The organism is Actinomadura xylanilytica (assembly GCF_030283145.1).
GTDB lineage: Bacteria > Actinomycetota > Actinomycetes > Streptosporangiales > Streptosporangiaceae > Spirillospora > Spirillospora xylanilytica.
Window position 1 is genome coordinate 1,330,009 of record NZ_JASNWE010000001.1, and the last position, 228,524, is coordinate 1,558,532.

205 protein-coding genes, 1 tRNA gene and 2 pseudogenes (2 of these 208 only partly in view) are annotated in these 228,524 nt (G+C 73.5%); 95 read left to right on the plus strand and 113 right to left on the minus strand.

The features are described from left to right. A protein-coding gene (locus tag QP090_RS06220) for a putative bifunctional diguanylate cyclase/phosphodiesterase (protein WP_285937520.1) crosses the window boundary here: on the minus strand, positions 1-1,637 show its 5' portion. Its footprint begins 1,384 nt before the window's first position; the window shows 1,637 of its 3,021 coding nt (coding positions 1-1,637); it begins with the start codon at positions 1,635-1,637; the stop codon falls past the left edge of the window. Between the two features lie 632 nt (positions 1,638-2,269). Here QP090_RS06220 and QP090_RS06225 point away from each other — a divergent pair. Beyond that, on the plus strand, positions 2,270-3,382 hold the full coding sequence (locus QP090_RS06225; protein WP_285937521.1) for a PQQ-dependent sugar dehydrogenase: 1,113 nt from the start codon (positions 2,270-2,272) through the stop codon (positions 3,380-3,382). A gap of 23 nt (positions 3,383-3,405) precedes the next feature. Here the strand turns inward: QP090_RS06225 and QP090_RS06230 are convergent, their stop codons facing one another. From QP090_RS06230 to mnmA, 9 genes are all read right to left on the minus strand, one after another. Continuing rightward, entirely contained in the window at positions 3,406-3,780 is a 375-nt protein-coding gene (locus QP090_RS06230) for a hypothetical protein (RefSeq protein ID WP_285937522.1), read from the minus strand. A 73-nt stretch (positions 3,781-3,853) separates the two neighbouring features. Further along, positions 3,854-5,338, minus strand: a complete 1,485-nt coding sequence (gene gatB, locus QP090_RS06235; RefSeq protein WP_285938591.1) for an Asp-tRNA(Asn)/Glu-tRNA(Gln) amidotransferase subunit GatB — start codon at positions 5,336-5,338, stop codon at positions 3,854-3,856. A 14-nt stretch (positions 5,339-5,352) separates the two neighbouring features. Continuing rightward, positions 5,353-6,864, minus strand: coding sequence for an Asp-tRNA(Asn)/Glu-tRNA(Gln) amidotransferase subunit GatA (gene gatA, locus QP090_RS06240; RefSeq protein WP_285937523.1), 1,512 nt, complete (start codon positions 6,862-6,864; stop codon positions 5,353-5,355). Next, a complete protein-coding gene (gatC, locus tag QP090_RS06245; RefSeq protein ID WP_285937524.1) occupies positions 6,864-7,187 on the minus strand; it encodes an Asp-tRNA(Asn)/Glu-tRNA(Gln) amidotransferase subunit GatC in 324 nt (107 codons plus the stop codon). The genes gatA and gatC overlap by 1 nt, the downstream gene beginning before the upstream one ends. A gap of 66 nt (positions 7,188-7,253) precedes the next feature. Further along, on the minus strand, positions 7,254-9,353 hold the full coding sequence (locus QP090_RS06250) for a putative bifunctional diguanylate cyclase/phosphodiesterase (RefSeq protein ID WP_285937525.1): 2,100 nt from the start codon (positions 9,351-9,353) through the stop codon (positions 7,254-7,256). 251 nt (positions 9,354-9,604) lie between these two features. Beyond that, the gene (ligA, locus tag QP090_RS06255; RefSeq protein ID WP_285937526.1) at positions 9,605-11,773 is read right to left on the minus strand and encodes an NAD-dependent DNA ligase LigA; all 2,169 of its coding nucleotides are present in this window, start codon (positions 11,771-11,773) and stop codon (positions 9,605-9,607) included. A 61-nt stretch (positions 11,774-11,834) separates the two neighbouring features. Next, positions 11,835-12,851, minus strand: a complete 1,017-nt coding sequence (locus QP090_RS06260) for a methionine synthase (RefSeq protein ID WP_285937527.1) — start codon at positions 12,849-12,851, stop codon at positions 11,835-11,837. 34 nt (positions 12,852-12,885) lie between these two features. After that, positions 12,886-13,704, minus strand: coding sequence for an LLM class F420-dependent oxidoreductase (locus QP090_RS06265; RefSeq protein WP_285937528.1), 819 nt, complete (start codon positions 13,702-13,704; stop codon positions 12,886-12,888). Between the two features lie 85 nt (positions 13,705-13,789). Further along, on the minus strand, positions 13,790-14,866 hold the full coding sequence (gene mnmA / locus QP090_RS06270; protein ID WP_285937529.1) for a tRNA 2-thiouridine(34) synthase MnmA: 1,077 nt from the start codon (positions 14,864-14,866) through the stop codon (positions 13,790-13,792). A 63-nt stretch (positions 14,867-14,929) separates the two neighbouring features. Between mnmA and QP090_RS06275 the strand changes: the two genes are divergently transcribed. Next, positions 14,930-16,135, plus strand: coding sequence for a DUF695 domain-containing protein (locus QP090_RS06275; protein WP_285937530.1), 1,206 nt, complete (start codon positions 14,930-14,932; stop codon positions 16,133-16,135). On the opposite strand, the gene QP090_RS06280 is transcribed toward QP090_RS06275, so the two are convergent. After that, positions 16,123-16,977: a DUF1206 domain-containing protein gene (locus QP090_RS06280; protein ID WP_285937531.1), complete on the minus strand. Its 855-nt coding sequence runs from the start codon at positions 16,975-16,977 to the stop codon at positions 16,123-16,125. The two genes, QP090_RS06275 and QP090_RS06280, sit on opposite strands and share 13 nt — an antisense overlap. A 106-nt stretch (positions 16,978-17,083) precedes the next feature. Beyond that, complete coding sequence (locus QP090_RS06285; protein WP_285938592.1) at positions 17,084-18,265, minus strand: cysteine desulfurase family protein; 1,182 nt, start codon at positions 18,263-18,265, stop codon at positions 17,084-17,086. Positions 18,266-18,393: 128 nt separating this feature from the next. On the opposite strand from QP090_RS06285, the gene QP090_RS06290 reads away from it, so the two are divergent. From QP090_RS06290 to QP090_RS06300, 3 genes are all read left to right on the plus strand, one after another. Next, positions 18,394-18,915 carry a TetR/AcrR family transcriptional regulator gene (locus QP090_RS06290; RefSeq protein WP_285937533.1) on the plus strand — a complete coding sequence of 174 codons (522 nt, stop codon included), beginning with the start codon at positions 18,394-18,396 and terminating at the stop codon, positions 18,913-18,915. Between the two features lie 184 nt (positions 18,916-19,099). Beyond that, positions 19,100-20,383, plus strand: a complete 1,284-nt coding sequence (locus QP090_RS06295) for an MFS transporter (protein ID WP_285937534.1) — start codon at positions 19,100-19,102, stop codon at positions 20,381-20,383. Positions 20,384-20,434: 51 nt separating this feature from the next. After that, positions 20,435-22,336, plus strand: coding sequence for a serine/threonine-protein kinase (locus QP090_RS06300; RefSeq protein WP_285937535.1), 1,902 nt, complete (start codon positions 20,435-20,437; stop codon positions 22,334-22,336). Positions 22,337-22,456: 120 nt separating this feature from the next. On the opposite strand, the gene QP090_RS06305 is transcribed toward QP090_RS06300, so the two are convergent. From QP090_RS06305 to QP090_RS06340, 8 genes are all read right to left on the minus strand, one after another. Beyond that, positions 22,457-23,407, minus strand: a complete 951-nt coding sequence (locus tag QP090_RS06305; protein WP_285937536.1) for an electron transfer flavoprotein subunit alpha/FixB family protein — start codon at positions 23,405-23,407, stop codon at positions 22,457-22,459. Positions 23,408-23,429: 22 nt separating this feature from the next. Next, positions 23,430-24,209, minus strand: coding sequence for an electron transfer flavoprotein subunit beta/FixA family protein (locus tag QP090_RS06310; protein WP_285937537.1), 780 nt, complete (start codon positions 24,207-24,209; stop codon positions 23,430-23,432). Positions 24,210-24,442: 233 nt separating this feature from the next. After that, the gene (locus QP090_RS06315; RefSeq protein WP_285937538.1) at positions 24,443-25,882 is read right to left on the minus strand and encodes a hypothetical protein; all 1,440 of its coding nucleotides are present in this window, start codon (positions 25,880-25,882) and stop codon (positions 24,443-24,445) included. 81 nt (positions 25,883-25,963) lie between these two features. Further along, a complete protein-coding gene (locus QP090_RS06320) occupies positions 25,964-27,892 on the minus strand; it encodes a serine/threonine-protein kinase (protein WP_285937539.1) in 1,929 nt (642 codons plus the stop codon). Between the two features lie 301 nt (positions 27,893-28,193). Beyond that, entirely contained in the window at positions 28,194-29,144 is a 951-nt protein-coding gene (locus tag QP090_RS06325; RefSeq protein ID WP_285937540.1) for an acyl-ACP desaturase, read from the minus strand. Positions 29,145-29,350: 206 nt separating this feature from the next. Continuing rightward, positions 29,351-30,118: an SDR family NAD(P)-dependent oxidoreductase gene (locus QP090_RS06330; protein ID WP_285937541.1), complete on the minus strand. Its 768-nt coding sequence runs from the start codon at positions 30,116-30,118 to the stop codon at positions 29,351-29,353. Positions 30,119-30,179: 61 nt separating this feature from the next. Beyond that, entirely contained in the window at positions 30,180-30,377 is a 198-nt protein-coding gene (locus QP090_RS06335) for a hypothetical protein (RefSeq protein ID WP_285937542.1), read from the minus strand. Positions 30,378-30,434: 57 nt separating this feature from the next. Further along, the gene (locus QP090_RS06340) at positions 30,435-31,217 is read right to left on the minus strand and encodes an enoyl-CoA hydratase/isomerase family protein (RefSeq protein WP_285937543.1); all 783 of its coding nucleotides are present in this window, start codon (positions 31,215-31,217) and stop codon (positions 30,435-30,437) included. A gap of 136 nt (positions 31,218-31,353) precedes the next feature. Between QP090_RS06340 and QP090_RS06345 the strand changes: the two genes are divergently transcribed. Continuing rightward, on the plus strand, positions 31,354-34,401 hold the full coding sequence (locus QP090_RS06345; protein ID WP_285937544.1) for a DEAD/DEAH box helicase: 3,048 nt from the start codon (positions 31,354-31,356) through the stop codon (positions 34,399-34,401). Then, on the plus strand, positions 34,401-35,192 hold the full coding sequence (locus QP090_RS06350; RefSeq protein ID WP_285937545.1) for an SWIM zinc finger family protein: 792 nt from the start codon (positions 34,401-34,403) through the stop codon (positions 35,190-35,192). The genes QP090_RS06345 and QP090_RS06350 overlap by 1 nt, the downstream gene beginning before the upstream one ends. Before the next feature lie 77 nt (positions 35,193-35,269). Here QP090_RS06350 and QP090_RS06355 read toward each other — a convergent pair whose 3' ends face one another. Next, positions 35,270-36,112, minus strand: coding sequence for a M55 family metallopeptidase (locus QP090_RS06355; RefSeq protein WP_285937546.1), 843 nt, complete (start codon positions 36,110-36,112; stop codon positions 35,270-35,272). A gap of 208 nt (positions 36,113-36,320) precedes the next feature. On the opposite strand from QP090_RS06355, the gene QP090_RS06360 reads away from it, so the two are divergent. The 4 genes from QP090_RS06360 to QP090_RS06375 are packed head-to-tail and all read left to right on the plus strand — an operon-like array spanning position 36,321 to position 38,986. Further along, the gene (locus tag QP090_RS06360) at positions 36,321-37,244 is read left to right on the plus strand and encodes an ABC transporter ATP-binding protein (protein ID WP_285937547.1); all 924 of its coding nucleotides are present in this window, start codon (positions 36,321-36,323) and stop codon (positions 37,242-37,244) included. After that, positions 37,241-38,095 (plus strand): ABC transporter permease, encoded by an 855-nt coding sequence (locus QP090_RS06365; protein WP_285937548.1) that lies wholly within the window; start codon positions 37,241-37,243, stop codon positions 38,093-38,095. The genes QP090_RS06360 and QP090_RS06365 overlap by 4 nt, the downstream gene beginning before the upstream one ends. Before the next feature lie 25 nt (positions 38,096-38,120). Then, a complete protein-coding gene (locus tag QP090_RS06370) occupies positions 38,121-38,360 on the plus strand; it encodes a helix-turn-helix transcriptional regulator (RefSeq protein WP_285937550.1) in 240 nt (79 codons plus the stop codon). 20 nt (positions 38,361-38,380) lie between these two features. Then, positions 38,381-38,986, plus strand: a complete 606-nt coding sequence (locus QP090_RS06375) for a hypothetical protein (protein ID WP_285937551.1) — start codon at positions 38,381-38,383, stop codon at positions 38,984-38,986. 20 nt (positions 38,987-39,006) lie between these two features. Here the strand turns inward: QP090_RS06375 and QP090_RS06380 are convergent, their stop codons facing one another. Beyond that, the gene (locus QP090_RS06380) at positions 39,007-40,113 is read right to left on the minus strand and encodes an effector-associated domain 2-containing protein (protein WP_285937552.1); all 1,107 of its coding nucleotides are present in this window, start codon (positions 40,111-40,113) and stop codon (positions 39,007-39,009) included. 185 nt (positions 40,114-40,298) lie between these two features. On the opposite strand from QP090_RS06380, the gene QP090_RS06385 reads away from it, so the two are divergent. The 4 genes from QP090_RS06385 to QP090_RS06400 all read left to right on the plus strand — a co-directional run bounded on the left by QP090_RS06385 (position 40,299) and on the right by QP090_RS06400 (position 47,981). Beyond that, positions 40,299-41,852, plus strand: a complete 1,554-nt coding sequence (locus tag QP090_RS06385; protein ID WP_285937553.1) for a VMAP-C domain-containing protein — start codon at positions 40,299-40,301, stop codon at positions 41,850-41,852. A 447-nt stretch (positions 41,853-42,299) separates the two neighbouring features. Next, positions 42,300-43,202, plus strand: a complete 903-nt coding sequence (locus tag QP090_RS06390; RefSeq protein ID WP_285937554.1) for an AAA family ATPase — start codon at positions 42,300-42,302, stop codon at positions 43,200-43,202. Then, positions 43,199-47,668 carry an FxSxx-COOH system tetratricopeptide repeat protein gene (fxsT, locus tag QP090_RS06395; protein WP_285937555.1) on the plus strand — a complete coding sequence of 1,490 codons (4,470 nt, stop codon included), beginning with the start codon at positions 43,199-43,201 and terminating at the stop codon, positions 47,666-47,668. Before QP090_RS06390 ends, fxsT begins: the two co-directional genes overlap by 4 nt. Before the next feature lie 100 nt (positions 47,669-47,768). Then, positions 47,769-47,981: a DUF397 domain-containing protein gene (locus QP090_RS06400; RefSeq protein ID WP_285937556.1), complete on the plus strand. Its 213-nt coding sequence runs from the start codon at positions 47,769-47,771 to the stop codon at positions 47,979-47,981. A gap of 55 nt (positions 47,982-48,036) precedes the next feature. Here the strand turns inward: QP090_RS06400 and QP090_RS06405 are convergent, their stop codons facing one another. Both QP090_RS06405 and QP090_RS06410 read right to left on the minus strand, forming a co-directional pair. Beyond that, positions 48,037-48,240 carry a DUF397 domain-containing protein gene (locus QP090_RS06405; RefSeq protein WP_285937557.1) on the minus strand — a complete coding sequence of 68 codons (204 nt, stop codon included), beginning with the start codon at positions 48,238-48,240 and terminating at the stop codon, positions 48,037-48,039. Between the two features lie 212 nt (positions 48,241-48,452). Beyond that, positions 48,453-49,211 (minus strand): GntR family transcriptional regulator, encoded by a 759-nt coding sequence (locus tag QP090_RS06410; protein WP_285937558.1) that lies wholly within the window; start codon positions 49,209-49,211, stop codon positions 48,453-48,455. A 162-nt stretch (positions 49,212-49,373) separates the two neighbouring features. On the opposite strand from QP090_RS06410, the gene QP090_RS06415 reads away from it, so the two are divergent. Beyond that, the gene (locus QP090_RS06415) at positions 49,374-49,592 is read left to right on the plus strand and encodes a hypothetical protein (protein WP_285937559.1); all 219 of its coding nucleotides are present in this window, start codon (positions 49,374-49,376) and stop codon (positions 49,590-49,592) included. A 280-nt stretch (positions 49,593-49,872) separates the two neighbouring features. Continuing rightward, positions 49,873-50,253 carry an ACT domain-containing protein gene (locus QP090_RS06420; RefSeq protein ID WP_285937560.1) on the plus strand — a complete coding sequence of 127 codons (381 nt, stop codon included), beginning with the start codon at positions 49,873-49,875 and terminating at the stop codon, positions 50,251-50,253. On the opposite strand, the gene QP090_RS06425 is transcribed toward QP090_RS06420, so the two are convergent. After that, on the minus strand, positions 50,225-51,097 hold the full coding sequence (locus QP090_RS06425; RefSeq protein WP_285937561.1) for an NUDIX hydrolase: 873 nt from the start codon (positions 51,095-51,097) through the stop codon (positions 50,225-50,227). The genes QP090_RS06420 and QP090_RS06425 overlap by 29 nt on opposite strands. 291 nt (positions 51,098-51,388) lie before the next feature. Here QP090_RS06425 and sppA point away from each other — a divergent pair, with 291 nt between their 5' ends. Both sppA and QP090_RS06435 read left to right on the plus strand, forming a co-directional pair. Beyond that, positions 51,389-53,092 carry a signal peptide peptidase SppA gene (gene sppA, locus QP090_RS06430; protein ID WP_285937562.1) on the plus strand — a complete coding sequence of 568 codons (1,704 nt, stop codon included), beginning with the start codon at positions 51,389-51,391 and terminating at the stop codon, positions 53,090-53,092. A gap of 77 nt (positions 53,093-53,169) precedes the next feature. After that, positions 53,170-53,601: a flavin reductase family protein gene (locus tag QP090_RS06435; RefSeq protein ID WP_329519812.1), complete on the plus strand. Its 432-nt coding sequence runs from the start codon at positions 53,170-53,172 to the stop codon at positions 53,599-53,601. On the opposite strand, the gene hutI is transcribed toward QP090_RS06435, so the two are convergent. Then, positions 53,583-54,758: an imidazolonepropionase gene (hutI, locus tag QP090_RS06440; RefSeq protein ID WP_285937565.1), complete on the minus strand. Its 1,176-nt coding sequence runs from the start codon at positions 54,756-54,758 to the stop codon at positions 53,583-53,585. The genes QP090_RS06435 and hutI overlap by 19 nt on opposite strands. A gap of 106 nt (positions 54,759-54,864) precedes the next feature. On the opposite strand from hutI, the gene QP090_RS06445 reads away from it, so the two are divergent. Then, positions 54,865-54,957: transfer RNA gene (locus tag QP090_RS06445), tRNA-Sec, on the plus strand. Between the two features lie 75 nt (positions 54,958-55,032). Here QP090_RS06445 and QP090_RS06450 read toward each other — a convergent pair. From QP090_RS06450 to QP090_RS06465, 4 genes are all read right to left on the minus strand, one after another. Next, positions 55,033-55,905, minus strand: coding sequence for an MIP/aquaporin family protein (locus QP090_RS06450; RefSeq protein ID WP_285937566.1), 873 nt, complete (start codon positions 55,903-55,905; stop codon positions 55,033-55,035). A gap of 213 nt (positions 55,906-56,118) precedes the next feature. Continuing rightward, positions 56,119-57,342: an MFS transporter gene (locus QP090_RS06455; RefSeq protein WP_285937567.1), complete on the minus strand. Its 1,224-nt coding sequence runs from the start codon at positions 57,340-57,342 to the stop codon at positions 56,119-56,121. Positions 57,343-57,719: 377 nt separating this feature from the next. Continuing rightward, complete coding sequence (locus QP090_RS06460; protein WP_285937568.1) at positions 57,720-58,727, minus strand: NAD-dependent epimerase/dehydratase family protein; 1,008 nt, start codon at positions 58,725-58,727, stop codon at positions 57,720-57,722. Positions 58,728-58,912: 185 nt separating this feature from the next. Beyond that, positions 58,913-60,145 (minus strand): DegT/DnrJ/EryC1/StrS family aminotransferase, encoded by a 1,233-nt coding sequence (locus tag QP090_RS06465; protein WP_285937569.1) that lies wholly within the window; start codon positions 60,143-60,145, stop codon positions 58,913-58,915. A 774-nt stretch (positions 60,146-60,919) separates the two neighbouring features. Between QP090_RS06465 and QP090_RS06470 the strand changes: the two genes are divergently transcribed. From QP090_RS06470 to QP090_RS06490, 5 genes are all read left to right on the plus strand, one after another. Next, on the plus strand, positions 60,920-61,666 hold the full coding sequence (locus QP090_RS06470) for an SDR family NAD(P)-dependent oxidoreductase (protein WP_285937570.1): 747 nt from the start codon (positions 60,920-60,922) through the stop codon (positions 61,664-61,666). A gap of 544 nt (positions 61,667-62,210) precedes the next feature. Next, a complete protein-coding gene (locus QP090_RS06475; RefSeq protein WP_285937571.1) occupies positions 62,211-62,450 on the plus strand; it encodes a hypothetical protein in 240 nt (79 codons plus the stop codon). 135 nt (positions 62,451-62,585) lie between these two features. Further along, the gene (locus QP090_RS06480) at positions 62,586-62,906 is read left to right on the plus strand and encodes a hypothetical protein (RefSeq protein WP_285937572.1); all 321 of its coding nucleotides are present in this window, start codon (positions 62,586-62,588) and stop codon (positions 62,904-62,906) included. A 92-nt stretch (positions 62,907-62,998) separates the two neighbouring features. Further along, the gene (locus tag QP090_RS06485; protein ID WP_285937573.1) at positions 62,999-64,099 is read left to right on the plus strand and encodes an LLM class flavin-dependent oxidoreductase; all 1,101 of its coding nucleotides are present in this window, start codon (positions 62,999-63,001) and stop codon (positions 64,097-64,099) included. A gap of 8 nt (positions 64,100-64,107) precedes the next feature. Continuing rightward, positions 64,108-65,268, plus strand: coding sequence for an AraC family transcriptional regulator (locus QP090_RS06490; protein ID WP_285937574.1), 1,161 nt, complete (start codon positions 64,108-64,110; stop codon positions 65,266-65,268). On the opposite strand, the gene QP090_RS06495 is transcribed toward QP090_RS06490, so the two are convergent. From QP090_RS06495 to hutH, 5 genes are all read right to left on the minus strand, one after another. Beyond that, positions 65,228-68,059 (minus strand): AAA family ATPase, encoded by a 2,832-nt coding sequence (locus tag QP090_RS06495; RefSeq protein WP_349666482.1) that lies wholly within the window; start codon positions 68,057-68,059, stop codon positions 65,228-65,230. The two genes, QP090_RS06490 and QP090_RS06495, sit on opposite strands and share 41 nt — an antisense overlap. 104 nt (positions 68,060-68,163) lie before the next feature. Then, entirely contained in the window at positions 68,164-69,531 is a 1,368-nt protein-coding gene (locus QP090_RS06500) for a formimidoylglutamate deiminase (RefSeq protein WP_285937575.1), read from the minus strand. 10 nt (positions 69,532-69,541) lie between these two features. Beyond that, positions 69,542-70,741: an allantoate amidohydrolase gene (locus QP090_RS06505; RefSeq protein ID WP_285937576.1), complete on the minus strand. Its 1,200-nt coding sequence runs from the start codon at positions 70,739-70,741 to the stop codon at positions 69,542-69,544. Continuing rightward, a complete protein-coding gene (gene hutU / locus QP090_RS06510; protein WP_285937577.1) occupies positions 70,738-72,462 on the minus strand; it encodes a urocanate hydratase in 1,725 nt (574 codons plus the stop codon). Before hutU ends, QP090_RS06505 begins: the two co-directional genes overlap by 4 nt. Before the next feature lie 28 nt (positions 72,463-72,490). Beyond that, on the minus strand, positions 72,491-74,035 hold the full coding sequence (gene hutH / locus QP090_RS06515; RefSeq protein ID WP_285937578.1) for a histidine ammonia-lyase: 1,545 nt from the start codon (positions 74,033-74,035) through the stop codon (positions 72,491-72,493). 102 nt (positions 74,036-74,137) lie between these two features. Here hutH and QP090_RS06520 point away from each other — a divergent pair, with 102 nt between their 5' ends. Further along, entirely contained in the window at positions 74,138-74,908 is a 771-nt protein-coding gene (locus QP090_RS06520) for an IclR family transcriptional regulator (protein ID WP_285937579.1), read from the plus strand. A 133-nt stretch (positions 74,909-75,041) separates the two neighbouring features. On the opposite strand, the gene QP090_RS06525 is transcribed toward QP090_RS06520, so the two are convergent. From QP090_RS06525 to QP090_RS06540, 4 genes and pseudogenes are all read right to left on the minus strand, one after another. Further along, positions 75,042-75,959: an ABC transporter substrate-binding protein gene (locus QP090_RS06525; RefSeq protein WP_285937580.1), complete on the minus strand. Its 918-nt coding sequence runs from the start codon at positions 75,957-75,959 to the stop codon at positions 75,042-75,044. Positions 75,960-76,003: 44 nt separating this feature from the next. Beyond that, on the minus strand, positions 76,004-76,702 hold the full coding sequence (locus QP090_RS06530) for an ABC transporter permease (protein WP_285937581.1): 699 nt from the start codon (positions 76,700-76,702) through the stop codon (positions 76,004-76,006). Further along, a complete protein-coding gene (locus QP090_RS06535) occupies positions 76,699-77,469 on the minus strand; it encodes an ABC transporter permease (RefSeq protein WP_432763013.1) in 771 nt (256 codons plus the stop codon). Before QP090_RS06535 ends, QP090_RS06530 begins: the two co-directional genes overlap by 4 nt. A gap of 95 nt (positions 77,470-77,564) precedes the next feature. Then, a pseudogene (locus tag QP090_RS06540) lies at positions 77,565-78,308 on the minus strand (ABC transporter ATP-binding protein); the annotation flags it as partial. Between the two features lie 181 nt (positions 78,309-78,489). Between QP090_RS06540 and QP090_RS06545 the strand changes: the two are divergent. Further along, positions 78,490-79,962: an aromatic amino acid ammonia-lyase gene (locus tag QP090_RS06545; protein ID WP_285937583.1), complete on the plus strand. Its 1,473-nt coding sequence runs from the start codon at positions 78,490-78,492 to the stop codon at positions 79,960-79,962. Here the strand turns inward: QP090_RS06545 and QP090_RS06550 are convergent. Continuing rightward, a complete protein-coding gene (locus QP090_RS06550; RefSeq protein WP_285937584.1) occupies positions 79,950-80,957 on the minus strand; it encodes a LacI family DNA-binding transcriptional regulator in 1,008 nt (335 codons plus the stop codon). The genes QP090_RS06545 and QP090_RS06550 overlap by 13 nt on opposite strands. Before the next feature lie 126 nt (positions 80,958-81,083). On the opposite strand from QP090_RS06550, the gene QP090_RS06555 reads away from it, so the two are divergent. From QP090_RS06555 to QP090_RS06565, 3 genes are read left to right on the plus strand one after another with little or no spacing between them, the layout of a single operon-like run. Further along, a complete protein-coding gene (locus QP090_RS06555) occupies positions 81,084-82,001 on the plus strand; it encodes an amidohydrolase family protein (RefSeq protein WP_285937585.1) in 918 nt (305 codons plus the stop codon). Next, entirely contained in the window at positions 81,991-82,533 is a 543-nt protein-coding gene (locus tag QP090_RS06560; protein ID WP_285937586.1) for a cysteine dioxygenase, read from the plus strand. Before QP090_RS06555 ends, QP090_RS06560 begins: the two co-directional genes overlap by 11 nt. A gap of 40 nt (positions 82,534-82,573) precedes the next feature. After that, positions 82,574-83,143 (plus strand): TetR/AcrR family transcriptional regulator, encoded by a 570-nt coding sequence (locus tag QP090_RS06565; RefSeq protein ID WP_285937587.1) that lies wholly within the window; start codon positions 82,574-82,576, stop codon positions 83,141-83,143. Here the strand turns inward: QP090_RS06565 and QP090_RS06570 are convergent. Next, positions 83,122-83,643: an aldo/keto reductase gene (locus QP090_RS06570; RefSeq protein ID WP_285937588.1), complete on the minus strand. Its 522-nt coding sequence runs from the start codon at positions 83,641-83,643 to the stop codon at positions 83,122-83,124. The two genes, QP090_RS06565 and QP090_RS06570, sit on opposite strands and share 22 nt — an antisense overlap. Before the next feature lie 206 nt (positions 83,644-83,849). Between QP090_RS06570 and QP090_RS06575 the strand changes: the two genes are divergently transcribed. Further along, the gene (locus QP090_RS06575) at positions 83,850-84,902 is read left to right on the plus strand and encodes a trypsin-like serine peptidase (RefSeq protein WP_285937590.1); all 1,053 of its coding nucleotides are present in this window, start codon (positions 83,850-83,852) and stop codon (positions 84,900-84,902) included. A gap of 64 nt (positions 84,903-84,966) precedes the next feature. Here QP090_RS06575 and lanL read toward each other — a convergent pair whose 3' ends face one another. Then, positions 84,967-87,687 carry a class IV lanthionine synthetase LanL gene (gene lanL / locus QP090_RS06580; RefSeq protein WP_285937591.1) on the minus strand — a complete coding sequence of 907 codons (2,721 nt, stop codon included), beginning with the start codon at positions 87,685-87,687 and terminating at the stop codon, positions 84,967-84,969. Positions 87,688-88,150: 463 nt separating this feature from the next. Here lanL and QP090_RS06585 point away from each other — a divergent pair, with 463 nt between their 5' ends. Further along, a complete protein-coding gene (locus QP090_RS06585) occupies positions 88,151-89,260 on the plus strand; it encodes an ATP-binding cassette domain-containing protein (RefSeq protein ID WP_285937593.1) in 1,110 nt (369 codons plus the stop codon). Then, positions 89,257-90,108: an ABC transporter permease gene (locus QP090_RS06590; protein ID WP_285937595.1), complete on the plus strand. Its 852-nt coding sequence runs from the start codon at positions 89,257-89,259 to the stop codon at positions 90,106-90,108. Before QP090_RS06585 ends, QP090_RS06590 begins: the two co-directional genes overlap by 4 nt. A 14-nt stretch (positions 90,109-90,122) precedes the next feature. Here the strand turns inward: QP090_RS06590 and QP090_RS06595 are convergent, their stop codons facing one another. Continuing rightward, positions 90,123-91,232, minus strand: a complete 1,110-nt coding sequence (locus tag QP090_RS06595) for an acyltransferase family protein (protein ID WP_285937596.1) — start codon at positions 91,230-91,232, stop codon at positions 90,123-90,125. 204 nt (positions 91,233-91,436) lie between these two features. On the opposite strand from QP090_RS06595, the gene QP090_RS06600 reads away from it, so the two are divergent. Then, positions 91,437-92,198 (plus strand): SGNH/GDSL hydrolase family protein, encoded by a 762-nt coding sequence (locus QP090_RS06600; protein WP_285937598.1) that lies wholly within the window; start codon positions 91,437-91,439, stop codon positions 92,196-92,198. A 188-nt stretch (positions 92,199-92,386) separates the two neighbouring features. On the opposite strand, the gene egtD is transcribed toward QP090_RS06600, so the two are convergent. The 4 genes from egtD to egtA are packed head-to-tail and all read right to left on the minus strand — an operon-like array spanning position 92,387 to position 96,712. Next, a complete protein-coding gene (gene egtD, locus QP090_RS06605; protein WP_285937600.1) occupies positions 92,387-93,337 on the minus strand; it encodes an L-histidine N(alpha)-methyltransferase in 951 nt (316 codons plus the stop codon). A gap of 50 nt (positions 93,338-93,387) precedes the next feature. Beyond that, a complete protein-coding gene (gene egtC / locus QP090_RS06610; RefSeq protein WP_285937601.1) occupies positions 93,388-94,125 on the minus strand; it encodes an ergothioneine biosynthesis protein EgtC in 738 nt (245 codons plus the stop codon). Then, a complete protein-coding gene (egtB, locus tag QP090_RS06615; protein WP_285937602.1) occupies positions 94,125-95,498 on the minus strand; it encodes an ergothioneine biosynthesis protein EgtB in 1,374 nt (457 codons plus the stop codon). The genes egtC and egtB overlap by 1 nt, the downstream gene beginning before the upstream one ends. Continuing rightward, the gene (gene egtA / locus QP090_RS06620; protein ID WP_285937603.1) at positions 95,483-96,712 is read right to left on the minus strand and encodes an ergothioneine biosynthesis glutamate--cysteine ligase EgtA; all 1,230 of its coding nucleotides are present in this window, start codon (positions 96,710-96,712) and stop codon (positions 95,483-95,485) included. Before egtA ends, egtB begins: the two co-directional genes overlap by 16 nt. Before the next feature lie 275 nt (positions 96,713-96,987). Here egtA and QP090_RS06625 point away from each other — a divergent pair, with 275 nt between their 5' ends. Further along, complete coding sequence (locus tag QP090_RS06625; RefSeq protein ID WP_285937604.1) at positions 96,988-98,247, plus strand: RNA polymerase sigma factor; 1,260 nt, start codon at positions 96,988-96,990, stop codon at positions 98,245-98,247. 43 nt (positions 98,248-98,290) lie between these two features. Here QP090_RS06625 and QP090_RS06630 read toward each other — a convergent pair whose 3' ends face one another. Beyond that, complete coding sequence (locus tag QP090_RS06630; protein WP_285937605.1) at positions 98,291-98,935, minus strand: rhomboid-like protein; 645 nt, start codon at positions 98,933-98,935, stop codon at positions 98,291-98,293. Between the two features lie 99 nt (positions 98,936-99,034). Beyond that, complete coding sequence (locus QP090_RS06635; RefSeq protein WP_285937606.1) at positions 99,035-100,657, minus strand: MFS transporter; 1,623 nt, start codon at positions 100,655-100,657, stop codon at positions 99,035-99,037. A gap of 161 nt (positions 100,658-100,818) precedes the next feature. Here QP090_RS06635 and QP090_RS06640 point away from each other — a divergent pair, with 161 nt between their 5' ends. Continuing rightward, complete coding sequence (locus tag QP090_RS06640; RefSeq protein ID WP_285937607.1) at positions 100,819-101,547, plus strand: TetR family transcriptional regulator; 729 nt, start codon at positions 100,819-100,821, stop codon at positions 101,545-101,547. Between the two features lie 77 nt (positions 101,548-101,624). On the opposite strand, the gene QP090_RS06645 is transcribed toward QP090_RS06640, so the two are convergent. From QP090_RS06645 to QP090_RS06665, 5 genes are read right to left on the minus strand one after another with little or no spacing between them, the layout of a single operon-like run. Then, a complete protein-coding gene (locus QP090_RS06645) occupies positions 101,625-102,788 on the minus strand; it encodes a lipid-transfer protein (protein ID WP_285937608.1) in 1,164 nt (387 codons plus the stop codon). Further along, the gene (locus QP090_RS06650) at positions 102,785-104,140 is read right to left on the minus strand and encodes an OB-fold domain-containing protein (RefSeq protein WP_285937609.1); all 1,356 of its coding nucleotides are present in this window, start codon (positions 104,138-104,140) and stop codon (positions 102,785-102,787) included. The genes QP090_RS06645 and QP090_RS06650 overlap by 4 nt, the downstream gene beginning before the upstream one ends. 18 nt (positions 104,141-104,158) lie before the next feature. Continuing rightward, complete coding sequence (locus QP090_RS06655; RefSeq protein WP_285937610.1) at positions 104,159-105,331, minus strand: acyl-CoA dehydrogenase family protein; 1,173 nt, start codon at positions 105,329-105,331, stop codon at positions 104,159-104,161. Further along, positions 105,332-106,438 (minus strand): acyl-CoA dehydrogenase family protein, encoded by a 1,107-nt coding sequence (locus tag QP090_RS06660; protein WP_285937611.1) that lies wholly within the window; start codon positions 106,436-106,438, stop codon positions 105,332-105,334. Next, positions 106,439-108,112, minus strand: a complete 1,674-nt coding sequence (locus QP090_RS06665; protein ID WP_285937612.1) for an AMP-binding protein — start codon at positions 108,110-108,112, stop codon at positions 106,439-106,441. Positions 108,113-108,561: 449 nt separating this feature from the next. Here QP090_RS06665 and QP090_RS06670 point away from each other — a divergent pair, with 449 nt between their 5' ends. Beyond that, positions 108,562-109,176, plus strand: coding sequence for a TetR family transcriptional regulator (locus tag QP090_RS06670; RefSeq protein ID WP_285937613.1), 615 nt, complete (start codon positions 108,562-108,564; stop codon positions 109,174-109,176). 157 nt (positions 109,177-109,333) lie between these two features. Further along, entirely contained in the window at positions 109,334-109,564 is a 231-nt protein-coding gene (locus tag QP090_RS06675) for a DUF397 domain-containing protein (RefSeq protein ID WP_285937614.1), read from the plus strand. 227 nt (positions 109,565-109,791) lie between these two features. Here QP090_RS06675 and alc read toward each other — a convergent pair whose 3' ends face one another. Genes alc through uraD form a run of 8 tightly spaced genes read right to left on the minus strand, consistent with a single transcriptional unit; the run spans position 109,792 to position 118,738 of the window. Then, positions 109,792-110,832: an allantoicase gene (gene alc / locus QP090_RS06680; RefSeq protein ID WP_285937615.1), complete on the minus strand. Its 1,041-nt coding sequence runs from the start codon at positions 110,830-110,832 to the stop codon at positions 109,792-109,794. Positions 110,833-110,854: 22 nt separating this feature from the next. After that, positions 110,855-112,195 (minus strand): allantoinase AllB, encoded by a 1,341-nt coding sequence (gene allB, locus QP090_RS06685; protein ID WP_285937616.1) that lies wholly within the window; start codon positions 112,193-112,195, stop codon positions 110,855-110,857. Beyond that, on the minus strand, positions 112,192-114,513 hold the full coding sequence (gene pucD, locus QP090_RS06690) for a xanthine dehydrogenase subunit D (RefSeq protein ID WP_285937617.1): 2,322 nt from the start codon (positions 114,511-114,513) through the stop codon (positions 112,192-112,194). The genes allB and pucD overlap by 4 nt, the downstream gene beginning before the upstream one ends. Further along, positions 114,514-115,869 carry an 8-oxoguanine deaminase gene (locus QP090_RS06695; protein ID WP_285937618.1) on the minus strand — a complete coding sequence of 452 codons (1,356 nt, stop codon included), beginning with the start codon at positions 115,867-115,869 and terminating at the stop codon, positions 114,514-114,516. Continuing rightward, positions 115,866-116,369, minus strand: a complete 504-nt coding sequence (locus QP090_RS06700) for a (2Fe-2S)-binding protein (protein WP_285937619.1) — start codon at positions 116,367-116,369, stop codon at positions 115,866-115,868. Before QP090_RS06700 ends, QP090_RS06695 begins: the two co-directional genes overlap by 4 nt. After that, on the minus strand, positions 116,369-117,247 hold the full coding sequence (locus QP090_RS06705; RefSeq protein WP_285937620.1) for an FAD binding domain-containing protein: 879 nt from the start codon (positions 117,245-117,247) through the stop codon (positions 116,369-116,371). The genes QP090_RS06700 and QP090_RS06705 overlap by 1 nt, the downstream gene beginning before the upstream one ends. Positions 117,248-117,261: 14 nt before the next feature. Continuing rightward, the gene (pucL, locus tag QP090_RS06710; protein WP_285937621.1) at positions 117,262-118,188 is read right to left on the minus strand and encodes a factor-independent urate hydroxylase; all 927 of its coding nucleotides are present in this window, start codon (positions 118,186-118,188) and stop codon (positions 117,262-117,264) included. A 28-nt stretch (positions 118,189-118,216) separates the two neighbouring features. After that, on the minus strand, positions 118,217-118,738 hold the full coding sequence (gene uraD / locus QP090_RS06715; protein WP_285937622.1) for a 2-oxo-4-hydroxy-4-carboxy-5-ureidoimidazoline decarboxylase: 522 nt from the start codon (positions 118,736-118,738) through the stop codon (positions 118,217-118,219). A 153-nt stretch (positions 118,739-118,891) separates the two neighbouring features. On the opposite strand from uraD, the gene QP090_RS06720 reads away from it, so the two are divergent. Continuing rightward, positions 118,892-120,409, plus strand: coding sequence for a PucR family transcriptional regulator (locus QP090_RS06720; RefSeq protein WP_285937623.1), 1,518 nt, complete (start codon positions 118,892-118,894; stop codon positions 120,407-120,409). A gap of 12 nt (positions 120,410-120,421) precedes the next feature. Here QP090_RS06720 and QP090_RS06725 read toward each other — a convergent pair whose 3' ends face one another. Then, on the minus strand, positions 120,422-121,489 hold the full coding sequence (locus QP090_RS06725; RefSeq protein ID WP_285937624.1) for a DUF4037 domain-containing protein: 1,068 nt from the start codon (positions 121,487-121,489) through the stop codon (positions 120,422-120,424). Between the two features lie 75 nt (positions 121,490-121,564). On the opposite strand from QP090_RS06725, the gene QP090_RS06730 reads away from it, so the two are divergent. Then, positions 121,565-122,410, plus strand: a complete 846-nt coding sequence (locus QP090_RS06730) for a GNAT family N-acetyltransferase (protein ID WP_285937625.1) — start codon at positions 121,565-121,567, stop codon at positions 122,408-122,410. Between the two features lie 141 nt (positions 122,411-122,551). Beyond that, positions 122,552-123,286: a hypothetical protein gene (locus tag QP090_RS06735; RefSeq protein WP_285937626.1), complete on the plus strand. Its 735-nt coding sequence runs from the start codon at positions 122,552-122,554 to the stop codon at positions 123,284-123,286. Positions 123,287-123,492: 206 nt separating this feature from the next. On the opposite strand, the gene QP090_RS06740 is transcribed toward QP090_RS06735, so the two are convergent. Next, positions 123,493-124,281: a hypothetical protein gene (locus QP090_RS06740; protein WP_285937627.1), complete on the minus strand. Its 789-nt coding sequence runs from the start codon at positions 124,279-124,281 to the stop codon at positions 123,493-123,495. Positions 124,282-124,565: 284 nt separating this feature from the next. On the opposite strand from QP090_RS06740, the gene QP090_RS06745 reads away from it, so the two are divergent. From QP090_RS06745 to QP090_RS06810, 14 genes are all read left to right on the plus strand, one after another. After that, entirely contained in the window at positions 124,566-125,327 is a 762-nt protein-coding gene (locus tag QP090_RS06745; RefSeq protein WP_285937628.1) for a DeoR/GlpR family DNA-binding transcription regulator, read from the plus strand. Next, a complete protein-coding gene (gene pfkB / locus QP090_RS06750) occupies positions 125,324-126,262 on the plus strand; it encodes a 1-phosphofructokinase (protein ID WP_285937629.1) in 939 nt (312 codons plus the stop codon). Before QP090_RS06745 ends, pfkB begins: the two co-directional genes overlap by 4 nt. A gap of 102 nt (positions 126,263-126,364) precedes the next feature. Further along, on the plus strand, positions 126,365-127,501 hold the full coding sequence (locus QP090_RS06755; protein WP_285937630.1) for a PTS transporter subunit EIIC: 1,137 nt from the start codon (positions 126,365-126,367) through the stop codon (positions 127,499-127,501). Between the two features lie 60 nt (positions 127,502-127,561). Further along, positions 127,562-127,873, plus strand: a complete 312-nt coding sequence (locus QP090_RS06760; protein WP_285937631.1) for a PTS lactose transporter subunit IIB — start codon at positions 127,562-127,564, stop codon at positions 127,871-127,873. Beyond that, positions 127,866-128,324 carry a PTS mannitol transporter subunit IIA gene (locus QP090_RS06765; RefSeq protein ID WP_285937632.1) on the plus strand — a complete coding sequence of 153 codons (459 nt, stop codon included), beginning with the start codon at positions 127,866-127,868 and terminating at the stop codon, positions 128,322-128,324. Before QP090_RS06760 ends, QP090_RS06765 begins: the two co-directional genes overlap by 8 nt. Beyond that, on the plus strand, positions 128,321-129,358 hold the full coding sequence (locus tag QP090_RS06770; protein WP_285937633.1) for a zinc-dependent dehydrogenase: 1,038 nt from the start codon (positions 128,321-128,323) through the stop codon (positions 129,356-129,358). The genes QP090_RS06765 and QP090_RS06770 overlap by 4 nt, the downstream gene beginning before the upstream one ends. A 16-nt stretch (positions 129,359-129,374) precedes the next feature. Further along, positions 129,375-129,692, plus strand: coding sequence for an HPr family phosphocarrier protein (locus tag QP090_RS06775; RefSeq protein ID WP_285937634.1), 318 nt, complete (start codon positions 129,375-129,377; stop codon positions 129,690-129,692). Next, positions 129,685-131,358 (plus strand): phosphoenolpyruvate--protein phosphotransferase, encoded by a 1,674-nt coding sequence (gene ptsP, locus QP090_RS06780; RefSeq protein WP_285937635.1) that lies wholly within the window; start codon positions 129,685-129,687, stop codon positions 131,356-131,358. The genes QP090_RS06775 and ptsP overlap by 8 nt, the downstream gene beginning before the upstream one ends. 7 nt (positions 131,359-131,365) lie before the next feature. Continuing rightward, a complete protein-coding gene (locus QP090_RS06785; RefSeq protein ID WP_285937636.1) occupies positions 131,366-132,709 on the plus strand; it encodes a sensor histidine kinase in 1,344 nt (447 codons plus the stop codon). Positions 132,710-132,793: 84 nt separating this feature from the next. After that, complete coding sequence (locus tag QP090_RS06790; protein ID WP_285937637.1) at positions 132,794-133,915, plus strand: glycosyltransferase family 2 protein; 1,122 nt, start codon at positions 132,794-132,796, stop codon at positions 133,913-133,915. Positions 133,916-133,918: 3 nt separating this feature from the next. Continuing rightward, on the plus strand, positions 133,919-134,077 hold the full coding sequence (locus tag QP090_RS06795) for a GVDTG sorting domain-containing protein (RefSeq protein ID WP_285937638.1): 159 nt from the start codon (positions 133,919-133,921) through the stop codon (positions 134,075-134,077). Next, positions 134,077-134,757, plus strand: coding sequence for a response regulator transcription factor (locus tag QP090_RS06800; protein ID WP_285937639.1), 681 nt, complete (start codon positions 134,077-134,079; stop codon positions 134,755-134,757). The genes QP090_RS06795 and QP090_RS06800 overlap by 1 nt, the downstream gene beginning before the upstream one ends. Next, positions 134,754-135,374 (plus strand): hypothetical protein, encoded by a 621-nt coding sequence (locus QP090_RS06805; RefSeq protein WP_285937640.1) that lies wholly within the window; start codon positions 134,754-134,756, stop codon positions 135,372-135,374. The genes QP090_RS06800 and QP090_RS06805 overlap by 4 nt, the downstream gene beginning before the upstream one ends. Before the next feature lie 31 nt (positions 135,375-135,405). Then, complete coding sequence (locus QP090_RS06810; protein ID WP_285937641.1) at positions 135,406-136,167, plus strand: DeoR/GlpR family DNA-binding transcription regulator; 762 nt, start codon at positions 135,406-135,408, stop codon at positions 136,165-136,167. Here QP090_RS06810 and QP090_RS06815 read toward each other — a convergent pair. The 8 genes from QP090_RS06815 to QP090_RS06850 all read right to left on the minus strand — a co-directional run bounded on the left by QP090_RS06815 (position 136,154) and on the right by QP090_RS06850 (position 144,432). Then, positions 136,154-137,272: a methyltransferase domain-containing protein gene (locus tag QP090_RS06815; RefSeq protein WP_285937642.1), complete on the minus strand. Its 1,119-nt coding sequence runs from the start codon at positions 137,270-137,272 to the stop codon at positions 136,154-136,156. The two genes, QP090_RS06810 and QP090_RS06815, sit on opposite strands and share 14 nt — an antisense overlap. A gap of 169 nt (positions 137,273-137,441) precedes the next feature. Continuing rightward, positions 137,442-137,792 (minus strand): hypothetical protein, encoded by a 351-nt coding sequence (locus QP090_RS06820; protein ID WP_285937644.1) that lies wholly within the window; start codon positions 137,790-137,792, stop codon positions 137,442-137,444. A gap of 96 nt (positions 137,793-137,888) precedes the next feature. Beyond that, on the minus strand, positions 137,889-138,479 hold the full coding sequence (locus QP090_RS06825; RefSeq protein ID WP_285937645.1) for a GNAT family N-acetyltransferase: 591 nt from the start codon (positions 138,477-138,479) through the stop codon (positions 137,889-137,891). 596 nt (positions 138,480-139,075) lie between these two features. Next, positions 139,076-140,008, minus strand: a complete 933-nt coding sequence (locus tag QP090_RS06830; RefSeq protein ID WP_285937646.1) for an NAD-dependent epimerase/dehydratase family protein — start codon at positions 140,006-140,008, stop codon at positions 139,076-139,078. Next, entirely contained in the window at positions 140,005-141,495 is a 1,491-nt protein-coding gene (locus tag QP090_RS06835) for a class I adenylate-forming enzyme family protein (RefSeq protein WP_285937647.1), read from the minus strand. Before QP090_RS06835 ends, QP090_RS06830 begins: the two co-directional genes overlap by 4 nt. Continuing rightward, complete coding sequence (locus QP090_RS06840) at positions 141,492-142,661, minus strand: cytochrome P450 (protein ID WP_285938595.1); 1,170 nt, start codon at positions 142,659-142,661, stop codon at positions 141,492-141,494. Before QP090_RS06840 ends, QP090_RS06835 begins: the two co-directional genes overlap by 4 nt. 5 nt (positions 142,662-142,666) lie before the next feature. Beyond that, complete coding sequence (locus QP090_RS06845) at positions 142,667-143,419, minus strand: glycosyltransferase family 2 protein (protein ID WP_285937648.1); 753 nt, start codon at positions 143,417-143,419, stop codon at positions 142,667-142,669. Positions 143,420-143,430: 11 nt separating this feature from the next. After that, positions 143,431-144,432 carry a 3-oxoacyl-ACP synthase III family protein gene (locus QP090_RS06850; protein WP_285937649.1) on the minus strand — a complete coding sequence of 334 codons (1,002 nt, stop codon included), beginning with the start codon at positions 144,430-144,432 and terminating at the stop codon, positions 143,431-143,433. A gap of 205 nt (positions 144,433-144,637) precedes the next feature. Here QP090_RS06850 and QP090_RS06855 point away from each other — a divergent pair, with 205 nt between their 5' ends. After that, positions 144,638-145,825: a cytochrome P450 gene (locus tag QP090_RS06855; protein ID WP_285937650.1), complete on the plus strand. Its 1,188-nt coding sequence runs from the start codon at positions 144,638-144,640 to the stop codon at positions 145,823-145,825. A 6-nt stretch (positions 145,826-145,831) separates the two neighbouring features. On the opposite strand, the gene QP090_RS06860 is transcribed toward QP090_RS06855, so the two are convergent. Continuing rightward, positions 145,832-146,146 carry a hypothetical protein gene (locus QP090_RS06860; RefSeq protein WP_285937651.1) on the minus strand — a complete coding sequence of 105 codons (315 nt, stop codon included), beginning with the start codon at positions 146,144-146,146 and terminating at the stop codon, positions 145,832-145,834. Positions 146,147-146,489: 343 nt separating this feature from the next. Here QP090_RS06860 and QP090_RS06865 point away from each other — a divergent pair, with 343 nt between their 5' ends. The 9 genes from QP090_RS06865 (at position 146,490) to QP090_RS06905 (ending at position 156,980) form a co-directional block, all read left to right on the plus strand. Then, complete coding sequence (locus QP090_RS06865; RefSeq protein WP_285937652.1) at positions 146,490-147,779, plus strand: cytochrome P450; 1,290 nt, start codon at positions 146,490-146,492, stop codon at positions 147,777-147,779. Between the two features lie 74 nt (positions 147,780-147,853). Then, positions 147,854-149,014, plus strand: a complete 1,161-nt coding sequence (locus QP090_RS06870) for a steroid 3-ketoacyl-CoA thiolase (protein ID WP_285937653.1) — start codon at positions 147,854-147,856, stop codon at positions 149,012-149,014. A gap of 30 nt (positions 149,015-149,044) precedes the next feature. Then, positions 149,045-150,037: an MBL fold metallo-hydrolase gene (locus tag QP090_RS06875; RefSeq protein ID WP_285937654.1), complete on the plus strand. Its 993-nt coding sequence runs from the start codon at positions 149,045-149,047 to the stop codon at positions 150,035-150,037. A gap of 163 nt (positions 150,038-150,200) precedes the next feature. Next, positions 150,201-151,094, plus strand: coding sequence for an SDR family NAD(P)-dependent oxidoreductase (locus QP090_RS06880; RefSeq protein WP_285937655.1), 894 nt, complete (start codon positions 150,201-150,203; stop codon positions 151,092-151,094). A gap of 77 nt (positions 151,095-151,171) precedes the next feature. Then, positions 151,172-152,425: a cytochrome P450 gene (locus QP090_RS06885; RefSeq protein WP_285937656.1), complete on the plus strand. Its 1,254-nt coding sequence runs from the start codon at positions 151,172-151,174 to the stop codon at positions 152,423-152,425. A 46-nt stretch (positions 152,426-152,471) separates the two neighbouring features. Then, entirely contained in the window at positions 152,472-153,704 is a 1,233-nt protein-coding gene (locus QP090_RS06890) for a cytochrome P450 (RefSeq protein ID WP_285937657.1), read from the plus strand. A gap of 28 nt (positions 153,705-153,732) precedes the next feature. Then, on the plus strand, positions 153,733-155,034 hold the full coding sequence (locus tag QP090_RS06895; RefSeq protein ID WP_285937658.1) for a glycosyltransferase family 4 protein: 1,302 nt from the start codon (positions 153,733-153,735) through the stop codon (positions 155,032-155,034). 64 nt (positions 155,035-155,098) lie between these two features. Then, a complete protein-coding gene (locus QP090_RS06900; protein WP_285938596.1) occupies positions 155,099-155,863 on the plus strand; it encodes a class I SAM-dependent methyltransferase in 765 nt (254 codons plus the stop codon). Beyond that, a complete protein-coding gene (locus tag QP090_RS06905) occupies positions 155,853-156,980 on the plus strand; it encodes a prenyltransferase (protein WP_285937659.1) in 1,128 nt (375 codons plus the stop codon). The genes QP090_RS06900 and QP090_RS06905 overlap by 11 nt, the downstream gene beginning before the upstream one ends. 128 nt (positions 156,981-157,108) lie before the next feature. Here QP090_RS06905 and QP090_RS06910 read toward each other — a convergent pair whose 3' ends face one another. Next, on the minus strand, positions 157,109-157,765 hold the full coding sequence (locus QP090_RS06910) for a class I SAM-dependent methyltransferase (protein ID WP_285938597.1): 657 nt from the start codon (positions 157,763-157,765) through the stop codon (positions 157,109-157,111). Between the two features lie 346 nt (positions 157,766-158,111). Between QP090_RS06910 and QP090_RS06915 the strand changes: the two genes are divergently transcribed. From QP090_RS06915 to QP090_RS06930, 4 genes are all read left to right on the plus strand, one after another. Continuing rightward, entirely contained in the window at positions 158,112-158,303 is a 192-nt protein-coding gene (locus QP090_RS06915) for a ferredoxin (protein WP_285937660.1), read from the plus strand. A gap of 103 nt (positions 158,304-158,406) precedes the next feature. After that, on the plus strand, positions 158,407-159,495 hold the full coding sequence (locus tag QP090_RS06920; protein WP_285937661.1) for a Zn-dependent alcohol dehydrogenase: 1,089 nt from the start codon (positions 158,407-158,409) through the stop codon (positions 159,493-159,495). A gap of 202 nt (positions 159,496-159,697) precedes the next feature. Continuing rightward, the gene (locus QP090_RS06925) at positions 159,698-161,641 is read left to right on the plus strand and encodes a DUF8508 domain-containing protein (protein WP_285937662.1); all 1,944 of its coding nucleotides are present in this window, start codon (positions 159,698-159,700) and stop codon (positions 161,639-161,641) included. 127 nt (positions 161,642-161,768) lie between these two features. Beyond that, entirely contained in the window at positions 161,769-161,960 is a 192-nt protein-coding gene (locus tag QP090_RS06930) for a hypothetical protein (protein ID WP_285937663.1), read from the plus strand. Between the two features lie 253 nt (positions 161,961-162,213). On the opposite strand, the gene QP090_RS06935 is transcribed toward QP090_RS06930, so the two are convergent. Beyond that, on the minus strand, positions 162,214-164,976 hold the full coding sequence (locus QP090_RS06935) for a hypothetical protein (RefSeq protein WP_285937664.1): 2,763 nt from the start codon (positions 164,974-164,976) through the stop codon (positions 162,214-162,216). A 142-nt stretch (positions 164,977-165,118) separates the two neighbouring features. Next, entirely contained in the window at positions 165,119-165,697 is a 579-nt protein-coding gene (locus QP090_RS06940; RefSeq protein WP_285937665.1) for a DUF1707 SHOCT-like domain-containing protein, read from the minus strand. 215 nt (positions 165,698-165,912) lie between these two features. On the opposite strand from QP090_RS06940, the gene QP090_RS06945 reads away from it, so the two are divergent. After that, positions 165,913-166,497 (plus strand): Uma2 family endonuclease, encoded by a 585-nt coding sequence (locus tag QP090_RS06945; RefSeq protein WP_285937666.1) that lies wholly within the window; start codon positions 165,913-165,915, stop codon positions 166,495-166,497. A gap of 76 nt (positions 166,498-166,573) precedes the next feature. Here QP090_RS06945 and QP090_RS06950 read toward each other — a convergent pair whose 3' ends face one another. Next, entirely contained in the window at positions 166,574-168,460 is a 1,887-nt protein-coding gene (locus QP090_RS06950) for an elongation factor G (protein WP_285937667.1), read from the minus strand. 131 nt (positions 168,461-168,591) lie between these two features. Between QP090_RS06950 and QP090_RS06955 the strand changes: the two genes are divergently transcribed. Next, positions 168,592-169,296 (plus strand): cupin domain-containing protein, encoded by a 705-nt coding sequence (locus QP090_RS06955; RefSeq protein ID WP_432763014.1) that lies wholly within the window; start codon positions 168,592-168,594, stop codon positions 169,294-169,296. A 21-nt stretch (positions 169,297-169,317) separates the two neighbouring features. Here the strand turns inward: QP090_RS06955 and QP090_RS06960 are convergent, their stop codons facing one another. The 12 genes from QP090_RS06960 to QP090_RS07015 form a co-directional block, all read right to left on the minus strand. Continuing rightward, a complete protein-coding gene (locus tag QP090_RS06960) occupies positions 169,318-170,109 on the minus strand; it encodes an SAM-dependent methyltransferase (protein ID WP_285937668.1) in 792 nt (263 codons plus the stop codon). A gap of 88 nt (positions 170,110-170,197) precedes the next feature. After that, entirely contained in the window at positions 170,198-171,208 is a 1,011-nt protein-coding gene (locus QP090_RS06965; protein WP_285937669.1) for a sugar phosphate isomerase/epimerase family protein, read from the minus strand. A gap of 4 nt (positions 171,209-171,212) precedes the next feature. Then, on the minus strand, positions 171,213-172,352 hold the full coding sequence (locus QP090_RS06970) for a Gfo/Idh/MocA family protein (protein WP_285937670.1): 1,140 nt from the start codon (positions 172,350-172,352) through the stop codon (positions 171,213-171,215). 88 nt (positions 172,353-172,440) lie between these two features. Beyond that, positions 172,441-173,499 (minus strand): ABC transporter substrate-binding protein, encoded by a 1,059-nt coding sequence (locus QP090_RS06975; RefSeq protein ID WP_285937671.1) that lies wholly within the window; start codon positions 173,497-173,499, stop codon positions 172,441-172,443. Between the two features lie 54 nt (positions 173,500-173,553). Next, the gene (locus QP090_RS06980; protein ID WP_285937673.1) at positions 173,554-174,579 is read right to left on the minus strand and encodes an ABC transporter permease; all 1,026 of its coding nucleotides are present in this window, start codon (positions 174,577-174,579) and stop codon (positions 173,554-173,556) included. Beyond that, positions 174,576-176,195 (minus strand): sugar ABC transporter ATP-binding protein, encoded by a 1,620-nt coding sequence (locus QP090_RS06985; RefSeq protein ID WP_285937674.1) that lies wholly within the window; start codon positions 176,193-176,195, stop codon positions 174,576-174,578. The genes QP090_RS06980 and QP090_RS06985 overlap by 4 nt, the downstream gene beginning before the upstream one ends. A 55-nt stretch (positions 176,196-176,250) precedes the next feature. Then, the gene (locus QP090_RS06990) at positions 176,251-177,438 is read right to left on the minus strand and encodes an ROK family transcriptional regulator (RefSeq protein WP_285937675.1); all 1,188 of its coding nucleotides are present in this window, start codon (positions 177,436-177,438) and stop codon (positions 176,251-176,253) included. 186 nt (positions 177,439-177,624) lie between these two features. Continuing rightward, positions 177,625-178,239, minus strand: coding sequence for a GTP-binding protein (locus QP090_RS06995; RefSeq protein ID WP_285937676.1), 615 nt, complete (start codon positions 178,237-178,239; stop codon positions 177,625-177,627). Continuing rightward, positions 178,220-178,645 (minus strand): DUF742 domain-containing protein, encoded by a 426-nt coding sequence (locus tag QP090_RS07000; protein WP_285937677.1) that lies wholly within the window; start codon positions 178,643-178,645, stop codon positions 178,220-178,222. The genes QP090_RS06995 and QP090_RS07000 overlap by 20 nt, the downstream gene beginning before the upstream one ends. A 1-nt stretch (position 178,646) precedes the next feature. Further along, positions 178,647-179,102 (minus strand): roadblock/LC7 domain-containing protein, encoded by a 456-nt coding sequence (locus QP090_RS07005; RefSeq protein ID WP_285937678.1) that lies wholly within the window; start codon positions 179,100-179,102, stop codon positions 178,647-178,649. After that, positions 179,099-181,891, minus strand: coding sequence for a sensor histidine kinase (locus QP090_RS07010; RefSeq protein WP_285937679.1), 2,793 nt, complete (start codon positions 181,889-181,891; stop codon positions 179,099-179,101). The genes QP090_RS07005 and QP090_RS07010 overlap by 4 nt, the downstream gene beginning before the upstream one ends. 176 nt (positions 181,892-182,067) lie before the next feature. Then, complete coding sequence (locus QP090_RS07015) at positions 182,068-182,487, minus strand: roadblock/LC7 domain-containing protein (RefSeq protein WP_285937680.1); 420 nt, start codon at positions 182,485-182,487, stop codon at positions 182,068-182,070. Positions 182,488-182,733: 246 nt separating this feature from the next. Here QP090_RS07015 and QP090_RS07020 point away from each other — a divergent pair, with 246 nt between their 5' ends. Then, positions 182,734-183,579, plus strand: coding sequence for a sirohydrochlorin chelatase (locus tag QP090_RS07020; RefSeq protein ID WP_285937681.1), 846 nt, complete (start codon positions 182,734-182,736; stop codon positions 183,577-183,579). Between the two features lie 129 nt (positions 183,580-183,708). Here QP090_RS07020 and QP090_RS07025 read toward each other — a convergent pair whose 3' ends face one another. Next, on the minus strand, positions 183,709-184,503 hold the full coding sequence (locus tag QP090_RS07025; protein WP_285937682.1) for an enoyl-CoA hydratase/isomerase family protein: 795 nt from the start codon (positions 184,501-184,503) through the stop codon (positions 183,709-183,711). 4 nt (positions 184,504-184,507) lie between these two features. Further along, a complete protein-coding gene (locus QP090_RS07030) occupies positions 184,508-185,410 on the minus strand; it encodes an SDR family oxidoreductase (RefSeq protein WP_285937683.1) in 903 nt (300 codons plus the stop codon). Between the two features lie 260 nt (positions 185,411-185,670). Between QP090_RS07030 and QP090_RS07035 the strand changes: the two genes are divergently transcribed. Then, positions 185,671-186,762 carry an NAD(P)H-dependent amine dehydrogenase family protein gene (locus QP090_RS07035; RefSeq protein ID WP_285937684.1) on the plus strand — a complete coding sequence of 364 codons (1,092 nt, stop codon included), beginning with the start codon at positions 185,671-185,673 and terminating at the stop codon, positions 186,760-186,762. Positions 186,763-186,837: 75 nt separating this feature from the next. Here the strand turns inward: QP090_RS07035 and QP090_RS07040 are convergent, their stop codons facing one another. Then, on the minus strand, positions 186,838-187,497 hold the full coding sequence (locus tag QP090_RS07040; protein ID WP_285937685.1) for a DedA family protein: 660 nt from the start codon (positions 187,495-187,497) through the stop codon (positions 186,838-186,840). A gap of 188 nt (positions 187,498-187,685) precedes the next feature. Between QP090_RS07040 and QP090_RS07045 the strand changes: the two genes are divergently transcribed. From QP090_RS07045 to QP090_RS07070, 6 genes are all read left to right on the plus strand, one after another. Continuing rightward, positions 187,686-188,606 carry a glutathione S-transferase family protein gene (locus tag QP090_RS07045; protein WP_285937686.1) on the plus strand — a complete coding sequence of 307 codons (921 nt, stop codon included), beginning with the start codon at positions 187,686-187,688 and terminating at the stop codon, positions 188,604-188,606. Positions 188,607-188,799: 193 nt separating this feature from the next. Next, positions 188,800-189,471 (plus strand): AIM24 family protein, encoded by a 672-nt coding sequence (locus QP090_RS07050; protein WP_285937687.1) that lies wholly within the window; start codon positions 188,800-188,802, stop codon positions 189,469-189,471. Between the two features lie 161 nt (positions 189,472-189,632). Further along, positions 189,633-193,361 carry a multifunctional oxoglutarate decarboxylase/oxoglutarate dehydrogenase thiamine pyrophosphate-binding subunit/dihydrolipoyllysine-residue succinyltransferase subunit gene (locus tag QP090_RS07055; protein WP_285937688.1) on the plus strand — a complete coding sequence of 1,243 codons (3,729 nt, stop codon included), beginning with the start codon at positions 189,633-189,635 and terminating at the stop codon, positions 193,359-193,361. Between the two features lie 98 nt (positions 193,362-193,459). After that, entirely contained in the window at positions 193,460-193,642 is a 183-nt protein-coding gene (locus tag QP090_RS07060) for a DUF6104 family protein (protein WP_285937689.1), read from the plus strand. 159 nt (positions 193,643-193,801) lie between these two features. After that, positions 193,802-194,632 (plus strand): DUF4097 family beta strand repeat-containing protein, encoded by an 831-nt coding sequence (locus QP090_RS07065; protein ID WP_285937690.1) that lies wholly within the window; start codon positions 193,802-193,804, stop codon positions 194,630-194,632. Position 194,633: 1 nt separating this feature from the next. Next, on the plus strand, positions 194,634-195,356 hold the full coding sequence (locus tag QP090_RS07070) for a PadR family transcriptional regulator (protein WP_285937691.1): 723 nt from the start codon (positions 194,634-194,636) through the stop codon (positions 195,354-195,356). 75 nt (positions 195,357-195,431) lie between these two features. Here QP090_RS07070 and QP090_RS07075 read toward each other — a convergent pair whose 3' ends face one another. The 4 genes from QP090_RS07075 to QP090_RS07090 form a co-directional block, all read right to left on the minus strand. Next, positions 195,432-196,400 carry a zinc-binding dehydrogenase gene (locus tag QP090_RS07075; protein WP_285937692.1) on the minus strand — a complete coding sequence of 323 codons (969 nt, stop codon included), beginning with the start codon at positions 196,398-196,400 and terminating at the stop codon, positions 195,432-195,434. Positions 196,401-196,534: 134 nt separating this feature from the next. Next, complete coding sequence (locus tag QP090_RS07080) at positions 196,535-197,287, minus strand: amino acid ABC transporter ATP-binding protein (protein WP_285938600.1); 753 nt, start codon at positions 197,285-197,287, stop codon at positions 196,535-196,537. Between the two features lie 116 nt (positions 197,288-197,403). Beyond that, positions 197,404-198,399, minus strand: coding sequence for an amino acid ABC transporter permease (locus QP090_RS07085; protein ID WP_285937693.1), 996 nt, complete (start codon positions 198,397-198,399; stop codon positions 197,404-197,406). Positions 198,400-198,403: 4 nt separating this feature from the next. After that, positions 198,404-199,312 (minus strand): ABC transporter substrate-binding protein, encoded by a 909-nt coding sequence (locus tag QP090_RS07090; RefSeq protein WP_285937695.1) that lies wholly within the window; start codon positions 199,310-199,312, stop codon positions 198,404-198,406. A 381-nt stretch (positions 199,313-199,693) separates the two neighbouring features. On the opposite strand from QP090_RS07090, the gene QP090_RS07095 reads away from it, so the two are divergent. After that, positions 199,694-200,884 (plus strand): NAD(P)-dependent malic enzyme, encoded by a 1,191-nt coding sequence (locus tag QP090_RS07095; RefSeq protein ID WP_285937696.1) that lies wholly within the window; start codon positions 199,694-199,696, stop codon positions 200,882-200,884. A gap of 55 nt (positions 200,885-200,939) precedes the next feature. On the opposite strand, the gene sodX is transcribed toward QP090_RS07095, so the two are convergent. Beyond that, positions 200,940-201,326, minus strand: a complete 387-nt coding sequence (sodX, locus tag QP090_RS07100) for a nickel-type superoxide dismutase maturation protease (RefSeq protein ID WP_285937697.1) — start codon at positions 201,324-201,326, stop codon at positions 200,940-200,942. 152 nt (positions 201,327-201,478) lie between these two features. On the opposite strand from sodX, the gene sodN reads away from it, so the two are divergent. The 7 genes from sodN (at position 201,479) to QP090_RS07135 (ending at position 207,270) form a co-directional block, all read left to right on the plus strand. Then, positions 201,479-201,880, plus strand: coding sequence for a superoxide dismutase, Ni (sodN, locus tag QP090_RS07105; RefSeq protein WP_285937698.1), 402 nt, complete (start codon positions 201,479-201,481; stop codon positions 201,878-201,880). Positions 201,881-202,003: 123 nt separating this feature from the next. Continuing rightward, a complete protein-coding gene (locus QP090_RS07110) occupies positions 202,004-202,474 on the plus strand; it encodes a GNAT family N-acetyltransferase (RefSeq protein ID WP_285937700.1) in 471 nt (156 codons plus the stop codon). 170 nt (positions 202,475-202,644) lie between these two features. Beyond that, positions 202,645-203,142 (plus strand): SigE family RNA polymerase sigma factor, encoded by a 498-nt coding sequence (locus QP090_RS07115; protein WP_285937701.1) that lies wholly within the window; start codon positions 202,645-202,647, stop codon positions 203,140-203,142. After that, positions 203,139-204,101: a CU044_5270 family protein gene (locus QP090_RS07120; protein ID WP_285937702.1), complete on the plus strand. Its 963-nt coding sequence runs from the start codon at positions 203,139-203,141 to the stop codon at positions 204,099-204,101. The genes QP090_RS07115 and QP090_RS07120 overlap by 4 nt, the downstream gene beginning before the upstream one ends. Continuing rightward, positions 204,098-205,306: a beta propeller repeat protein gene (locus tag QP090_RS07125; protein ID WP_285937703.1), complete on the plus strand. Its 1,209-nt coding sequence runs from the start codon at positions 204,098-204,100 to the stop codon at positions 205,304-205,306. The genes QP090_RS07120 and QP090_RS07125 overlap by 4 nt, the downstream gene beginning before the upstream one ends. A gap of 209 nt (positions 205,307-205,515) precedes the next feature. Beyond that, positions 205,516-206,502 carry an MBL fold metallo-hydrolase gene (locus tag QP090_RS07130; RefSeq protein ID WP_285937704.1) on the plus strand — a complete coding sequence of 329 codons (987 nt, stop codon included), beginning with the start codon at positions 205,516-205,518 and terminating at the stop codon, positions 206,500-206,502. A gap of 30 nt (positions 206,503-206,532) precedes the next feature. Beyond that, positions 206,533-207,270, plus strand: a complete 738-nt coding sequence (locus QP090_RS07135) for a hypothetical protein (protein ID WP_285937705.1) — start codon at positions 206,533-206,535, stop codon at positions 207,268-207,270. Here the strand turns inward: QP090_RS07135 and QP090_RS07140 are convergent. Next, positions 207,254-207,568, minus strand: coding sequence for a DUF1330 domain-containing protein (locus tag QP090_RS07140; protein WP_285937706.1), 315 nt, complete (start codon positions 207,566-207,568; stop codon positions 207,254-207,256). The two genes, QP090_RS07135 and QP090_RS07140, sit on opposite strands and share 17 nt — an antisense overlap. Positions 207,569-207,647: 79 nt before the next feature. Here QP090_RS07140 and QP090_RS07145 point away from each other — a divergent pair, with 79 nt between their 5' ends. Beyond that, positions 207,648-208,397 (plus strand): TetR/AcrR family transcriptional regulator, encoded by a 750-nt coding sequence (locus tag QP090_RS07145; protein WP_285937707.1) that lies wholly within the window; start codon positions 207,648-207,650, stop codon positions 208,395-208,397. On the opposite strand, the gene QP090_RS07150 is transcribed toward QP090_RS07145, so the two are convergent. Both QP090_RS07150 and QP090_RS07155 read right to left on the minus strand, forming a co-directional pair. Next, positions 208,378-209,037 carry a response regulator gene (locus QP090_RS07150; protein ID WP_285937708.1) on the minus strand — a complete coding sequence of 220 codons (660 nt, stop codon included), beginning with the start codon at positions 209,035-209,037 and terminating at the stop codon, positions 208,378-208,380. The two genes, QP090_RS07145 and QP090_RS07150, sit on opposite strands and share 20 nt — an antisense overlap. Next, positions 209,034-210,176 carry a sensor histidine kinase gene (locus QP090_RS07155; protein WP_285937709.1) on the minus strand — a complete coding sequence of 381 codons (1,143 nt, stop codon included), beginning with the start codon at positions 210,174-210,176 and terminating at the stop codon, positions 209,034-209,036. The genes QP090_RS07150 and QP090_RS07155 overlap by 4 nt, the downstream gene beginning before the upstream one ends. A gap of 165 nt (positions 210,177-210,341) precedes the next feature. Here QP090_RS07155 and QP090_RS07160 point away from each other — a divergent pair, with 165 nt between their 5' ends. Continuing rightward, on the plus strand, positions 210,342-211,790 hold the full coding sequence (locus QP090_RS07160) for an MFS transporter (protein WP_285937711.1): 1,449 nt from the start codon (positions 210,342-210,344) through the stop codon (positions 211,788-211,790). Then, positions 211,787-212,176 carry a cupin gene (locus tag QP090_RS07165; protein WP_285937712.1) on the plus strand — a complete coding sequence of 130 codons (390 nt, stop codon included), beginning with the start codon at positions 211,787-211,789 and terminating at the stop codon, positions 212,174-212,176. Before QP090_RS07160 ends, QP090_RS07165 begins: the two co-directional genes overlap by 4 nt. Positions 212,177-212,289: 113 nt before the next feature. Here the strand turns inward: QP090_RS07165 and QP090_RS07170 are convergent, their stop codons facing one another. The 9 genes from QP090_RS07170 to QP090_RS07210 form a co-directional block, all read right to left on the minus strand. Beyond that, positions 212,290-212,949, minus strand: coding sequence for a hypothetical protein (locus QP090_RS07170; RefSeq protein WP_285937714.1), 660 nt, complete (start codon positions 212,947-212,949; stop codon positions 212,290-212,292). 188 nt (positions 212,950-213,137) lie between these two features. Continuing rightward, positions 213,138-213,854 (minus strand): hypothetical protein, encoded by a 717-nt coding sequence (locus QP090_RS07175; RefSeq protein ID WP_285937715.1) that lies wholly within the window; start codon positions 213,852-213,854, stop codon positions 213,138-213,140. Between the two features lie 493 nt (positions 213,855-214,347). Then, complete coding sequence (locus QP090_RS07180) at positions 214,348-215,424, minus strand: CU044_5270 family protein (protein ID WP_285937717.1); 1,077 nt, start codon at positions 215,422-215,424, stop codon at positions 214,348-214,350. Next, entirely contained in the window at positions 215,424-216,020 is a 597-nt protein-coding gene (locus QP090_RS07185; RefSeq protein ID WP_285937718.1) for an RNA polymerase sigma factor, read from the minus strand. The genes QP090_RS07180 and QP090_RS07185 overlap by 1 nt, the downstream gene beginning before the upstream one ends. 694 nt (positions 216,021-216,714) lie before the next feature. Beyond that, positions 216,715-217,455 (minus strand): class I SAM-dependent methyltransferase, encoded by a 741-nt coding sequence (locus QP090_RS07190; RefSeq protein ID WP_285937719.1) that lies wholly within the window; start codon positions 217,453-217,455, stop codon positions 216,715-216,717. A 75-nt stretch (positions 217,456-217,530) separates the two neighbouring features. Continuing rightward, positions 217,531-217,728: a hypothetical protein gene (locus QP090_RS07195; RefSeq protein WP_285937720.1), complete on the minus strand. Its 198-nt coding sequence runs from the start codon at positions 217,726-217,728 to the stop codon at positions 217,531-217,533. Between the two features lie 88 nt (positions 217,729-217,816). Next, the gene (locus QP090_RS07200; RefSeq protein ID WP_432763015.1) at positions 217,817-218,029 is read right to left on the minus strand and encodes a DUF397 domain-containing protein; all 213 of its coding nucleotides are present in this window, start codon (positions 218,027-218,029) and stop codon (positions 217,817-217,819) included. A gap of 39 nt (positions 218,030-218,068) precedes the next feature. Further along, positions 218,069-218,260: a DUF397 domain-containing protein gene (locus QP090_RS07205; RefSeq protein ID WP_285937721.1), complete on the minus strand. Its 192-nt coding sequence runs from the start codon at positions 218,258-218,260 to the stop codon at positions 218,069-218,071. Continuing rightward, positions 218,260-219,072: a helix-turn-helix domain-containing protein gene (locus tag QP090_RS07210; RefSeq protein WP_285937722.1), complete on the minus strand. Its 813-nt coding sequence runs from the start codon at positions 219,070-219,072 to the stop codon at positions 218,260-218,262. The genes QP090_RS07205 and QP090_RS07210 overlap by 1 nt, the downstream gene beginning before the upstream one ends. Before the next feature lie 252 nt (positions 219,073-219,324). Between QP090_RS07210 and QP090_RS07215 the strand changes: the two genes are divergently transcribed. The 5 genes and pseudogenes from QP090_RS07215 (at position 219,325) to QP090_RS07230 (ending at position 222,855) form a co-directional block, all read left to right on the plus strand. After that, positions 219,325-219,753, plus strand: a complete 429-nt coding sequence (locus QP090_RS07215; RefSeq protein ID WP_285937723.1) for an ATP-binding protein — start codon at positions 219,325-219,327, stop codon at positions 219,751-219,753. A gap of 55 nt (positions 219,754-219,808) precedes the next feature. Then, positions 219,809-220,978, plus strand: a complete 1,170-nt coding sequence (locus QP090_RS07220) for a sensor histidine kinase (RefSeq protein ID WP_285937724.1) — start codon at positions 219,809-219,811, stop codon at positions 220,976-220,978. A 117-nt stretch (positions 220,979-221,095) separates the two neighbouring features. Continuing rightward, positions 221,096-221,488: pseudogene (locus QP090_RS07225) on the plus strand (RNA polymerase sigma factor); the annotation flags it as partial. A gap of 106 nt (positions 221,489-221,594) precedes the next feature. Continuing rightward, positions 221,595-221,681 carry a hypothetical protein gene (locus QP090_RS37615; RefSeq protein ID WP_432763029.1) on the plus strand — a complete coding sequence of 29 codons (87 nt, stop codon included), beginning with the start codon at positions 221,595-221,597 and terminating at the stop codon, positions 221,679-221,681. Further along, on the plus strand, positions 221,674-222,855 hold the full coding sequence (locus QP090_RS07230; RefSeq protein ID WP_285937725.1) for a CU044_5270 family protein: 1,182 nt from the start codon (positions 221,674-221,676) through the stop codon (positions 222,853-222,855). The genes QP090_RS37615 and QP090_RS07230 overlap by 8 nt, the downstream gene beginning before the upstream one ends. A gap of 60 nt (positions 222,856-222,915) precedes the next feature. Here QP090_RS07230 and QP090_RS07235 read toward each other — a convergent pair whose 3' ends face one another. The 4 genes in view from QP090_RS07235 to QP090_RS07250 are tightly spaced (at most 31 nt apart) and all read right to left on the minus strand, a layout consistent with a single transcriptional unit that may run on beyond the window. Continuing rightward, a complete protein-coding gene (locus QP090_RS07235; RefSeq protein ID WP_285937726.1) occupies positions 222,916-224,154 on the minus strand; it encodes an enolase C-terminal domain-like protein in 1,239 nt (412 codons plus the stop codon). 13 nt (positions 224,155-224,167) lie between these two features. After that, complete coding sequence (locus QP090_RS07240) at positions 224,168-227,371, minus strand: glycoside hydrolase family 38 N-terminal domain-containing protein (protein ID WP_285937727.1); 3,204 nt, start codon at positions 227,369-227,371, stop codon at positions 224,168-224,170. Between the two features lie 31 nt (positions 227,372-227,402). After that, positions 227,403-228,236, minus strand: coding sequence for a carbohydrate ABC transporter permease (locus QP090_RS07245; RefSeq protein WP_285937728.1), 834 nt, complete (start codon positions 228,234-228,236; stop codon positions 227,403-227,405). After that, positions 228,236-228,524, minus strand: partial view of a carbohydrate ABC transporter permease gene (locus QP090_RS07250; RefSeq protein WP_285937729.1) — the 3' portion only. 662 nt of this gene lie beyond the right edge of the window; the window shows 289 of its 951 coding nt (coding positions 663-951); its start codon lies off the right edge, out of view; the stop codon is at positions 228,236-228,238. Before QP090_RS07250 ends, QP090_RS07245 begins: the two co-directional genes overlap by 1 nt.

Consider the following 228,524-nt stretch of genomic DNA (forward strand, 5'->3'; position numbering starts at 1 on the left):
TTGCCGCCGCACCGCTGCCGGGACAGCACCTCGCGGGTGCGCTCCTCGAAGTAGGCCCGGTTGGGCAGGCCGGTGAGCCCGTCGTGGAAGGTCAGATGCGCGACCTGGCGCTGGAGCGCGGCCTGCTCGCTGAGGTCGCGGGTGGTGATCAGCAGCCGGCCGGGCGCCTCGCCGATGCCGCTGTAGCGCGAGACCGTCGACTCGGTGGGCAGCCAGGTGCCGTCTGCGGCCCGGACCCTGAAGGAGACCCTGAGCGTGCCGGGCACCGCGTCCTCGTCCTCGGCCGCGATCCCGGTCTCGTCGGCCTCCAGGAAGCACCTGAAGACCTCCTGGACGCGCGGCAGGTCCTCGGGGTGGACGATCTCGACGAGGGGACGCCCGAGGATCTCCTCGGGCTCGTACCGGTAGGTCCGCAGCGCGCCCGCGCTGGCGTACTGGACCGACCCGTCGAGGCCGCAGATCAGCACCGCGTCGTTGATGCTCTCCGACAGGGCCCGGAAGTGGTCCTCGCCAGTGTCGACGGCCCGGCGCAGCGCGTCGTTCTCGCGCAGCAGGCCCGCCAGCCGCGCCAGCAGCACCAGCGCGGCCGTGCCCGCGACGAACGACACGACGGGTTCGAGCCCGTTCGACCCGGTCAGCGAGTGCCCCGCGACGAACAGCGCGGCGGCGGCGGCGATCGCCGCCGGGGCGATGCCCGGCCCGATCATCCGGCCGCACTCCTCGTCGCCGTCGCCGTCGGCGGGCCCCGGGTCGGCGCCGTAGGGCACGGCCGCCGGGACCTTGGCCGCGCGCGGCGGCGGGCCGGTCCACGGCACCAGGACCAGCAGCAGCAGCCCGGCCAGGCGCAGGATGTCGGCCGGGTCGTCGGCCGGGACGCCGCCGCGCACCCGGACGACCGTGGTGACGATGTCGGCGAGCGCGAACGCCGCCAGCGCCCCGTACCCCATCCAGGCCGTGCGGCGGTGCCCGCGCGCCGCGCCGAGGACGAACGGCAGCGCGCCGCACACCAGGACGATGTCGATCAGCGGGTACAGCAGTTCGAGGAAGAACTCCGAGGACGACTCGCCCGACCGGTGGTAGGCGACGCCGAACAGCGCGACCCAGCCGAGCACGAACAGCGCGCAGGCGAAGACGTAGGTGTCGGCCGCGTAGCGCACCCAGACGCGGACGTCGCGGGGCAGCCGGATCGGCACCACGAGCCCGGTGACCAGCGCGGCCACGGCGGCGAGGTAGAACAGGTCGGTGACCGACAGGGACAGGGCGCTGCGGCTCACCGAGTCGGCGAACGCGCTGCCGACCGCGCCCACGAACCAGCAGGCCGCGGCGATGCCGTACCAGCGCCAGGACGCCCGCCAGAGCGTCCCCGGGCCGCCGCCGCCCGCTCCTCCCGCACCGCCCGCACCACCGCCGGTAGCGGCAGCGGAGGGGGCGGGGTCGGGCGCCGGGACGCGGGGCCTGCGCGAGGACACCAGCAGGGAGACCGCCGCCGCCGCGGCGGCGCCCGCCTCGGACCAGGCCAGGAAGGCCGTGCCGCCCCAGCCGAGCAGCGAACCGAGGGCGTAGAGCACGCCGACGACCGCGACCATGCCGACGGGCACCGCCCGCGGCGGCAACCGCCTGGCGTTCTCGCCGCTCATCGCGCCGTGTCCCTTCCAGCTCGCTCGGAGCGCTCGGCCTCCCGCAGGCGCCGCGCCGCGCCTGACGGGGGGAGGTGTGTCCAGGAACCACTCCGGCCGACCGGATAACGGCCGGAGGATGTCAGATCGTGCCCCGCCCAGGGTCGGCGCGGGACCGGCGGCGTGCGCGTCGGCTGCGCCGGCCGGGGATCAGCAACGTCGCTGTGCGGGATCACCGTGACAGTCAATGTACGTTCCGTAGGTCACGGAGCGATTGAGGCTGGGCGTCCTCCCGGCGACAAACCTCCTCGTGAGGCGCCGACCACGACTGGGTCGCGCGGGTACGTCACGGTATCGGCCACTTGCCCGGGATAACGCTCCGTGTTCGGAACAGCCGCCGGTCAGGCGTGCGCGCGGCCGGACCCGGCCGTTGTGTCGTACGCCACATCTGTGCCTTGATGGGCATATGCGCCGCACCTCAGCCCCATCCGTCCCCGGAAACCCGCGGCTTCCTCGCACATCTGCGGCGTTCGTCACCCGGCCCATCCACCCCGGGCGTGTCGCCACGCTCCGCAAGCGCCGGACGGTGCGCGGCGGTGGGATCCTGAGGCGGAAGGCCCCCCGCATCCGTGCAACCAACGGGAGCCGTTCTGATGAGAAAGCACCCGATCGCCGTCGTCCTGACCGTTGCGGCCCTGGTGACGGTCTCGGCCTGCTCGTCCAGCGAGGACGGCGGTGGAGGAGGCGGGGGCAGCGGCGGGCCGAGCACTCCGGCCCCGCTGCCCAGCTCCTCCGCGTCCGGGATCGGGGAGCCGCGCACGCTGGCCGACGGCCTGGCGGTGCCATGGTCCATCGCGTTCCTGCCCGGCGGCGACGCGCTCGTCACCGAACGGGACACCGCGCGGCTCGTCCGGGTGACCCCGCAGGGGAAGGTGACGACGGTCGGCAAGGTGCCGGGCGTCGAGCCGTCCGGCGAGGGCGGGCTCCTCGGCGTGGCGGTCTCCCCCGGCTTCACGGCCGACAGGACGGTCTACCTGTACTTCACCGCGGCCGACGACAACCGGGTGGTGCGGTACCGCTACGACGGCGGGCTCGGCTCGCCGAAGCCGATCGTCACCGGCATCCCCAAGGGCGCCAACCACAACGGCGGCCGTCTGGCGTTCGGCCCCGACAAGCTGCTCTACGTCTCCACCGGAGAGGTCTACAAGCGCGAGCTCGCGCAGGACAAGAACTCCCTCGGCGGCAAGATCCTGCGCGTCACGCCCGACGGACGACCCGCCCCCGGGAACCCCTTCGGCTCCCGCGTCTGGACGTACGGGCACCGCAACGTACAGGGCCTCGCCTGGGACGCCGACGGACAGCTCTTCGCCACCGAGTTCGGGCAGGACCGCTTCGACGAGATCAACCGCATCGAGAAGGGCCACAACTACGGCTGGCCCATCGTCGAGGGCGTCGGCGGCAAGAAGGCGTACACCGATCCGCTGCTGACATGGGCGACGTCCGAGGCGTCCCCCTCCGGGCTCGCCTACGCGGACGGGTCCCTCTGGGCGGCGGGCCTGCGCGGCGAACGCCTCTGGCAGGTGCCCGTCACGGCGGGCGGCAAGGTCGGCGAGCCGATCCCGCACTTCGAGGGCGTGTACGGCCGGCTGCGGGCGGTCGTGCGCGCCCCGGACGGCGCCCTTTGGGTCACCACCAGCAACCGGGACGGCCGGGGCGAGCCCAAAGCGGGGGACGACAGGATCCTGGTCGTCCCCCTCAAGAGGTGAGCGAGGCCGGCGGGCCAGGCGGGTCAGCGGGCCTTCTTCATCCCCGCCTCGCAGGCGTCCATGAACGCCTGCCGGCCGGCCGGGAATTTGCCGCCCTCGTCGATGCCCTGCTGGTAGGACATCGCGCAGAAGTCGACCGGGAGCCCGTCGCCGCCCGACGTGCGGGCCATCTCGGTGGCCATCGCGGCCATCTCGCGGTGCCCGTAGAGCCTGCCGTCCGGATCGATCATGATCACGTCCGCGGCGGGCCGGGCGGACGCGCTCGCCGCGGGCGCCTTGCGCGGGGCGGCCGGGGCGGTGGAGACCGCGGCGGTGCCGCCGGCGCCGCAGGCGGTCATGGTGAGAGAGAGGGCCCCGAACGACGCGGCGGCCGACAACGTTCCGATGATCTTGTTCATTTGGGCACGGACATTAACAGAGCCTGCGGCCCCCCGTTCCCGCGACGGCCCGACGCGGGAACGGGGGCGCGCCTCAGGAGGCGCCGAGCCGCTCCAGGATCAGCTCGCGGGCCCGGCCCGCGTCGGCCTGGCCCCGGGTCGCCTTCATCACCGCGCCGACCAGCGCGCCGGCCGCCGCGACCTTCCCGGCCCGGATCTTGTCAGCGACCGCCGCGTTGTCGGCGATCACCCCGTCGATGATCGAGACCAGCTCACCGTCGTCGCTGACCACCTTGAGCCCGCGCGCCGCGACGACCGCGTCCGGCGTGCCCTCGCCCGCGAGGACGCCCTCGAAGACCTGCCGGGCCAGCTTGTCGTTCAGCTCGCCCGCCTGCACCATCGCCTGGATCCGGGCGACCTGCTCGGGCGTGATCGGCAGCTCGGCCAGCTCGGTGCCCTGCTCGGTGGCGCGGCGGGACAGCTCGTTCATCCACCACTTGCGCGCCGAGCCCGCGTCGGTGCCCGCGGCGATCGTCGCCTCGATCAGCTCGACCGCGCCCGCGTTCACCACGTCGCGCAGCTCCAGGTCGGACAGCCCCCACTCGCCCTGGACGCGGCGGCGGCGCGCGGCGGGCAGTTCGGGCAGCGACCCGCGCAGCTCCTCCACCCACTCCCGCGACGGCGCCATCGGCACCAGGTCGGGCTCGGGGAAGTAGCGGTAGTCCTGCGCCTCCTCCTTGCTGCGCCCGCTGGTGGTGCGGCCGGTGTCCTCGTGGAAGTGCCGGGTCTCCTGGACGATCCGCCCGCCCGCGTCGAGCACGCCCGCCTGCCGCTCGATCTCCGAGCGCACCGACCGCTCGACCGACCGCAGCGAGTTGACGTTCTTGGTCTCGGTGCGGGTGCCCCATTCGGACGCGCCGCGCGGCATCAGCGACACGTTGACGTCGCAGCGCATCGAGCCCTCCTCCATGCGCACGTCCGAGACGCCGAGCGACCGCACCAGCTCGCGCAGCTCCGTCGCGTAGGCCCGCGCGACCAGCGGCGCCTTGTCGCCCGTCGCCGGGATCGGCTTGGTGACGATCTCGACGAGCGGGATGCCGGCCCGGTTGTAGTCGACCAGCGAGTGGTCGGCGCCCTGGATCCGCCCGGTGGCGCCGCCGACGTGCAGCGACTTGCCGGTGTCCTCCTCCATGTGCACGCGCTCGATCTCGACCCGGTAGACGGCCCCGTCGACCTCGACCTCCAGATACCCGTCGACGCACAGCGGCTCGTCGTACTGGGAGATCTGGTAGTCCTTCGGCATGTCCGGGTAGAAGTAGTTCTTCCGGGCGAACCGGCACCACTCCACGATCGAGCAGTTCAGCGCCAGGCCGATCTTGATGATGCCCTCGATCGCCGCGTGGTTGGTCACCGGCAGCGAGCCGGGCAGCCCGAGGCACACCGGGCACACCTGCGTGTTCGGCTCGGCGCCGAACGAGGTCGCGCACCCGCAGAACATCTTGGAGTAGGTGCCGAGCTCGATGTGGGTCTCGATGCCCAGCACCGGCTCGAACCTCGCCAGCGCCTCGTCGTAGGGCATCAGCGTCGGGGTCGTCACTTGGCAGCCTCCAGCTCGTGGGCCTTGGCCAGCAGCGGGCCGCCCCAGCGGTCTTCGAGGGCCCGCTCCACCGCGGCGCCGACCCGGTAGACGCGGTCGTCGGCCAGGACCGGGGCCATGATCTGAAGGCCGACCGGGAGGCCGTCCTCGGCGAGGCCGCACGGCACCGAGATGGCCGCGTTGCCCGACAGGTTGGACGGGATCGTGCACAGGTCGGCCAGGTACATCGCCATCGGGTCGTCGGCGCGCTCGCCGATGGCGAACGCGGTGGTCGGCGTGGTCGGCGAGACCAGCACGTCCACCTGCTCGAACGCGGCGTCGAAGTCGCGCGCGATCAGCGTGCGGACCTGCTGCGCCTTGCCGTAGTAGGCGTCGTAGTAGCCCGAGGACAGCGCGTAAGTGCCGAGCATGATGCGCCGCTTGACCTCGGGGCCGAAGCCCTCGGCGCGGGTGAGCGCCATGACCTCTTCGGCGCTGCGGGTGCCGTCGTCGCCGACCCGCAGCCCGTACCGCATCGCGTCGAAGCGGGCCAGGTTGGACGAGGCCTCCGACGGGGCGATGAGGTAATAGGCGGGCAGCGCGGTGGAGAAGTGCGGGCAGGACACCTCGACGACCTTCGCGCCGAGGGACTCCAGCAGCTCGACCGCCTCGGTGAAGCGCGCCGTCACGCCCTGCTGGTAGCCGTCGCCGCCGAACTCCCTGACCACGCCCACGCGCAGCCCCTCGACATCGGCGCGGCGGGCCGCCTCGACGACCGGCGGGACCGGGCGGTCGATGGAGGTGGAGTCCATCGGGTCGTGCCCGCTGAACGCCTCGTGCAGCAGCGCCGCGTCGCCGACGCTGCGGGCGAACGGGCCCGGGGTGTCGAGCGACGACGCGAACGCGATCACGCCGTAGCGGGACGAGCCGCCGTAGGTCGGCTTCACGCCGACGATCCCGGTGACGGCGGCGGGCTGCCGGATCGAGCCGCCGGTGTCGGTGCCGGTGGACAGCGGCGCCTCATAGGCGGCGACCGCGGCCGACGACCCGCCGGACGACCCGCCCGGGACCCGGCCCAGGTCCCAGGGGTTGCGCGAGACGCCATAGGCGCTGTTCTCGGTGGACGAGCCCATCGCGAACTCGTCCATGTTGGTCTTGCCGAGGATGACCAGCCCGGCCGCGCGTAGCCGGCTGGTGATCGTCGCGTCGTAGGGGGGCCGCCAGCCTTCCAGGATCTTCGATCCCGCGGTGGTCGGCATGTCGGTGGTGGTGAACACGTCCTTGTGCGCGATGGGGACGCCGGCCAGCGGGCCGAGCTCCTCCCCCGCCGCGCGCCGCTCGTCCACCGCGCGCGCCTGCGCCAGCGTCGCCTCGGCGTCGACGTGCAGGAACGCGTGCACCTGCCCGTCGACGGCGGCGATGCGGTCGAGATGGGCCCGCGCGACCTCGACGGCGGACGTCTCACCGCCGGCGATGAGCGCCCCCAGCTCGGCCGCACCCTTGCGAACCAGCTCGGTCGATGTGGTCATCAGGCCTCCTCGTCCAGGATGCGCGGGACGCGGAAGCGTCCGCCCTCGGCGGCCGGGGCGGCGGCGAGGGCCTGCTCCGGGGTGAGGGAGGGACGGATCTCGTCGGCGCGGTAGACGTTGGTCAGCGGCAGGGCGTGCGAGGTCGGCGGGATGTCGTCCGCGGCGACCTCCTGCACCCGCGCGACCGCGGCGATGATCTGATCGAGCTGGGCGGCGAGCCGGCCGAGCTCGTCGTCGCCGAGGGCGAGCCGGGAGAGCCGGGCGAGGTGGGCCGCCTGGTCCCTGGTGATGGCTCCGCCCTGGGCGGCGTGCTCATCAAGCATGTGGAAACCGTTTCTGCGATCGATGGGATTCCCGGCCATCCTATGGGCCCGGCCCCCTCCGTCCGGTCAGGCCGCGGGTTCGGGGGCGCGTTCCATCCGGCGGCGCAGCCAGTCGGTGGCGGTGGCCGCGTCCATGGGACGGCCGAAGTGCCATCCCTGCGCGGCGTCGCAGCCCATCTCGCGCAGCAGCCGGGCGGTCTGCGGGTCCTCCACGCCCTCGGCGACCGAGCGCAGCCCGAGCGTGCGGACCAGGTCGACGATGGAGCGGATGATCACCGCGTCGTCGGCGGACTCGGCCAGCCGCCGGACGAAGGAGGAGTCGATCTTGATCTCCTCGACCGGCATCCGCTTGAGCCGCACCAGCGAGGAGTAGCCGGTGCCGAAGTCGTCGAGGCTGAGCGGGATGCCGAGCTCGGCCAGCGCGCCGACGGTGTCCGAGGCGTAGGCCGGCTCGTTCATCAGGATCCGCTCGGTGATCTCCAGCTGGAGCGCGGCGGCGGGCAGGCCGCGGGAGAGCAGGCCCGCTTCGATGACCTCGGGCAGGCCGGTGTCGAGCAGGTCGCGGCCGGAGGCGTTCACCGCGACCTGGACGGTCAGGTCGTCGCGCCACCAGGCGGCGGCCTGGGAGAGCGCGGCGTCGACCACATGGTGCGTGATCGACCGCATCAGATGGGTCTGCTCGGCGACCGACAGGAACGCGGCGGGTTCGAGCAGGCCCTTGTCGGGGTGCCGCCAGCGCAGCAGCGCCTCCATCCCGACGAGCTGGCCGTCGTGCAGGGAGACCTTGGGCTGGTAGAACAGCTCCAGCTCGCCGCGGTCGACGGCGCGGCGCAGGTCGCCGAGCATGCTGAGCCTCGCCGGGGAGTTGCGGTCGCGGCCGGGCGAGTAGACCTCGACGCCGGTGCGGGCCTCCTTGGCGTTGTACATCGCGACGTCGGCGCGCTGGAGGAGCAGCTCGAAGTCGGGCGCGTGGTCGGGGAACAGCGCGATGCCGACGCTGCCCTCCAGGTCGAACGACATGCCGTCCAGCCGCACCGGCTCGCTGAGCGCGGCGCGGAGCCGGGCCGCGATCTCGCGGGCGGCGGCCTCGTCGCGGACGGTGGGGAGCAGCACCGCGAACTCGTCGCCGCCGAGCCGGGCCACCAGGTCGCCGGGGCGGATGCTGTGGGTGAGCCGGTGCGCGACGAGCTGGAGCAGCCGGTCGCCGGTGGGGTGCCCGAGCGTGTCGTTGACCTCTTTGAACCGGTCGAGGTCGAGCAGGAACAGCCCGGCGCGCTGGTGCGGGCCGTCGGCCGTCCGCCGGCGGCGGGACGAGCCGAGGCCGCCCCGGCCGCCGGGCCGGCGCAGCTCGTTCAGCGCCTCCTCGGTCCGCATGATCAGCAGCTTGCGGTTGGGCAGCCCGGTCAGCCCGTCGTGCAGCGCCTGGTGCTCGCGCCGGACCGAGACCGAGGCGTTGAGGTAGACCGCGATGAACGGCAGCACGATCAGCGGGACGAACAGCGCGGACCGATCCATCGCGACGACCATCAGCGGCGCCAGCCCGAGCAGCGCCAGGTGCACCAGGACCTGGTAGGCGATGTCCCAGCGCAGCGCCTTGACCAGCGAGACGCGCTCGTGCAGCGCGACGGCGGCGCCGACGAGGGTGTCGTTGCACAGGAAGTAGACGGTGCCGGCCAGTGCGATGGCGGGCAGGTCGGGCCCGCCGGGCACCCACAGCTCGGTGGGCGTGGCCCGGTCGCCGAACAGCGCGAGCACGAGCTGGGCGGCGGCGAGGCTCAGCGTGTACTGCGCGGTGTTGAACGCGATGCGGTGCGGGGTCCGGCCGCGGAAGATCCCGCAGGTGATCACGGCGATCGCCTGGAGCAGCGCGGCGATCGGCAGCCCGGCGTACAGGAGCGCGGCGAACGAGAACGTGGTGGAGGTGGTCGCACCGTTGTTCTCGGTCGAGCCCGGCGTGATGATCGGGCGCAGCTCGCCGAACACGATGAAGCAGCCCAGGATCCAGAACACCGGATTGCCGAGCAGCGCGTCCACGTCGGGGCCGGTCAGCTCGGCGAGCGCGGCGGCACTGGACAGCGCGCCGAGCACGATGACGGCGGAGATGTAGATCCACAACGGAGAACCCCGGCGCGGCGCCGTGTTCCGCGTGTTGTTCGGGTCCTTCATCACATCCTCGGGGGGTTCGGGGGGCCGTCCCCCGGTGCCGGCCGGTCCGCGTGGCTGGGGCGCCTCGCGCGGTGCGGCCGGTGGTTCAGGTGGGTCGTGATGACTGGGAGGGTACGGCCTCCGCTCAACTTCGCGAAACCGGTCGCGTACGTTCCGTTATGCTCATTTTCTGACAGAGTACTACCCGTGGGTAGTTGTGAAGTACCGTTCAGTAACTAATTCCTGGTGAGCAACCCTACGACCACGGGCGGTTATCCGTCCCCGCGCTGGGTTACGTTTTTGGCCGAATCTGGCCCATCGGACAGCAGGATTCGGAACCCGGCCTCGTCCAGGAGCGGAACGCCCAGCTTGACGGCTTTGTCGTATTTCGACCCGGGGCTGTCGCCCGCGACGACGAAGCCCGTTTTCTTCGACACCGACCCGGAGACCTTCCCGCCGAGCCGCTGCACCGCCTCGGTCGCCGAGTCGCGGCTGAACCCCTCCAGCGACCCGGTGATCACCACGCTGACGCCGTCGAGCGGGCGCGGCCCGGCCTCGCCCTCGTCGCGCATCCGCACCCCGGCGGCCCGCCACTTGTCGACGATCTCGCGATGCCAGTCGACCTCGAACCACGCCCGCACGGTGGCCGCGATGGTCGGCCCCACCCCGTCGACCGCCGCCAGCTCCTCCTCGGTCGCGCTCGCGATCGCGTCGAGGGAGCGCAGCTCGCGCGCGAGGTCCTGGGCGGCCGACGGCCCCACGTGCCGGATCGACAGCGCGACCAGCACCCGCCACAGCGGCTGCGCCTTGGCCTTCTCCAGCTCCTCGAAGAGCGTGCCGACGGTCTTCTTCGGCTCGCCCTCCTTGTTGGCGAAGAACGTGACGACCTTGGGGTCGCCGGTCTTGGGGTCGGTGCGGGGCGTGCCGGTGTCGGGGTCGAGCACCAGGCTCTTGATCGGCAGCAGCCGGTCGACGCTCAGGTGGAACAGGTCGCCCTCGTTCTTCACCGGCGGATCGCTCGGCTCCAGCGGCTGGGTCAGCGCGGTCGCCGCGACGTAGCCGAGCGCCTCGATGTCGAGCGCCTTGCGGCTCGCCAGGAAGAACAGCCGCTCGCGAAGCTGCCCCGGGCAGAACCGCGCGTTGGGGCAGCGGATGTCGGCGTCGCCCTCCTTCTCGTAGGCCAGTTCGGTGCCGCACTCGGGACAGCGCGCCGGCATCTCGAACTCGCGCTCGGACCCGTCGCGCAGCCCGGTCACCGGCGCGACGATCTCGGGGATCACATCGCCCGCCTTGCGCAGCACCACGGTGTCGCCGATCAGCACCCCCTTGCGCCTGACCTCGCTCGCGTTGTGCAGGGTGGCGCGCTCGACGGTGGAACCGGCGACCTTGACCGGCTCCATCACGCCGTACGGGGTGACGCGCCCGGTGCGGCCCACGCCCACCTTGATGTCGAGCAGCCTGGTGTTGACCTCTTCGGGCGGGTACTTCCAGGCGATCGCCCAGCGCGGGGCGCGCGAGGTCGACCCCAGCCTGCGCTGCAACGCGAACTGGTCGACCTTGACGACCACGCCGTCCATCTCATAGGCCGTCTCGTGCCGGTGCTCGCCGCAGTAGGCGATGTAGTCGCGCACCGCGTCGAGGCCGTCGACGACCTTGTAGCGGTCGCTGACCGGCAGGCCCCAGCCGCGCATCAGCTCGTACGCCCCGGACTGGCCGTCCGGCTGCGCACCGCCCCGCCACGCGCCGAACCCGTGCACCAGCATGCCGAGCGGGCGGCGGGCGGTGACCCGCGGATCCTTCTGCCGCAGCGACCCCGCGGCGGCGTTGCGCGGGTTGGCGAACGGCTCCTTGCCGGCCTCAACCAGCCCCACGTTGACCTGCTCGAACCCCTCGACCGGCAGGAACACCTCGCCGCGGACCTCCAGCACCTCGGGCCAGCCCGCCCCCTCCAGCCGGGACGGGACGGCGCCGATCGTGCGGACGTTGAGCGTGACGTCCTCACCCGTCCGCCCGTCGCCCCGGGTGACCGCGCGGACCAGCCGGCCGCCCTCGTAGACCAGCGCGATGGCCAGCCCGTCGATCTTCAGCTCGCACAGGTAGCCGGCGACCGTGCCGACCTCCTTGAGGACCCGCTCGTCCCAGGCGACCAGCTCGTCGGCGTTCATCGCGTTGTCGAGGCTCTGCATCCGCTCCAGATGCTCGACGGTCGCGAAGTCGGTGACCAGCGGCGCGCCGACCCGCTGCGTCGGGGAGCCCGGGGTGACCAGCTCGGGATGGTCGTCCTCCAGTGCCTTCAGCTCGCGCATCAGCCGGTCGTAGTCGGCGTCGCTCAGCGTCGGGTCGTCGAGCACGTAGTAGCGGTAGTTGCCCTCGTCGATCTGCTCGGTCAGCTCGCTGTGCCGCCGAGCCGCCTTCACCGGAACGCCTTCGCTCAAGGTCATGGACCCATTCTGGCGTGCGGCACCGACAGGACGGACACCCGCCGCGCCCCAGGTCAGCGGTCTACGGTGCGGCCTCGAAGAGCATCCGGGCGGTGTCGCGGCAGCGCTTCAGGGCCTCCCGGGCATAGCGCGGCGAGGCGCCCGCGAGGCCGCAGGCCGGCGTCATGACGGCCTGCCCGGCCAGCCGCTCGGCGGGGAAGCCGAGCCGCTGCCACAGCGCCCGGACGGGCGCCGCGGTCTGCTGGAGGGACGGGAGCGCGGCGTCGGTCCCCGGCACCACGCCGAGCAGGAGCCCGACCCCGGCGTCGATCGTCTCGCCGATGGCGTCGTCGTCGCGCCGGGGCACCCGGCCCAGGTCGACCGAGATCGCCTTGGCGCCCGCGCCGCGCAGCAGCGCGAACGGGACGCCCGGCGCGCAGCAGTGCACCAGGGGGAACGCGGCGTCGCCCGCGCAGGCGGTGTCGATCACCTGCCGGAGCGCCTCCCCGGCCACCGGCCCCTCGATCGCGCGCAGGCGGGAGAACCCGCTGGCGGTCGGCACCGCGCCGGCCAGCACGGCGGGCAGCGACGGCTCGTCGAGCTGGAGCAGGATCCGCGCCCGCGGCAGCCGCCGCGCGACATCGGCGACATGCCGCGCGACGCCCTCGGCGAGCGAGGCCGTCAGGTCGCGCACCGCGCCCGGGTCGCGGAGGGCCCGGTCGCCGCCGCGCAGCTCGATGGTGGCGGCCAGCGTCCAGGGGCCGGATACCTGGATCTTGAACGGGCCGTCGTGCCCGCCCGCGACCTCCTCCAGGACATCGAGGTCGCGGGCCAGGTGGTCGGTGGACCTGCGGGTGTCCAGGCCCGGCCGGTCGGAGAACCGCCAGCCGGACGGCTCGACCCGCACCGCCAGGTCGACCAGCAGCCCGGCGGTGCGGCCGGTCAGATCGGCGCCGACCCCGCGGGCGGGCAGCTCGGGCAGGTGCGGCAGCTCGGGCAGCTCCCCGAGCACGATCCGCAGTGCCTCGGCCGGGTCCTCGCCGGGAAAGGAGCCCGTCCCGGTCGCAGTCCCTGGTCGCCAGGGGAAGCTCGTCGTCACGCCCGAACTCTACCGACGGCGCCGTCCGCCCGGGTCACAGCAGACCGGCCAGCCGGTCGAGCCGCGCCAGCGTCTGGTCCTCGGGCTCGGTCGGCAGGTTGAACAGGACCTGGTCGGCGCCCGCCGCGTCGAGCTCGGCGACGATCTCGGGCTTCGGCGGCGTGCCGAACACCGTGACCGGGACGCGGTGCCCCGCCCGCCCGCGCAGCTCGGTGATCTGCTCCCCCAGCCCGTCGGTGCCCCGGCCGAAGATCGGCATCCAGCCGTCGCCGACCTCCACCACCCGGTCGAAGACGGTCGGCCCCGATCCGCCGATCAGCACCGGCGGGTGCGGGTCCTGCACCGGCTTGGGGAAGGAGAACACCGGGTCGAAGTCGACGAACTCGCCGTGGAACTCGGCCTCGTCCCGGGTCCACAGCTCCTTGATCGCCAGGACGCGCTCGCGCAGCAGCCGCATCCGGGTCCGCGGGTCGGTGCCGTGGTTGCGCATCTCCTCGCGGTTCCAGCCGGCGCCGACGCCGAGGACGGCCCGTCCGCCGGAGACCAGGTCGAGCGAGGCGACCTCCTTGGCCAGCAGGATCGGGTCGCGCTGCACCACCAGCGCGATGCCGGTGCCGACCTGGAGCCGCCGGGTCGCCGCGGCGGCGGCCGTCAGCGCCACGAACGGGTCGAGCGTCCGGTAGTAGAACCGCGGGAGCTCGGCGCCGCCGGGCCACGGCGACTCGCGCTTGACCGGGATGTGCGTGTGCTCGGCCAGGAACAGCGAGCCGAAGCCGCGCTCCTCCAGGGCCCGGCCCAGCGCCGCCGGGCCGATGCCCTCATCGGTCACGAACGTCGATACACCGAACTTCACGGGCCGTCCTCCTCGCTGAGATGGCGTACGGACCATATCTGCGCCCGGAAGGCCGGGATTATTCCCGCCACCGCGCGGCGGGACGTCAGGCGCCGATGCGCGCGGTCTCGGCGATCGTGGCGGAGGCCAGGACGCGGTCGCCCTCGTACAGGACGGCGGCCTGCCCCGGCGCGACGCCGCGGGCGGCGGTGGCCAGCCGGACGCGCAGCCGGTCACCGGCGGGCTCGGCGACGCAGTCGTACACCTCGCCGTGCGCGCGGAGCTGCACCCGGCAGCCGAACGGTCCGGCCTGCGGCTCGCTCAGCCAGACCGGCCGCTCGCCCACCAGCACGTGCACGTCGAGCGACTCGCGCGGCCCGACCATGACGGTGTTGGTCACCGGGGAGATGTCGAGCACATAGCGGGGCCGGCCGTCGGACGCCGGCCGGCCGATCCTGAGGCCCTTGCGCTGCCCGACGGTGTAGGCGTAGGCGCCGTCGTGCTCGCCCAGCTCGTTGCCGTCGGTGTCGACGATGGGGCCGGGCGCCGAGCCGAGCCGGCCGGCCAGGAACCCGCGGGTGTCGCCGTCGGCGATGAAGCAGATGTCGTGGCTGTCGGGCTTGTCGGCGACCTGGAGGCCGCGCCGCTCGGCCTCGGCGCGGATGCCGGCCTTGGTGGTGTCGCCCAGCGGGAACATCGCGTGCGCGAGCTGCTCGGGCGTGCAGACGGCCAGCACGTACGACTGGTCCTTGCCGTCGTCGACGCCGCGGCGCAGCGCCCCGTCCTCGAGGCGCGCGTAGTGGCCGGTGCAGACCGCGTCGAAGCCGAGCGCGCGGGCCCGGTCGAGCAGCGCGGTGAACTTGATCTTCTCGTTGCAGCGCAGGCACGGGTTGGGGGTCCGGCCGGCCGCGTACTCGCTGACGAAGTCCTCGACCACGTCGCGGTGGAACCGCTCGGCGAGGTCCCACACGTAGAAGGGGATGCCGATCGCGTCGGCGGCCCGCCGCGCGTCGCGGGAGTCCTCGAGGGTGCAGCAGCCGCGGGCGCCCGTCCGGTACGACTGGGGGTTGCTGGACAGGGCCATGTGCACGCCGGTGACGTCGTGCCCCGCCTCGGCGGCGCGGGCGGCGGCCACGGCGGAGTCGACGCCGCCGGACATGGCGGCGAGTACGCGCAGAGTCATAGTCCTCCGAGCGTACGCGGCGAAGGCGGAGGGCAGGCAAATCCGCGTACGATGTTCGACGCTATGGGAATCTTCCGACGCCCGCGCGACGCGTCCGCCTCGACGCTGCCCGCGATCACCGAATTCTGGGAGTGGTGGGCCCAGGCCCGCCCGACGATCGAGGCGTCGCTGGCCGCCGGTCCGGGCACGGAGGCGCCCGGCCCCGACCCGTCCGGCGCCGACCCGTCCGGCGCCGACCCCCTCGATCTGGGCTCGCTCGATCTGGGCCCGCTCGACCTGGGTTCGCTCGACCCCGACCGGCCCGGCCCCGGGGCGCCGGGCGAGCTGGACGCTCCCGGCGGGGGGCTGTCCGCCGACGCGGTCGATGAGCTCTCCCGGCGCGTCCACAAGATCCATCCCGAGCTCCAGTGGGAGATCGGCGGCGCCGAAGACCGCGCGCCGACGCTGACCGTGACCGGCGGCGGCGACCCCGAGCTGCGCGGGCTGTCCGAGCGCTGGTTCCGCGCCGCCCCGGCGGGCGCGGCGGCCGGGGGCTGGCGGTTCCACCCGGCGCGGCAGGCCGACCCCGAGATGCTCGCCCAGGACCTGCTGCTCGGCGACCACGAGTTCGACCTGGAGTACGTGCGGCTCGGCATGCGCGCCGACACCGACCGGGCCCGGGTCGACATCGGCGCCTACCACCCCGACTTCCTGTTCGTGGCCGAGGAGCAGCAGCTCCAGGTCGCGATGCACGTGCTCGACTGGGCGCTCGGCGAGGACGACGTGGCCCGCTGGGTCGGCGAGGTCACCATCGCGACCGAGGCGCCGATCGACTCGCTGCCGCCCGCGCTGCTGGCCTCGGTGGTCGAGCAGATCGCCGAGCCGTTCGAGGAGCCCGAGTGGCTGACCGGCGAGGGCCGCACGCCCCGCGGCCACCCGGCGCGGCTGGGCGCCCGGTTCCCGCTGCACCGGCAGGACTACCCGCTGTGCGACCTGCACGTGGCGATCACGGTGCCGTACGCGCACAGCAACCCCGACCGGCTCCCGGTCGAGCCCTCCGCGGGCGCGCTGCGCGCGTTCGAGAAGAAGCTGACCAAGCTGGGCGACAAGGCGGTGCTGGCGGTCCGCGAGACCGGCGACGGCCTGCGGGTGTTCCACCTGTACGCCGACCCCGACTCCGGGGTGATCGGCGATCTCGACCAGCTCGCGGCGGGCTGGTCGGAGGGCAAGGCCAAGGTGGCCTCGACCGCCGACCCCGGGTGGCGCGTCCTGTCGGCCTACCTGCCCTGACGGGCGGGGACGGCCTCGACCTTGCGCCAGCGGGCCTCGCAGAACGAGTAGCCCCCGAACAGCAGCAGCCCGACGGCGACGGCGACCAGCCCCCACCGGCCGGCGGGGGTGCCGGCGAACTGGCGCAGCGTGCCGTCTAGGCCCTTGGCCTTGTCGGGCTGGAACGTGAGCGCGGCGTGGACGAGGAAGCCGCCGACCGCGCCGCCGACGAGCCCGCGCGCGGTGTTGCCCGCGATGCCCAGGGGCTCGACGAGGCGGCGCGCGGTCCGGCCCATCTGGCCGGTCTTGAGGTCCTTGAGGAACGTGCGCCGGAGCGCGTGCCCCAGCACGAACAGCCCCCAGCCGATGAAGGCGGCGCCGATCGCGAACACCAGCCAGCGTCCGCCGGGCTCGGCCATCGCGCGCGCCGTGTACGACCGGGACTGCTCGTCGCTGGACTCGGCGCCCTGGCCGAGCAGGAATCCGAGCGTGCTCGCGAGTCCGGCCGTGTAGACCACGGCGCGTCCGAGCGCGGTCAGCCGTTTGGTCGCTTTGTCGCCGTCCGGGACGGGCTTCCCGTACCTGGCCTCGGAGAACTGCCACAGGGCGAGCCCGGCGAAGCCGAGCGTCATCCCCCAGAGCGCCACGGTTCCACCGGGGGTCTCCACGATGGTTTGCAGGGCGCCCTTCCTGTCGGCCTCCTTGCCGCCGCCGATGCCGAGGCCGATCCGCACGGCGAGCCACCCGACCAGCAGGTAGAGGATTCCCCGGGAGACCAGCCCGCCCCGGGACAGGCGGTGGAACCAGGGGTGCCCGGCGGCCCTGCGGCCGATGCCGCCCTCGCTCGCTACCTTCGTCGTCATCACGCCGCCTCCTTGCGAACGGCGACGCTGTCCCCCGTACGGACGCCTCCAAACTCGGACAAACACCGCAGACGGCGCGGCGTCCCGGCGGGACGGGGGCCTGCGGTCAGGTGAGGCCGGCGCGGCGGGCGCGCTCGACGACCGGGCCGATGGCGTCCGCGAGGGCCTTGACGTCGGCCTCGGTGGAGGTGTGCCCGAGGGTGAAGCGCAGCGATCCGCGCGCGCGGGCCGGATCGGCGCCCATCGCCAGCAGGACGTGGCTCGGCTGGGAGACGCCGGCGGAGCACGCCGAGCCGGTGGAGCAGGCGATCCCGCGCGCGTCGAGCAGCATGAGCAGCGCGTCGCCCTCGCAGCCGGGGAACGAGAAGTGCGCATTGCCGGGCAGGCGGTCCACCGGGTCGCCGTTGAGGATCGCGTCGGGCACCGCCGAGCGGACCGCGTCGACGAGCAGGTCGCGCAACCCCGCGAGACGGCGCGCCTCGACGTCGCGGCGGGCGAGGGTGGCCTGCACCGCCGCGGCGAACCCGGCGATGGCGGGGGTGTCGAGGGTGCCGGAGCGCACGTCGCGCTCCTGCCCGCCACCGTGCAGGACGGGCACCGGGTCGAGGTGGAGCGGCGGCTTGGGCTTGGCGAGCAGCAGCGCGCCGACCCCGAGCGGCCCGCCGAGCTTGTGGCCGCTGAGCGTGAGCGCCTGCGCGCCCGAGGCGGCGAACCGGACCGGGAGCTGGCCCGCCGCCTGGACGGCGTCGGTGTGCAGCGGGATGTCATGCTCGCGCGCGACCGCGGCGAGTTCGGCGACGGGCTGGACGGTGCCGACCTCGTTGTTGGCCCACATCACGGTGACCAAGGCCACATCGGCGCCGCCGCCGGGACCGATCGCCTCGCGGAGCGCCTCGGGCCGGATCCGCCCGTACTCGTCGGACGGGATCCACTCGACCCGGGCGCCCTCGTGGTCGCCGAGCCAGCGCACCGCGTCGAGGACGGCGTGGTGCTCGACCGATCCGGCCAGCACCCGGGTGCGGGACGGGTCGGCGGCGCGGCGGGCCCAGTAGATCCCCTTGACCGCGAGGTTGTCGGCCTCGGTGCCGCCGGAGGTGAAGACCACCTCGCTCGGCCGCGCGCCGTACGCGTCGGCGATGATCTCGCGGGACTCCTCCACCACCCGGCGGGCCCGGCGGCCGACCGTGTGCAGCGAGGACGGATTGCCGAGCCGGCGCAGTTCGGCGGTCATCGCGTCGACGGCCTCGGGCGACATCGGGGTCGTCGCCGCATGGTCCAGGTAGGTCACCACGCGGTCAACATTATCCGCGCGCGCAGTGTTCCCCCTCGGCGGTGCGAGTTCCGCGGAACCGCGGAATACCGGCCGGCGGCCCCGGGTTGGGCTCTATACCGTCCAGCCGGTACAGTAAGGACGCCATGAAGAAGAACGCCCTCCTCGACGCCGCCGAGTCCCTGCTCTTCGAGCACGGGACCCAGGCGCTGACGCTCGCCGCGGTCGCCGACCGCGCGGGCGTGAGCAAGGGCGGGCTGCTCTACCACTTCTCCACCAAGGAAGCCCTGGTCAAGGCGATGGTGGCGCGGGTCATCGAGGAGTTCGACGACCTGATCGCCTCCTTCGACGACGGCTCCCCCGGGTCCTACACCCGCGCCTACGTCGAGGCCACGTTCGAGATCCTCTCCGGCGAGGCCCGCGCCTACCGGCGGTGGTCAGCCATCACGGCCGCGGCCACCGACCCGGAGCTGGCCGAGCCGCTGAACGAGGCGATGCGGTGCTGGCACGGCCGCGATCCGGGCGAGGATCCCGACCCGGTCACCGCGGGCGTCGTCCGGCTGGCCGCCGAGGGCCTGTGGGAAGTGGTGAGCCACGCGCCCGCGCTGTACGGCGAGGAAGAGCTCGGCCGGCTCAAACGGCGGATGCTCGCCCTGCTCGAACGGTAACCGCACCACCCGCCGCACGATCGCACGGACTCCCCCGCCGGGGACGGCTCCCCGGCCTGGAACGGTCCCGATGGTCCGGCCCGCCAGAACCCCTGAGACATCGCACACACCGATGCCGCGCGCGACCGCGCGGCGTCCCCCCGCAGCGGGGCCGCGCCCCGCCGAGTCGAGAATGAGGTGAACCATGCTGTTCCGCGCCCGTCTGGGAACGTTCCTGACCTTCGCGCTGGCCGGACTGCTCACCGGCGTGTGGGTGGCCCGCATGCCCGCGCTGGCCGGAAAGTTCGGGACCAGCGAGAGCGAGATCGGCATCGTCGTCCTCATCTGGGGACTCGGCGCGATCGTGGCCATGCAGGGGCTGCGCGCCGTGATCGCGCGGGCCGGGAGCCGGGCCGTACTGCGCGTCGCGCTGCCGCTGACCGCGCTGTCCTACGTCGGGGTCGCGCTCGCCCCGACGTACGGGCTGCTGCTGGCGGCGGTGGCGGTGTTCGGCATGACGTTCGGGATCACCGACATCGCGATGAACGCGCAGGGCAGTGTGGTCGAGCAGGCGTACCGCCGGTCGATCATGAGCGGGATGCACGCCGGCTGGTGCGTCGGCGCGATGACCGGCGGGCTGTTCGGCGTGGTGACCGCGGCCGTCGGGCTGGGCTTCACCGAGACCGTGCTGATCGCCGCGATCCTGGTGCTGCCGGTCGGGCTGGCGCTCGGCCGCACCTACCTGACCGACCCGGCCGCCCCGGCCGAGGCCGGAACCGGCCGCAGGGCCCGCAGGCTGCCGGTGGCGGTCTACCTGATCGGCGTGCTGGCGTTCATCGCCTTCATGACCGAGGGCTCGATCGCCGACTGGAGCGGGCTGCTGCTGCACGACGAGCTCGGCGCGTCCCAGGCGGTCGCCGCGTTCGGCTACCCGATGTTCGAGCTGGCCATGCTGTTCGGGCGGCTGGTCGGGGACCGGGTCCGGATGCGGCTCGGCACCCGGCGGATGCTGACCGGCGCGGGCATCGGCACCGCGCTCGGCATGACCGTCGTCGTGCTCGCGCCGAGCGCGCCGGTCGCCATCGCCGGGTTCTTCCTGACCGGGCTGGTGGTCTGCACCGTGGTGCCGACCACGATCTCGCTGGCCGGGACGGCCGCCCCCGGACGGCCCGCCGCCGCGGTCGCGCAGGTCGGCGCGATGGGCTACGGCGGCCTGCTGCTCGGCCCCGTGGTGGTCGGCTTCCTGGGGGACGCCACGTCGCTGCGGGTCGGGGTCGGCGTGGTCGTTGTCCTCGCCCTGATGATCGCGGTGGGCGCTCGGTACGTCCCGCTCGGCGCGAGCGAGATCGGCGCCGCCGGTCCGGCCGGCGACCCGGCCGGCGACCCGGCCGTCCACGCGCCGGAGGGGGCGGTGGCGGCCGGCGGGGCCGCCGTTCCCGCCGGGTCCCCGGCCCCCGGAGAACCTCGCACCGAGCCCGTCGCGGCCTGAGCCGATCCGGTATAACGCCCTCTGACGTTGTCGCGTGAAGGGCGGGTCCGGATGGACGGCGAGTGGCGGGTTCCCGGGTACAGCGAGCTGCGCGTGCTCGGCGAGGGGTCACAGGGGCGCGTCGTACTGACCAGGCACGACGCGACCGGCGCCACGGCGGCGATCAAGTATCTCGCCGCCGGGCTCGCCGCCGACCCGCGGTTCCGGGATCGGTTCCGCGCCGAGGCCGAGCTGCTCGCGCGGCTGCGCGACCCGTTCGTCGCCCGGCTGTACGGCCTGGTCGAGACCGGCGACGGGGCCGCGATCGTGATGGAGGCCGTGGACGGCGCGTCCCTCAAGGCGGTGCTCGCCGAGCGGGCGCCGCTCGCCCCCGAGGCCGCGCTGGCGGTGCTCAAGGGCTCCCTGCTCGGCCTGGGCGCCGCGCACGACCTCGGCATCGTCCACCGCGACTACAAGCCCGCCAACGTGATCGTGCGGGCGGACGGGCTGAGCAAGCTGATCGACTTCGGCATCGCCGTGGACGCGGGCGAGGCGGGCCGCTCGGGCACCCCGGTGTACATGGCGCCCGAGCAGTGGCGCGCCGAGCCCGCCTCGCCCGCCACCGACGTGTACGCGGCGACATGCGTGTTCTTCGAGTGCGTCACCGGGCGCCGCCCGTACTCCGCGGACGACCCGGCCGGGCTGATGGGCCGGCACACGACCGCGCCGATCCCGGTGCAGGACGTGCCCGAGCCGCTCCGGCCGTTGATCTCGCGCGGGCTGGCCAAGAACCCCTGGGACCGTCCGCACGGGGCCGCGGCGTTCGTCTCCGAGCTGGAGCACGCCGCGTCCGCCGCCTACGGGCCGGGCTGGGAGCGCAGCGGCGTGCGGGCGCTCGCCGGTGCCGCCGCCGCGCTGTCGGTCCTGTTCCCGCTCACCGCGCTCGGCCTTGGCGCGGGCGGCTCCGGAGCCGCCGGGGCGGCGGGAGCGGCGGGGACGGCCGGAGCAGCCGCCTCGGGCACCGGAGCCGCCGGAGCCGGGGCGGCCGGAGCCGGGGCGGCCGGAGCCGGGGCCGGAGGTGCTGGAGCGGCCGGTGGTGCTGGGGCCGGGGCCGCCGGGACCGGTATGGGCGGGGCGGGGCAGGTCGCGGCGGGCGCGGCCGGCAAGGGGGTGCTGGGCGCGGTCGGCGCCAAGGGCGCCGCGGCGATCGCGGGCGGCGCGCTGATCGCCGCCGGGGCGGGCGGCGCCGCGGTGTACGTCGCGTCCGCCGACGGCAAGCCCGCCCCGCGGCCCAAGCCCGTCTCCATCGTGCTCCAGGCGTACTCGGAACCGCAGAGCCCGCTTCCGGGCGGCGGGGTGTGGCGGACGCAGGGCCGGTTCGTCACGGTCAAGGACGCCCGCTCCCCCGCCGTCGGCCAGAAGATCGACCAGGCGCTGCGGGCCCCGCTCCGCGCCCGGTTCGCCCAGGCCCGCAGGTCCCTGGGCGGGCAGCCCGGCGACTTCACCGGCCTCGTCACCGCGACCGTCCTGCTGCGCGGGCCGAAGCTCCTGTCGGTGCGCTACGACACCGACGTGCGGGGACAGGTCGGTGTCGGCTGGTTCCAGCCCCGGTCCGTGCTGGTCGATCTGACCACCGGCCGCTCGTACCGGCCGATCGACCTCTTCCTCGCCGCCGACGTCCCGGGCCTCGAGCCGTTCAACCAGAAGGTGCTCGCGCACGCGCCGGGCCACGCCTTCTGCCCGGGCGAGACCACGGGCTCCGGCATCACGCCGACGCTGCTCACCGACGGGAGCGTGGCCGTCATGCCCACCCCGTCCGGCGTCCAGGTGACCTACCAGGGCGGCGACCTCGGCTACAGCAACGCCTGCGGCTCGAAGCGCGTGGAGATCCCCTACGCCGACATCGCGGGGCTCATCAGGCCGGAGATCCTCAAGGCGGTCCCCTACCCCGCGCCGTCCCCGACCCGCACCTGACCCGGTCGCGGTCCCCGACCCGCACCTGACCCGGTCCGCGACGCGGTCCTGCCCCGGGACGCGGGACGCCCCGCCTCCGGTGGACCGGGGGCGGGGCGTTCCGCGGGGAGGGCCGAGCGCCTACTTGCGCTTGGTGATCTCCGCGGTGAGCTGCGGGGCGACCTGGAACAGGTCGCCCACGATCCCGTAGTCGACGAGCTCGAAGATCGGCGCCTCGGGGTCCTTGTTGATGGCGACGATCGTCTTCGAGGTCTGCATCCCGGCCCGGTGCTGGATGGCGCCGGAGATGCCGACCGCGATGTAGAGCTGCGGCGACACGGTCTTGCCGGTCTGGCCGACCTGGAACGAGTGCGGGTACCAGCCGGCGTCGGTCGCGGCGCGGGAGGCGCCGACGGCCGCGCCGAGCGAGTCGGCCAGCCCCTCGATGATGGTGAAGTTGTCGGCGCCGCCGACACCGCGCCCGCCGGAGACGACGATCGCGGCCTCGGTGAGGTCGGGCCGCTCGCCCTTCTCCTGGACGACCTTCTCCACGATCCTGGCGCCCTTGTCGGCATCCGACAGCGCGACCGACACCTGCTCCTCGACCGGGGTGGCGGGGGCCGCCTCGGGCGCGATGGAGTTGGGCCGGACCGCGATGATCGGCGTGCCGGTCCGCACCTTGGCGTGCGCGATGATCCCGCCGCCGAAGATGGAGTGCTCGGCGACGAGGCCGTCGGTCACGTCCACCACGTCGGTGAGCACGCCGGAGCCGGTCTTGACCGCGAGCCGTCCCGCGATCTCCTTGCCCTCGGCCGTCGCGGAGACCAGCACCGCGCCGGGCGAGCCCGCCCCGACGAGCTGGGCGAGCAGCGCGGCCTTCGGGGCGACGACGTAGGAGGTCAGCTCCTCGTCGGCGGCCACGTAGACCTTGCCGGCGCCGTACTCGGCGAGCTTGTCCTTGGCGCCCTCGTAGCCGGGCCCGACCCATACGGCCGCGGCCTCGCCGAGCCGGTTGGCCAGCGTCAGCAGTTCGAGGGCGACCTTCTTGACCTCACCGTCGACGTGGTCGACGAGGACGAGAATCTCAGCCATTGTTCCTTAATCCCCTTCCTCGCTAGACGAACTTCTTCGACGCGAGGAAGTCGGCGATCTTCGTGCCGCCGTCGCCCTCGTCGGTGACGATCTGACCCTGCGCGCGCGGCGGAGCCTCGGCGAAGTCCACCACCTCGGTGGCCGCGGCGGCCAGGCCGACCTGCCCCGGGTCGATGCCCGCGCCGGCGATGTCGAGCGTCTCGACCGGCTTCTTCTTGGCCGCCATGATCCCCTTGAAGGAGGGGTACCGCGGCTCGTTGATCTTCTCGACGACGCTCACCACCGCGGGCAGGCTCGCCTCGACCCGGTCGAAGCCGTAGTCGGTCTGCCGCTGCACCTTGATCGCGGTGCCGTCGATCTCGACCTTGTTGGCCAGCGAGAGCTGCGGCACGCCGAGCCGCTCGGCGAGCATCGCGGCGAGGACGCCGGTCCGCGCGTCGGTCGACTCCGAGCCGAGGATCACCAGGTCGAAGCCGGTGCGGCCGAGCACCTGCTGGATCGCGTACGAGGTCTGGAGCGCGTCGGAGCCGGCCAGGCCGTCGTCGATGACGTGCACGGCCTTGTCGGCGCCCATGGCCAGCGACTTGCGGATCGACTCTGTCGCCTTGTCGGGGCCCATGGTCAGGACGGTCACCTCGCCGCCCTGGGCCTCCTTGATGCGCAGCCCCTCTTCGATGGCGTACTCATCGAGCTCGTTGATGACACCGTCCGCTGCCGCACGGTCCAGCGTGCTGTCATCGGACTTCAGCTTGCGCGGGCTCTCCGTATCGGGAACCTGCTTCACCAGGACGACGATGTTCATGGCCGGTAGCCGACCTCCCTGCACTTGTTCGGCCGCTGGGGTGAGCGGACAGAGGGGCGCCGTCCATGACGGGACGGCGCGTACTCATGCGTTGGTACCTCACAGCCTGCCAAAGACCCGAACACGCTTCGGCCCCGGGTCCCCGATTGGGCCGCACGGAACAAATGTTACCGGTCGGTAGTCCGCTGGCAAATCCCGCGGAGGAGACCGTACCCACGCCGCGGGCGCCCAGGTCAGCGCAGTGCCGCCTCGGCCTGGTCGATCCAGCCCTTCAGCGAGCTCTGGAGCCCGTACATCGGCGCGAAGCTCGGGGTGAGCGACATCGCGGCGACCACGGCGAACAGCGCCAGCGCGCCGAGCACCACGCCCGCCACCGCGATCCGCCTCGGCACCCGCGCGACCGGAAGGAACATCCGCTCGAGGAGCGCCCGCGGCGCGCGCACGCCGGGCCCCGTCCACAGCACGGCGGCACCCGCCCCAGCGCCGAACGCGCAGGCGCTCAGCGCGTCGATCTCGCCGCCGACCACCGACAGCGCGACCAGGACGAGCGGGACCGCCACCATGAGCGCCGCCGCGTACGGGAGCGTCAGCAGCGTGCGGCCCAGGGCCGAGAGCCGGCCGCGCGCCGAGGACTCCCCGGCCGCCCGGAGCACGGCCACGCCGGCGATCGACAGCACCAGCCCCATGACCGGCGCCGTGACCGCGACGCCGACCGCGATCACCACGACCGTGGCCGTCAGCAGCCGCGCCCACCCCTGCGTGGCCGCCAGGTCATGGTGGCCGGAGTCGGCGCCCGGCCCGGGACGGGCGGCGGGCGTCTCGGCACCCGGCTCCGTGAGAACGGCGACACTCCCCTCGGAGGAGGCGGACGCGACCGTCGGGACGGGGTCGGGCGAGGTCGCCGCCACGGGCGGCCCCCCGGCCGACGGACCGGCCGGCGGGGCGGACTGCGGGACGGGCGGTGGAGCGTGCGTCGAGGCGGACGATGGGACAGGCGGGACGGCGGGGCCGAGGTCGAGCCCGGCGCACGCGGCGGCCAGCTCCTCGGCCCCCGGGCGGGCGGCGGGGTCGTCCGCGGACGCCGCCAGCAGCAACGGCCGCAACGCCCCGGGCACCGCCGCCGAGGCGGCCGGGTCCGCGGTGGCGTCGCCGGTCGCGGCGAACACGACCGTGGCGGCCCAGGCGCGCACGTCACCGGCCGCCTCGGCGCCGGGGACCAGGCCGAAGTCGACGACGACGGGCGAGCCGTCCACGATCAGCACGGTGCCGGGGCCCAGCGCGCCGTGGACGAGGCCCTCCCGGTGGATCGCGGCCAGCGCCTTGGCCAGGCCCAGCGCGACGCGCCGCAGTTCGGCCCCGGCCACCGGACCGCGCTCGGCGACGTCGTCTCCGAGCGGCCGGCCCGGGACGAGGCGGGAGACAAGGTAGGGCGGGTCCGCGGCCGGGTCGCCGCCGAGGACGTCCACGACGTACGGGCTGAGCACACCCCGCATCCGCGCGATGTCGGGCCCGGACCCAGCGGCCCCGGACCCGGACCCGGCGGGCAGCAGCCGGATCGCGACGTCGCGGCCGTCCGGGCCGGTGGCCCGGTGGACGGCCCCCGTTCCGCCGCCCAGCCGGGTCAGCAGCCGGAAGGGACCGATGTGCTCCTGGTGGCTCGTTTCCCCGTTCATAAGGCTCGACACCCTACCGACCGGCGGGGCCCTCCATCGGCCTCATCAGGCATCAGTTCGAGCGGGCGGGAGAAGGCCCCGTCAGAGGAACGGGAACCCGGAGACGAGGTCGCGGACATCGCTGCGCAGGCTCTCCAGGTTCTGGCTCATCCCGTTCAGCGGGGTGGTGTCGGGCGGCTGCTTCTGGGACAGCACCACCAGCACCGCGGCGAAGATCCCCAGGATCAGGGCGGCGGCCAGCGCCGCCTCCGTGCGCGGCAGCATGGCGCCCCAGAGCCGGGCGAGCTGCCGGCGCGGCGCCCCGCTGCCCGGGGCCAGGCAGAGTAGCCCGATCATGGCCATCACCGAGTAGGAAATGGCCCGCGAGGCGGTCTGGTCCGGATTGGCGATCATCAGCACCGCGAGCAGGATCAGCCCGGCCAGCACCGAGAGCGCGCCCAGCAGGACCGTCGCCATCACGGCGCCCGGCAGGTGCAGCGGCGACTTGAAGGCCGCCGCGACCGCGTCGCCCGCCCGGGGGCCGCGGCGGGTGCGCCGGTCCTCCATGCCCTTGGCGGCCTTGTCGCCCATCCGCAGCACCAGCACGCCGACCCCGGTCACCGCGAGCGCGAGCAGCGGCGCGATGTTGGCGAACCCGAGCAGCGCCACCAGGACGATGAGGCTGAGGACGCGGTACCAGCCGTAGGGCTTCGGACGTTCCTTGCCGCCTGGGGGCTCGTCCCGGCCGCGGGGCCGGGCGCCCTGCTGCTCTGGACTCTGCCCGCCGGGACGCTGCTCGGCGTACGGGTCGTACGGGCCGCCCTGCTCGGGCCCCCGCTGGAGCCCGCCGGGGTGCGGCTGGGTCTGTGGCGGCTGCTGCTGCCCGTACCGCGAGTAGGGGTCGCCCTGCCCGTAAGGCCCAGGCGCCGGCGGCGGGACGGGCGGGGGCGCGGCCGGGGGCAGCAGCCCCTTGAAGTCCTTCGGCTGGGCCGGGACGGGCGCCGGCCCGGGCGGCTGCGGCTCGGCCTGCGGCGGAGGCTGTGCGGGCATGGGCGCCGAGAACTGCCGGGAGTGGTCGGCGGCGGGCTGCCCGGGCGGCCGGGTGTGCCCGGTGTGCCCGCCGCCCGGCGGGGTACCGTCGCCCGGCAGCGTGAAGTCGTCGGGCAGGGTCTGGTCGTCGGGCCGCGTGTAGTGGTCGTCGATCCGGGTCTGGTCGGTGATGGTCGACTCGAAGTGGATCCGCCGGGTGAGCTGCACCAGGTTCACCGCGGTGGGCCGCTCGGCCGGGTGCCGGGCCATCGCCGAGCGCAGCACGGGCAGCAGCCCGTCGGGCACCCCGCTCAGGTCGGGCTTGCCCTGCATGATCTTGAAGAAGATCGACTCGAAGGTGCCGGCCCCGAACGGCGGCCGGCCGGTCGCGGCGTAGGCCACCGTCCCGGCCCAGGAGTGCACGTCGGACGGCTCGCCCGCGTCCTCGCCCTCGATGATCTCCGGGGCCAGGTAGCCGGGGGTGCCGATGACCATGCCGGTCGCGGTCAGCCGGGTCGCGTCGGCGCCCTGCGCGATGCCGAAGTCGATCACCACCGGCTCGCCGTCCACCAGCATCACGTTGCCGGGCTTGAGGTCGCGGTGGATGATGCCGGCGCCGTGGATCGCCGACAGCGCCGACGACAGCCCGACCGCCAGCCGCTGGAGCCCCGGCCCGCTGATCGGCCCGGACTCCTCGACGATCTCTTCGAGGGTGCGTCCGGGCACGTACTGGGTGACGATGTAGGGGCGCTCGGCGGTGACGTCGGCGTCGAGGATCTCGGCGACGTGCGGGCTGTGCACCCGCCGCATCGTGTCGACCTCGCGGGCCAGCCTGCGGCGGGCGGTGGTGTCGCCGGCGACCGAGGAGCGCAGCACCTTGATGGCCACCTTGCGGCCCTCTGGATCGACGGCGAGGTACACGACGCCCATGCCGCCTTCTCCAAGGGTCTGGAGCATGCGGTAGTGGCCGATGCTGTCCCCGGACGTGACAACCCCCTTCATCGTTTACGAAACCCTACCTTCGCCCGCGCCGGGCGAATGCGCCACCGTGCCGTTGCCGGACGGGCGCCGCCGGGGTCGGGCCGGGCCGCGCACGGAACCGGGGCGCGCAGCGTGAAAGGGGCATCACCGGTGGTGACGCCCCCCTCGGTCGGCGGCCGAGGGCCGCCCAACCGCCGATATTCGTCCATACATCCTTCGACGCCCGGGGCCGGGCACACGTTCCGACTGGCCGATTTCCGCCCCCGGCGATCGGCTCCGGCAGGCGCCTTCAGCGGTCGGTCCCGGCGGTCAGCCCTGGCGGTCAGCCCTGGCGGGCGGCCTTGCGGGCGCGGCGCTCCTCGCGGCGGGTCTCGAACTTGGTCGCGGCCGCGTCGAGTTGCTCCATGAACTGCCCGAGCTCGTCGCGGGCCTTGGCGCCGTCGCCGGTCAGGTCGGTGCGGTCGAACACGCCCAGCTTGCGCAGCACCGGGACGAGCACGTCGTCGTGGTGCAGCCGCAGGTCGTAGATGCCCGCGTTGGCGATCACCACGGACTTGCGCATGAAGCCGTCGATGCTGGTGCCGGGCATCTCGAACTGGGTGACCACCTCGGTGATGGCGCGCATGGTCTCGTTCGGCGCGACCTCCAGGGCGGCGCCGATCAGGTTCCGGTAGAAGATCATGTGCAGGTTCTCGTCCGCGGCGACGCGGCTGAGCATCCGCTCGCACACCGGGTCGCCGGAGACCTTGCCGGTGTTGCGGTGCGCGACCCGGGTGGCCAGCTCCTGGAACGACACGTACGCCGCGCCGTGCAGGAACTCGGTGCCGTGCGTGGCCTCGTAGCCGGCCTCCATGTGGTGCATCCGGGCGCGCTCCAGCGCGATCGGGTCGACCGCCCGGGTCACCGTGAGGTAGTCGCGGATCACGATGCCGTGCCGGTTCTCCTCGGCGGTCCACCGGTTGACCCAGGTGCCCCAGGCGCCGTCACGGCCGAAGACCGAGGCGATCGCGCGGTGGTAGCCGGGCAGGTTGTCCTCGGTCAGCAGGTTGACGATCAGCGAGTCGCGGGACTCGGGCGAGACCTGCGACTGCTCGACCGACCACGCCTCGCCCTCCATCGGGCCGTCGTAGTCGCGGCCGATGCTCCACGGCACGTACTGGTGCGGGAACCACTCCTTGGCGATCGCCAGGTGCCGGTCGAGCTCCTTCGCGACGACCGGCTCGAGCTCGAGCATCAGACCGGTCTGGAACTTGTTCTCGGACGTCACGGACATACTGATCCTTCGCTGGACGACGTGTGGCCACCGGGCGGCGCCGCCGCACCCGCGGCACCGGGAAGGGGGTGCCCAGCAGGGCGAATGTAACCTACTGGACCGTAGGTTCGATGTTCGCGATCGCCGCGGGCGACGTCAAGGCGCCCGCGTCACAAGCCACCCGGCGGATTTCTTGTAGGGAACGGAGAAAGCGCGGCCCGGTCCCGTCAGCGGGAGTCGGACGCCTGCTGCCACATCCGGTTCACGGCGGCCCTCAGGAGCGGCCTCGGGACCAGCTTCAACGCGGGCAGCGCGGCCCGGTACTGCGCGCCCGGGACGCACAGCGCGCGGCCCAGCGACACCGCGTCCAGCCCGGCCCTGGCCACCTCTTCGCGGCGCAGCCACAGCAGGTTGGCGGGGGCGTCGTCCTCGGTCCGGGTGAAGCCGGGGCACAGCGTCGTCACGTGCACGCCCTTGGCCGCGACCTCCGCGTGGACGCTCTCGGAGAACGAGGCCACGTACGCCTTGGTCGCGCCGTAGGTCGCGCTGCCGGGCGACGGCGCGAACCCCGACATCGACGCGACGTTCAGCACCCCGCCCCGGCCCCGCGCGATCATCCCGGGCAGCACCGCGTGGGTCAGCCGGACCAGGGCGGTCACGTTGAGCTCGATCTCGGTGAGCTGGTCGCCGAGCGGCAGTTCGGCGAACGGTCCGAACGCGCCGTACCCGGCGTTGTTGACCAGCAGCTCGACCGGCTCGGCGCGCAGCCGCCGCTCGACCGCGCCGCGCTGCACCGGATCGGTGAGATCGGCCGCGATCACCTCCACCGCGACCCGGTACCGCTCGACGAGATCGCGGGCCAGCCGGTCCAGCAGGTCCGTGCGGCGGGCCACAATGACCAGATCGGTGCCCCGCCCGGCCAGCAGCCGGGCGAAACTCTCGCCGATGCCGCTGGACGCGCCCGTGACGAGAGCGGTTCGGTACGCCTGTCGCATGGCGGGAGATGCTATCGGGCGATCTTCCCCCACCGTGGGTCATGACCGAAAAACCGGAAAGTCATTCGGCTACGGCACGTACCGGGTCACCTCCCGCGACGCCCACGGGCGGGAACATCGCCGCCGGATCTTCTCCAGCAGCGTAGAGGCCGACGCCGAACGCGGCGACCGCCTCCAGCAGGCCCGCCCGTACCAGGGGGCCACCGTTCTGTGGCTCGCAGCCGAGATCGCGCACCAGCCGGCCGACCGTCGCCGACAAACTCCTGGACGCCCGGGAAACACGGCGCGGCGCCGGACGCCCAGGAGCGCGGCGGGGTCAGCGGCCGGTGAAGCGGGCCTTGCCCGGTCCCTCCTCCATGAAGCTGCGCATCCCGTTCTCCTGGTCCTCGGTGGCGAACAGCGCGGCGAACCGCATCCGCTCGATCTCCAGCCCGGTCGCCAGATCGACCTCCAGGCCGCCGTCGATCGCCTGCTTGGCGGCGCGGAGCGCGAGCGCCGGCCCGCCGGTGAACGTCGCGGCCCACTCGCGCGCGGCCCGGTAGACGTCGGCGTCGGGCACGACCCGGTCGACCAGGCCCATCGCCAGCGCCTCGTCCGCCGGCACGTGCCGTCCGGAGAAGACCAGGTCCTTGGCCTTGGCCGGCCCGATCAGCCGGGCGAGCCGCTGGGTGCCGCCCGCGCCGGGGATGATGCCGAGCTGGATCTCCGGCTGGCCGACCTTGGCGCCCTCGCCCGCCACCCGGAAGTCGGCGGTCAGCGCCACCTCCAGCCCGCCGCCGAGCGCGTACCCGGTGATCGCGGCGATGACCGGCTTGGGGATCGCCGCGAGTTCCCGGGTGAACTCCTGGAGGAGCAGTGAGTGCCCGGTGGACATCTCGGCGTACGACATCGGGGCCATCTCCTTGATGTCGGCGCCCGCCGCGAACACCCGCTCGCCGCCGTAGAGGACCACGGCGGCGACCTCGTCGTCCGCGCCGACCCGCCGGGCCGCCTCGATCAGCTCGCGCTGCATCGGCGCGTTGAGCGCGTTCATCTTCGGCCGGTCCAGCCGGATCGTCGCGACGCCGTCCTCGACCTCGACATGTACGAACTCGCCCACGAACGCCTCCAAGCGCAGGAAGAAACCCGACGTCCCCGAGCCTAACCAGCGCCACCGCGGCGGCGGCGGGCTGTCCGGCCCCGCTGGTAGCTTCGAGCCCGGCCGTCTCGTCCGCACGCCCCGGGGGATCGAAGTCATGCTCGTCGCGCATGCCACCTGGCATGGCGGTGCCCTCTGCCTGTGGGCCGAGCGCACCGGCCCGTACGAGCCCGTCCCGGCGCCGCCCGATGGGTCCGGCGCGGCGGTGCATCCGTTCGCCACCCGTGACTTCACCGGCACGTCCTACGAGCCGATGGTCAAGGGCGCGTTCGGTGTCGAGCTGACCATGTCGCTGCCCACCCACGGCGACCATCCGGCGCCGTCCGCCGAGCTGGGGCCCGAGGCGTTCGGCGGACGGGCCGAGCTGCGCGAGTGGCGGGTGCCCGCCCTGGTGCTGGAGCCGTTCCCCGCGATGGCCCTGCTCCAGGCCGCCGAGCACAGCGGCGACGTCGTCCCCGGCACCGACCTGCGCTACCTGTGTGTGCTCTCCGACGAGGCGGCGCACCTGGCCGCGCGCGGCCAGGTGCTGCCGGCCCTGCTGCGCGAGGACGGCGACCTGGTGGCGCGCTGGCGGCCGGTGCTCGACGACCCGGCGCGGTTCCGCGACCTGGTCCGCGCGATGCCCGCGGCCTGCCGCGCCGCGGACGGCGGACGGCCCGCGGCGGGCGTGCTGCGCGAGGCGCTCGACGGGCTGGTCGACACGGCCGTGCGCGGGGTCGTCCCGCACCCCCTCCTGCCGCCGCGCCGGGGCGACTCCCCCGACCGGCTGCCCCTCGCCGAGCGCTGGCTGGAGGCGCTGACCGGGCCGTCCGCCGAGGTCACGCGCGAGCCCCGCGACGATCCGGACGACCTCATCGCCGAGCTCGACGCCTGGGCGGACGCCGCCCGCCGCCCGGCCGGGCCGCTGCGCGTCTGCTTCAGGCTCGCCGAGCCGGGCGCCGAGTCCTTCACCGAGGAGTCCGGGCACGATCCCGAGGCCGAGGCCGCCGCGGCGGACGGCGACGCCTGGCGGGTCGAGTTCGCCCTCCAGGGCACCGCCGACCCGAGCCTGTACGTGCCTGCCTCGATGATCTGGGCGGGCGAGGCGCCGTCGCTCGGCGGCGCCGAGGAGACGCTGCTCGGCGGGCTCGGCCGGGCGCTGCGGCTGTTCCCCGACATGACGCCCGCGCTCGACACCGCGACGCCGCACGAGCTGGTCCTCGACACGGCGGGCGCGTTCCGCTTCCTGCGCGGGGCGGCGCCGATGCTGTCGGCGGCCGGGTTCGGGGTGCTGCTGCCGCGGTGGGCGGGCCGGGCGCGGCTCGGCATGAAGCTCACCACCCGGGCGGACGACGGCGAGGGCTCAGGCGCGGCCACCTCGTCGGGGTTCGACCTCAAGGGCATGGTCGACTTCCGGTGGGACCTGGCGATCGGCGCCGAGACCATCGACGAGGACGAGCTGGAGGAGCTGGCCCGGTTGAAGACGCCGCTCGTCCGGCTGCGCGGCCAGTGGGTCGAGCTGGGCGAGGAGCAGCTCGAGGCGGCGCTCGACCTGCTGCGCCGTCCCCGGCACGGGAGGATGCCCGCCGCCGCGGCGATGCGGGCCGCGATCCACGCGGGCGACGAGGCGCTGCCGCTGGTCGAGGTCGACGCCGACGGCGCGTTCGGCGACCTGCTGTCAGGCGAGGCCGACCGGCGGCTCGCGCCGATGACCACCCCCGAGGGTTTCAACGGGACGCTCCGGCCGTTCCAGGAGCGCGGCCTCGCCTGGCTGACCTTCCTCGACGGGCTCGGCCTGGGCGGGATCCTGGCCGACTCGATGGGGCTCGGCAAGACGGCGCAGACGCTGGCGCTGCTGGTCTCCGAGCGCGCGGGCGGGCGCCGGCCCGGCCCGACGCTGCTGGTCGGGCCGATGTCGCTGGTGGGCAACTGGCAGCGCGAGGCGGCCCGGTTCGCGCCGAAGCTGCGGGTGCACGTCCACCACGGCACCGGCCGGCACCGCGACGAGCGGCTCGTCGCGGCGGTCGCGGGCGCCGACCTGGTGCTGACCACCTACGGGACGGCGGCGCGCGACGCCGAGTCGCTGGCGCTGATCGAGTGGGGACGGGTGGTCTGCGACGAGGCGCAGGCGCTGAAGAACAGCGGGACGCGCCAGGCGCGGGCGGTGCGCGGCATCCCGGCGCGCAGCCGGATCGCGCTGACCGGGACGCCGGTCGAGAACCACCTGACCGAGCTGTGGTCGATCCTGGAGTTCGCGAACCCGGGGCTGCTCGGGCCGCGGCCGGCGTTCCGCGAGCGGTTCGCGGTGCCGATCGAGCGCGACGGCGACGAGCGGGCGGCGCTGGCGCTGAAGCGGGCGACGCAGCCGTTCATCCTGCGCCGGCTCAAGACCGACCGGTCGATCATCTCCGACCTGCCGGAGAAGCAGGAGATCAAGGTCTACTGCAACCTGACCACCGAGCAGGCCTCGCTGTACCAGGCGACCGTCGACGACATGCTCGCGCAGATCGCCGAGGCCGACGAGAAGCGGCGGCGGGGGCTGGTGTTGGCGACGATGGCCAGGCTCAAGCAGGTCTGCAACCATCCGGCGCAGCTCCTCAAGGACGGCTCGCGGCTGCCCGGCCGGTCCGGCAAGCTGGAGCGGCTGGAGGAGATCTGCGCCGAGGTGCTGGAGCAGGGCGAGAAGGCGCTGGTGTTCACCCAGTACGCCGAGTTCGGGTCGATGCTCCAGCCCTACCTGGCGGCGCGGCTCGAACGGCCGGTGCTGTGGCTGCACGGCGGCACGTCCAAGCAGGGGCGGGACGACCTCGTCCAGCACTTCCAGGCCGACACCGAGCCGTCGGTCTTCCTGCTTTCACTGAAGGCGGCCGGCACCGGGCTGACGCTGACCGCCGCCAACCACGTGGTGCACCTGGACCGGTGGTGGAACCCGGCGGTCGAGGACCAGGCGACCGACCGCGCGTTCCGCATCGGGCAGACCAGGAACGTGCAGGTCCGCAAGTTCATCTGCGTGGGGACGATGGAGGAGCGGATCGACGAGATGATCGAGCGCAAGAAGGCGCTGGCCGACTCGATCGTCGGCACCGGCGAGGACTGGCTGACCGAGCTGTCGGTCGCCGAGCTGCGCGACGTGCTGCGCCTGGCGCCCGAGGCGGTGAGCGGCTGATGGCCGGGTCCGCCGGGAACGGGTGGTGGTCGCGGAGGTTCGTCGAGCTGGTGGGGTCGTTCGCCGGTGAGGACCTGCTCCGGCGCGGCCTCGCGTGCGCGCGCGAGGGCCGGGTGACCGGGCTGGCGGTCGGGCCGTACGAGGCGACGGCCCATGTGCGGGGCGACGGGCCCGAACCGTACGAGGTGGCCGTCGGCATCGACGCGATCGACGCGGCGGGCTGGGCGGCGGCCGAGGCCGAGCTCGCGTCCCGGGCGGTGTTCCGCGCGCGGCTGCTCGCCGGGGAGCTGCCGCCCGAGATCGAGCCGGTGCTCGCCGGCCTCGGGCTGCCGCTGTTCCCCGCGTCGGCGGCCGGCCTGCACGTGATGTGCGGCTGCCCCGACTGGGGCGACGCGTGCGAGCACGCCGCGGCGGTGCTCTGCGCGCTGGCCGAGGCGTTCGGCGACGACCCGTTCCTCGTCCTGGCCTGGAACGGGCGGACGAAGGACGAGCTGCTCACCGCGCTGCGCCGCCGCCCGGCGCCGTCCGGCCCGCCCGGCGCGGACGGACTGGACGGACTGGACGGCGCGGACGGGCCGGGCGGTGAGCCGCTCGGCGCGGAGGACTTCTGGACGACGCCGTCCGGCCTGGCCCGGCTGCGCGACCGTCCGCCCGCGCCGCCGGTACCGCCGGGGTTCGTGCTGGAGGTCGTCGCACCGCCCCCGGTCAAGGTGCGGCGCCGCGACCTGGCGAGCGTCCTCGCGCCCGCCTACCACGCCCTGGCGACCGAGCGCCTCGACGACGGCGGCTGACCCGCCCCGGCGAGGCCAGGCGCGGGGAACGCCGGGCGCGGGAACGCCGGGGCGCGGGGAGGCCGGGCGCGGGAGCGTCAGCCGTACTGGCCGCCGGCGCAGCCGATCCCACCGGCGATGGTCGCGCAGACGCCGAGAAGGCCGACGATCTCGGCGTAGTCGCCGGTGCTGAACTCGGTGGTGCGCCCGCCGGTGAGCCGCACGCCGGGGATCAGCGCGCACGACTGCGCGATCGCGGTGGCGTTCCACTCGACAGTCAGCGTGTAGGGGGCGGGCAGGACGAGCGGGCGCCAGCCCTCGGGATCGCGCAGCGCCCGGGTGGCCCGCTCGTAGATCAGCTCCCTCGCGCGCGCGGGCGGGATGAGCGCGGCGGCGTACCGGTCGCGACCCTCCTTGACCGCCGCGGTCTCGACGCCGCCGAGCACGTCGCGGGCCTCCGCGCAGGCGGCCTCGTCACCGGCGACGAGGCCGACGGGCACGCCGAGCGAGCCGGCGTACCCGGCCATGAGCGCGATCTCGCCGACGACCTCCCCGTTGAGCAGCACGTTCTGGATCTCGCGGCCCATCCAGGTGTGGTTGAGCACGCCGCACCGCGCGCCGGCCCGCGCGTGGTAGCCGACGTACAGCGCCACGTCGAAGGAGGCGTCGAGGCCCTCGCCCATCCGCATCGGCTTGTAGGGGCCGCGGATCAGGGTGCAGCGCTCGTCGATGAGGTCGGCGCGGAGGTTCCGGCCGGTGCCGTGCGCGTCGGTGACCACCACCTGCCCGGCCCCGGCGTCGAACGCGGCGCGGATCGCGGCGTTGGCGTCGCCGGTCATCAGCTCGCAGCCGCGCTCGTAGCCGCGCCCGCCGGCGCGCATCTCCTCGGGATCGGTGAGGCCCGAGATCCCCTCCATGTCGACCGAAACGAATACCTTCATGGGCCCCCATGGTGCCCGGGTCCGGGCGCCGGAGTCGACCCGCCGGGTTCCGGGCGGCGGGGGGAGCCACGTCGTTCCGGGGACCGCACGGATCCCCTCCTGCCGGGCATCGGGCCCTTGCGAATCTGCAACGATGTGTAGTACTTCTACTATCAATGGTTGTAGGCATGTGAAGAACAGTCCGACTTCTCATACGAGAGGAACGCGCATGGACGAACCGGTGATCAGTGCCCGGGACCTGCGGATGCGGTACGGCCGCACCGAGGTGCTGCGCGGCGTGGACCTGGAGGTCCGCGCCGGCGAGGTGGTCGCCCTGCTCGGTCCGAACGGGGCCGGGAAGACCACGACGATCGAGATCCTGGAGGGCTTCCGGCGCCGGTCGGCGGGCGAGGTCACGGTCCTCGGCACCGACCCCGGGCGGGGCGGCGACGCCTGGCGCGGCCGGCTCGGCGTCGTCCTCCAGAACTGGCAGGACCACCCGCGCTGGGGCGTCCGGCAGCTCCTCGCCCACGTGGCCTCGTTCTACCGGCGGCCCCGCGACGTCGACGAACTGCTCGCCGTGCTGGGCCTCACCGCGCAGGCCGGCCGGATGGTCGCGCAGCTGTCCGGCGGGCAGCGGCGCCGGCTCGACGTGGCGCTCGGCATCGTCGGCCGTCCCGAGGTGCTCTTCCTGGACGAGCCGACGGCCGGGTTCGACCCCGAGGTCCGGCTGGAGTTCCACGGGCTGGTCGAGCGGCTCTCCCGCGAGGAGGGCATGACGATCCTGCTGACCACGCACGACCTCGCCGAGGCCGAGCGGCTCGCGGGCCGGATCGCGATCCTGGTGGACGGGGCGGTCGCGGTCTGCGGCACCCCGTCCGGGCTGGCCGCGGTCGTCCGGACGCGGTCCGAGGTGCGGTGGGCCGAGGACGGCGCGCTCCGGTCCGAGCGCACCGGCGACCCGTCCAAGCTGGCCTACGAGCTGCACCAGCGGTTCGGCGGGCCGGTGCCGGGGCTGGAGATCCGGCGCCCGTCGCTGGAGGAGAGCTACCTGGACCTGGTCCGCGGCGCCACCGCGCGCGGCGCCGGGGACGCCTCCGGCACCCCCCTCGCCGGCGAGGACGGCGGGCTCATGGAGAGGAGTGCCGCATGAACGGCACGCTGGTGATGATCGGACTGCGCCGGGGCTGGACGGAGCACCTCCAGTTCCTGCGCAACCGCCGCGAGTTCGCCGGGGGCCTGATCGGCACCGTGGGGATCTTCGTGCTGGTGGCCCGCTGGCAGGGCGGCACGGACGTGCCGGGGACGCACGCGTCCAAGGCCGTGCTGATGGCGGCGGGGTTCATCGCGTTCTCGGTGTTCTCGGTGGCGCTGATGGGCCTGCCGATGATGATCACGACGGACCGGGAGGACGGCGCGCTGCTGCGGCTCCGCACCGTCCCCGGCGGGATGCCGGTCTACCTGGTCGGACGGGCCGTCTCGGTGCTCGGCCAGATCGCCACCTACGTCGCGCTGATGCTGCTGGCCGGAGTGGCCCTCACCGAGCTGACCCTGCCCGCGGCGCCCGGCGACTGGCTCACGCTGCTGTGGGTGCTCGGCCTCGGCACGCTGTCGGTGGTGCCGGTGGGCGCCGCGCTCGGCACCCTTCTCCCCGGCCCGCGCAACGCCGCGAGCATCCTGTCGCTGCCGATGATGGGGCTGATGGTCGTGTCCGGGGTGATGTTCCCGGTGACGGCGATGCCCGAGCCCGTGCAGTGGGTCGCGCAGGCGTTCCCGCTGTACTGGCAGGGCCTCGGGCTGCGGTCGGTGTTCCTGCCCGACTCGATGCTGGCCGCCGAGATCGGCGGGAGCTGGCGCCCGCTGGAGACCGCCGCCGTGCTCGGCGCATGGGCCGTCGCCGGGCTGCTGGTCGCGCCCTGGCTGCTGCGGCGGGCCGCCCGCCGCGAGTCGGGCACCCGGCTGGCCGAACGGCAGGAGCGCCGGGCCGCGCAGGGCGCGTTCTGATCGCCGGCTGCGGGAGACTGAACCGGTGTCAGCCGACAAGGAGAACGTCCACAACCGGATCGCGGTCCTGCGGGCCGAGCGCGGCGTCTCGCGCCGCGAGCTGGCCACCGCGCTGGGCGTGCACTACCAGACGATCGGTTACCTGGAGCGGGGCGAGTACAGCCCGAGCCTGTTCCTGGCCCTGCGCATCGCGGCGTTCTTCGAGGTCCCGGTCGAGGTCGTGTTCTCGCTGACCCCCTTTCCCAGGCTGGGCAGCACGTCGTGAGAAAGAAGGAGGCCAAGGCCATGTCCGACCAGGACGGCGGCTGGCGGGAACGCGCCGAGCGCCGCCGCGCCGAGCGCATCACCGAGCTGGCGGGCCGGGCCCCCGGCCGCTTCGCGGCGCGCCGGAACCGGCGGCTGCTGGCCGGGGCCGCGGGCGCGCTGCTCCTGCTCCCCTGGGTGGACGCCGCGGTCTCGTGGCTGATCGCGCCGAGCGACACCGCGGTGTACGTGAACCTCGTGGTCCTCGCCGCGATGGCGGTCGGGGGCGTCCCGGCGTACAACCGGATGATCACCGTCACCCGCGGCACGACCTCGCTGGACGAGCGGTACCTGGACGAGCGGCAGGTGGCCGAGCGGCTCCGCGCGTTCAGGGTCGCGCACCGCGGCACCACCGCAATGATCATCGCGGTCGGCGTCACGATCATGCTGGCCGAGCGGGGCCGCGACGCGCACGTGCCCGCCGCGGCCAACTTTCTGATGGTGTTCGCCATGCTGGTCATGCACATCGCGCTGCCGCTGATCATCGCCACCTGGCGGCAGCCCGACCCGCCGCCCGACGACGGCGACGAAGAGGACGGGGACGGGGACTCCGTGACCCGGGACGCCGATCAGGGCGCGGAACACTAGGAGCCCCGCCGCGGCGGCGGTCAGGAGGGACCTCCGGTGAGCCTGGCGATGGTGGCGTCGAGCGCCCGCATCTGGGCCGAGTCGCCCGCGTAGGCGCGCACGATCGCGAGGAACTCCTCCAGGCCGTCCTGGAACTCCAGGCACGTGCTGACGATCGAGTGCGCGTCCAGGTGCGGCTGCGGACGGCGCGGGATGCGGACCGCGATCTCCGGGCGCAGGGACGCGATGACCTGCTGCCGGCCCTCCGGCGAGGTCATCAGCGAGATGTCCATCAGCCGCGCCACGATCTCGAACACCGCCGGAAGGGCCGGCCCCACGGGCCGGGGCGTCGCCGGATCGTCCTGCGAGGGCCCGCGCGGCGTCCCGGACGGCATCCCTGGCGGCGCGGACGGCGCGGCGAACCCGGCGGGCGAGGGCGAGAGCGTGCCGCCGGGCTCCGGCGGAGGGTCGGGCGAGCGCTCCGGCTCCGGATCGGGCGGGGGCTGGGACTGGGGTCCCGGACCCGGGGCCGGCCGCCGGTCCCGGGCGGCGCCGCGGATGCTGAGCCAGGCGGTGGTCCGGGTCTCCTTGAGCCGGACGTCGAGGGGGCCGTACTCGGTGGGGTCGATCGCCCCGTCCCCCTCCTTGATCACCGAGCGGTAGAACTCGTCGGAGGCGAGCACCCCGAGGACGTCCGCGGTGCCGGCGAGGGCCAGCTTGAAGGACGGGGCGTCCAGGAGCCGGCTGACGTGGTTGACGGTGTCGCCGACGATCCCGTTCGCGTCGGAGTCCATCCGGCCGAGGTGCAGCGCGACCCGCAGCCGGATCTGCGCGATCTCCTTCGCCAGCTCGTTGGAGCGGCGGAGCTCGGCCCTGAGGTGGTCGGGCAGCGGGTGGACCAGGCGCGCGCCGTCGTGCCCCGGGCGCAGGACGGCGATGAGCCCGTCGCCGCGGTCCTCGCGGTGGAATTCCGAGAAAGGCAGGCCGGACGCCGTGAACGACCGTTCGAGGAGGTCGTACAGAACGGTGCGGAGATGGCGCTGCACGCTGTCGGGACGGCTGGCGAAACTGATGATGTCGCAGGCGAACACGGTGCACTGCCCGGAGGGGGCCCAGCCGTTCCGCCCGTCTTCCGCGTCCTTGTCCATGGGGCTGCTGCTTCCCGTGAGTTTCCCCCACTCTCCACCCCGGCACCGCGCCCCCGCAAGGGGACGCGGCACGGCCGCCGGCGGCGCCCGATCATCCCGTTCCGATTCTGTGACCTCGGACGCAGAACGGCCTCACTCCGAGGATCTACTTTGGTGATCGGGGGTTACGAGGACCCGGAGGAAGCATGGCCGATGACGAGGGTGGCTTTTCCGCGCTGGTGCCGCCGTCACGCGGAACGGTGGGGCGCGTCGTGCGGCCCGCGCGTCCGGGGCGCACCACCTTGGAGATCGCCGAGCTGCTGCTGGGCGTGCCCCAGCTACGGGACGCGTCCCTGCGGTCGGTCATCGTCGCGCACGTCGAGGAGCGGGTCGGGGCGAAGGTGATCTTCTCCGACGAGCCGCACCCGCTGGCCTACTACGTCCACCTCGTGAGCGCCTGCTGCGCCCTGCCGGACGGGCTCGCGCACCTGATGGAGGCCGTGGAGCACATCGCGGGCCGGACCGTCGCGGTCTCCGAACTGCGCCGCCAGATCAGCCCCGCCCAGGAGCACCTGGAGCCGGCCGACGAGACGCAGATCAGAACGCTCCTGGCGGGCTGGCGGGTCCCCTCGCTCGCCCGGCTCTACCACGCCGCCGGCGGCACGTCCGACAGCTCGGGCCACCACCGGCTCACCGACGCGTGGGACGCCTTCTACGCGCTGCTCGACCACAACACCCTGCCGGACCGCGGCTCCCCGCACCTGGTCTTCGTCGCGATGCTGCTCCAGACGACGGGGACGTGGCAGCGGACCGAGAAGGAGCGCTGGCGCCACAAGCACCTCCGCGACTGGCTGGCGGCGCGGATCCAGCGGCTCCGCGAGGACGGGGCGGTCGCCGAGGCCGACCATCTGGAGGGGCTGCGGGACCGGTCCGAGCAGCTCTCCCCCGACGCCGACAAGCCGATCTACCTCATCATCCAGCTGGACCCGCTCCCCGGCCCGGACGAGCACCGCCCGATGTGCCGGCTCTCGCACTGGCGGCAGGTGCATCCGCTCGAATGGCGGCCGGAGCCCGGCGAGGACCGGCTGGTCCCGCTCAGCGAGGTCCCCGCCCAGGTAGGCGAGCTGATCCGGGAGGCCGAGAGCGACTGGGCCTACCAGCTCGACGACGCCCTGAGCCTGGAGTTCGTGCTGCCGCTCGAACTGATCAACCTGGACCTGGACCAGTGGACCCGCGATCCCTCGGACACGCCGCACCCGAGGCCGCTCGGCGCCGAGTACGAGATCCTCATCCGCAGCCGGGAGCGGCTCCGGACGCGCACCCTTCACCGGGCGTGGCGGCGCCGGTGGCAGGTCCTGGTCGAGGCGGCCCGGTGCTCGACGCACTGGGCCGAGGCGGACGCCGACGTGGAGCGGCTGAGCGACCGGCTGCTGAGCGACGAGGGGGCGGTCGCCTGCGTGCTCAGCGGCCCCCCGGACGACGAGCACGGCCGGGAGGAGCTGTGGATGGCGGTGCGCGCGGGCGTCCCCGTGGTGGTGTGGCATCGCGAGAGCGATCCGCCGCAGGAGGCCCGGGATGCACTGCACCATGTCGTCGGGCGGCCCGATCTCAGGGGGCTCCCCGGCGACATCAAGCGGATGCGCGGGCGCTTGGCGGGCGCCGGCGGAGCGGTCTCCCACCCCAACCCGCGCGTCGCGCTGCTCTGGGACGACCCCGGTCACTTCCTGGACGAGGCCGACCCGCTGCGCGCCCCCCAGTAAAACCCGGCAGGTCGGTAAGACGGGCCGGTCGACAGGACGGGCAGGTCGCCGATTCGCTCCATCACAAACGACATATAGGTGGAGCCCCATATAGCGCGACGGCTTGCGCTATGCCATCCGGCAGAGCATCCTCCGATGAGGATGCGAGGCCGCGCCGCGCTTTAAGCGCGGCCGTGGACGCACTATAAAGATCCCGTCGAAGGGACCTCACCGATGGCCGGTGACGAAATGCCCAGGGCCCCTTCCTCCGACCATGGGGATCACATTCCGGCATGGTGGATATATCGGGGCACCGGGCATCCCCTTCCCCAGGGCGAGCTCGCGCGCCTTCTCCCCGCCCCTCCCCCCTGGCGGGATTTCGACGGCGGGCCACCCCTGCCACCGCCCCCCGGCGACGAGCGCGACTTCGCGCGCAGGCTCGGGCCGGTCACGGCCGGGAGGGCGCGGGTGCCCGATCGCGACGAGGTCGACGCCGTCAACGCGGCCCTGCTGCTGCGCCGCCCGCTGCTGATCACCGGCGAGCCGGGCGTCGGCAAGTCCAGCCTCGCCTACCGGATCGCCCGCGAGCTCGGCCTCGGCGGAGTGCTGCGGTGGCCGATCAGCAGCCGCAGCACTCTTCGGGCCGGCCTGTACGAGTACGACGCGATCGGCCGCGCCCAGGACGCCGCCACGACCCGCCACTCCCCCGGCCCCGGCCCCGGCTCGCACGACCCGTCCGGCTCGGGCGCGGCGGGGAGCGGGGACGTCCCGGACGCGCTGTCGGACTCCGGGATCGGCCACTACCTGCGGCTCGGCCCGCTCGGCACCGCCCTCCTGCCGTTCTCGGCGCCCCGGGTGCTGCTGATCGACGAGCTCGACAAGAGCGACATCGACCTGCCCAACGACCTCCTCGACGTGTTCGAGGAGGGCGAGTACCGCGTCACCGAGCTGAACCGGATGAGCGCGCGGGAGCCCGTGGTCAGGGTGCACACCGCCGACCCCGACCTGATGGCCGACATCGTCGGCGGCCAGGTGCGCTGCCGCGCCTTCCCCGTCATCGTCATCACCAGCAACGGCGAGCGCGAGTTCCCGCCGGCCTTCCTGCGGCGCTGCCTCCGGTTCTCCATGAAGGACCCGGGCGAGGCGCGGCTGGCCGACATCGTGGCCTCCCATTTCGCCGAGCGCTCCGACGAGCGCACCCGGCGCCTGATCCGCGACTTCCTCGACCACCGCGGCGGGCGTGGGCTCGCCGCCGACCAGCTCCTCAACGCCGTTTACCTGGCCGGGGCGGGAGGACGGCAACCCGCTGACGGCTGGGAGCGGCTTCTCGACTTCCTCTGGCAGCGGCTGAACCCCGAGGCGGCCGAGTGAGCGAGCGGAGCGGCGGCACTCCCCGGTCCGGCAAACGCCCGGCCGCACCGGGCGGCGTACCCGTCTGGTACGAGGTGTCCGACGCGATCTGGCTGGCCGCGCACATCGCGGCCACGACCCGCGCGGCCAACGGCGCCGGCACCTCCACCGGGCCTGACGCGCGGCCAGAGCATCGGTCGAACGGGAGCGGTCCAGACGACGACCGGCGGACGGCTCCCCCGGGCGAGCCCGCCGAAGGGCATCCGGCCGTCCCGCCCGTCGCGGACACCGCCTCGACCCCGGCCGCGGACCTGGATCCGGACCCGAGCCCGGACCTCCGCGCCGAGTCGCCGCGCCTCCAGCGGAACGGGAACGCCCCCTCGGGGCACGGCGGCGGGACGGTCACGTCCCGCCGGCTCGTCCAACGCGGCGGGCCCCACGCGGGAGTGCGGCCGTTGCTGGACAGGCGGCGCTTCGAGAAGGCCCTGCGCCCCTTCAAGCGCACCGCCGACTCGCGCACGGGAGAGCTCGAGCTCGACGACGAGGCGACCGCCGAACGCGCCGCCGAGGACGGGCTGTGGCTGATCCAGTGCAGGCCCGCCGCCGAACGCTGGCTCGACCTCGACGTGGTCGTCGACGACGGCCCGCTGGCGGCGCTCACCCGGCAGGTCAGCGACCAGTTCATCGACGTCCTCGGCACGGTCGGCGCGTTCCGCACCGTCCAGGTGCACCTGCTCGGCACCGGCGCTCCGGGCTTCGACGGGCTGACGCTGCGCGGCACCGGCCCGCTCGCGCCGGCCCGGCGGCCGTCCGGCCTCGCCTCGGGCCCGCGGGGCGGCCGGCGGATCGTCCTGGTGCTGTCCGACGGGACCGGTGACGCGTGGCACTCCGGCGCCGCGCAGCGGGCGCTCGCCGAGTGGGGACGGCACGCGCCGCTCGTCCTGATCAACCTGCTGTCCCGGCGGCAGTGGCGGCGCACCGCGGTCCCCGGCGCCCCGGCCCGGTTGTTCGCCCCGGGCCCGGTGACCGCCAACCGGCTCTACCGCGCGCGGCGCCCCGCCTCGCCGACCGCCGCGCCGACCGCCGCGACGCCCACCGCTCCGGCCGCCACGACGCCCGCCGGGCCCGCGCGGGCCCGGGTGCCGGGCCCCGATCCGGACGAGGGGCGGGTGCTCGTCCCGACGATCGAGCTCGAACCCGGCCAGGTCGCCACGTGGGCGCGGTTCGTGACCGCGTCGCGGAGCAGCTGGTACGGCACCGTCACCGCCTGCGCCCCCGACCCGGACGCCCCGGCCGCCGACCCGTGGCCGGCGCCGGCGCCGGACGAGCAGCGCCCGCCGCCGTCCGCGTCCGAGCTGGTCCGCCGGTTCCGCGCGGCGGTGAGCCCGACGGTCTACCGGCTGGCGGTCCATCTGGCCGCGGTGCCGCTCAACACCCCGGTGATGCGGCTCGTCCAGCAGGAGATGCTGCCGGAGTCACGGCCGTCCGACCTCGTCGAGCTGACCGGGAGCGGCCTGCTCCACCGGGTCGGGCCCGAGCGGGGGCCGGACGCCGAGAGGCCGGAGGAGGCGGTCTTCGACTTCGCGCCGGGTGTCCGGGCCGAGCTGCTCGCCGGCGGGCGCCGGTCCGAGACCGCGCGGGTGCTGCTGACCGTGGCGGACCAGCTCGGCGACCGGGTCGAGGGGCTCGGCTCGCTGGCCGAGATGGTGTCCGAGCCCGAGACCGCGCGGGCTCCGGCGCTGACCGCCGGGCTGACCGCGTTCGCACGTCCGGCCGCGCAGGCGTTCCGGGCCCTGGACGGCCCGTACCGGCGGCTGGCCCACGACCTCGACGAAGTGATCGCGGGACATCCGGGTAGGAACAGTTCCATGAAGAGCGTGAATATCACCACCCAGGAAGTCTCCACTCCTATCGAAGAACCCCAAAATCCCCACCTTCCTGGAGTCGGTGTGACAATTAGATCCATTCCCCAAGTGACCGGACGACTCCCCTCCGACCCGCCTCCGGTCTGGGGAAACGTGCCGCCGCAGAACATCAACTTCACCGGCCGCGATGAGCTGCTCGAGCAGTTGCACGAGCGGCTCTCGCACGGCACCACCGCGGTCCTCCCCGAGACGCTGCACGGCATGGGCGGCGTGGGGAAATCGCAGATCGCCATCGAATATGTATATCGCCATTTGGCGGACTATGACCTGATCTGGTGGATCCGGTCGGAGCGGACCGGCCAGATCCAGCAGGACCTCGCCGAGCTCGCCGGCGAGCTCGGCCTGCCGACCAGCAAGGAGGTCAACGTCGCGGTGCCCGCGGTCCGCGAGGCGCTCCGGCTCGGCCGTCCCTACCGGAACTGGCTGCTGATCTTCGACAACGCCGAAGAGCTGGAGGACGTCCGCGAGTTCTTCCCGACCAACGGCCCCGGCAAGATCCTGGTCACCTCGCGCAACCACGCCTGGACCAAGGTCGCCGGCTCGCTGGAGGTCGACGTCTTCGACCGCGCGGAGAGCCAGGCGCTGCTCCGGCTGCGCGGCCCCGAGCTGCAGGACGAGGAGGCCGACGAGCTGGCCGAGGTGCTCGGCGACCTGCCGCTCGCGATCGAGCAGGCCGCGGTCTGGCTGGCCGAGACCGGGATGCCGGTCGACGAGTACCTGCACCTGTTCCGGGAGAACCACGACAAGGCCGCCGAGCTCCTGCACGACGCGGCCCCGATGGCCTACGAGCTGCCGGTCGCCGCGGCCTGGAACGTCTCCCTCGACCGGCTGCGCACCACCGACCCGGCGGCCCTCCAGCTCCTCCAGGTGTGCGCGTTCTTCGCGCCCGAGCCCATTTCGCTGCGCCTGCTGTCGGGTGCCCGGAACGTCGATGGCCCGCCCGAGCTGGTCGCGGCGCTCGGCGACCCGGTGCGGCTGGGCCGCGCCATCCGCGCCATCAACCAGTACGCCCTGGCCAAGATCAGCCACAAGGACAACACGATCATGCTGCACCGGCTGGTGCAGCGCGTCCTGGTCGGCCGGCTCGACCCGGACGAGGCCGACCTGCTGCGCTCCTGCGGGCACCAGCTGATGGCCAAGTTCGACCCCGAGGACCCGGCCCTGCCGGAGAACTGGCAGCGCTACGCCGACCTGCTGCCGCACATCCTCTACTCGGGGATCGTGCGGTCCAACGACCGCTGGACCCGCCAACTGGTGCTGAACGAACTCCAGTTCCTCTACCACTGGGGCGACGACCGCAGCTTCCTCGCCATGGCCGAGGCTACGGTCCGCGAGTGGACGCAGATGCTCGGCGAGGACGACGAGCAGACCCTGACCGCGTCCATTCAACTCGGCCGCGCACTGCGGCTCAGCGGACGTTTCGAAGAAGCTCACCAGTGCCACGTCCGGGTCAGCGACATCCGTGAGGCGGCACTCGGCACCGAGGACGAGCGGACCCTGGAAGCCCAAGTCTTCGTCTCCGCCGACCTGCGCTACCTCGGCCACTTCCAAAGGGCCTTGGAGATCGACAAACTGGCCTTCAACACGCTCGTCCGCAAGTTCGGCAACAACGATCCAACAACGCTCCTTCAGGCGCACTTCTACGCCATCGACCTCCGCCTCAGCGGCGATGCCAAGGCGGCCCGCGAACTCGACCGGCAAACCTATACGCGGCTGCTGACCGTCCTCGGCGAGCGGCACATCAAGACGCTGGCCTCACTCTCGGCTATCGCCGTCGACGAGATGGAGTGCGGTGATTACGAGGAAGCCCGCAAGCTGACCCGGCAGAACGTGCGTCGCATGGAGGAGACCTTCGGCATCGGCTTCGCCGGACTCACCGAGAGCCTTAGTGACCTGGCGGTGATGGAGCGCAAGGCAGGAGACCACGAACGGGCGCTGGAACTGTCCACCGACGCGGTCGCACGCTACGAGAGCCGCTACGGTCGGTTCCACCCTCGCTCCATCTCCGCCACCCAGAACCATGCGGTCAACCTTCGCCAGTGCGGCAAGCTGCTCGACTCGATCGGGCTGGCCCGCCAGACCGCGCGCGACTATGACAAAATGTTTGGCAGCGACCATCCCAACACGCCGACCGCAGACATCAACCTGGCCGTCGCGTTGCGCCTGAACGGGCAGGTCGACGAGGCCCGCAGGCTCGACGAAGGCGCACTGGAAGTCCTGAGCCGGGTGCTCGGGCATGATCATCCGCGCAGTATTGTCTGCTCGATCAACCTCGCCAGCGACCATGCCGCGCTCGAAAATGCCGAGGAGTCGCTGCGCCGGAACCGGGAGACGTTGGAACGCGCCCGGCGAGTGCTCGGCCCCGAGCATCCCACCGCCCTGGCGTGCGCGCTCAACCTCGCACTCGACCTGCGCGCCACGGGCGACGGCCGAGAGTCGGAGGACCGGCTGGCGCAGGCCATCGACAATCTGCGGCGAGCGCACGGACCCAACCATCCCGCGACGGCCGACGCTCGCCGGGGCGAACGCGCCAACTGCGACATCTACCCGATCCCGGTCTGAGAGAGGGTGGCCGGTGCGAGGTCGCGAGGCGGCCCGGCCCCTGGACATCGCCGTCCCATCTCACCGGGCAATATCGCCACGCGCTCGAATGGTGGGAGAGATGATGACCGGTGCAACGGAGCTGGACAACGCCCCATGGCGTAAGAGCGTACGATCCGGTACCGATAGTGGCTGTGTCTCGCTGGCCTCTCATCGGGCCCGTATCGCCATTCGTGACAGCAAGGACCATCACCGCACCACCATCGTGCTGCCGGTGGCGAAGACCCGCAAACTGTTCGACGACATCAAGGCGGGCCTGTTCGATCTGGACTGACCGCGGGCGGGGATGCGACGCCGCGCTCAACCGGACCCCCTGCCGGGCCCGGCGCCTACATCCTGTCGCTCTTGATGGCGCGGATGAGGGCGCGCCACGAGATAGTCGACACCGCAATGCGCGGCCCGTCCGGGTCCTTGGAGTCCCGGATGGCACGGGCGCCGTCCAGGGCGGCAACCTCCACGCACATCCCCTCATCGGGGGCGCAACTGTAGCTACTCTTCCGCCATACCGTCCTGGCAGCAGACGCGTTCTTCATGCGCGACGCTCCTATCGTTGAATTCCACCTCCCCGCCCTTGGACAGGACGAGGTGAGGGCACCTGACTAGCATCAACATAGCGCACGCGAAGACCTTTCAACAGCATTTCACAGGGCCCCTCCGATCAGCCCTTCCAGATCAATTTCATGGATCAATTCACTGCAATTTACAGGTAACCATTACATGCCGTTCATACGGGTCGCCGGCGGCATCACAGATCGATGGAGTAGTCGAGCACGACGCCGTCGGCGGGCAGCACGATGTCGCGGCACACCTCCATCACCCGCGCGCCGGAGAGCATCCGGCGGGTGATGGCCAGGACCGGCACTCCCTCGGCGAGGCGCAGCGTGGCGACCTCTTCAGGGGTCGGCATGCGGGCGCGCACCGCCTCCTCGATCCGGGTCGGGGGGTGGCCGAGGAAGGCGAGCTGGGCGAGCGTGCCCCCCGGCCAGGGCTCGCGCGCGGGATCGGCGACCGGCGTGTCGCCGACCACCTCCCACGGCAGGTAGTTCACCGAGATCTGCTGGGGCTCGCCGCGGGCGTGGAAGACGAACCGGCGGCACAGCAGGGCGGTCCCGGTGGGCAGCTCGAACAGCGCCGCCAGCTCCGGACCGGCGCGGGCACGGCTGAACTCGGTGTCGAGGCGATACTCGGACCAGCCGATCCGCTGGTCACGGGTGAACGTGGTCTCCGGCGCGGCCCTGGGCCGGCCGAGCCCCCGGTAGCGGTCCATCGCGACCCGGCGCACCGGCGGCACCCGCCTGACGACGGTGCCGCCGCCGCGGCGGGTCTCGACGAGGCCCTCGCCGCGCAGCAGCGCGACGGCCCGCCGAATGACGATCTCCGATACCCCGTGGGCCGCGCACAACTCCCTGATGGTCGGCAGCCGCGTTCCAGGCGCGAGGCTGCCGTCGCGAATCCCCCCGCGCAGCGTGTCGGCGATGCGCAGGTAGGCGGGACGGTCCGGCACGGGCGTCACCTCCCTTCGTCACAGCCGCCTGCCCCGAGATCCGGGAACCCCTTCCTGGCGCTATCCGCGGGGAGACGGTCCGCTTACGGACAGCTTGACACCTCTAAGGCTGAGTAAGACTTTTGTATACAGAAGAACCGCCTCGGGGAAAGGACGGCCTTGATGGGCGACTTCGAAGATCTCAAGGCCGCCCTCGAGGGCGAGTTCCCGGGCTGGCTGGTCTGGCGCAGCGACGCGGGCCGGTGGTATGCGACCCGCAGCGGCGATCTGACCGACGCCCAACTCCAGTCGGGATATGCGATGACGGTGGCCGCGGACGACTCGGCGGGGCTCCGCGCACTGCTGCTCGACCAGGCCGGCCGGGACGGCGGCGACCGGTGAGGCGGGCCCCGCGAGGGCCGGGCGGCCCCGCCGGCGAACGGCGATGGAGCGCGCCAGGGTCTGCCGGTGCGGAAGGTACCTGTGTCGCTGAGGTGACACAGGAATGGAGACTTGGTCGGTGCGAGCCTGTGGCCGCAGTGGCCAGGAAGACGTGACCGCACGGGCGCCGCATCGGCGCGACCCCCGCAGAAGGCGTGGCGTCCGTGCGGTCGCGCTCCGGTGGCCCGTCGGGCGCGGAGGGCGCGATGTCCCGTGCGCGGCGAAGATCTAGGGTGGCGGGATGAGCCCCGCCCAGCACCTGAACGTCGTCCCGTCCCGGTTCATGGTGGACCACCTGCCGAACGCCACGTTCCCCGAGGACGACGAGTGGATCGCGCTGGTGCGCGCCCCCGAGGGCCTGACCGTCGTCCGCGAGGCGCCCCCGTACCTGGAGACGGAACGGTGGGTCGGCTTCTACAGCGCGACCTCACACGGACTCGACGCGCCCGGCATGCTCGCCGCGCTGGTCGGGCCGCTCGGTGAGGCGGGCGTCCCGGTGTTCGTCGCCTCCACTTACCACGCCGACCTCGTCCTGGTGCCCGAGCATCGGCGGGACGAGGCCGCCGGGGTGCTCACCGGAGCGGGGCACCGCGTCACCGGCGCGACGGAAGACGTTCGGTGAGCCAGCGGGGCCCGGCCACCGCAGCGCCCGCGTCCTCGCAGCGGGCCCGCAGCTCGCGGTCGGCCGTCACCACCAGGTGAACGGTGCCGGGCTCGGGGCTCGACACCAGTTCGACGATCCGGTCGTCACCGCTTCCGGGCGCGGCCACCACGCGCACGGCGTCCGACGGCTCGGCCGCGACGCCGCGGGCCGCGCCCTCCACGACCAGGACCAGGTCGGGGAACGTCCGGTCGAACGGGACCAGGCCGGGCGGGACGCCGGTGAGGCCGTCCTTCAGCGCGGTGAGGTCGTCGCGCAGGCGCGCGTTGGCGCCGGCCCGGTCCTTCCACCAGCCGTCCGCGCGGGACCCGACGACGTTCGCCGCGTCCACCACCAGAACCAGCCTGAGCATCGCCTCGCGCAGCGCCGGCCAGGTCCGGGCGAACGGCGCGAACAGCCGCCGCGACCCGACCTCGTCCACCGGCACCCACGCGGCCTTGCGGGTCTCGAACGAGGCGGGCTTGACGTGCGGCCGGGCGTCCACCGAGCCGATGACCGACGCGTAGTCCCAGTCGCCGTGATCCTCCACGAGCAGCCCGTGCACGCGGACGGTACCGACGTCGAGCGTGCACTCCTCGGACGTCTCGCGCAGCGCGGCCTCGATCTTGTCCTCGCCGCTGTGCCGTCCGCCGCCGAACATGCCCCACGTCCCGCCGCCCTGCCCCCACCACGCGCGCTGCTGGAGCAGCAGCCGGGTCACGCCGTCGGCGGGGTCGTGGTGGCTGAGCAGCAGGCCGGCCGCGCCGAACCTGCCCCAGTGCGTGTGGCCGAGGCCGCAGCGCGCCCAGCCGTCCCCGTCTCCCATGGGGCGACGATATCGCTCGGCCGAGACCGCCACGGGAGGACGGGTCCTGCCCTCCGGCCGGCCGGCTGACCTGCACCTGCGCTGCACCGTCACGGCACCTGCGGGCGCCCCGGCCGGACCAGGACGGCCATCGGCGCGGTGATCGGCGACGCGCGCGGGCGTCCCGTCGCGCAGGCCGGCTGCGGCGTGCCGCGCGACCAGGTGTCCGCCCACTGGCCTCGTCCTCCAGGGGGACCTCGGCTGGACTCCGGGTGGAGGGGCCGCCGGGCACCGAACGCATAGGCTTGGTCCATGGTGGATCCCGGCACAGTCGTCAACGTCATCAAGCAGGCCCGCGACCGGCGGACGGCACCGCTGATCCTGGAACTCGACCTCACCGACGGCCTGGTCGAGTCCCCGCCGGCCGATCCGCTCTCGGCGGTCCTGTCCATGCGCCGCAACCACCTCCGGGACGTGCTGGAGGGCCTGCGCCGCGCCCGCGCCGACAGCCGGGTGCGCGCTCTGGTCGTCAAGGTCGCCGGCGGCATCGGCCTGGCCCGGGCGCAGGAGCTGCGCGAGGCCGTCCGGGCGGTGCGCGAGGCGGGCAAGCTCACCGTCGCGTGGGCCGAGACGTTCGGTGAGGGCGGGCACGGCACCGTCCCCTTCTTCCTGGCCACCGGGTTCGACCGCGTCTACCTCCAGCCGACGGGCGAGGTCGGGCTGACCGGGCTCGCGCTCGAAGAGCCGTTCTTCGCGGGCGCGCTGGAGAAGGCGGGCGTCCAGCCGCGCTTCGCCAAGCGGTACGAGTACAAGACCATGGCCAACACGTTCATGGAGAAGACCTACACGCCCGAGCACCAGGAGTCGTCGCAGCGGCTGGTGACCTCCCTCGGCGAGCAGATCACCGCCGGCATCGCCGCGGCCCGCGGGCTGTCCGCGGCCAAGGTCCGCGAGCTGACCGACCGGGGCCCGCTGCTGGCCGCCGAGGCGCTGGAGGCGGGCCTGGTCGACCGGCTCGGCTACCGCGACGAGGTCTACGCCGACCTGCGTGCGGAGTTCGGCGAGCCGGCGCAGCTCAGGTTCGTCTCCCGCTACAACCGCACCCACGGGCTGGCCAAGCGGCTCCCGCAGCCCGGCCGGCAGGACGTCGTCGCGCTGATCAACGGGCAGGGCCCGATCCGGCTCGGGCGCAGCGGACGCGGTGGCCCGCTGCCGAGCCAGGGCCCCGCGATCGGCGCCGACACCATCGGCGCCGCGCTCCGCGCCGCCGTCCGCGACGAGCGGGTCAAGGCGATCGTGTTCCGGGTGAACAGCCCGGGCGGGTCGGCGGTGGCCTCCGACGCGATCTGGCGCGAGGTGGTGCTGGCCCGCGAGGCGGGCACCCCGGTCATCGTGTCGATGGGCGACGTGGCGGCGTCCGGCGGCTACTACGTCGCGATGGCGGCCGACACGATCGTCGCGCAGCCCGGCACCATCACCGGCTCGATCGGCGTGGTGGTCGGGAAGGCCGTGGTCAACGGCCTGCTGGAGCGGGTCGGCATCGGGCTCGGCAGCGTCGCCGACGGCGAGCACGCCCGGATGTTCAGCTCCACCAAGGACTTCAGCGACTCGGAGTGGGAGCGGGTCAACGCCTCGCTCGACCAGATCTACGAGGACTTCACCGCCAAGGTGGCGCGGGGCCGCGACCTGTCCCGCGAGCGCGTGCACGAGCTGGCCCGCGGCCGGGTCTGGACCGGCGCCGACGCGCGGGAGCGCGGCCTGGTGGACGAGCTCGGCGGCCTCGAACTGGCCCTCGACCTCGCCCGTAAGAAGGGCGGGCTGCCGGTGAACGCGCCGGTCCGGTCCTACCCGCACAGCTCGCCGCTGGAGCGGCTCCGCCCGCCCGAGTCCAGCGAGGACCGCACCGCCGCGAGCGCCCGGTTCGACGGCTGGGGCTCCCTCGGCGGCGTCGCGGCGCGCCTCGGCCTGCCCGCCGCGGGCCCGCTCACCCTCCCGGGCTCCTGGGAGATCCGCTGAACGCCGCGGGCACCGGGCCCGGCCACCGCCCCGTCGACTTCACCGAGGCGGTCGGCGGCTTCGCGACCGGGGTGGTCGTGCTGACCGTCCGGGACGGGCGCGACGACCTCGGCACGACGGTGACGTCGTTCATGTCGGTGTCGCTCGCCCCGCCGATGGTGCTGGTCGGGGTGGGATCGGACTCCTACCTCAGCGAGGTGCTCGGCCGGCAGGACCGGTGGGCGGCGACCGTGCTGAGCGAGAAGCAGCGCGCGCTCGCGGGGCGCTTCGCCGCCGCGGGGCGGCCGAGCGCCCGGCTGCTGCTGGCGAGCGAGCCGCACCACCGGGGCCCGCTGTCGGACGCGCTGATCCCCGGCGACGGCCTGGCGTCGGTGGAGTGCGAGACCCGGCAGCGGATCGAGGCCGGCGACCACATGCTGTTCGTCGCCGAGGTCCTGTCGGCCGACTACATCGCCCGGCGGCGCGGGCCGCTGATCCGGGTGAACGGCCGCTACCTCGCCCCGTCCTGACGGCGGCCGGCCTTCCAGACCGCGGCGACCTGGGGGACGCCGGGACGGTAGGCGAGGTGGATGTGCGACGGGGCGTCCAGCACCAGCACGTCGGCGCGGGCGCCGGGCCCCAGCCGGCCGACGTCGCCGCGGCGCAGCGCGCGCGCCCCGCCGGCGGTCGCGCCCCACACCGCCTCCGCCGGGGTCATGCCCATGTCGCGGACGGCGACCGCGATGCAGAACGCCATGCTGGAGCTGTAGCAGGAGCCGGGGTTGCAGTCCGTCGCGAGGGCGACCGTGGCGCCCGCGTCGATGAGGCGGCGCGCATCCGGGTAGGGCTGGCGGGTGGAGAACTCCACGCCCGGCAGCAGCGTCGCGACGGTCCGCGAGCCCGCCAGGGCGTCCACGTCGGCGTCGCTGAGGAAGGTGCAGTGGTCGGCGGACGCGGCGTCCAGCTCGACCGCGAGCCGCACCCCCGGCCCCGCGGTCAGCTGGTTGGCGTGCACGCGGGGGGTCAGTCCGGCGCGGCGGCCCGCCTCCAGCACCTCGCGGGCCTGGTCCTCGTCGAAGGCCCCCTTCTCGCAGAACGCGTCGATCCAGCGCGCGTGCGGGGCGCACGCGGCGAGCATGCCGGTGGAGACCAGCCGCGTGTACGCCGCGGTGTCGCCGTCGTACTCGGGCGGCACCACGTGCGCGCCGAGGAAGGTCACCTCGTCGGCGGCCTCGGCCGCGATCCGCACGGCGCGCTCCTCCTGCTCGACGCTGAGCCCGTACCCGGACTTGCACTCGACGGTCGTGGTGCCCTGCCGTGCCATCTCGGCGACGAGGCTGCGCAGGTTGGCGCGCAGCTCGCCGTCGGTGGCGGCGCGGGTCCGGGCGACCGTGGTGCGGATGCCTCCGGCGGCGTACGGCCGGCCGCTCATCCGGGCCGCGAACTCCTCGGCGCGCTCGCCCGCGAACACCAGGTGCGCGTGCGAGTCCACGAACCCCGGCAGCACCGCCCGTCCCGCCGCGTCGTAGGCGTCGTCGGCCATGGGCGCGTCCGCCGACGGGCCGGTCCAGGCGATCCGCCCGTCCTCGATCACCAGCGCCGCGTCGCGCAGCACCTCCAGCGGGCCCTCGCCGAGGCCCGGCTCGTTGGTGACCAGTTCCCCGATGTTCGCGATGAGGGTGCTCACCGGTCCAGGATCGCATCCCGGACGCCGGCGGCAGGGGGGCCGGCGGCCGTGTCCGTCTCAGATCCGAGACACCTGGACGGCCCGCGGCGGGTGTATCGTCCCGGCCGGAGGCGAACGGGCGCCTGGTGGCCCTCACGGTCTTCAAAACCGATGGTCCCGAGCATCTCGGGACGGCGGGTTCGATTCCCGCTCGCCTCCGCTCCCCGGATCCGCGGCGGCCCTCCGCGAATGCGGCGTCGCCACCGACCTTCGCTGAACGGTGCGGCGAGCCGACTCACCGGGCCGGCGCACCCGAAGCGCCCGCCGGGTCCGGTGAGCCCGGAGCATCCGGTGAGGCCGGAGCGTCCGGGGAGCCCGGAGCATCCGACGCGGCCGACGCGGGCGGCTCGGTGGGGCCGCCGGAGTCCGGCGGGGGCGGGGGCTCGGCCGGCAGCGGGTCGCCCGGGACCCGCGGTTGGAAGAAGAGGTGGACGGCGGCGGCGATGACCGCGCCGACCAGCGGGGCGACGATGAACAGCCAGACCTGGTGCAGGGCCGTCCCGCCGGTGACGACGGCGGGGCCGAGGCTCCGGGCCGGGTTGACCGACGTCCCGGTGATCGGGATGCCGAGGAGGTGGACGCTGGTGAGCGCCAGGCCGATGACGACGCCGGCGACGGCGGTGATGGCCGCCCTGCTCGTCATCGCCAGGACGGCGAACACGAACAGCCCGGTGAGGACGACCTCGGCGAGGAACGCGCCGCCGAGGCTGATCCGGATCGGGCTCTCGGCGCCCCAGCCGTTGGTGCCGAGCCCGGTCACGGGCTTGCTGTAGAGCGGTGAGGCCCGGACGGTCGCCCAGAGCAGCAGCGCGCCGAGGATGCCGCCGATGAACTGGGCGATCCAGTAGCCGGCGGCGTCGAGCGGCTTGAGCCGGCCGACGAGCAGGGTGCCCAGGGTGACGGCGGGGTTGACGTGGCAGCCCGAGATCGGCCCGATCGCGTAGACCAGGACGAGGAGCACGAGGCCGAACGTCAGCGCGGTCGCGACCACTCCGGCGGAGAAGCTCCGGCCGGTGACCCCGAAGCCGAACGACAGGGTCGCCACGCCCACCCCGAAGTACACCAGGAGCAGCGTCCCCAGGAGTTCCGCCGTGACTTTCCTGACCACGGGCTCCTCCTTCGCCGAGGACTTCGGTTCCTCCCCACCTACCCGGGCGGGTTCCCGGGCCAAGCTCCGAGTGATCGTTCATGGACGAGTCTTGGCGCTGCTTTACCTCCGCCACCCCGCCGCCGTCCCCCTCCTTTCCCAGCGGGGAGCCGCGCCGGCCTGCACCGTCGGGGCCGGCCACCGGTCCGGCGGCGGTTCTCGCGGGGCGCCCGCTCAGCCGGGCCGCAGGCGGGGGGCGAGGGAGACCATGGCCCCCATCAGGATGAGGAACACGAGCATCGCCGCCCGCAGCCCGGTCGTCTCGGCGATGCCGCCCATGATGGGCGGCCCGGCGAGGAACCCGACGTAGCCGACGGTGGAGACGGCGGCGATCGACAGGCCGGGCCGGTCGGGCGCGAACCGGGCGGCGTGGCTGAAGGCGACCGGGACGACGGCGGCCAGCCCGAGCCCGATCAGGGCGTAGCCCGCCAGGCCGGCGTGCGGGTTCGGCAGCGCGATCGCGAGGACGGAGCCGCAGCCGGCGAGGACGGCGCAGCCGAGGACGAACCGGTCGGCGCCCGCGAAGGCGCGCACCCGGTCGGCGGCCAGCCGGCCCGCCACCATGCCGGCCGAGAAGACCGCGAACCCCGTGGCGGCGGCCCCGGCCGACGAGTCGGCGACGTCGTGCAGGTAGACCGAGCCCCAGTCGTTCATCAGCCCCTCCCCCATCAGCGCGCAGAACGCGATGAGGCCGGCCGGCCACAGCTCCCGGGTGGGCAGGGCGAGGAAGGGCGAGTCGTCGGTCTTGGGCGCGTCGGGCAGCAGGAAGAACGTCGCCCCGGCGCACACGAAGGACAGCACGATCGCGATGGTCAGGAGATGCGCCCCGACGCTGACGCCCGCGGAGGCGGCCAGGCCGCCGGCTGCCGCGCCGACGACAGCGCCGAGGCTGAACATGGCGTGGAACCCGCCGAGGACGGGACGGCCGTAGGCCCGCTCGACCAGGACTCCCTGGGTGTTCATGGCGACGTCCACGGTGCTGTTGCCGATCGCGAACACCGCCAGGATCGCGGTCAGCCAGGCCAGCCCGGGGGCCAGCGCGATCACCGGCATCGCGCCCAGGTAGAGGGCGGCGCCGCCGACCATCACCCGCCGGCTGCCCCAGCGGGCCACCAGGCCGCCCGCCAGCGGCAGGCCGGCGAAGGCTCCGGCGGCGAGGCCGGCCAGCGCCACGGCCAGCCCCCCGTCGGACATCCCCAGGCCGTCTCGCACGGCCGGCACCCGCGCGGCCCAGGAGGCGAACGCGGTGCCGTTCACGAAGAAGACGCCGCTGACCGCGGCCCGCGCCGCCCGCTTGCGCACGGCGGGCAGTGCGGCATACGCCCTGGCCGGGTGATCCGGGTCTGGACCGTTCGCGTCTATGGCGCGGGCGGCGCCCTCGATCTCGCCTCTGGCCACGGTTTTCCCTCCCTCGGGTACTTCGTTGGCACGGGCTCACGCTGCGGCCCGTCGCAGTCTCGGTACGGGGTTCCGAAATCGAACGCGCCGCGTCCGTCCATCAGGACCGGTGGAGCACAGGGGCGGACGCGCGCCGTCTGGACACTCGTTCGGGGTCCCGGGGGCCGGCGCGCTCGGCACCGGCCCGCGGGCGGGGATCTCTCGGCGGCCGGATGCCCTCCCGGACCCCGGAGCGGGTCCGGCGGCCCTTCCGGGCACCGGTCGCATCGCCGGGCGGTGTGCCGCGGCGAGACTGGCGGGACCGTTCCACCTGGACCGGTCCGAGGCCCTGCCCCGGGGGCCGGAGTGCGCTCCGCCACCGGGGTCAGGGCCGGCGGTCAGAGCTGCTCGACGCGCTCACGGCGGAAGACGGCGGTGGTCGAGGGGAGTTCGGGGAAGGCGCCGAGCCTGTCGGTGAGCTCCTTGAGCGCCTTGTCGAGCGCGACGCTGGGCCGGAACCCGATGTCGCGGATCTTGGAGATGTCGGCCACCAGCCGGAAGCTGTCCTCCAGCTGGGAGGTGTCGGCCTGGAGCTGGGCGGGACGGCCCGTGGCGGCGGCCACGGCGTCGGCGAGCTCGCGCATGGACACCTCCGTCCCGCTGCCGAGGTTGTAGATCTCGCCGGCGGTGCCGGCGTCGGCCAGGGTGATCAGCGCCGCGCACAGGTCGGCGACGTGGATGAAGTCGCGGGTCTTGCGGTCGATGTCCCCGACCACCGGGATCGGGAGCTCGTTGAGCTGCCAGCGCAGGAACTGCGACACCTCGCCGCCGGCGGTGCGCGGGTCCTCGCCCGGCCCGTAGATCACGAACGACCGGCCGATCACCACCGGCAGGCCGATGGCCTCGTGCAGGCTGCGCAGGGTCAGTTCCCCCGACAGCTTGGACGCGCCGTAGGGCAGGAACGGCCGGATGGGGTGCTCCTCGGTGATGGGGCACGTCCGCGGGGTGCCGTACACGATCGCCGAGGAGAGGTAGACCAGCCGGCGCACGCCGAGTTCGACGCAGGCGTTGCCCACATTGCAGGTTCCGAGGCCGTTGACCTGGAAATCGAATCGGGGGTATTCGACGGAGAGGGTGCCGCTCGCGTTTCCGGCGAGATGGAAGACCGTGTCGACGTTCCGCAGCGCCAGGAGCGTCTCGCCATAGTCCCGTACGTCCGCGCGCATGTGCCGGACGCCGGGCAGCGCGGCCAGTTCCGGCGACGGCGGGGCGAGGTCGACCACGACCACGCTTTTACCGATGTCGGCCAGCGCGGCGACGAGATTTCTGCCGACGAAGCCGGACCCTCCGGTGACGGCGACGTCGGCGTTCTCTAGGGAGGAGGATTCCAGGAATGTTCTACCCATGATGAAACTCCAGCTCTCACTTGCCCGGCTCGCGGGCGAGGGGGGAACAGGGGGTGGGGGAAGACGGGAAAGGCGACTATCGAGTCCTTTCTCTGCGGGCTTCGATCGCCGTTCGCACGGCGTCGACCGGGGATGCGGCGGTCACCGGGGCGGCCGGTCGGCCGGCGTCCGGTGGCCACCGCCGGTCACCGCCCGGCGCCGAGTTCGGCGACGCCGCGGCGGACCGCGCCGATCATGTGGTCCACCTGCGCGTCGGTCAGGTGGTCGTAGATCGGGAGCTGGATCTGGTGCTCGAAATAGGTCTTCTCGGCGACCGGGCACTGCCCGTAGCGGTGCCCGAGCGCCCGGAACTCCGGCAGCAGGTGGATCGGGAAGTAGCGAATGACGATCTCGATGCCCTCCCGCTCCTGGAGGTGCCGGATGAACGCGTCCTTCGGTGCGCCGACGATCTCGGGCCGGTAGAGGAGCGTGTACAGGTGGTAGATGTGGTGCGCGTACGGCTTCTCGGTCTGGACGTCGATGCCGGGCACGTCGCGCAGCGCGTCGTTGAGCCGCTGCGCGATGTCGCGGCGGCGCTCGTTGAGCTTGCCGAGCTTGCCGAGCTGGACGATGCCGAGGGCGGCGCTCAGCTCGCTCATCCGGTAGTTGTTGCCGACCAGGTAGTGCCCGTCGACGTAGTCGTGGGTGTACGACTTGAGCGAGTGCGCGTCGCGGTAGTACTCGGGCTGCCGGTACGGGCCGATGCGCGGGTCCTCGCGCTCGCGCATCTCGCCCCACACGTGCAGGGTCCCGAGCGCGCGGGCCATCTCGGCGTACCGGTCGTCGTTGGCGACGAACGCCCCGCCCTCGCCGCTGGTCATGTTCTTCAGCGAGTGGAAGCTGAAGCAGCCGATGTCGCCGATGGTGCCGAGCGGCCGGCCCTTGTAGGTGCCGCCGGCGACGTGCGCGCAGTCCTCGACCACGGTCAGCCCGTAGCGGCGCGCGATGTCCATGATCGGGTCCATGTCGGCGGCCTGGCCGCCGTAGTGCACCACCCAGATCGACTTGGTCCGCTCGGTGATCAGCGGCTCGATGGTGGCCGGGTCGAGGGTGAGGCTGTCGGGGTCGATGTCGCCGAACTTGACGACGCAGCCGCGCGCCTGGAGCGGCCAGGTGGTCACCCAGAAGGTCTGCGGGGACGTGATCACCTCGTCGCCCGGCTGGAGCTCCAGCACCTTGGCGGCCAGGTACAGGGCGGTCGTGCACGAGCTGGTCGCCTGGGCGTGCCGGGCGCCGATCTGCTCGGCCAGACGCCGCTCGAACTCGGCACCGCTCGGCCCCATCGCCAGCGTGTCCTGGCCCAGCGCGTCGGTGACGGCCTTGATCTCTTCCTCGCCCGGCTGGTTGGAGATCCCGCTGTAGGGCACCACGTACGTCATCCGAGCACTCCTCTCTCTTGACCGTGTCGATCCGATCCAAGACGTTTCAAGAAGGGCATCCGTTTCGATCCGCCGGCCGCACGGTCAGTGCGGGACCGGTGAATAGTCAAGGATTCTTGAACTGACGCGGTACGCCATCGGAGGCTCTTGTCCGACCGATTTGAACGAGCCGTGTCAGATTCATAGTCATGGGTCTATCATCCCTGCACTAGCACCGGCAAGGTAGAAACCGGTAACCCGACCTTGACGCAGATGCTCATCTGCTGGTTTTATGCAAAGTTTCATTTTTCTGCGTATCACAGCCGAATGTTACCAGCTTGTTATATTTCGCCAGAGCACCCTTCTTGCCACACGTTGCCCATATCGCACATATCGCATGTGTCGCATGGAGTCGGACATCACTCGGGGTTATCCGAGACCGCCCCCGGCGGCCGGTGATTCGGCCCGATAAGCGCGCCCGGCGGTTCTCGGCGGCGCCGCGCCGAACCGAGATGATCTTGTTTGCGAAGGCCGCGGGTCGCGCGCGACAACGACCTTGGGGGCGCGATAGAACAACACCCGATGCTCCCGGCACGGCGGTCGTTCTGGACGGCACGGGCCGCCGAGCGCTTCACCACGTTTGTTGTTCACTGTCCGCCCGCGCGGGTAGTGACCATGAATGACCATGTTTCGGAGCGGTTCCGCCGGCGCCCGAGGGCCGGCCGGACGGCACGGTGGCGGGAGGGCCATGCGGCGGTGTGGATCAGGCGGGCCGTCGACTGAGGAGGCCCGCCGGTGACCGGCCGGAGGGTCGCCCTGGTGACCGGAGCGTCCCGGGGGCTGGGCGCGGCGGTGTCGGCCGCGCTGGCCCGCGACGGCACCGACGTCGCGATCAACTACCTGCGCGACGGCGGGACGGCCGAGGCGTTGCAGAAGGAGATCACCACCGCGGGTGGGCGGGCCGCGCTGTTCCGCGCCGACGTCACCGACGAGGCCGAGGTCGACGACCTGTACCGGCGCGTGGTGGCCGCCTTCGGCGGGGTCGACGTCCTGGTGCTCAACGCGACCGGCCCCCAGCCCGACATCCCCATTGAGGAGCTGCGCTGGCAGGACGTGCTCGACCAGCTCGACTTCTTCGTCAAGAGCCCGCTCCTGCTGACGCAGAAGGCGATCGCGGGCATGAAGCAGCGCGGGTTCGGCCGTATCGTCCACGTCGGGTCGGACGTCGTCGACCTGGGCCCGCCGCAGTCCAGCGCCTACGTCGCCGCCAAGGCCGCCCAGCTCGGGCTCACCCGCTCCTGGGCGCGCGAGCTCGGCCGGTACGGGATCACCGTCAACCTCGTCGCGCCGGGCTGGATCCCCACCGACCGGCACGAGGGCATCCCCGCCGGCGCCAAGGACGAGTACGCGGAGCAGGTGCCGCTCGGGCACTTCGGCGTGCCCACGGACGTGGCCGAGGCGGTCGCCTTCCTCGCCTCGGACCGGGCCGCCTTCATCACCGGGCAGAGGATCACCGTCAACGGCGGCAACACGCTCACCTAGCGGGTGACGACATATCCACCCAATAGCCCCAAAAAACGCTGTTAGACCTATAAGTCGGAAATGCACTATCGGCGGCACGGATGGCGGACCCGCAGGTCACGGCCGGGAAAAAAGATCCACGCCGTGACCTGCGCCGTCAGCCGCTCCGCTAGCTAAAAAGCGCATCCCGTCCCGAATCTTGCTGGTTTGCGTTTGAAGTAGAGGGCGAGGTGCGGCATCATTCACGGGGAGGCGGCTCACCGTCCGGGTCCGTCATCGGTGCCGTGCGGACGACGGCCGCCTTTGGGTCGCTCCACGATGAGCCCGCCCTGCCCGTCGCCGGTGCGCCGGCGCACTGGCGCACGCGGAGCGATCGGCACGCGGGGCTCTCGCTATTCGCCGTGCGTCCGCCGGAACAGGCGGGCGCTCTTTGTTTCATCGCCCTTTACACGGAAGGGCCGACCAACCCGTATCTGCGGCAAACAGTTCTACGGGAGAAGCCGGCCCTTCCCTGCACCATCCGTAACCAGGCCCGTTTCACGAAGCAGATCACGGAGGCACATCCATGCACGACCCTACTATCCATGGAGTTGCGGGGATTGTTCAACCCCCCGGTAACCACGCACTGACCCAGTTCGGCGGCACCACCGGCATCGCGGTCGCCGCGATCATCGGCGTCCCCTTCGCGGTGTACGTGGCGGTGGTCATGACGATCGCCTGGCGGGCGCACCGCGACCAGGCCGGTTTCGACAACAACCTCCGGCTGCTCCGGCTGCTCCTGGGCGTCCTGCCATGGCGGCACTAGCGCGACGGATCATGCTCTGACCTGCCGATTCCCCGGCGGCCGGCCGTTCCGGCCGCCGGGCCGGACCCGAAGTCCCCGCGCCCGCCCGTCCCGTCCGCCCCGGCACCGCCGCAGCGACCCCGAAAGGCCACCACGATGCCCGGCGAACCCGCCAGGTTCCCCTTCGACGCCAAACAGCCGTGCCCGGTCCCCGAATGCCGGCGCCTGACCTGCTTTCACGTCCGGCTGGAAACGGCCGCGGACACCGACCGCCGCGCCGTCCCGCGAAGCGACGATTCCTGCGGCACCCATCTCGCCGAAACCGTGGAGACGCTGATGCGCTGGGCGAAAGAGCGGAAGCGCTACACCTCCCGGGTGGTCATATACGCGACCACGGAAGGCCGGCGGACGAGCGAGAGCCGACCGCTCGGGCCATTCGACCGGCTCGCGCTGAGCGCCATCCCGGTCGGACGCTGATGCCGGAGCCATTGCCCGGCGGCGGATCCCGCCCCGATACTGAGGGCGTCGATCAAGGGCGAGACCGCGCAGGCGGATGAAAGCGGGGCGGCATGGGGTTCCAGCTCGGGTTGTTCTCTCCCAACACCGAGTCAGGGCTCGCGATCACCACCGTTCCGGAACGGTGGAGCGCGAGCTGGGACGACAATCTCCGGCTGGCCCGGCTGGCCGACGAGGCGGGCATCGACTTCATGCTGCCGGTCGCGCGCTGGACCGACTGGGGCCGGGACACCGCCTTCCACCAGAGCGTCCTGGACCCGCTGGTCTGGGCGTCCGGGCTCCTCGCCGCCACCCGGCGGATCAGGGTGTTCACCACCGTGCACACCGCCTTCCACCATCCGGTGGTGGCGGCCAAGCAGCTCGCGACCGCCGACCACCTCAGCGCGGGACGGGTCGGGCTGAACATCGTGGCGGGCTGGCACGCCCCCGAGTACGAGATGTTCGGGCTCTCGCTCCCCAGCGACCACGACACCCGCTACGCGTACGCGCAGGAGTGGTGGGACATCGTCAGCCGCATCTGGTCCAGCGCCGAGCCGTTCGACCACGACGGGCGCTTCTTCCAGCTCAAGCGGGTGGTCGGCGCGCCCAAGCCGTACAACGGGCGGTCGCTGCCCACGATCAACGCCGGGTCGTCCAAGCAGGGCCGCTCGTTCGCCGCCCGCAACGCCGATCGCGCCTTCACCGTCGTCGGAGGTCCCGAGGACGGGGCGGAGATCGTGAAGGCGATCCGCGCGGAGGCGGCGACGCACCGGCGCACGGTCGGGGTGTTCACCCTGGGCCACGTCGTCTGCGCTCCGACCCGGGCCGAGGCGCGAGAGCGGCTGCGCCACTACGCCGACGAGCACGCCGACTGGCCCGCCGTGGACGAGGTGATGAGACTCCAGGGGCTGCACGCGCAGTCGTTCACGCCGGAGATGCTCCAACTCCACCGGGACCGGTTCGCGGCCGGGCACGGGAGCTGCCCGCTCGTCGGCGACCCCGACGACGTCGCCGACGCGATCGCGGCCTTCGCCGGCGCCGGGTTCGACGGGATCGCCCTGTCGTTCCTCAACTACGCCGACGAGCTGGGCTACTTCGCCGCCGAGGTCATCCCCCGCCTGGAGGCGCGCGGCGTCCGCGCGGCCCGGCCCGGCGCGACCGCCGCGGGCGCATGACCGCGGCCATGGATCCGGGCCCCGACGCCCGCCCGCCGCTGCTGGCCTCCCACCAGCGGGTCGTCAGCGACGACATCGGAGTCCTGCACTCCGCCGTCGAGCCGCTCGCCGTCGGGCACGACCTCCAGTCCCGCAGGCCCGACCTCCCCTTGGACGGGATGGTGAACGGCCTGTCGGTCGGGGCGGTCAATCTGGTCTGGGTGCGGTACGGGGGCGAGGGCGTCATCGTCGAGACCCCGCCCACCGAGGGCGAGTTCGCCATGTGCGCCCCGAACGCGCCCATGGGGGTGGAGTACCGCACCGGCACCGGGCACGACACCGGCCAGGGGAGCAGCCTCGTCCTCTCCCATGACCAGCGGATGCGGATGACCCCGGACCCGTACCTCGGCTGCCTGGTCATCGCGACCACCACCGGGCGCCTGGCCGACCACCTCGCCGACCACCTCGGCGAGGAGCGCTGCCCGCCGCTGCGGTTCCACAGCGTGGACGGCCCGCCCGCCGCCTCGCCGTCGCTCGTCGAGCGCACCTGGCGGCACGTCTGCGACGTGCTCGACCACGCCGCGGCCGGCGGCATCCACCCGCTGGCGGCGCGCAGCCTGGAGGAGTCGCTCCTCACCGCGCTCCTGCTCGGGCTGCCGCACACCGCGACCGCAAGTCTCGTCGAGCCGGTGCGCCGCTCGCCGCACCACCTCGCCGGCCTGATCGAGGACTGGGTCCAGGCGCACCACCACCGGCCGATCGGCGTCACCGACATGGCGGCGTCCGCGGGCGTCGGCGTCCGGCAGCTCCAGGTCATCTGCCGGGACCAGTGGGGACTGACCCCCACCCAGCTCCTGCGCGGCGTCCGGCTCGACCACGCCCGCGCGGCGCTCGTCGAGGCCGGGCCGGGCCCGCGCGTCATCAGCGACGCCGCCGGCGCGGCCGGGTACCTGCACATGAGCCGCTTCTCCGCCCACTACCGGCAGCGTTTCGGCGAGACGCCCAGCCAGACCCTCAGCCGCGCCCGGACCCTCCAGGGCCGCAAGCCGCCCCGGCAGGCGGGTGGAGCCTCCGGGGCGGGGGGTGGAGCTTCCGGGGCGGGGGGCCCGGCGCCCCGGCCGGGTGGTGGAGAGCCCTGGCGGGGCGGGATCAGCCGAACCCCAGGCGGGAGAGCTCGGCGCGGCGTTTGATGCCGAGCTTGGGGAAGGCGCGGTAGAGGTGGTTGCCGACCGTGCGGGGGCTGAGGAACAGGCGGGTGGCGATCTCGCGGTTGCTCGCGCCGGACGCGGCCAGCCGCACGATCTGGAGCTCCTGGTGGGTGAGTCCGCCGCCGACGGGGGCCAAGGGGCCGGGCGGGGACGCGGCCGGCACGCCGGTCGCCTCCAGTTCGGTGCGGGCGGCGACCGTCCAGGGATGGGCGCCCAGGAGCTGGAAGGCCTCTTCGGCAGCTTCCAGGTGCGTCCGCGCCTTGGCACGCCTGCGGACCCGCCGCAGCCACTGCCCGTAGAGCAGTTCGGTGCGGGCCCGCTCGTAGGGCTGGTCCGTCTCGGCGTGCAGGCGTAGCGCCTCCGCGTAGTGCTGCTCGGCGTCCCCGGTCGCCGTCAGGAGGGCCCGGCAGCGTTCGGTGACGGCCCTGACGGCCGGGGACGGGTTGTGCTCGTTCCAGGCTTCGAGCAGGGCGAGCGGCCTGGCGGCGGCGTCCGGCCGTCCGCAGCGCACCGCCGCCTCGATGTGGTCGGGGGCGCGGCGGATGGCGGCGGAGCAGGGCACGGTCGGCCAGAGCGCCTCGAACCGGGCGAACGCCTCGGCGGTGCGTCCGTACCCGAGGTCGAGCAGGGCGCGGGCCCAGGAGGTGTAGGCGGCGGCGAGCGCGTTGCCCTCGACCACGTCCGCCTCCGGAACGTCCGTCATGGCGTCCGCGCTGAACGCGTCGCAGCGCGCCTCGTCCCCGCGCACGGCGGAGATCCAGGCCAGCAGCGCCCTGCACTGGTTCGCCCAGTGGAGCCGTCCGGTCTCGACGGCCCGGGCCAGTCCCTCCTGGAGGGTGGTCTCGGCGGCGTGGTGCCGTCCCTGGTGGAGCTGGACGTGGCCGAGGCTGTGGAGGGCGTACGGGAGGCGGCCGAGCAGCCCGTCCCGGCGGCATCGGGCGGCGAACTCTGCCGCGGAGTCGGCGGCGGACTCCGGTCCGGTCACGGCGACCCCGATCGCGGACGTCATCAGCCGGTGGTTCAGTTCGGCGGGCATCGGGCAGTTCGCGGCGGCGGCGAGCGCCCGGACCGGGCCGACGCCGGACGGGTCCGTGCGCAGAGCCGCCACGACGGCCGACAGCGCGGCGGGGAGCGGCGCGAGCGGCGAGTCCCGGCCGAGCGAGACGGCGCCCAGCGCCAGGGTCCTCAGGACCGGCTCGACGTCGCCGAGCAGCCGGGGGTCGCCCGCCTGCCAGCCGCAGCGGACGGCCTCCGACAGCATCAGCAGCAGCTCGGCCGGGTCGCGGTCGCCGATCAGGGCGGCGCCGTCGATCAGCGTCCGGCAGGCCGTCCGGGTCAGGCCGCGTTCGAACGCCACGCCCGCGCCGACCCGCGCGGCGGCGGCGGCGACGCCGGGGTCGGCGGTCAGGGCGGCGGCCTCGTCCGCGAGCCGCTCCGCGTCGTCGGACAGGCCCGCGTCGAACGCGGCGCGGGCGGCCGTCACCAGCCGCCGCGCCCGGACCCGCCGGTCGGGGGTGAGGCGTGCGGCGCGCGCGTGCGCGGTGTGCCCCCGCCGGCCGCCCGCGCGTTCGGCGACCCACTGGAGCCGCGCCGCCACCTGCTCGTCCGGGCCCGCGGCCGCGGCGGCGAGGTGCCAGGCGCACCGCTCCTCGCCGTCCGGCCCGGCGGCCCCGGCGAGGGCGCGGTGCGCCGCGCGGCGCTCCTCGGTGGTCGCGGCCTGGTAGGCGACCGCGCGCAGCAGCGGGTGGGTGAACCTCAGCTCGAGCCCGGCGACCTGGAGCAGGCCCGCCCGCTCGGCGTGGCCGAGGTCGGCGTGGTCCAGGCCGAGCGTCTCGGCCGCCTGCGCCATGGCGACCAGGTCGCGGTCGTCGCCGGCCGCCGCGACCAGCAGCAGGGTCCGGACGGAGGCGGGCAGCCCTTCCAGCCGCGCGCGGAACTCCCCCGGCACCGGGCCGGCGACCGGCGCCGTCCCGTCGTAGAAGGCGTGCGGGTTGAGGCCGTCCGCGCGCTGCTCGGCGCCGAGGGCGGCGGCGAGCGTGCGCAGGGCCAGCGGGTTGCCGGCGGCCTCGGCGATGATCCGTTCGGTGGACTGCGGACCCACCGCCGGGAGCGGGCCCGCGGCCGGGAGCTCGCGGAGCAGGTCCCGGGCGGCGCCCGCGCCGAGCCCGCCGAGCGGCAGCTCCGGCAGGCCGTGCGCGAGGGCGGCGTCGCCGTCGCGGGCCGCGATGAGCAGCGCGATCCGCTCGCCGCCGATCCGCCGCGCGGCGAAGGCCAGCGCGTCGGTCGACGCCGGGTCCAGCCACCGGGCGTCGTCGACGAGGCAGAGCAGCGGCCGTTCGGCGGCCAGGCGGCAGAGCAGGGACAGCAGCGCGCGCCGGACGGCGAAGCGGTCCCGCTCGCCGTCGGCGTCGCCGTCCAGCGCGGCGAGCAGGGCGGTCGCGCGCGGCTCGGGCAGCCGGGCGACCTGGTAGCGGACGGGACGCAGCAGCAGGTCCAGGAACGCGAACGGCTGCGCGGCCTCGTCGGCGTGCCCCGCGCCGCGCAGCACCCGGGTGCCCCGGGGGACGCCGTCCGCGCGGCTCCGCACGGGGCCACGGGCCAGGCGGACCGCGTGGGCGAGCAGGGCCGTCTTGCCGATGCCCGCCTCACCCCGGACGACCAGGGCCCCTCCCGCACCGGCGCTCGCTCCCGCGACGACCGCGGCGATCCGTTCCCGTTCGGCGGCTCTTCCGAGAATGATGAGAACTCCTCCATGCCGGCACCGACGCGACAGGACATGATCACCCCGGCGGACGGGCCCGCACCACGGTCCAGGGGTTCAATGTCGGCGGGGTCCCGCCGGCACGGCCGTCCCCGTTCCGGACGGGACCGGGAGGGTCAGCCGGTCCCGGGCGCCGTCCCGGGCGGTGCGGTGACCGCCTCGACGGCCTCGCGGAGCGCGCGCGGGACGTCGTCGACCAGGAGGTGGCGCCCGTCGTGGACGATCTGCCGCCCGGACACGACCACGTGCCGGACGTCGGCCGCGGTGGCGGCGAACACGGCGGTCTCGGCGGCGTACCGGGGGCCCGCCCCGGCAGTGCGGACCGAGTCGAGGGCGACGGTGACCAGGTCGGCGTACGCGCCGGGTTCGAGCCGTCCGGCCTCGGGCCAGCCGAGGGCGTGGTGGCCGTTGGAGGTCGCGGCGGCGAGCAGCTCGCCGGCGGTCCAGTGCCCGCGCACCCGGGTGCGCAGCCGCTCGTCCAGCTCGACCGCGCGGGCCTCCTCGAACAGGTCGACGACCGCGTGCTGGTCGGAGCCGAGGCAGATCGGCGCGCCGGCAGCGGCGAGGGCGCGGGCCGGGCCGATGCCGTCGGCCAGGTCGCGTTCGGTGGTCGGGCACATGCACACGCCGGTGAGGGTGCCGCCGAGCAGGTCGATGTCGTCCGGGGTGAGGTGGGTGGCGTGCACGGCGGTGGTGCGGGCGCCGAGGGCGCCCGCCTCGGCCAGCAGGCGGGTGGGGGTGACGCCGTAGGCGTCCCGGCACGCCTCGTTCTCGGCGGGCTGCTCGGACAGGTGGACGTGCAGCGGCGCGCCGTGCTCCCTGGCCCAGGACGCGACGGCGCTGATCTGCTCGCGCGGCACCGCGCGGACCGAGTGGATCGCGGCGCCGACGCGGGCGTGCGGACGGGCCTTGCCGGTCTGCTCGTGGAGGCTGTCGACGCGCCGCGCCCAGTTGCCCGCGGTGCCGTCGCCGAAGCGGAGCTGCGGGCCCTGGAGCGGCTGCCCGATGCCGCCGCTGAGGTAGCAGGTGTCCAGGAGGGTGACGCGCAGGCCCGCGTCGGCGGCGGCGGCGATCAGCGCCTCGCCCATCGCGTTGGGCTCGTCGTAGGGGGCGCCGCCGGGCCGGTGGTGCGGGTAGTGGAACTCGCCGACGCAGCTGATCCCGGCGAGCGCCATCTCGGCGTACACGGCGGTCGCCAGGGCCCGGTAGGACTCCGGGCCGAGCCGGCCCGCCACCTCGTACATCCGCTCGCGCCAGGTCCAGAACGTCCCGCGCCCGGCCTGGACGCGACCGCGGAGCGCCCGGTGGAACGCGTGGGAGTGCGCGTTCGCGAGGCCAGGGAGGGTCAGGCCGGGCAGGCTCTGGACGCCCGGGGGGGCCGGGACGCCGCGGGTGACGCGGGTGAACCGCTCGCCGTCCGCCTCGAACAGGACATCGGCGGATAGACCATCTCCAAGCCAGGCAAGTTCGGCATGCCATTGCATAAGGGGGTTCCTACCCGTGTGTCAGGTCCTCCAGTACCGCGGCGAGCGCCTCGACCCCGGCGACGCGGTCGGCGGGGTCGGCGTGCTCGGCGGGCGCGTGGGAGACGCCGGTGGGGTTGCGGACGAACAGCATGGCCGCGGGCATCCGGGCGGACAGGACGCCCGCGTCGTGCCCGGCGCCGGTCGGCAGGACGGGCGCGCCGCCGAGCGCCGCGCAGACGCGGTCGCGGAGCGCCAGGTCGAACTCGACCGCCTCGGACGCCGACTCCTCGGCCACCCCGACGGTCACCCGGTGCGCGCCGGCCTCGGCGCGGGCGGCCCGCTCGACGTCCTCGACGGTGCGCCGCACGCCGCCCGCGGACGGGCCGCGCGCGTCCAGCCACGCGGTGACCGCCGACGGGATCGCGTTGACGCCGCCCGGCGTGACCCGCACCTTCCCGACGGTGGCGAGGGTGCCGTGCCGCCCGGCGGCCTCGCGCGCCGCCAGCGCCATCCGGGCGAACGGGAGCATCGGGTCGCGCCGGTCCTCCAGCCGGGTCGTCCCGGCGTGGTCGCCCGCCCCCGCGAAGTCGAACCGCCAGCGCCCGTGCGGGACGATCGCGCTCGCCGCGCCGACCGGGACCTCCAGCGCCCGGCCCTGCTCGACGTGCAGCTCGACGAAGCAGGAGACGCGGCCGAGCAGGGCCTCGTCCGGGCCGATCGCGTCGGGGTCCAGCCCGTTCTCGGCGAGGACGGCCGCCAGCGTGCGCCCGTCCGCGTCGGTCAGCGCGCGGGCCCGCGCCGGGTCGATCACGCCGGCCAGCAGCCGGGACCCGAGGCACGCCACGCCGAAGCGGGCGCCCTCCTCCTCCGCGAACGCGCCCACCGCGATCGGCCGCGCCGGCCGGACCCCCCGCTCGCGCAGCAGGTCGATGGCGGCGAACGCCGACACCACGCCGAGCGGCCCGTCGAACGCGCCGCCGCCGGGCACCGAGTCCAGGTGGCTCCCGGTCAGCACCGCGCCGTCGCGCGTCCCGTCCTCGGGCAGCCACCAGGCGAACAGGTTCCCGTTGGCGTCGGGCTCGACCGGCAGGCCGCGCCCGCGCGCCTCGTCGAGGAACCAGTCGCGGCACTCCAGCTCCGGCGGCGTCCAGGCGAACCGGTGGTAGCCGCCACCGTCCGGGTCCCGGCCGACGGGCAGCAGCGCCGCCCACATCTCCTCGAAGCTCACGCCCCGTCCCCCGCCGCCGGCCCGTCCGGCGCGGGGCCCGGCCCGGGCCGGTCCGGCGCGGGGCCCGGCTCGGACATCGGGATGCGGACGCCGCGCTCGGCGGCGACCTCGGCGGCGCGGTCGTAGCCCGCGTCGACATGCCGCATGACGCCCGAGCCCGGGTCGTTGGTCAGCACCCGCTCCAGCTTCCGCCCGGCCAGCTCGGTGCCGTCGGCGATGCAGACCTGCCCCGCGTGGATCGACCGGCCGATGCCGACGCCGCCGCCGTGGTGGATCGACACCCAGGTGGCGCCGGAGGAGGTGTTGAGCATCGCGTTCAGCAGCGGCCAGTCGGCGATCGCGTCGGACCCGTCGGCCATCCCCTCGGTCTCCCGGTACGGGGACGCGACCGAGCCGGTGTCGAGGTGGTCGCGGCCGAGCACGAGCGGCGCGCTGATCTCGCCGCGCGCCACCAGGTCGTTGAACAGCGCCCCGGCCTTGTCGCGCTCGCCGTACCCGAGCCAGCAGATCCGGGACGGCAGCCCCTGGAAGCGCACCCGCTCCCCCGCCATCCTGATCCACCGGGTCAGCGGCTCGTTGTCGGGGAACAGGTCGAGGATCGCCTGGTCGGTGCGCGCGATGTCCTTCGGGTCGCCCGACAGCGCGGCCCACCGGAACGGGCCCCTGCCCTCGCAGAACAGCGGCCGGATGTAGGCGGGCACGAAGCCGGGGAAGTCGAACGCGCGCGCGTACCCGGCGGTCTCCGCCTCGCCGCGGATCGAGTTGCCGTAGTCGAAGACCTCGGCGCCCGCGTCCTGGAACCCGACCATCGCCTCCACGTGCGCGGCCATCGACTCGCGGGCCTTGGCGGTGAACCCGGCCGGATCGCGGTCGCGGTCGTCCGCCATGTCCTCGAACGCGACGCCGCGCGGCAGGTACATCAGCGGGTCGTGCGCGCTGGTCTGGTCGGTGACGATGTCGATCGGGGCGCCGCGGCGCAGCAGCTCGGGGACGACGTCGGCGGCGTTGCCGAGCACCCCGATCGACAGCGGGCGGCGCGCCGCCCGCGCCTCCTCGGCGAGCCGCAGCGCCTCGTCCAGCGACCCGGCGCGCACATCGCAGTAGCGGTGCGCGACACGGCGGTCGATGCGGGACGGGTCGCACTCGACGCAGATCGCGACGCCGCCGTTCATCGTGACCGCGAGCGGCTGCGCGCCGCCCATCCCGCCGAGCCCGGCGGTCAGCGTGACCGTCCCGGCGAGCGTCCCCCCGAACCTCTTCTCGGCGACGGCGGCGAACGTCTCGTAGGTGCCCTGGAGGATGCCCTGCGTGCCGATGTAGATCCACGACCCGGCCGTCATCTGCCCGAACATCGTCAGCCCGAGCGACTCCAGCCGCCGGAACTCCTCCCAGTTCGCCCACTGCGGCACCAGGTTGGAGTTGGCGATGAGCACCCGCGGCGCCCACTCGTGCGTCCGGAAGATCCCGACCGGCTTGCCCGACTGGACCAGCAGCGTCTCGTCGCCCTCCAGCCCGGCCAGCGACCGGACGATGCCGTCGAACGCGTCCCAGTTCCGGGCCGCCTTCCCCGAGCCGCCGTAGACCACCAGCGCGTCGGGGTGCTCGGCCACCTCCGGGTCGAGGTTGTTCTGGATCATCCGCAGCGCGGCCTCCTGCGGCCAGCCCTTGGCGGCGGTCAGCGAGGTGCCGCGCGGCGCGCGTACGGGACGGGGTCCGGGCATCGTGGCTCCTTGGATGAGAGGAGAGGGGTCAGGCGAGCGGGCCGGTGACCGCTTCGGCGGCGGCGACGAGCGAGCCGTCCCGGAGCAGCGCGGTGGCGGCGGCGATCTCCGGCGCCAGGTGCCGGTCCGGGCCGGGCGGCGGCACCCGCTCGCGCAGCGCGGCGACGACCGCGCCGGTGGCCGGGCCGGGCCGCAGCGGGGTGCGCAGGTCCAGCGCCCGCGCGGCAGTGAGGATCTCGATGGCGACGATCTGCGCGAGGCCGTCGACGGACCGGCGCAGCTTGCGCGCCCCGGCCCAGCCCATCGACACGTGGTCCTCCTGCATCGCCGAGCTCGGGATCGAGTCGGCGGACGCGGGCACCGCCAGCCGCTTCAGCTCCGACACGATCGCGGCCTGGGTGTACTGGGCGATCATGTGCCCGGAGTCCACCCCCGGGTCGTCGGCCAGGAACGGCGGCAGCCCGTACGAGCGGGCCTTGTCGAGCAGCCGGTCGGTGCGCCGCTCCGACATCGAGCCCACGTCGGCGGCGGGGATCGCCAGGAAGTCCAGCACGTACGCGATGGGCGCGCCGTGGAAGTTGCCGTTGGACTCCACCCGCCCGTCCGGCAGCACCACCGGGTTGTCGACGGCCGAGGCGAGCTCTCGGCCCGCGACCAGCTCGGCGTGCGCGAGGGTGTCGCGGGCCGCGCCGTGCACCTGCGGGGCGCAGCGCAGCGAGTAGGCGTCCTGGACGCGGGTGCAGTCCGGCCCCCGGTGCGACTCCATGATCCCCGAGTCGGCGAGCAGCGCCCGCAGGTTGGCGGCCGACCGCGCCTGCCCCGGGTGCGGGCGCAGCTCCTGGAGGTCGGCGGCGAAGACCCGGTCGGTGCCGAGCAGCGCCTCCACCGTCATCGCGGCGGCCAGGTCGGCGGCCTTGAGCAGCTCGCGCAGGTCGCGCAGCGCCAGGACGAGCATGCCGAGCATCCCGTCGGTGCCGTTCAGCAGCGCCAGCCCCTCCTTGGCGCCGAGCGCGACCGGCTCGATCCCCGCAGCGGCGAGCGCCCGCGCGGCCGGCATCAGCTCGCCCCGGGCGTCCCGGGCCGAACCCTCCCCGACCAGGGTGAGGGCGGCGGAGGCGAGCGGGGCCAGGTCGCCCGAGCAGCCGAGGCTGCCGTGCTCGTGCACGACCGGGGTGACGCCCGCGTTGAGCACCGCGGCGAGGGTCCGCGCGGTGACGGGCTGCACGCCGGTGCGGCCCGTCGCGAGCGTGTGCAGGCGCAGCAGCATCATCGCCCGCACCACCTCGCGCTCGACCTCGGGCCCGGACCCGGCCGCGTGCGACCGGACGATGTTGAGCTGCAACCGGGCGCGCAGCTCGGGCGCGATGTGCCGGGTGGCGAGCGCCCCGAAGCCGGTCGACACCCCGTACACCGGCGTCCGCCGCGCGGACAGCTCCTCGATGTGCGCCCGCGCCGCCGCGATCGCCGCCAGCGCCGGGCCGGTGAGCTCCACCGCCGCGCCGTCCCGGGCCACCGCGACGACCTGATCGAACGTCAGCGGTTCCGGGCCGACCTGGATGATCCTGTCCGCCATGCCGAAACTCATACCCACCATTCCAACCCGCGGACCCGGCCGCCGGTGAGCCCCGGCGCGCACGATCTGTCTCACATACGAGACAATGCGCGGGGAGGGCGGATGGCACAGGTCCCGGCGGCGCGGCGGGCGCTCGCGGTGCTGCGGCTGCTGGCCGGGTCGGCCGGGCCGCTGCCCGCGTCCAGCATCGCGCGCGCCCTGGAGCTGCCGAGGTCGAGCACCTACCACCTGCTCACCGCGATGGCGGGCGACGGCTTCGTGACCTACGTGCCCGAGGAGCGCCGCTGGGGCCTCGGCGTCGCGGCGTTCGAGGTCGGCTCCGCCTACCTGCGGCACGAGCCGCTCGAACGGCTCGCCCGGCCGCTGCTGCGCCGGCTGGTCGACCGCGTCGGCGAGATCGCGCAGCTCGGCGTGCTGCACGGCGCCGAGACCCTCTACCTGGTCAAGGAGCAGCCGCGGCGGCACGCCACCCTGATCACCGACGTGGGCGTGCGGATGCCCGCGCAGCTCACCGCCAGCGGACGGTCGATGCTCGCGCACCTGCCCGCCGCGCAGGTGCGGGCGCTGTTCCCCGGACGGTTCGTCGACCGCACCGGCGCGGGCAGCCCGGCGTCGCTGCGCGAGCTGCGGCGCGAGCTGGCCGGCGATGCCCGGCGCGGCTGGTCGGCCGAGGACGGCTACGTCACCGAGGGCCTGGCCAGCATCGCGGCCTGCTCGTTCGACCACACCGGGCACCCGGCGGCGGCCGTCACGGTCACCTTCCGGCGCGAGGAGCGTCCGGCGGAGACCTGGCCCGCCCTGGCCGCGCCCATCCGCGCCACCGCCGCCGACCTCACGGCCCGGCTGGGCGGCCGTGCCCCGTCCGCCGGCTGACGTCCCCTGCCGGCGGAACCAGGGCCGGAACGCGGGCCGGAACGCGGGCGCCTGACGCCGGACGCGGGAACGCGAGCGGCCACGGGCACGACGAGGGTCGTGGTCCCGTGGCCGCTCGCGCGCCGGGGTCGGATCAGACCAGGCCGGCCTTCTTCAGCCACTCCTTCGCGACGTCCTCGGGGTCGGCCTTCTCGGTCTCCATCGTGCCGTTCATGTCGATCAGGTCCTGCGTGGTGAGCTTGGCCGACACGGCGTTCAGCGCCTGCCGGGCAGTGTCGTCCACCTTGGACTTGTAGACCAGCGGCAGCACGTTCTGCGCGCCGAAGAGGTTCTTGGGGTCCTCCAGCGGCACCAGCTTGTCCTTGGTGATCGCCGGGTTGGTGGTGAACAGGTTGCCCGCCTGGATCTGGCCCTTCTTCAGGTTGGCCAGCGTGATCGGCCCGGTGTCCAGCGACTTGAACTGCTTGAACGTCAGGCCGTACACCTTCTCCAGGCCGAGCATGCCCTGCTGCCGCGTCTTGAACTCCGGCGGGCCGCCGACGACCAGGTCCTTGGCGACCGGCTTGAGGTCCTCGATGGTCTTGAGCTTGTACTTGGCCGCGGTCTCCGCCGTGACGACCAGCGCGTCCTTGTCCTCGGCCTTGGACGGGTCGAGGATCTCCAGCGCCGGGGGGAGCTTCTGCTTGAGCGCGGTGTCGACGTCCTCCGTCGTGGCGGCGGTGGTGTTCGTCTTGTCGACCCTGGCCAGCAGCGCCCCGTTGTACTCGGGGAAGACCTGGATCGCGCCGCTCTCCACCTGGCCGTAGTAGACCTCGCGGGCACCGATCTTGAACTTGCGGGCGACCTTGACGCCCTTGGCCTCCATGGCCTGCGCGTAGATCTCGCCGAGCAGCTCGCTCTCGGCGAAGTCGGCCGAGCCGACCGTGACGGTGCCGCCCGAGCCCTTGTCGCCGCCCTTCAGCGGGTCGCCGCCGTCGTCGCCGCCACCGCAGGCCGACAGGGCGAGGGCCGCCGCCAGCACGAGGCCCGCGCCTCGGATCATCCGGGACATGTGTGTTCCTTCCTAGGGACGTGCAATGTTCGAGAGTCCGCGGCTCAGGCGCCGGCGTACTGGAGCCGCACCCCGGGCGACACCGCCCAGCGGCGCAGCACCGTGAACAGCGCCTGGATCAGCACCGCCATCAGGGCGACCAGGATCGCGCCGCCCGCCATCTGGTCGTACTCCTGGCGGGCGTAGCCGTCGACGATGTAGCGGCCGAAGCCGCCGAGCCCGACGTAGGCGGCGAGGGTGGCCGTCGAGACGATCTGGATCGCGGCCGTGCGCAGCCCCAGCAGGATCAGCGGCAGCGCCACCGGCATCTCCAGCCGCAGGATCACCTGCGCCCCGGTCATCCCCATCCCCTCGGCCGCGTCGCGCAGCCCCGGCTCGACCTGCTGGACGCCCGCGTAGGCGTTCACCAGGACCGGCGGGACCGCCAGCACGACCAGCGGGATCAGGATCGGCACCAGGTCGCCCGCCGAGGTCAGCACCACCGCGAGGATGAGCAGGCCCAGCGTCGGCAGGGCCCGCGCGGCGTTGGCCGACGAGGTCACCGCGAACCCGGTCACCGAGGCCAGCCGGCCCCGCCGCACGTGCCCGAACAGCAGGCCGAGCGGCAGCGCGATCAGCACGGTGACGGCGAACGCGAGCAGCGAGTACCAGCAGTGCTCGACGAACCGGTGCGGGATGCCGTCGGGGCCCGACCACTGGGCGGACTCGCCGAACCACTTCAGCGCGTCGAAGATGGCGTTCACGCGGTCTCACCCTCCCTGGCCGCCGGCACCCGGTCACGGTCGCGGCTCTGGCCACGGTTCTTGCGCCGCGTGGCGCGGGCCCGCTCCCACGGCGTCAGCAGCCGCTGGATCAGCAGCAGGATCAGGTCGGACAGCAGCGCCAGCGTGATGATCAGCACGATGCCGACCACGAGCGGCGTCGGGAAGTCGCGGCGCAGGCCGTCGGTGAACAGCTCGCCGAGGCCGCCGATCCCGATCAGGGCGCCCACGCTGACCAGGCTGATGTTGGAGACGGTGGCCACCCGCAGCCCGGCCATCACCACCGGCAGCGCGATCGGCAGGTCGACCTGGACCAGCCGGCGCAGCTCGCCGAAGCCCATCGCGACCGCCGACTGCCGGACGTGGGCGGGCACCGAGCCGAGCCCGTCCACCACGCTCGGCACCAGCACCGAGAGCGTGTAGAGGGTCAGCGGGACGACCACGGTGGTGTAGGTCAGCCCGCTGAAGGCGACCAGCACCACGAACAGCGCGATCGAGGGCAGCGCGTAGAGCACGCTGGTCACGGCCAGGACGGGTCCGTAGAGCCGGCGCCAGCGCGCGCACGCGATGCCGAGCGGCAGCGCGATCACCAGGCCGAGCAGGATCGGGGTGAACGAGAGGATCAGGTGTTCCTTGAGGGCCGACAGGATGTCGTCGGAGAGGTTCCGCCTGATCCAGTCCCAGCGGATCAGCGGCTCGCCGTCGTCCCCGATCGCCAGCGCGGCCAGCGCGGGGCTCACCGGGGTCACCGGTCCGCCACCGCCGGGCCCGCGGCGTCCTGGCCCAGGGCGTCGCCGCGCGACCGGGACGTCTCGGCGGCCTGCTCGGCGTCGAGTTCCTGGCTGAAGCGCAGCCGCCTGATCCCGCGGTCGCCGCCGAGGAAGTCGCTGACGAAGTCGTCGGCCGGCGCCGACAGCAGCTCGTCGGGGGTGGTGTACTGCGCCAGCCGTCCTCCGACCTGGAAGACCGCGATGCGGTGGCCGAGCTTGACCGCCTCGTCGATGTCGTGGGTGACGAACACAATCGTCTTCTCCACCTCGTCCTGGAGGCGCAGGAACTCGTCCTGGAGGCCGGCGCGCACGATCGGGTCGACGGCGCTGAACGGCTCGTCCATCAGCATGATCGGCGGATCGGCGGCGAGCGCGCGCGCCACGCCGACGCGCTGCTGCTGGCCGCCGGAGAGCTGGGCCGGGAAGCGCTTGGCCAGCCCCGGGTCGAGCCCGACCCGGGCCATCAGGGCGTGCGCCTCGGCGCGGGCCTTCTTCTTGTCCCAGCCGAGCAGGTACGGGACGGTCGCGATGTTGTCGACGATCGTGCGGTGCGGGAACAGCCCCGCCTGCTGGATGACGTAGCCGATGCCCCGGCGCAGCGCCGGCGGATCGACGTCCCGGACGTCCTTCCCGTCCACCGCCACGGTGCCGTCGGTCGCGTCGACCATCCGGTTGATCATCCGCAGCGTGGTGGTCTTGCCGCAGCCGGACGGGCCGACCAGCACGGTGATGCGGCCGGCCTGGATCTCCAGGTCGAGCCCGTCGACGGCCACGGTGCCGTCGGGATAGCGCTTGGTGACGCCGTCAAAGGTGATCAAACGGTTCACGTCCTCGTCGGGCGTCGGCGACGCCGGGGTTCCGTTCGCTGGCCTGTGCTGATCGTCTTCGGCATCTACCCAACAGTAGCCAATCGTCGTCCCCGGACATACGTTCCGACCTGGTCAAGTCATCACATCTTGAGCATAACTACCTGAATACTGTAGAAAGTAGCGTGGCCCCGTGGAGAACAGCCGAATCGTTATCGACGGCCGCGCGCTCACCTGCGCCCAGGTGGGAACGGCCGCCCGCGAAGATGTGACGGTCGCCATAGCCCCGGAGGGTGCGGCGCGCGCGCTCGCGGCCTGGCGGGTCGCCTTGGAGGTCGCCGACGCGCAGCCCGTGTACGGCCGCACCACCGGCGTCGGAGCCAACCGCGTGGTGGACGTGGAGTGGGAGGACGCCGACGCGCACGGCCTGCGGCTGCTGCGCAGCCACGCGGCGGGCGCGGGCCCGCTGGTCGCGCCGGAGATCGTCCGGGCCATGCTCACCGTGCGGCTGAACCAGATCGCGGCGGGCGGCTCGGGCGTCGAGCCGGGCGTCCTCCAGGCCCTCGCCGACGTGCTCAACCTGGGGCTGCTGCCGCCGGTCCCGGTGTACGGGGCGATCGGCACCGGCGACCTCACCGCGCTCGCTTCCACCGCGCTGTGCCTGCTCGGCGAGCGGTCCTGGCTGGCCGGGCCGGACGGGGAGATCGAGCGGGGCCCGGGGTTCACCCTGCGGTCCTCGGACGCGCTGGCCTTCATCAGCTCCAACGCCGCCACGCTCGGCGAGGCGGCGCTCGCCGTGACCGACCTGCGCGAGCTGCTCGCCGCCTCGACCGTCGTCGCGGCGCTGTCGCACTTCGCGGTGCACGGCTCGGAGGAGCCGTTCGCGCCCGCCGTGCAGGACGCCTGCCCGCATCCGGGGCAGCGGGCGGTCGCGAGCGCGATGCGGACGCTGCTGGCGTTCGAGCAGCCGGCCCCGATGCGGATCCAGGACCCCTACGGCTACCGCGCGTTCCCGCAGGTGCACGGGCCCGCGATCGAGGCCGCCGACTACGCCGAGGACGTGGTCGCCCGCGAGATCAACGCCGCCGCCGAGAACCCGCTCGTCGACGTGGCCGGACGGACGGTGTGGCACAACGGCAACTTCCACACCGCCTACGTCGGGCTGGCGCTGGACGCGGCGCGCGCGGCGCTGTTCCAGACGATGGCGCTGTCGGCGGCCCGGCTCGGCACCCTCGCGGAGCCCGCCTTCACCGGGCTCTACCCCTTCCAGAGCGCCACCGAGGCGTCGTCCGGGATCATGATCCTGGAGTACGTGGCGCACTCGGCGCTCGCCGACGTCCGCCGGCTGGCGACGCCGGCGGCGCTCGGCAGCGCGGTGTTGTCGCGCGGCGTGGAGGAGCACGCGGGCTTCTCCACCCAGTCGGCGCGCGCGAGCACCGACGCGGTCGCGGCCTACCGGATCGGCCTCGGCTGCGAGCTGGTCGCCGCCGCCCGCGCGCTGCGGATGCAGGGCCGCGCGCCCGCCGGCGGGCCGCTGAAGGGGGCCTTCGACCTGGCCGCCGCCGTGCTGGACCCGCGCGTGGAGGACCGGCCGCTCGACGCCGACATCGCCGTCGCCGCCGACCTGCTGCCGGGTCTGGCCCGCGTCCAGGGCTACAGCTCCTGATCGCCGGTCGAGGCGCGGACCCGGAGCTCGGGCTCGCGGACGACCCGGCGCTCGTGCGGCTTGCCGTCGATGACGTCGACGACGAGCCGGACCGCGTCCGAGACGATGCCGTCGATGTCCCAGTCGACGGTGGTCAGCGGTGGGGTGAGCAGCGCCGACATCGGGTGGTTGTCGTAGCCGCAGACCGCGATGTCGCCGGGCACGTCCAGGCCGAGCTCGCGGGTGACCGCGTAGACCCCGTAGGCCATGGAGTCGGAGAAGCAGAACACCGCGGTGGGCCGTCCGGGCCCGGCCAGCACCCGCTCGGCGACCTGCGTGGCCCCGGCCAGCGACTGGGGCGCGACGATGAGGTCGACGCGCAGCCCGAGCCGTTCGGCCTCGGCGTTGACGTGCACGTCGGCCGGCCGGTCGGGGGTGCTGGCCCGGGTCGGGGTGAACACCGTCAGCCGACGGTGCCCGAGGGCGCGCAGGTGCTCCAGCGCGAGCGTGACGCCGCGCCGGTTGTCGAACACGACCTCGCCCTGGGCCCGCCCGCCGTGCAGCGCGTCGCCGATCGAGACCACCGGGGTGCTCTCGGCGAGCTCGGCCCACAGCCCGGCGGCGGGGTCGAGCGGCTGCACGATCAGCCCGTCGACCCGCTGGTCGCGCAGCCGCCGGGCGAGCGCGAGCTCGCGCTCGGGGTCGCCGCCGGCGTCGACGATCAGCGCGTAGCGGTCGCGGGCGAGCAGCTCGCGGCCGATGCCGATGGCCAGTGACTGCTGCCAGTAGTCGCCGAGCGAGCCGCACAGCAGGCCGACCTGGCCGGTGCGCCCGCTGGCCAGGGCGCGGGCGATCGGATGCGCCTCGTAGCCGAGCTCCTCGGCCGCCGCGCGGACCCTCTCCTGGGTCTCCTCGGAGGTCTGGATACCGCGCAACGCGTACGACACGGCCGCAGGCGACAACCCCGTCGCCTGCGCCACCTCCCGGATGGTCGCGCGCTTGCGCCTGTCTGGCACCCCACAACCCTAGGGCCAGGCACCGGCGGCTCCGGGTCAACGACTTGACACATAATGGACTTAACCGGTTCACTGAAGCGGTTAAGTGAAGCGGTTCAGATGGAGGGCGGGAGTGAAGATACGCCTGTGACCACCAACGACGCTCACGTGGACGTGCATCAACATCTGTGGGGAGACCCACTGATCGGGGCCCTCCGAAACCGCCGTACGCCCCCGTTCCTGGACGGCTGGACCCTGCGTCTGGACGGCGAGCCGCCGTTCGAGGTCGACCCGGCCGACCACGACCCCGCCCGCCGCGCCGGCCTCGCGCGCGCCGACGGCCTCGGCCGCGCCCTGGTCTCGCTCTCGTCCCCGCTCGGCATCGAGTGGCTGCCGCCGGACGAGGCCCGCCCGCTGCTGGACGCCTATCACGAGGGCGCCGCGGCGCTGCCGGAGCCGTTCGGCGCCTGGGCCGCCGCGTGCGTCAGCGAGATCGACCCCGGCGCGCTCGCCAAGGACCTGCGGCACGGCTTCGCGGGCCTGCAACTGCCCGCCACCGCCCTGGCGGATCCCGCCGGTTACGAGCGGTGCGCACCCCTACTCGACCTCCTCCAGGACCTGGACCTGCCGCTCTTCGTCCACCCGGGGGCCGCCCCCACCGTCCCGGACGTGCCCGGCTGGTGGCCCGCGCTGGTGCCGTACGTCCAGCAGATGCACGCCGCCTGGTACGCGTTCCGCGCGTTCGGCAGGCCGCGCCACCCGCGCCTGCGCGTGTGCTTCGCGATGCTCGCCGGGCTGGCCCCCCTGCACGGCGAACGCCTAGCGGCGCGCGGTGGCGGACGGGGCGAGATCGACCCGGACGCGTTCGTCGAGACGTCCTCCTATGGGCCGCGCGCTGCCGACGCCACCGTCCGCGCGCTCGGTGTCGACGTCGTCGTGCACGGAACCGACCGCCCGTACGCGGGCCCCGCAGACCTCAACCTTGGCGAAGCCGCCCACCACGCGTTCCGCGTGGCCAACCCGCACCGTCTATTGAACGGAGAGGAGCGAACCCATGCCGCCTGAGGTCCTGTCCTGCACCGCCCCCACCCCTGGGGCCGGCCACCTGGAGAACCTGCCCGAACGCCCCCTGGACAAGCGCGAACTCCAAGAGCTGGTCGACGCGCTGGCGACGCGCCCCGAACTGTGGCGGCAGCACGTCGCCTTCTCCGACGAGCAGCGGCACTACGCCTCGCTGTACCGCGACGAGTACGTGGACGTGTGGCTGCTGTGCTGGACACCGCAGAACGACACCGGCTGGCACGACCACGACGTCTCCTCCGGGGCCGTGCGCGTCGTCGCGGGCGCCCTCGAAGAGAACAACCCCCGCATCGGCGGCGTCCACGTGCAGACCGTCATGCCCGAGGGCGTCTCGTTCTCGTTCGGTCCCGACCACATCCACCGGCTCGTCGGCGCGGCCGACGCCAGCGTCTCCATCCACGCCTACTCGCCGCCGCTGTGGCGGCTCGGCCAGTACACCATCGACGACGACGGCCTGATGCGCCGCATGTCGGTCAGCTACGCCGACGAGCTGCGCCCGCTGGACACCGGCGCCTGATCCCCCCTGGACGGGGCGTCCGGGCGCCTACGATGGACTGATGCGGCAAGGCCAGGACGCTCCCGTGCGACGCGACGCCCTGCGCAGCCGCCAGGCGATCCTGGCGGCGGCGCGCGAGGTGTTCGCCGCGGCGTCGAGCGCGCCGATGAGCGAGGTCGCCCGCCGTGCCGGGCTCGGCGAGGCGACCCTGTACCGGCACTTTCCCGATCGGGCGAGGCTGATGGCCGCGCTCGCCGACGAGAACCTCGCGGTGCTCGAACGGCTCGCCACCGAGCACGCCGGGAGCCCCGGCGCGTTCGAGATGCTGCTCAGCGCGCTCGTCGGCGACCAGACCGGATCTCCGGAGCTCGTCCTCGCCATCCGCAACGGGAGCGGCCGGGACGAGCACGCCGACTACGGCCGGCGGTTGCGCGCGCTCCTGCGCGAGCCGATCCGCGCCGCGCAGGCGGCGGGCCTGCTCCGGGAGGACTTCACCCCCGAGGACGCGCTGCTCATCGGCTACATGGTCGACGGCGTCCTGGCCCGCGCCGCCCAGGCCGGCCCGGCGACGGGCGCGCGGGTGCTCGACCTGGTCTGGCGCGGCATCGGTCACAGGCTGGCGGACGGGTAGCGCTCCCCCGCGGCGGCGCCCACGGGGGCCGCGCCGTCCAGGCTCGCCACCTCCTCCGGGGTCAGCGTGATCTCGGCGGCGGCGAGGTTCTCGGCGAGGTAGCCGCGCGGGTCGACCCGGTGCTGGTAGTACAGGTCCACGTGGTCGACGCCGAGCCGCCGCAGCGACGCCTCGATGCAGGCGCGCACGTACTCGGGCCGTCCGTCCACCCCGCGCCGGGACGGGTCGCGCGGGTCGCGGGTCAGCCCGAACTTGGTGGCGAGCACCACCTGGTCGCGGCGCCCGGCGACCGCCCGTCCGACCAGCTCCTCGTTGGCGCCCTGACCGTACTGGTCGGCGGTGTCGAGCAGGGTCACGCCGGCGTCCAGCGCCGCCCGGATCGTCCGGACCGCCTCCGCCCCGTCGACCGGGCCGTAGTTCTCGCTCATGCCCATGCAGCCGAGCCCGAGCGCGGACACCTTCAGCCCCGGCGCCCCGAGCCCGCGTACCGGAATGTTCATGCGGCCCCTCTCCTGGATGAAATGAGAGTATAACCCTCACTTCTCTGGAATCCGCGCCGAGAAGAGCCGGTCGGCGAGGGCGCACGCGGACGCGGCGGTCTCGACGGCCGCGCCGCCCCCTCGACACCGTCCCACGCGATACCGTCACCATCTGACGCATTGCGATGCTTCAGCCACGTTAAGTCACAACAGGGTCGGGGGACCACATGAGAACAAGCCTGATCCTCGGCGCCTTGCTCGCCACCGCCTGCGCGGGCGCGCCGGCCTGGGCGGACGCTCCGGCCGCGGGCACGGCTCCCGCCGCGTCCGACCCGGGCACGCCGATCTCCGTGCGCGCGCCGCGCAGCCCGGACGGCGGGGACGGCGCGGGCGCCGCGCGGAACCGCCGCTCGGCGCCGCTCACCACCTACTGGACGCCGTCCCGGATGCGCCATGCCGTCGCCGCCGATCCGGGCAGGGCAGCCGACGCGCGCGGGCCGGCGCGCAAGGACACCGTCCGCACCGTCCCGCCGAAGGCCGCCCCGGGGCGGCCGGACCGGCAGGCCGCGCCCGCGGGCGGGACGAAGACGGGCTCGGCCGTTCCGGCGAGCAGGGCCACCGGCAAGGTGTTCTTCCGCAACGCCGCCAACGGCCGCGACTACTCCTGCTCGGCCGCGGTGGTCAACAGCGCGTCCGGAAGCCTGATCAGCACCGCCGGCCACTGCGTCCACGACAGCGGCGACCACGGCACCTGGCACCAGAACTGGGCCTTCGTCCCCGACTTCGCCTCCGGCGAGCGGCCGTACGGGATCTGGCGGGCCGAGTGGCTGGCCGGCTTCACGGGCTGGACCAGCGGGCACCGCGCCGAGTACGACGTCGCGTTCGTGAAGGTGGCCAGAGCGGACGGGCGGAGCATCGTCGACACGGTCGGCGGTAACGGGTTCCAGACCGGGACGCCCCGGGACCGCAGGCTGACGATCCTCGGCTACCCGTTCCTGCCCCCCTACAAGGGCGACCGGCAGTACTACTGCGCCGGTGACGCCGCCCCCACGGGCCGCCGTATGAAGATGCCCTGCACCCTCACCACCGGAACCAGCGGCGGCCCATGGCTGTGGCGGTACGACGGCACCACCGGCCTCGGCTACGTGAACGGGATCTCGACGAACACCGACCTGTCCAACACCACGCTGTGGAGCCCCTACCTCGGCGACGCGGCCTGGAACCTCTACCGCTACGCCGACCGGCTCCAGACGGCCACGACCGAGACCGGAGCACCCTAGGGCCTGCCTCACAGTGCCAAGCCCGGCCAGGCGAGGACGCCGGGCCGGGCTTGGAAACACGCCCCTAGACCGGGAGGGCCTCCACATTGGCTGGGGGCTTCGCCCGCGTGCGGGCGGCGCTCCCGGGGAGGGCGAACGGGTCGAGCCACACGCGCGGCTCCCCCGGTGTGCGGAGCCGCCGCAGGAACGACAGGATGCCGGAGCTGCCGGTCGACCAGTCGCCGCTGGTCTCGGACAGCGAGGTGTCGGGGAAGACCGGCGCGTCGTCCGGGCCGCCCGCCCTGGAGAGGATGAGCCGCGCGACCCGTTCGGCCTGCCGGTCGTAGGCGGTCTCCCCGGTGGTCCGGGCGAGGTCAAGGAACAGCTCGCCGATCCCGGCGAGCCCGCAGCACTGGGTGAGGGCGTACATCCGCGGCGCCAGGTCGTGGCAGACGGCGGCGGCGTCGCGCGCGAGGTCGAGGTACCGGTCGTCGCGCAGGTCGCGCGCGGCCCGGACGAGCGAGGCGCCCATGCCGGCGGTGCCCTGGCAGAACGAGGCGTGCATGGGCTTGGCCGAGGCCGACATCGCCGCCTGGAGGACCTGCCCGAAGTGGTCGGCGAGGACGTCGTAGCCCTGCCGCGCCGCGCGGCCCGCGTCGTCGTCGCCGGTCGCGGTGTGGAAGTCGAGCAGGAAGTGCGAGGTGCCCGCGATGCCGTGCGCGTAGCCGAGCGTCTGCGACAGCGAGGCGCAGTCGTCGTAGTCGGGCGCGTTCTCGCGGACGGCCCGGGTGGGATCGTGCTCGACGAGGCGCGCGGCGCACTCGGCGGCGATGCCCAGCCTGCCGTCGTCGCCGGTGAGCCGCCAGATCAGGAGCTGCCCGGCGCCGATCCCGGCCAGGCCCTTGTGCTGGTCGGGCACGGTGACGCGGGGCAGCACGGGACGGGCCATCGGCTCGGCGATCGCGGCAAGGCCCGGGTCGTCGAGCGCGGCCCCGGCGGCGGCGAGGAAGACCGCCGTGCCGGTGTCGCCGGTGTAGAGGCCGGGCCGTCCGCCCCTGAGGATCTGGAAGCCGCCCGTCCAGTACGCCAGGGCGCGCGCGAGGTCGCGGGCGGCCTCGTCGCCGGCGACGGCGTGGTGCAGCAGCTCGACACCGACGCCGGCGCTGCCCCGGTAGAGGTTGATCGGGCTGGTCACGCGGCCCTTGTCGAAGCCCTCGCCCGCCATCAGGCGCCGCGCGTGCCCGGTGACGGCACCGAGCGTGTGCCGGATGACCTCGTCCAGTTCGAGGGAGGCGGTGCGCCCGGACCGCGCGACGGCGGGCTCGCCGTCGAAGCGGCCCGCGCGGATCGCGTCGGCCGCGGCCCGCCGCGCCGCCGGGTCGGCGCTCAGCAGGCCGAGGACCTCGGCGGTCATGCCGCCGCGCCCGTCCAGGACGACGGCGGCACGGGACACGTCGTGGTTGTGCGGGTCGCCCGTCATCCAGGTGGGCGGCAGGCCGGTGGCGGCGTAGTAGAGGGTGGCGCCCAGCGAGTAGTAGTCGTCCTCCGGCGTGGCGGGCTCGTTGCGCTCCTGGGCGCGGGAGCTGTAGCCGGGCGTGCCGGCCGACATCGGGGGGCCCTCGCCGGCGACATGGCTGATCTCGAAGTCGATCAGGGTCGGCCGGCCGGACGCGTCGTCCAGCACGATGTTGGTGGGGTTGAGGTCGCGGACCAGCACGCCCCGCTGGTGGACCTGGTCGAGCAGGCTCAGCAGCCGCGCGGCGAGCGTGCGCAGGCCACGCCCGTCCGGCGCGGGTTCGGAGCCGTACAGCCCACGTTCGGCGATCTCCTGGCCGAGCGGCATCTCGCCCATCTCGCTGACGACGAGGTACTCCTGGTCGCCGTGCCGGAAGTGGTCGATCACGCCGGGCACGGTGTCGAGGTCCTTGAGCATTTCCAGCGCGTACCGCTCGTTGCGGAGCCGGGCCTTGGAGTCGCGGCCGTGCGCGTCCTCGTTGACGTGCGGGCGCGCCTCCTTGACGATCACCCGCCGGTCGTCCCGGAGGTCGACGGCCCGGTAGACGTAGCCCTTGCCGTTGGTGGTGAGGCCGCACACCATGCGGTAGCGCCCGCCCAGCACGACGTCCTTCGCCTCGTCCGCTCCCGTCGGCGCGGACGTCTCGGACGTCTCGGACGGTGCGGGCGTCTCGGACGGGCCGGCGGCGCGGGCGGCCGGGACCTCGGTCAGCAGCGGGTCGGGGTCCCAGGGCGGCTGCCAGAAGGTGTCGCCGGCCACGCCCGGGTGCGTGTGTCCGGCCGGGTCGGTGACGACGAGTTCGAGGTCGCCGTCCTCGTTGACCTCGTAGGACGGGCTGAACGGCCCGTAGCGGTAGTACACCGGGGCGTCGGGCCGGACCCGCCGGTCGCTGACGATCCGCGGCCCGTCCAGGCCCGCCAGGCATTCGGCGAGCGCGCGGGCGAGCGGCGCGACGGCGGCGCGCTCGGCGTAGACCGTGACGGCCTTGCCGATCGAGCCGGGACCGGTGTTGGCGGAGTTGAGGTCGCGCAGCAGCTCGCCGGACCTGACCACCTTGAAGTGGCAGGGCGTCTCCAGCAGCACCGGCGTCATCCGCCGGACGGTCTCCAGCAGCGTCGACGGCCGGGCCGAGACGTGGATCTTCCAGCCCTGGCCGGGCAGCCGGAAGTCGGCCCGGTCCACGGCGAGCCAGGGGCCGTGGGCGGAAACCGTGCGGCCCGCCGCGCCGATCTGCTCGGTCAGCTCCGCGCGGAGGTCGTGCTCCCGCAGTGTCCCAGATTCGTCAAGCACGTTCGCCAGCCCTTTCCCCTGATGCCTCGAACACGTAGTGGGTCTGCACGACTACAGTGAGCGAGCCGACGGGACATGACTGAGGGGCCACCGCCGCGGACGGTGGCCCCTCAGCCGCTGTACTTCGCCGTGGTATCCGTCAGAGACGGACGACCGCGCTCACGAAGAGGTGACGCTAGGCCTGCGTGCTGAAGTCGTCACACAGGCGAGTCATGCCCCAGTGACAGACGGTGCAGCTACCGGCCTGGTAACCGGGGGCCTCCGAGGGAACCGCCTCGAGGGCGACGAACTCGAAGTTGCCGGCGTCACGCGGCTCGAGAAGAGCGGACATGTGTCCTCCTTGGATACGTTGTGCGTTCTTGCGACTACAGTGAGCAACATAGCGGCACTGAGTTCCACCTGTCATCCCCCTCGCGAAAACCATGTACGAGCAAAACCGAGCGGCAGCCCGGGAGGCCGTAAAATGATCACTCGGTACCTGCGCCCCACCAGGTATTTCACCGCCGGGACCCGCCACGGCCCCCCCTCCGAAGATGTCGAACCGGCGCCCGCGATCCGCGCCCGCGCCCTGGCCAAGACCTATCCGGACGGCGCGGCCGTCCGGGGCGTCGACCTCACGGTCGGCGCGGGCGAGACCTTCGGGTTCCTCGGGCCGAACGGCGCGGGCAAGACGACCACGATCTCGATGCTCTGCACGCTGACCGCCCCCACGTCCGGACGGGCCTGGGTGGCCGGGCACGACGTCGCTGCGGCCTCCCACCAGGTGCGCAGGCACATCGGCCTGGTCTTCCAGGAGATGACGCTCGACCAGGGGCTGACCGCGTGGGAGAACCTCCGGTTCCACGCCCGGCTGTACGGGCTCCCGACCGCGGTCGCGCACGAGCGCGCCGCCGCTCTGCTCGACCTGGTCGAGCTGGGCGACCGCCGCGACAGCCTGGTCCGCACGTTCTCCGGGGGGATGAAGCGCCGGCTGGAGATCGTGCGCGGGCTGATGCACCGCCCCCGGGTGCTGTTCCTGGACGAGCCGACCCTCGGGCTCGACCCGCAGACCCGGGCGCAGATCTGGGACCACCTGCACCAGCTCCGGCGGCGCGAGACGATCACGCTGTTCCTGACCACGCACTACCTGGACGAGGCCGAGCAGTGCGACCGGATAGCGATCATCGACGAGGGCCGGATCATCGCCGAGGGCTCGCCCGACCGGCTGAAGAGCGTGATCGGCGCCGACCGGGTCGAGCTGCGCACCCGCGACGACACGGCCGCCGCCGAGCGGCTGCGCACCGAGTTCGGGCTCGACGTCGACTTCATCCCGCAGGGGCCGGGCGACCCCGGGGGCGGTGCGGACGGGAGTGAGGGCGGAGGTGCCGGGAGGCTGTCGGTCCGGGTGGCCGACGGCGCGGCGTTCGTCCCGCGGCTGTGCGCGGGCCTCGGCGTCGCGGTCGAGTCGGTCACGGTGGTCCGGCCGAGCCTCGACGACGTCTTCTTCCACTACACCGGGCGCAACATCCGCGAGGACGGGGCTCCGCGGCTCCCGGGCGCGCGCGTCCCGCTGACCCCGGAGGCACGCTCATGACCGCCGTCCAGGCCGAACCGGCGCTGCCCGGAAGCGGGCGCCTCACCGACGAGCTGCGCGCCATCCAGGTGGTGTGGCACCGCGACATGCTGCACTACCAGCGCGACCGGATCAAGGTCCTGGTCACGCTGCTCCAACCGGCGCTGATGCTGCTCGTGCTGGGCGCCGGGCTGTCCGCGCTGCTGCCCACCTCGGCGCAGGGCGCCGACTACCGCACCTTCCTGTTCCCCGGCATGCTGGTGATGACGGTGCACAGCCCGGCGATCGGGGCCGGGGTCTCGCTGGTCAGCGACCGGCAGATGGGGTTCCTGCGCGAGATGGTCGTCGCGCCGGTCCGGCGCGAGACGCTGCTGGTCGGCAAGTGCCTGGGCGGCGCGACCGTCGCCGCCTGCCAGGGCGCGCTGCTGCTGCCGCTGGCCGGGATCGCGCGGGTCCCCTATGACCCGGTCCTGCTGGCGCTGCTGCTCGGCGAGATGGTGCTCATCGCGCTGATGCTGACGGCGTTCGGCATGCTGCTGGCCGTCACCGTGCGGCGCACCGAGACCTTCCACGCGCTGCTGAGCCTGCTGATGATGCCGCTGATCTTCCTGTCCGGGGCGATGTTCCCGGCGGCCGGGCTGCCGGGCTGGCTGAGCTGGGCGGTGACGCTCAACCCGGTGAGCTACGCGGTGGACGCGCTGCGCCGGACGATCACGGGCCGGCTGACCGGGCCCATCCCCGACCGGCTGTTCACCGGGCCGCACTGGGGCGGGTGGGCGCCGCCCGTCCAGCTGGAGCTGCTCCTGATCGGCGTCGTCGGGGTGGTCATGCTCGTCCTCGGGGGGCGCCGCTTCGGCCGCTCCGAGTGAGGACGGCCGCCCGTTCAGTCGCGCGCGGGCGCGGGCGTGGGCGCGGGCGTGGGCGTGGGCGCGGGCTCGACGGGTGGGGGCTCTGGCGCGCGCAGTGGTTTCAGGGACGCGCGGAGCCCCGCCCGCAGCCACGCCTGGCCGGGACGTTCGATCAGCCGGTGCACGCCGTAGGCGAGCAGCAGCGAGGCCGCGGTGGTCAGGGCCAGCGCCGCCCAGCGGTTCAGGTCCGGGTAGGCACGGTCCAGCAGCGGCAGCGCGATCTGCGAGTGGGTCAGGTACAGCGGGTAGGTCAGCGCGCCGAGCAGCGTCAGGCCGGGCCACCGCACGCGGCGCAGCCGGCCGGTCGCGACCAGGGCCAGCACCAGGAAGATCCCGGTGACGGCGGCGGCGACCACCCGCTCGTCCGAGCCCTTGAACACGGTCCCGGCGCGCCAGGCGCCCCAGTGCAGCGCCAGCAGCCACGACGCCGCGACGTAACCCCACAGCAGCAGCGTCGGGCCGTGCCGGTGGATCAGGAAGAGCGCCATGCCGCCGACGAAGTACGGACTCCAGGTCGGCACGAGCATCACCTGGAGCAGCTTGCCGCCCGCCTCGTCGGCGAAGACGCCGCCGAGCAGCCACGCCGCCATGAAGACCAGGCACGACCGGTAGGTGATGCCGATCCCGGCGAGCACCGCGACCAGCACGTAGAAGTGCAGCTCGACCCAGAGCGTCCAGTAGACGGCGTCGACGTTCGGCACGCCGAGGCCGCCCTGGAGCATCGTGAGGTTGGGCACCACCAGGCCGGGAACCCCGTTGCCGAGATGGAACGCGCCGTAGACCACGGCGCCGAGCAGCACGCTCGCCCAGTACGCGGGCATCAGCCGCACCAGCCTGGAGACGCCGAACTCCCCCGGGCCGCGCCCCCACGCGCTCATCAGGATCACGAACCCGCTGACCGCGAAGAACAGGTCGACGCCGAGGTAGCCGTACCGCGTCACGGCCGCGAGGCCGCCGAACAGCTCGCGCGCGGGGTCCGGCCACGGCCCGGCCCCGCCGAACCCGGTGAAGTGGTAGAGCACCACCGCCAGCGCGGCGAGGAAGCGCAGCAGGTCGAGTTCGCGGAGGCGGTCGGCTCGGGTCACCCGCGGAAGGCTGGCGGGATCGGATGGCGTCCGGCGAGCCGCAACGTGATGCCGCGGTGAACTGCGCGTGTAGGCGACGGCGCGTCAGGCGAGAGTCCCGCATCGCCTTGTACGGCGGCTCTGCGGACCGTCCGGACCGGGCCCGGAGCGGCGGTGTCATCAGTAGGATGCCGCTGACGCCCCCCCGGAACTTGGTGGTACCTGATGACGATTGGCCGCGCCCGCCGCGGCGCGGCGATCCTCGCGCTGTGCCTCGGCCCGCTGACGGCGACCGGTTGCACCGCCTTCGCTGGCGAGGTCCACCCGAAGCGCACGGCTTCGGCGGCGCCGGCCGCCGGGCCGGGCAGCTCCAAGGCCCCCGTCGTGATGTTCCTCGGCGACAGCTACACCGTCGGCGAGCGGGGCAGCAAGCCCGAGCGGACCTATGCGATGGCGCTGGGGCGGCTGCTCGGGTGGCAGGTCATCGTCGGCGGGCGGGGCGGCACCGGGTTCGTCGCGGGCGGCGACCGGCGGTCCTCGTTCATCCAGTCGTTCGAGAGCCAGCTCGGCTGGCGGCCGGCGCCCGACCTGCTGGTGGTGGCGGGCGGGCACAACGACTACGGCTTCCCGGCCCCGGAGGTGTCCGGCGCCGCGCAGATCGTGCTCGAACGCGCCCGGCAGCGCTGGCCCGCCACCCGCGTCGTGCTGATCGGCCCGCTCTGGGGCAACGACACGCCGCCGGCGTCGGCACTGGCCGTCCGCGACGGACTGAGCGGGCTGGCGCAGCGGTTCGGCCTCCAGTTCATCGATCCGATCGCCGAGCACTGGATCACCGGCAACCGGGTGAACGGCACCGGCAACGCGGCCCGGCTCATCCAGCGCGACGGGACGCACCCGACCCCCACGGGCCACCGCTACGTGGCCACGCGGCTCGCCGCCGACTTCCGGCGGCTCGGCCTGGCGCATCCTTCCCACACCGGACGCTAGTCGGTGTCTATTCGGGTAGGGAAGGGTCCGTCAGGGTGCCTCAGCCATCGCGCGAGCGCGTTGCCTGCCCGGTGAGGTGAAGCCGAAGGCGAGCCTCACCGGGCAGATCGCGAAGCGATGTCGCGCTCGCCCAAGCTCGGTCGGCGTCCGAGCCGCCAGGCGAGGATGCCGGGCCGGGCTGAAAGGGGTCAAACAGAGCGGGCCAGGCTGAGGGAGAAGTCGCCGGCCTCGTCGGTCCAGAATCCGGCGAGCGCGAGTCCGGCGGCGCCGAGTTCCGATTCCAGGCGCTCGCGCCGGAACTTGGCGGAGATCTCGGTGCGGGTCTCCTCCCCGGCAGCGAACGCCACCTCCAGGTCGAGGCCGCCGATGCGGACGGTCTGGTCGCGGGTGGACCGCAGCCGCATCTCGATCCACTCGTCGGCCGCGTTCCAGCGCGCGACGTGCTCGAACGCGGTGACGTCGAAGTCGGCGTCCAGGTCGCGGTTGATGACGTGCAGGACGTTGCGGTTGAACTCGGCGGTGACGCCCGCGGCGTCGTCGTAGGCGCGGACGAGGCGGTCCACGTCCTTGATCAGGTCGGCGCCGATCAGCAGCGCGTCGTCCTCGCCCATGGTGGCGCGCAGGCCGCCGAGGAAGCCGATGCGGGCGGCGGGCGGCATGTTGCCGACCGTCCCGCCGAGGAAGGCGATCAGCCGCCGGTCGCCGCCGGGCAGCAGGTCCAGGTGCTGCTCGTAGTCGGCGACCACGGTGCGGACGGTGAGTCCGGGATGGTCGGCGGCGATCTGCCCGGCGGCCTCCTCGAGGAAGTCGCCGCTCACGTCGACCGGGACGTACGAGCGCAGCGTGCCGTGCAGGGCGTCCAGCAGCACCCGGGTCTTCTCCCCCGAGCCCGCGCCGAGCTCCAGCAGGGTGCGGGCGCCGGTGGCGGCGGCGATCTCGGGGGCCCGCGCGGTGAGGATCTCGCGTTCGCGGCGGGTCGGGTAGTACTCCTCCAGTTTGGTGATCTCCTCGAAGAGCGCGCTGCCGCGCTCGTCGTAGAACCACTTGGGCGGCAGCGACTTGGGCGTGCCGGTGAGCCCCTCCCGGACGTCCTGGCGGAGCGTCTTGGCGAGGTCGTCGGCGGTCAGGAACCGGTCCATCGGGTTCTCCTTCTGAGCGGGGCACGGCGGAACGGGGCGGCGCGGTCGGTTCACAGGGGGGTCATGCGCACTCCTGACACCAGGTCGGCGGTCACCAGGGACCGTTCGGGGACGGCCTGCCAGCCGGGGCCGCCGTCGAGCGGCTCCGAGGCGATCCTGATCTCCGCGGGGGTGGCGCGGACGAAGAGGGAGTCGCCCCAGGTGGTGGCGGCCAGCGCGACGCCGTCGGCGGCGAGCAGGTTGTAGCGGCCGGGGGCGAGGCCGGCGACGTCGCGGATGACGCCGGCGAGGCCGTCGCCGAGGGACTCACCCACACGCCAGCGCCGGGCGGCGATGGCGAAGAGCAGCGCCGAGTCGACGGGCGCCCGCGCGTCCTGCACGCCGCCGAGGTCGCCGGCCAGGTTCCGCAGCCTGTCCTCCACGCCGGCGAAGTCGTCGATCGTGCCGTTGTGGCTGAACAGGCGTGATCCGGCGCGGAAGGGCTGAGCGCATGACTCGTCCACCGGGAATCCGGAGGTGGCGGACCGGATCGCGGCCACCGCGCAGGTGCTCCGCACGACGCCCGCGACCTCGCGGAAGGAGGTGTCGGTCCAGATCGGCTGGGCCCGGCGGAACCGCACCGGCGTGCGGTCGCGGTCGTACCAGCCGATGCCGAACCCGTCGGCGTTGAGGAGGTTGCCCTGCGTCATGCGCGGGGCGTACGACTGCTGTTCCAGCGAGTGCTCACCGTCGTAGACGAGCGCGCGCAGCGACGTCGCCGGGCCGAGGTATCCGAGGTGCCTGCACATCACCGGGCCTCCGCATCACGCGCCAGCCGGAAGCCGCTGAAGATCTGCCGACGGATCGGGAAGTCCCAGTTGCGGAACGTGCCGCGGACGGCCAGCGGGTGGGTGGCCCAGGACCCTCCGCGCAGCACCTTGTAGCCGGGTCCGAAGAAGACCTCGGAGTACTCCCTATAGGGGAAGGACCGGAATCCCGGGTAGCCGTGGAAGTCGGACGAGGTCCACTCCCAGACGTCCCCGACGAGCCGCCTCACCCCGTACGCCGAGGCGCCCGCCGCGTACGACCCGGCCCCGGCGGGACGCAGCAGGCGCTGGCCCAGGTTCGCGCGGCCCTCTTCATAGGCGTCGCCCCAGGGGTAGCGGCGCGGCCGTCCGGTGCCGGGATCCCAGCGGGCGGCCTTCTCCCATTCGGCCTCGGTGGGGAGGCGTCGACCCGCCCATCGGGCGTACGCGTCCGCCTCGTACCAGCACACGTGCTGCACGGGTTCGCCGGACGGGACGGGTTCGGTGCGTCCGAATCGTCTCCGCAGCCACTGGCCGCCCTCGCGGAACCAGAACCCGGGGGCGCGCTTGCCGCCGGACGTCCGCCACTCCCAGCCCTTCGGGTCCCACCAGCGGCGCTCGTCGTAACCTCCGGCTTCCATGAAGGCGAGGTAGGCGGCGTTCGTGACGGGTTCGGCGTCGATGAAGTAGGCGGGCAGGTCCACGATGTGGCCGGGGCGTTCGTTGTCGTAGGCCCATGGATCCTCGGACGTGCCCATCTCGAACGGGCCCGCGCCGATGAACACCTCGCCGCACGCAGGCGCGGTGTCCCCTGGCACGCTCCGCGGCCGGCCCTCCGGCTGCGCGTCGTCCGCCGCATCGTCGGGCGGGGGTTCGAGCAGGGCAGGGGCGCCCTCGCGGAGCTGGTGCGTGGCGAGCATCGTCTCGTCGTGCATGTGCTCGTGCTGGACGACCATCCCGTACACGAACCCGCCCGAGGTGAGCGGGTCGGCCGGGTCGAACCGCGCCGCCGGGAGGGAGTCGAGCACCTTCGCGCGCACCGTGGCGATGTAGGCGGCGGCCTCGCGCGGCGGCAGCAGCGGCAGCGCCGGGCGTTCCGCGCGGGGATGCTCGAACGCGTCGTACAGGCCGTCGATCTCGGGCCGCATCGGCTCGGCGCCCGTCGCGGCGCGCAGCAGCCACAGCTCCTCGTAGTTGCCGATGTGGGCGAGGTCCCAGACGAGCGGGGACATCAGCGGGGACACCTGCGCGGTGAGCGCGTCCTCGTCCAGGACGGCGACGGTGAGGCCGAGGCTGCGGTCGCGCGCCGAGCCGAGCTCGCCGGCGATCAGTTCCTTGAGCGCGTGCTCGCCCGGCGGGCTCACGGGGTCGGCCATGGGGACTCCTCCTCTGCGGAGCGGGAGACGGGGGCGAGGACGTCGTCGGCGGGGCTACGGCCCCGCTCGACGTAGCGGCGCGCGTACTGGTCGACCAGCGGCGCCAGACCGTGCGCGCCCAGCCTGGGCAGCGCCTCCAGGGCCGCCCGGAAGCAGGCGCGGGCGGCGGTCCCGAGGACGGGGTCGGCGAGCCCGCGGCGGGCGGCCTCGTCCCAGCGTCCGGCCGCGGGCTCGGCCGCCGCCTCGGCCAGTGCGGACGCGCGCGGGTCGTCGAGCAGCGCGGTGGCGACGGCGACGGGGACGGGCCAGTACGGGTCGGGCAGCGCGTCGATCATGCGCAGTTCGAGCCAGCCGCGCGGCCGGACCGGCGGGAACAGGGTGGACAGGTGGTACTCCAGGTCCTGCTGGTCGGGCTCGCCCTTACCGAGCCATTCGCGGAACGACATGCCGGGCGCGGCGACCCACGCGCCCGCGGCGGTGTGCACCACCATCACCTGCGCGTCCAGGGCGTACCTGGTCCACTCCTCGGCCGGGTCGGCGGGGCCGTCCGGTCCGTCCCGCAGGACCGGCCCGGTGCGGCCCGGGTCGAGGTCGGTCCAGATGCCCTGCCTGGACGAGCGCAGCCCGGTGCGGCGCCCGGAGAGCACCGGCGAGTTGGCGAACGCCGCGACCAGCACCGGCCCGAGGGCGTGTGCGAGCCGCCAGCGGCGGGCCGCGTCGGCGGGGTCCGCGCCGATGTCCAGGCACACCTGCACGGACGCGGTGGAGCACATCATCGCCCGTCCCACGTCGGCGAACCCGCCCGCGGCGAAGTAGTCGCGCATGCAGAGGTAGCGGGGGTGCTCGGCCTGGAAGACCGGCCTCCGCAGCGGGTCTACCCCGTGCCCCGCGAGCGCGACGCCGGCCGGGGCGAGCACCGCGCGCAGGTGCGCGAGGTCGGCGGCGAGCGCGGCGTGCGCCGGAGCGAGGCCGGGGTACGGGGCGGAGCTGAGCTCCAGTTGCCCGCCCGGCTCGTAGGTGACGCGGCTGCCGCCGGGAGGCGGCCCGGCCGCGTCGACGAGGGCGCGCACCCGCTCGCCGGGGACGTGCGCGCCGGGGTCGGCGGAGTCGATCACAAACCACTCGGTCTCCGCCCCGACCGTGCCGGGTGGGCCGTTCTTGAAGCAGACGCCGTGAATGTGCTGGTAGACGTCATCGATGGTCAGCCGGGTCACCGTCGACTCCTCTGATCGATCACAGGTTCGAAGCCTTCCCTGCTGAAACGCATCAGGAATCCGGGTTTTCCGGGAGATTTTGGTTAAATCTCGAAAACCATCACTCTCCGCACCGATCCCTTTGCGGTCCGAATGGTCCGACATGACGGATGTCACGGACTTCTCAGACATTGACTCAGTGCACTAGAGTCCCGACTCCCACCGGTAACGCTCGATCCGCGGGCGGCCGGTGCCGGGCGGGTCAGGGCACCCGGACGGGTCACATCGGAGGTCACATGCGCGGGGACCTGAGCTCCCTCTACGACGCGCACGCCGCTCGTCTCTACGCGTACTGCTGGTCGCTGCTCGGCGACGAGGCGGCAGCGGCAGCGGTCACCGACACCTTCACCGCCGCGGTCCACCAGCCGCCGCGCGGCGACAAGGTGCTGTGGCTCTACTCGCTCTCCCGGTCCGCCTGCGCCGACCGCGGCGCGTTCGCCGACCACAGCGCGTTCACCGACCGCGGCGCTCCGGTGTACACCGGGGCCGACCCGCTGCTGCGCGCCGCCGGCGGACTGCGCGCCGACCAGCGCGAGGTACTGCTGCTGTGGGCGGGCGAATGGCTGGAGACCGCCGACATCGCGCACGTCCTCGGCATCGCCCCCGACACGGTGGCGCAGCTCCTGCACGCCGCGCGCATCCGGCTCGAGCGGGCCGTGCTCGACACGCTGATGCGCGGCACCACCGAGATGTCGCTGGAGCTGATCGCGGCATTCGAGAAGGGCAGGCTGCCGCAGCTCCTCGCCCGGCGGTCGCCCGCGCTGGCGCCCACGTGGCTGCGCGAGCAGGTCCTGGACGTCTGCGAGACCGAGGCCACCCGGGCGCTGCCGAGCGTCGCGGTGCCGAGCCCCCTCGTGGTCATCGGGCCGCCGGGCGCGGCCGGCCGCACCGGGCGCGCCGGCGCGGGCGGCTCGCGGGCCAAGCGCCGCGTGCTCGGCAAGGGCATCGGCGCGGTCGCCGGGATCGCCGCCGCCGCGGCGGCGGCGGTCGGGCTGCTGGTGTCGTGGCCGGCGGCCAAGAGCGGCGGCACGAGCTCGCTCGTCCCGACGGCCGGTCACACCGACCAGAGCGGTCAGGCCACGCCGGAACCCGACCAGCGCACCCAGGGCCTCACCGGCGGCGAGCGGTCCACCGGCGGCGCGAAGCCGACGTCCGGCAATCCCGTCACCAGCGCGTTCGACGAGCCGCCAGCCCCCGCCGTCCCGGCGCCCGGCACCCCGCGCGCCGACGGCGGCACCACGGCCCCGGCCAAGCCGTCCTCCCCCGCGCCCAAGCAGAGCAAGGTCGGCAAGACGGCCGCGCCGGAGCCGGGTACCTCCAAGCCGCCGGACGAGACGAGCACACCCCCGGACGACGGCGGCACGTCCCCGGGCGGCGGCGGTTCCACCTCCCCTGGCAGCCCGAGCCCGACGGACCCGACGACTCCCACCGACCCGCCCACGCAGGACCCGGAGCCGTCGCCGTCCCCCACGTCCAACCCGACCCCGGCGCCCTAGCGGCCACCGGCGCCACAGCCGCGGACGGCCGCACCCGCGGGCGTCATGCCTGCTGGGGGCCCGCTTCCAGGGCGCGCGGGACGATCCGGGGCGTCCGCTCGGCGGGCGAGGTCGCGCGGCGGCGTTCGAGCAGTATGAGGACGCCGCCGACCAGCGCGCCGGTGAGCATCGCCACCAGGTGCCCGACGGCGGCGACCTCCAGCGAGCCCAGCCCGTCGAACAGGAACGGCGCCAGCCCCGCCCAGCCGGCCAGCGCGAGCAGCCGCGGCACCCGCCCCGGCCCGTACAGGATCGCGGCCACCAGCGCCGCCGACAGCACGTAGGACGGGCCCACGTCGGAGACGGTGCGCACCGAGTCGGACAGCTGGCCGAGTTCGAGGCGCAGGAACGCCACGCCCTCGCTCACCACGGTGCCGAGCACGTGGGACGCGGCGACCAGCAGCACCCCGCGCAGGTTGCCGAAGCGGCGGGCGACGGGGAACAGGCCGATGCCGATCACCACCATCAGCAGGGCCTGCGCCCCCTCGGCGACGAACGCCGACACCAGCATCGTGCCGAGCGGGTTGACCGCCAGGTTGGCCAGGTTGGTGCTGGCCCACGCGATCAGCTCGTGCCGGGACGCCGGTTCGAGCACGCACTCCTGCACCAGCCACATCGCGCCGAAGAGGCCCAGGAACGCGAGCGGCATCGGATACCGCCTCAGAAAACCGCCCATATCCCCGGCACACTAGATGGTGTTGGAGGAGCGGGCAGGCGATATCCCGAACGCGCGCCGTCCGTCCCGGGCTCACAGGGCCGCGGCGCCTTCGACCGGGGAGTCGCCGCGCCGGACGAGCAGGGCGGCCAGGATCGCGGCGAGCGCGACGACGCCGGCGACGGTCATGGCGGACTGGAAGCCGTCCATGAACGCCAGGTGGCTCCCGGTGGTGATGGCGTCGGCGGCCGGCGCGGGCGTTCCGGGCGGGACGGGCGCCACGCCCTGCGAGACCAGGCCCGCCTGACCGGCCAGCCGCCCGGCGGCCTCGTCCGGGACGCCCGCCCCGGTCAGCCGTCCGACCAGCACGTCGCCGACCTTGGTGGACAGCAGGGTGCCGAGCACGGCGGTGCCGAGCACGCCGCCGACCTGCGCGGCGGTCTGCTGGAGCCCGCCCGCGACGCCCGCCAGGTGCGCGGGCGCGTTGCCGACGATCGCCTCGGTCCCCGGGACCATGATGAACCCGAACGCCAGCCCGACCAGCACGAACCAGGGCCAGAGCTGCGAGTACGGGGCGTCCGCGCCGACCTGGGCCAGGCCGAACATCGCGGCGGCGGTGAACGCCATCCCGAGCACCATCGGGGGGCGCGGCCCGAACCTGCTGGTGAGCGCCCCGGCGAGCGGCGAGGCGACGATGAACACCGCGGTCATCGGCAGCAGCCGCACGCCCGCGCCGATCGGGCTCAGGCCGTGCACCTGCTGGAGGTAGAGGGTCAGGAAGAAGATCGTGCCGAACATCCCGAAGAAGCCGAGGACGATCAGCCCGGTCGCGGCCGACAGCGAGACCGAGCGGAACAGCCCCATCGGCAGCAGCGGGTTCTCGGCGCGCAGCTCGTTCAGGACGAAGGCCGCGCCGAGAACGAGGGCGGCGGCGAACGAGATCAGCGGCACCGCGGCGCCGAAGCCGTCCTGCCCCGCCTTGATCAGGCCCCAGACCAGGCCGAACAGCGAGCCGGAGAGCAGCGCGACGCCGGGCAGGTCGAACGACCCGGCGGCCTCCTCGCTCCGGGACTCGCGGATCACCCACAGCCCGACGGCGAGCGCGAGCAGGCCGAGCGGGGCGTTGAGGAAGAACACCGACTCCCAGTTGACGTTCTCCACCAGCAGCCCGCCGACGATCGGACCGCCCGCGATGGACACGCCGACGGTGGCCCCCCACACGCCGATCGCGGTGTTGAGCCGCTCGGCCGGGAAGGTGTTGCGCAGGATCGCCAGGCTGGCGGGTTGCAGGAGCGCCCCCGCGAAGCCCTGCACCACCCGCCAGAAGATGACCATGCCGAGCCCACCCGACATCCCGATCAGCACCGACGCGGCGGCGAAGCCGACCACCCCGGCCAGGAAGGTGCGGCGCCGGCCGAACCGGTCGGCGATCTTGCCGGCCGGGATCAGCGTGACGGCCAGCGCCAGCAGATAGGCGTTGGTGACCCACTGGAGCCCGGCGAGGTCGGCGCCGAGGTCCCTGGCGATCGCGGGGTTGGCGATGGACACCACGGTCGCGTCCAGCCCGACCATCATCACGCCGAGCGAGACCGCGATCAGGGTGAGCCAGGGATGGCCGTGCCCGGCGCGGGCCGCGCCGCGGCCCCGGACGCGGCCGGGCGGCCGGTCCTGTCGCCCGCCGGGCGGCAGGACTCCGATGTTCGAGGACTGGGACATGGACGGCCTCCGAGGGTGCGGCGCTGATCGGTGAGGCCAAATTGTCATGTCCTGACACTTGTCGTCAAACGACTCAGGTCAGCAAAAGACATGATTCATATCACGACAGGATTCTGCGCCCGGCACTTGGCGGAGCATCGCCGGCTCGTTACACTTCGCGCATGACCGCGACCGCCCCCGAGACCCGCCCCGCGGATCCCGGCACCCCGCCCCAGGGCCGGCGCGAACGCAAGAAGCAGCGCACCCGCGAGGCCCTCGTCGACGCGGCGTTCACCCTCTTCGCCGAGAAGGGCTTCGACGCCACCACCGTCGAAGAGATCACCGACGCCGTGGACGTGTCGTCCCGCACGTTCTTCCGCTACTTCGCCTCGAAAGAGGACGTCGCGCTGACCTTCCAGGAGGAGCAGGCCCGGGCCCTGCTCCAGCTCCTGGCCGCCCGCCCGGACGACGAGCCGATCATGACGGCGCTGCGCCAGACCATGGTCCAGATCGCGCGGGCCTGCGAGAACGGCGAGCTCGGCTTCGACACCGGCCGGTTCGAGTGCATGCTCTCCCTGACCGCCGACAGCTCCACCCTGATGGCCGGCAGCCTCGAGCACTCGCGGCAGAAACTGCTCGATCTGACCCGCACGATCGCGCTGCGGATCGGCGCCGACCCCGACACCGACCTGCGCCCGCACGTGATCGCCTCGACGGTGATGGGCGCCTTCCACGTCGCCGCGGGCGCGCTGCGCACGGGCATGCGCGGCTACAGCTCGCTCTCCGAGGCCCTCGACGAGGCGTTCGGCGTCCTGGAGGCCGGCGTCAACTTCCCGGCGATGCCCGAGGAGCACGCCCGGACGGCCCCGGACGGCCCGCCGCACCACTCCGGCGCGGCGGACGCGTCCTAGCTGTGCTGCCCAGGGCGCGTCCCAGCCAGGGCGTGTTCTAAGCGGGCCGCCGGAGCGCGTGGTCGGGTGGGTCAGGGTCAGGCGGCGCCGAGCATCAGGCCGCTGGTGGGTACGCCGGTGCCCGCCGTGACCAGCACGTTCCGCACGTCCGGCACCTGGTTGACCGAGGTGCCGCGGATCTGCCGCGCGCCCTCGGCGATGCCGTTCATCCCGTGGATGTACGCCTCACCCAGCTGACCCCCGTTGGGGTTGACCGGGAGGCGACCGCCGAGTTCAATGCCACCGTCCTTGATGAAGTCCTTGGCCTCGCCGCGCCCGCAGAAGCCCAGCTCCTCCAGCTGGACCAGCACGAACGGGGTGAAGTGGTCGTACAGGATGGCGGTCTGCACGTCCGCGGGGGCCAGTCCGGACTGCCGCCACAGGGTGTCGCCGACGTTGCCCATCGCGGGCAGGGCGCCGAGGTCGCCGGTGTAGTAGCCGAACATCATCATCTGGTCCGGCCCGGTGGCCTGCGCCGCCGCGTTGATCACCACCGGCGGGTGCGGCAGGTCGCGGGCGCGCTCGGCGCTGGTGACCACGATCGCCACGCCGCCGTCGGACTCCTGGCAGCAGTCCAGCAGGTGCAGCGGGTCGACGATCCAGCGGGACGCCTGGTGCTCCTCCAGCGTGATCGGCCGCCCGTGGAACCACGCCTTGGGGTTGGTGGCGGCGTGCCGCCGCATCGCGACCGCGACCCGGCCGAGGTCCTCGCTGGTCGCGCCGTGGTCGTGCAGGTAGCGGCGGGCCTGCATGGCCACCCATGCGGCCGGCGTCGCGAACCCGTACGGCAGGTGCCAGGAGAACTCCAACCCGGTCGAGTCGGCCCGGGACGACGGGCTGGCCTGCCCGAACCGGTGCCCGGACCGCTCGTTGAAGGCCCGGTAGCAGACCACCGCGTCGGCCTGCCCGGTCGCCACGGCCATCGCCGCGTGCGCGACGGTGCCGCAGGCCGCGCCGCCGCCGTAGTCCACCCGGGAGAAGAACCGCAGCCCCGGGATGCCCAGCTCGCGCTGGACGGCGATCTCGGAGTTGGCGTCGGCGGTGAAGGTGACCAGCCCGTCCACGTCGGACGGCTTGAGGCCCGCGTCGCGGATCGCGTCCAGGCACGCCTCGGCGGCGAGCCGCAGCTCCGACCGGCCCGACTCCTTGGAGAACTCGGTGGCGCCGATCCCGGCGATCGCCGCCTTGCCCGACAGGCTCATCGCTCCTCCGCCTTGAGTCGTACGGTCGCGGTGACGTGGTCGCCGAGGCTGACCGCGCCGCGCACCGTGAGGGTGTGCTCGTCCACCCGCTCGCCGGTGAGCCTCAGTGTGTCCCCGGCGTAGGCGGGCACGCCGAGGCGGACCTCGATGCCCGCCAGCTCGGCGCCCGGGACGGTCTCCAGGACGTAGCGCTGCACCAGGCCCATGGTGGTGAGGATGTTGAGGAAGATGTCCTTGGACCCCTGCGCGCGGGCGAGCCCGGGGTCGTGGTGGACGGGCGTGAAGTCGCGGGTCGCGAGGGCGGTCGAGATGACGAACGTCGGCGTCAGCTCGATCTCCAGCCCGCCCTCCGCCGTCCCCGGCCCGGGCTCCGGCTCCTCCTGCGGCGGCGGCGCGCCCGCCGGGGTCCACTGCGGAAGGGTGAGGTCGTCGTCCATCCGCTCGAACACCAGCCGCACCGGCATGCCGACCGTCACGTCCTCGGGCGGGCAGCCGAGCACATTCCCGACGATCCGGACGCCCTCCTCCAGCTCGACGACCGCGACCACGTACGGGGGCGTGCGGCCGGGCACCGGGGGATGGTGGTGGACGACGTAGCTGTGCACCTCGCCGCGTCCGCTCGCCACCACGTACCCGCGCGCGGTCGAATGGCAGCTCGGGCACATCGGGCCGGGTGGATGGCGCAGCGCGCCGCAGTCGTCGCAGCTCTGGACGCGCAGCTCGCCGTTGTTCACGCCGTCCCAGAAGAACGCGGTGTCGGGGCCGATCGCCGGCTGGAGCGGGTACTTCCCGCCCTTGCCCGCCTTGCCGCCGCCGCCCTTGGCGGGTCCGGCGGCCCCGTCCGGGCGCTTGCGCGGCTGGAACTTCAGCACCCGGAACATCATCTCGGCGACGCGCTCGTCGTTCTCGTCGTACCAGGTCTGGTACCAGGTGACGAAGTATCCCTCGCCCATGCCGGTCTTCTTGGGGCCCGCGACACCGCCGAACCGCATCGTCGAGCGGAGCCGCTCGCCGACCTTCACATACCGGTCGTAGGTCTGCTCGCAGTTGGTCGCGACGACGCCGCCGTACCCGCCCTCGTTCAGCAGCCGCAGCGGCTCGTCGGCGACCGACCCGCCCTGCTGCCTCGGCCCGGCCAGGCCCTGCATCGACCAGACCTGGATCATCGCGGGCGGCGCGACACCGTCCCAGCCGCCGGGGTCGCCGAGCGCCTGCGTCCAGTTGCGGATCATCGCCGCGTTCACCGGGTCAGGGCAGGGCGCCGCGGGCCGTTCACCGACCGCCGCCAGCCGCGCGGCGGCCTCGGTGAGCTCCCCGTGGACGGATGACCCGTGGACGGTTGACTCCTGCACGAAACTTCTCCTGTCGGGTCAGCGGGGGGCGCGGGGCAGGCCGAGGCCGATCATCGCGATCAGCTCGCGCTGGATCTCGTTGACGCCGCCGCCGAAGGTCAGCACGACCGCGCCCTTGACCCCGTGGTCGAGCACCGAGATGAACTCGGCGGTGGCCGGGTCGCCCGGGTCGCCGTAGCGGGCCAGCGCGTCGCCGACGATCCGGCCGACGTCCTGCATCCGCTCCGACCCGTAGATCTTGGTGGCGGACGCGTCCGCCGCGCCCAGCCAGCCGAGGTCCTGGTTGGCCGCGACCTGCCAGTTGAGGAACTCGTTGACGCGCAGGTAGGCGTACACCTGCGCGACCGCGCGGCGCACCGCGGGCTCCTCGATCGGCGTCCTGCCGTCGCGGCCCCTGGCGGTACGGGCCCAGCGCGCGAACCGGTCGTAGGTGTGCCCGATGTTGCCGGCCGGGCCGAGCGTGACCCGCTCGTGGTTGAGCTGGTTGACGATGAGGTCCCAGCCCTTGTTCTCCGCGCCGATGAGCATCCCGGCGGGCACCCGCACGTCCTGGTAGTACGTGGAGTTGGTGTGGTGCCTGCCGTCCATCGTGACGATCGGCGTCCAGGAGAACCCGGGGTCCTTGCAGTCCACGATGAGCATCGAGATGCCCTTGTGCTTCTTGGCGTCCGGGTCGGTGCGCGCGGCCAGCCACACGTAGTCGGAGTAGTGCGCGCCCGAGGTGAAGATCTTCTGCCCGTTGACGACGTAGTGGTCGCCGTCCTTCACCGCGGTGGTGCGCAGCGACGCCAGGTCGGTGCCGGCGCCCGGCTCGCTGTAGCCGATCGCGAAGTGGCACTCCCCCGCCAGGATCCTGGGCAGGAAGAACGACTTCTGCTCGTCGGTGCCGTACTGGAGGATCGTCGGCGCCACCGAGTTCAGCGTGATGATCGGGTACGGCACCTCGGCGCGCGCGATCTCGTTGGCGAAGATCTGCTGCTCCAGCGGGCCGTAGCCGCGTCCGCCGTACTCCTCCGGCCACGCGACGCCGAGCATCCCGTCGTGGCCGAGCCGCTTGCAGTGCTCCATGTAGGACGTGCCGAACGGGTCGTCGGCGATCCCCGCGCGCTGCTCCCGGTCCAGGCAGCCGGTGAAGTACTCGCGCAGCTCGGCGCGGACCTTCTTCTGCTCGTCGGTCAGATCGATGAACATTCAGGCCTCCTGTGCCACGAGGGCGCCGAGGGTGTCGAGCTGGTCTTCCGCGCCGCCGAGAAGGTGCCCGGAGTGCTTGGCCCAGGCGAAGTAGCGGTGCAGCGGGTAGGTGACGTCCAGGCCGATCCCGCCGTGCAGATGCTGGCAGGTGTACAGGGCCTTCACCACCGGATCGCAGGCGTTGTAGGAGGCGATGGCGAGGACCTCGTCGGTGTCCGGCGCGTCCTCGGCGAACCGCCAGGCGCCCGCCCACACGGCCACGTCCAGCGCGCGCTTGGCGATGTAGACGTCGCCGATCTGCATGGTCACGGCCTGGAACTGGGCCAGCGCCCGCTCGAACTGCTCGCGCGTCTTGACGTACTCGGTGGTGATCTTGAGGGCGCCCTCGATCACACCGGACGACAGCGCGACCGCGCCGGACACCGCCGAGCGGCGCAACGTGTCCCAGGCGGCGCCGTCCGCGACGCCGCCGAGCAGCGCGTCCGTGCCGACCCGGACGCCGGTCAGCTCGACCCGCGACAGCGGCTCGGTGGTCGCCGACGGGTGCGCGGTGACCGTCGCGGCGGCGGGCTCGACCAGGAACACCCCGACGCCCGCGCCGTCCACCCGCGCGGGGATCAGGATCCGGGCGGCCTCGGCCGCGTACGGCACGAAGGTCTTCACCCCGTCCAGGACGTACCCGTCGCCGTCCGGGCGGGCGGTCGCGGCGACCAGGCCGGCCGGGCCGACCTCGCGGTAGGCACCGGTGAGGACGGTGTCGCCCTCGACCAGCGGCCCGAGCAGCGCCCGCTGCGCCGCCGTGCCGTGCCGCGCGATCGGCAGCGCGGCCAGCGCGAGCGAGGCGTAGGCCGGGACGGGCGCGACGTGCGCGCCGATCTCCCGCAGGATCACCGTCAGCTCGACCGGGCCGAGCCCGGCGCCGCCGACCTCCTCGGGCAGCACGACGCCCAGCAGCCCGGCCTGCGCCAGGGCCTTCCAGGTCACCGTGTCGTAGGTGATGCCGCTCTTCTCGAAACTCTCCAGCCGCTCCGGGGCCGCCTCGCGCGCGAGCAGCTCGGCGGCGAGCCCCCGCAGCGCTTGCCGGGTCTCATCGAGATTGAAATCCACTCATCCGCTCCCTTCCAGGAGGTGCAGTCGGCCGCGCCGTTCGAACTCGGTCCGGAGCCGGGCCACGTCTTCGAGGGTCATCCGCCGGTAGGCCAGGTCCCTGCCGGGCCGCCACCACACCGGGTCGCCGGTGCGCCAGCCGTCCCGGGCCAGCCGGCGCTTGAGGATCTTGTTGGACGCGGTCGCGGGCAGCTCCGCCGCCACCCGCACGTACCGGGGCGGCCACTTCGGGCCCAGGTCGGCCCGGCCGCGCAGGTAGGCGCCGAACGCCTCGGGGTCGAACCCGTCGGCGGCCAGCGCCAGCATCACCTGGTCGCCGGACGCCGCGTCCGGCACGCCGTAGACGGCGAGCTGCCGCACGCCCGGGAACTCAGCGAGGACCCGTTCCACCTGGGCGGCGCCGAAGTTCTCGCCGTCCACCCTGAGCCGCTCGGCGGTGCGGCCCGCGAAGAACACGAACCCGCCGGGGTCGGCGTAGGCGTGGTCGCCGCTCCAGAACATGCCGTCGCGCAGCCGCTCGGGCGCCGGGTCGTTGTAGTAGCCGTCGAACAGCCCGTGGCCGCCGGCGGCGACCAGCTCGCCGATGGCCTCCGCGCCGTTGGCCAGCCGCCCGGCCTCGTCGAAGCGCGCGGGCGGGCACTCGGCGCCGGTCTCCGGGTCGAGGATCCGCACCCCGTCCGCGAGCCGGCCGAGGGCGCCCGGCGGGCCGGACGGGTCGGGGGTCAGCGAGATCGCGGTCTCGGACGAGCCGTACGCGTCGATCACGAAGCAGCCGAAGCGCTCCTGGAAGGACCGCTGCTCCAGCGGGGCGGCCTCGTTCCCGAACGCGAACTTGAGCGGGTTGTCGGCGTCGCCGTCCGCGCGCGGCGTCGCGAGCACGTACGACAGCGCCTTGCCGACGTAGTGCAGGTAGGTGCAGCCGTGCGCGCGCACGTCGGGCAGCAGCCCGGACGCGGAGAACCGCTCGCGGAGCACCAGCTCGGCGCCGGCGGCGAGCGCGGGCGCGAACGCCGCCATGATCGCGCCGGAGTGGAACAGCGGCATCGGGCAGTAGACGACGTCGGTCGGGCCGAGCATCTTGCCGGCGAGGTTCTCGCCCGGCACCGTGACCTTGCGGTGCGTGACGCGGACGGCGCGCGGGTTCCCGGACGTGCCCGAGGTGAAGATCAGCATGAGCAGCGTCGCGGGCGTGATCGCCGCGGTGCCGGGCGGCGCGGCGCCCGCGTGCGGGGCCAGCGCGGACTGGTAGGCGTCGCCCTCGATGTCGAGCACCGCGTCCGCCACCGGGGCGTCCGCCGGCATCGCGTCCGCAAGGCGGGCGGCCTGCTCGGCGTACCGGGACTGGGTGAGGATCAGGTCGCAGTCGGCGCGCTCGGCGTCCCCGGCCAGCTCGGCGGCGCTGCGGGTCGGGTTGAGCGCGACGACGACCGCGCCGGAGAGCGCCGCCCCGCCGAGCAGGAACACCAGCTCGGGCACGTTGTCGAGCAGGACGCCCACGTGCAGCCGGCGGTCGCGCCCGCCTCCGCCGTCCGCCCCGCGGGCGTTCATCCAGGCGGCGCGGACGGCGCATTCGCCGACCACCTCGCGCCAGGTCCAGGCCCGGCCGCCACCGGCGCGGCGCAGGCCCGGACGGTCGTCGGAGGCCCGTGCCTCCAGCAGCGCTGCCACGGTCACCCGCGTCCACCTCCCGCCCATCGACCCTACGGCGGCAAAACTAGAACAGATTCTAGTCGGTGTCCAGGGGTGTGATCGCGATCGATCGACGACCCTTTCACCGCGCCCACCACAGGGGGGCAGCTCCAGCGGGCCGCGTGGCGCGGGATCGGGGCGGGCCGATAAGATAACGCGTTCTCAATTTCGTGGGGCGCACCGGGGCCGAGCCCGCTCGCCGGACCGTCCGAACCCCCAACTAGAACTGATTCTACTTACGTCGCCACGACCCGGCCCGATGCCCGTCTCGCCCGCCTTTGCCATGAAAGTGGGGGCTTATCGGTCCCGGCGGCGCCGTCCCGCCGGCGCCGTCAGGCCGCGATCGTGGATAACACGTTCTTGTCGGGCTGTACCCTAGGGCGCGAGGGGGACAGGCCACGGGCGATGCGCCCGGCCAGGGAGGGGTGACGACCGTGACCGCAGAGCCGACGGCGGCCGAGGACAAGGCCGCCGCGCCGCAGGGCGTACGGTCCCGCAGCCAGCACCAGCGGCGCAAGCGGATCGTCCAGGCCGCGGCGGCGCTCGCCTCGCGCGGCGGCGTCGAGGCCATGCAGATGCGCACCGTCGCCGAGCGGGCCGGGGTGGCGCTCGGCACCCTCTACCGCTACTTCCCGTCCAAGATGGACCTGGTCGTCGCGGTGGTCAGCGAGGAGCTCGACCTGCTGGAAGGCAGCATCGAGCGCCGCCCGCCGCGCACCGACGCCCCGCCGCAGCGCGCGGTGGACGTGCTGATGCGCGCCACCCGCGGGCTGATGCGCGAGCCCGAACTGGCCGAGGCGCTGATCCGCTCGCTGCTGCTGTCGGACGTCAAGACCGACTTCGGCGACCGGATGACCGGGCTGCTGCTGCGCGCTGCCGTCGGCCCCGAGGTCCCGGTCGGCGACGACGACCCGCGCCGGGTGGTGGCCAAGGCGCTGTCCAGCGTCTGGACGATGGAGATGATCGAGATGCTGCGCGGGCACGCCACCGCCGAGCAGATCCAGGTCCGGCTGGAGATCGCCGCCGCCCGCCTGCTCACCGACTTCTAGGCTGTGTTCCAAGCCCGGCCCGGCCTCCTCGCCCGACGGCTCGGACACCGGCCGCGTCCGGGCGCCTCCCGTGCGGTGGCCGGGGATCCGCCCGTGCGCCGGGCACGGCCGCACTACATTTGGTCCCGACCAGAGCGCGGACGTAGAAGGGGTGCCAGTGACCGAGCAGGAGCCGATCCTCAGCGACGGCGTCATCATCGAGTTCGTCGACGGCAAGGACGTCCCCGTCCAGCACAAGGACTTCGGTGAGCGTGCCGTCGTGATGCGCGACGCCAAGAACCCTGAGGGCCCCATCCTCTATTTCACCGAGGCCGAGTGGGACGCCTTCATCGCGGGCGTCAAGGACGGCGAGTTCGACGACCTCCTCGAGGAGGAGCCCGCCGAGTAGGTCCGGCCGGGCCGGCGGCCCCGCGGCCGTCTCGGCCGCGGGGCCTCGCGTCGTCCGGCCGTGTTCCCAAGCCCGGCCCGGCGTCCTCGCCTGGCGGCTCGGACACCGACCTGGCTTGGGCGAACGCGACATCGCTTCGCGATCTGACCGGTGAGGCTCGCCTCCGGCATCGCCCCACCGGCCAGATAACGCGCTCACGCGACGCCCGAGGCACTTTGAAACACGCTCTAGACCACGGCCCGGTTCAGTGCCGTCCAGCGGGCGTTGAGGGCTCGTTCGCCGTCCCGGGCGAGGTCGCCGAAAAGGCGCAGGCGGGCGAGGCCGCCGTCCGGGTGCAGGTCGACGCGGACGTGGGTGACCTCGCGCGCGGTGGTGAGGCGGAAGCGGTGCCGGGTGTCGGGCTGGAGGCGGGTGCGCTCCAGCAGCGGCGCCCACCCGCCCGGATCGTCGGGCTCGGTGGTGCGGGCGTCGAGGCCGGACAGCTCGACCCCGGCGGGCGCGTTGAACTTCAGGTTGGAGGTATCGACCTCGGCGAGCCGGACCACGCCGGGCGCGGCCAGCCGGACCACCGCCCACTCGTTGCCGGGCTCGCGGCGGCGCGCGGTCTCCCACCCCTCGGACTGGTCCCGGGCCAGGCCGGGGAACAGCATGTTGTCGGGCGCCGAGTAGAACATGTTCGAGCACTCGGTGACGCGGGCGCCGTTCTCCAGCGCGGCCAGGTCGACGGTGAGGCCGGTGAGCAGGCGCGGGTCGGGCACCACGTCCCCGTGCACGCGGAGCCGGGCGACGCCGCCGTCCGGCAGCACGTTCAGCCGGACGTGGGTGAAGCGGCGCCCGGACGCGAGGTCGAAGGCGTGCGGGGCGTCCCCCTTGAGCGGGCTCGGCGGAACGATCTCCGTCCAGCCGGCGCCGCCCAGCTCGGCGGGCGAGGGGTGGCCGTCCACGGCGCAGGCGTCGACGGAGACGTGCGGCGGGAAGTTGCCCTTGAACCAGGACGTGTCGACGACCACGCAGCGGATCACGCCGGGCAGGCCGAGCCGGACGATGGCCCAGTCGTGCCCGAGGTCCCCGTTCTCGTCGGGACGGCGCCGCGCCGTCTCCCAGCCGTCGTACTCCTGGCCCCTCGGCCCGAACGTCCCGGGGCGGAACTCCGGTTCCCACGGGTTGATGAGGTTCTCCTTCTCCTCGAACGACTCGTCGCTGGCGGCGACGACCGAGCCGCCGAGGGTGCGGACGGCCAGGTCCGGCAGGGAGGTGAATGGGCTCACGGGTACGGGCTCTCCATTTCGTTCAGCGGCGGAGCGGCGAGCCGGACGGGGTGCCGTCCGCGATCTCGCCGCGCAGCCAGGTCGTGCGGACGGCGCCGGTCAGGGCGCGGCCCGCGTACGGGGTGACGGGGTGGCGGTGGTGGAGCGCGGCCGGGTCCACGGCGAAGGTCTCGTCGGCGGCGAACGCGACCAGGTCGGCGTCGTTCCCCACGGCGATGCGGCCCTTGCCCTGGAGGCCGGCGAGCGCGGCCGGGCCCTCGGCCATCCAGCGGGCGACGTCCGCGAGGCCGTGGCCGCGCGCCCGCGCGGCGGTCCAGACGGCGGGCAGGCCGAGCTGGAGGGAGGAGACGCCGCCCCACGCGGTGGCGAAGTCGCCGCGCTTCAGCTCGGGCGTGCAGGGCGAGTGGTCGGTGACGACGCAGGAGATGACGCCGCCGGCGAGGCCGCGCCACAGCTCTTCGCGGTTGGCCGCGTCCCGGATGGGCGGGCAGCATTTGTAGGCGGTCGCCGGAGCGGGGGCCGTCGCGACGTCGCCGGCGGACAGCGTCAGGTAGTGCGGGCACGTCTCGGCGGTGACGGGGACGCCCCGGGAGCGCGCCTCGGCGAGCGGTTCCAGGCAGTCGGCGGCGGACAGGTGCAGGATGTGCGCCCGCACACCGGTCTCCTCGGCCAGCGCGACGACCCGTTCGACCGCGCGCCGCTCGGCGCTCGGCGGGCGGGAGCGCAGGAACGCGGGGTAGCCGCCGTCGCCGGGCGCGGTGAGTTCGGCGGGGTCCTCGGCGTGCACGATGACCAGGCCGCCGAACGCGGCGATCTCGCGGAACGCCGCGCGCATCCCGTCCGGCGGCAGCGGCGGGAACTCGGGGACGCCGGAGTCGGAGGTGAAGCACTTGAAGCCGAAGACGCCGGCCTCGTGCAGGGCGCGCAGCTCGGCGGTGTTGCCGGGGACGGCGCCGCCCCAGAAGCCGACGTCCACGTGGCAGCGGCCGAGCGCGGCGGCGCGCTTGACCGCGAGGGCGGACGGGGTGGTGGTCGGCGGCAGCGAGTTGAGCGGCATGTCGATCAGGGTGGTCACGCCCCCGGCGGCGGCGGCGCGGGTCGCGGTGGCGAAGCCCTCCCACTCGGTGCGGCCCGGCTCGTTGACATGGACGTGGGTGTCGACGAGGCCGGGGAGCAGCGCGACGTCGCCGAGGTCGACCTCGGCGGCGGCGGCGAGCCGGGCGCCGGGGTCATGGTGGACGGCGGCGATCCGGCCGTCCCGCACGGCGACGGCCGCCGGGCGCTCCCCGTCCGGCAGCACCGCCCGCCGGGACCGGACCACCAGGTCGTAGCGGTCCGGCGCCGCATCGTCGTGGCCGCTCACGTGGTGACCAGGTGCTCCGGGCGGACCGGCACGCGGGTGAGCGGCCGACCCGTGGCGGCGCGGACGGCGGCCACGATCGCCGGGGTGGAGGAGAGCGTGGGCGGCTCGCCCGCGCCGCGCAGCCCGTACGGGGCCTCGGGGTCGGGGTTCTCCAGGATGTCCAGCCGCATCGGCGGCATGTCCAGGATGGTGGGGATCAGGTAATCGGTGAACGAGGGGTTGCGGACCAGGCCGCCCGAGACGACGATCTCCTCCATCAGCGCCAGCCCGAGGCCCTGCGCGGAGCCGCCGTGGATCTGCCCCTCCAGCGACAGCCGGTTGAGGATCTTCCCCACGTCCTGGACGGCGGCCAGCTCCACCACCTTGACCAGGCCGAGCTCGACGTCCACGTCGACGACGGCGCGGTGCACGCACAGGGCGAGCTGGGTGTGGCTGCGGCCCTGCCCGGTGACCGGGTCCAGCGCGGTGGTGGGCCGGTGGTGGAACTCGCGGGTCGCCTCGATGACCTCGGTGCCGAGGATCTCCGCGATGGTGCCGAGCACCCCGGCGGACCGCGAGACGACCCGGCCGCCAGCGACGGTGAGGTCGCCGGGCACGCGTCCCGCGGGGCCCGCGCGGCGCCCGGCGAGCGCGATCAGCTCGGCGCGGACGGCCTCGCAGGCGGTCTTGACCGCGCCGCCGCTCATGTACGACTGGCGCGAGGCCGAGCTGGACCCGGCGTCGCCGACCGCGTCGTCGGCCGGGGCGATGACGACCCGCCGCACGCCGAGCTCGGTCCGCGCGATCTGCGCCTGGATCGTCACCAGGCCCTGCCCGACCTCGGCGGCGGCGGTGTGCACCAGCGCGGTGGGCTCGCCGCCGATCACCTCCAGCCGGACCCGGGCGGTGGCCAGGTCGTCGAAGCCCTCGGAGAAGCAGATGTTCTTGATGCCGACGCCGTAGCCGACGCCGCGCACGACGCCCTCGCCGTGGGTGGTCTGCGCCACGCCGCCGGGCAGCCCGCGCAGGTCGGACGTGTCCCGTTCGGGGGGCATCGGCATCGCCTCCAGCCGGGTCAGCATGTCGGCCAGCGGCGCGGGCGCCTCGATGATCTGCCCGGTCGCGAGCCTGGACCCCTGCTTCACGGCGTTGCGGCGGCGGATCTCGACCGGGCCGAGCCCGCACGCGGCGCCGAGCCGGTCCATCATCGACTCGTAGGCGAAGCACGCCTGCACCGCGCCGAACCCGCGCATCGCCCCGCACGGCGGGTTGTTGGTGTAGACGCCGTACGCGTCGACGCGGATGTTGGGGATCTCGTACGGGCCGACGCCGAGCGAGGCGGCGTTGCCGGTGACGTTCAGGGTGGACGAGGTGTACGCGCCGCCGTCCAGGACGATCTCCACATCGGCGAACAGCAGCCGCCCCTCGGCGGTGGCGCCGTACTCGTACCGCAGGTGCGCCGGGTGCCGGTGGACGTGCCCGAAGAACGACTCCTGCCGGTTGTAGGACATCTTGACCGGCCTGCCGGTGTGCAGCGCGAGCATCCCCGCGTGGATCTGCATCGACAGGTCCTCGCGCCCGCCGAACGCGCCGCCGACGCCCGCGAGCGTCATGTGCACCTGGCCAGCGGTGAGCCCGAGGCACGGCGCGATCTGCTTGAGGTCGTTGTGGATCCACTGGGTGGAGACGTACAGGTCGACGCCGCCGTCCTCGGCCGGGATCGCCAGGCCCGACTCGGGGCCGAGGAACGCCTGGTCCTGGATGCCGACCTCGTACTCGCCGGCCACCACGACGGCGGCGGCGGCGCGCGCCGCCGCCACGTCGCCGACGCGGATCGGCTGGTGCCGGGCGATGCCGCCGAGGCCCTGCACCTTCAGCCCCTCCGGGTCGGCGACGACCGCCCGCGGGTCGGTGACCGGCTCCAGCACCTCCCAGCCGATCCCGATCAGGGCCGCCGCGCGGCGGGCGGTCTCGGGATGATCAGCGGCGACGAGCGCGACCGGCTCGCCCTGGTGGCGGACCTGGTCGACGGCGAGAACGGGCTGGTCGTCGGCGCCGTCGATGCCGAACGTCCCGCGTCCCGGGACGTCCCGGTGGGTGAGCACGGCGCGCACCCCCGGGACGGCGAGCGCGGGCCCGATGTCGACGGAGGTGATGCGGGCCCGGGGGTGCGGGCTGCGCAGCGTGGCGCCCCACAGCATCCCGTCGATCCACAGGTCGGACGCGTACGCGAACTCCCCGGTGACCTTGAGCGTGCCGTCTGGCCGCAGCGCGCTGTCGCCGACGCCGCCGAGCCCGGGGGCGGCGACATGGCCGGGGGACTTGATCGGCGCGGCCATCTACAGCACCTCCCCGGCGAGCCGCATGAGGCGGCGGTGCGCATCGGCGCCGCGCCGTCCGACCTCGTCCTGCGGGACGGTCACGAGCGTGTCGCCCGCGACGACGGTCCGGCCGCCGACGAGCAGCCGGGCGAGCGGCGGAGTGCCGCCGAACGCCAGCGCCACGACCGGATCGTCGACCGCGGCGTGGAACCCGTCCACCCGCCACAGCGCGACGTCGGCGAGCTTGCCCGGTTCGAGCGAGCCGATCTCGGCCTCGCGGCCGAGGCAGCGGGCGCCGCCGAGGGTCGCCATCTCCAGCGCCTGGCGGGCGGTGAGCGCGGCCGGGCCGTACCGGGCGCGCTGCATGTAGATCGCCTGCCGGATCTCCCCGGCGAGCGGCACCAGCTCGGCCGACGCGGACCCGTCCACGCCGAGCCCGACCACCGCGCCCGCCTCCAGCAGATGCGACACGCGGGCGATGCCGGCGCCGAGGCGGGCGTTGGAGCTCGGGCAGTGCGCGGTGCCGGTGCGGGTCTCGGCGAGCCTCTTGACGTCGGCGTCGTGCAGGTGGACGCAGTGCGCCAGCCACACGTCCGGCCCGAGCCAGCCGATGGAGTCCAGGTACTCGGCCGGGGACATGCCGAACTGCTCGCGGGTGTGCTCCTCCTCGTCGAGCGTCTCGGCGAGGTGGGTGTGCAGCCGGACGCCCTTGCCGCGGGCCAGCCGGGCCGACTCGGCCATCAGCTCGCGGCTGACCGAGAACGGCGAGCACGGCGCGACGGCGACGCGCAGCATCGAGCCGAACGAGGGGTCGTGGTGGCGGTCGATCGCGGCCTCGGTCTCGGCGAGGATCGTGTCGAGGTCCTCGACCACCTCGTCCGGGGGCAGCCCGCCCTGGGACGCGCCGCGGTCCATCGAGCCGCGGCACGGGTGGAACCGGACGCCCAGCTCGGCGGCGGCCTCGATCTCGGCGGCGAACAGGTCGCCGCGGCCCTTGGGGAACACGTAGTGGTGGTCGGTGGAGGTCGTGCAGCCCGACCGGGCCAGCCAGCCGAGCCCGGCGCTCGCCGCGCCCGCCACGACCTCGGCGTCCATCTTCGCCCACGGCCGGTACAGCCGCACCAGCCACTCGAACAGCGTGCTGCCCGTCGCCAGCCCCTGGCTCGCCCACTGGTACAGGTGGTGGTGGGTGTTGACCAGGCCGGGCGTGGCCAGGCAGCCGGTGCCGTCGATCCGCGCCGCGCCCTCGACGGCCGGCGCCGGGCCCGCGCCCACGGCCGCGATCCGGTCGCCGTCCAGGACCAGGTGCCCGCCGGGGTACTCCTCCCCCGACACCGTCACCACGTGCGCGTTCTCGATGATCTGGACGCTCACTCCGCCGCCGCCTTCCGCCGCGCGGCGAGCCGGACGGCGTCGAGGATCTTCTCGTATCCGGTGCACCGGCACAGGTTGCCCGCCAGCGCCTCGCGGATCTCGGCATCGGCCGGATCGGGCACCCGTTCGAGCAGGGCGTGCGCCTGGACGATCAGGCCGGGCGTGCAGAACCCGCACTGCACCGCGCCGGCCTCGACGAACGCCTCCTGGACGGGGCCCAGCCGCTGGTCGCCGGCCAGGCCGTCCGAGCCGTCCGGGCCGCCGGCCAGGCCCTCGACGGTGCGGACCTCGCGGCCCTCCGCCTGCCCGGCGGCGACCAGGCACGAGCAGGCCGTGACACCGTCCAGGTAGACCGTGCAGGACCCGCATTCGCCCTGCTCGCAGGCGTTCTTGGAGCCCGGCAGGCCCATCCGCTCGCGCAGCACGTACAGCAGGCTCTCGCCCTCCCACACGTTGTCGACGGTCTCCTCCGAGCCGTTGACGGTGAAGGTCACGCGCATCAGGGGGCCTCCCTCCCGGTCGCTCCGGCACGATGGTCGTTCCACGCCCAGGTGAGGGTGCGCCGGGCCATCACCGACAGCGCGTGCGCCCGGTAGCCGGCGGTGCCGCGCACGTCGTCGATCGGCGCGGCGGCCTCCCGGACCAGCTCGCCGAAGCGCCGCGCGGCCGAGTCCGCGAGCGGGCCGCGGCGCTCCCAGTCGAGCTCGCCCGCCAGGAACTCCTCGGCGGCGGTGGCGCGGCGCGGGGTCGGGGCCGCCGAGCCGAGGCCGGTGCCGACCCGCCGCTCGGCCGGGTGCAGCGCGATCGCGAACGAGCAGACCGCGATCACCATCGCGTTCCGTGTGCCGACCTTGGAGAAGTACTGCGGACCGGTCGCCGGGGCCGCCCAGAACGCGCGGATCAGCTCGTCGGGCTCCAGCGCGCTGCGCTTGACCCCCAGGTAGAACCCGGCGGCGGGGATCATCCGGACGCCGCGCGCCGCCGACTCCACCTCGATCACCGCGTCCCCGGCCAGCAGCGGCGGATGGGCGTCGCCCGCGGGCGAGGCCGCGCCGAGGTTGCCGCCGACCGAGCCGCGGTTGCGGATCTGCGGCGAGCCGACCGTCCGGGACGCCTGGGCGAGGCCGGGCAGCGGACCGCCCAGCTCGTCGATCACCCGGGCGTACGGGACGCCCGCGCCGACCCGCAGCCGCCCGTCCACGACGTCCCACCCGGCCAGCTCGCGGACCGGGTTCAGGTCGAGCAGCGCCTCCGGCCGGCGCGCCGCGAAGTTGATCTCGACCATCACGTCGGTGCCGCCCTGCACGGGCAGCGCGCCGGGCCGGTCCGCCTTGGCGGCGAGCGCGTCCGCCCAGGTCGTGGGGCGCAGGAAGTCCATGTCTCCAGAATCCCTCAGTTCCAGGCGAACGGCTGGTCGGACGCGTCATCGGTCAGGACCGCGCCCTCGATCAGCCCGTACGGGCGGTCGGCCGCGAAGTAGACCTCGTTGTCGTTGTCCATGCCGAACGGCTCCAGGTCGACCAGGAAGTGATGCCTGTTGGGCATCGTCAGGCGCACCTCGCAGATCTCGCCGCGCTCGTCCAGCACCCGGCGGCCCATCGCGTAGAGCGTCTGCTGGAGCGACAGGCTGTGGGTGCCGGCGAACGCGTCCAGGAGGCACCGCCGCGCCCCCTGGTAGGAACGTCCGAACGGCGACCCGGTCCCGCGATGCCGCCAGCGCGCCGCCACCTCGGTGGCCAGGATCCGGTCGCCGGTGGGGAGCAGTGTCGTGTACTCGTCCTGGATGAAGCCGTGGAACTCGCTGCCGGTCGAGTTGAGCACCACCAGGTTCTTCAGGCCCGACACCACCGACTCCGGGCCGTCCGAGCCGGCGCTGTGCACCAGCGCGGTGCGCACCTCCGAGCCGTTCCGGACGAACGAGTGCCGCCCCCCGCCGCCCGGGAGGCTCACCGGGGCGCCGTCCGCGCCGCCGTCCGTACGGCCGTCCGGCGGGATCCGGTCCCAGCCGTACTCCTCGATCTCCACCCGGGCGTGCGTGATCGTCGGCTGGGAGTCCACGAAGTGCCGCGCGAGCAGCAGCGCGAACTCCTCGATCTCCGCGACGCCGTGCTTCTTCGCGAACGCGAACACGGTGTTCTTCTGCGTGTCGGTCGTCAGCACGGCGGCGTTGTCGCCGGTCAGGTGGACCTCGTCCATCGCCCCCGACAGCGAGACGCCGACGTTGAGGTCCCTGAGGTGGTGCGTCGCGCCGTCCCGGGTGACGCGGACGACGCGCGTCTCCGCCTTCCCGTAGCGGTTGGGACCGAGAACGATGGCCATGCGGTCGGGCTCCCTCGGTAGGCGGGATTCACGCGGGCGGGCCCAGCAGCAGCTTGACCAGCCGCAGGTCGACGATCTTGGCGAGCTCGGCGCGGACCGCCGCCCGCTCCTCCGCGGGGCCGTGGCGCAGCCGGCCGGTGAGGGCGGCCAGCATCTCGGGGGCGCTCAGGCCGGTGGCGCAGATGAGGAACACGTGGCCGAACCGCTCCTCGTAGGCCCGGTTGCCGTCCACCAGCGCGGCGCGCACGCCGGCCGCGGCCTCCTCCACCCCGGCCTGCTCGCCCCGGGACCAGGCCGACTCGCGGTCGCCGCCCGCCACCCGGTCGCCGATCCGGGGGTGCGCTGCCAGCGCCTCCGCGACGTCGTCCCAGTCCAGGTCGGCCAGGGCCAGGGCCGCCGCCGACCGGACCGCCGCCGGGCCCGCGTACGGGCGGGCCTCCGTGACCGCCGCCGCCCAGCGCCGGGAGGCGCAGCAGGAGAGCAGCTCCGATTCCATGTCGCGCGCGGGCAGCCCGTTGACACGGCCCACCCCGCTTTCCCATGCCACCATCCCCTTGTCCTTCCAAGCCCTGCCCGCAGTACACACAGCGGGCGGGCCCCGGGTCGAGGGGCAGGACGTCCGAAGCGGGGGGCCGCGCGCCGCACGTTTTTCGTGCGTTGCTCCAATCGCCGGGCCCGGCCGGTGGGTTAACCTCGCGGGGCGATGAAGCTCCGCACCCTGCTCGCCATGGCCGACCTCCGCCTGGAGACGATCACCGGAGAGGACGAGCTGGACCGGACGATCCGCTGGGTCGTCACCACCGACCTGCTCGACCCCGGCCGCTACCTGCGCGGCCGGGAGCTGGTGCTGACCGGGCTGGTGTGGCGGTCCGGGCCCGCCGACTCCGAGGTGTTCGCCCGCGCGCTGGCGGGCGCCGGGGTGTCCGCGCTCGCCGCCTGGGACCTGGCGGCCGGGGCCGTCCCGGACGACCTGGTCGAGGCGTGCCGGCGGCACCGCCTCCCGCTGTTCAAGGTCCCCCCGGACGTGGCGTTCGCGACGGTCACCGAGCACGTCGTCCGGCACCTGTCGACCGCGCGCGCCGCCGACCTGTCGGCCGTCCTGGACCGGCACCGCAGGCTGGTCGCCGGGGTCACCGAGGGCGCCGGGCTCGACGCGGTCCTGGAGCTGGTCGGCCGCGACCTCGGGATGCGCTGCTGGGTGCTGACCCCCGCCGGGCGGGTGGTCGCGGGCCCGCACCCGCCGCCCGCGCGGGGCCCGGCGGCGCTCGCCCGCGCCTTCCTGACCGCGCCCCGGCTGCCGCACCACCTCGCCGGCGCGGGCGTCTCGGTCCTCCCGGTCGCCGAGGACACCGCGTCCCGGGTGGCCGACTGGTTCATCGCCTGCGAGGGCGACTGGGCGGACTGGCCCGCCGAGCGCCGCGCCCTGACCGGCGAGCTGGCCGCGATCGTCGCGCTCGAACGGGCCCGCCTGGACGACCGGCTCAGCGTCGAGGGCCGGCTCGCCCGGGAGCTGGTCCGGCTGATCGGCTCCGGCGCGCCGCCCGGCGAGATCATCCCCCGGCTGGAGCTGACCGGCCTGGACCCCGGCGCCCCGTTCACCGCGGTCGCCGCCACCGCGTCCGGCCCACTACGGCCCGGCGAGCTCCGCACCGTGCTCGCCGAGGCCCTGCCCGGCCCGCGCCCGGTCGTCGGGCTGCTGGACGAGGAGGCCGTCGCGATCCTGCCCACCGGCGGCGACGACGTCGCCGGGGAGATCCGACGGGCGCTGTCGCCGCTGGCCCCCGGGCTGGACGGCAGCGCCCTCGCGCTCGGCGTGAGCGACGTCGTCGCGGCCGGCGAGCTGCGCGGCGCCGTGGAGGAGGCCCGCTACGCGCGGCGCCTCGCCGCGGGCCGCGACGGCCCGGTCCGCGTGGTCGGCCATGACGAGCTGGCCACCCACGTCCTGCTGCTGGCCAGCGTCCCCGACGACATCCGGCACATGTTCAAGGTGCGCCTCCTCGACCCGCTGCGCGGCTACGACGAGGTGCACAGGATCGACCTGATCCGCACCCTGGAGACGTTCCTCCAGCACTCCGGCTCCTGGACGCGCTGCGCCGAACAGCTCCATCTGCACGTGAACTCGGTCCGCTACCGCATCCAGCGGGTCGAGGAGCTGACCGGCCGCGACCTGTCGCGCCTGGAGGACCGGGTCGACTTCTTCCTGGCGCTCCGCCTCGGCTGACCACGCCCCGCCTCAGCCGTCCTCTCCCCATCTCCCCAGGTAGGCGGCCTGGAGGACGGCCCTTCGTGCCGGGTCGGTCAGGACGTCCACGTTGTCGACCCACTGCTCGACGGACCCGGCCCCGAGCGGCAGGCACGCCACCTCCGGGTCGCGGACGGCGGCGCGCAGGCCCTCCCAGACCGCGTCGTCGATGCCCGGGTAGGGCCGGTCCCAGAACGGCGCCACCGCGGCGGCGGGCGCGGGCAGGCCGAGCGCCCGCTGCTCGTCCAGCAGGCGTTCGGCGGCGGCGGCGAGGGCGGCCTCCCGCTCGCGCCCGCCGGACGCCGCGAGCGCCCGCTCGAACGGCCCGGCCAGGTCGTCGGCGACGGGCAGCCCGCGGAACACGGTGCCGCGCCACTTCCCGTACGGGGCCCACCGTCCCGACAGCGCGAACGCCAGCGCCATCAGGTCCGCGGTCAGCTTCGCCGCCAGCATCCTCGACCCGAGGTCGTCACCGCGGTCGGCGGTGCGGCCGACCATCGGCATCAACCGCGAGACGCGCCGCCACCAGGCGGCCAGCACGTACAGCCCGACGTCGGGCGGGTACCACCGCAGCGCCTCGCGCACCGGCCCGAGCGTCTCGGTGCGGTCGGCGAACACCGGACCGGCGGTCACCTCCAGCACGCCCTGGCCGGTCAGGCACAGCCAGCCGGGCACCGTGAGGCCGGCGACCGGATCGACGCCCAGGCGGCTCCGGGCGAAGCCCGCGACGGTCGCCACCTCCACGTTGTGGGTGTCGGCCGCGTCCCAGGTGACCGGGAACCGCACCGGGTGTCCCCGGTACCGCCCGGGCAGCTCCCGTTCGAGCAGCCGGTCCACCTCCGCCACCGCGCCCGGGTCGTCGACCAGCAGCGTCAGCCGGCAGCCCCAGTCGTGGTCGCGGCTCATCGCGTCGTCCAGCCCGAGCACGTCCGACCCCGACCCGAGCCGCGCCGCCGCGTACCGGAGCCGGGGCGCCGCCCGGTCCAGGATTGGGCCGACGACCTGCTCATAGAATCCCCGGGCCAGCTCGGCCCCGCGCTCGTCCACGTCCACGTCCACGTCCCCAGCCCACCAGACCGGCCCCGTCTCCGGCCAGCGGATTTCCCCTTGCGCGGGCTCGTACGATCTATCTCCGTGATCGACGACGACGGCCTGCTCGCGGCCTATGACGAGCAGATGCGCGGGACGCCCCCGACCGCCCCGGACGGTGTGCTCTACGAACGGGACGGGCCGCTGCTGCGCATCGTGGGCGAGCGCCGCGGCTTCATCGGCGGCCCGGCCGACCTGGGGACGACCGGCGCCGAGCTGGACCGCCTGATCGCGCGGCAGCGCGACTACTTCGCCGCGCGGGGCGAGGCGGTGGAATGGAAGACCTACGGCCACGACCGGCCCCGCGACCTCCCCGACCGGCTGCGCGCGGCGGGCTTCGTCCCCGAGGAGCGCGAGACCGTCCTGATCGGCCTCGCCGAGGAGATGTCCGCGCCGCCCGTCCCGCCGGACGGGGTCGTCCTGCGCGAGGTCACCGAGGAGGCCGACCTGCGGCGCATCGCGGACATGGAGTCCGCCGTCTGGGGCGAGGACTGGAGCTGGCTCGGGGACGACCTGGTCGCACGCAGGAGGAGTGCGCCGGACGAGATCGCCATCCTGGTCGCCGAGACCGACCGCGCGTCCGGCACCGCGGCAGATGGCGCGGGCGGCGGGAGCGAAGTCGTGTCCGCCGCCTGGCTGGTCTTCCGCGCCGGGACGGACTTCGCCGGCCTCTGGGGCGGCTCGACGCTGCCCGCCTGGCGGGGCCGGGGGATCTACCGGGCGCTGGTGGCCGCCCGCGCCCGGATCGCCGTCGCGCGCGGGACGCGTTTCCTCCAGGTGGACGCCTCGGACGACAGCGCCCCGATCCTGCGCCGCCTCGGGTTCCGCGCGGTGACCACGACGACCCCGTACGTGTGGTCCCCGGACCGGGATCCTGGACTCGGAGACTGACGGGGGTTGACTCGGCCACACAGGCAGCGGTAAACAAAGGCGAAACAACGTAAATCAGGTAGCGACCCCCGGCATGGACTCCGAAGCGCGCCCGCCGAGCGGCGCGACCGAGGGCTTCGGATGCGACGAAGGAGTCCGCAGATGACGCACGCTCGGCCGTCCGGCCGCGATCGGCGGCGGAGGCACCGGGGCTTCCAGCGCAGGTACCTGCTCTTCTGGGTGGTCGGCACCGGTTCGGCGGTGCTGGCCTCGTTCGCCGGGACCCGCGGGCTCTACATGGCGGGCGGTGCCGAGGCACAGCGGGACGGCGGCCCGGCCGTCCTGGCGCGGCCGTCCGGCCTCGTGTCGGCGCCGCCGTCCCGCTCCGCCTCCCCCTCGCTCTCCCCCTCGTCCTCGCCCTCGCCCTCGCCGTCGTCCAGCCGCCCGGCGGCCCGGCGCACGCCGCCCAAGGCGGAGCGCGAACAGCCGGCCCCGCCGCGCCGGGCCGTGGCGTTCCGCGGCGTCGACATCACCGCACCGCGGGAGAACGCCGAGGTGAACGGCAGGGTCGGGGTGGTCGTACGGGGGCGCGCGGGGGATCTGGACGGGTCGGTCCTGCGCCTGTTCGTGCTCGCCTACAACGGGCTCTACTACCTGATCGACAACGGCCCGGTGGTCACGCCCGGCCGGGAGTGGAGCTTCCTGCTCAAGCCGATCGGCGGGGGCACCGGCGACATCGGCCGGGTCTTCACGGTCTTCGCGGTCACGGTCGCGCCGTCCTGCCGGCGGCTGCTCGACGGGAGCGCCCGGGACCCGGAGGGCAACATCACCTTCTCGGCCCTGCCGAGCGGCTGCCGGGCGGCCGACAGGGTGAACGTCCTCAAGACCGGCTACTGAAGCCCGGTCCCGCCCCTGCCGGGACCGGTCCGGCCGGACGGTCGGCGGACCGTCCGGCCGGACCGCCGTCGGACGGACCGTCCGGCCGGACCGCCGTCGGACGGACCGTCCGGCCGGACCGCCGTCGGACGGACCGGCCGGACGGCCCCGTGCCCCGGCCGATCCGTCCGGCCGGGGCACGGGGCCGGGGCGGTGGCCCCGGGTCGTCAGCGGAGCACGGGCTTCGTGGCCGGCGCCGGAGTGATCACCAGGCCCGGGTTGGGGGCGCCCTCCTCGCCCGGCTTCACCGTCCGCTTGCGCTCGCCGGGGCCCTGCCCGTTGGAGCCGCAGATCCGCGACTTCTCCTCATCGGTCATGTCGCGCTCCTTGAACGCGACACTGCGCTTTCCGTTCTCCTTGGCGTCGGTCTGGGAGTAGGGCTCGATGTACCACTCGTAGTGCGGGGCGCCGTCGTCCACATCATTGAACTTCACCCGGTCACCGAAGTTGATCTGCCATTTCCCGGTGATCTTGAGCATTTCGGTGGACAGTTCCAGCCAGCCGACCCGGCCGGGCTGGATGTGCGAGGTGTTGCCGCTCCACTGCCAGGTCGCGTGCGTCCAGGTGTGCCCGTACTGGGCACTGGCCTTGGCCTCGATGATCTTGAACAGGGTGCCGCCGACACCGAGCTCGAACCCGATGCTGTTGGTCTGCTCGTGCACGTCGGTGATCTGGTACTGGTGGTCCTGGACCGCGCTCGTGCAGTTCCAGGCGTACTCGTCGCCCTGCGGCAGGTAGAAGTCGGTCTGGAACGACTCCGCACCGGTCGGGGTGAAGTCGCACCGGTCGGCCGTGTAGCTGGTCTTCTTACCCGATCCCGGGCAGGTGTCCAGAAGCGGGGTCCCGGTCAGGTCGATGGTCTTCGCACTGGCGGACCCGGAGGAGAGCACCACCCCGCCGGTGAGCACCGCGGCCCCGGTCGCGGCGGCGATCATGCCCTTTCGAAGGAAACTCATTGGCCTTTCCTCTCGCTCGATGTCCCGAACAGTGCGTTCCTATCAACATTTCCGCATCCGCACCTTTATCGGGACATTAAGCAGCGCGCAAGGAATCTTAGAGCGAGCCCGGGAAATACCCGGAAAAGATCGTCCGGACGGTGAATTCACGTGTCCGCCCGCAGCCGTCCGCCCGGCCGCCCTGGGCGGCGGGCCGTTACCGGACCGAGCCCGTCCGGGGTCTTGACCCACCGTCCGGACGGAGCTAAACACAGGAGAACCAAAGCAAACGGGAGGGAAACCACATGTACGCGGAGGAGCGGCAGGGAGAGATCCTGCGCCGGGCGCGCGCGGACGGCCGGGTCGACGTGGTCGGGCTGGCCGAGGGGCTGTCGGTGACCAGCGAGACCATTCGCCGGGACCTGACCGTTCTGGAGCGCGCCGGGGTGGTCCGCCGCGTGCACGGCGGCGCCATCCCGGTGGAGCGGCTGGGCTTCGAACCGCCGCTGTCCACCCGGAACGCGGTGATGACCGCCGAGAAGGAGCGCATCGCCAAGGCGGCGCTGGCCGAACTGCCGGACGAGGGCGCGGTGATCATCGACGCCGGTTCGACCACCGGGCGACTGGCCGAGGCGCTCCCGCTGGACCGCGAGCTGACCGTGGTGGTGAACGCACCGCCGCTGGCCGCCGCGCTGGCCGGCCGGCCCAACCTGACCGTGGTCATGCTGGGCGGGCGGGTCCGCCGCCGGACCCTGGCCACAGTGGCCGACGGCGGCGACCAGTTGCTCGGCCAACTGCACGTGGACGTGGCCTTCCTCGGCACCAACGGGCTGTCGATCGAGCGCGGCTTCACCACCCCCGACCCCGCCGAGGGCGCGATGAAGCGGGCGATGATCGCCGCGACCCGGCGCACCGTGGTGCTGGCCGACCACACCAAGGTCGGCAACGACTACCTGGCCCGGTTCGCCACCCTCGGCGAGATCGACACCGTGATCACCGACGCCGCGCTGGACGCCGAGCTGACCGGCGAGTTCGAGCAGGCCGGGCTGCGGATGGTGCTGGCATGATCGTCACGCTGACGCTGAACCCCAGCCTGGATCGCACGATCGAGGTGGACGAGCTCACCCGGGGCGCGATGATCCGGGCCCGGTCGGCCCGGCTGGACCCCGGCGGCAAGGGGGTCAACGTCTCCCGCGCCCTGCTCGCCAGCGGGATCGCCTCGACCGCGGTGGTCACCGTGGGCGGCGCGGACGGCGAGCAGCTCCACCGGCTGCTGCGGGCCGAGGGCATGGCCGTCCGCGCGGTCCCGGTCGCCGGGACGACCCGGTCGAACGTGACGATCGCCGAGCCCGGCGGCGTGGTCACCAAGCTGAACGAGCCGGGCGCCGCGCTGACCCGCGCCGAGCTCGACGCGGTGGCCGAGATGGTGGTCGCCGAGGCCGAGACGGCGAGCTGGGTGGTCGGCTGCGGCAGCCTCCCGCCCGGGGTGCCGGCCGCGATGTACGCCGAGCTGTGCCGGGCGTTCGCGCCGGCCGGCATCCGGGTGGCGATCGACTCCAGCGGCCCGGCCCTGCTCGCCGCGGTGGCGGCCGGCCCGGACCTGATCAAGCCGAACCGGGAGGAGCTGGCCGAGGCGGTCGGCCGCCCGGTGGACCGGTTCTCGGACGTGGTCGGCGCGGCCCGCGAGCTGCGGGCCCGGGGCGCCCGGACGGTGCTGGTGAGCCTGGGCGCGGACGGCGCGGTGCTCGTCGACGACGACGGGATCCTGGCGGGCTCGGCGCCGGTCGACCGGCCGAGCAGCACGGTCGGCGCCGGCGACGCCCTGCTCGCCGGGTTCCTCGCCGCGGGGGCGCGCGGCCCCGAGGCGTTCCGCGAGGCGCTGGCGTGGGGGGCCGCCGCGGTCGGCCTGCCGGCCAGCCGGATGCCGGGCCCCGCCGACATCCGCCGCGACCTCGTCACCGTCCACGGACGACCCGACCTGGACCGGGCGCTCCTGACCTGACCCGTCCCACCCCCGGAACCACCCCGGCCCGGTATCCGACACCCCCCCGCCCGGACACCCGCCCCCGACACCCCCCAACCCCCCGATCGACAGGAGGCCGTGATGGCCACTGCGTACACCCCCAAAGTCACCGGCGACGGGATCCGGGCGCGGATCCAGCGCGTGGGCGGCCACCTGGCCGGGATGGTGATGCCGAACATCGGCGCGTTCATCGCGTGGGGCCTGATCACCGCGCTGTTCATCCCCACCGGCTGGGTGCCCAACGCCGAGCTGGCCGAGCTGGTCGATCCGATGATCAAGTTTCTGCTGCCGATCCTGATCGGCTACACCGGCGGCCGGATGGTGCACGGGCAGCGCGGCGCGGTCGTCGGCGCGGTCGCCACGGTCGGCGTGATCGTGGGCGCGGAGATGCCGATGTTCCTCGGCGCCATGATCATCGGCCCGCTCGCCGCGTACCTGATGAAGCTGCTGGACGGCCTCCTGGAGGACCGGATCCGGCCCGGCTTCGAGATGCTGGTGGACAACTTCTCAGCCGGCATCCTGGCCGGCGCGATGGCGCTGGCCGGCCGGAGCGTAATCGGCCCGGTCATGAGCACCTGCACCGACGCCGCCGGGGACGCGGTGAGCTGGCTGATCGACCACGACCTGCTGCCGGTCGCGTCGGTGCTGATCGAGCCCGCCAAGGTGCTGTTCCTCAACAACGCCATCAACCACGGCGTGCTCGGGCCGCTGGCCGTCCAGCAGGCCGCCGAGCACGGCAAGTCGATCCTGTTCACCCTGGAGTCCAACCCCGGCCCCGGCCTCGGCGTGCTGCTGGCCTACATGTTCTTCGGCCCGCGCCGGCTCCGCCCGAGCACGCCCGCCGCGATCATCATCCACCTCTTCGGCGGCATCCACGAGATCTACTTCCCCTACATCCTGATGAAGCCGCGGATGATCCTGGCCGCCGTCGCGGGCGGCGCGACCGGCGTGGCGATCTTCCTGGCCTTCGGCACCGGCCTGGTGGCCACGCCCTCCCCCGGCAGCATCTTCGCCTACCTCGCGCAGACCCCGAAGGGCGCGAGCAACTGGATCGGCATCTACGCCGGGGTGCTGGCCTCGGCCGGCGTCTCGTTCGGCGTCGGCGCCGCCCTCCTCGGCTTCGGCAGGCTCGCCGACCCGGACGCCGAACCCGGCGGCGACGCCCCGCAGGAAGAGGCCGCCGCCCCGGGCACCGAGAACGAGCCGGCCGCGAAGTAGTCCGCCCCGCCCCCACACCCCCGACTCCCACCCCATTCGCACGGTCCCGGAGGTCCGATCATGGTCACCAGCATCGACGGCAAGGACGTCAGGAAGCTCGTCATCGCGTGCGACGCCGGCATGGGCAGCAGCGTCATGCTCGCCGGCCAGCTCCGCAAGGCGCTGCGCAAGCAGCCGGTCACGGTGGAGCACACCCCCGTCGACTCCATCCCCGCGGACGCCGACGTGGTGGTCTGCCACGCCGGGCTCGCCGAACGCGCCCGGCGCGGCGGGACGAACGCGGTCATCGTCCCGTTCGAGGTGTTCATCGGCGACCCGGCGGTCAACCGGGTGATCGCCGCCATCAAGGACGGCGGGTCGCTCGGTGGCTGAGAGCGCCGCGCGGCTGCTCGACCCCCGCGCCATCCGCCTGGACGCGCGGGCCGCCGACCGGGACGACGCCATCCGCCAGTGCGGCCGGGTCCTGGCCGAGGCCGGCGCGGTGACCGCCGCGTACACCGAGAGCATGCTCGAACGGGAGCAGTCGGTCTCCACCCACCTCGGTGAGGGGGTCGCCATCCCGCACGGGACCGCCGGCGGCAAGGACGCCGTGCTCCGCGACGCGCTGGCCGTCCTGCGGTTCCCCGGCGGCGTCGACTGGAACGGGCACCCGGTCACGCTGTGCATCGCGATCGCGGCGCGGGGGGACGGGCACATGGCCATCCTGGCCGAGCTGGCCGAGGTGCTGCTCGATCCCGGACGGGCCCGGCGGCTGCGCGAGGCCGGCACCGCCGCGGACGTCATCAGGCAACTGCAACCGACGGAAGAGGAACCCACCCGATGAAGGTCGCTCGCTTCTACGCCCCCGGCGACATCCGCCTGGAGGACGCCGCCGAGCCCGAGCCCGGCCCCGGAGAGCTGAAGATCCGGGTCCGGAACTGCTCGACCTGCGGCACCGATGTCAAGATCTCCCGGTTCGGGCACCACCACATCGTCCCGCCGCGGGTGATGGGGCACGAGATCGCCGGCGAGGTGACCGGCGGCGACGCGCCGGGCTGGACCGCCGGCGACCGGGTCCAGGTGATCGCGGCGATCCCGTGCGGGCGGTGCGCCGAATGCCGGCGCGGCCGGATGACGGTCTGCGCGCACCAGGAGTCGATGGGCTACCACTACGACGGCGCGTTCGCCGAATACATGATCGTCCCGGCGAAGGTGCTGGCCGTGGACGGGGTGAACCGCGTCCCGGACGGGGTGTCGTTCGCCGAGGCGTCGGTCGCCGAGCCCCTCGCCTGCGTGCTGAACGGCCAGGAGCTGGCCCGGGTCGGCGAAGGCGACGACGTGGTCGTCTTCGGGTCCGGGCCGGTCGGCTGCCTGCACGTGCGGGTGGCCCGCGCGCAGGGCGCCGCCCGGGTGTTCCTGGTCGACGTGAACCGCGACCGCCTCGACCACGCCGCCGGGATCGTCAAGCCGGACGCGGCGGTGTGGGCGACCGAGGGCACCGACGTGGTCGAGGCGCTCCGCGACCTGACCGGAGGCCGCGGCGCCGACGTCGCGATCACCGCCGCGGCCTCCGGCGCGGCGCAGGTGCAGGCGATGGAGGCGGCGGCGCCGGGCGGGCGGGTCAGCTTCTTCGGCGGCCTGCCGAAGGACGACCCGATCATCTCCTGCGACTCCAACCGGGTGCACTACCGCGAGCTGTCGCTGGTCGGCGCGAACGGGTCCAGCCCGGCGCACAACGCCCGCGCGCTGGAGCTGATCGGCTCCGGCCGGGTGCCGGTGCAGGACCTGATCACCCACCGGCTGCCGCTGTCCGGGCTGCCGGACGCCCTGGGCCTCGTCGCGCGCGGCGAGGCGATCAAAGTGACCATCGAGCCCTGACCGTGATGGAGGACCCGTGTCCGAACGCATCGTGACCGTGGGCTCGGCCCAGGGTCTGCACGCCCGCACCGCGAAGATCTTCGCCGAGGCCGCCGCCGGGCGGCCCGTCCGCGTCACCGTCGCCTGCGGCGCCAAGGGGCCGGTGCCCGCCGCGAGCCTGCTCGGCCTGCTGACCCTGGGCGCCGTCCACGGCGCCGAGGTCACGCTCCGCGCCGACGGCGAGGGGGCCGACGCGGTGCTGGACGAGCTGTCCGCCCTGCTCGCCCGCGACCTGGACGCCGAGGACGCGGGCGCCGGGGACGCCGGAACGGCCGGGGACGCCGGCCGTGGCTGACCCGCTGCGCGGGCTCGGGGTCGGCCCCGGGCTCGCGGCGGGGATCGTCCTGCCGATGGGCGCCCCGCCGGAGCTCCCGCCGCCCCGTCCCGTCACCGATCCCGGTCGGGAGCTCGACGCCGCGCTCGCCGCGCTGGAGTCGGTCCGCGCCGACCTGGCCGGACGCGCCGCCGCCGCGCCGGGCAAGGCCGCCCGCGACGTCCTGGAGGCGCAGGCGGCGATCGCCGCCGACCCCATGCTGGAGACCGACCTGGGGGTCCGGACGCAGCGCGGTGAGGACGCCGCGCACGCGCTGCACGGGACGTTCGACGAGTACCGGCGGGTCCTGCTGGACGCCGGCGACCACCTGGCCGAGCGGGCGGCCGACCTGGCCGACATCGCCGACCGTGCGGTCGCCGCCGCGCTCGGCCGCCCGATGCCGGGGGTGCCCGCGCCCGGCCACCCGTTCATCCTGGCGGCGGGCGACCTGTCCCCCGCCGACACCGCGACGCTCGACCCGTCCACCGTGCTCGCGCTGGTCACCGAGCGCGGCGGGCCGACCAGCCACACCGCGATCCTGGCCCGCGCGCTCGGGCTGCCCGCCGTCGTGGGCTGCGCCGGGCTGCTGGACGCGGTGGCGCCGGGCGCCCTCGGCACGGTGGACGGCACCACCGGCGAGGTGCGGATCGGTGTCGGCGCGGACGAGGCCGACGCCTTCCGGGGCCGTGCCGCCGCGCTGAGGGCCCGTCCCGGCCGCGGGCCCGCGGGGCCCGGCCGCACGGCGGACGGCCACCCGGTCGACCTGATGCTCAACATCGGTTCGGCGGCCGACCTCGACGGGGTGGACCTGACCGGCGTCGCGGGCGTCGGGCTGTTCCGCACCGAGCTACTGTTCCTGGAACGGCGCGAGGAACCCGGGCTCGACCAGCAGGTCCGGGCGTACCGGGAGGTCTTCGACGCCGTCGGCGAACGCGTGGTCGTGGTGCGGACGCTCGACGCGGGGGCCGACAAGCCGCTGCCCTTCCTCGGCCTGCCCGAGGAGCCGAACCCGGCGCTCGGCGTGCGCGGGTTCCGCACCGTCCGGCTCCGTCCGGAGGTGCTGGAGACCCAGCTCGAGGCGATCGTGCTCGCCGCCGAGGGGACCGCGGCGCGGGTCGCGGTGATGGCGCCGATGATCTCCACGCCGGGCGAGGCGGCGGACTTCGCCGGACGGGCCGCGCGGCACGGGCTGCCCGGCGCCGGGGTGATGGTGGAGGTGCCGGCCGCCGCGCTGAGCGCCGCCGCGCTGCTGCGCGTCGCCGGGTTCCTCAGCATCGGCACCAACGACCTCGGCCAGTACGCCCTGGCCGCCGACCGGCAGGGCGGTGACCTGCCCGACCTCCTCGATCCCTGGCAGCCCGCCCTGCTGCGGCTCATCGCGATGTGCACGCGGGCGGGGCTGGCCGCGGGCAAGAGCGTCGGCGTGTGCGGCGAGGCCGCGGGCGATCCGCTGCTCGCGCCCGTCCTGGCGGGTCTCGGCGTCGGGCGGCTGTCGATGTCGGCGCGGAGCATGCCCCCCGTCCGGGACGCGCTGGCCCGGCACGATCTCGCCGGGTGCGAGCGGCTGGCCGGGCGGGCGCTGGCGGCGGCGTCCGCCGAGGAGGCGCGGACGGCCGCGGCGGCGGGCGCCACGGTGCGGGAAGGCTGACGCGGGGATGCGGCGCACGCTGGCCCTGGTCTCCCTGGCGGTGACCACGATGATCGCGCTCGGCACTCTGGTCCCGAGCGCGCTGCTCGTCCGCGAACTGGCCCGGGACCGGAGCGTGATCGAGGCCCAGCGACGGCTCGGCGCCGCGGTCGCGGTGGCCGCGGCGGCGCCCGCCGACCGCGCCGCGGTCGAACGCGGCGTGACCGCCCTGAACGCCGGGCCGGGCGGCCGTGCGGTCGTGGTCTTCCCGGACGGCGGGACGGCCGGCGGCGGTCCCCCGGCCCCGCCGAGGGCGCTGGCCGCCGCCCGCGGCCGGAGCCTGCCGACCGAGACCGGGGCGGGCTCGCCGGGCGGGCGGATCGTGCTCCAGGCCGTCCCGGGCGGGGCCGTCGCGCAGGTCCGGGTGCCCGAGGACACGTTCCCGCCCGGCGTGCTGACGGCGTGGGCGGTGATGGGCACGGTCAGCCTGCTCCTGGTGGCGTTCTCGATCCTCACCGCCGACCGGCTCGGCGCCCGGGTGGTCGGCGCGGCGCGGCGGCTGGGCGAGGCCGCCGCGCGGCTCGGCGCCGGCGACATGCGGGTGCGGATCGAGCCGGAGGGGCCGCCCGAGCTCCAGGACGCGGCGATCGCGTTCAACACCGTCGCCGAGCGGGTGACCTGGCGGATCGCCGCCGAACGGCGGCTGGCCGCCGACCTGTCGCACCGGCTGCGCACCCCGCTGACCGTGCTGCGGCTCAACGTGGACCGGCTCGGCGTGGACGCGGCGACCGCCCCGGCCCGGGTCGCGCTGGCCCGGCTGGAGCAGGAGGTCGACCAGGTGATCTGGATGACCCGGCGGTCCGAGGACGAGGCCGGCCCGGCGATGTGCGACGCCGCCGAGGTGGTGCGGGAGCGGGTCGGGTACTGGTCGGCGCTCGCCGACGACCAGGCCCGCCGCTGGCACCTGACCTGCCCGGACCATCAGGTCGACGTCCCGGTCGAGCGCGGCGAGCTGGCGGCCGGGCTCGACGCGCTGCTCGGCAACGTCTTCCACCACACGCCCGAGGGCGCCGCGTTCGCCGTCACCCTCCAGGCCGGCCGGGACCGCGCGGGCATCCTGGTGTCGGACGCGGGGCCGGGCATCGCCGACCCCGCCGCGATGACCGAGCGCGGGCGCAGCGGCGGCGGCTCGACCGGCCTCGGGCTGGACATCGTCCGGCGGCTGGCCGAGTCGACCGGCGGCGAGATCCGGGTCGACCGGTCGGTGCTGGGCGGCGCCCACATCGGGGTGTGGCTGCGCACCACCGCCTCGTCCAGCGAGCACCGGGAGCGGTCCCGGAGACCGCCCGGCGGCCACCATAAGACTTCTTAAGAATTGCTTATTGCACGCATCAGCGCGAGGTCCGGCGCGATTGGCTTGAATGGCGGTCAGAGGCCATGGGGAATGGAGAGGGAAATGTCGCTGCCGGCGCCGGGACGCCACCGCCACGCCAGGGACGGCAAGCGGGGCCTGCCCGCGGCCGACCCCGCGAGAATGCGGGTGCTCGCGCTGATCCCGGCCCGCGACGAGACCGGCCAGATCGCCGAGACGCTGGCGTCGCTGAGGCACCAGGAAAGGCCGCCGGACCACATCACCGTCATCGCCGACAACTGCACCGACGAGACCGCCGCGTACGCGCATCTGTGCGGCGCCGACATCGTGGAGACGCGCAGGAACCGGCACCGCAAGGCGGGCGCGCTCAACCAGGTGCTCGACCGCCTGCTGCCCGGCTGCGGACCGGACGACGCCGTCCTGGTGATGGACGCCGACTCCGCTCTCGACCCCGGCTTCGTCCGGCACGGGCTGGCGTACCTGGCGTCCGGCCGGTACGCGGCGGTGGGCGGGACGTTCTCCGGCAAGCCCGGCGGCGGGCTGCCGGGCATGCTCCAGCGCAACGAGTACGCCCGCTACGCCCGCGACGTCCGCAGGCTGGACGGCAGGGCGCTCGTCCTGACCGGCACCGCCGCGCTGTTCCGCGCCGCGACGCTGCGCGAGGTGGTGGCGGCGCGCGCGGCCGGCCGGCTGCCCGGCGGCCCGCACGTCTACGACGTGCGGGTGCTCACCGAGGACAACGAGCTGACCCTCGCGATCCTGCATCTCGGCCTGCGCATCGTCTGCCCGCGCGAGTGCACCCTGGCGACCGAGGTGATGCCGACCTGGCGGGCGCTGTTCCGGCAGCGGCTGCGCTGGAAGCGGGGCGCGCTGGAGAACCTGGCCGACTACGGCTGGACGCCCGTCACGCGCCGCTACTGGGGGCGGCAGCTCACCGCCCTGCTCGGCCTCGCCGTGATCGCCGTCTACCTGGTCTCGCTCGGCTGGTCGCTGCTGGTCACCGGCGGAGTCCGGATCAGCCCGGTCTGGACCGGCGCGACCGCGGTCTTCATGGTCGAGCGGGCCGTCACCGTCCGGGACCGCGGCCCGGTCCAGATGGCCCTCGCCGCACTGGTGGTCGTCGAGACGGCCTTCGACCTGTTCCTCCAGGCGGCCCAGCTCAGGGCGTTCTGCGAGGCGGCCCTGAACAGCGAAAGGAAGTGGTAGCCGATGTACGACGGGTTCCCCCTCGGCGGGGTCGCGACGGGCGCCGGCGGGACGGCGGCGGCCGTCCCCTGGTTCGGCGCGCACGCCCTGTGGTTCGGCGTCGCCGCGTTCACCCTCGTCTCGGTGGCCGCCGCCGTCCGGCGCATCCTCCCCCGCCGCTGATGGTGCGCATCCTGGTCGTCGAGGACGACATCGAGGTCCGCACGGCGCTGGTGCGCGACCTGTCCGAGCGCCGCCACTCGGTGCGCAGCGTCGCCGAGGCGTGGAAGGCGCTCCAGGAGGTGTCGGCCGAACCGCCCGAGGCCGTCGTCCTGGACCTCGGGCTGCCCGACCTGGACGGCTTCGAGCTGCTGAAGATGATCCGCGCCATCTCGTCCGCCCCGGTGCTGGTCGTCACCGCCCGCGACGGCGAGCGGGAGATCGTCCGGCTGCTCGACGCGGGGGCCGACGACTACCTGGTCAAGCCGTTCACCATGGGGGAGCTGGAGGCGCGGCTCGGCGCGGTGCTGCGCCGCGCCCGGGGCGCCGGCGGCGACCCCACCGCGTTCACGGTCGCGGGGCTGCGGATCGACCTCGTCCGGCACGAGGCGTTCCTGGACGGGCACGCGCTGGAGCTGTCGCGGCGCGAGTTCGACCTGCTGGCCTACCTGGCGGCGCGGCCCGGCGAGGTGGTCTCGCGGTCCGAGCTGCGCGCGCAGGTCTGGCGGCAGCCCTACGGCAACGACCAGACCGTGGACGTCCACCTGTCGTGGCTGCGCCGCAAGCTCGGCGAGACCGCGGCGGCCCCCCGCTACCTGCACACCGTCCGGGGGGTCGGGATCAGGCTGGAGGCCCCGGGATGAGCCGCCCGGCGCACGGGCGGCCCAAGCGGCGCGCCCGCCCCCGGACCGGCCGCCTGGTCGGCTGGTCGGTGATCGTGGTCTGCGTCCTGCTGCTCGCCGCGCAGGCGGTGGCGTCCTCGTCCGGTGAGGACACCCCGGCCCGCGGCGCCCGGTCCGGTGCCCCGTCCCCCGGCACTACCGGGGACCGGCCGCCGCCCCTGACCCCGTCCCCGATGGCCGCCTCGCCCTCGGCCTCGTCCCCCGTCACGATCACCTCCCCCGGCCAGCGCGCCCAGGTCGCGGGCAAGAACGGCGTCAGGCTCACCGGCACGGCCGGGAATCTCCGCCACGACGAGCTGCGCTTCTTCGTCTACGCCGAGGACGGCCGGTACTACGCCGCGCACAGCGGGCCGGTGCGGGTGACCGGTGGCCGGTGGAACCTGACGATCCCCCGCATCGGCGCGGGCCGCCGCGACGTCGGCAGCATCTTCGTCATCGTCGCCACGGTCGCGGACCCGTCCTGCCGGAACGCGCTGCGCGCCGCGCGGGCCGACACCGCGGGCAACATCGCGTTCACCCGGCTACCATCCGGCTGCACAGAACGTGACAGCGTGAGCGTGCGCAAGACCGCCCCCTGAGGCGGCGAGCGGACAGACGGGGGTGGGGCGCGTGTACGCCGAGGAACGGCAGCAGGCGATACTGGCGCGGGCCCGCGCGGACGGCCGGGTCGACGTCGTCGCCCTCGCCGACGAGTACGGGGTGACGACCGAGACGATCCGGCGCGACCTCACCGTGCTGGAGAAGGCCGGCCAGGTGCGCCGCGTCCACGGCGGCGCCATCCCGATCGAACGCCTCGGGTTCGAGCCCGCGCTGTCGGCGCGGGACGTGGTGCTGACCGAGGAGAAGGAGCGCATCGCCAAGGCCGCGCTGGCCGAGGTCCCGGCCGATGGGTCGATCATCATCGACGCCGGCACCACCACCGCGCGGCTCGTCCCGCTGCTGCCCCTCGACCGCGAGCTGACCGTCGTGGTGAACTCCCCGCCGCACGCCTCGGTGCTGGCCACCCGCCCCAACCTCAACGTGATCATGCTGGGCGGCCGGGTCCGCGGCCGGACCCTGGCCACCGTCGACGACTGGGTGCTGCGCCCGCTGGCCGACCTGTGGGTGGACGTCGCGTTCATGGCGACCAACGGCGTCTCGGCCGAGCGCGGCCTGACCACCTCCTACCAGGCCGAGGCCGCGGTGAAGCGGGCCATGATCGCCTCGTCCCGGCGCCGGGTGCTGCTCGCCGACCACACCAAGGTCGGCAACGACTACCTGGTCCGCTTCGGCGACCTCTCCGACATCGACCTGCTCATCACCGACACCGCCCTGGACACCGAGGCCGCCGCCGAGCTCGCCGCCGCCGGCCCCGAGATCATCCGCGCCTGACCCGCACGTCCTGGCCCTCCGGCCCCACGGTCATCCCGAACCGGGAACGCCCCGGGCGCCCCCGCTCGATCCACCGCAGGCAGGCGGCGGCGACCTCGTCCCACAACCGGCGCGGCCCGGCCTGCGACACCGCGTGCTCACCCGCACCGACCCGGCAGCGGGCCCACGAGGTCCCCGCCACATCGGCCAGCACCAGCCAACGGTCGCCGCCCTCGTCGCGCTCACCGCCCATGACGTCCGGCACGTCCGCGGCCACCGCGACACCGGCATGGGCGACCACGCGGGGATCGAGCCGGGTCACCGACTCCACGACCTCACCGTCCGGGGCACCGGGGAGCACCGTCCGCTGGGCCCGCAGCATCATGAAGTCCGCGGCGCCGTGCAGCCGTCCGATCGCGCGGCCGTCCCCGGTGACCGTCAGCCGCACCTTGTGCCCGTCGCCGAACTCGGGCATCCACGGCAGGACGATCCGCCCGCCGGGCCGCGTCTGCTGCACCCACGCGTACGGAACCGTGGTCACGCCGCACGTGACGTGCACCCGGTCATAGGGAGCACCGCCGGGCTCACCGGCCGCCCCGTCGCCGCCGACGAGCCGCGCCCCGACCCCGGCGGCGTCGAGGTTGCGGGCCGCGGTCTCGGCGAGCCGGGGATCGACCTCGACCGTGGTCACCTCGGCACCGAGCGTCGTGAGAAGCGCGGCCGTCCATCCCGTCCCCGTCCCGATCTCGAGGACCCGGTCCCCGGCCCGGACGCCCAGCAGCTCCAGGAACGCGACGACCGCACCCGGCGCCGACAGGGAAGAGGTCGCCTCGTCGACGCCCGCGGCCGGATCCCCCGCACCGTCGGCAGCCTGCGTGACGATCGACGCGTCCGCGTAGACCCCCGCCCACCAGCCATCAGGATCAGCATCACGATCGATGACATGCCGCTCCCCCGGACCGTCGGGCGCGCACCACCCCCGCGCGGGCGCGAACAGATGCCGTGGGGCCGCGTGCAACGCCCGCCGAACGTCCGCCCCGGCCAGATCGCCCCTGCCCTCCAGCAGGTCGGCCAAGGCATCGATCCGCGCACCGACCCCCGCGCCCTGCGGTACCAAGGGCGCCATGGTCACTTACCGCGGCCTTTGCCCTTCTCGTCCTTCTCCGGCGGCGGGATCGGCTTGCCCGGCTGATGGGAGTCGCCTTCACGCCGGTCTCCGTGCTTGCCCATGATCACTCTTTCCGTCCGCAGTGTCATCGCGACGCTACACACGGTGGCATCGAAGCGGGGTCGGATCAGGCCGAGCGGCCGGCGTGCCCCTCCAGCCGCCGCCGTCCCGCCACCGTCGAGGCCCCGAGCACGGCGGTCACCACCCCCACGGGCACCGACCAGCCCAGGCGCTTGATCTGCCGTCCTGCGCACCGCATCTCAGCGTCCGCCAGAGCCGCCGCTTCGGGGGCTCCCGACCAGGCGGGCCGCAAGTTGGCCATGGACACGGACTCGCAGGTGACCTTCTGAGTGGAGGAGATCTCGACCTCGCCCGGCCCAGAAAAGAGCAGATAACCGAGCGCCGCCACCCCGAGCAGGACTAATCCGGCCTGGACGAGCCAAGCGTGTTCTGAACGGATGACGGAGGAGTTCTCCATGGACGCTGCCCCTTATGCCCGGTGGACGACTTTCGGGACATTCGACGCCGGTTGCGGTCGATCAGTTCGCCGGCCCCGCCCGGTCGGTGGGACGGCTCAGCGTTCGGGCTGGGTGGGGTGCGGTTCTGCGGGGACGATGCCGGTCATCGTGTTGGTGATGGCCCACCGTTCGTGGTCCCGCCAGGCGCCGTCGATGAACAGGAAATCGGGCGAGTAGCCCTCATAGCGGAAGCCGATTCGTTCGATCAGTTTCAGCGAGGCATGGTTCTCGGGCTGGATCTGCGCTTCCAGCCGGTGGAGCCGCAACCGCTCGAAGGCATGGCGCACCACCAGGTCGAGTCCTTCGGACATGTAGCCCTGCCCGGCCGTGGGAGCGAAGGCCGCGTAGGCGAGAGAACCGGATTGGAAGCGTCCGCGAATGATGCTGTTGATGTTGACCATTCCGGCAATGGCCCCGGTGCCGCCCAGGCAGACCAAGAGCGATTCCTCGTCGGGCTGCTCGTATCGCGTGAGGTAGGTCCGGAACTCCCGCGGGGTGGAGGGCGGAGACACCCACGGGCGGTGCAGGTCGGCGCTGACACCGACCAGATCGAGGAACTCATCCTGGTCATGGCCGGCGAGCGGACGCAGGGTCACCCGGCAGGGACCGTCCGGCCGGACGGCCTGCGGCCCGTCGTTCTCGATCACGGGTGGCACGGTACCAAGCACGGATGACCTGAGCCGTCCCGTCGGTGACGCCGGACTCGCGGGCGTCCGCCGGATCGAGCCATCGGGACGCGCTGTGCTCCGGGCTCAGCGTGCTCGGCCGCCCATCGTGGACGAGCCCGAAAGTCACGTGCTTGGCGATCCCGTCACGGTCGGCGTCGTCGAGCAGTCCCTGGAGATCGATACCTGGATCGGTCACACGGCGACCCTAGCGGGCTGACCGAGTACGGCCAGGTCGAGTGGGCCGCTGGACCCTGGTTTCCGCCGTCCGCGTCCGGCTGACTGGTGTCATGCGTTCACGACACTCCATGAAATCAATGGATCTGTACGCCTGGGACGTCGAGCCGCCCGACACCACGCGCACTTCCGGCGCGGGCGGAGTGACCGGAGACGAGAGCGAAGCCATCGGACAGGTCCGGCGGGCATTAGCGGGAGCCCCCGCCGGGACGTCCGGGGTGGTGCGGCGGGTGGCGATCGGGGAGTCCGGACGGGTCGCGTACGTGAACCTCGGGACCGTCGGGCGGGCCTGGCTGGACGGGGCGTCCGGCGCCGTGGTGTGGGCGAGGCTGTGAAAATGCCTACCAGTCGGCGGCACCTCTGAAGGAGGTCTCCTCGGGGTCGTAACCGAGGGTGTCGCGGGCGGCGGTGATGTCGAGGGTGCGCTCGACCGCGAGCTGGGCGATGGCGTAGCGGGTGAGGCGAGGCGGTTCGCGGCGGCGGGCCAGGAGGAACGCGCCCTCGACCGCGGCGGCGACGGGACGGGCCGCGCGCAGCGGCAGGTAGACGGGACGGGCCCGGACGCCGCGTTCGGCGAGGATCGCGCGGAACGCCTCGTCGAGGCTCACCGGGGCGGCGTCGGCGACGTTGAAGACGCCGGACCCGACCGGTCCCCGGGCGGCGAGGAGGCACGCCTGGACGAGGTTGGTGATCGAGGTGAGGCTGATCCGCTGCCGTCCGCCCCCCACGGCGGGCAGCACCGGACCGCGCACCGCCGACAGGACGCGCGGCAGCAGGGTGGTGTCGCCGGGCCCGTAGACGGCGTGCGGGCGCAGGATGACCGCCTCGCGTCCGGCGGCGCGGACGGCGCGTTCGGCCGCCGCCTTGGACGCGCCGTAGGCGTTGAGGTGACGGCGGGCGGGGCCCTCGTCCTCGGCCGCCATCACGGTGGGCAGGAACGGGTCGTACACGCTGGCCGTGCTGACGTGCACGAAGCGCGCCCCGGGGAACGAGGCGAGGGCGTTGCGGGTGCCGGTCAGGTTGGTGGCGAAGAACCCGGCGGCCGGGCCCCAGTCGGTGACGCTGCCCGCGCAGTGGATCACCGCGTCGACGTCGGGCGCGTCGCGCAGCCGGCCCCGGGCCAGGTCCCATGGACGGTAGGGCGCTCCGGCGAGGTGGCCGGGCGCGACCTCGGGGCGGCGCCCGTAGGCGAGCGGTTCGGCGCCGTGCGCGGCGAGCGCGCGGCACACCGCGCCGCCGACGAAGCCGGACGCGCCCGTCACCGCGATCCTCATCGGGTCACCAGTCCGCGGAGCCGGTCGCGGTCGAGCTTGCGGCCCCGGCCCGAGCGGGGCAGCGCGGGCAGCTCGACGATCCGGTCGGGCAGCGCGTCGTGGTCGATCACGGCGGGCAGCCGCCGGGCGAGGCCGGACGCGTCGCCGACGACGGCGAGGACCACCTCCTCGTCGCCGGTGACCGGGTCGGGGACGCCGACATAGGCGGCCTCTGCGACGCCGTCGAGCGCGGCGATGGCGGGCTCGTACAGGCCGGGGTAGAGGTTGAACTTCCCGCGGATCAGCATGTCCTTCTTGCGCCCCATGAGGACGAGGCGCCCGTGCCCGTCGAGGCGGGCCAGGTCGCCGGTGGGCAGCTCGGTGAACGGCTCGTCGCCCAGGTAGCCGCGGCAGAGGCCGGGCCCGGACAGGAGCAGCTCGCCGTCGGGCGCGAACGCGGCGCCGGTGAGCGGCGCGCCGAGCAGGTCGCCTCCGGCACCGGACGCGGTGTGCGCGAGCTTGTCCTCCGCCGACGCGATCGCGACGGGGAGGATCTCGGTCATCGCGTACACCGACAGCACCTCGGCGGACGGCGCGGCGGCCATGGCGCGGCGCAGGATCCCGGCGGGCGCCGGGGCCGCGCCCAGCAGGACGTGGCGGAGCGTGTCCGGGAGCCGGGGCGCGGCGTCCAGGATGTCGGCGAGGTGCGCGGGCACGCAGAACGTGTGGGTGGCGCCGCGTTCGGCGAGCAGCGCGGCGAAGCCCGCCGGGGAGCACGACAGCGGCGGCATCGACCAGCGGGCCCCCGAGATCAGCGTCGGCAGGCCGAGCATGAGCTGGTCGGTGTGGACGACGTCGCCCGGCCCGAGCGGCAGCCGCGTCCGGAACAGGTCGAGCGCGGTCGCCAGCGACGCCTGCGTGTGGACGACGGCGCGGGGGTGCGCGGTCGTCCCGGACGTGAAGATCACGGCGGCGGGCGCGTCCGGGTCGCCGACGTCGTCCGGTTCCGGCGCGTCCCCCTGGGCGAGGCGCGCGAACGGCAGCGCGCCGCGCGGCACCCCCGGCAGCCACCGCCCCACGTACAGGTGCCGCAGGTCCGTCGAGATGCGGGCCAGGTTGGGGAGCAGCAGTCCCCTGCGCCGGGCGTACGCGCGGACGGGGCGCAGGCGGCTGCCCGCGTACAGCACCGACTCGGCAGCCGACCAGCGCGGGCGCGCGAGACGGAGGCGGGCGGTGAACATCTCCGGCCCGGCGCCCGGGTCGGCGAAGACCACCACGCCCCGCGACGCCACCACGCCGAGCGCGAGCACCAGGGACTCCGGCGACGGCCGGACGGAGAACAGCACGCCGTCGCCGGGCGCGAGCCCCACCGACAGCAGCCCGCGCCGGACGGCGAGGACCCGGCGGCGCAGCTCGCCGTACGTCAGCTCGGCGCCGTCACCGGCCACGAGCGCGACCGCGCCCGGAGTGCGGGCGGCCTGATCGAGGAGTCGCCGGACGAGCGTCACGCCGCCTCCCCCGCACGCCGGACGTCCAGCCGGGCGTAGGTCGGGATCAGCACGCCGCGCGCCGCCGACCGCCGGGTGATCGTCAGGGGTGCGGCGGCGAGCAGGGTCCGCGCCACCGTCCGGACCTCCGCCATGGCGAGCGGGTAGCCGAGGCAGAAGTGCGGCCCGGCGCCGAACCACAGCCGCCGCAGCTCGGGCGGGTGGGCCCGGTCGAGGTCGAACGGGCCGTACGCGCGGCAGCAGTTGTGCGTGGCGATCAGCACCCGCTCGCCGGCCCGGATCGCGACGCCGCCGACCCGCGCGGGCCGGTGGACGCTGCGCAGCATGACGGGCGTCGGGGTCGCGACCCGCATGGCCTCCTCGATGGCCCGGTCGAGCAGGTCGGGGGACGCGGCGACGCGTCCGGCCTGCCCTGAGTCGTGCAGCAGCGCGACGAGCCGCGGCACGAGCGTCGCGACGGTCTCGGTGCCGGTGAGGAAGAACGCGCCCGCGGCGCCGCGGGCCTCGTCCTCCGACAGGCCGAGCGTCCGCATCCGGCCCATCACGGTGTGCTCGGCGCCGGACGCGTACGCCTTGGCGGCGATGTCGCCGAGCGGGTCGAGCACCGCGCGGGCGCGGCGCACCTGGTCCGGGGAGAGCCGCCGGGTGCGCAGCGAGATCATCGACACGATCCGCTCCCCCTGCTCGAAGAGATCGCGGTACACCGCCTCCGCCCCGGCCCCCGGACCGGCCTCCAGCCCGATGACCTCGCCGATCACCGTTCCGGCGAGCACCCGCACGGTGTCGACGAGATCGACGGACTCGCCGCGACCGAGCCGCCCGGCGAGCCGGGCGAGGGGCTCGGCGAGCACGCGGGCGCACAGCTCCTGGGCGTACTGGGGCGTGAACAGCTCGGCGAGGCGGCCACGGAGCGCCCGATGCGCGTCGCCCTCCATGTTGAGCAGCACCGACGGCCCGAGCACCGGGGTCCACAGCTCGCCGGGCGAGCCCGGCCCGTCCTTGCGGAACGTCTCGCCGTCCATCAGGACCTCGCGGGCGAGCGCCGCGTCGTTCACCACCACGCCGACGCCCGGGACGCGGACGACCGGGCCGCGCCGCGCCAGGCCGCGCAGCAGCGGATACGCCACGGGGTGCGCGGCCAGGTAGAGCCGCCGCTCCCAGCCCATCGGGGTCACCGAATGTCCACGATGTCGGGGCGGTGCCGGTGGTCGGCGTACCAGCCGAGGGTGCCGATCAGGCCGTACGCGCGCAGCCGCCGCACCGATCCGTGCACGACCACGTCCTTGCGGAGCCCGTACGCGGCGGTCAGCAGGCGCACCTGGTTGACCAGCGCGCGGTCCTCGTGGACGTCCTCGATCCGGGTGCGCGGGAAGCCCCCGGCGCGCTCGTACAGGACGGCGGTGATCGCGACGTTGCAGCCGGGCATCATCACGTACGGGCCGAGGTAGAGGGGGTTCTGGTTCCCGGGCCGGAACCTGCCGAACAGCGCCGCGACCGTGATGACCGACGGCAGGAGCCGCCGTTCCCACAGCTTCAGCGGGAACTCGTCGGTGCGGGGCCGCAGCGGCCCGCTGACCAGGTCGAGCCCGTCGCCGAACGCGCGTTTCACCGCGGCGATCCAGCCGCGGTGCGGCAGGCAGTCGGCGTCGGTGCGGGCCACGTGGGTGGCCCCGGCGGCGATGGCGTGCCGGAATCCGGTGTCGGCGGCGGCGCCGGTGCCCTTCTCGATCTCCCCGACGAGCCGCAGGTCGAGCGCGGGGTGCTCGGCGGCGAACGCCCGGACGGCCCCGACGGTCCCGTCGGTGCTGAGGTTGTCGACCACGACGACGGTGAACCCGGCGTCGGTCTGCTCGGCGAGGCGGCGCAGCGTGCCGCCGATCGAGCGCTCCTCGTTGTAGGCGGGGACGACGACCCACAGGTTCATCGCGTCCCCCTTCATAGCTGCGCCATGACGACGCCGAGGCTCACGCCGCCGGCGAGCCCGATGAGCGCGACCCGGTCGCCCGGCCCGCAGCGCCCCTCGCGGACGGCGGTGGCGAGCTGGAACGGCAGCGTCGCCGAGGCGAGGTTGCCGTGCTCGGGAAGCGTCACCACCAGCCGTTCCGCCGGGATGCCGAGGACCGACCGCAGCACTTCCAGGTAGGGCATCGTCACCTGGTGAACGCCGATGACCGCGAAGTCGTCCCAGCTCAGGCCGGTCTTCTCCAACGCGGTGACGAAGATCTCCGGGCCGTGCGCGAGGAAGGCGTCCTTGAGCCGCCGCCCGTCCCCGCTGAAGTAGGTGCGGTCGGGGTCGCGCGGGTGCATCGAGCCGCCCGCCGGGAGCGTGCCGACGGCCCAGGCGGTGGAGACGGCGGCGAAGTCGCGGTAGAAGATCCCGCCGTCCGGGGCGGCCTCGACGAGCATCGCCGCGCCGCCGTCCGACAGGGTGTAGCCGGCGAACGCGTCGGCGAACTGGGCCCGGTCGCGCACCGTCCAGCGGATCGCGCGGGACGGGCTCTCGCCGGTGCAGACCAGCACCCGCTCATGCTGCCCGGTCCGGATCAGCGCGTCGGCGAGCTGGAGCCCGTTGAGGAAGCTGTTGCAGGCGTTCTTGACGTCGAAGACCGGGCAGGCGGCGCCGAGCTTGGCGGCGACGATGTGCGCGGTGGCGGGCTCGATCAGGTCCTGCGACGCCGAACCGAAGATCAGCAGGTCCAGCCCGGCGGGGGCGGTGCCGCGCTCGGCGAGCACGGTGCGGGCGGCGGCGACGGCGAGGTCGGACGCCTGCTCGTCGTCGCGCATGACGTGCCGGGCGCGGATGCCGGTCATCCGCTCGACGATGGTGGGGGACGGCCGGTAGCCGCCGCTCTCGGCGGCGACCCGGGCCTCCACCTCGGCGCTGGTGACCGCACGTTCGGGCAGGTGCGCCGCGACCGCGGTGATGCGGGCTCTCATGGACTGCTGTCCCCCGGTTGGTGTCGCGGCGCCGCCGGTGCCGCGCCGTCCTGGATCAGGCTGGCCGAGCAGGCCCGCCCCGGACAGGGCGACCCTACGTAATCCAGACGGGTGTTGATACCTGAATGGTGGTGAGTACACCACTCATCCGCATTTGAGTCATTCGGGGGTTCCGGCCGCCCCGCCCTGGGACGAGAATCACCTGGTGACCAGGACAGAGATCAACGCGGCGGCCCGGCACGAGCGACGGCTCCTGTGGCGCGGCAACAGGGGCCTGTACGCGCTGCTGGAGGCGGCCCGGCACACCGGGCCGATCGTCCGGGTGCCGCGGCTCGGCTGGGTCGTGACCGACCCGGTGCTGGCCCGCCGGGTGCTCAACGACCACGCGCACTTCACGATGGCCGGCGAGGGCGGCGTCGGCCATCTGTGGACCCAGCTCTTCGGTGACGAGATGGCGCAGTTCTTCGGCGGCGCCCGGCACGCCGAGATCCGCACCCGGGCGCGCGACCTGTTCACCGAGGACAGCGCGCGGGCGCTGGTGGCGCGGTCCCAGGGACCGCACCACGAGGCGCTCGCCGCGCGGCTCGCCGCGGGCGTGACCGCCGACGTGGCCGATGCCGCCCGCGTCCTGGCCGGACGGCTGGTCGCCGACCTCCTCGGCCTCCCCGCGGACCGTCCCGACGCCGCCTACCGCGACGTCTTCGCGGCGGGCGAGCGGCTGGCCGGGCTCGCGATGGGCACGGCGGCCTCGACCGTGCTGGCCCCCGGGACCCTTGCCCGGGCCCGCGCCATCGTCACCGAGCTCACCACGGGCGTGGACGAGGGCTACCGCACCGCCGGGCCCGACACCCTCCTCGGCCGCTGCCGCGAGATGGACCTCGGCCTGCCGCTCACCCGCGGACTGGCCACGCTGCTGGTCATCGCGGGCACCGAGACCGGCGCGTCCGGCACCGTCCGGACCGCCGCGCTGCTGCACGACACCGGGCAGCAGCGGGCGCTGCTCGCGGACCCCGGGCTGATGGCGAACGCGGTGCGCGAGGGCCTGCGCGTCTCCACCCCCGCGCCGGTGATCGGCCGGCACGTGGCCGGCGACACCACCGTGGACGGGCGGACGCTCCGCGCGGGCGACCGGATCCTGCTGCTGACCTACCTGGCCACCAATGGCGCGGGCCCGTTCGACATCACCCGCGAGTACGTGCCCGAGACCCGGCAGTTGTGGTTCGGCGGCGGCCGGCACCTGTGCCTGGGCGCCGCGGTGGCCCGCACGCAGGTCGCCCGGATGCTGGAGACGCTGCTCGCCGCCGGCCGCCCGTACCGCGTGGTGTCGCGCCGGGCCTCGTCCCGCGTACTGGTACCCGCCTACGCGGAGCTGCGCGTACAGATCCCCAGGTGAAGCGGTCTAGGGCAGCGGGCCCGTGCCCGGCCCCGAGTTGAACCACCACAGCGCGGTGGAGATCGCCAGCAGCACCACGACACCGGCGGCCACCTTGACCACGGCCCTGGCGTGGTCCGGATCCCGCTGCCCCCGGACGGCTCCGCCGCCCGACCGCGGGCGCGTCCGCTGGGAGCGCCACCGCTTGCGCGCGCGGCGGGTGCGCCATCGCTGCGCCGGGCCGGGCGGGCGGGCCCGCTCGCGCGCGGACGGCTCCTTGAACGAGGCGCCCTTGACGAACTCCTCGTCGAAGGAGGGCGGCTGCTCCTGGTCTGGAAACATGCGAACGCTCCGGCGCGCGTGGGGAATGGACGCGAGGTAACGAGCAGGGTAAGGCCCATCGCGGCCTCCGCCGACCACCACCTGACTAGAACGCGTTTTAGCCAAACACCCCAGCCGGCGTGACGAAGCTCACGACCGTACCTCTTGAGTCCGGAAGCCTGCCATGAAAGCAGGGGCGGCCACCTGCATTTCACCTGATGAAAAGCCTGTGGATGGCACCATCGCCAAGCAAGCGCTTGAATAAGACGTGTGATTAGACTCGCGTCTCATTTACTCTTGCCGCCGCGGTGAAACGAGTTCTACGGTGAGGTCGATCCCCCACGCCGACCGGGAGGAGCGTGCCGTGACCACCGCACCCGAGACCGCGCCCGAGACCTTCGCCGAGATCCTCGCCGAACCCCCCGTCCCCGCCGACTTCGACTTCTCCAGCCCCGACCTGCTGGCCGAGCGGGTCCCGCTCGCCGAGTTCGCCGCGCTCCGCCGCACCGGGCGGCCCTGGTGGAACGCGCAGCCGCGCGGGCGCACCGGGTTCGACGACGACGGCTTCTGGGTGATCAGCAGGCACGCGCACATCAAGGAGGTCTCGCGCGACCACGAGCTGTTCTCCGCCAACGCCAACGGCTCGGTCATCCGGTTCAACGAGTCCTTCGGCGCCGAGGAACTCGACCTCCAGCGCGCGAGCCTGCTCCTGCACATGGACCCGCCGCAGCACGCCCGGCTGCGCCAGATCATCTCCCGCGGCTTCACCCCGCGCGTGATCAACGGCCTGCGCGGCGCGCTCCAGGAGCGGGCCGCGCGGATCGTCCACGAGGCGCGGCGCAAAGGCGGCGAGGGCGACTTCGTCACCGAGATCGCGGCCGAGCTGCCGCTCCAGGCGATCGCCGAGCTGATGGGCGTGCCGCAGCGGGACCGCCGCCGGCTGTTCGAGTGGTCCAACCAGATGCTCGGCTACGACGACCCCGAGTACGACGTGGACCCCGCGCTGGCCGCCGCCGAGATCATCGGCTACTCGATGGGCCTGGCCGAGGAGCGCCGCGGCTGCCCGGCGCACGACATCGTCACCAAGCTCGTGCAGGCCGACCTCCGCGGCGAGGCCGACGGGCGGGGGCTGACCGACGACGAGTTCGGCTACTTCATGATCCTTCTCGCGGTCGCCGGGAACGAGACCACCCGCAACGCGATCACGCTCGGCATGATGGCCTTCCTGGACGCCCCCGAGCAGTGGGAGCTTTTCAAGGCCGAGCGGCCGGAGAGCATGGCCGACGAGGTGGTCCGGTGGGCGACGCCGGTCACCGCGTTCCAGCGCACCGCCGTCCGCGACACCGAGCTCGGCGGGGTGCCGATCCGGGCGGGCGACCGGCTGGCCATGTACTACAGCTCGGCCAACTTCGACGAGGACGTCTTCGACCGTCCCGGGCGGTTCGACATCACCCGCTCGCCCAACCCGCACCTCGGCTTCGGCGGGACCGGGGCGCACTACTGCATCGGCGCGAACCTGGCCCGGCTGGAGATCGCGCTGATGTTCGACGCGATCGCCGACCAGATGCCGCGGATCGCCAGGGCGGGCGAGCCGCGCCGGCTCCGCTCGGCCTGGCTGAACGGGATCAAGGAGCTGCGGGTCCGCTACGCGTGAGCCGGGCGCCCCCTTCCACGCGAAATTAGAACACGTTACAGTCGAAGCTGAATCACGTTCTAGAAGGAGACCGCATGGGGACCCCCGTGATCGTCGAGGCGGTGCGCACGCCGCTCGGGAAGCGCAACGGCTGGCTGGCCGGCCTGAAGCCCCAGGCCGTCCTCGCGCACGCCCTCGGCGCGCTGCTGGACCGCGCCGCCCTCGACCCCGCCGAGGTGGAGCAGGTCTTCGCCGGCTGCGTGACGCAGGCGGGCGAGCAGGGCGGCCACGTCGGCCGGTACTCCTGGCTGTACGCGGGCCTGCCCTGGCAGACCGGGGTCACCACGATCGACGCCCAGTGCGGCTCCGCCCAGCAGGCCGTGCACCTGGCCGCCTCGCAGGTCGCGGCGGGCGTGGTGGACGTGGCGATCGGCTGCGGCGTCGAGGTGATGAGCCGGGCGCCGCTCGGCACCAACGTGCTGCCCGCCAACCCGCGGCCGGACGACTGGTCCATCGACATGCCGAACCAGTTCGAGGCCGCCGAGCGGATCGCGGCGCGGCGCGGCATCACCCGCGCCGACCTCGACGCGTTCGGCGCCCGCTCGCAGCAGCGCGCCGCCAAGGCGTGGGCCGACGGGCGGTTCGACCGCGAGATCGCCCCGATCGAGGCGCCCGTCCTGGACGCCGAGGGCGCCCCGACCGGCGAGACCCGCACCGTCACCCGCGACCAGGGCCTCCGCGAGACCACCGCCGAGGGGCTGGCGAAGCTGAAGGCGGTCCTGGGCCCCGAGGGCCGGCACACCGCCGGGACCTCCTCGCAGATCTCCGACGGCGCGTCCGCCGTCCTGGTGATGTCGCAGGAGCGGGCCGCCGCGCTCGGCCTGCGCCCGCGCGCCCGGATCGCGGCGCAGGCGCTGGTCGGCTCCGAGCCGTACTACCACCTGGACGGTCCCGTCCAGTCGACCGAGCGGGTGCTCGCGCGGGCCGGGATGGCGATGGGCGACATCGACATCACCGAGATCAACGAGGCGTTCGCCTCGGTCGTGCTGTCCTGGGCCTCAGTGCACGGGCCGGACATGGACCGGGTCAACGTGAACGGCGGCGCCATCGCGCTCGGCCACCCGGTCGGCGCCACCGGCGCGCGGCTGATCACCACCGCGCTGCACGAGCTGGAGCGCCGGGACGCCGGGACCGCGCTGGTCACCATGTGCTGCGGCGGCGCCCTGTCGTCGGCCACCGTCCTCGAGAAGATCTGACCGCCGACGACCGACCACCGAGGAGCGCGCGTGCGACCTGAGCCGGAGGACCTCGGGGGAGGGATCTGGAGCGTTCCCGTCCCCATCCCGGGGAACCCCCTCGCCTACACGCTGGTGTACGCGCTGGAGACGCCGGACGGCCCGGTGCTGGTCGACGCGGGCTGGCACCACGACGACGCCTGGGCCGCGCTGCGCGACGGGCTCGCCTCGTTCGGGCTGGACGTGGCGGGCGTGCGCGGCGTGGTGGTCACCCACTTCCATCCCGACCACGCGGGCCTCGCCGGCCGGGTGCGGGAGGCGTCCGGCGCGTGGATCGCCATGCACCGGGCCGATGCCGAGATCGTCCAGATGTTCCACGACGCGGTCGCCACCGACGCCGGCCGGACCTGGGAGGGCGGCGCGCTGCGCCGCGCCGGGGCGAGCGCCGGCGAGCTGGCGGACTTCGCCGAGCGCGAGCACGTCGAGCCGCCCGCCCGGCCCGACCGCGAGCTGGCCGACGGCGACCTGGTCGACCTGCCCGGCCGCAAGCTCCGGGTGATCTGGACGCCGGGCCACTCCCCCGGGCACATCTGCCTGCACCTGGAGGACGGCGACCGGATCTTCACCGGCGACCACGTGCTGCCCCGGATCACCCCGCACATCGGGCTCTACCCCTACGACCTGCCGGACGTGGACCCGCTCGGCGACTTCCTCGGCTCGCTCGGCCGGGTCGCTGCGATGACCGTCGGCGAGGTGCTGCCCGCGCACCAGTACCGCTTCACCGGCCTCACCGAGCGGGCCCAGGCGATCATCGGGCACCACGAGGAGCGGCTGGAGGAGATCACCGCGCTGCTGTCCGCGCGGCCCGGCACGCTCTGGGAGCTCACCGCCGGGCTGAGCTGGCGGCACCCGTGGGAGTCGATGGAGCTGGGCTCGCGCCGGATGGCCGCGGGCGAGGCCGCCGCGCACCTGCGCACCCTCGAACGCCGCGGCGTGGCCCGCCGCGACGGCGACGGCGACCCGCTCCGCTTCGCGCTGCGCTGACCGCGGCGTGACCCCCCGGCCGCACGGGGTCACGCCGCCGTGCGACCCATGTCACTCCCGCGTCTAGACCCTTGATGAGACTCCAGTCTCATGTTAGAACGTGTTCTACGTATTAACCAAGCAAGCGCTCAGTCATCACGCTCGTCGGTTCGGAGGCACGGCAGTGAACGACCAGGATGTGAGCCTCTCGGGCAAGGTCGCCGTCATCACCGGCGCCGGCCAGGGCCTCGGCCGGGCCGAGGCCCTGGCGCTGGCCGCCGCCGGCGCCCGCGTCGTGCTGAACGACCTGCCCGGCGACGCCGTGCACGCGGTGGCCGAGGAGGTCGCCGCGGCCGGCGGCGAGGCGGCCGTGCACCCCGGCGACGTCGCCGACTGGGCGACCGGGGAGGGCCTGGTCAAGACCGCGCTCACCGAGTTCGGCGGGCTGGACGTGGTGGTGAACAACGCCGGCTTCACCCGCGACCGGATGCTCTTCAACATGGCCGAGGACGACTGGGACGCGGTCGTCCGGGTGCACCTCAAGGGCCACTTCGTCACCTCGCGGCACGCCGCCGCGCACTGGCGGGCCAGGTCCAAGGCGACCGGCGGCCCGGTGTACGGCCGGATCGTCAACACCGCGTCGGAGGCGTTCCTGCTGGGCGCCGCGGGCCAGCCGAACTACGCCGCCGCCAAGGGCGGCATCGCCGCCCTCACCGTCTCGACCGCCCAGGCGTGCGGGCGGTACGGGGTGCGGGTCAACGCGATCTGCCCGCGCGCCCGCACGAACATGACCGCGGGCGTGTTCGGCCCCGCCCCCGGGGACGGCCCCGACCCGCTCTCGGTGGACCACGTGGCCCCCCTCGTCGCCTACCTCGCCGCGCCCGCCGCCGACCAGGTCACCGGCCAGGTCTTCGTCGTCTACGGCGGGCGGGTCGGGGTGATGGCCCCGCCTTCGGTCGCCCACCAGGTGCGGACCGACGGCGTCTGGACCGCCGCCGGGCTCGCCGAGGCCCTCGGCCCGCCCCTGTCGACCGGGACGGCGGGCTTCAGCGCCGCCGGCGCGCTCGCCTTCGACTGATCCCCGACGCCCGTCCCGCCCCGTCCGCCCGTCCGCCCCCCGCCCCGGCACGAACCGGCACGAAGGAGATCTCGACGATGCAGCAGGCCACGGCCCCGGAGACCGCGCCCGGGATCGACGTCATCGACCCCGGCGTCTACGAGCTCGGCGGGATCCCGCACGAGCAGTTCAAGTGGCTGCGCGACAACGACCCGGTGCACTGGCACGCCGACCCGAACGACGGCGTGCCGGGTTTCTGGGCGGTCACCCGGCACGAGGACGTGATCCGCGTGTCCCGGCGGCCCGAGCTGTTCTCCTCGCACACTCGGACCGCGATGTTCGAGGAGTTCAAGGACGAGGACATCGCCCTGTACGGGATGATGATGCTCTTCCAGGACCCGCCGGACCACACCAAGCTGCGCAGCATGGTCAACAAGGGCTTCACGCCCCGGATGATCAAGCGGCTGGAGGACCACATCCGCGGGATCTGCAACCGGCTGATCGACGAGGCGGCCACCCTCGGCGAGTGCGACTTCGTCGAGCACTTCGCGGCGCCGCTGCCGCTCTACACCATCTGCGAGCTGCTCGGCGCACCGCTGGAGGACCGCGAGAAGATCTTCAACTGGTCCAACAAGCTGGTCGCCTTCAACGACCCCGACTACGTCGGCGGCCGGGCCGAGTCCGAGCAGTTCGCCGCCGAGTTCATGGGCTGGGCCGCCGAGCTGGCGGCCGAGCGGGAGAGCGCGCCGCGCGACGACATCGTGACCAAGCTGCTCGCGCCGGACGAGAACGGCGACCGGATCAGCATCGAGGAGTTCCAGCTCTTCGTGGTGATGCTGTCGATCGCCGGGAACGAGACCACCCGGACCGCCACCGCGGGCGGCATGCAGGCGCTCTTCGAGCGGCCCGAGCAGTGGGAGCGGCTGAAGGCCGACCGGAGCCTGCTGCCCACCGCGGTGGAGGAGATCGTCCGCTGGGTGAGCCCGATCAACCTGTTCCGCCGCACCGCCGTCCAGGACACCGAGCTGGGCGGCAAGCAGATCAAGCGGGGCGACAAGGTCGTGCTGTTCTACGGCTCGGCCAACCGCGACGAGCGGGTCTTCGCCGACCCCTACGGCTTCGACGTCGGACGGGACCCCAACCCGCACATCGGGTTCGGCGGCGGCGGCCCGCACTTCTGCCTGGGCACCCACCTCGCCCGGATGAACCTGAACATCATCTTCGAGACGATCCTGGACCGGATGCCCGACATCCGCCCGGCCGGAACCGCCCGCAGGCTGCGTTCCAACTTCGTGAACGGGCTGAAGGAGCTGCCCGTAGGCTTCACCCCCTCGGCGCCCCGGAGGGACTGACCGTCCGGACAGTCTCCGGCACCCGCCCGACGAGGAGGTTGCGGCGATGACCACCCCCGACATCGAACTGGCCGATCCCCGCGTGTACGAGCGCGGCGGCATTCCGCACGAGCAGCTCGCCTGGCTGCGCGAGCACGACCCCGTCCACCGCCACCACGGCGACCCCGGGCGCGGCAACCCGCCGTTCTGGGCGGTCACCCGGCACGCGGACGTCGTCCACGTGTCCCGCCACCCCGAGCTCTTCTCCTCCCACGCGCGGCTCGCGCTGTTCGACGAGCCCGCCGAGGACCATCTCGCGCTCCAGCGGATGATGATGCTCAACCAGGACCCGCCCGAGCACACGCGCAAGCGGGGCATCGTCAACCGGGGCTTCACGCCCCGCGCGATCGGCGCCCTGGAGGCGCACATCCGGGAGATCTGCCGGCGGCTGGTCGCCGAGGCGATGGAGCGGGGGGACGAGGCCGACTTCGTCCGCGACCTGGCCGCCCCGCTCCCGCTGTATGTGATCTGCGAGCTGCTCGGCGCCCCGCCGGAGGACCGCGAGAAGATCTTCAACTGGTCCAACACCCTGATCGGCGGGGACGACCCGGAGTTCCAGCGCACGCCCGAGGAGGGGCAGGCCGCCGCGGCCGAGCTGTACTCCTACGCCAACGTGCTGGCCGCCGACCGGCGGGAGAACCCGCGCGACGACATCGTCACCCGGCTGCTCCGGCCGGACGCCGGGGGCGAGGTGCTCAGCGGCGACGAGTTCGAGCTGTTCATCATGCTGCTGTCGGTGGCCGGCAACGAGACCACCCGCAACGCCGCGTCCGGCGGGATGCTGGCGCTGCTGGAGCATCCCGGGCAGTGGGCCCGGCTGCGCGCCGACCCGGCGCTCGTCCGGACCGCGGCCGACGAGATCGTCCGCTGGGTGACACCGGTGAACCTGTTCCGGCGCACCGCCACGCGCGACACCGAGCTCGGCGGCAGGACGATCGCCGAGGGCGACAAGGTGGTGGTCTTCTACAGCTCCGCCAACCGCGACGCGTCGGTCTTCGCCGATCCGTACGCCTTCGATGTCGGCCGCGACCCCAACCCCCACCTGGGCTTCGGCGGCGGAGGCCCGCATTTCTGCCTCGGTGCCCATCTGGCCCGTCTCGAGCTTCTTGTGCTTTTCGAAACACTTTTGGACACAATGCCCAATATTGAACTCACCGGTAACGTACGCAGGCTAAGGTCTAGTTTCATCAACGGTCTCAAGGGAATGCCGGTGCGCCTGCGCCCGGCGTCCCGCGACTGACGGGAGTGGTGCGTGGGCAGGGGCTGGCGTGGGTGAGGCAGCGGGGCCGTCGGACGATCCGTTGCGGGTGGCGCTGCTCTCCTATCGGAGCAAGCCGCACTGCGGCGGCCAGGGCGTCTACCTCAGGCATCTGAGCCGCGAACTGGCCGATCTCGGGCACTCGGTGGAGATCCTGTCCGGCCAGCCCTACCCGGAGCTGGACCGCGACGGGATCGTCCTCACCAAGATCCCCAGCCTGGACCTGTACCGGGACGAGGACCCGTTCCGCACCCCGCGGCTCGGCGAGTTCCGCGACTGGGTCGACGTCCTGGAGTTCGCGCACATGAAGACCGGCGGCTTCCCCGAGCCGCTGACCTTCAGCCTGCGGGTGCTGCGCGAGCTCAAGCGGCGCCGCCGCGACTTCGACGTCGCGCACGACAACCAGGTCCTCGGCCTCGGCAACCTCGGCATCGCCAGGCTCGGGCTGCCGCTGGTCACCAGCATCCACCACCCGATCAGCGTCGACCGGCGGATCGAACTGGAGGCCGCGCGGGGCGTCAAGGAGCGCCTCGGCAAGCGCCGCTGGTACGGGTTCGTCGGCATGCAGGCCCAGGTCTCCCGGCGGATCGGCCCGGTGCTCACCGTGTCGGACTCCTCCAAGGTCGACATCGTCAAGGACTTCAAGGTCGACCCGCGCGACATCGAGATCCTGCCGCTCGGCGTCGACACCCGGGTCTTCCACCCGCGCGGCACCGCCGCCGAGCGGGTGCCCGGCCGGATCGTCGCGATGGCCAGCGCGGACGCGCCGATCAAGGGCGTCGACGTGCTGCTGCGCGCGGTCGCCAAGGTCGCCACCGAGCGCGACGTGCACGTCATCGTGGTCAGCCGGCCGCAGAAGGACGGGCCCACCGAGAAGCTGGTGCGCGAGCTCGCGCTCGGCGAGCGGGTCCGGTTCGTCAGCGGCGTCGGCGACGACGAGCTGGGCGAGCTGCTCGCCTCCGCCGAGGTGGCCGTCGTGCCGTCCCGGTACGAGGGGTTCTCGCTGCCGGCCGTCGAGCACATGGCGTCCGGCACCCCGCTGGTCGCCAGCCGGGCCGGCGCGCTGCCCGAGGTCGTCGGCGACGCCGCGGCCATGGTCGAGCCCGGCGACGTGGAGGAGCTGGCCGCGACGCTGCGGCGGCTGCACGACTCCACCGAGCTGCGCGCGGAGCTCGGGGCCGCCGGCCTCGCCCGCGTGCACGAGCGCTTCGCCTGGCCGGCCGTGGCGCAGGCCACGGTCGAGCACTACCGCGCCGCCATCGCCCAGCAGCGGTACCTGCGGCTGGCCGCGGCCGGTGCGCGCAAGCGATAGGCGCATGAGATAGGCGCATGAGGGACGCTTCTCCGAGCGTCCCCGGTACGGAAGGAGCACGACCCTGCTGACCGTGGATTTCCAGCGGTTCCGCGTCCAACCCGGAGAACGCGTCCTCGACATGGGATGCGGCGCCGGGCGGCACGCCTTCGAGCTGTACCGCAGGGGTGCGAACGTGGTCGCCTTCGACCTCGACGCGGACGAGCTGGCCGGCGTCGAGAAGATGTTCGGCGCGATGCGGCTCGAAGGCGAGGTCCCGGAGGGCGCGACCGCCGGCACCGTCAAGGGGGACGCGCTCGCCCTGCCGTTCCCCGACGACCACTTCGACAAGATCGTCGCGTCCGAGGTGCTGGAGCACATCCCCGACGACATGCGCGCGATGGGCGAGCTGCTGCGGGTGCTGCGCCCCGGCGGGCGGCTGGCCGTCACGGTGCCGAGCTGGCTGCCCGAGCGGGTCTGCTGGGCGCTGTCGGAGGACTACCACACCGCCCCCGGCGGGCACGTGCGCATCTACACCCGCGCCGAGCTGGAGGCCAAGCTCAAGGCCACCGGCTTCCGGGTGAACGGGCACCACCACGCGCACGGGCTGCACGCCCCGTACTGGTGGATCAAGTGCGCGGTCGGCGTCGACAACGACGGCAACCCGCTCGCGAAGGCCTACCACCAGGTGCTGGTCTGGGACATCATGAAGCGCCCGCTCGCGACCCGGCTCGCCGAGCGGGTGATGAACCCGCTGATCGGCAAGAGCGTGGTCGTCTACTTCACCAAGCCCCCCGCGGCCGGCGGCACGCCGTCCGCGCCGGCCAAGGAGACGGCGGATGCGGTCTGAGGCCGCCCTGCCCTCGGTGCCGGGCGTGCTGACCGCGGGCGAGGTCGCCGCGACCGCGCAGAGCATCGTCGCCCAGCAGGAGGAGTCGGGCGCGATCCCGTGGTTCTCCCCCACCGGCGGGGTGCCCGGCCACGTGGACGCCTGGAACCACGTCGAGGCCGCGATGGCGCTGACGGTGGCGGGCCGCCGGGCCGAGTCCCGGCGCGCGTACGCGTGGCTGCGCGGCGCCCAGCGGCCGGACGGCTCGTGGCCGGCCAAGTGGGTGCTGGGCGAGGTCACCGAGCCGGGCGGCGAGTCCAACCATGCCGCCTACGTCGCGGTGGGCGTGTGGCACGAGCTGCTGATGACCGGCGACGAGCGGTTCGCCCGGGAGATGTGGCCGACCGTCCGGCGGGCGATCGACTTCACCCTGGGCCTCCAGACCCGGCGCGGCGAGATCCTGTGGATCCGGCACCAGGACGAGGGGCCGGCCGACCACGCGCTGCTCACCGGCTGCTCGTCGATCCACCAGTCGCTGCGCTGCGCGGTGGCGCTCGGCGAGCACCTCGGCGAGCCGCAGCCCGAATGGGAGCTGGCCGCCGACCAGCTCGGCCACGTGGTGGCCGTGCACGCCGAGGCGTTCGCCGACAAGGGCCGCTTCTCGATGGACTGGTACTACCCGGTGCTCGGCGGCCCGGTGCGCGGCGAGGCCGCCGCCCGCCGGCTGGAGGCCGGGTGGGACACCTTCGTGGTGCCGGAGCTCGGCTGCCGCTGCGTGTCCGACCAGCCGTGGGTCACCGCGGCCGAGAGCTGCGAGCTGGTGATGGCGCTGGACGCGGCGGGCGACCGCGACCGGGCGCTGGAGGTGTTCGCCTCCATCGGGCACCTGCGGCACGAGGACGGCTCCTACTGGACGGGCTGGCAGTTCGAGAACCGGCGGCACTTCCCGGGGGACCGTTCCACCTACACGGCGGCGGCGGTGATCCTCGCGGCCGACGTGCTCGACGGGGCCTCGCCGGGCGCCGGGCTGTTCAAGGAGATCGCGGGACGGCCGCTCGGCCCGTCCGCGGCGTCCGACCCGATCGCGTGCGGCTGCGCTCTGGTCCCGCTGGCCAACCCCGTGCGCACCCGCCTGTAGCGGCGGGCCGCCCTCGGGTGGAGCGGGGTGCCGCCCTCCGGTCATGAAGGGCGGCACGCCCGCTCCGGGCCGGGTCTGAGCCGGGCCGGGCCATGTCCTGGCGGCCCCTGTCCGAGCGGGCCGTCCGCTCAGGCGGGGGTGAGCGGGTCGCCGCCGGCGACCCGCTCCAGGACGCGCAGCGAGCCTTCCGCCCGGCGCTCCTCGAACGCGCCGCTCGCGAGCGCGCGCAGGTAGACGTTGTAGGGGGGACGGCCGCCGTCCGCGGGGTCGGGGAAGACGTCGTGGATCACCAGGGCGCCGCCGGCCGCGACGTGCGGCGCCCAGCCCTCGTAGTCGCCCTGGGCGTGCTCCTCGGCGTGCCCGCCGTCGATGAACAGCAGCGCGAGCGGGGTGCGCCAGAACGCCGAGACCGTCCGCGAGGCGCCGACGACCGCGATCACCTGGTCCTCCAGCCCGGCCGCGCCGACGGTCTTGCGGAACACCGGCAGAGTGTCCATCCGGCCGGTGCTCGGGTCGACCAGCGACGGGTCGTGGTGCTCCCAGCCCGCCTGGTTCTCCTCCGAGCCGTGGTGGTGGTCGACGGTGACCAGGACGGTGCCGGCCGCGCGCGCGGCGGCACCGAGGTAGAGGGCCGACTTGCCGCAGTAGCTCCCCACCTCCAGCAGGGGGCCGGCCGCGCCGAGCCGGGCGCCGTACTCGAACCCCGTCTCGTACAGGGCCCGTCCCTCGGCGTCGGGCATGAAGCCCTTCGCGCTGCGCGCCGCCCGTGCGAGATCGCCGGGCATCGCCGGGACCGGGGCCGTCCCCACGGGGGTGGACGCCGTGATGTCAGTCAACGGATCTCCTTTCGCGGCGCACTGTATCCGAGCGCCGCGAGATCACTTTGGTGGGGCCCGAACCTTGCCGCCCCATACTGAAACGTGTTCTACTTTCGGAGTGAGCGAGCGTACCCGCGACACCGACCCGCGCCCCGCCGCCGGACCGGTGGACCGCACCGTCGGGCCGGAGTGCTGACCGGACCGAACATGGTTCGGTATGTTGGCCCCCGAGGTGGTCCGGCGGAACCCGCACCCTTCGCGCCACCGCCTTCCGGGCCACCGCACGCTCACCGGGAAGTGAACGGAGAAGGCGATGAGAGTACGAGTCGACCCCCTGGTGTGCGAGGCCAACGCGGTCTGCGTCGGGCTCGCCCCCGAGGTCTTCGACCTCACTGACGACGACGAGCTGGAGATCCTCCGGCCGGACGTGCCGCCCGACCAGGCGGACAAGGTCCGGCACGCGGTGCGGTCCTGCCCCAAGGCCGCGCTGTCGCTGGAGGAGTAGCCGGCCCGCGCCCGCCGGTCTCCGGACCCACGCCCGCCCACCCCACCCACCCCTTCCAGGACGCCGCCCCCCGCGGCGTCCACCCCTCGATGTGGAGGCAGCCATGGCACGCGCGGCGGTACTGCATGCGGTCGGCGACAAGGAGCTCGACCTGCGGGACGACGTCACCACCGTCGACCCGGGCCCGGACCAGGTGAAGGTCCAGATCAAGGCGACCGGGGTCTGCCACTCGGACCTGTCCACCATCAACGGCGTGCTGCCCTCGGTGCCGCCCAGCGTGATCGGGCACGAGGGCGCCGGGATCGTCACCGAGGTCGGCGGGCACGTCACCGGCGTCCAGCCGGGCGACCACGTGGTCATCAACTGGACGCCCGACTGCGGGGTCTGCGCCGACTGCCTGCGCGGCCAGCCGTACCTGTGCATGACGTTCATCGCCCAGGCGTTCAGCGACCCCGCGTTCCGGCTCGGCGACGGCACCCCGGTGTTCGGGATGGCGGGCGTCGGCACCTGGGCCGAGGAGATCGTGGTGCCCCGGCAGGGTGTGATCAAGGTCGCCGACGACGTGCCGTTCGAGTACGCGGCGCTGCTCGGCTGCGGCATCCCGACCGGCGTCGGCGCGGTCTTCAACACCGCCAAGGTCACCCCCGGCTCCACGGTGGCCGTGGTGGGCGCCGGCGGCGTCGGGCTGTCGGTGATCCAGGGCGCCAAGATCGCCGGCGCGTCCACCATCCTGGCGATCGACCCGAACGAGGCCAAGCACCCGATCGCCAAGCAGTTCGGCGCCACGCACACCGCGACGCTGGACGATCTGGAGGCGACCAAGGGGCTGCTGACCGGCGGTGCGGGCTTCGACTACACCTTCGAGGTGGTCGGCAAGGCCGCGGCGATCACCACCGCCTGGGAGGCGACCCGGCGCGGCGGCGACGTCATCGTGGTCGGCGCCGGCGCGGCCGACGACAACTGGACGCAGAACGCGTTCACGCTGCTGTTCGACGGCAAGTCCCTCAAGGCGTCGCTGTACGGCGGCTGCGACCTCAAGCGCGACGTCCCGCTGTTCGTGGACCTGTGGCGGGCCGGCAAGCTCGACATCGACAGCCTGATCACGCGGCGGATCGGCTTCGAGGACCTCAACGAGGCCATCGCCGCCCTGACGAACGGCGACGTCATCCGGCAGGTCGTCCTCTTCGACTGAGCCGCCGCGCCCGCGGGGAGGACCCCCGTCCGGACCGTCCCGGAACGCCGTGAGTGATCTGCCGTTCACGCACGGCGTTCCGGCGCCGGGAGGCCGCGGCGAAGGGCCGGGGAATTCGCGGACGTCGGGTGCCGCCGGGGGCGCCGCGCATGCCATCCTTCTCGTGTTCACCAGGACCGCCTGACCTGACCCTGGAGCGTGGGTGGCGCACACAAGCGAGACGGGACGGACCGGCCGCCCGCCGGCCGTCCGGTCACTGATCGTCACGGTGGTTCTCGGCGTGCCGCTGGCCGTGATGCCGGTCCGGCCCGCCCTGGCGGCACCGGCCCCGGCGGCACCGGCCCCGGCGGGGCGCCGCATCCACGACGTGCAGGGGGCGGGACACGTCTCGCCGCTGAACGGCGCGACGGTCGCCCAGGTGCCCGGCGTGGTCACCGCGGTGACCGTCAACGGCTTCTGGATGCAGGACCCGCACCCCGACCGCGACGTCGCGACGTCCGAGGGCGTCTACGTCTTCACCCGCAGCCGTCCCACCGTCGCCGTGCGCGACTCCGTCCACGTCACCGGGAAGGTCAGCGAGTTCCGGCCGGGCGGCACCAAGTCGGCCAACCTCGGCCGCACCGAGATCGACGCGACGGCGACCGCGGTCGTCGCGCACGGCGTCCCGCTGCCGCCGCCGGTCGTCATCGGGCCCGGCGGGCGCAGGCCGCCGACCAGCTCCATCAAGCGCCTCCCCCCGTTCGCCCCGACGCGCGACGTGGAGAAGGGCGGCGGGTTCGATCCCGCGCACGACGCCCTGGACTTCTACGAGGCCCTGGAGGGCATGCGGGTCCGGGTGGTGAACGCCGTCGCGGTGGGCCCGTCCGCGTACGGCGAGATCCCGGTGCTGCCGGCGGGCGGCGCCGGCGCGGGGATTCGCACCGCCCGCGGCGGCATCCTGCTGCGCGACGGCGACGCCAACCCCGAGCGGGTCGTCCTCGACGACGCGCTGGTCCCGCTGCCCGCGATGAACGTGGGCGACCGGCTGCCCGGTACCACCGACGGCGTGCTCGACTACGGCTACGGCGAGTTCACCGTCCTGGTGACCGCCACCCCGAAACGCGCCGACGGCGGCCTGCCCCGCCAGGTCACCCGCGCGCAGCGTCCCGGCGAGCTGGCGGTGGCGACCGCCGACCTGAGCGGGCTGAGCCCCGACACGCCGGCCGAGCGGTTCGAGGCCCTGGCCGGCGACGTGGTCGACGGGCTGAAGGCCCCCGACCTCATCACGGTCACCGGGGTGCAGGACAACACCGGCACCAAGGACGACGGCACCGTGGCCGACGACCAGACCGTGGCCGAGCTGATCAGCGCGATCAGCGCCGCGGGCGGGCCCGCCTACGACTGGCGCTCGATCCCGCCCCGCGACAAGGCCGACGGCGGAGAGAAGGGCGCCAACGAGCGCGCCGGGTTCCTGTTCCGCACCGACCGCGGGCTGGCGTTCGTGGACCGGCCCGAGGGCGGCCCGAGCGACGCGCTGGCCGACGACCCGCCCGCCGCCGCGGGCTCCCGGCCCGACCCGGCGGTCACCTCCGTCCGGGTCGTCCGGACCCGGACGGGCCCGGCGCTGTCGCTCAGCCCCGGGCGGATCACCCCCGGCGACGCCGCCTGGGGCGCCACCGGCAAGCCGCTCGCGGGCGAGGTGACCTGGCACGGACGGCGGATCATCGTGGTCGCCGGCCGGTGGTTCCCGAAGACCGGCGACGACCAGCCGGCGTTCGGCCGCTTCCAGCCGCCGCTGCGGCCGAGTGAGTGGCGCCGCCAGGCCCAGGCGAAGGCGGTCGCCGGGTTCGTCCGATCGGTGCGCGCGGCCGGGCGGGACGCGGACGTGATCGTGGCGGGCGACCTGAACGAGCGCGAGTACGCGGCGCCGGTGCAGGCCCTGACCAAGCAGACCGGCCTCACCGACCTGTCCACCAGGGCGCCGAAGAACGACCGCCACACCGCGGTCTCCGGCGGCAACGCCGAGACGCTCGACCACATCCTGCTGAGCCCCTCGCTCAACCGCCGCAAGCACGAGTACGACGTGGTGCACCGCAACTCCGAGTTCGCGGGCACGGCGGGCCGGCGCGACCCGACCGTGGTGCGGATCGCGCTGCCCGGCAGGTAAACCTCCGCGCCCATTGGGGCCGGACGAAAGCATCGTCGCGGACCGGCCCGCCCGGGAGCCGGTGTTTTGTCGCGATCGTCCGGGGCACCGGTCGATCGTCACATCCCCTCCAGAAGGAGCCGACGACATGGCTCGACGCTTCAGACCGGGCGGCGGTATCGGCATCGTCGGACTGATCTACCTCGTCATCGGCGTGTTCGTCGCGTGGGACCGCGGCTACATCGACGCCGACCTGCTGCGCCGGGTGGCCAGTGCGCTGCTCGCCGTCCTGCTCTGGTTCCTGATCCTGCTCGGCGTGGACCTGCACATCCACACCTGAGGTCCACGGGGGCCTCCCCGCGGACGCAAGAGGGGACTCGCCCCCGGGCCATAGTCGCCAAAAGCCCCAAAGAGCTACTTTTCACCCATGACACAAGCAGCATGCAGTTGCGGACACGGTGGCGGATGCTCATGCTCGAAGGGCTGCTCTTGCGGCTGTAACGGCTGAGCCGCCCGGCGGCCGGGCGGCTCAACGGCTCAGTGACTCAAACGGCTCAGCGCGGCCACAACGGCCACCCGCGGCGGCCGGACGATCACGGCGCGGGGACGCGCCAGAGCATCGGGGTCTCGCCCCGGTGGTCGGCGCTGATCCCGGCCGCGAGAAGGTCGCCGCCGAGCGCGGTGAGCGCGGTCAGCCGCTGGCCGCCCGGACCGTCCAGCCCGGTGCCGTGCACCGGCACGCGGCGCCACGCGTCCCCGTCGGCCGACGCCCACAGAACGACGTCCTGGCGGCCGGGCTGGCCGGTCGTGCCCGCCGCCACGAACCCCTTCTCCGTCGCGGTCACGCCGGTGAGCGCGGCGGGCGCGGGGGCCCCGGTGAGCGGGCGCGCCCGCCATGTCCGGCCGTTGTCGGCCGAGACGGCGACGCCGGTGCCGGCGCCCGCCGCGACGAGCAGGTCGTCGTGCGCGACGACCTGGTCGAGCTGCCCGGGGCCGAGCCCCTGCGGCGGCGTCGCGGCGGTCCACTTCAGGCCGTCGCCCGACGTCCAGATCGCGGGCCCGCCGCCGCGCCGGCCGCCGACCGCCGCGTAGCCGGTGGAGGTGGCGACCACGCCGGTCATCCACCGGCCGCCGTCGAGATCGCCCTTGCCCGCGTTGCCGCCGCGCGTCCAGCGCTTGAGGTCGGGCGAGCGCCACGTCGCGGCGGACGGCCCGGCGGCGCCGACCACCACGTACCCGCCGGGCCCGGCGACCGCGCCCGCCGGAGGCCGGCCCGCGGGGAACGGCGCGCGCCGCCAGGACGCCCCGTCCGCGGAGATCATCACCAGCGGCTGTGCGGGCCCGCCCTCGGCGCGACCCACGGCGAGCCACCCCTGCGGGCCGTAGGTGACGGCTGAGAGCCGCTGGCGCCCCGGGACGGCGGGGACCCGGCCCCGGGTCCACCCGTCGGGCCGCCCGGCGGGGGTGCTCCAGGCCGCCGCGCCGCCACCGGTGCTGCCCACGGCCACGACCCGCCCGCCGGCCGCGGCGAGCGACTCGACGGCCCGTTCCGCCCGCGCCGCGCCGGGGACCTTGGCGAGGTCCACCCCGGACAGGAACGCGTCATTGCCGACCCGTCCGGCGATCACGGGGGCCCCGCCGTCCGCCACCGTCAGGCCGTTCGCCACCGTGCCGTTCACCACCGCGCCGTTCGTCGCGGGGTCGCCCGGCCGGCCGCCCGCCGGAGGCACCGGCTGCCAGGTCCGGCCATCGGCGCTGCGCAGCGCCGACTGGGCGCCGCCCTTGCCGCGCACCAGCGCGGCCAGTCCCGCCGCAGAGCCGCCGAATCGGGCGACCCCGGCGAACTCCGGGACGCCGAACTGCCCCTGCCGCGCCCACGCCTGCCCGTCGGCCGACTTGAAGACCACACCGAACCGCTGGGTCTTGCGCTTCTTCTTCGGCCCGGTCGTGCGCCGTCCCTCGCGGACGGTGTAAAAGCCGCCGGGCCCCGCGACCAGCCCCGTGGCCGGCCCGTACGAGCCCTGCGCCTGCGGCACTCCCACCGCGGCCCACGTGCGCCCGCCGTCGGCCGACCGCCACAGGCCCTCGCCGCGGACGACGCTCCTGACCTTCTTCTTGCCCTTCTTCCTCAGCACGGGCCTGGCGAACGTCCCGTGCGCGACCAGCACGTTCCCGGCGGACGCGATCCGGTCGAGGCCGGTGATGTCGGTGGCGCCGAGGCCGTCGGTGCGCTGCCAGGCGCGGCCGTCGGCCGAGCTCCACAGCACCGCCCGCCCGTCGCCGGGCCCGGTCGGCAGGGTGACGCCGGCGGCGACGAAGCCGTTCGCGGTGCGGACCAGGCCGTTCACCCGGTCCCTCGGACCGAACGACGCGGGCGGCGGCTGCCGCGTCCACTCCCGTGCGTCGCCGCTGGTCCAGACGGCCGTGCCGCCGATGGAGTTCTGCCCGACGGCGACCCACGAGCCGGTGCCGCCCGCGACCATCCGGGGACGGTCCCCGGGCGAGGGCTCGGCGCCGTCGGCGGCGCGCACGCGCGCGAGGCGCCAGGTGCGTCCCGCGTCGCCGGACGTCAGGAACTCGGCGCGCTCGCGCCCCGTCCCCCCGTCGCCCGCGCTCTCGGACCCCACCGCGACGACGACGCCTCCGGCGGTGGCCACGGCCGCGAGCTCCTGGACGAGGCCGTCGGACTTGGCGGCGGGGTCGGCGGCGAAGAACCGCTCGGCCGCGACCGCCCCGGCCATCTCCCGTCCCTCGCCGTCGCCGCCGCCGCGCGTGGCCACGTACGCGCCGACGCCCACGACCAGCACGGCGCCCGCCGCGATCGCCACGACCGTGAGGCCCGACCGCTTCCCGGTACCGGAGCCGACGTCGGGATCGGGCCGGGGCTCGGCCTCGGCAGGCGCCTCGGCAGGCGCCTCGGCCGCCGCGGACGGCTCCGACGCCTCGGGGATCGCGGGCTCTTCGAGCTCTTCGGGCTCTTCGGGCTCCGTGGACTCTTCGGGCTCCGTGGACGCTTCGGGCGCCGGGGCGGCGGCGTCCTTGATGGAACCGGTGCGGCGCGCCCGCGCCACCGTGCTCTCCGGGGACGGGGCGGCTGCGCGCCCGGCCTCGTCCGCGCCCGGCTCGGCGGGATCGCCCTCGCCGGCCCAGTGGACGTCCGCCTCGCGCCACGCCTCGTCCGCGCGCTGCCAGGGCGAGGCCCCGGCCCGGCCCGCGGGCCGCTCCGCGAGCACGCCCGCGTCGCCGATCGTCAGGCGGCGCCGGATCTCCCGGGATCCCGGCGCCTCGTCCCCGTCGGGCGACCATCCGCCGGTCATCAGGCCGGCACCGTCCTGCTCGGGGGTCCTCGCCGTCACTCCCGCTCCTTCACCCGCCACGGCCCCGCGAAGGGGCCATCGAGTCACCGCGATGATTCACCATCAAACCGCCCCACACCGGTCACCGCGCGGGGACCCGGGGGAACAGCGGCCGAACGGGCCACGGAGCGTTCCTATCACCTCAGCGGCGGTAAATATGATCTTTCGCGTCGATCGCCCCCTTGTAGGCGATCCCCTTGATCCGCACGACCGGGGAGCCGTCCGGCTCGGCACCCTCGATCTCGGCGGACACGCCGACGCCGCCGATCTCCACCCGCGTGCCCAGCGGGACGAGGATCTCGACGGTGGACTTGTAGGCGACCACCCGGATCGTGGTGAGCGGCCCGTCCAGCTCGGCCGCGCGCAGGTCCAGCAGGGACTCGCCCTTGTAGACGACGCTGGTGAACTTCTTGGGCAGCCGCCATCGGCCGCTGCGCCGGATGCGGCTCTTGTAGGCCATCTGGAACCGGCCCGCGGCCCCGACGGCAGGGGCGGCAGGGGCGCCCGTCCGCGCGGGGAGGTCGGCCGACATCCGACCCAACTCCTCGTGCGTGCGCGCGGCCAGCACCGCATCGCTCCGCTCGTCCAGCTCCACCTCGGTCAGCCGTCCCTCGGCGAACGCGGTGTGCAGCAGGACGAGCACCTGGTCCCGGTCGCGGTCCGACGCGCGCAGGGAGGGCGGCGCCTCCCCGACGGTCCGTGGACGCTGCTCGACGCTCATCATTTCTCCCCTTTGAGGCACGATGCCCCCGATCCTGGACCCTCTCGTGGCGGGAGGGTCAACCCGAATCGAGATGTATCTTAACCCGCGGTCCCGCCGCGTTTCGAGGGAAGCGCCCGGATCCGGCCGTCCGACGCGCGATCACGCCTGCGGCCCGGCAGGTCCGGTGTCCGCTAGATTCGAAACGCCCGTCGATCTTCAAAGGGGGACGGTCCATGGGCGGATCGGTCGGCCACGAGCACGGCCCGTACACGCTGTACGACCTCGACGCGCTGCCCGAGGAGGGCCGCCGCTACGAGCTGGCCGACGGCTGGCTGAGCGAGCTGCCCGGCGACCTGTGGCACGACAACGCGGCCACGCGCCTGAAGGACATCCTCAAGAACGCGGCCCGGCAGGCCGACGCCGACGTGCACGTGGCCGGGACGCCGCAGGACGTGACCACCCCCGCCGGCCTCCGCAAGCCCGACGTGTTCGTGGTCGCCCGCGACGTGGCCCGCGCCGCGCTGGAACGCCGCACCCGCACCTACTACGGGCCCGACCTGCTGCTGGTCGCCGAGGTCGTCACGCCCCGCACCGGCAACGAGCGGATCGACCGGGTGCACAAGGTCGCCGAGTACGCCTCCACCGGCATCCCGCACTACTGGATCATCGACCTGGAACCGCGCCCGACGGTGACGATGCTGGAGCTGGAGGGCGTCGACTACCGCCTGTCGCGCAAGGCCCGCGCCGGAGAGCCGGTCAAGGTCGACCGCCCGTTCCCGATGGGCTTCGACCCGACCCGCCTGTCGGAAATGGAATGACCGCCCCCTTCCCATCAGGCTCGACGAGGACCTGGGCGCGGCGAGGCCGGGCCGGCCGGGTCGGCGGCGCCCGTCCTCACCCCGGCGGGCCGGCCTCCGCTGGGCGCACCGGGGGCGTGCCGTGCACCGGGCGTTCCCCGGACGGGCGGGACCACCAGACGCCCTCGCCGCGGGTCAGCCCGGGAAGCTCCCGGTCGAACTCCCTGGCCCGGCGGGCCGGGATCTCGCCCGTCAGCGTCCAGCCGTCCGGGCCGGGCGCCTGCTCGCGGACGTCGGCCTCCAGCGCGGCCAGGCGCGCGGTGACCGGGCCGAGCGCGGCGGACGGGATCTCCGCCTCGTAGGCGTGGCACGGCTCGTACACGCGGGTCCGCGCGGCGGCGAGGGCGCGCATCAGGACCCGCGGGGTCAGGCCGCGGAAGTCGGCGGCCGTGCTGATCGGACCGGCGAAGCCCGACCGGGTCAGCACCACCGCGCAGTCGGTCACCGGCCAGCCGTACAGGCCCGCCTCGAGGGCGAGGCGGGCGCCCTCCTCGATCGCCCGGTCGAACGCCTGCGGCAGTGCGCCGTACTCGACCTCGCGGCGGAACGCCACGCCGGACCCGCGCGGGGCCGGTTCGACACGGAGCCCGACGGTCGCCCAGAAGTCGGGCGTGCGGCGCCGCCAGTCCATCTCCTCGGCGGCCTCGCCCGTCCCGGCCGGGCGTTCGGCGTACACCGGACGGCTCGCCTCGAAGACGGCCGCGACCCCGAACTCGTCGCGCAGCCTGGCCCCGATGATCTCCTTCTGCACCTCGCCGTACAGCAGCACGGAGGTGGCCCCGCCGTCCGCCGGGCGGGCCCGGATCAGCGGGTCCTCGTCGGCGAGCCGGACCAGCGCGGCCCGCACCCGTCCGCCCTCGTCCCGGCGGCGCGGCCGGACGATCGTCTCCAGGCTCGGCGGCGCGAACCCGGCCCGGTCCTCCTCCGCCGGGCCGAGCCGGTCGCCGACGCGGATGCCGGGCAGCCCGCCGATCCGGCCGATGCCGCCCGCCGTCAGCCGGCGCGCGTCCGAGCCGAGGACCTCCAGCGAGGTCAGCCGGCCGGTGTGCTCCCGGCCGTGCCCGTGGAAGGAGACCTTCTCCCGGTGGCGCAGCTCGCCGGAGCGCAGCCGCAGGTAGGCGACCTTCTCCCCGGCGGCGCCGCGCTCGATCGCGAAGACGGTCCCGGTCGCCTCGCCCTCGGGCGCCGGGGCGGGCGGGAGGAGCTCGGCGATGCCGTCCAGCAGTTCGGGGACGCCCTGGCCGCCGAGCGCCGACCCGAAGAACACCGGGTGCAGCGTTCCGGCGGCGGTCTGGGCCCGGAGCGCCGCCCGGACGCGTTCCGGCGCGGGTTCGCGGCCCTCGACCAGGTCGGCGAGCAGCCCGTCGTCGTGCTCGGCGAGGACCTCCGCGGCGGACGCAACGGACGCGGCGGATGGGACGGTGCGCGCCCCGGCCGTCCCGAGGCCGCGCACGTCGTTCATCGGGACGATCTGCCGGGTGAGCCGGCGCCGGACGTCGGCCAGCAGCCCGTCCCGCCGTGCGCCGGCCCGGTCGATCTTGTTGACGAACAGCAGCGTCGGCAGCCGCAGCTCGCGCAGCGTCCGGGCGAGCACGCGGGTCTGCGGCTGGACGCCCTCCACCGCCGACAGCACCAGCACGGCGCCGTCCAGCACGCCCAGGGCGCGCTCGACCTCGGCGATGAAGTCGGCGTGCCCGGGGGTGTCGATCAGGTTGACCCGCGCCGCGCCGAGCGCGAAGGAGGCGACGGCGGTGCGGATCGTGATGCCGCGGGCGCGCTCGATCTCGCCGCGGTCGGTCTGGGTGTCGCCGCCGTCGACGCTGCCGAGCCGGTCGATGACGCCGGTGTCGTACAGCAGCCGCTCAGTGAGGCTGGTCTTGCCCGCGTCCACGTGCGCGAGGATGCCGATGTTCAGGGTGGCCATGAGCGTTGATGTCCTCGGGAACTCTCGTCCGGATGGGGCTCTGGGAGAATCCGAAGACCTGGCGCATGACACCCTTCGTTCGCTCGCGGGATGGAACACGGCCATGGTAGCCGCAGGCTAAGATCGCGCGCGTGCTGCTCCTCGTGACGCTCGACGGCTGGCGCGCCCAGCCGGGACCTCAGTTCGTGCTCGACGAGGCGGGCGCGGTCTGGGCGCCCGAGCCCGACGCCGCGACCGGCGCGGGCGACGTGCTCGCCGTCGCCGACGACGTCTTCGCGACGGGCCAGGTGGTCGCGGTGTCGTTCGCCCCCGAGCCCGGTCCGCCGCGCGGGGTCGTCGACCGCACGCGGGCGCGCCGCGTCCGCTATGTCCGGCGCGGCCCGGACGGGCGGCACGTGGCGCTGCTCGACCGTCCCGCGACCGCAGAGGCGCTCGACCTGCTGCCGCACCCCGAGGGCGGCTGGTTCCGCGAGACGTGGCGGAGCGCGGTGCGCCTCACCCCGGACGGCTATCCGGGCGAGCGCGCCACCGCGACCGGCATCTACTTCCTGCTGCCGCCCGGCGAGGAGTCGATGTGGCACGCGGTCCGGTCCGACGAGGTGTGGCTGTGGCATCGCGGCGGCCCGCTGGCGCTGCTGCTCGGCGGCGACGGCGAGCGCCCGGGGGCGTCGCCGCGGACGGTCACGCTGGGCCCGGACGTGGAGGACGGACAGAGGCCGCAGGCCGTCGTCCCGGCGGGCGTGTGGCAGGCCGCCCGTCCGGCCGGGGCGGGCGAGGTGCTGGTGAGCTGCGTGGTCTCGCCGGGCTTCGACTTCGCCGACTTCCGCGCCGTCTAGCGTCCCCGACCGGGGACGCGGTCAGGGCTTGCGGGCGACTCCGGCGAGGAGCTTGCCGTGCGCCATCGGCTCGTCGGCGCGCCACTTGAACACGTCGACCACGCCGGGCTCCAGCAGCTCCAAGCCGTCGAACATGGCCTCGATCTCGGCCCGCGACCGCAGCACCAGCGCGGAGGTGGCGCCCTGGTAGGGGCGGGTGATCTGGTCGAGCTCCTCGGCGGTGAAGCCCTCGGAGCCGGTCGAGGTGATCACCAGGTGGCTGCCGGGCGCCATCCGCTCGGTGAACGCGCCGAGGATCCGCGCGGGGCCGTCCCGCTCGGTGACGAAGTGGAACACCGACAGCGCCAGCACCGCGACCGGCTCGGCGAAGTCGATCAGCGCCGCGACGTCGGGGTGGGCCAGGATCTCCTCGGGCCTGCGCACGTCGGCCTGCACCGAGGCGAGCCCCTCGACGGTGGTGCGCAGGGCGCGGTTGTGCGCGGTGACGATCGGGTCGTGGTCGACGTAGACGACCCGCGCGTCCGGCAGGACCTCCCGGGCCACCTCGTGCACGTTCGGGGAGGTGGGGATGCCGGTCCCGAGGTCGATGAACTGCCGGACGCCCTCCTGGGCCAGCACCCGGACGGCGCGGACGAGGAAGCGCCGGTTGGCCTGGGCCATCGCCTTGGCGTTCGGGCTCGCCGCGAGCAGTCCCGCCGCCGCCTCGCGGTCGGCCGGGAAGTTGTCCTTGCCGTCCAGGAGGAAGTCGTAGATGCGGGCGGTGCTGGGGGTGTTCACGTCGATGCCCGTGGGCTCCCAGTCGGTGTCGGTCATGCGGTCGGCTCCAGTCCCGCGCCCACGGCGAACGCTGCAAATGATCATATGCCGCCGGCCGGGTGGGGCGGCACCGATCACGAGCGCGCTAGTCGGATCCGCCGAACGCGGCGTCGAAGGCGGTCGCGGGCGGCTCGATGGAGGCCAGGGCGCGGATGAACTCCAGGGCCTCGGGGGCGCCCTGGAGGCGGTCCATGCCGGCGTCCTCCCACTCGATCGAGACCGGCCCGGCGTAGCCGATCGCGTTCAGCGCACGGAAGCAGTCCTCCCACGGGACGTCGCCGCGGCCGGTCGAGATGAAGTCCCAGCCGCGCCGCAGGTCGGCCCACGGCAGGTGCGAGGAGAGCCGGCCGCGCCGCCCGTCCCGGCCGCGGACCTTGGTGTCCTTGCAGTCCACGTGGTAGATCCGGTCGGCGAAGTCGGTCAGGAACCCGACCGGGTCGATGTCCTGCCACACCATGTGCGAGGGGTCCCAGTTGAGGCCGAACGCGGGACGGTGCCCGATCGCCTCCAGGGTGCGGACGGTGGTCCAGTGGTCGTAGGCGATCTCGCTCGGGTGCACCTCGTGCGCGAAGCGGACGCCGACCTCGTCGAAGACGTCCAGGATCGGGTTCCAGCGGTCCGCGAAGTCGGCGTAGCCGCGCTCGATCATCGCCGCGGGGGTCGGCGGGAACATCGCCACGGTGTGCCAGATCGACGATCCGGTGAACCCGACGACGGTGTCCACGCCGAGGAGCGCGGCGGCGCGGGCGGTGTCCTCGATCTCCTCGGCGGCGCGCCGCCGGACGCCCTCGGGCTCGCCGTCGCCCCACACGTGCGCGGGCAGGATCGCCTCGTGCCGCTCGTCGATCGGATGGTCGCAGACCGCCTGCCCGACCAGGTGGTTGGAGATGGCCCAGACCTTCAGGCCGTGCTCGGCGAGGGTCTCGAGCCTGCGCTGGACGTAGGTGTCATCGGCCAGGGCCTTGCCGACCTCGAAGTGGTCGCCCCAGCAGGCGATCTCCAGGCCGTCGTAGCCCCAGCCGGACGCGAGCCGGCAGACGTCCTCGAACGGGAGGTCGGCCCACTGGCCGGTGAACAGGGTGATCGGTCGTGCCATCTCGCTACACGCTCCTCTCGACGGGCGTCCACGCGCCGCCGGCCGCGCTGTCCTGCACGGCCGCCAGGACCCGCTGCACCTGGAGGCCGTCGGCGAACGACGGGGCCGGGTCGGTGCCCGCGTCGATCGCGGTCAGCAGGTCGGCGAACTGATGGGTGAAGGTGTGCTCGTACCCGAGCAGGTGGCCGGGCGGCCACCACGCCCCCGCGTACTCGTGCACGGGCTCGGTGACCAGGATCCGCCGGAAGCCCGCCGTCGCCGCGTCCTCGGCGGCGTCGTGGAACCACAGCTCGTTCAGCGCCTCCAGGTCGAAGAAGAGGCTGCCGGCGCTGCCGGCGACCTCGATCCGCAGCGCGTTCTTGCGGCCGGCCGCGACCCGGCTCGCCTCGAACGAGGCGAGCGCGCCGCCGCTGGTGCGGCCGATGAACACGGCCGCGTCGTCCACGGTGACGCGCGCGGTGCCGCCGCCGGGGACCGGCCGCTCGCCGACGAAGGTGTCGAGCAGCGCGGAGACGCCGGTGACGGTCTGGCCGGTGACGAACTGGGCGGCGTCGACGGCGTGCGCGCCGATGTCGCCGAGCGCGCCCGACCCCGCGCGGTCCTTGTCCATCCGCCAGGTGAACGGGGCGCCGGCGTCGGCCAGCCAGTCCTGGAGGTACTGCGCGCGGACGTGCCGGACGGTGCCGATCCGCCCGTCCGCCACGAGCTTGCGGGCGAGGGTGACCGCGGGGATCCGCCGGTAGTTGAACCCGACCATCGACCGGACGCCGCGTTCGGCGGCGCGGACCGCCGCCGCGGCCATCGTCTCTGCCTCCGCGACGCTGTTGGCGAGGGGCTTCTCGCACAGCACGTGCTTCCCGGCCTCGAGCGCGGCGACCGCGATCTCGGCGTGGGTGTCGCCCGGCGTGCAGATGTCGATGAGCTGGACGTCGTCGCGGCGCAGCAGCGCCTTCCAGTCGGTCTCCACCGCCGCCCAGCCGAGCGCGCGGGCGGCGGCCCCGGCCCGCTCGGCGTCGCGTCCGGCCAGCGCGGCCAGCACCGGGGTGAGCGGCGGGGCGAAGAACGGCCCGACGCTGCGCCACCCGTGGGAGTGGGCGCGCCCCATGAACGCGTGCCCCACCATCCCGATTCCGACCGTCGTCATGCACATCCCCTCTCGTTCCGTCGACCTGCGGCGCGCCGTCCCCCTCCTCCGGGGAGCCGGGGGGACGGCGCGCCGGGTGCGACCGTGTTCAGGACTCGAAGCCGAGCGGCAGGTAGGCGTCGACGTTCTCCTTGGTGACCGTCTCGGACGCGAGCGCGATCGACTGCGGCACCTGCCGCTCGACCAGGTCCGCCAGCCCCTTGTCCTGCGCGATCAGCCGGGCGACGCGGATCGCCGAGCCGGCCATCGTCGGACTGTAGGTGATGGTCGCCTCCAGCACCCCGCCGGCCTTGATCTCGCGCATCGCGTTGGCCGAGCCGGCCCCGCCGACCATGAAGAACTCCGTGCGGCCGGCCTGCTTGATCGCGGCGAGCACGCCGACGCCCTGGTCGTCGTCGTGGTTCCACAGCGCGTCGATCTTCTTGTGCGCCTGGAGCAGGTTGGCGGCGACCTGGTTGCCGGTCTCCACGGTGAACTTGGCGTCCTGCTTGGCGGTCACGGTGAAGCCGAACGCCTTGAGCGCGTCGGCGAAGCCCTTGCTGCGCTCCTGGGTGAGCGGCAGCGTCGCGATGCCCTGCACCTCCACAATGACGGGCTTGGCGACGCCCTTGTCCTTGAGCCGCTTGCCGATGTGGTTGCCGGCGGCCACGCCGAGCCCGTAGTTGTCGCCGCCGATCCAGGTCCGGTACGACAGCTTGTCGGGGAAGACCCGGTCGAGGTTGACCACCGGGATGCCGGCGTCCATCGCCTTGCGCGCCACCTGGTTGAGCTGCTCGCCGTCGTTCGGCTGGAGCACCAGGACGTCCACCTTGGCGGAGATCAGCGACTCGACCGCGGAAATCTGCTGGTTGATGTCGTTGGTCGGCTCCACCGGCTTGAACGTCACGTCGGAGTACCGCTTGGCCTGCGCCTGGGCGTTCTTGGTGATGGCCGCGATCCAGCCGTGGTCGGCGGCGGGCGCGGAGAACCCGATGGTGACCTTCTTGCCGGGCTTGTCGTTGTCGCCGCCGAGGGCGCCGGTCTGCGCGGCCGGGGTGGGGTCGCCCTTGTCGCTGTTGCTGGTGCATCCGGTGGCGAGGCCGCCGGCCGCGATGGCGGCGCCGCCGAACAGGAGACCTCTGCGGCTGGGTATGCGGTTGTCGGACATGGCGTGCTCCTGGGGGGTGGTGAGTCAGGCAGGAGTGGCGGGGGCGGGACGGGGTCAGGTGGGGCTGCGCAGGCCGCGACGCTGCAAGAGCACGGCGATCACGATGATCACGCCCTTGGCGATGAGCTGGTCGCTGGTCTGCAGCCCGTTGAGGATGAACAGGTTGGTGATGAGGGTGAAGACGAGCACGCCGAGGATCGACCCGGCCAGGGTGCCGCGTCCGCCGGTGAGCAGCGTGCCGCCGATGATCACGGCGGCGATCGCGTCCAGCTCGTACAGGTCGCCGTGCGTGCTGGAACCGGTCGTGGTCCGCGCCATGATGATGATCGCGGCGATGCCGCAGCACAGCCCGGACAGCGCGTACAGCGTCAGGGTGTGCCGCCGCACGTTGATGCCGGCCAGCCGGGCGGCCTCGGGGTTGCCGCCGACCGCAAAGGTGCGGCGGCCGAAGGTGGTGCGGTTGAGCAGCAGCCATCCGGCCACCGCGACCGCGGCGAAGATGTAGACCACCAGCGGCAGCCCCAGCACCTTGGTGGTCGACAGCGCCTCGATCGCGTCGTTCTCGGGCCGGACGAGCTGGGTCTTGCGGTCCGAGAGCCGCTGCGCCAGGCCGCGCGCGGCGACCAGCATGGCGAGCGTGGCGATGAACGGGACGAGCCGGCCGTAGGCGATCAGCAGCCCGCTGACCAGGCCCGCGCCGGTGCCGACCAGGATCGCGCAGACCGCCATCACCACCGGGCCGTACGACTGGGTCGCCAGGGTGGTGGCCCAGACCGAGGCCAGCGCCATCACCGCGCCGACCGACAGGTCGATCCCGCCCCCGATGATCACAAACGTGGCGCCGACGGTGATGACGCCGATGGTGGCGGCGAGCGCGAGGATGCCCACCAGGTTGCCGGAGGTGAGGAAGTTGTCGGGCTCGGTCACCACGCCGACGATGCCGAGCAGCACCAGCGCGCCGACCAGGCCGAGATGCCGGATCTCCCCCGGACCCCGGCCCGTCCCGCCCGGCCTGGCCCAGGGCGGCTTCGGCCGGGGGCCGCGCGCCTTCTCGGTCAGCGAGACACCCGCGTCGGTCACAGGGCGCTCCCTTCCATGATCATGTTGAGTACCGCGGGCTCGTCGAGCTCGCGGGCGGCGCCGCTGTGGACGACCTTGCCCTCGCGGACGACCAGGACGCGGTCGGCCAGGCCGAGCACCTCGGGCACCTCGCTGGAGACCAGCAGCACCGCGATGCCGCGTCCGGCCAGCTCCCGGATCACCGCGTACAGCTCGGCGCGCGCCCCCACGTCCACGCCGCGGGTCGGCTCGTCGAGGATGAGCAGCCTCAGCCCGTGCGCGGGGGCGGCCGGGCCGTCCGGGCCGTCCGGGCCGCCGCCCGGCGGTTCGCCGCCCGGCGGGAGGTCCGCCCCGAGCAGCCAGCGGGCCAGGACAACCTTCTGCTGATTGCCGCCCGACAGGGTCACCACCGGACGGCGCGGATCGGGCGGCCGGATGTCGAGCGCCTCGATCTGGCGGCGCACGTCGGCGACCTCGCGGCGCCGGTTGAGCCAGCCGAACGAGGAGTAGCGGTTCAGCCCGGCGACGGTGACGTTCCCCCCGACGGTCTCGTTGAGCAGCAGCGCCTGGCTCTTGCGCTCCTCCGGCGCCATGCCCATGCCGCGCCGGACGGCGGCGCCGGTGTCGCCCGGCCGCACCGGCCGCCCGTCGAGCAGGACCCGGCCGCGGGTCGCGCGGCGGGCGCCGTACACCGTCTCCAGGATCTCCGACCGGCCCGCGCCGACGAGCCCGGCCAGCCCGACGATCTCACCGGCGCGGACGCTGAACGAGACGTCCTCGAAGGCGCCCGCCAGGGTGAGGTCCTCGACCCGCAGCACCTCGGGAGCGTCGCCGGCCGGGGCGGGCCGCGCGGGGAAGACGTCCTCGACGTCGCGGCCGGTCATCAGCTCGACGACGCGCCCGGTGGGAGTGCTCCGCGCGGGCAGCCCGCCCGCGACCGCGCGGCCGTCCTTCAGCACGGTCACCCGGTCGCCGATCTCGCGGATCTCCTCCAGCCGGTGCGAGATGTAGACGACCGCGACGCCGTCGGCGGTCAGCTCCCGGATGATGCGGAACAGGTTGGTGACCTCGTCGTGCGCGAGCGCGGCGGACGGCTCGTCCATCACGATCAGCCGCGCCCGGTGCGACAGCGCCCGCGCCATGCTGACCACCTGCTTGCCTGCGGCGGGCAGCCGGCCGACCTCGCCGCGCGGCGCGATCTCGCCGTGCCCGAGGCGGCCGAGCAGCTCGCGCGCTCCGCGTTCGGCGGCGGCCCGGCGGGTGAAGCCGTACCGGGCGCGCTCGTGCCCGAGGTAGATGTTGTCGGCCACCGACAGCCCGTCGACCAGGTCGAGCTCCTGGTAGATGGTGGCGATCCCGGCGCGCATCGCGGCGGTCGGGCCGGTGAGCCGGACCGGGGCGCCGTCCAGGAGGATCTCGCCCTCGTCCGGCTGGTGCGCGCCGGCGAGCACCTTGATGAGGGTCGATTTGCCGGCGCCGTTCTGCCCGAGCAGGCAGTGCACCTCGCCGGGACGGACGTCGAGGTCGACGCCGTCCAGGGCGCGGACGCCCGGGAAGCGCTTGGCGATCCCGCGCATCCTGAGCAGCGGCTCGGGGTCGGTGCCGGTGCCGTCGGGACGGCTCTTCGCAGGGCCCATCGGGGCCTCCTGGGGGGTGTGGGTCAGGTGGGGCGAAGGCGGGAGGCTGGTGCGGTCAGGCGGGGGCGAAGGTGTGGTCGCTGATGAGGCGGGCGCCGCCGATCACACCGGCCTGGCCGGCCAGCTCGGACAGCACGATCGGGAGGTTGCCGGTCGCCAGGGGCAGCGACCGACGGTAGACGACACTGCGGATCTCGGCGAGCAGGGTGTGGCCGAGCCCGGCGACGCCGCCCGCGATGATGACCAGGCCGGGGTTGAAGAAGCTGACCAGCCCGGCGAGGACCTGGCCGACGTGCCGGCCGCCCTCGCGGACGAGCTGGACCGACACCGGGTCGCCGGCCGCGGCGGCCTCGGCCACGTGCCCGCCCGACAGCTCCCCGTGCCGCTCCAGGAGCTGGGCGAGCTGGGGCGAGCGGCCCGAGCGGGCCGCCTCGCCCGCGTCCCGGGCGAGCGCGGCGCCGCCGAAGTAGGCCTCCAGGCACCCGGCGTTGCCGCACGCGCACATGGGGCCGTCGTCGTCGACCCGGATGTGGCCGATGTCGCCGGCGCTGCCGGACACGCCCCGGTAGATGGCGCCGTCCACGACGACGCCGCAGCCGATGCCGGTGCCGATCTTGACCAGCAGGAAGTCGCCGACCGAGCGGGCCAGCCCGGAGTGCAGCTCGCCGAGCGCCATCAGGTTCACGTCGTTGTCGACCAGCACCGGGCAGCCGAGCTCCTGGCCGATCGCGTCCCGCACCGGGAAGCGGTCCCAGCCCGGCATGATCGGCGGCACCACCGGCATGCCGTCGCGGAAGCTGACCGGGCCGGGCACCCCGATGCCGGTGCCGTGCGCCTGCCCGACCAGGCCCTGGTCGCGCAGCTTGCCGAGCAGGTCGAGCGCGCGGTCGAGCACCGCCATGGCGCCCTGCCGGACGTCGCAGGGCTCGCTGACGTGGCCGAGGACCTCCAGCTCGCCGTCGGTCACCGCGACGTCGATCGAGGTGGCGCCGATGTCGAAGGCGACGAACCGCAGCGCGGGCGAGAGCCGGACGATCCCCGAGCGGCGCCCGCCGCGGGACGCGGCCAGGCCCGCGGTCTCCACCAGCCCGAGCGCGACGAGCCGGTCGAGCTCGACGGCCAGCTTGGACCGGGACAGCCGGACGACGTCGCCGAGTTCGGCCCGCGAGCGGGGTCCCTCGTCGCGCAGCAGCCGCAGCAGGCGTGCCTGATGCACGTTCTGCGGACGAGCCGACATGCGCATCACGCCGTCCCTTCGGGATCCAGGGGGACCCGGGGAGCCCCGGGTTCTGGCCGTGAAGGTAATCGACTTTCGCCGCTTTGAGAAGACCTTTTCCCTGTTTCCAGCGAACTTTCCCCACTCAGAGGACAAAGTCGCGCGCACAAAACCCGCACCGGCGCCCTGGGGCGGCCGATGCGGGTCGGTGGATCAGTGTGTGAGGGCGCCGGGGTCGCGCCGCCCGCTCATCGTGCGCATGATGTGCTCGACGAGCGTGATCAGCACGTGCTTGGCCGACTCGCGGTCGCGCACGTCACAGTTGATCACGGGGATTTCGGCGGGCAGGTCCAGCGCGTCGCGGACCTGCGTCGGCGAGTGCTGGCCCGCCCCGTCGAAGTGGTTCACCCCGATGATGAACGGCACACCGCGCCGTTCGAAGTAGTCCACCGAGGGGAAGCAGTCGGCCAGCCGCCGGGTGTCGACCAGCACCACCGCGCCGAGCGCGCCCTTGGCCAGCTCGTCCCACATGAACCAGAACCGGTCCTGGCCGGGCGTGCCGAACACGAACAGGACCAGCCCGTTGGGCAGCGTGATCCGGCCGAAGTCCATCGCCACCGTCGTGGTGGTCTTCTGCGCCACCGCGGAGGTGTCATCGATGCCGATGCTCTTCTCGGTGAGCGCCTCCTCGGTGCGCAGCGGGCGGATCTCGCTGACCGCGCTCACCAGGGTGGTCTTGCCGACGCCGAAGCCGCCGGCAACGAGGATCTTGACGGTCAGCGCGGAGTCGCCTCGCGGCGGGCCCGCGTCAGAGCGCACGGATTCCATCGATCACTTCCTTGAGTACGCGCTCGCTGGGGAACTGGGCCACCGGCGCGGGGCGCCGGACCTGGATCAGCGAGTGATCGAGCAGGTCGCCGAGCAGGACCCGGACGACCCCGAGGGGGAGTTCCAGCTCCGACGCTATCTCGACCACGGACAGCGACGTGCGGCAAAGCTCCAAGATCATCTCATGTTCCGGCTCCGGCACCCAGGGCGGCGCCGTCGTGCCGGGGGGTCGCCCCTCGTCCTCGGGTTCGGCCGCGTCCACGGTGACGATGAGGGCGACCAGGTCGAACGTGTCTCCGTCGTAGTGCGTCCGGCCGCCGGTCAGCGCGTACGGGCGGACGACGGGACCGGCCGCGTCGTCGTACCAGGCCGTCCCGCCGGACCCGTTCTCGGGCGAGGGGGTCACCTTACGCGCCGCCCGGTTCGGGCTGGCCGGCCGGCGGGCCGCCGCGCGGGTTGGCCGACAGGTGCTGCCCGACGCGGGTCACCAGCATCGCCATCTCGTAGGCGATGATGCCGAGATCGGCGTCGGCGTCGGCGAGCACCGCCAGGCACGCGCCCCGTCCGGCCGCGGTGACGAACAGGAAGGCCGACTCCATCTCCACGATGGTCTGCCGGACCGCACCGCCGCCGAACGACTCGCCCGCCCCGCGCGCCAGGCTCTGGAAGCTGGCGGCCACGGCGGACAGGTGGTCGGAGTCCTCGCGTCCCAGGCCCCGCGAGGCGGCGATGCGCAGGCCGTCGCTCGACAGCACCACCGCGTTCTGCACCTGGGCCACCCGCTGAACCAGGCTGTCGAGAAGCCAGTTCAGCTCACCGGCCCCGTTCAGGGCCTCCGTGCCTGGGTGCTGCGCTTCTGTCATGTGGTGTCGTCCTCCTGGTCGCTTGGGGTTGCCTGGCCTGCTTCGGCCTCGGCCGCTTCGTGCCGGCCGCGCTGCCAGCCGCGCTGCATGGCGGACATCATCGACCGCGTCTCCTCGGCCGTCCGCTCGCCGTCCCCGGGCTCGTCGCCCGGACCGGCGCCGCCGGGGACCGGGGCGCCCAGCGGGACGCCGTCCGGGACGGGGGCGCCCGGGACACCGCCGCCGTGGGGCCGGGCGGCCGGAGACGTCGCATCCGGACGCGGGGGCGGCGGGGCCGCGTGCCGTCCCTCTGCGGCGAGGTGCGCGTCCACCCGTTCGCGGAGCTGAGGCGCCAGGTGCGTCTGCCGCCTGCGCTTCGGCAGCTCGCCGTCGGCCAGGGGCCGCGCGGGAGGCTCGGGCAGGATCTCGGCGGCGGGCGCGGGAGGCGCCGGCTCGGGCCGTTCGGCCAGGACGGGTTCGGGCTCCCACTCCGTCTCCGGTTGCGCGGCCGGGGCGGCCGGAGCGGCCGGGGCGGGCGGAGCGGCCGGGGCGGGCGGAGCGGCCGGGGCGGGCGGAGCGGCCGGGGCGGGCGCGGGCGTCGGCATCGGTGTGGGAACGGGTGTGGGGGCGGTGGACGTGGGGGCGCGCTCGGGCTCGGCCACCAGCCGGACGAACCCGCCCGACGTGGACGGCGAGGACGACAACGGCGACGCGGACGAGCCGGCCCGCGCGGACTCCAGCGCCGCCGAGGGCTGCCCCAGGGTGCGCAGGGGCCCGGTCGACGGACGTCCGCCGAGAGCGGCCTCGGCGTCGGCCTCCACGATGAGCGCGGCCGGGATCAGCGCGATCGCCGTGGTGCCGCCGTAGGGCGACTGCTGGAGGGTGACCATGATGTCGTGCCGCTGCGCCAGCCGCGCGACCACGAACAGCCCGAGCTGCGCACTGTCGGACGGGTCGAAGTCCGGCGGATCGGACAGCCGCGCGTTCGCGGTGCGGATCGCCTCGGCCGTCATGCCGAGCCCGCGGTCCTCGATCTCGATGGCGTACCCGTTCGGGACCGGGTGCCCGCTGACCCGCACCGGCGCCTGCGGCGGGGAGAAGGTGGTGGCGTTCTCGACGACCTCGGCGAGCAGGTGGATGACGTCGGCGACCGCGGAGCCGAGCAGCGCGATCCGGGGCAGCGGCTGGACCCGCACCCGCGGGTAGTCCTCCACCTCGGCGACCGCGCCGCGGACCACGTCGACCAGCGGCACCGGCCGGCGCCAGCCGCGCCCGGCGGTCTTGCCCGCCAGGATGACCAGGCCCTCCGCGTGCCGCCGCATCCGGGTCGCGAGGTGGTCGAGCCGGAACAGGTCCGACAGCTCGGCCGGGTCCTCGGTGCGGCGCTCCATCGTGTCGAGCAGGCTGAGCTGGCGGTGCAGCAGCGCCTGGTTGCGGCGGGCGAGGTTGACGAACACCTCGCTGATCCCGCGCCGGGCCGCGACCTCGCCGGCCGCCGCGAGCAGCACCGCCTCGCGGGCCCGGTCGAACGACTCGGAGATCTGCCGGATCTCCTCGATGCGGTAGTCGTAGTCGGGCAGGTCGTCCGCGGTGGCCGCGGGCTGCCCGGCCCGGACCTGCTCGGCCATCTGCGGCATCCGCTGCCGGGTGAAGCCGACGACGCCCGCGGCGAGCGTGCGGCACTCGCGGACGAGCCGCCGGGAGACCCGGACCGCGACGAGCGTCGAGACGATCACCGCGAGCAGGCCCAGGCCGCCGGCCAGCGCCAGCCGCACGAACACCCCGACCGCGATGCCCTCCGCGCGGGTGGAGAGCCTGTCGAGCAACTGGTTCTCGTACGCGAAGAGCCGGTTGCCGGCGGTGTCGGCGAGCGTCCGCCAGACGGCGGCCTCGACCGGCGGCGCGCTCTGCCGGGCGGTGTGCGCGACCTGCCCCGTCCGGGTGCCGGTCCCCGCCGCCGTGCCGCCGCCCGACGCGGCCGTCCGGCCGGGGTGCTGCGGCTTGGCGGTGCGCTCCGCAGGCTCGGCGCCGTGGACGACCTGGTCCTCCAGCGACCGGAGCTGCGTGAACGGCAGCGAGGAGACGAGCTTGGTGTAGCGGGCGCGCTCGGCCTCGGGCAGGTTGGGGACGGTGTCGGCGTACAGGTACCGCTGCGCCCCGGTGAGCTGGGCGAACTGGCCCCGCTCGGCGGCGGTCACGCGCCCGGCGGCCAGCGCCCCGGTCAGCAGGGCGTCCTCGCGCGCCAGGTACTCGCGGGCGCGGCCCACCGAGGTGAGCGTGCGCGCGTCGGCGGCGATGGTGCCGTCCCGCGGCGCGGTCGCGTTGTAGATCGCGAAACCCGCGTCGATGATCCCGGTGTACTCCTCCAGCACCCGGGGCCGCTCGGCGATGCGCTCGTCGACCGTCCGGCGGGCCGCGTCGAGCGTGCCGAGCCGGCTCACCAGGTCCTCGATGCGCGCGAGCACGGCGGTGTCGACCGCGCCGCGCAGTCCCCCGTCCTTGCTGTTGCGCCGCACCGCTTCCCGCGCGAGGTCGGTCGCGTGGCGCTGCGTCTCCAGCGCGCCCTTGTCGGCCGTCCGGGGACCGCCGAGCTGGGCCAGCGACAGCCGCCGCTCCTTCTGGAGGGCGTCGATCAGCCGCTGCGTGGGCAGCACCGACTTCTCCTGGTACTGCTTGCTCTGCATGAGCTGGTGCGCGTCGCCGTAGGTGATGCCGGTGACGAACGCCCACAGCGCGGTGAGGGCGAGCAGCGGCACGAGGATCAGCAGGATGATCCTCGCCCGGATCGAGGAGAGACGAAGGGCCTTCACAGTTCGCGGACCATGCTCACGAGAGCGTCCTCTGGCAGTCGGGGAGACGACATGCGGGGAAACCTCCCGATGCGGGGTGTACGGGGGTGTGGCGGAGCCTACTACGTCGCGAGAACGGGCCCGATCGGCGGTCCGGGCCCGTGCCCGCGGCGATCCGGACGGTCACCGGGCCGCGTTCAGGCCCGGTCGAATCCCATCCCGGAGCCCCGCGGGGCGGCCTGCATGTGCCGTCCGACCCGCTTGATCAGCACCGCCATCTCGTAGGCGATGAGACCGGCGTCGGCCTCGCCGGAGGCCAGCACGGCCAGGCAGGTGCCGTCGCCGGCGGCCGTCACGAACAGCAGCAGCGCGTCCATCTCGATGATGGTCTGGCGCACGTTGCCGCCGGAGAAGTGCCGCCCGGCGCCGCGCGCCAGACTCTGCACCCCGGCGGCCAGGGCCGACAGGTGCTCGGCGTCCTCGCGGCCGAGCTCCCTGGACGCCGCGACGGCCAACCCGTCACGGGACAGGATCACCGCCTGCCGCACCGTCGGGAGCCGCTCGGCGAAATCGTTGAGCAGCCAGTTCATCTCACCGCTGGCGGTGTTGTGGATCATCGGGGTTTCCTCATCCCGTGGCGGAGTGAAGGCCGGGAGGGCCGGCGGCAGAGCCGCGGTCCCGGCCGGTCGCGTGCGACGCTTCATCGCGTCTCAGGGCAGGGCGTCCGCAGGACGACAGTTGCCGAAGATCATAGTGTGACCGGGGCGTCGCTGGGCGAAGGTTCACCACATTTCGGGCGATCGGCCCGGTCGAGGGGACGCCGGACTCTCCGGCGCGGCACCGACAGCGTTACCATTCCCGCCGTGAGTCCCGAAAGCCAGGCATCCGAGGCACTTCCGTCGCGGCGCCGCCGTATCCCCCGCGGCGGCCGACATCGCGGCGACGAATCCTTCCTGCTGCCACCCGGCTCCCCCGCCCTCGTACTCGCGGTCCCCGGTACCGCCCGCGGCGCCGGCGCCGCGGTCGCGGCCGAACTCGCCCGGCTCGTCGAGCTGGAGCACACCGGCCAGCCGACCCACCTCGGGTTTCTGGAGGGCGACGAGGCGAGCCTGCGTGCGGTCCTGTCCGGGCTGCGGCAGCAACGTCAGGACGAACCGGCGGCGGTGGTGGTGCCGCTGATCACCGGCCCCGATCCCGCGCGGGAGGCGGCGGTCCGCGAGAGCGTGGCGGCGGCGCCGGTCCCGACGGTGGCCGCCGGCCCGCTCGGCCCGCACCCGCTCCTCGCCGAGGCGCTGCACGACCGGCTCTCCGACGCGGGCCTGGCCCGCGCCGACCGGATCCGGATGATGACGATGGTGACCGCCGTGTCGGGCGTCATCGTGGCCACCCCCGGCGACGCGACGGCGGTCCGGCAGGCCGAGGTGACCAGCGTGCTGCTCGCCTCCCGGCTGGCCGCGCCGGTCTTCACCGCCGCGCTGGACGACGAGGCCGGGGTCAAGGCCGCCGCCGAGCAGCTGCGCACCTCCGGGGCCAGCACGCTCGCCGTGGCGCCCCACCTGATCGGCCCCGAGGCGCAGGGCGAGCGGGTCGCCGCCGCGGCGGCGATCGCGGGTGCCGGCCACTCCGCTCCCCTCGGCGCGCACCCGGCCCTGGCCCGCCTGGCCGCGCTGCGCTACGTCGAGGCCCTGTCGAACGCCCTGGGCGCCTGACCCGGCCCGCGCGGCGGTGCCGCCCTCCGCAGAATTCGAGAGGGCGGCACCCCGGCGCGGACGCGGCCGGACGCGGGCAGGCCACCGTCCGACGCCGGTCGGCCGGACCGGAGCGAGAACGCGGCCGGGTCAGCGGTTTCCGAACTCCGGCGGGCGCTTCTGCATGGTCGCGGCCATGCCCTCGGTCAGGTCCTCGGTGAAGAAGGCCAGCGTCTGGATCCCGGTCTCCACGGCGACCTGCCGGCGCAGGCCCGGCGCGTCCAGCGACATGTTGAGGAGCTCCTTGGTGCGCCGCAGCCCGTACGGCGACTTGGCGAGCAGCTCCGCGGCGAGCGCGTGGGCGCCCTCCAGGTCGCGGCCCTCGTCGGCGAGCTCGGTGACCAGGCCCAGCCGGTCCGCCTCGGTGACGTCCAGCCGCTGCGCCCGGTAGAAGATCTCGGCCGCCTTGGCCGGGCCCACCAGCCGCGGCAGCAGCCACGACAGCCCGCAGTCGCCCGCGGACAGCCCGAGGTCGACGAACGGGACGACGAACCGGGTGGTCGGGTCGGCGACCCGCAGGTCGCAGGCGAGGGCCCAGGAGACTCCCATCCCCGCGACCGGGCCGTGCAGCGCCGCAATGACCGGCTGGGGGATCTCCCGCAGCCGCGCGGTCACCTCGCCGCCGCGTCCGATGCCCCGGTAGATGCGCTGGACGCGGCCCTCGTCGCCGCCGCCGGGGTCGCCGCCCTGGAGGTCCATGCCCGAGCAGAACCCGCGGCCCTCGCCGGTGAGCACGACGACCCTGGTGTCCGGGTCGCGCATCAGCCCGTTGAGGACGTCGAGCATCTCCTCGGTCAGCGCGCCGGTGACCGCGTTGAGCCGCTCGGGGCGGGACAGGGTGACGGTGAGCACCCCGTCCCGCCGGTCGAGCTTGAGATCGCCCATCCGGTCAGGAGGTGAGCTGCTGGATGAGGGGGCCCATCTGCTCGCCCACGCTCTTGAAGACGGTGAGCGGGTCGGCCGCGTTGATCGCCGCCCAGTTGTCGCGGACGGACTCGACCGACAGCGTCTCCTTCCGCCCCCAGCCCGGCCCCTCCGCGACGAAGATCTTGGCGATCCGGCCGCCGCCGACGGTGTAGACCTCGCCCGAGTCCTCGTTGCTCTCGTGCACGAGGAAGGCGACCAGCGGGGTGACCTGGTCGACGCCGAGCTTCTCGGAGAAGTCGGCGGGCAGCAGGTCCTCGGTCATCCGGGTCCAGGCGACCGGGGCGATCGCGTTGGCCTTGATGTTGTACTTGGCGCCCTCCTGCGCGAGCGTCTTGGTGAAGCCCACCAGGCCCATTTTGGCCGTGGCGTAGTTGGCCTGGCCGAAGTTGCCGAACAGGCCCGCCGGGGACGAGGTGTTGACGATGCGGCCGTAGCCCTGCTCGCGCAGGTGCGCCCAGGCGGCGCTCGCCACCAGGAACGAGCCGCGCAGGTGCACGGCGATGACCCCGTCGAACTCCTCGGGGGTCATGTTCTTGAACGACCTGTCGCGCAGGATGCCGGCGTTGTTGACGACGATGTCGATCTTGCCGAAGGCGTCCACCGCGGTCTTGATGATCGCCTGGGCGCCCTCGGGGGTGGCGACGTTGTCGGGGTTCGCGACCGCCTCGCCGCCGTTCTTCTTGATCTCCTCGACGACCTCCTGGGCCGGCCCGGCGGAGGCGCCGACGCCGGACCGGTCCCCGCCGAGGTCGTTCACGACGACCTTGGCGCCGCGCGCCGCCAGCTCCAGCGCGTGCTGGCGGCCGAGGCCGTGGCCCGCCCCGGTGACGACCGCGACCCGGCCGTCGTAGCGCAGTTCCGACATCCCTGTCTCCTCACATCGCACCGACTACGTCCCCCTAGGTAACCACCAAGGGGTTACCCAGTGGTACCACCTAACCGAATCCCGCTCGGCTTTGCCCCCGCCCTCGAAAGTTGCGGCAAATACTGCATTTGACGTGAACCACGGCGTAGTGTCCACACGTCTCCACAGCGCGCCATCGCCCAGCCATCGCCCAGCCGTCACCGGCCGTCGCCGGCCACCGCGGCCGTCGCCGCCGCGAGGAGCACGGAGGACCCGTCCCTATGAACCAGGCCCCCGCGCACCGCCGGTCCGACGGCCGCCCGCTCCGCGTCGTGCAGTGGGCGACCGGCGCGGTCGGCCGCAGCGTGATCCGCGGCGTGCTGGACCGTCCCGGGCTCGAACTCGCGGGCGTCCGGGTGTTCTCCCCCGCCAAGGACGGCGTCGACGCCGGCGTCCTGGCCGGACGCGACCCCATCGGCGTGACCGCCACCACCGACACCGCCGAGATCCTCGACCTGGACGCCGACTGCGTCGTGCACGCCCCCGGGCAGCTCGGTCAGCCGTACGGCGACCTCGACACGGTCTGCGCGCTGCTGGCCTCGGGCAAGAACGTCATCTCCCTGACCGGCCTGGTCTACCCGTACGCCCAGGGCCCGGGACTGGTGGCCGAACTGGAGGACGCGTGCAAGCGCGGCGGCGGCGTCTCGGTGCACGGCAGCGGCGTCAACCCCGGCTTCATGGCCGACCTCATGCCGCTCGTCCTGTCCCGCCTGTCCCGGCAGATCACCCACGTGTACGCGCGCGAGTGCTCGGACTTCGCCGGGCACCCGTCCTGGCGGATGGTGCACGACATGGTGGGCTTCGCCAAGACCGAGGAGTCGTACCTGCGCTCCCTGCGGCCGGCCCGCACCATGATGCGGGCGGGCTTCGCCGAGAGCCTGCACCTGGTCGCGGCCGGGCTCGGGATCGAACTGGACGAGGTGGACGTCGACGTCGACCACCGGCTGGCCCGCCACGACTTCACCATCGCGGCCGGACGGGTGCCGAAGGGCACCGTCGCGGCGGCCCGGTGGACCTTCAGCGGGCTGGTCGACGGCCATCCGGTGATCACCATCGAGGCGGTGCACAAGGCCGACGCCAGCCAGGTCACCGACTGGGGCGGCCCCGGGTACGCGGTCCGCGTGCACGGCCGCCCGTCGATCACCCTGACCACCGACGAGGACTGGGTCTCCAACGGGATCTCGGCCGCGGCGGCGCACGCGCTCAACGCGATCCCCGTGGTGTGCGCGGCGGCCCCGGGCATCCGGACCTTCCTCGACCTGCCCCTGGTCACCGGCCGCGCGAGCGTCCCCACCCGCGCCACCGCCTTCTGACCCGCCGTGACCCACCGCCGTTCCGGCCACCGCCCTGGACGGGATCCGGAGACCGGGATCCGGCGGGCGGATCGGTCAGGGCCGGGACTGCTCCAGCGGAACCCCCTCGGCCCTGGCGTCCGCCTCTTCGGCGGCCTCGCGCCGGTGCCTGCGGACGCTCCACACGATCAGCGCCACGACCGCGAGGACCGCGAGCCCGATCGCCAGCCCCCGGCCCGCGAGCTTGGCCGCGTGCTCGAACGCCGCCCCGGCGAAGTAGCCGCCGAACGTGAAGGTCGCCACCCAGGCGACGCCGCCGATCAGGTTGTACGCCAGGAACTTCGGATAGGGCAGCTTGGAGCTGCCCACCAGCGCGGGCATCAGCGCCCGCAGCAGCGCGGTGAAACGTCCGATGAACACCGCGAACGCGCCGCGCCGGCGGATGAGGTCCTGGGCCTTGCCGACCTTGGACTCGTGCCGCTTCATCGCCTTGGTCTCCAGCAGCCTGGGCCCGTACCGGCGGCCGATCTCGTAGCCGACCGAGTCGCCCACCACCGCCGCGACCACCGCCACGGCCAGCAGCACCGGCATCGACAGCTTGCCCTGGCTGGCCAGCACGCCGCCGACCACGATCGCGGTCTCGCCCGGGAACACGAACCCGAAGAACAGCGCCGCCTCGGCGAACACCAGGCCGGCGATGAGAAGGTAGATCAGTGCGGGGGGCAGGCCGTCCACCAGGACATTGAAGTTCTCCATCATGGCTCCCCCGCCACCTCATCCCGTCCGGCCCGTACTCGCGGGCCCGCCTGTGTGAGTGCCACCCGGCCGTGCACGCCCGCCGGTGCTGTTTCCACCCGCGCGCAGAGGGTTATCGTATCCGCGAGGGCTCCCGACCCGGATCCCCCGCAAGGACTACCGAGCGTCGACCCCAGGAGGAGCGGGGCATGACCGCACAGGAGATATCGAGCGGCCGGTTCGTCCGCCAGGCCAACCGCTTCACCGGCATGATCACCGCCGACGGCTCCAGCGGGTTCACCGCCGAGCCGGGCCGCTACCGGCTGCTGGTCTCCTACGCCTGCCCCTGGGCGCACCGGACGCTGATCGTCCGCCGGCTGCTCGGCCTGGAAGAGGTGATCGGCCTCGGGGTGGTCGACCCGATCCGCGACGACCGCGGCTGGCGGTTCCCCGAACCCGACCCGGTGACCGGCGCGACGTTCCTGTCCGAGCTCTACCTGGCCACCGACCCGTCCTACGAGGGCCGCTACACGGTGCCGTGCGTCTGGGACACGGTGACCGGCACGATGGTGACCAACGACTTCCCGATGATCACCACCATGATGGAGACCGAGTTCGCCGCCCACCACCGGGACGGCGCGCCCGACCTCTACCCCGAGGCCCTGCGCCCGGAGATCGACGAGCTGAACGAGCTGGTCTACACGACCGTCAACAACGGGGTCTACAAGGCCGGGTTCGCCACCTCCCAGGACGCCTACGAAGAGGCGTTCGACGCCCTGTTCGACACATTCGGACTGCTGGAGGAGCGGCTGGCCGGGCGGCGCTACCTGCTCGGCGACCGGCTGACCGAGGCCGACGTGCGGCTCTACCCCACGCTGGCCCGGTTCGACCCGGTCTACTTCTCCCATTTCAAGTGCAACCTGCGGAGACTCGCCGATCATCCCCATCTCTGGGCGTACGCGCGCGACCTCTACTCGCTGCCGGCCTTCGGCGGCACCACCGACTTCGACCACATCAAGCGGCACTACTACGTGACGCAGCGCAACATCAATCCGTCCGGGGTCGTGCCCAAGGGCCCGCTCCTCGACTGGACCGCCCCGCACGGCCGGGACCGCCTCGGCGGCGCCTGAAGCCCTTTCCCCGACGACTCGAGAACGGCCCGGGGACGGCCCTCCGACGGCCACCGCCCGGCTCGCGGACGCCGCTCGCGGGCCTTTGGATCACAGGACGTCCCGACAATGTTCTGGAACGGTCATACGCGGCCGTTATGCTGACGGGCTCTAAGCCGGAACGCAGTGACAGGACAGGAAAGGCCCCCCGACGATGCGCAGTTCGTTCTTCGGAAACATGGACCAGGGACAGCAGCTCCCCGGCCACTTCGCCCTCCAGAATTCCAAGATGCTCCGGGTCCACCTCAACGGAGACGTCCTGGCGCGCCAGGGGTCCATGGTCGCCTTCCAGGGGCAGATGGACTTCGACTACGAGGGCGCCGGCGGCATCGGCAAGTTCATCAAGAAGGCCGTCACCGGCGAGGGCGTGCCGACCATGCGCGTCAAGGGCCAGGGCCTGCTGTTCGTGGCCAACGACGCCGACGACATCCACCTGTTCTACCTGGAGAACGAGGGGATCACCGTCAACGGCGCCAACATCCTGGCCTACGACGCGCACCTCCAGTCCGACATCCAGCGCGTCCAGGGCGCGGGCATGATGGCGGGCGGCCTGTTCAACACCACTCTGACCGGCACCGGCTGGGTGGCGCTCACCACACACGGCACCCCGGTCATGCTCGACGCGAGCCGCGCCCCGACGTTCGCCGACGGGCAGTCGGCCGTGGCGTGGAGCACCAGCCTCCAGGTCGGCGTCAACCGCACCCTCAAGGCGGGCGCCCTCATCGGACGCGGTAGCGGCGAAGCGATGCAATTGGCCTACCAAGGCCAGGGCTTCGTGCTGGTCCAGGCCAGCGAGGGCCCCACAGTGCCCACGCACTCGCACTGACCTGCGGTGCCGGCCCCCGGGCCGGGGCCGGGCGGAATCGCCGGTTTCCGGGGGTCGAGGGCGGGGGTCGTCCCATGCTGTCCTGGGTGAGGTGGAAGTGCGAGTAGCCTTGACTCGTCTCAGAACTCACCTGCGAGCTGCGGAAGAGGGCGATCTCCGCCGTGTCGACAGAGTCGTCGCAAACTAGTGCCGACCCCAAGAACACAGATTTCGGTGCCAACGAGTGGCTGGTCGACGAGCTGTACCAGAAGTACCTCGAAGACCCGAACTCGGTTGACGAAGCCTGGTGGAACTTCTTCGCGGACTACCAGCCGGACACCCGGCCGTCCGTGACCACCGCCTCCCCGGCGGGTCCCCAGGCCACCGGCGAAGCGGCCCCCCGGGCCGCCAACGGCACCGCGGCGGCTCCGCCGACAGCGACGCCGGCCGGGCCCGCCAAGGCCGCCCCCGCGGCCAAGGCCGGCGGCAAGGCCGCGGCCGGTGCCGCGTCGAAGCCCGCTCCTCCGCCGGTGCCCGCGGGCGCCGAGGAGGTACGGCTCCGCGGCGTCGCCGCGCGTACGGCCACCAATATGGAGTCCAGCCTCACGGTGCCGACCGCGACGAGCGTGCGCGCGATCGCGGCCAAGCTGTTGATCGACAACCGCATTGTGATCAACAACCATTTGAAGCGCGGGCGGGGCGGCAAGGTCTCCTTCACCCACCTCATCGGCTACGCCATCGTCAAGGCGCTGGTGTCGATGCCGGAGATGAACTCCGCCTACACCGAGGTCGACGGCAAGCCGGTGCTGATCAAGCCCGAGCACGTCAACTTCGGCCTGGCCATCGACCTCCAGAAGCCCGACGGGCAGCGGCAGCTCGTGGTGCCGAGCATCAAGGCCGCCGAGACCCTCGACTTCCGCCAGTTCTGGGCGGCCTACGAGGAGATCGTGCGCAAGGCGCGCGGCAACAAGCTGACGCTCGACGATTTCCAGGGCACCACGATCAGCCTGACCAACCCGGGCACCATCGGTACCGTGCACTCGGTGCCGCGGCTGATGCCCGGCCAGGGCACGATCATCGGCGTCGGCGCGATGGAGTACCCGGCCGAGTTCGCCGGCGCCTCGTCCGACACGCTGGCCCGGATGGGGATCAGCAAGGTCATGACGGTGACCTCCACCTATGACCACCGCATCATCCAGGGTGCGCAGTCCGGCGACTTCCTGCGCCGGATCAACCATTTGCTGCTGGGCGAAGAGGACTTCTACGACGACATCTTCGAGGCCCTGCGGATCCCCTATGAGCCGGTGCGCTGGGTCAAGGACATCTCCGCGGGCCACGAGGACGACGTCGCCAAGGTCGCGCGGGTGCACGAGCTGATCCACGCCTACCGGGTCCGCGGCCACCTGATGGCCGACACCGACCCGCTGGAGTACAAGCAGCGCCGCCACCCCGACCTCGACATCCTCCAGCACGGCCTCACCCTGTGGGACCTCGAGCGCGAGTTCGCGACCGGCGGGTTCGGCGGCAAGCCGACCATGAAGCTGCGCGACATCCTCGGCGTGCTGCGGATGGCCTACTGCCGCACGGTCGGCATCGAGTACATGCACATCCAGGACCCCGAGGAGCGCGCCTGGATCCAGGCCCGCGTCGAGGTCCCGCACGACAAGCCGTCGCGCGAGGAGCAGCTGCACGTGCTGCGCCGGCTCAACTCCGCCGAGGCGTTCGAGACGTTCCTCCAGACCAAGTTCGTCGGGCAGAAGCGGTTCTCCCTGGAGGGCGGCGAGTCGGTCATCCCGCTGCTCGACTCGGTGATCTCCGCCGCGGCCAAGGCCGGCCTCGACGAGGTCGTGGTCGGGATGGCGCACCGCGGCCGGCTGAACGTGCTGGCCAACATCATCGGCAAGTCCTACGGGCAGATCTTCGGCGAGTTCGAGGGCAACCTCGACCCGCGCAGCGCGCAGGGCTCGGGCGATGTGAAGTACCACCTCGGCGCCGAGGGCGACTTCGTCGCGAGCGACGGCTCCCGGATCCACACCGAGCTGGTCGCCAACCCCTCCCACCTGGAGACGGTCGACCCGGTGCTGGAGGGCGTCGTCCGCGCCAAGCAGGACCTGCTGGACGTCGGCGAGGCCGGCTTCAGCGTGCTGCCGATGCTGGTCCACGGCGACGCGGCGTTCGCCGGGCAGGGCGTGGTCGCCGAGACCCTCAACCTGTCGCAGCTGCGCGGCTACCGCACCGGCGGCACCGTGCACGTGGTGATCAACAACCAGGTGGGCTTCACCACCGCGCCGGAGTACTCGCGGTCCAGCGTCTACTCCACCGACGTGGCCCGGATGATCCAGGCGCCGATCTTCCACGTCAACGGCGACGACCCGGAGACCTGCGCCCGGGTGGCGCGGCTGGCCTTCGAGTACCGGCAGACGTTCAAGAAGGACGTCGTCATCGACATGATCTGCTACCGGCGGCGCGGGCACAACGAGACCGACAACCCCTCGTTCACCCAGCCGGTGATGTACGACCTGATCGACGCCAAGCGCTCGGTGCGCAAGCTCTACACCGAGGCGCTGATCGGCCGCGGCGACATCACCGTCGAAGAGGCCGAGTCCGCGCTCCGCGACTACCAGGAGCAGCTCGAGCGGGCCTTCACCGAGACCCGCGAGGCGGTCAAGAAGCCGCTGGAGCCGGGCTCGGTGGTCAAGCCCGACGTCGAAGAGCGGATCCCGATCGACCACGGCTCGGCCGGCACGGCGATCTCCGCCGAGACGGTCAAGCGGATCATCGACACCCAGGTCAGCCTGCCCGAGGGCTTCAACGTGCACCCGCGGCTCCAGCCGATCCTGGCCCGCCGCGCCCAGATGGTCGAGGACGACGCGATCGACTGGGCCACCGGCGAGCTGTTCGCGATCGGCTCGCTGCTGATGGACGGCCGCCCGGTCCGGCTGGTCGGCCAGGACACCCGGCGCGGCACGTTCGGGCAGCGGCACTCGGTGCTGGTCGACCGCAAGACGGGCGAGGAGCACACCCCGCTCAAGCAGTTCGGCCAGGGCGTGTCGAAGTTCTACGTGCACGACTCGCTGCTCAGCGAGTACGCCGCGATGGGCTTCGAGTACGGCTACTCGATGACCCGGCCGGACGCGCTGGTGGCCTGGGAGGCCCAGTTCGGCGACTTCGCCAACGGCGCCCAGTCGATCATGGACGAGTACATCTCGTCCGGTGAGCAGAAGTGGGGCCAGCACTCCAGCATCGTGCTGCTGCTGCCGCACGGCTACGAGGGCCAGGGGCCCGACCACTCCTCGGCGCGCATCGAGCGCTACCTCCAGATGTGCGCGCAGGACAACATGACGGTGGTCTACCCGACCACGTCGGCCAACTACTTCCACCTGCTGCGGTGGCAGGTGCTGTCCGGCCGGAACAAGCCGCTGATCGTGTTCACGCCCAAGTACCTGCTCCGGCTCAAGGCGGCCACGTCCACGGTCGAGCAGATCACCCAGGGCCAGTTCCAGCCGGTGATCCCCGAGCAGAACGCCGAGATCGACCCCGCCGGGGTCCGCCGGGTGCTGCTCACCACCGGCAAGATCTACTACGACGTGGCGCAGGCCAGGGACGCCGCCGGTGCCACCGACACCGCGGTGGTCCGGGTTGAGCGGCTTTACCCGCCGCCGGTCGACGAGATCAAGGCCGAGCTGGCCAAGTACCCTGAGGGCACCGAGGTCGTCTGGGTGCAGGACGAGCCGGCCAACATGGGCGCGTGGCCGTTCATGGCGCTGAAGCTGCCGCACCACATCGAGGGCCTGAAGATGTCGCGCGTCTCGCGTCCGGCGTCCTCCTCGCCCGCGGTGGGGTCCAACAAGCTGCACGCGGCCGAGCAGGAGGCCCTGCTGGCCCGGCTGTTCGGCGACGAGCGCAAGTAGGCGGGACCGTTCATCCCGAGGGCTCCGGCGCATCCGCGCCGGAGCCCTCGGCGTCCCGCCCTCCGGGCGGGCCGGCAGAGCGAGGAAGGACCGAGGACGTGTACTTCACCGACCGGGGTGTCGAGGAGCTGGCCGAGCGGCGCGGCGCCGAGGAGGTCAGCCTGGGCTGGCTGGCCGAGCGGCTGCGCGAGTTCGTGGACCTCAACCCCGAGTTCGAGACCCCCGTCGAGCGGCTGGCGACCTGGCTGGCCCGGCTGGACGACGACGCGGACGACGACTGACGCGGCGGGGCGCACCGGCGGGACACGGCGGCGACGAGACGCGATACATCTTGACTTTCACCGGACGCGACATATCGTGTTTACTGTGCAGGACGGCGCCCCTCGCGGGCGGCCGGTCCGTACCCGTGCCGCAGGCGCCCGGACGAAAGGCGAGAGACGATGTCGCGTTGGACGATCGACGAACCCACCACCCTCGGCTTCGACGGCGTGGTCGCGCTCCGGGCCACCCTGATCGCCGGCAGCGTCTCGGTGCTGGCCTCCGGTGACCGGCCCGGCATCCAGGTCGAGGCGCTCGACGGGCCGCCGCTGGTGATCGGGCACGAGGCCGGCATGCTGACCATCACCCACGAGCGGCTCTGGGAGGGCGTGCTGAGCTGGCTGCGCACCCAGAAGTGCCACGCCACCATCACCGTGACCGTCCCGCACGACTGCCCGGTCTCCCTGAACCTGGTCTCCGCCGACGCGGTGGTCAGCGGGACGACCGCGCGCACCTCCGTCAAGAGCGCGTCCGGCAACGTCGTCCTCGACGGGGTGCACGGCGACATCGACGCCAACACCGTCTCCGGCGACGTCGAGGTGCAGGGCCCGGCCAGGCGGATCACGTTCACCTCCGTGTCCGGCGACCTGACCCTGGCCGGCGGGACGGTCGACCGGCTGGCCGCCCGCTCGGCCCGCGGACGGATCGCCGCCGACGTCGGCCTGGCCCGCGAGGGCCGGATCGAGGTCAACACCGTGGCCGGCGAGGTCGCGCTGCGCATCCCCGACCCCGCCGACGCGGAGGTCGCGCTGAACTCGGCCGCCGGCGGCCGGCTGGAGACCTCGTTCCCGGGACTGGACCGGCGGGACCGCTCGGTCTCCCGCGCCGTCACCGGCAGGCTCGGCGCCGGGACGGGCCGGGTGTCGGTCAACACCGTGTCCGGCGCCGTCGCGCTCCTCGGCCGGCCCCGGGACGACTCCCCCGAGATCACCACCCCTGGAATGGAGAAGTGAGTTGAGCCCCGTCTTCGGCCACGGCCGCCTTCGGCTGTACCTGCTCAAGCTGCTGGAGGAGAGCCCGCGGCACGGCTACGAGGTGATCCGGCTGCTCCAGGACCGCTTCCTCGGGGTCTACTCGCCCTCCCCCGGCACGATCTACCCGCGGCTGGCCCGGCTGGAGTCCGAGGGCCTGGTCAGCCATGAGGTGATCAAGGGCAAGAAGGTGTACTCCCTGACCGACAAGGGCCGGGAGGAGCTGGAGCGCCGGATGGACGAGCTGGCCGACCTGGAGGAGGAGCTCTCGGCGTCGGCGCAGGAGTTCGCCCGCGGCGTCCAGGAGGACGTGCGGCAGACCGTCCGGTCGCTGCGCGAGGAGCTGACCCAGGCGGCGCGCACGATGCGCGACCAGGGCAAGGCCACCTCCAAGGACACCTGGAAGGAGACCACCGAGCGCCAGAAGGACGAGTGGCGCCGGCAGAAGGACCACTGGCGCGAGCAGACGCAGGCGTGGAAGGAGGAGTGGCGGCGCAACTGGGAGGAGGCGTGGAAGACCGCCACCGGCACCAAGGACGACCTCGCCCGCCTCAAGCTGGAGCGGCTGCTCGGCCGGTTCGTCGAGGACGTCCGCGAGCAGGCCAGGGAGGCGCGGCTCGGCGAGGACGACCTGGCCACCGCCGAGACCCTCCTCGACGCGACCCGCGAGCGCCTCAAGAAGGAGATCTTCGACCGCGACCGCTGACCGGCGGCCGGGACGGGCGCCCGGCCGCCGGGACGGGGCGACGGGCCCGGCCGGGGCCGCGGCCGGTGACCGCGGTCAGGGGGTGAAGACGACCTTGCCGAACAGGTCGCCCTCCGCCATCGCGGCGAAGCCCTCCCGGGCCCGGCTCAGCGGCAGCGTGCGGTCGATCAGCGGACGGGTGCCGGTCTTCACCAGGAACCGCGCCAGCCGTTCGAGCTGCGCCCGCGTCCCCATGGTGGAGCCGACCACCGAGAGCTGGAGGAAGAACAGCCGGTTGAGCTCGGCCGGCGGCACCTGGCCGCTGGTCGCGCCGGACACCACGATCCGACCGCCGGGCCGCAGCGACTTCAGCGAGTGCGACCAGGTCGCCTGGCCCACCGTCTCCATCACCGCGTCGACCCGCTCGGGCAGCCGGGCGCCGGGCTCGAACGCCGCGTCCGCCCCGAGCTCCACGGCCCGCTTGCGCTTGGCCTCGTCCCGGCTGGTCGCGTAGACGCGGTAGCCGGCCGCGGCGGCGAGCGCGATCAGCGCGGTCGCCACGCCGCCGCCCGCGCCCTGCACCAGCACGGTCGAGCCGGGCTGGAGGCCGGCCTTGTCGAACAGCATCCGGTACGCGGTCAGCCACGCGGTCGGCAGGCAGGCCGCCTCGGCGAACGACAGCCCGGACGGCTTGGGCACCAGGTTGCGGCGCGGCACCGCGACCTTCTCGGCCAGCGCGCCCTGGTGCAGCTCCGACAGCAGCGAGCGCTTGGGGTCGAGGGTCTCGTCGCCGCCGCCGCGCTCGGGGTCGCCGATCACCGCGTGCACGATGACCTCGTTGCCGTCCTCGTCGATCCCGGCCGCGTCGCAGCCGAGGATCATGGGGAGCCGGTCCGCGCTCAGCCCGACGCCCTTGAGCGACCACAGGTCGTGGTGGTTGAGCGCGGCGGCGCGGACCGTGACGGTGGTCCAGCCGTCCGGGACCTGCGGGTCGGGGCGCTCGCCGAGCGTCAGCCCGGTCAGCGGATCGTCTGCGTCGATGTGCGTAGCCGTGACAGCGAACATGCCCGCACCCTACGACGTCCGGCCCCGGCGCGCGGAGGCCGCCTCCCGCCGGGAGCGGCCCGCCCCCGTGCGGACGGGACGGACGCGAGCCGCTCCGGCGAACGCCCGCGGGCCGCTCGGCCCCGGGCCCCGGGCTACAGGACCTTGGAGAGGAAGTCCCTGGTCCGCGGGTGCTGCGGGTTGGCGAGGACCTCGCGCGGGAGGCCCTTCTCCACCACCGCCCCGTCGTCCATGAAGACCAGGGAGTCGCCGACCTCGCGCGCGAACCCGATCTCATGGGTGACCACGACCATGGTCATCCCGTCCAGGGCGAGCTGCTTCATCACGCCCAGCACGTCGCCGACCAGCTCGGGGTCCAGCGCCGACGTCGGCTCGTCGAACAGCATCAGCGCGGGCTCCATGGCGAGCGCGCGGGCGATGGCCACCCGCTGCTGCTGCCCGCCGGACAGCTGCGCGGGGTACCCCTGGGCCTTGTCGGCCAGCCCGACCCGGTCGAGCAGCTCCATCGCCCGCTCGCGCACCTGCGCCTTGGGCTGTCGCTTGACCGCGCACGGCGCCTCCATGATGTTCTCCAGCGCGGTCATGTGCGGGAAGAGGTTGAACCGCTGGAACACCATGCCGATCTCGCGGCGCTGCGCCGACACCTCCCGGTCGCGCAGCTCGTGCAGCCGGCCGCCCTTCTCCCGGTAGCCGACCAGGTGGCCGTTCACCCAGAGCCGGCCGGCGTCGATCTTCTCCAGGTGGTTGACGCAGCGCAGGAACGTCGACTTGCCCGAGCCCGACGGCCCGATCACGCACATCACCTCGCGCGGCCTGACCTCCAGGTCGACGCCCTTGAGCACCTCCAGCCGGCCGAAGCTCTTGTGCACCTGCTCGGCCTTGACCATCAGGCCGTCTCCGGGCGGCGGGGCGTCCCCGCCCAGTGCGGCGGCCCCGCCCGGCGCGCCGGTTCCGGCCGGTGGGGTGCCCTCGGCCGGCGGGGTGTCCCGCCCGGTGGGCTCGCTCATGCCTCGGCTCCCGTCCCGCCGCCGGTCCCGGTGCCACGGGCCGGCCACGGCCTCCGCCTCCGCCGCCGCGGCCGGGCGGACCCGGCCGTGCCGCGGGCGAAGTGCCGTTCGATGAAGTACTGCCCCAGTAGCAGCACGCTGGTGATCGCCACGTACCAGCCGACCGCCGCGACCAGCATCGGGAACGGGTGGAAGGTGCGGTTCCCGACCGCCTGGAGGCGGAAGAACAGCTCGTTGGTGACCGGCACGAACGCCACCAGCGAGGTGTCCTTGAGCATCGCGATGGTCTCGTTGCCGGTCGGCGGGATGATCACCCGCATCGCCTGCGGCAGCACCACCCGGCGCATGATCCGCAGCCGGGACATGCCGAGCGCGGCGGCGGCCTCGTGCTGGCCGGGGTCGACCGACATGATCCCGGCCCGGACGATCTCGGCCATGTAGGCGGCCTCCGACAGCGCCAGCGCCAGCAGGCCCGCCATGAAGCCGGTCAGGAACGTCCGGGTGTCGATGCTGAACAGCGTCCCGTCGATGTCCACGCCGAGCAGGTCGGCGAGCTGCGCGTCGAAGGGCAGCCCGAACTCGATCTCGGTGTAGAGGATCGCCATGTTGCCGAACAGGATCGCCAGCACCAGCCGCGGCGCCGCCCGGAAGAACCAGGTGTAGAGCCACGAGACCCCGCTGACCAGCGGGTTCGGCGACAGCCGCATCACCGCCAGGACGACGCCGAGGACGATGCCGATCACCATCGCCAGCACGGTGAGCAGCACCGTGGTGCGGACGCCCTCGATCACGCTCGGCCGGAACGCGTTGTCGACGATGAAGGCCCAGTCGAACGCCTTGTTCGTGACCAGCATGTGCACGAACATCGCGGCGAGCACGAGCAGGACGGCGCAGGCGGCCCAGCGGCCGGGGTGCCGGACGGGCACGGCCTTGATGGCCTCCGGCCGCGCCCGTCCCCCCGCCGGCCCGCCCGTCTTGGTCAGGTCGGCCATCGCGTCAGGGGTTGATCTTGGAGGTGGCCAGCATGCCTGTCTTCAGCCCCCACTTGTCCGCGATGCCCTTGATCGTGCCGTCCGCGATCAGCGCCTGCACCGCGCCCTGGACCGCCTCGGCGAGCTGGGCCTGCTCCTTCTTGACCACGATGCCGTAGTCGAACGGGTCGTAGGGCTCGCCCAGCGTCTCGAGCTGGCCGTTCAGCTTCTTGACCGCGTACTGGATCACCGGGCCGTCGGCCAGCATCGCGTCGTCCTTGCCGCTCGCCACGGCCGTGGTCGCCTGGTCCTGGCCCTGGTAGGGGTCGACCGAGATGGCGGGGCCGCTGGCCTTCTTGCAGGCGTCCTGGCGCTTGGGGACGTCCTCGTCGGCCTGGGTGGTGGCCTTCTGCACCGCGACCTTCTTGCCGCACGCCGCGTTGATGTCGATCTTGGCCGGGTTGCCGGTCTTGACCAGCCACTGGGTGCTGCCCTGGAAGTAGCTCACCATGTTGACCTGCTTCATGCGGTCGGGGTTGATGGTGAACGAGGAGATCGCGGCCTCGGTCTTGCCCGACTGGACGCCCGGGATGACCGAGTCGAACGGCGCCGGGGTGAAGGCGGCCTTCAGCCCGAGCTTGGCGGCCACGGCGCCGATCACGTCCGCGTCGAAGCCGATCACGGTCTTGTTGTCGCTGTCGAGGAACTCCATCGGCGCGTAGGTGGCGTCGGTGCCGACGGCGAGGGTGCCGTCGGACTTGACGTCGGCGGGGACCTTGGCGGCCAGCGCCTGGTCGGCCCCGGTCTTCGGGGTCACCGACGTCTTCGGCTCGGTGGAGTCGTCCTTCTCGCCGCACGCCGACAGCGCGAGGGCGCCCGTCAGCACGAGTGCGCCCGCCGCGACGGCGCGGCGGCGCAGAGAACCGGTGGTCACAGGTCCCCCTCCAGATCGGTTCAGTGGATCCTGGGCAGATCCGCAGTCAGGTGCACATCTTGGCGCACACCCGGCACTTTATGGATTAAGGCTCCGACACGATCGGACAACAAGGACGCCGGGGCGGATCCGCGTCGACCTGGACCGGACCCGTCTCCGCGCGGTCTTCCGCACCGTAATCTCCCTCACCGTCCGGCGGTCGCCCCGGCGCGGACGTGACGGCCGCCACCGTCCCGCTCCGCGGAACGCCGCGGAGGGTATGGCACAATCGGACAACGGGTGACCCCCGTACGTCGCGAGATGACCTCCAGGTGATTGGCAACCAGACCACACCACCGCGGCGGCATCGCCCGAAGCCAACTTTCACTGACAGGGGTCGCTGTGGCTGCCGAGCCCAATCCCACCGAACCGCATCCGTACGACGACGATCCGGCGTTCCCGCTGCACCGCGGCGGCAAGCTGGAGATGCGCTCCACCATCCCGGTGCGCAACGCCGACGACCTCTCCCTCGCCTACACCCCCGGGGTGGCGCGGGTCTGCACCGCGATCGCCGAGCACCCCGAGCTGGCCTACGACTACACCTGGACCTCCAAGGTGGTGGCCGTCGTCACCGACGGCACCGCGGTGCTCGGGCTCGGCGACATCGGCCCGGCCGCGTCGATGCCCGTGATGGAGGGCAAGTCGCTGCTGTTCAAGGAGTTCGCCGGCGTCGACTCGGTGCCGATCGCGCTCGGCTGCACCGGGGTCGACGAGATCGTCGACACGGTGATCCGGATGGCGCCCAGCTTCGGCGGGATCAACCTGGAGGACATCAGCGCCCCCCGCTGCTTCGAGATCGAGGACCGGCTCCGCGAGGCGCTGGACATCCCGGTCTTCCACGACGACCAGCACGGCACCGCGATCGTGGTCCTGGCCGCGCTCAAGAGCGCCGCGCGGCTGATCGGCAAGCCGCTGTCGGAGCTGCGCGCGGTGGTCGCCGGCGCCGGCGCGTCCGGCATCGCGGTCTCCACCATCCTGATCGAGGCCGGCATCGGCGACATCGCGCTGTCGGACAGCAAGGGCCTGATCTACGAGGGCCGCGACGGGCTCAACCCGATCAAGCGGCGGATCGCGGCGATCACCAACCGGTCCCGGCTGACCGGCTCCACCGAGGAGGCGCTGCGCGGCGCCGACGTGTTCATCGGCCTGTCCGGCAGCACCGTCCAGGAGTCGTGCATCGCGACGATGGCGCCGGACGCGATGGTGTTCGCGCTGTCCAACCCGACCCCCGAGGTCGCGCCCGAGGTCGCCCGCCGGCACGCCCGCGTCGTCGCCACCGGCCGCAGCGACTTCCCCAACCAGATCAACAACGTGCTGGCCTTCCCCGGCATCTTCCGCGGCGCGCTGGACGTGCGGGCGCACTCGATCACCGAGGGGATGAAGCTGGCGGCGGCCGACGCGCTGGCCGGCATCGTCGGCGACGACGTGACCGCCGACTACGTGATCCCCAACCCGTTCGACGAGCGGGTGGCGCCAGCGGTGACCGCCGCCGTCGCCGCGCAGGCCCGCCGCGAGGGCGTCAACCGGATCTGACCCCCTCCCGCAGCCTTCCACGGCCCGTGCCCCTACCGGGGCGCGGGCCGTCCGGCTACCGGGGCGCGGGCCGTCCGGGGGGCCGGAAGCGCGCCACGACGCGTCCCACCACGCGGTCGTCGGGGACGGCACCGAAGTCCCAGCTATCGCGGCGTCCCGGTGCCCGCTGGTTGTCGCTCTCCAGCCACCACCCGCCGGCGGTGCGGTGCGCCGCGCGCTTGACGATGAGCAGGCCCGGGTCGTCCGGGTGGAGGGCGACGACGGCGTCCCCCTCGGAGACGCGCGCCCGGTTCAGCACCAGGAGCCAGTCTCCGGGACGCAGCGCCGGGAGCATCGACTCCCCCACCACCTCCACCCGGCGCAGCCTCCTGCGGCCGGCGACGGCGATCGCGCCCGCCGCCGCGACGCAGACAGCAGCCGGAATCGGACTCCGCACGCGCATCCGCCCTCCCTCCCTCCCCCAACCTTCACCCGGCCCTCCACCCAACCTGGGCCTAGGCCGAAATACCGAGCACCCTGCGGCTACGCGGCCGAGATCACCAGAGTAATGTCAATGCCCTGAGCATGATCCGTTACGAGGGAAGGGATACGCAGGTGCTCGTCAACCTTCTGCGTCCGAAGACCACCGCTTCCGCGCACTGTGACCTGCCGTGCGGCGTCTACGACCCGGCTCAGGCCAGGATCGAGGCCGAGTCGGTCAAGGCGATCGCGGAGAAGTACGCGGCCAACCAGGACCCGGAGTTCCGGGCCCGCGCCATCGTGATCAAGGAGCAGCGCTCCAACCTGGTCAAGGAGCACCTCTGGGTGCTGTGGACCGACTACTTCAAGCCGCCGCACTTCGAGAAGTACCCGCAGCTCCACGGGCTGTTCAACGAGGCCACCAAGCTGGCCGGCGCGGCCGGCACCAAGGGCAGCGTCGACGTCAAGACCGCCGACGACCTGCTGGGCAAGATCGCTGAGATCGACGAGATCTTCAAGGCGACCAAGCAGGGCTGACCCGGCTCGCCCTGGGGGCGCGCGCCCACCAGGCGCGCCCCCGGGCCCCGCGGGGGGCCGTCCGCACGCGGACGGCCCCCCGCGGCGTCGGTGCCGGTCATCCGGCCTCGCTAGCCTGTGCACATGATCCGGCCCGCGACTTCCGACGACGTCCCCGCCATCCTCCGGCTCATCCGCGAGCTGGCCGAGTACGAGCGCGCCCTGCACGAGGCGACGGCCACCGAAGAGCAGGTGCGCGCGCACCTGTTCGGCGCCGACCCGAAGGTGTTCGCGCACGTGGCCGAGCACGAGGGCGAGGTCGTCGGGTTCGCGCTGTGGTTCCTCACGTTCTCGACCTGGCTCGGCAGCCACGGCATCTACCTCGAGGACCTGTACGTCGACCCGTCCGTCCGGGGCCGGGGGCACGGCAGGGCGCTGCTGACCGAGCTGGCCCGCATCGCGGACGACCGCGGCTACGGCCGGGTCGAGTGGTCGGTGCTCGACTGGAACACCCCGGCCATCGGCTTCTACGAGTCCCTGGGCGCCCGCCCGCAGGACGAATGGACCGTCTACCGCCTCACCGGCGACGCCCTCGCCAAGGCCGCCCGCGCCTGACGCCGGGCCCGTCCGTCCCCCGTCTGCCCCACCGGGTGAGCTCCTGCCCGGTGGGGCGGACCCGTTCCCGAAAACTTTTCCGGCACCTCCGCCCCGGCTGTGACGTAACCGGCCGCCCATGGCGTCTTGGTGAGTAGAACACCAACGGACGACGCTTGGGGAAGGGCCCGATGGCCAAAGATCCGGACGGGTTTCAGGAGTTCGCCACCACGCGCGGCGCCTCCTTGTTCCGTACCGCCCGACTGCTGTGCAACGACTGGCATCTGGCCGAGGACCTGGTGCAGACGACGCTCGGCAAGCTGTACGCGTCCTGGCGGCGTGCGCAGCGGGCGGACAACACGGAGGCGTACGCCCGCAAGGTGCTGATGCGCACCTACCTGTCCCACATGCGCAAGCGCAGCAACCGGGAGACGCCCCGGGACCAGATGCCCGACACCGCCGCCACCGGAGGCGATCAGGAACTCCGGATGACGCTGCTGGACGTCCTGGCGCGACTCTCCGCGCAGGACCGCGCCGTGCTGGTCCTGCGCTACTGGGAGGACCAGAGCGTCGAGGAGGTCGCATCGCTCCTGCGGCTGAGCAGCGGGGCGGTCCGCAACCGCAGCATGCGGGCGCTGGACCGGCTCCGCGCCGAGTTCGGCGAAGAGCTGAAGACCCTGCACCGATGACGGATGACAAGAGGGGATCGACGATGAACATGGAAGAGCAGCTCGCCGAGGAGATGCACCGGACCGCCGGCACGATGGAGCCGAGAGTCACCGACCTGGTGGACGGGGGCGTCGCGCGGGGCCGCCGCCGGCGGCTGCGCAACCGCGTGGGCGCCGCCTCGGCGGTCGCCGCGGTGACGGCCGCCGCTGTGACCGCGGGTGTGGCGACCCTCGGAGCGGGCGCGAGCGACCCGACGCGCCCGCCCGCCATGCAGATGGTGAGCGCGACGGAGGTGCTGAACAAGGCCGCGCAGTCCGTCGAGGTGCGTCCGAAGGCGATGCCGCGTCCCGACCAGTGGGTGTACGAGAAGACGCTGGAGTCCGGGATCGGCGCCGAGCACGGCAAGCGCCCGGTGACCGGCGAGCACTGGTTCCGGTGGGACGGTGCCCGCGACGCCGGTTTCCAGGGCGGCAAGCTGGTCGTCTACCGGAACACAGGCCCGCGGTCCAAGTACGGCAGGATCGGGACCCTGCCCGCCGGCTCCAAGGCCATGCGCGCCAAGTTCTACGCGGACGTGAACGCCACGAACCGCAAGGACTGGACCCACCCGGACCGGGACGGCGAGGTCTTCGGCACCGTCGCGCAGTTGCTCTGGGACACTCCGGTGGGCATCGCGCCGAAAACCCAGGCGGACCTGTACCGGGTCATCGCCACGATCCCGGGGGTCCGCGTCGACCGCAAGGTCAAGGACGGCGCGGGGCGTCCCGCCGTGGCGGTGTCGCACGGCTTCGGGGAGCAGTACCTCCTCGACCCGACGACCTACCTGATGGTCGGGCAGCGGACGGTGAGCAACGGCCACAACGCCCCGAAGTCGATCACCAAGGGCGTCGACCCCGCGTTCAAGGTCCCGAACGGCACCGTGACCTACTCGCTCACCCGGCTCACCGCGAAGGTCGTCGACAAGGCGGGCCAGCGTTGAAGACACGACGTAACGCGCTCCGGATGGCCGCCGCCGCGGCCGTCCCGGTGGCCCTGACCGCCGTCCCGTACGCCGCGTCGGCGACGCCGGCCCCCGGGGGGAAGTCCGCGTGGCAGACCTACGAGCTCCCCGCCCTGAAGGGACGCGCGGTCCTCAGCGACGTCGCGACGATGGGCCGGAACGACGCGTGGGCCGCGGGGTTCGAGGTCAGCGACGACACCGGTCCGGATCCCATCCTCGGCCAGCCTCCCCTCACCCGCCCGAGGGTGAAGGCGGACGACTGCAACGGGCGTGACAGCTTCCCCTCGATGATGCTGCGGTGGAACGGACGGGCCTGGAGCAAGGTCGCGGTGCCGCGCATGGGCCGGATCAACGCCGTCAGCGCGTCGACCGCGAAGGACGCGTGGGCCTCGACGGACTGCGGGCTGCTGCACTGGGACGGCAAGAGCTGGACGCCCACCGACTACGGGGCGATCCCCGGTGCCAGGCAGTCGTCCCCCACCACCGTCAAGACGGTCAACGAGCACGAGGCCTGGCTCGTCGGCGACTTCGACACGAAACCGGATGAGATGCGGGGCTTCGTCCAGCGGTGGGACGGCCGGCGGTGGACGAACATCGCTCTGCCCGACCTGGGCACCTACTTCAGCCTGAACAGCATCGACGCCCGCGGCCCGAACGACGTGTGGGCCGTGGGGACCGATTACGACATCGACTACGAACGGCCCGAGGGCCTGATCTTCCTGCACTGGGACGGCCGGGCCTGGAAGCAGTCGCCCGCGCCGAAGTCGGACCAGTGGACGAAGCGGCTCAGCAGCGTCCGGATCATGGGTCCGAACGACGTGTGGGCGACGGGTATGAGCAAGGTCAAGCCGGACGGGGACGAGCTGCGGCGTCCGCTCCTGATGCACTGGAACGGCCGCGAGTGGGCGACCACCCCGTCCCCGGCCGAACGCGGCGACATCTTCGATCTGGCGCGTGACGGCAGCGGGCTCCTCGCCGTCGGCGACACCTTCTCCCCCGGCCGTCCTCCCTACGAGGGGCTCGCACTGCGCTGGGACGGAAAGCGCTGGGGGTCCGACACCCTCCCCGCCACGGGCGAGTTGTCGATCTCCGGGGTGGAGTCCATCCCCGGCGGCGGCGTCTGGGCCGTCGGCGGCGTCGGCGACGACGACCACGCCCTTCCCATCATCGCCCGCCGGAACTGACGGGCAGAGTTCCCCAGGCGGGGGCGCGCCGGGTGTCCGCCCACCCGGCGCGCCCCCGCCTTCACCTGTCCCATCCGCGACCGCGACGCGGTACTGGACGGGACGGGAAATCCCGTCGTGCGCGCGGCGGGCCGGCCGCTACGATCTCCGACACTTGATCACGACGGCGGGTGAGCGCCGTCCGCGACGGTTCGTGAAAGGCGCCTCCCATGCCCCAGACTCCGGTGCGGCCGGCCGACCATCCCGAGCTGCTGGAGCGGGGACATCCGTTCCGGCAGTGGAAGACGTGGCAAATTCCCGGAACCGAGTTCACCCTCAGCGGCTATTCCCGCGCGAACGACAAGACGTTCTTCCACATCCCGGAGCTCCGATGCAGCCTCGACGCCGGGTTGTGCGAGGGACGGCAGGTGGACACGGTGTTCCTGACCCACGCCCACCACGACCATTCCAAGGACCTCGACTTTCTCGCCGCCAAGGCGTCCGGCACCGACATCTATCTGCCCGCCGAGGCGGTCCCCTACGTGGAGCGGTACCTGCGCGCGTCCGCCGAGCTGAACCACGGGGCGGCCTTCGACCCCGGCTTGGCGGAGGGCCATCGGCTGCACGGCGTGCGGCAGGACGACGAGTTCGTGTTCGGGCGCCAGGGGCATCATGTGCGGGTGGTCGAGTGCGAGCACAAGGTGCCCTGCGTGGGGTACGCCTTCTCGGAGCGGCGCAAGGCGCTGCGGCCGGAGTTCGAGGAGCTGCGGCGGTCGCTGGTGCAGGAGGGCAGGGGCGCGGAGTTCGGCCGGATCATGGCGGGCAGGCGCAAGGAGGGCGCCGAGGTCGAGCACGAGGTCCGTCGGCCGCTGTTCGCGTTCCTCGGCGACACGCATGTGAACGTGTTCGCGCGGAACCCGTGGCTGTTCGAGTATCCGGTCGTCATCACCGAGTGCACCTTCCTGGACGACACCGAGCTCGATCGCGCGGACCGGATCGGGCACACCGTGTGGAGCCGGCTCCGGCCGGTCGTCGAGGCCCATCCGGAGACCCTGTTCGTCCTGACCCATTTCAGCCTGCGCCACTCGGACCGGGACGTGCTCGCGTTCTTCCGGCGGGAGTGGGAGGAGGCGGGGGCGGCGCGGCCCGCCAACGTCCTGCTGTGGGTCCACCCGGACGGCCGGATGCCCGAGTCGCACCAGCACAGCGGATCCTGACCGGACGCACTGGAATGGGACAATAGGGACATGTCCCCCTTCTCCCCGTCCTGGATCCTGCGCAACACCGTCGCGACGGTGCTCGCCCTGCTCATCGGCCTCGCGGTGGCGGTGCTCGTCGGTCTCTTCGTGGCGGCCGAAGCACCGGGCGGCACCCGCGACCTGCGCGCCTACCAGGCGGCGCCGCGCTGCCCGGCCGCTCCGGCCGCGCCCGCCGAATGCCGCTGGACGCAGGAGTTCACCGCGTCCGGCATCGAGCTGACCTCCAGCAGGAGCAAGTCGGACCGGGTGCTCCTGACGGGCGCGGACGGCGTCAAGCGGGAGACGTTCTACTCCAACCACGCCGTCCTGACCGATCTCGAAGAGGGCGACCGGGTCACCGGCACCGTCTGGCGCGGCCTGGTGACCGAGATCGCGGCGAAGGGCGACTCCCAGAAGACCCAGGACGCCCCGGCCGACATGCGGGCGCGGCTCCTCATCATGGCGCTGATCACCATCCCCGCCGCCCTCCTCATGACGGCCGCGTGCGGCTGGCGGCTGTGCCGCCACCGCGCCGCGCCGACACCGGGCATGATCGCCACCCTGGGCCTGGCGCCCGGCCTGTTCGGCGGCGGGCTCGTCTCCGCGCTCTTCAGCGGCCCGGCCGAGAGCTTCTGGCGGACGTTGATCGCCTGGCTCGTCATCACCGCCGTCCTGGCGGCCGTGGCCCGCTTCTACGTCACCCAGAAGCGCACCCCGGCCACCGCACCGGCTACGCCGGGAGGGTGAAGCCCTCGGGCGGCGAGCCCTCGACGAACAGCATCTGCACCCGGGCCGCGTCCTTCCGGATCTCCCGGGCCTTCCGGTACTCGGGGGACTCGTACCACTCCTGGATCCGGTCCATGTCGGGGAACTCGATGACCAGGAGCCGGGAGAAGTCCCAGGTGCCCTCGACGGGCTCGGGCGTCGGGCCCGCCACCAGGTAGCGGCCCCCGTGGCCGAGGATGGACGGCTGGGCCACGGCGGCGTAGGCCAGGCCGGCCTCCTGGTCGAGCACGTCGACTCCGACGATGGCGTAAGCGGGCATGATGTTTCCCTGCTTCCTTTGGACACGGCGTGTACTTCTGACACGCTGGAGACTAATGCACTCCTGTATCCTGCACAACGTGACCAAGGACGAGGGCGGACGCGGCGGGGCCGTGCTGAGCCGCCGCGAGCGGCTGCGGGCGGAGACGAGCCTGGAGATCGAGACCATCGCGCTGCGGCAGCTGGCCGAGGAGGGGCCCGGGGCGATCTCGCTGCGCGGCATCGCCCGCGAGATGGGGATGACGCCACGCGCGATCTACAGCTACTTCCCCACCCGGGACGACCTGATCACGGCACTGATCAGCGGGATCGGCGCCTCGCTCGCGGAGGCGCTGGAGACCGCCGGCGACGCCGTGCCGGGCACCGATCCCGGCGGCAGGCTGCTGGCCTGGGGCCGGGCCCTGAGGGAGTGGGCGCTGGCCCACCCGGAGGGCTTCCGGCTCTTCTACGGCCGCCCCGTCCCCGGTTACCAGCCCCCCGAGGACGGGCCGGTGGACGTGTCGGCCCGCCGGGTGTGCAGCGGCCTCACCCGCCTGGTGGCCGACGCGTGGCCGCACGCCCGGCGGCACCAGCCCGAGGACACCTCCTGGTCCGACCTCCACCCCGACTACGTCGCGAAGATCCAGGCGGACCTCCCGGACGTGCCCCCCGCCGCGGCGGCGCTCGCGCTGCGCGTCTGGGGCCGCATGCACGGCCTGGTCGCCCTGGAGATCGACGGCCACATCCACCCCGTCGCGGGCAATCCGGCCGCACTGCACCGCGCCGAGATGGTCGACCTGGTCAGGTCGCTCGGCCTGCCGCCGGACGGGGTCAGCCGCGCCGCGGAGTGACCAGGCCGGACTCGTAGGCGAACACCACGAGCTGGGCGCGGTCCCGGGCGTGCAGCTTGGTCATCGCCCTGCTGACGTGCGTCTTCGCGGTGGTCGGGCTGATCACCATGTGGGCGGCGATCTCGTCGTTGGACAGGCCGCGGGCCACCAGCGCGGTGACCTCGCGCTCGCGGTTGGTCAGCACGCCGAGCCCCTCGGGCGCGGGCTGGGGGCGGCGGGCGACGTACTCGCCGATCAGGCGGCGGGTGATCGCGGGGGACAGCAGCGCGTCGCCGCGGGCCGCGACCCTGACGCCCTGGAGCAGGTCGGCGGGCTCGGTGTCCTTGACCATGAAGCCGCAGGCGCCGGCGCGGAGCGCGTTGAAGACGTACTCGTCGAGGCCGTAGTTGGTGAGGATCACGACGTGCACGCCGGCCAGCCGCTCGTCGGCGGCGATCAGCCGGGTCGCCTCGATGCCGTCCATCACCGGCATCTGGATGTCGACGAGGGCGACGTCGGGCCGGTGCTCGCGGGCGAGCGCGACGCCCCGCTCGCCGTTCGCGGCCTCGGCCACCACCTCGATGCCGTCCTCGATCTCCAGCAGGGCCCGGAAGCCGCCGCGGATGAGCGCCTGGTCGTCCACGAGCAGCACGCGGATCACGCGGGTCCCCCCAGGGGAAGCTCGGCGCGCACGGTGAAGCCGCCCTCGGGGCGGGGCTCGGCGCGCAGCCGGCCGCCGAGCGCCGCGACGCGCTCGCGCATGCCGAGCAGCCCAGTGCCGGGCACGGGCGGCGCGTCCGGGTCGGCCTCGCCGTCATCGTCGATCCGCACGACCAGCTCCCCGTCCGCGTAGTCGATGCGCACCGCCGCGCCCGCCCCGCCGGCGTGCCTGGAGACGTTGGTGAGCGCCTCCTGGACGATCCGGTACGCGGCCCGGTCCGTCTCGGCCGGCAGGTCCCGCCGCGTGCCGGAGATCGTCACCGTGGCCGCCAGCCCGGTCGAGCGGGCCCGTTCCACCAGGTCGTCGAGCCGGTCGAGCCCGCTGGCCAGGGCCTCGCCGTCGGGGTGGTCGGAGTCGCGCAGCACCTCCAGGGTGGCGCGCAGCTCGCGCATGGCGTCGCCGCTGGCGTCCTGGATGGCCAGCAGCGCGGGGGGCACGTCCTCGCCGCGCTTGCGCGCCACGTGGACGGCCACCCCGGCCTGGACCTTGATGATCGAGATGCTGTGGGTGAGCGAGTCGTGCAGTTCCCTGGCGATGCGCAGCCGCTCCTCGCCCGCGCGGCGCCCGGCCGCCTCCTCGCGGGTGCGCTCGGCCTCGGCGGCCCGCCGCTCGGCCTCCTCCAGGTACGCCTGCCGGTGCCGGGCCACCGTCGCCGCCACACCGGCCGCCACGAACCAGCCGACCAGCAGTGAGGTGTCCTGGAGACTCCGCACGGCTCCGTCGTCGCCGATCAGGTCCGCCACCAGCCCGGCGCTCAAGAAGGCCGTGCCCGCCAGCGCCGCGGCCAGCCGGTGGCGGGCGCTCACCGCGGCGAACACCGCGGCCAGCACGGGGAACGCGGCGGTCGGGCCCGGCTGGATGTGCACCGCGACCACGAGCATGCAGACCGTGCTGACGAGCAACGCCACCAGCGGCGCCGGTTGCCGGGCGACGAGCACGAGCGAGCCGGCGAGGACGGCCACGAGATCCAGCACGCCCCCGTCCGGCGTGACGGACACGACGACCGAGAGCAGGACGGCCAGCACCGCGGCGAGCAGGCCGTCCTGGGCGAGCGGACGCCACCGCTCCATCAACCTCATTCATGAAGGTTATGGCCGTTTTCGCCGGAACTCCTCCGCAGCAAGTCGGAACACCTCACTACTCCCAGCGCAGTAGTGGGGCCGAACCTACTTCCCCGGTGCCGGGCGGAGGAGTCTCCCCGGGCACGATGACCACCGACCGGCCCGGAAAGCACGATGTCCGGCATGTACACAATCCGAGTCAAGGACGCCCGTCCCGGGCTCACCCTCGCCGTGGTGGCCGTCGTGCAGTTCATGGTGTCGCTGGACCTGTCGGTGGTGAACGTCGGCCTCCCGCAGATCGCCGCCGGCCTCGGCTTCAGCGAGGTGGGCCTGACCTGGGTGATCCACGCCTACGCGCTCACCTTCGGCGGGCTGCTCCTGCTGGGCGGCAAGGCCGCCGACCGGTACGGCCGCAAGCGGGTCCTGCTGCTCGGGCTCGGCCTGTTCGGCCTCGCCTCCCTCCTCGGCGGCTTCGCGCAGGCACCCGGCCATCTGGTCGCCGCCCGCGTCGCGCAGGGCATCGGGGCCGCCGCGCTGGCCCCGGCCGCGCTGTCGCTGCTGACCGCGACGTTCCCCACGGGCCGGGCCCGCGTCCGGGCCTTCGGCATATGGAGCGCGATGAACGCCGCCGGAGGCGCCTTCGGCGTCCTGATCGGCGGCCTGCTCACCGAGTACGCGAGCTGGCGCTGGGTGATGTTGGTGAACGTGCCGATGGCCGCCGGCGCGCTGGCCCTGGCCTGGCGCGGTGTCGCCGCCGGCCCGCCCCCGGCCCGCGGCGGCCGTCCGGACGTGCTCGGCGCCGTCCTGGCCACGGCGGGCATGACCCTGCTGGTGTTCGGCATCGTCCGCACCGACCGGTACGCGTGGACCTCGCCGGTCACCCTGACGACCCTGGCCGCCGCCGCCGTACTGCTGGCCGCCTTCGTCCTCGTCGAGCGCACCACGACCCGCGACCCGCTGATCCGGCTCGGCCTGTTCGCCAACCGCTCGGTCGCCGGCGTGAACGCCTACAACCTCCTGGCCGGCGCGGCCTTGAGCTCGGCCTTCTACTTCATCTCCCTCTACCTGCAACGAGTCCTCGGGACGGGGCCGGCGCTGACCGGGGTCATGTTCCTGCCGCTGGCCCTCGGCGCGATCGCCGGCGCCGTGCTCGCCGTCAGGCTCGGCTACCGCCTCGCTCCCCGGACCCTGCTCGGCATCGGCGGGCTGCTGGCCGCGACCGGGTTCGCCTGGCTCGGCCTGATCAGCCCGGACGGCGCCTTCAGCACCGACGTCCTCGTGCCCTCGATCATCGTCAGCGTCGGCCTGGGGATCTGCCTCGGACCGATCGTCTCCCTCGCCACCACCGGCGTCGCGCTCCACGAGACCGGCACCGCCTCCGGCCTGCTCAACAGCTCACGCCAGATCGGCGCCTCGCTCGGACTGGCCGCCCTCGGCACCGTCGCGCACAACCGCACCGGCCAGGCCACGACACCCGAGGCCCTCAACGCCGGGTACGCGCTCGCCCTGACCCTCGGCGCCGCGCTCCTGCTCACCGCCGTCCTCATCGCCCTCACCGTCCTGCCCCGGACCGGCCCGCCGGCACCCGCCGAGCACACCGACGACCACCACAAGAAGGACGTCCCGGCATGACCGTCACCCCGATCGACCTCTTCGCGTCCGCCGTCCACCTTCACCAGGACGGTCAGGTGCGCGCCAAGAAGAGAACCGTGGACTCCGAGCCGGACGGCTGGCAGCTCGTGGCCTTCCATGCCAAGAGCGACGCCGACGTCCACGCCGACCACTGGGAGGTCCACCCCGAGGCCGAGGAGATCGTGTCGTGCCTGATCGGGAAGATCCGCCTCTGCCTCCGTCCGGAACGGCCGGGGGAAGCGGAGGAAGAGATCAGGCTGCCGGCCGGAACCGCCGCCATCGTCCCGCGCGGACGATGGCACCGCATCGAGCTGGACGTCCCCAGCAGCGTCATGGCCGTCACCCTGCCGCGCGGCAGCCGGCTGGAGAAGCGCACCGAAGCCTGATCGGCGCCTGATCCGCCGGGATCGCGTTCGGGAGGCCCCTGGCTCCACGGGGGCCTGGAGCTCGACCTGCACTGGTCCGTCCGGTGAGCACCTTCGAGGCGATGTCGGAAGGGTCAGCGAGCCCACCGGCGGGTGTATTCGATATGAATCTCTCGCCCACCGCCCACCAGAGGGTCCCCGAGCTCTGTGCAGTAGTGGAGGTTGAAGTCCTGCCGCAGCTCGGCAGGGGGACGGTAGTCGTGGCCGCGCTTGACGATATCGAAGAACAGGCCCGCCGTTTCACGGAACACCTTCGCACTTCCGACCATGAACAGCGACTCGGCGTGGACGTGCTGGTGGAACACGTCACGATGCCCTCGGTGACGGCGGGCGTCGTAGTCAATGGCACTATCGCCGGGCAGGTCATTCACAGAGACCCGCACCGTACTTTTTGCTCCGCACCCGAGACGTCCTCGCAACCGTTTCCAGTGATGCGGCTTGAACTGTAGCGAATGGTGGAGCAGCACCAGATCAAGAGGGGGCTCTTCCGGTGGGGATCCGCCCGCCGGAAGCGCACCGCCGCGGAGGGGCAGGTAGATCAGCGAGCGCGGTGAGCGTGCGGCCAGCAGCCACAGCATGCCGATATATCGCGCGGCGCCCGCGTCCACGTTCATCTGCAACCCGCCCCGCGCGGGATCCCGACCGACGAGTCGCGCACGGGTGAGCGGGTCGGCCGCGCGGATGATCCGGAACTCCTCCAGTCCGAGCCGGACGCGATGAACGGTGGTCCTCATAGGCACTATTCTTATCAAAACACCGCCGACTGCCACGACTCGCCAGTGATGAACTGGCAAGAGAGCCGCTCTGCCCGATCCCATAAGCGCTGTCCCGTGATCGATCTCGGGTGCTTGGCAGCGCAGGGCTTGGAGGTTGAGGCTACGCGCCTTGAAGGAGATGCAAAATGGTCCCAGGGCGGTGTGGATCAGGACGCCAGCGCGGCCGTCACACGGGCGAGCCGCTCCGCCGGCAGGGCGAATTTGTTGGTGGGGTTGCGGTATGAGTAGTGGCCGTCGTTGATCCATTGGCCGTCGTTGGTCGTCGTCCAGTGGGTGGGACCACAGGGGCCCTGGTCTTCCAGCAGGGTGGCCGCGAGTTGTTCGGGGTTCTCGACGGCGGTGCGGGCGCGTAGCGCGGCTGCCAGGCGCTCGGCTGCTACGTCGGGCACGGCCAGGTCCGCGAACGCGGGCAGCAGGAGAAGCAGCCGGCTGTCAGGGTCGGTGGTCGAGCCACCGTCCAGGCTGTTGCCTGCAGCTGCTGTCAGCTCGGGCCAGGACAGGCCAGGGCCCATGAAGTGGCCGTCATTTCTGGCGATGAGTTCAGCGCGGTCCCAGTCGGGATGGCGCAGGAGGTAGTCGGTGCCCCTGTCGCCCTCAAGGTTGCGGTAGATGATGTGCAGACGACCGGCGGCGACGGGGACAGTGAAGGTCGGCCAGTCCAAGCGCCCGGACAACTGGCGGTGGAAGTCCTCCGCGGCGTCGTAGTCCGCACCGAACAAGAGTTCCTCGGCCTCCTCACTGTGCACGCAGGGGTAGAGGTGTCCCAGCCAGAACAAGGGCTCGTTGAGAAGCTCGGGAAGGTGAGCGAGCGGGCCGCCCTGGTAGCCCGGGATCTGGTCCGGATGCATGTCTGCGCTGTTCATCACGGGCTCATCATGCCGGTGGCCCATGTGATCACTGGAGATGGGAGGCCGCGGGAGACTCAGTCGCCATGGTTCGGAGCATCACCGCGGCTGATCCTGCTCCTTTTGCGGGACATGCCTCAGCCCACGTCCCCGGTGGCGGACTCACCCGTGCGGGGGATCTGGTCGACTCTGTGAGGGGAGTCGGGCGAGTCGCTGGACCGGCAGCATCGTGGTCATGAGCTTGACTGTTTCGGATGTTCCGCCTCCTACCAGCGCCGTCGGCGCTGTCTGCGGGCTGAGGTCGAGCCGGCGGGCCACCCGGTGTCAAGAGACGTGCACTCCGGTTGACGGAGCGGACGGGCGACGAAGGCTCGTGCCGGGCAGCGTCCTACGACGGTCAGCGGAACGGACTCGCGACCCGGCCGAAGTCATCGGGGCGGGATGAGTACGAGCGTGCCCCTGGTGATCGAGTCATCTCGATCACCAGGGGCACGCCGCCGTTCGCTGGGGATCAGGGGTGGGAGTTCGTCCAGCCGGCCTCGATCACGGAGGACGAGGTCTGGATCTCCCCGGTCTTGATACCGGTCCCGTGGAGGCCGTCGCCGTTGTTCAGCGCGACGCTGTAACTCGTCAGCGCCCGCCCGGCGGCCGGGTCGACGATCAACCGCGTCTCGACGGCCTCGGCGTCGCGGCTGACCTTCAGCGCGACGGCCGTGCCCTTGCGGCCGAGCGGGTCGGTGAGCTCACCGAGGGTCCGGACGGAGGGCAGCTCCGCGATCATCCGGAACGCCGCCGCCCGCACCCTGGGGGGTGCCGGGGCCTCTGACACCAGGCCCGTCCCGAGCTCGAACACCTTCTCGTCGCCGGCCTTGTAGCCGAGGAGGCGATTCAGGGCCTCCCGCAGCCGGACCGGGTCGGTGGGCAGGTCGGCGATCTGCTGGAACGTGACTTTCTTGCCGTCAAAGTTGACGAACGAGTAGTTGAGGTCTCCCGTCTCGATCTTGCGGCGGCCGGGCTTGAGCATCGTCGTGCAGTCGCCGTCACCCGGCGCGGGCATGAGGAAGTCCGGGCACTTGAGGCGCTTCCAGGCGTCCTCGTCGGCCTTGATCACCGGCTCCATCCCGAGGTTGGTCGTCGCGCTCCAGTCCTTCCTTTCGGGGTTCGGCGAGGCCCAGTACTCGAGTTGTTTCCGCTCGTACATCCGGAACCGGGGCGGCCCGTCGTCGCTGGTGGCCAGACTGCCCAACAAGAACTTGGAGTTCGTGACGGTGTGCCAGTAGCGGCCGGTGGTCTCGGGCTGCCGCTGCGCCTTCTCGGCGGCACTGAGCAGGACGGTACGGGCGGACATGCCGTCCTGCGGGCCGTCGCCGGGGTCCCCGCCCAGCAGGGTGATGCCGACCGCCGCCGCGACGCCGCCCGCGAGCAGGGCGCCGAGAACGGGACGGCGATAGGACCGCCGGGGCCGCCGCCGCGGTGCTTCGGCGCCGGTCGCCAGCGCGCCCAGCCGGGCGCGGATGGACTCCTCCATCGCGGCCGGCATCGGCGGCGTGCCGGCCCGCCACTCCTTGATCATTTTGAGGTCGTTCATCACATCTGCTCCTTCACCGGGTCCGTCTCACCGAGCGCCGCGCGCGCCTTGCGCCGCGCCCGGTGCAGCCGCGAGCGCACCGTGCCGACCTTCAGGTCCAGCGCCGCCGCGACCTCCTCGTAGGTCAGGTCGCCCCACGCGACCAGCAGCAGCACGTCGCGGTCACCACGTGACAGCTTTCTCAGCGCGCCCGCCAGGCGGCGCTCCTCGACCTGCGCGGCGACCCGGGTGACCACGACGTCGGCCATCGGCTCGGGCAGCGGGTCCAGCCCGGTGCGCTGGAACGTGCGGTAGTAGCGCTCCTCGGCGCGCCGGTGGCGGGCGATCAGGTTCGTCGCGATGCCATAGAGCCAGGGCCGCGCCATCGACCGCGTCCGGTCATAGGAGGAACGACCGCGGAAGGCGATGAAGAACGTCTCGGCGACGATGTCCTCAGCGGCGTGGCCTCCCAGCCGCCGGGCGGCATAGTCGTAGATCCGGCGGCCGTGCCGGTCGAACAGCGCCGAGAACCATTCCGGCTCCTCGAGCGACAGCGTGATCAGTTCCGCGTCGTCAAGCTCCTGAGCCCTGCCGGGATCGATCGCCGCGGCCGTCATGGGAGCTCTCTCTGCGAACGCGTCATGGCATCCCTTCAGCCGGAGGTAGGTCACTCACGCTGGTTGTTCTCAAAAACCCACGGATGGGTTCACGCGAAGCCGCGGCGACCGCCCCGACACGGCCGCGCCGATCGCCTCCACGCTGGGTACGCCGCAGCCGCTGGAAGCTGCTCGTGCCTCAGCTCGGCGGGTTCTCCATCCCGCTGGACGCGTCCGCCCTGCGATCATCGCAGGTGGGGCGGTGGCGGCAGTCTTCCCCCGGCCCTGTGAAGGCGGTGGCCGGGCGCGGCACTTGGGTCGTGGGCGTCTTCGACGCGAAGCCGGATGAGATGCGGGGATTCGTTCAGCACGGGACGGCCATACCGGCCCCTCCCCCGCCCGGCGTGACCGCCCTCAGCTCACGCAGGGCCCCGCACATTGATGCCGCGTGCGTCATTGACGTGTTAGATCTGGATCCTGGGCATCTCATGCCCGTGATTCGGAATCCATGGAGATCAGCCGATTACAAGATCAACGTTGCCTGACAAGGCACTAGATCAAACGTGTGATCTCGTGCGCGTCGCATGCGCCTGACGGGGGTAAGAGCCTCGACAGCTTCGCGCTAATCTGGAGCCGTGCCATAAATTCGACACAATCAGCTAATCTGAACGCCGCAGACTCGATGGTAAACATTCACGTCTCGGTGCGGCGGTGTTTACGGCTTGTGGGTTATCCAGAGCATTTCTGCTGGCCAGTGGTGTGCCCAGTCAGGCGGGTCGGTTTCGTTGTAGCCGTTAAGTGTTCCGGGTTCGGGCCGCGGCTCGATAAGGTCGTCGATGACGAGCCCCGCGCCGCGCAGGGTCTTGATCCAGTCGCCGTAGGTGAGCTGATAGCTGGCCGCGCCGTCGTCTTCGGCGATGGTGTTCAGCCCGAAGTAGTCGTGGTTCAGCGTAGTGGTCACGCGGCGGGCGTCGTCGTCGTAGCAGGCTTCGAACCATGGGCTGGCGGCGTTGAACACCAGGCGCCCGCCGCGGCGCAGGACGCGTGCGGCCTGCGGGACGGCCAGGTGCGGGGGCGCCCAGCTAAGCCCGCCATGGTCGCAGAACACCAGGTCGAAGCTGCCGGCGGCGAACGGGAGCAGTTCGGCGGCGCCTTGCACCAGCGGGTAGCGGGCGGCTCCCATCGCGCGGGCTGCTGCGGCGAGTTGGGCTTCGGACAGGTCGAGCCCGACCACGGTGGCGCCCTCGGCGGCGAGCGACCTGGACCACTGGCCGGCGCCGCAGCCGAGTTCGAGGACGCGCTTGCCGGTAACGTCGCCCAGGGCGTGCAGGTGCGCGTCGGGGATGGCGTACATGCCCCACAGCCGGGGCGCGGCGCCGATCTGCGGGTCGTGCTCGTGCTGGTAGGCGCGACTGATCTGGTTCCAGTACTGCCGGTTGGCGGGGATGCTGTCCACATGCCGACTCCAGCACTTCCTGCCGGGGGCGGTCAACACGATTAGGGCACGGGCCGAGATCATTGCCGTCGTGGATCACACCGCGCACGTATATTCCGGCGAGCAATCCAGCGGATGCGCGATGTCGGGCACGGGCTGTCCCTGCGCCGACATCAGCACCACGATCGCCCGCCGCAGCTGCACCGGATCTTTGGCCGTCCGCCCGATCCGCTGCAACCGCCGGCCCCCGGCCATCGACACAGGACAGACGAACACCTCCGGGAGACGCCCCACCACAGCACCTCCGAGTCTCGACTCGAAAGCAGCCTGGGCCGCATCCACCTAAAGACCAATTACCCGAAGAACGTTTCTGGACGAGGCACTAGCGAAGGTCTAGCTCGCCGAACTTGATCCGGCCGACGATCGAGGCCAGGTCGCGCCTGGCGACCGACAGGTGGGGGCCCGAGGGGTTCTTGCTGTCACGGATACCCACAGCCGCATCCAGGTCCGCCAACTCGACGCACTCCGTGGTGCCGCCACCACCGCTGTAGCTGCTCTTGCGCCATCGGGGGGCAGGAACGTCCATCACGACCATGTCCTCTCCATCCACATCCACACCAGAGCCACTCCCCTGCTAGCGGATCTCCAGCTCGCCGGACTTGACCCGTCCAACGAGCGCGGCCAGATCGCGTCTGGCGACCGACAGGTGCGGACCCGAGGGGTTCCTACTGTCACGGATGCCCACAGCCGCGTCCAGATCCGCAAGCTCGACGCACTCCGTGGTGCCGCCGCTTCCACTGTGGCTGCTCTTCCGCCAGATGGTCACTACTTCTCACCCATCTTCGCTATGTGCTCGCGGGTCTGGTCTTCGCTCCAGGCCCGTGCCGCGATCCGTTCGAATCGTACTGCCACGCCAGCCACCTCTGTCTGGTCGTCGATGACCCGGCCGACGTCGAGCGCCGTGCCGGAGAATGCGGCCAGTCGGCGATTGGGCAGTTCGAAGCACCAAAATGACCCGTCCACCCCGATGTTCGGCGTGGCGCTCAACGGAAGCATGCGAATGGATACGTTCGGCAGGCGCTCCAGCTCCAGGAGCCGGTTGTACTGCTCCCGCATTACTTCGGGAGGACCCATGGGCCGGAGGGCCATCTCGTCCAGCACCAGCCAGATCTCGGGGTCACCGTCGAGGATCCGCGCCTGGATCTCCATCCGTTTCGCGACAGCGGATTCGACATCGTCGATCAGCCTGGCCGCGTAGCCCGCTCCCAGCAGCCCCCGGGCGTAGTCCTCGGTCTGGAACGGGAGCGGGATCAGGTTGTTGGAGAAGATCCGCAGGACGGACGCCTGGATCTGGTAGCGCAAGAGTCGCGCCGGCCAGTTCAGGTCCGGGCCCCACTTCGCGTAGACGAGCATGATCGAGAACAGCCCGCCGATATTCCATGCCTCATCGAGCGATTCGCACTGCTTTTCGTCGAGTTGTTTCGTCCCCGCCTCGTACTTGGAAATTTGGCTGTAGGTACAGCCGATGATCTCGCCCACCTGAGTCTGGGTCATGCGGTGCCGCATTCGAAGAAACCGCAGGTAGTAGGCCATGAACGCGTAGAGCGAAGTCTTCGGTTCCGGCGACTTTCTGACCATGATCGATCAACCTCCGCTGTCCCGTGGTTTTTCCAAATGTGCTGGCAAACGTGACAAGCGTAGGGCGCTGGACCGAGCCTGTGACGCGGAACACAGCAATTGATCCGGCGGCGGGCCCTTCTCTCCCTCCGGCGGAGGAGACCCGAAGAGGGCGGAACTCATGAATGTGAATAGGTCTCGGTTCGGCGAATTCCCCTGGATCAGGATAAATCTGGCGGGTGTTCGCGCCTGCGCGGTTCGGTGGGACGGGCGGTGAGCGGCGTCCAGGTGGCGCAGGGGGCGGTGCTGCGCAGCTTTCTGGCGTCGCCCGCCTCGGTGATCGAGGCGCGGCGGATCGTGGAGGCGACCGCCTTGAAGTGGGGCTGCACGCCGGACACCGCGCACAGCGCCGCGCTCCTGATCTCGGAGATGGTGACCAACGCCCTCACGGCGGCGCCGTACGAGCGGCTCGACCTCCGCGTCTTCCGCGTCGCCGGCGGGCTGGCGCTGGAACTGTGGGACCCCTCGCCGGACCTGCCCGTCCCGCGTGTCCCCGACTTCGAGGCGCCGGGCGTCTTCGATCCGGACGCGGACGATCCCGGCGGGTGGGGTCTAGGCATCATCGGGAGCCTCGCGGAGACGTCGGGATGCCGGCCGGAGCGCGGCGGCAAGGTCGTCTACGCCGTCCTCCGCACGCCGTAGCGCCTCCGGGCGCGGAGCCCGCTGACCGTCCGCCGGCGAAAGTAGGCTGATCGGCATGATTCCGGCCCCGCAGCCCATCGACCGGTCCCAGTTGCGGCGGCTCCACCTCGGGTACTCCGCGCTCTGGCTGGTCTTCGGCCTGGTCCCGCCGGGCATCGCCCTGCTGGCGGACCGTCCGGCCGCGACGAGGTACTGGTCGTTGGCGCTGCTGGCCGTGCTCGGAACCTGTTACGCGGTCCTCCGGTTCTTCCCCCGCAACCCCGTCCTGCGCCCGCAGGTCTTCCTCGCGGTGCTCGCGCTCGGGCTGGGCGCCCAGTCGTACCTGCTGAACGGGGGCGCCGCGATGTTCATCATCTCCCTGCCCCAGTTCTGGATCTTCGCGGGCGGGCCGCGGCGGGCGATCGCCCTGAGCGGCGCCGCCGCGGCGGTCACCTTCGCCGGCGGAATCGCCAGCGACGAGTTCTCCGCCGGAAACGCCGTCTTCACCTGCATCGGGTACGTCGCGGGCGTCCTGGTCGGCCTTCTGATGCACTGGTACATCCGGCAGAGCGACGAGCGCGCCCGCCGCCTGGGCACGGAGCTGGAGAAGACTCAGCGGCAGCTCGCCGAGGCCAACCGCCGCGAGGGCGCCGCGCAGGAGCGCGAACGGTTCGCGCGGGAGATCCACGACACCCTCGCGCAGGGCTTCGCGTCCATCATCGTGCTGGCCGAGGCGGCTCGCGCGGGCATCGGCGCGGGCTCCGGCAAGAGCGCCCAGCAACTGCTCTCGATCGAACGCACGGCCCGCGAGAACCTCGCGGAGGCACGGGTCCTGGTCGGCTCGGCCCCACAGGTCGTGCAGGGCTCGGTCGCCCAGGCCCTGCGCCGCACCCTGGACCGGTTCGCCGAGGACACCGGGCTCACCGTCGGCGCCGAGCTCCCCGACGTCGAGTGCGACCAGCAGACCCGGATCGCGCTCCTGCGCTGCGCCCAGGAGTCGCTGGCCAACGTGCGCAAGCACGCCGCCGCCTCGACCGTCGGCGTCGTCCTCGCCCGGGAGCCGCACGGCATCGAACTGGAGATCACCGACGACGGCCGCGGCTTCGTCGTCGGCGCGTCCCGCGGCTTCGGCCTCGACGGCATGCGCAAGCGCCTGGCCGAACTCGGCGGCGAGCTCACCGTCACCAGCTCCGCCGGCGACGGCACCCGCGTCCTCGCCGTGATCCCCACGAACGACCAGGTGTGACGCGCGGCCTCGCGGAAACTCCGGCGCGGGGCGCAACCCTGGGGCGGGCTTCGGGAGAGAGGTGGATGTCAGCACCTTGGATCTGAAGGAAGCACCCATGAAGGGACACACCCATCCATGGCAACGGCCAGAGTGGTGAGCCTTCCCAGGGAGGACCTGGACGACGCGTCGATCGTCGCGGCCTCCCTGGAGGACCCCGAGGCGTTCGGGGAGCTGTTCCGCCGGCATTCGCCGCGCCTGCACGCCTACCTCAAGCGGCGGCTCGGGCCTCCCCTGGCCGATGACCTCGTGTCGGAGGCGTTCGCGATCGCGTTCCGGCGGCGGGACACCTTCGACGGGCGCTCGGAGTTCGGCGCGTGGTTGTGGGGCATCGCCAGCAACCTGATCGCCAGGCACCACCGGCAGGAGTCCCGGATGTACCGGGCGTTCGCCCGGACCGGAGTGGACCCCGCCGAGGACGGCCTCGCCGACGCCGCCAGTGAGCGCGCGTCAGCGGCGGCGCTCGGACCCGCGCTCGCCAAGGCGCTCGCCGGGCTGAGCGCCAAGGACCGGAACGCGCTGCTGCTCTTCGCCTGGGGCCGAGTTCTCCTACGCCGAGATCGCGACGGCGCTGAACCTGCCGCTCGGCACCGTCAAGGCCAAGATCCACCGCACCCGGGCCAAGCTCCGCAAGGCCCTTCCCGAGGAGAAGAACGATGGATGAACTCGACGCCCTGCGGGGGATGCGGACCACGCTGGCCGAGCAGGAGAACCCCGACCGGCTCGCCCTGCGCACCAACTGGCGGCGGCCCGCGCCCGCGCGGCGGTCCCGGCGCGGCCTCAAGATCTCGATGGTGAGCGTGGCGGCGACGGCCGCCGTGGTCGGCGGGTCGGTGGCCGCCATCTCCATGACCTCGGACGGGAAGCCGTCCACCGGTGAGACGCCGGTGCTGGGCAACGCGCTGCTGGTGGCCGCCACGAACGCGCAGAAGGCGCCGGATGGCGCGTACTGGCACACCAGCTACATCGCCGGGCACATCGACGGGGTCGGCACCAAGGCGAACCATTACAAGGTCGACTCGCAGGTGCGGTACCAGGCCTGGACCGACAAGCAGGGCAATCGGGCCAGCAACATGTCGGATGGCGGCCGCCCGCTGACCGCCGAGGACGAGCGGAAGTGGGAGGCCGCCGGCTCTCCCAAGGAAGTGACGGTCCCGGTCGACGGGGGGGACGGCGTCGTGTTCATGAACCCGATGCCCCCGCGGAAGTCGCTCACCGGCTTCCGGCCGGACACCGATTGGCGGTACTTCGGCCTGACTCCGCAGCAGGTGGCGGCACTGCCGACCGATGCCAAGGCGCTGGAGAACTACCTGCTGGACCTCAAGGGCGATTGGAAGGCGTTCGCCCCGAAGCGCGAGAACGCGCCGATGCGGAACCTGAAGGGCACACAGCTCAACCGGGCCCTGAGCGACGTGGCCAGCTCCCTGCTGGCCGAGGCGCCCTCCCCGCCGAAGGTGCGGGCGGCGGCGTTCCGGATGCTCGCCGGCCTGCCCGGCCTCAAGACTGAGGGCACGGGGACCGATCCGCTGGGACGCACCGGAACGGTGGTGTCCCTCCCGGTGGGCTCGACCACGCCCCTCGGCATCTACACCGCACCCAAGCAGCTCGGCACGTACCGGCGGCAGTGGATCATCGACCCTGCCAGCGGTCTGCTGCTGGCCACCCGGGACCTGGTGATGACGCCGCCGCACGGCTCCAAGAAGCTCCCGCCCGGGGACGACGGCAAGCCGCGCAGCCTTGAGGTCAAGGACATGCCCGACCGGTTCCACAAGCCCGGCGAGATGGTCGCGTATGAGGCCTACGAAGTCACGGAGTGGACCGACAAGAAGCCGAGCTGACCCGTCCGGCACCTGGGCCGGCCCCGCAGGTGCGGGGCCGGCCTCCGGCGTCAGGCGGCGTCAGCCGATGGGCGCCAGCGGTGACTCCGCGTCGGCCCAGCGCTCGTTCGGGACGATCGGGTACCAGCCGGGGCGGCCCGGGTCACGGTCGTAGGGGTAGCCGCCCAGCTCCTTGAACAGCTCGGCGTACTCGGCGAGCTTCCCGCGGTCGAGGGTGACGCCCAGGCCGGGGCCGGACGGGACGGCGATGCGGCCGTCCTCGTACGGCAGGGGCCCGCCCTCGATCACGTCGTCCGCCAGGTGGTGGTAGTGCGCGTCGGCGGAGTAGGTGAGGTTGGGCAGGACCGCGCCGAGGTGCAGCATGGTCGCGAGCTGGATGCCCAGCTCGCCGGACGAGTGCACGGCCACGCCGAGCTGGAACGTCTCGCAGACCCCGGCCGCCTTCACGCACGCCCGGATCCCGCCCCAGAACGTGGTGTCGAGCAGGACCACGTCGGCGGCGCGGCGCAGCACGTTGGCGGCGAGCTGCTCGAAGTTGACCACGACGGTGTTGGTGGCGAGCGGGACGTTGACGCGCTCCCGGATCGCGCGCAGCCCCTCCAGCCCGAGGACGGGGTCCTCCAGGTAGTCGTTGTCGAGGTCCTCGATCGCCTTCCCGAAGCGCAGCCCCTCGTCCAGGCTGAGCACCGCGTTCGGGTCGTAGCGGAGCCGGTCGCCGGGGAACGCGGCGGCGAGCGCCCGGTAGCACTCCAGCTCGTGCTCGGGCGGGAACACCCCGCCCTTGAGCTTGTGCACGGTGAACCCGTGCCGCCGCTTGAGCGCGCGGGCGTGCTCGACGAGCTGCTCGGGCGTGCGCACCTCCGGCACCGTCCCGCCGGGGCCGGGCGGGCGGAAGAACAAGTAGGACGCGAACGGGACGCTGTCGCGGATCCGCCCGCCGAGCAGGTCGTGCACGGGCACGCCGAGGTGCTTGCCGATCAGGTCCAGGCAGGCGAACTCGATCGCGGCGAGGACCTGGGTGCGGTTGTTGTAGAGGCTGGCGGTCGGGTTGGCGATCTTGAAGCGGAGCGCCTCCAGCTCGAACGGGTCGTGCCCCTCCAGGTAGGGGGCCAGCGCCTGGAACGCCGCCTCGGAGCCCTCCCCGCCGCCGCCCATCTCGCCGAGGCCGACCAGCCCGTTGTCGGCCTCGACCTCCACGATCGTCCGGACGAACCGGCCCCAGTGCGCGCCGTTGCTGTGCAGCAGCGGCGCCTCCAGGGGCACGGCGACCGTGGTGGCCCGGATACCGGTGATCTTCATGGTGTGTTCGTCCTCAGCGCTGGATGGTGACGGCGGCGATCCCGCGGGCGGGCAGCCGCACCGTGATGGTCCCGTCCCGGACCGGCAGGTCGCGCGCGTCCCGCTCCAGGCCCGCGGTGACGGTGGCGGTCACCGCGCCGGGCACCCGGAGCCCGGTCTCCACCGGGCCGGCGGCGAGCGACTGGAGCCGGACGACCAGGCCGTCCTTGCCGTGCCGGGGACGTCCGACCGAGGTGATCAGCACGTCCGGGTCGTCGACCGTGAGGAACCTCCCCGCCATCTCGACGGGCTCGCCCGGGGCCAGCGGCTCGGCCGTGCGCACGCCGCCCCCGGCCCCGCCGCTCCCGGCCGCCCCGTCCCCGGCCGCTCCGCCGGTCGCCAGGGTCGCCACGAACGGATCGGTGAGCCCGGCCGCCGTCGCCGCGCCGAGGCGATGCCCCGGCCGCCCGCCGGGACCCGACGCGATCGCGTAGCGGAACGTCGTCTCGCCCTGCTGCTGGGACGGGAAGTTGGTGTCCCAGATGTTGTTGAGCGCCCACGAGTAGACGGTGCCGTCCTCGTTCTCCAGCGTGGGCGGGAACGGCGCGTACGGCATGTGGATGGAGCCGAACTGGACGAGCGGGGCCTCCAGCGTCGCCCACGCCACGGTCAGCTCCGGGTCCTCGAACGCGACCCAGTGCCGGATCGGGCGCATGTGCTCGGCCGAGCCCGGCACGCTCGGCACGCCGGTACCGCCGACGCCGCCGGTCAGCTCCCACGCGGCGGGCGGCCCGTCCACCGCGAACGGGAAGGCGAAGAACACCGCCTCCTTGCCCGCGGTCGGCTGCTTGCCGAGCTGGTAGCGCAGGTCCAGGCGGGGCACGCCGGCGTACAGGTCGAGGGTCACCCGCAGCCAGTCGACGCCCTTGCCGCGCAACTCCACCACCAACCGCTCCCCCGCCGGGGTGCGCTCGCAGCGCGCGACGGTGGCGTGCGTGCCGATGGCGCGGTCGCCGAGCAGGGTGGTGTCGTGGACGAGCATGTGCCCGGACAGGTGGTTGTGGTGCGGCGCCGTCGCGTACCGGTCGTAGACGTACTGCCCGAACCCGGCGACGGCGTCGCCGTTCACCAGCTCGCGCCCGGCGGTCTTGTCGAACACCGAGGCGAGGTGGCCCTCCTTCAGGTCGAACACGACGCGGTAGAACTCGTTCTCGATCGTCCCGTCCGAGCCGAGGTCGGTGGGCGCGGGCGCGGGGGTGTCCTCGTCCGCGGGGAGGACGTCGAGCCGGGTGTAGCCGTGGCCGGCCAGGGCGGGCAGGACCGCGTCCAGGTGCCGGCCGATCGGGCGGGTCGGCCACACGTCCGGGTCGACCTCCTCCTCCCGGTGCGGGACGGGGTCGCCCGTGCGCGCGTCGATCAGCTGGATCGGCACATCGGAGGCGACCACGTCGCGCGGCAGAAAGGCCCGCACGACGTCGGTGCGGGCGGCCGTGCCCGGGTTGACCACGACGAACGAGGCCAGCGCGTCCGGATCGGAGCAGGGCTCGAACGTCGCGCCGAGCCGCTGGGCGCCCGACTGGAGCAGGTCGAGGGCGTCGTCGTGGGCCTGGTAGCCGACCTGCGACTTGCGGGTCCACTGGAGGCCGCCGGAGTCGCCGCCCTCCTCCGCGTCCTCCCAGGGGTTGGCGGCGCCCCAGGTGTGCTCGTCGAACAGCGCGGCCCGGTCGTAGGCCGCGTCGAGCGCGGCCTCGGCGCCGCCGCCCTCGCCGCCGCGGCCGTCGGCCAGGGCGTGCAGGGTCTCGGCGGACCGCAGGATGTTCTGCGCGCGGCGGACGTGGCCGAGCGGCCGGGCGCCGGAGCCGAGCCCGTCGGCCCACCAGTCGGTCCAGTCGCCCTCGTGGGTCTGGAGCCGGTCGGCGTGGTGCTCCTCGACGTGCTCGAAGAACTCGGCGTTGGTGGCCGTCCGCAGCCGCGGGTAGGCCCAGGTCCGGTTCCAGCGCAGCGCGATGTCGGCGGGCACGATCGACGGTCCGGCATTGTCGGCGTGCGCGCCCTGCACCCGCAGGTGGACGGCGTCCAGCACGTCGGGGTCCTTGGCGGCGCCGACCTGCCCGGGGGCCGCGTACCAGCCGAACGTGCCCGGCCCGTACGGGTAGGGGCGGTCGGCGAGCGACCCGAGGTAGCGGGGCAGCAGGTCCTCGGCGAGGTCGTAGCCGTCGACGAGGCCGACGGTGTTGCCCTCCATGTAGGCCATGCCGTGCGGGGTGTCGGTGAACCACACGATCAGCTCGCCGCCGCCGGGCGAGCGCCAGCGGAACGGGCGGCCGAGCTTGTCGCCGCCGGTGATGTAGGGCACCGACCGTCCGGCCCAGTTGTGCGCGGCGGCCAGGTACCGCACCCCGGCGGCGTTGAGCGCGTCGACCACGCCGACGACCGCGCCCGGGATGTCGGTGTGCATCGCCGAGCGGACCTCGATGCCGTGCCGGCGCCGCAGGTCGTCGACGAAGCGGAGCTGCCGGTACAGCTCCTCGGTCGAGCACGCCTCGGTGTGCAGCTGCATCGGGAACGCGGTGACCTCGATGTCGCCCGCGCGGGCCCGCTCGGCGAACTCGCCGACCAGCTCGCGGGGACGGGTCGCCAGCCATTGCAGCACGGGCATCGACGACTCCACCGACCAGCGGAACCGCGCGTCGTCCGGCCGCCCGTCGGTCTCCCGGGCCAGCCGCAGCGCGGCATCAAGGTAGTCGAGGTGGTGCCGCAGGACGGTGCCCTGCGTGTCGGTGTAGCCGATGTCGAGGTGCGAGTGGTGGACGACGAAGACGCTCCACTTGCGCTGCGGGGTGACCTCCAGCGGCGCGGCGCCGACGAGGCCGTCGCCGTCGCGCACCTCCAGGGTGAACCGGCGCGGGCCGTCCACCTCGGGGACCAGCAGCGTGACGGTGCGTCCGGCGCCCGCCGCGGCGTCCGGGCCAGCCGGGACCGTGCCGGAGGCGACGGGCTCGCCGTCGCCGTCCCGCAGGGCCAGGTCCAGGCCGGCCGCCCCGTCGCCCGTCACGGTGATCCGGACGGCCTGGGCCAGGTCCCCGGCCGCGTCCCGCTTGAACAGCGGCAGGACGGCGGCGCGGACCGCGAGCCCGCGCACCGCGAGCACCTCGGTGGAGGTGTCGCGGCGCAGGGCGTCGCGGATCCCGTCATAGTCGGGCGAGCCGAGGCTCGCCTGCAACAGACGACTCGTCATCTGAGGCCGTCTCCCCCTTCTCGAATGATCGTCAGAACTGCGCGAGCGTGAGCCCGCGGGTGAACAGCCGCTGGGTCGCCAGGAACAGCACCACCGTCGGCAGCGAGACCACCAGCCCGGCGGCCAGCGCGATCGGCACGGGCGTCCCGGCGTACACGTCGGTGGTGAGCGCGGACAGCTCCGCCCACACCGGCCGGACGGTCTCGGTCTGCGACAGCGTCAGCCCGAACAGCAGGTCGTTCCAGACGTAGGTGAACTCCAGGATGAACACCGCGGCGAGGGCCGAGGCCGACAGCGGCACGTAGATCCGCCAGAAGATGCGGAAGGTGGACGCGCCGTCCATCCGGGCCGCCTCGTAGATCGAGACGGCCATGTTGCCGAAGAAGTTGCGCATCACCAGCGCGGCCAGCGGCACGTTGATCGCCGTGTAGACCAGGATCAGGCCGAGCCGGTTGTCGTACAGCGACACCTTGCTGTAGCCGATGAACAGCGGGACCAGCAGCATCTGGAACGGCACCACGGTGCCCGCGAAGATCACCACGAACCAGGCGAAGCCGTGCCTGAGCCGCAGCACCACGATCGCGTACCCGGCCAGCGCGCCCACCAGCACCGCCAGCAGCGGCGCGACCACCGCGTACAGCGCCGTGCTGAACAGCGTCTGCCCGACGGCGGTCCGCTCCCACGCCTCGGAGATGTTGTCGAACAGCCCCATCGAGGTCGGCGGCCGTACCGCGTCGGTCGCGTCGTACTCGGTCGCCGGGCGGACCGCGTTCGCGACGATCAGGTAGGTGGGGAACAGCCACGCCAGCCCCAGCACGACCAGCACGCCGCGGCGCACCGTCCCGTTCAGCCTCCGCGCGCGCATCAGCCCTCCTCCCGGCCGGCCTGGCGGCGCAGGTAGACGTAGGACGCCAGGCCCGTGATGGTGGTCAGCAGCACCGCGACCGCCGAGCCGTAGCCGTAGTCGTCGGCCACGAACACGTCGCGGTACATCGTCACCGCGAGGGTCTCGGAGGTGCGGCCTGGCCCGCCCTGGGTCATCACCCAGACGATGTCGAAGGTCTTCAGGCTCGCCACCAGGGCCAGCCCGAACACCACCGTGGTGAGGGGGCGCATCAACGGCCAGATGACGTGCCGGAACATCCGCCAGCCG

What these genes read in the sequence shown, in the direction of transcription:
- QP090_RS06755 (WP_285937630.1), top strand. Translation starts at nt 126,365, where the DNA reads ATGGCCACTGCGTACACCCCCAAAGTCACCGGCGACGGGATCCGGGCG.
- QP090_RS06965 (WP_285937669.1), bottom strand. Translation starts at nt 171,208, where the DNA reads ATGGCACGACCGATCACCCTGTTCACCGGCCAGTGGGCCGACCTCCCG.
- QP090_RS06655 (WP_285937610.1), bottom strand. Translation starts at nt 105,331, where the DNA reads ATGTTCATCGATCTGACCGACGAGCAGAAGAAGGTCCGCGCCGAGCTG.
- QP090_RS07235 (WP_285937726.1), bottom strand. Translation starts at nt 224,154, where the DNA reads ATGAAGATCACCGGTATCCGGGCCACCACGGTCGCCGTGCCCCTGGAG.
- QP090_RS06280 (WP_285937531.1), bottom strand. Translation starts at nt 16,977, where the DNA reads ATGACGACGAAGGTAGCGAGCGAGGGCGGCATCGGCCGCAGGGCCGCC.
- QP090_RS06805 (WP_285937640.1), top strand. Translation starts at nt 134,754, where the DNA reads ATGAGCCGCCCGGCGCACGGGCGGCCCAAGCGGCGCGCCCGCCCCCGG.
- QP090_RS06320 (WP_285937539.1), bottom strand. Translation starts at nt 27,892, where the DNA reads ATGAAGGGGGTTGTCACGTCCGGGGACAGCATCGGCCACTACCGCATG.
- hutU (WP_285937577.1), bottom strand. Translation starts at nt 72,462, where the DNA reads ATGCCCGGACCCCGTCCCGTACGCGCGCCGCGCGGCACCTCGCTGACC.
- QP090_RS06625 (WP_285937604.1), top strand. Translation starts at nt 96,988, where the DNA reads ATGCGCGGGGACCTGAGCTCCCTCTACGACGCGCACGCCGCTCGTCTC.
- QP090_RS06345 (WP_285937544.1), top strand. Translation starts at nt 31,354, where the DNA reads ATGCTCGTCGCGCATGCCACCTGGCATGGCGGTGCCCTCTGCCTGTGG.
- QP090_RS06295 (WP_285937534.1), top strand. Translation starts at nt 19,100, where the DNA reads ATGCTGTTCCGCGCCCGTCTGGGAACGTTCCTGACCTTCGCGCTGGCC.
- QP090_RS06760 (WP_285937631.1), top strand. Translation starts at nt 127,562, where the DNA reads ATGGTCACCAGCATCGACGGCAAGGACGTCAGGAAGCTCGTCATCGCG.
- QP090_RS06375 (WP_285937551.1), top strand. Translation starts at nt 38,381, where the DNA reads ATGTCCGACCAGGACGGCGGCTGGCGGGAACGCGCCGAGCGCCGCCGC.
- QP090_RS06250 (WP_285937525.1), bottom strand. Translation starts at nt 9,353, where the DNA reads ATGAAGGACCCGAACAACACGCGGAACACGGCGCCGCGCCGGGGTTCT.
- QP090_RS06920 (WP_285937661.1), top strand. Translation starts at nt 158,407, where the DNA reads ATGGCACGCGCGGCGGTACTGCATGCGGTCGGCGACAAGGAGCTCGAC.
- QP090_RS06325 (WP_285937540.1), bottom strand. Translation starts at nt 29,144, where the DNA reads ATGTCCGTGACGTCCGAGAACAAGTTCCAGACCGGTCTGATGCTCGAG.
- QP090_RS06230 (WP_285937522.1), bottom strand. Translation starts at nt 3,780, where the DNA reads ATGAACAAGATCATCGGAACGTTGTCGGCCGCCGCGTCGTTCGGGGCC.
- QP090_RS06300 (WP_285937535.1), top strand. Translation starts at nt 20,435, where the DNA reads ATGGACGGCGAGTGGCGGGTTCCCGGGTACAGCGAGCTGCGCGTGCTC.
- QP090_RS06310 (WP_285937537.1), bottom strand. Translation starts at nt 24,209, where the DNA reads ATGAACATCGTCGTCCTGGTGAAGCAGGTTCCCGATACGGAGAGCCCG.
- QP090_RS06365 (WP_285937548.1), top strand. Translation starts at nt 37,241, where the DNA reads ATGAACGGCACGCTGGTGATGATCGGACTGCGCCGGGGCTGGACGGAG.
- gatB (WP_285938591.1), bottom strand. Translation starts at nt 5,338, where the DNA reads ATGCCCTACGACGAGGCGCTGGCGAGGTTCGAGCCGGTGCTGGGCATC.
- QP090_RS07230 (WP_285937725.1), top strand. Translation starts at nt 221,674, where the DNA reads ATGGATGAACTCGACGCCCTGCGGGGGATGCGGACCACGCTGGCCGAG.
- QP090_RS06740 (WP_285937627.1), bottom strand. Translation starts at nt 124,281, where the DNA reads ATGAGTTTCCTTCGAAAGGGCATGATCGCCGCCGCGACCGGGGCCGCG.
- QP090_RS06475 (WP_285937571.1), top strand. Translation starts at nt 62,211, where the DNA reads ATGCACGACCCTACTATCCATGGAGTTGCGGGGATTGTTCAACCCCCC.
- QP090_RS07085 (WP_285937693.1), bottom strand. Translation starts at nt 198,399, where the DNA reads ATGGCCGACCTGACCAAGACGGGCGGGCCGGCGGGGGGACGGGCGCGG.
- QP090_RS07120 (WP_285937702.1), top strand. Translation starts at nt 203,139, where the DNA reads ATGACGGATGACAAGAGGGGATCGACGATGAACATGGAAGAGCAGCTC.
- QP090_RS06290 (WP_285937533.1), top strand. Translation starts at nt 18,394, where the DNA reads ATGAAGAAGAACGCCCTCCTCGACGCCGCCGAGTCCCTGCTCTTCGAG.
- QP090_RS06305 (WP_285937536.1), bottom strand. Translation starts at nt 23,407, where the DNA reads ATGGCTGAGATTCTCGTCCTCGTCGACCACGTCGACGGTGAGGTCAAG.
- hutH (WP_285937578.1), bottom strand. Translation starts at nt 74,035, where the DNA reads ATGGCGGACAGGATCATCCAGGTCGGCCCGGAACCGCTGACGTTCGAT.
- QP090_RS06885 (WP_285937656.1), top strand. Translation starts at nt 151,172, where the DNA reads ATGCAGCAGGCCACGGCCCCGGAGACCGCGCCCGGGATCGACGTCATC.
- QP090_RS06820 (WP_285937644.1), bottom strand. Translation starts at nt 137,792, where the DNA reads ATGGAGAACTCCTCCGTCATCCGTTCAGAACACGCTTGGCTCGTCCAG.
- QP090_RS06575 (WP_285937590.1), top strand. Translation starts at nt 83,850, where the DNA reads ATGAGAACAAGCCTGATCCTCGGCGCCTTGCTCGCCACCGCCTGCGCG.
- QP090_RS06350 (WP_285937545.1), top strand. Translation starts at nt 34,401, where the DNA reads ATGGCCGGGTCCGCCGGGAACGGGTGGTGGTCGCGGAGGTTCGTCGAG.
- egtD (WP_285937600.1), bottom strand. Translation starts at nt 93,337, where the DNA reads ATGGACCGGTTCCTGACCGCCGACGACCTCGCCAAGACGCTCCGCCAG.
- QP090_RS06745 (WP_285937628.1), top strand. Translation starts at nt 124,566, where the DNA reads ATGTACGCGGAGGAGCGGCAGGGAGAGATCCTGCGCCGGGCGCGCGCG.
- QP090_RS06330 (WP_285937541.1), bottom strand. Translation starts at nt 30,118, where the DNA reads ATGCGACAGGCGTACCGAACCGCTCTCGTCACGGGCGCGTCCAGCGGC.
- QP090_RS06890 (WP_285937657.1), top strand. Translation starts at nt 152,472, where the DNA reads ATGACCACCCCCGACATCGAACTGGCCGATCCCCGCGTGTACGAGCGC.
- QP090_RS07015 (WP_285937680.1), bottom strand. Translation starts at nt 182,487, where the DNA reads ATGATCCACAACACCGCCAGCGGTGAGATGAACTGGCTGCTCAACGAT.
- egtB (WP_285937602.1), bottom strand. Translation starts at nt 95,498, where the DNA reads ATGGCCGACCCCGTGAGCCCGCCGGGCGAGCACGCGCTCAAGGAACTG.
- QP090_RS06840 (WP_285938595.1), bottom strand. Translation starts at nt 142,661, where the DNA reads ATGGGCTGGGAGCGGCGGCTCTACCTGGCCGCGCACCCCGTGGCGTAT.
- QP090_RS06930 (WP_285937663.1), top strand. Translation starts at nt 161,769, where the DNA reads ATGGCTCGACGCTTCAGACCGGGCGGCGGTATCGGCATCGTCGGACTG.
- QP090_RS07030 (WP_285937683.1), bottom strand. Translation starts at nt 185,410, where the DNA reads ATGTCGGAACTGCGCTACGACGGCCGGGTCGCGGTCGTCACCGGGGCG.
- uraD (WP_285937622.1), bottom strand. Translation starts at nt 118,738, where the DNA reads ATGGTGGCATGGGAAAGCGGGGTGGGCCGTGTCAACGGGCTGCCCGCG.
- QP090_RS06355 (WP_285937546.1), bottom strand. Translation starts at nt 36,112, where the DNA reads ATGAAGGTATTCGTTTCGGTCGACATGGAGGGGATCTCGGGCCTCACC.
- QP090_RS07005 (WP_285937678.1), bottom strand. Translation starts at nt 179,102, where the DNA reads ATGACAGAAGCGCAGCACCCAGGCACGGAGGCCCTGAACGGGGCCGGT.
- QP090_RS06520 (WP_285937579.1), top strand. Translation starts at nt 74,138, where the DNA reads ATGGCACAGGTCCCGGCGGCGCGGCGGGCGCTCGCGGTGCTGCGGCTG.
- QP090_RS06275 (WP_285937530.1), top strand. Translation starts at nt 14,930, where the DNA reads ATGGGAATCTTCCGACGCCCGCGCGACGCGTCCGCCTCGACGCTGCCC.
- QP090_RS06705 (WP_285937620.1), bottom strand. Translation starts at nt 117,247, where the DNA reads ATGGACTTCCTGCGCCCCACGACCTGGGCGGACGCGCTCGCCGCCAAG.
- QP090_RS07200 (WP_432763015.1), bottom strand. Translation starts at nt 218,029, where the DNA reads ATGGTCGTGATGGACGTTCCTGCCCCCCGATGGCGCAAGAGCAGCTAC.
- QP090_RS06915 (WP_285937660.1), top strand. Translation starts at nt 158,112, where the DNA reads ATGAGAGTACGAGTCGACCCCCTGGTGTGCGAGGCCAACGCGGTCTGC.
- QP090_RS07185 (WP_285937718.1), bottom strand. Translation starts at nt 216,020, where the DNA reads ATGACGGCCGCGGCGATCGATCCCGGCAGGGCTCAGGAGCTTGACGAC.
- QP090_RS06960 (WP_285937668.1), bottom strand. Translation starts at nt 170,109, where the DNA reads ATGACCGACACCGACTGGGAGCCCACGGGCATCGACGTGAACACCCCC.
- QP090_RS07245 (WP_285937728.1), bottom strand. Translation starts at nt 228,236, where the DNA reads ATGCGCGCGCGGAGGCTGAACGGGACGGTGCGCCGCGGCGTGCTGGTC.
- QP090_RS07035 (WP_285937684.1), top strand. Translation starts at nt 185,671, where the DNA reads ATGAACCAGGCCCCCGCGCACCGCCGGTCCGACGGCCGCCCGCTCCGC.
- QP090_RS06380 (WP_285937552.1), bottom strand. Translation starts at nt 40,113, where the DNA reads ATGGACAAGGACGCGGAAGACGGGCGGAACGGCTGGGCCCCCTCCGGG.
- sodX (WP_285937697.1), bottom strand. Translation starts at nt 201,326, where the DNA reads ATGCGCGTGCGGAGTCCGATTCCGGCTGCTGTCTGCGTCGCGGCGGCG.
- QP090_RS06635 (WP_285937606.1), bottom strand. Translation starts at nt 100,657, where the DNA reads ATGTCCCAGTCCTCGAACATCGGAGTCCTGCCGCCCGGCGGGCGACAG.
- QP090_RS07135 (WP_285937705.1), top strand. Translation starts at nt 206,533, where the DNA reads ATGTCCCCCTTCTCCCCGTCCTGGATCCTGCGCAACACCGTCGCGACG.
- QP090_RS07220 (WP_285937724.1), top strand. Translation starts at nt 219,809, where the DNA reads ATGATTCCGGCCCCGCAGCCCATCGACCGGTCCCAGTTGCGGCGGCTC.
- QP090_RS06400 (WP_285937556.1), top strand. Translation starts at nt 47,769, where the DNA reads ATGATGACCGGTGCAACGGAGCTGGACAACGCCCCATGGCGTAAGAGC.
- QP090_RS06800 (WP_285937639.1), top strand. Translation starts at nt 134,077, where the DNA reads ATGGTGCGCATCCTGGTCGTCGAGGACGACATCGAGGTCCGCACGGCG.
- ligA (WP_285937526.1), bottom strand. Translation starts at nt 11,773, where the DNA reads ATGACCTTGAGCGAAGGCGTTCCGGTGAAGGCGGCTCGGCGGCACAGC.
- QP090_RS06940 (WP_285937665.1), bottom strand. Translation starts at nt 165,697, where the DNA reads ATGAGCGTCGAGCAGCGTCCACGGACCGTCGGGGAGGCGCCGCCCTCC.
- QP090_RS07170 (WP_285937714.1), bottom strand. Translation starts at nt 212,949, where the DNA reads ATGAGGACCACCGTTCATCGCGTCCGGCTCGGACTGGAGGAGTTCCGG.
- QP090_RS06525 (WP_285937580.1), bottom strand. Translation starts at nt 75,959, where the DNA reads ATGTCCCGGATGATCCGAGGCGCGGGCCTCGTGCTGGCGGCGGCCCTC.
- pucL (WP_285937621.1), bottom strand. Translation starts at nt 118,188, where the DNA reads ATGGCCATCGTTCTCGGTCCCAACCGCTACGGGAAGGCGGAGACGCGC.
- QP090_RS07080 (WP_285938600.1), bottom strand. Translation starts at nt 197,287, where the DNA reads ATGGTCAAGGCCGAGCAGGTGCACAAGAGCTTCGGCCGGCTGGAGGTG.
- QP090_RS06570 (WP_285937588.1), bottom strand. Translation starts at nt 83,643, where the DNA reads ATGAACATTCCGGTACGCGGGCTCGGGGCGCCGGGGCTGAAGGTGTCC.
- QP090_RS06360 (WP_285937547.1), top strand. Translation starts at nt 36,321, where the DNA reads ATGGACGAACCGGTGATCAGTGCCCGGGACCTGCGGATGCGGTACGGC.
- QP090_RS06460 (WP_285937568.1), bottom strand. Translation starts at nt 58,727, where the DNA reads ATGGGTAGAACATTCCTGGAATCCTCCTCCCTAGAGAACGCCGACGTC.
- QP090_RS06485 (WP_285937573.1), top strand. Translation starts at nt 62,999, where the DNA reads ATGGGGTTCCAGCTCGGGTTGTTCTCTCCCAACACCGAGTCAGGGCTC.
- QP090_RS06565 (WP_285937587.1), top strand. Translation starts at nt 82,574, where the DNA reads ATGCGGCAAGGCCAGGACGCTCCCGTGCGACGCGACGCCCTGCGCAGC.
- QP090_RS07075 (WP_285937692.1), bottom strand. Translation starts at nt 196,400, where the DNA reads ATGTTCGCTGTCACGGCTACGCACATCGACGCAGACGATCCGCTGACC.
- QP090_RS07165 (WP_285937712.1), top strand. Translation starts at nt 211,787, where the DNA reads ATGACCGTCACCCCGATCGACCTCTTCGCGTCCGCCGTCCACCTTCAC.
- QP090_RS06630 (WP_285937605.1), bottom strand. Translation starts at nt 98,935, where the DNA reads ATGCCGCTCGCGTTCCTGGGCCTCTTCGGCGCGATGTGGCTGGTGCAG.
- QP090_RS06700 (WP_285937619.1), bottom strand. Translation starts at nt 116,369, where the DNA reads ATGCGCGTGACCTTCACCGTCAACGGCTCGGAGGAGACCGTCGACAAC.
- QP090_RS06720 (WP_285937623.1), top strand. Translation starts at nt 118,892, where the DNA reads ATGAAGCTCCGCACCCTGCTCGCCATGGCCGACCTCCGCCTGGAGACG.
- gatA (WP_285937523.1), bottom strand. Translation starts at nt 6,864, where the DNA reads ATGACCACATCGACCGAGCTGGTTCGCAAGGGTGCGGCCGAGCTGGGG.
- QP090_RS07110 (WP_285937700.1), top strand. Translation starts at nt 202,004, where the DNA reads ATGATCCGGCCCGCGACTTCCGACGACGTCCCCGCCATCCTCCGGCTC.
- QP090_RS06830 (WP_285937646.1), bottom strand. Translation starts at nt 140,008, where the DNA reads ATGAGGATCGCGGTGACGGGCGCGTCCGGCTTCGTCGGCGGCGCGGTG.
- QP090_RS06415 (WP_285937559.1), top strand. Translation starts at nt 49,374, where the DNA reads ATGGGCGACTTCGAAGATCTCAAGGCCGCCCTCGAGGGCGAGTTCCCG.
- QP090_RS06990 (WP_285937675.1), bottom strand. Translation starts at nt 177,438, where the DNA reads ATGCGCATGTCGGCTCGTCCGCAGAACGTGCATCAGGCACGCCTGCTG.
- QP090_RS06480 (WP_285937572.1), top strand. Translation starts at nt 62,586, where the DNA reads ATGCCCGGCGAACCCGCCAGGTTCCCCTTCGACGCCAAACAGCCGTGC.
- QP090_RS06315 (WP_285937538.1), bottom strand. Translation starts at nt 25,882, where the DNA reads ATGAACGGGGAAACGAGCCACCAGGAGCACATCGGTCCCTTCCGGCTG.
- sppA (WP_285937562.1), top strand. Translation starts at nt 51,389, where the DNA reads ATGGTGGATCCCGGCACAGTCGTCAACGTCATCAAGCAGGCCCGCGAC.
- QP090_RS06500 (WP_285937575.1), bottom strand. Translation starts at nt 69,531, where the DNA reads ATGCAATGGCATGCCGAACTTGCCTGGCTTGGAGATGGTCTATCCGCC.
- QP090_RS06600 (WP_285937598.1), top strand. Translation starts at nt 91,437, where the DNA reads ATGACGATTGGCCGCGCCCGCCGCGGCGCGGCGATCCTCGCGCTGTGC.
- QP090_RS06815 (WP_285937642.1), bottom strand. Translation starts at nt 137,272, where the DNA reads ATGGCGCCCTTGGTACCGCAGGGCGCGGGGGTCGGTGCGCGGATCGAT.
- QP090_RS06225 (WP_285937521.1), top strand. Translation starts at nt 2,270, where the DNA reads ATGAGAAAGCACCCGATCGCCGTCGTCCTGACCGTTGCGGCCCTGGTG.
- QP090_RS06950 (WP_285937667.1), bottom strand. Translation starts at nt 168,460, where the DNA reads ATGGCCACCCTGAACATCGGCATCCTCGCGCACGTGGACGCGGGCAAG.
- QP090_RS06640 (WP_285937607.1), top strand. Translation starts at nt 100,819, where the DNA reads ATGACCGCGACCGCCCCCGAGACCCGCCCCGCGGATCCCGGCACCCCG.
- pfkB (WP_285937629.1), top strand. Translation starts at nt 125,324, where the DNA reads ATGATCGTCACGCTGACGCTGAACCCCAGCCTGGATCGCACGATCGAG.
- QP090_RS06465 (WP_285937569.1), bottom strand. Translation starts at nt 60,145, where the DNA reads ATGACGTACGTGGTGCCCTACAGCGGGATCTCCAACCAGCCGGGCGAG.
- QP090_RS06785 (WP_285937636.1), top strand. Translation starts at nt 131,366, where the DNA reads ATGCGGCGCACGCTGGCCCTGGTCTCCCTGGCGGTGACCACGATGATC.
- QP090_RS06860 (WP_285937651.1), bottom strand. Translation starts at nt 146,146, where the DNA reads ATGTTTCCAGACCAGGAGCAGCCGCCCTCCTTCGACGAGGAGTTCGTC.
- pucD (WP_285937617.1), bottom strand. Translation starts at nt 114,513, where the DNA reads ATGGCCGCGCCGATCAAGTCCCCCGGCCATGTCGCCGCCCCCGGGCTC.
- QP090_RS06945 (WP_285937666.1), top strand. Translation starts at nt 165,913, where the DNA reads ATGGGCGGATCGGTCGGCCACGAGCACGGCCCGTACACGCTGTACGAC.
- QP090_RS06970 (WP_285937670.1), bottom strand. Translation starts at nt 172,352, where the DNA reads ATGACGACGGTCGGAATCGGGATGGTGGGGCACGCGTTCATGGGGCGC.
- QP090_RS06910 (WP_285938597.1), bottom strand. Translation starts at nt 157,765, where the DNA reads ATGCCCGGCGATCTCGCACGGGCGGCGCGCAGCGCGAAGGGCTTCATG.
- QP090_RS07155 (WP_285937709.1), bottom strand. Translation starts at nt 210,176, where the DNA reads ATGAGGTTGATGGAGCGGTGGCGTCCGCTCGCCCAGGACGGCCTGCTC.
- QP090_RS06770 (WP_285937633.1), top strand. Translation starts at nt 128,321, where the DNA reads ATGAAGGTCGCTCGCTTCTACGCCCCCGGCGACATCCGCCTGGAGGAC.
- QP090_RS07065 (WP_285937690.1), top strand. Translation starts at nt 193,802, where the DNA reads ATGTCGCGTTGGACGATCGACGAACCCACCACCCTCGGCTTCGACGGC.
- egtC (WP_285937601.1), bottom strand. Translation starts at nt 94,125, where the DNA reads ATGTGCAGGCACCTCGGATACCTCGGCCCGGCGACGTCGCTGCGCGCG.
- QP090_RS06560 (WP_285937586.1), top strand. Translation starts at nt 81,991, where the DNA reads ATGCCGCCTGAGGTCCTGTCCTGCACCGCCCCCACCCCTGGGGCCGGC.
- QP090_RS06405 (WP_285937557.1), bottom strand. Translation starts at nt 48,240, where the DNA reads ATGAAGAACGCGTCTGCTGCCAGGACGGTATGGCGGAAGAGTAGCTAC.
- QP090_RS06420 (WP_285937560.1), top strand. Translation starts at nt 49,873, where the DNA reads ATGAGCCCCGCCCAGCACCTGAACGTCGTCCCGTCCCGGTTCATGGTG.
- QP090_RS06385 (WP_285937553.1), top strand. Translation starts at nt 40,299, where the DNA reads ATGGCCGATGACGAGGGTGGCTTTTCCGCGCTGGTGCCGCCGTCACGC.
- QP090_RS06735 (WP_285937626.1), top strand. Translation starts at nt 122,552, where the DNA reads ATGACGCACGCTCGGCCGTCCGGCCGCGATCGGCGGCGGAGGCACCGG.
- QP090_RS07210 (WP_285937722.1), bottom strand. Translation starts at nt 219,072, where the DNA reads ATGGTCAGAAAGTCGCCGGAACCGAAGACTTCGCTCTACGCGTTCATG.
- mnmA (WP_285937529.1), bottom strand. Translation starts at nt 14,866, where the DNA reads ATGACTCTGCGCGTACTCGCCGCCATGTCCGGCGGCGTCGACTCCGCC.
- QP090_RS07045 (WP_285937686.1), top strand. Translation starts at nt 187,686, where the DNA reads ATGACCGCACAGGAGATATCGAGCGGCCGGTTCGTCCGCCAGGCCAAC.
- QP090_RS07240 (WP_285937727.1), bottom strand. Translation starts at nt 227,371, where the DNA reads ATGACGAGTCGTCTGTTGCAGGCGAGCCTCGGCTCGCCCGACTATGAC.
- QP090_RS07050 (WP_285937687.1), top strand. Translation starts at nt 188,800, where the DNA reads ATGCGCAGTTCGTTCTTCGGAAACATGGACCAGGGACAGCAGCTCCCC.
- QP090_RS07040 (WP_285937685.1), bottom strand. Translation starts at nt 187,497, where the DNA reads ATGGAGAACTTCAATGTCCTGGTGGACGGCCTGCCCCCCGCACTGATC.
- QP090_RS06795 (WP_285937638.1), top strand. Translation starts at nt 133,919, where the DNA reads ATGTACGACGGGTTCCCCCTCGGCGGGGTCGCGACGGGCGCCGGCGGG.
- QP090_RS06790 (WP_285937637.1), top strand. Translation starts at nt 132,794, where the DNA reads ATGTCGCTGCCGGCGCCGGGACGCCACCGCCACGCCAGGGACGGCAAG.
- QP090_RS06985 (WP_285937674.1), bottom strand. Translation starts at nt 176,195, where the DNA reads ATGGGCCCTGCGAAGAGCCGTCCCGACGGCACCGGCACCGACCCCGAG.
- QP090_RS07180 (WP_285937717.1), bottom strand. Translation starts at nt 215,424, where the DNA reads ATGAACGACCTCAAAATGATCAAGGAGTGGCGGGCCGGCACGCCGCCG.
- QP090_RS06905 (WP_285937659.1), top strand. Translation starts at nt 155,853, where the DNA reads ATGCGGTCTGAGGCCGCCCTGCCCTCGGTGCCGGGCGTGCTGACCGCG.
- QP090_RS07140 (WP_285937706.1), bottom strand. Translation starts at nt 207,568, where the DNA reads ATGCCCGCTTACGCCATCGTCGGAGTCGACGTGCTCGACCAGGAGGCC.
- QP090_RS06425 (WP_285937561.1), bottom strand. Translation starts at nt 51,097, where the DNA reads ATGGGAGACGGGGACGGCTGGGCGCGCTGCGGCCTCGGCCACACGCAC.
- QP090_RS06845 (WP_285937648.1), bottom strand. Translation starts at nt 143,419, where the DNA reads ATGAACCTGTGGGTCGTCGTCCCCGCCTACAACGAGGAGCGCTCGATC.
- QP090_RS06850 (WP_285937649.1), bottom strand. Translation starts at nt 144,432, where the DNA reads ATGAGAGCCCGCATCACCGCGGTCGCGGCGCACCTGCCCGAACGTGCG.
- QP090_RS07175 (WP_285937715.1), bottom strand. Translation starts at nt 213,854, where the DNA reads ATGAACAGCGCAGACATGCATCCGGACCAGATCCCGGGCTACCAGGGC.
- QP090_RS06490 (WP_285937574.1), top strand. Translation starts at nt 64,108, where the DNA reads ATGGATCCGGGCCCCGACGCCCGCCCGCCGCTGCTGGCCTCCCACCAG.
- QP090_RS07130 (WP_285937704.1), top strand. Translation starts at nt 205,516, where the DNA reads ATGCCCCAGACTCCGGTGCGGCCGGCCGACCATCCCGAGCTGCTGGAG.
- QP090_RS06870 (WP_285937653.1), top strand. Translation starts at nt 147,854, where the DNA reads ATGGGGACCCCCGTGATCGTCGAGGCGGTGCGCACGCCGCTCGGGAAG.
- gatC (WP_285937524.1), bottom strand. Translation starts at nt 7,187, where the DNA reads ATGCTTGATGAGCACGCCGCCCAGGGCGGAGCCATCACCAGGGACCAG.
- QP090_RS07025 (WP_285937682.1), bottom strand. Translation starts at nt 184,503, where the DNA reads ATGGGCGATCTCAAGCTCGACCGGCGGGACGGGGTGCTCACCGTCACC.
- QP090_RS06975 (WP_285937671.1), bottom strand. Translation starts at nt 173,499, where the DNA reads ATGTCCGACAACCGCATACCCAGCCGCAGAGGTCTCCTGTTCGGCGGC.
- QP090_RS06645 (WP_285937608.1), bottom strand. Translation starts at nt 102,788, where the DNA reads ATGAGCCTGTCGGGCAAGGCGGCGATCGCCGGGATCGGCGCCACCGAG.
- QP090_RS07160 (WP_285937711.1), top strand. Translation starts at nt 210,342, where the DNA reads ATGTACACAATCCGAGTCAAGGACGCCCGTCCCGGGCTCACCCTCGCC.
- QP090_RS06585 (WP_285937593.1), top strand. Translation starts at nt 88,151, where the DNA reads ATGATCACTCGGTACCTGCGCCCCACCAGGTATTTCACCGCCGGGACC.
- QP090_RS07115 (WP_285937701.1), top strand. Translation starts at nt 202,645, where the DNA reads ATGGCCAAAGATCCGGACGGGTTTCAGGAGTTCGCCACCACGCGCGGC.
- QP090_RS06590 (WP_285937595.1), top strand. Translation starts at nt 89,257, where the DNA reads ATGACCGCCGTCCAGGCCGAACCGGCGCTGCCCGGAAGCGGGCGCCTC.
- QP090_RS06995 (WP_285937676.1), bottom strand. Translation starts at nt 178,239, where the DNA reads ATGGAATCCGTGCGCTCTGACGCGGGCCCGCCGCGAGGCGACTCCGCG.